General features: G+C 50.7%; 205 protein-coding genes, 1 tRNA gene, 1 other RNA gene, 1 pseudogene and 1 riboswitch (2 of these 209 only partly in view). Of the genes and pseudogenes, 120 read left to right on the top strand and 88 right to left on the bottom strand.

The features are described from left to right. The 4 genes from CWE23_RS10015 to CWE23_RS10025 all read left to right on the top strand — a co-directional run. A protein-coding gene (locus tag CWE23_RS10015) for a S10 family peptidase (protein ID WP_241970614.1) crosses the window boundary here: on the top strand, nucleotides 1-306 show its end. Its footprint begins 1242 nt before the window's first position; the window shows 306 of its 1548 coding nt (coding positions 1243-1548); its start codon lies off the left edge, out of view; it ends in the stop codon at nucleotides 304-306. 65 nt (nucleotides 307-371) lie between these two features. Continuing rightward, the gene (locus CWE23_RS13825; protein ID WP_157982926.1) at nucleotides 372-545 is read left to right on the top strand and encodes a hypothetical protein; all 174 of its coding nucleotides are present in this window, start codon (nucleotides 372-374) and stop codon (nucleotides 543-545) included. 18 nt (nucleotides 546-563) lie between these two features. Next, the gene (locus CWE23_RS10020; RefSeq protein ID WP_126820166.1) at nucleotides 564-1460 is read left to right on the top strand and encodes a LysR family transcriptional regulator; all 897 of its coding nucleotides are present in this window, start codon (nucleotides 564-566) and stop codon (nucleotides 1458-1460) included. Between the two features lie 115 nt (nucleotides 1461-1575). Continuing rightward, nucleotides 1576-1779 carry a hypothetical protein gene (locus CWE23_RS10025; RefSeq protein ID WP_126820167.1) on the top strand — a complete coding sequence of 68 codons (204 nt, stop codon included), beginning with the start codon at nucleotides 1576-1578 and terminating at the stop codon, nucleotides 1777-1779. 4 nt (nucleotides 1780-1783) lie between these two features. Here CWE23_RS10025 and CWE23_RS10030 read toward each other — a convergent pair whose 3' ends face one another. The 11 genes and pseudogenes from CWE23_RS10030 to CWE23_RS10080 all read right to left on the bottom strand — a co-directional run bounded on the left by CWE23_RS10030 (nucleotide 1784) and on the right by CWE23_RS10080 (nucleotide 13940). Further along, a complete protein-coding gene (locus tag CWE23_RS10030) occupies nucleotides 1784-2986 on the bottom strand; it encodes an HDOD domain-containing protein (RefSeq protein ID WP_126820168.1) in 1203 nt (400 codons plus the stop codon). Then, nucleotides 2976-5003, bottom strand: coding sequence for a response regulator (locus CWE23_RS10035; RefSeq protein ID WP_126820169.1), 2028 nt, complete (start codon nucleotides 5001-5003; stop codon nucleotides 2976-2978). Before CWE23_RS10035 ends, CWE23_RS10030 begins: the two co-directional genes overlap by 11 nt. Before the next feature lie 4 nt (nucleotides 5004-5007). After that, the gene (locus CWE23_RS10040) at nucleotides 5008-5931 is read right to left on the bottom strand and encodes a response regulator (RefSeq protein WP_126820170.1); all 924 of its coding nucleotides are present in this window, start codon (nucleotides 5929-5931) and stop codon (nucleotides 5008-5010) included. Continuing rightward, complete coding sequence (locus tag CWE23_RS10045) at nucleotides 5928-6995, bottom strand: protein-glutamate methylesterase/protein-glutamine glutaminase (protein ID WP_198678833.1); 1068 nt, start codon at nucleotides 6993-6995, stop codon at nucleotides 5928-5930. The genes CWE23_RS10040 and CWE23_RS10045 overlap by 4 nt, the downstream gene beginning before the upstream one ends. A gap of 9 nt (nucleotides 6996-7004) precedes the next feature. After that, on the bottom strand, nucleotides 7005-7841 hold the full coding sequence (locus tag CWE23_RS10050; RefSeq protein ID WP_126820171.1) for a CheR family methyltransferase: 837 nt from the start codon (nucleotides 7839-7841) through the stop codon (nucleotides 7005-7007). Then, nucleotides 7838-8371 (bottom strand): chemotaxis protein CheW, encoded by a 534-nt coding sequence (locus CWE23_RS10055; RefSeq protein ID WP_126820172.1) that lies wholly within the window; start codon nucleotides 8369-8371, stop codon nucleotides 7838-7840. The genes CWE23_RS10050 and CWE23_RS10055 overlap by 4 nt, the downstream gene beginning before the upstream one ends. A gap of 264 nt (nucleotides 8372-8635) precedes the next feature. Further along, a pseudogene (locus tag CWE23_RS10060) lies at nucleotides 8636-10045 on the bottom strand (methyl-accepting chemotaxis protein); the annotation flags it as partial. A 66-nt stretch (nucleotides 10046-10111) separates the two neighbouring features. Continuing rightward, nucleotides 10112-12184 (bottom strand): chemotaxis protein CheA, encoded by a 2073-nt coding sequence (locus CWE23_RS10065; protein ID WP_126820174.1) that lies wholly within the window; start codon nucleotides 12182-12184, stop codon nucleotides 10112-10114. After that, on the bottom strand, nucleotides 12174-12449 hold the full coding sequence (locus CWE23_RS10070) for an STAS domain-containing protein (protein WP_126820175.1): 276 nt from the start codon (nucleotides 12447-12449) through the stop codon (nucleotides 12174-12176). The genes CWE23_RS10065 and CWE23_RS10070 overlap by 11 nt, the downstream gene beginning before the upstream one ends. A 7-nt stretch (nucleotides 12450-12456) precedes the next feature. Next, on the bottom strand, nucleotides 12457-12819 hold the full coding sequence (locus CWE23_RS10075) for a response regulator (RefSeq protein ID WP_126820176.1): 363 nt from the start codon (nucleotides 12817-12819) through the stop codon (nucleotides 12457-12459). An 11-nt stretch (nucleotides 12820-12830) separates the two neighbouring features. Next, complete coding sequence (locus tag CWE23_RS10080) at nucleotides 12831-13940, bottom strand: methyl-accepting chemotaxis protein (RefSeq protein WP_157982927.1); 1110 nt, start codon at nucleotides 13938-13940, stop codon at nucleotides 12831-12833. Between the two features lie 267 nt (nucleotides 13941-14207). Here CWE23_RS10080 and CWE23_RS10085 point away from each other — a divergent pair, with 267 nt between their 5' ends. Together CWE23_RS10085 and CWE23_RS10090 are read left to right on the top strand one after the other, a co-directional pair. Next, nucleotides 14208-14822, top strand: coding sequence for a response regulator transcription factor (locus CWE23_RS10085; RefSeq protein WP_126820178.1), 615 nt, complete (start codon nucleotides 14208-14210; stop codon nucleotides 14820-14822). A 76-nt stretch (nucleotides 14823-14898) separates the two neighbouring features. Continuing rightward, a complete protein-coding gene (locus tag CWE23_RS10090; protein ID WP_126820179.1) occupies nucleotides 14899-16962 on the top strand; it encodes an EAL domain-containing response regulator in 2064 nt (687 codons plus the stop codon). Nucleotides 16963-16965: 3 nt separating this feature from the next. On the opposite strand, the gene CWE23_RS10095 is transcribed toward CWE23_RS10090, so the two are convergent. After that, a complete protein-coding gene (locus CWE23_RS10095) occupies nucleotides 16966-19047 on the bottom strand; it encodes a PAS domain-containing hybrid sensor histidine kinase/response regulator (protein WP_126820180.1) in 2082 nt (693 codons plus the stop codon). Beyond that, nucleotides 19034-19873 (bottom strand): substrate-binding periplasmic protein, encoded by an 840-nt coding sequence (locus CWE23_RS10100; RefSeq protein ID WP_126820181.1) that lies wholly within the window; start codon nucleotides 19871-19873, stop codon nucleotides 19034-19036. The genes CWE23_RS10095 and CWE23_RS10100 overlap by 14 nt, the downstream gene beginning before the upstream one ends. Nucleotides 19874-20079: 206 nt before the next feature. Between CWE23_RS10100 and CWE23_RS10105 the strand changes: the two genes are divergently transcribed. Next, the gene (locus CWE23_RS10105) at nucleotides 20080-21480 is read left to right on the top strand and encodes a serine hydrolase domain-containing protein (RefSeq protein WP_126820182.1); all 1401 of its coding nucleotides are present in this window, start codon (nucleotides 20080-20082) and stop codon (nucleotides 21478-21480) included. Nucleotides 21481-21538: 58 nt separating this feature from the next. After that, entirely contained in the window at nucleotides 21539-23587 is a 2049-nt protein-coding gene (locus tag CWE23_RS10110) for a methyl-accepting chemotaxis protein (protein ID WP_126820183.1), read from the top strand. On the opposite strand, the gene CWE23_RS10115 is transcribed toward CWE23_RS10110, so the two are convergent. The 3 genes from CWE23_RS10115 to gdhA all read right to left on the bottom strand — a co-directional run bounded on the left by CWE23_RS10115 (nucleotide 23574) and on the right by gdhA (nucleotide 27733). Then, entirely contained in the window at nucleotides 23574-25766 is a 2193-nt protein-coding gene (locus CWE23_RS10115; protein WP_126820184.1) for an OsmC domain/YcaO domain-containing protein, read from the bottom strand. The two genes, CWE23_RS10110 and CWE23_RS10115, sit on opposite strands and share 14 nt — an antisense overlap. A gap of 73 nt (nucleotides 25767-25839) precedes the next feature. After that, nucleotides 25840-26376, bottom strand: a complete 537-nt coding sequence (locus CWE23_RS10120) for a DUF3750 domain-containing protein (protein ID WP_410054417.1) — start codon at nucleotides 26374-26376, stop codon at nucleotides 25840-25842. A 4-nt stretch (nucleotides 26377-26380) separates the two neighbouring features. Beyond that, nucleotides 26381-27733, bottom strand: a complete 1353-nt coding sequence (gdhA, locus tag CWE23_RS10125) for an NADP-specific glutamate dehydrogenase (protein ID WP_126820186.1) — start codon at nucleotides 27731-27733, stop codon at nucleotides 26381-26383. Between the two features lie 133 nt (nucleotides 27734-27866). Between gdhA and CWE23_RS10130 the strand changes: the two genes are divergently transcribed. The 6 genes from CWE23_RS10130 (at nucleotide 27867) to CWE23_RS10155 (ending at nucleotide 35755) form a co-directional block, all read left to right on the top strand. Beyond that, complete coding sequence (locus tag CWE23_RS10130; RefSeq protein WP_126820187.1) at nucleotides 27867-29261, top strand: DUF945 family protein; 1395 nt, start codon at nucleotides 27867-27869, stop codon at nucleotides 29259-29261. Between the two features lie 207 nt (nucleotides 29262-29468). Further along, nucleotides 29469-30017, top strand: a complete 549-nt coding sequence (locus CWE23_RS10135) for a Tll0287-like domain-containing protein (protein ID WP_157982928.1) — start codon at nucleotides 29469-29471, stop codon at nucleotides 30015-30017. A 61-nt stretch (nucleotides 30018-30078) separates the two neighbouring features. Beyond that, complete coding sequence (locus CWE23_RS10140) at nucleotides 30079-31461, top strand: cytochrome ubiquinol oxidase subunit I (protein ID WP_126820189.1); 1383 nt, start codon at nucleotides 30079-30081, stop codon at nucleotides 31459-31461. Between the two features lie 11 nt (nucleotides 31462-31472). Then, nucleotides 31473-32480 (top strand): cytochrome d ubiquinol oxidase subunit II, encoded by a 1008-nt coding sequence (gene cydB, locus CWE23_RS10145; RefSeq protein WP_105307242.1) that lies wholly within the window; start codon nucleotides 31473-31475, stop codon nucleotides 32478-32480. Nucleotides 32481-32489: 9 nt separating this feature from the next. Next, nucleotides 32490-34121, top strand: coding sequence for an ABC transporter ATP-binding protein/permease (locus CWE23_RS10150; RefSeq protein WP_126820190.1), 1632 nt, complete (start codon nucleotides 32490-32492; stop codon nucleotides 34119-34121). Continuing rightward, entirely contained in the window at nucleotides 34118-35755 is a 1638-nt protein-coding gene (locus CWE23_RS10155) for an amino acid ABC transporter ATP-binding/permease protein (protein ID WP_126820191.1), read from the top strand. Before CWE23_RS10150 ends, CWE23_RS10155 begins: the two co-directional genes overlap by 4 nt. A gap of 54 nt (nucleotides 35756-35809) precedes the next feature. On the opposite strand, the gene CWE23_RS10160 is transcribed toward CWE23_RS10155, so the two are convergent. Together CWE23_RS10160 and CWE23_RS10165 are read right to left on the bottom strand one after the other, a co-directional pair. Continuing rightward, nucleotides 35810-37555, bottom strand: a complete 1746-nt coding sequence (locus tag CWE23_RS10160) for a bifunctional protein tyrosine phosphatase family protein/NAD(P)/FAD-dependent oxidoreductase (RefSeq protein WP_126820192.1) — start codon at nucleotides 37553-37555, stop codon at nucleotides 35810-35812. Between the two features lie 11 nt (nucleotides 37556-37566). Further along, nucleotides 37567-38445 (bottom strand): MBL fold metallo-hydrolase, encoded by an 879-nt coding sequence (locus CWE23_RS10165; RefSeq protein ID WP_198678834.1) that lies wholly within the window; start codon nucleotides 38443-38445, stop codon nucleotides 37567-37569. A gap of 268 nt (nucleotides 38446-38713) precedes the next feature. Here CWE23_RS10165 and CWE23_RS10170 point away from each other — a divergent pair, with 268 nt between their 5' ends. The 3 genes from CWE23_RS10170 (at nucleotide 38714) to CWE23_RS10180 (ending at nucleotide 41139) form a co-directional block, all read left to right on the top strand. After that, complete coding sequence (locus CWE23_RS10170) at nucleotides 38714-39610, top strand: MBL fold metallo-hydrolase (RefSeq protein ID WP_126820193.1); 897 nt, start codon at nucleotides 38714-38716, stop codon at nucleotides 39608-39610. Between the two features lie 19 nt (nucleotides 39611-39629). Then, nucleotides 39630-40259 carry a peroxiredoxin gene (locus CWE23_RS10175; protein WP_126820194.1) on the top strand — a complete coding sequence of 210 codons (630 nt, stop codon included), beginning with the start codon at nucleotides 39630-39632 and terminating at the stop codon, nucleotides 40257-40259. A 127-nt stretch (nucleotides 40260-40386) separates the two neighbouring features. Next, nucleotides 40387-41139: a sulfite exporter TauE/SafE family protein gene (locus tag CWE23_RS10180; RefSeq protein WP_187346269.1), complete on the top strand. Its 753-nt coding sequence runs from the start codon at nucleotides 40387-40389 to the stop codon at nucleotides 41137-41139. Here CWE23_RS10180 and yghU read toward each other — a convergent pair. The 5 genes from yghU to CWE23_RS10205 are packed head-to-tail and all read right to left on the bottom strand — an operon-like array spanning nucleotide 41136 to nucleotide 45837. Continuing rightward, nucleotides 41136-41972, bottom strand: a complete 837-nt coding sequence (yghU, locus tag CWE23_RS10185) for a glutathione-dependent disulfide-bond oxidoreductase (RefSeq protein ID WP_105307236.1) — start codon at nucleotides 41970-41972, stop codon at nucleotides 41136-41138. The two genes, CWE23_RS10180 and yghU, sit on opposite strands and share 4 nt — an antisense overlap. 16 nt (nucleotides 41973-41988) lie before the next feature. Further along, nucleotides 41989-43230: a kynureninase gene (gene kynU / locus CWE23_RS10190; RefSeq protein ID WP_126820287.1), complete on the bottom strand. Its 1242-nt coding sequence runs from the start codon at nucleotides 43228-43230 to the stop codon at nucleotides 41989-41991. 2 nt (nucleotides 43231-43232) lie between these two features. Beyond that, nucleotides 43233-44042, bottom strand: a complete 810-nt coding sequence (locus CWE23_RS10195; protein ID WP_126820195.1) for an alpha/beta hydrolase family protein — start codon at nucleotides 44040-44042, stop codon at nucleotides 43233-43235. 47 nt (nucleotides 44043-44089) lie between these two features. Next, nucleotides 44090-45346 (bottom strand): mechanosensitive ion channel family protein, encoded by a 1257-nt coding sequence (locus CWE23_RS10200; protein WP_126820196.1) that lies wholly within the window; start codon nucleotides 45344-45346, stop codon nucleotides 44090-44092. Then, the gene (locus tag CWE23_RS10205) at nucleotides 45343-45837 is read right to left on the bottom strand and encodes an Mpo1 family 2-hydroxy fatty acid dioxygenase (RefSeq protein ID WP_105307233.1); all 495 of its coding nucleotides are present in this window, start codon (nucleotides 45835-45837) and stop codon (nucleotides 45343-45345) included. The genes CWE23_RS10200 and CWE23_RS10205 overlap by 4 nt, the downstream gene beginning before the upstream one ends. Nucleotides 45838-46004: 167 nt before the next feature. On the opposite strand from CWE23_RS10205, the gene CWE23_RS10210 reads away from it, so the two are divergent. Beyond that, nucleotides 46005-47570, top strand: coding sequence for a methyl-accepting chemotaxis protein (locus CWE23_RS10210; RefSeq protein ID WP_241970616.1), 1566 nt, complete (start codon nucleotides 46005-46007; stop codon nucleotides 47568-47570). Nucleotides 47571-47588: 18 nt separating this feature from the next. Beyond that, nucleotides 47589-48158: a gamma-glutamylcyclotransferase gene (locus CWE23_RS10215; protein WP_126820197.1), complete on the top strand. Its 570-nt coding sequence runs from the start codon at nucleotides 47589-47591 to the stop codon at nucleotides 48156-48158. A gap of 152 nt (nucleotides 48159-48310) precedes the next feature. Here the strand turns inward: CWE23_RS10215 and CWE23_RS10225 are convergent, their stop codons facing one another. The 3 genes from CWE23_RS10225 to CWE23_RS10235 all read right to left on the bottom strand — a co-directional run bounded on the left by CWE23_RS10225 (nucleotide 48311) and on the right by CWE23_RS10235 (nucleotide 52581). Further along, nucleotides 48311-48613, bottom strand: a complete 303-nt coding sequence (locus CWE23_RS10225; protein ID WP_126820198.1) for an ArsR/SmtB family transcription factor — start codon at nucleotides 48611-48613, stop codon at nucleotides 48311-48313. Nucleotides 48614-48676: 63 nt separating this feature from the next. Beyond that, the gene (locus CWE23_RS10230) at nucleotides 48677-50896 is read right to left on the bottom strand and encodes a GGDEF domain-containing phosphodiesterase (RefSeq protein ID WP_198678835.1); all 2220 of its coding nucleotides are present in this window, start codon (nucleotides 50894-50896) and stop codon (nucleotides 48677-48679) included. After that, nucleotides 50893-52581: an EAL domain-containing protein gene (locus CWE23_RS10235; protein ID WP_126820200.1), complete on the bottom strand. Its 1689-nt coding sequence runs from the start codon at nucleotides 52579-52581 to the stop codon at nucleotides 50893-50895. Before CWE23_RS10235 ends, CWE23_RS10230 begins: the two co-directional genes overlap by 4 nt. A 123-nt stretch (nucleotides 52582-52704) precedes the next feature. On the opposite strand from CWE23_RS10235, the gene CWE23_RS10240 reads away from it, so the two are divergent. Continuing rightward, on the top strand, nucleotides 52705-53748 hold the full coding sequence (locus CWE23_RS10240) for an AI-2E family transporter (protein ID WP_126820201.1): 1044 nt from the start codon (nucleotides 52705-52707) through the stop codon (nucleotides 53746-53748). A 3-nt stretch (nucleotides 53749-53751) separates the two neighbouring features. On the opposite strand, the gene cfa is transcribed toward CWE23_RS10240, so the two are convergent. From cfa to CWE23_RS10255, 3 genes are all read right to left on the bottom strand, one after another. After that, a complete protein-coding gene (gene cfa, locus CWE23_RS10245) occupies nucleotides 53752-54867 on the bottom strand; it encodes a cyclopropane fatty acyl phospholipid synthase (protein WP_126820202.1) in 1116 nt (371 codons plus the stop codon). Nucleotides 54868-54951: 84 nt separating this feature from the next. Then, nucleotides 54952-56127, bottom strand: coding sequence for an ammonium transporter family protein (locus CWE23_RS10250; RefSeq protein ID WP_126820203.1), 1176 nt, complete (start codon nucleotides 56125-56127; stop codon nucleotides 54952-54954). Between the two features lie 10 nt (nucleotides 56128-56137). Beyond that, nucleotides 56138-56476, bottom strand: coding sequence for a P-II family nitrogen regulator (locus tag CWE23_RS10255; protein WP_105307225.1), 339 nt, complete (start codon nucleotides 56474-56476; stop codon nucleotides 56138-56140). Between the two features lie 241 nt (nucleotides 56477-56717). On the opposite strand from CWE23_RS10255, the gene CWE23_RS10260 reads away from it, so the two are divergent. Both CWE23_RS10260 and glpQ read left to right on the top strand, forming a co-directional pair. Beyond that, nucleotides 56718-57773 (top strand): cysteine synthase A, encoded by a 1056-nt coding sequence (locus CWE23_RS10260; protein WP_126820204.1) that lies wholly within the window; start codon nucleotides 56718-56720, stop codon nucleotides 57771-57773. A 16-nt stretch (nucleotides 57774-57789) separates the two neighbouring features. After that, a complete protein-coding gene (glpQ, locus tag CWE23_RS10265) occupies nucleotides 57790-58824 on the top strand; it encodes a glycerophosphodiester phosphodiesterase (RefSeq protein ID WP_126820205.1) in 1035 nt (344 codons plus the stop codon). Here glpQ and CWE23_RS10270 read toward each other — a convergent pair. Further along, nucleotides 58799-59278 (bottom strand): GNAT family N-acetyltransferase, encoded by a 480-nt coding sequence (locus tag CWE23_RS10270; RefSeq protein ID WP_126820206.1) that lies wholly within the window; start codon nucleotides 59276-59278, stop codon nucleotides 58799-58801. The two genes, glpQ and CWE23_RS10270, sit on opposite strands and share 26 nt — an antisense overlap. Beyond that, nucleotides 59268-60695, bottom strand: a complete 1428-nt coding sequence (locus CWE23_RS10275) for a RimK family protein (protein WP_241970617.1) — start codon at nucleotides 60693-60695, stop codon at nucleotides 59268-59270. The genes CWE23_RS10270 and CWE23_RS10275 overlap by 11 nt, the downstream gene beginning before the upstream one ends. Nucleotides 60696-60805: 110 nt before the next feature. Here CWE23_RS10275 and CWE23_RS10280 point away from each other — a divergent pair, with 110 nt between their 5' ends. Together CWE23_RS10280 and CWE23_RS10285 are read left to right on the top strand one after the other, a co-directional pair. Continuing rightward, nucleotides 60806-61312, top strand: coding sequence for a TIGR03546 family protein (locus tag CWE23_RS10280; protein WP_105307221.1), 507 nt, complete (start codon nucleotides 60806-60808; stop codon nucleotides 61310-61312). A gap of 2 nt (nucleotides 61313-61314) precedes the next feature. Then, nucleotides 61315-63066: a TIGR03545 family protein gene (locus CWE23_RS10285; RefSeq protein WP_126820207.1), complete on the top strand. Its 1752-nt coding sequence runs from the start codon at nucleotides 61315-61317 to the stop codon at nucleotides 63064-63066. A gap of 403 nt (nucleotides 63067-63469) precedes the next feature. Here the strand turns inward: CWE23_RS10285 and CWE23_RS10290 are convergent, their stop codons facing one another. From CWE23_RS10290 to CWE23_RS10300, 3 genes are read right to left on the bottom strand one after another with little or no spacing between them, the layout of a single operon-like run. After that, nucleotides 63470-64651, bottom strand: coding sequence for an E22 family MetX-like putative esterase (locus CWE23_RS10290; protein WP_126820208.1), 1182 nt, complete (start codon nucleotides 64649-64651; stop codon nucleotides 63470-63472). After that, complete coding sequence (locus CWE23_RS10295) at nucleotides 64648-66291, bottom strand: long-chain fatty acid--CoA ligase (RefSeq protein ID WP_198678836.1); 1644 nt, start codon at nucleotides 66289-66291, stop codon at nucleotides 64648-64650. The genes CWE23_RS10290 and CWE23_RS10295 overlap by 4 nt, the downstream gene beginning before the upstream one ends. Before the next feature lie 10 nt (nucleotides 66292-66301). After that, entirely contained in the window at nucleotides 66302-67594 is a 1293-nt protein-coding gene (locus CWE23_RS10300; protein WP_126820209.1) for a GntP family permease, read from the bottom strand. 212 nt (nucleotides 67595-67806) lie between these two features. Between CWE23_RS10300 and CWE23_RS10305 the strand changes: the two genes are divergently transcribed. Then, nucleotides 67807-70020, top strand: coding sequence for a TonB-dependent receptor (locus CWE23_RS10305; protein WP_126820210.1), 2214 nt, complete (start codon nucleotides 67807-67809; stop codon nucleotides 70018-70020). Nucleotides 70021-70131: 111 nt separating this feature from the next. Next, a complete protein-coding gene (locus CWE23_RS10310; RefSeq protein ID WP_105307216.1) occupies nucleotides 70132-70788 on the top strand; it encodes a response regulator transcription factor in 657 nt (218 codons plus the stop codon). Here CWE23_RS10310 and CWE23_RS10315 read toward each other — a convergent pair. After that, a complete protein-coding gene (locus tag CWE23_RS10315; protein WP_126820211.1) occupies nucleotides 70738-74100 on the bottom strand; it encodes a PAS domain-containing hybrid sensor histidine kinase/response regulator in 3363 nt (1120 codons plus the stop codon). The two genes, CWE23_RS10310 and CWE23_RS10315, sit on opposite strands and share 51 nt — an antisense overlap. Nucleotides 74101-74102: 2 nt before the next feature. Beyond that, nucleotides 74103-74720, bottom strand: coding sequence for a trimeric intracellular cation channel family protein (locus CWE23_RS10320; RefSeq protein ID WP_105307214.1), 618 nt, complete (start codon nucleotides 74718-74720; stop codon nucleotides 74103-74105). A gap of 172 nt (nucleotides 74721-74892) precedes the next feature. Here CWE23_RS10320 and CWE23_RS10325 point away from each other — a divergent pair, with 172 nt between their 5' ends. The 12 genes from CWE23_RS10325 to CWE23_RS10380 all read left to right on the top strand — a co-directional run bounded on the left by CWE23_RS10325 (nucleotide 74893) and on the right by CWE23_RS10380 (nucleotide 85181). Then, nucleotides 74893-76401, top strand: a complete 1509-nt coding sequence (locus CWE23_RS10325) for a sigma-54-dependent transcriptional regulator (RefSeq protein ID WP_241970618.1) — start codon at nucleotides 74893-74895, stop codon at nucleotides 76399-76401. Between the two features lie 131 nt (nucleotides 76402-76532). Next, nucleotides 76533-76868 carry a preprotein translocase subunit YajC gene (gene yajC, locus CWE23_RS10330; RefSeq protein WP_105307213.1) on the top strand — a complete coding sequence of 112 codons (336 nt, stop codon included), beginning with the start codon at nucleotides 76533-76535 and terminating at the stop codon, nucleotides 76866-76868. 28 nt (nucleotides 76869-76896) lie between these two features. Further along, nucleotides 76897-78744 (top strand): protein translocase subunit SecD, encoded by a 1848-nt coding sequence (gene secD, locus CWE23_RS10335; protein WP_105307212.1) that lies wholly within the window; start codon nucleotides 76897-76899, stop codon nucleotides 78742-78744. 8 nt (nucleotides 78745-78752) lie between these two features. Then, on the top strand, nucleotides 78753-79700 hold the full coding sequence (gene secF, locus CWE23_RS10340; RefSeq protein WP_105307211.1) for a protein translocase subunit SecF: 948 nt from the start codon (nucleotides 78753-78755) through the stop codon (nucleotides 79698-79700). A gap of 40 nt (nucleotides 79701-79740) precedes the next feature. Continuing rightward, the gene (gene yaaA, locus CWE23_RS10345) at nucleotides 79741-80523 is read left to right on the top strand and encodes a peroxide stress protein YaaA (protein WP_105307210.1); all 783 of its coding nucleotides are present in this window, start codon (nucleotides 79741-79743) and stop codon (nucleotides 80521-80523) included. Nucleotides 80524-80565: 42 nt separating this feature from the next. After that, nucleotides 80566-81453, top strand: a complete 888-nt coding sequence (locus CWE23_RS10350; protein WP_126820212.1) for a DUF3014 domain-containing protein — start codon at nucleotides 80566-80568, stop codon at nucleotides 81451-81453. Continuing rightward, nucleotides 81450-82052 carry a lysophospholipid acyltransferase family protein gene (locus CWE23_RS10355; protein WP_105307208.1) on the top strand — a complete coding sequence of 201 codons (603 nt, stop codon included), beginning with the start codon at nucleotides 81450-81452 and terminating at the stop codon, nucleotides 82050-82052. The genes CWE23_RS10350 and CWE23_RS10355 overlap by 4 nt, the downstream gene beginning before the upstream one ends. Further along, a complete protein-coding gene (locus CWE23_RS10360; RefSeq protein WP_126820213.1) occupies nucleotides 82052-82702 on the top strand; it encodes a GNAT family N-acetyltransferase in 651 nt (216 codons plus the stop codon). Before CWE23_RS10355 ends, CWE23_RS10360 begins: the two co-directional genes overlap by 1 nt. Nucleotides 82703-82760: 58 nt before the next feature. Next, a complete protein-coding gene (gene ribH, locus CWE23_RS10365; protein WP_105307206.1) occupies nucleotides 82761-83225 on the top strand; it encodes a 6,7-dimethyl-8-ribityllumazine synthase in 465 nt (154 codons plus the stop codon). Between the two features lie 10 nt (nucleotides 83226-83235). Beyond that, nucleotides 83236-83655: a transcription antitermination factor NusB gene (nusB, locus tag CWE23_RS10370; RefSeq protein ID WP_105307205.1), complete on the top strand. Its 420-nt coding sequence runs from the start codon at nucleotides 83236-83238 to the stop codon at nucleotides 83653-83655. Nucleotides 83656-83715: 60 nt separating this feature from the next. Continuing rightward, nucleotides 83716-84711: a thiamine-phosphate kinase gene (gene thiL / locus CWE23_RS10375; RefSeq protein ID WP_126820214.1), complete on the top strand. Its 996-nt coding sequence runs from the start codon at nucleotides 83716-83718 to the stop codon at nucleotides 84709-84711. After that, nucleotides 84708-85181 (top strand): phosphatidylglycerophosphatase A family protein, encoded by a 474-nt coding sequence (locus tag CWE23_RS10380; RefSeq protein WP_105307203.1) that lies wholly within the window; start codon nucleotides 84708-84710, stop codon nucleotides 85179-85181. The genes thiL and CWE23_RS10380 overlap by 4 nt, the downstream gene beginning before the upstream one ends. On the opposite strand, the gene dxs is transcribed toward CWE23_RS10380, so the two are convergent. Genes dxs through CWE23_RS10395 form a run of 3 tightly spaced genes read right to left on the bottom strand, consistent with a single transcriptional unit; the run spans nucleotide 85178 to nucleotide 88159 of the window. Next, the gene (gene dxs / locus CWE23_RS10385; RefSeq protein ID WP_126820215.1) at nucleotides 85178-87025 is read right to left on the bottom strand and encodes a 1-deoxy-D-xylulose-5-phosphate synthase; all 1848 of its coding nucleotides are present in this window, start codon (nucleotides 87023-87025) and stop codon (nucleotides 85178-85180) included. The two genes, CWE23_RS10380 and dxs, sit on opposite strands and share 4 nt — an antisense overlap. A gap of 13 nt (nucleotides 87026-87038) precedes the next feature. Next, complete coding sequence (ispA, locus tag CWE23_RS10390; protein WP_126820216.1) at nucleotides 87039-87926, bottom strand: (2E,6E)-farnesyl diphosphate synthase; 888 nt, start codon at nucleotides 87924-87926, stop codon at nucleotides 87039-87041. Next, nucleotides 87923-88159, bottom strand: a complete 237-nt coding sequence (locus tag CWE23_RS10395) for an exodeoxyribonuclease VII small subunit (protein WP_105307200.1) — start codon at nucleotides 88157-88159, stop codon at nucleotides 87923-87925. The genes ispA and CWE23_RS10395 overlap by 4 nt, the downstream gene beginning before the upstream one ends. 206 nt (nucleotides 88160-88365) lie before the next feature. Here CWE23_RS10395 and pomA point away from each other — a divergent pair, with 206 nt between their 5' ends. From pomA to CWE23_RS10415, 4 genes are all read left to right on the top strand, one after another. Then, nucleotides 88366-89133, top strand: coding sequence for a flagellar motor protein PomA (pomA, locus tag CWE23_RS10400; protein WP_105307199.1), 768 nt, complete (start codon nucleotides 88366-88368; stop codon nucleotides 89131-89133). A gap of 2 nt (nucleotides 89134-89135) precedes the next feature. Then, complete coding sequence (locus CWE23_RS10405) at nucleotides 89136-90068, top strand: flagellar motor protein MotB (RefSeq protein ID WP_105307198.1); 933 nt, start codon at nucleotides 89136-89138, stop codon at nucleotides 90066-90068. Nucleotides 90069-90175: 107 nt separating this feature from the next. Next, nucleotides 90176-91642 (top strand): tRNA uracil 4-sulfurtransferase ThiI, encoded by a 1467-nt coding sequence (gene thiI, locus CWE23_RS10410; RefSeq protein ID WP_105307804.1) that lies wholly within the window; start codon nucleotides 90176-90178, stop codon nucleotides 91640-91642. An 11-nt stretch (nucleotides 91643-91653) separates the two neighbouring features. Further along, nucleotides 91654-92019 (top strand): VanZ family protein, encoded by a 366-nt coding sequence (locus tag CWE23_RS10415; protein ID WP_241970619.1) that lies wholly within the window; start codon nucleotides 91654-91656, stop codon nucleotides 92017-92019. Between the two features lies 1 nt (nucleotide 92020). On the opposite strand, the gene srmB is transcribed toward CWE23_RS10415, so the two are convergent. Further along, nucleotides 92021-93235: an ATP-dependent RNA helicase SrmB gene (gene srmB / locus CWE23_RS10420; RefSeq protein ID WP_105307197.1), complete on the bottom strand. Its 1215-nt coding sequence runs from the start codon at nucleotides 93233-93235 to the stop codon at nucleotides 92021-92023. An 8-nt stretch (nucleotides 93236-93243) separates the two neighbouring features. Next, the gene (locus CWE23_RS10425; RefSeq protein ID WP_241970620.1) at nucleotides 93244-94095 is read right to left on the bottom strand and encodes a universal stress protein; all 852 of its coding nucleotides are present in this window, start codon (nucleotides 94093-94095) and stop codon (nucleotides 93244-93246) included. Between the two features lie 138 nt (nucleotides 94096-94233). Between CWE23_RS10425 and CWE23_RS10430 the strand changes: the two genes are divergently transcribed. Next, the gene (locus CWE23_RS10430) at nucleotides 94234-96408 is read left to right on the top strand and encodes a S9 family peptidase (protein ID WP_126820217.1); all 2175 of its coding nucleotides are present in this window, start codon (nucleotides 94234-94236) and stop codon (nucleotides 96406-96408) included. 36 nt (nucleotides 96409-96444) lie between these two features. Here CWE23_RS10430 and CWE23_RS10435 read toward each other — a convergent pair whose 3' ends face one another. Further along, a complete protein-coding gene (locus tag CWE23_RS10435) occupies nucleotides 96445-98127 on the bottom strand; it encodes a dipeptidyl-peptidase 3 family protein (RefSeq protein WP_126820218.1) in 1683 nt (560 codons plus the stop codon). A 100-nt stretch (nucleotides 98128-98227) separates the two neighbouring features. On the opposite strand from CWE23_RS10435, the gene CWE23_RS10440 reads away from it, so the two are divergent. Then, nucleotides 98228-99079 carry an HDOD domain-containing protein gene (locus CWE23_RS10440; RefSeq protein WP_105307194.1) on the top strand — a complete coding sequence of 284 codons (852 nt, stop codon included), beginning with the start codon at nucleotides 98228-98230 and terminating at the stop codon, nucleotides 99077-99079. On the opposite strand, the gene rdgC is transcribed toward CWE23_RS10440, so the two are convergent. Then, a complete protein-coding gene (gene rdgC / locus CWE23_RS10445) occupies nucleotides 99072-99974 on the bottom strand; it encodes a recombination-associated protein RdgC (RefSeq protein WP_105307193.1) in 903 nt (300 codons plus the stop codon). The genes CWE23_RS10440 and rdgC overlap by 8 nt on opposite strands. 36 nt (nucleotides 99975-100010) lie before the next feature. Beyond that, the gene (locus CWE23_RS10450; protein ID WP_126820219.1) at nucleotides 100011-101756 is read right to left on the bottom strand and encodes a sensor histidine kinase; all 1746 of its coding nucleotides are present in this window, start codon (nucleotides 101754-101756) and stop codon (nucleotides 100011-100013) included. Between the two features lie 202 nt (nucleotides 101757-101958). Between CWE23_RS10450 and CWE23_RS10455 the strand changes: the two genes are divergently transcribed. From CWE23_RS10455 to phoU, 15 genes are all read left to right on the top strand, one after another. Further along, nucleotides 101959-102735 carry a DUF3450 domain-containing protein gene (locus CWE23_RS10455; RefSeq protein ID WP_126820220.1) on the top strand — a complete coding sequence of 259 codons (777 nt, stop codon included), beginning with the start codon at nucleotides 101959-101961 and terminating at the stop codon, nucleotides 102733-102735. 12 nt (nucleotides 102736-102747) lie between these two features. Continuing rightward, nucleotides 102748-104124, top strand: a complete 1377-nt coding sequence (locus CWE23_RS10460) for a MotA/TolQ/ExbB proton channel family protein (protein WP_126820221.1) — start codon at nucleotides 102748-102750, stop codon at nucleotides 104122-104124. A gap of 3 nt (nucleotides 104125-104127) precedes the next feature. Beyond that, complete coding sequence (locus CWE23_RS10465) at nucleotides 104128-104658, top strand: MotA/TolQ/ExbB proton channel family protein (protein ID WP_105307189.1); 531 nt, start codon at nucleotides 104128-104130, stop codon at nucleotides 104656-104658. Nucleotides 104659-104672: 14 nt separating this feature from the next. After that, a complete protein-coding gene (locus tag CWE23_RS10470) occupies nucleotides 104673-105080 on the top strand; it encodes an ExbD/TolR family protein (protein WP_105307188.1) in 408 nt (135 codons plus the stop codon). A 1-nt stretch (nucleotide 105081) separates the two neighbouring features. Continuing rightward, nucleotides 105082-105684, top strand: coding sequence for an energy transducer TonB (locus CWE23_RS10475; protein ID WP_105307187.1), 603 nt, complete (start codon nucleotides 105082-105084; stop codon nucleotides 105682-105684). Between the two features lie 10 nt (nucleotides 105685-105694). Further along, nucleotides 105695-106957 (top strand): tetratricopeptide repeat protein, encoded by a 1263-nt coding sequence (locus CWE23_RS10480; protein ID WP_241970621.1) that lies wholly within the window; start codon nucleotides 105695-105697, stop codon nucleotides 106955-106957. Nucleotides 106958-107123: 166 nt separating this feature from the next. Beyond that, nucleotides 107124-108086 (top strand): porin, encoded by a 963-nt coding sequence (locus CWE23_RS10485; RefSeq protein ID WP_126820222.1) that lies wholly within the window; start codon nucleotides 107124-107126, stop codon nucleotides 108084-108086. 87 nt (nucleotides 108087-108173) lie between these two features. Further along, nucleotides 108174-109097: an AEC family transporter gene (locus tag CWE23_RS10490; protein ID WP_105307184.1), complete on the top strand. Its 924-nt coding sequence runs from the start codon at nucleotides 108174-108176 to the stop codon at nucleotides 109095-109097. 101 nt (nucleotides 109098-109198) lie between these two features. Continuing rightward, complete coding sequence (gene phoB / locus CWE23_RS10495; protein ID WP_105307183.1) at nucleotides 109199-109885, top strand: phosphate regulon transcriptional regulator PhoB; 687 nt, start codon at nucleotides 109199-109201, stop codon at nucleotides 109883-109885. 41 nt (nucleotides 109886-109926) lie between these two features. Then, nucleotides 109927-111252: a phosphate regulon sensor histidine kinase PhoR gene (gene phoR, locus CWE23_RS10500; protein ID WP_105307182.1), complete on the top strand. Its 1326-nt coding sequence runs from the start codon at nucleotides 109927-109929 to the stop codon at nucleotides 111250-111252. A gap of 99 nt (nucleotides 111253-111351) precedes the next feature. Then, a complete protein-coding gene (locus tag CWE23_RS10505; protein WP_105307181.1) occupies nucleotides 111352-112341 on the top strand; it encodes a PstS family phosphate ABC transporter substrate-binding protein in 990 nt (329 codons plus the stop codon). A gap of 163 nt (nucleotides 112342-112504) precedes the next feature. Continuing rightward, nucleotides 112505-114772: an ABC transporter permease subunit gene (locus tag CWE23_RS10510; RefSeq protein ID WP_105307180.1), complete on the top strand. Its 2268-nt coding sequence runs from the start codon at nucleotides 112505-112507 to the stop codon at nucleotides 114770-114772. 20 nt (nucleotides 114773-114792) lie between these two features. Continuing rightward, entirely contained in the window at nucleotides 114793-116454 is a 1662-nt protein-coding gene (gene pstA, locus CWE23_RS10515; protein ID WP_105307179.1) for a phosphate ABC transporter permease PstA, read from the top strand. Between the two features lie 28 nt (nucleotides 116455-116482). After that, nucleotides 116483-117301, top strand: a complete 819-nt coding sequence (pstB, locus tag CWE23_RS10520; RefSeq protein WP_105307178.1) for a phosphate ABC transporter ATP-binding protein PstB — start codon at nucleotides 116483-116485, stop codon at nucleotides 117299-117301. 10 nt (nucleotides 117302-117311) lie between these two features. Further along, on the top strand, nucleotides 117312-118037 hold the full coding sequence (gene phoU, locus CWE23_RS10525; protein WP_105307177.1) for a phosphate signaling complex protein PhoU: 726 nt from the start codon (nucleotides 117312-117314) through the stop codon (nucleotides 118035-118037). A 2-nt stretch (nucleotides 118038-118039) separates the two neighbouring features. On the opposite strand, the gene serA is transcribed toward phoU, so the two are convergent. The 3 genes from serA to CWE23_RS10540 form a co-directional block, all read right to left on the bottom strand. After that, nucleotides 118040-119275: a phosphoglycerate dehydrogenase gene (serA, locus tag CWE23_RS10530; protein WP_126820223.1), complete on the bottom strand. Its 1236-nt coding sequence runs from the start codon at nucleotides 119273-119275 to the stop codon at nucleotides 118040-118042. Between the two features lie 27 nt (nucleotides 119276-119302). After that, a complete protein-coding gene (rpiA, locus tag CWE23_RS10535; RefSeq protein ID WP_126820224.1) occupies nucleotides 119303-119965 on the bottom strand; it encodes a ribose-5-phosphate isomerase RpiA in 663 nt (220 codons plus the stop codon). A gap of 72 nt (nucleotides 119966-120037) precedes the next feature. Next, nucleotides 120038-120619, bottom strand: a complete 582-nt coding sequence (locus CWE23_RS10540) for a 5-formyltetrahydrofolate cyclo-ligase (protein WP_126820225.1) — start codon at nucleotides 120617-120619, stop codon at nucleotides 120038-120040. Nucleotides 120620-120660: 41 nt separating this feature from the next. Here CWE23_RS10540 and CWE23_RS10545 point away from each other — a divergent pair, with 41 nt between their 5' ends. Beyond that, nucleotides 120661-122229: an amidohydrolase family protein gene (locus tag CWE23_RS10545; protein ID WP_126820226.1), complete on the top strand. Its 1569-nt coding sequence runs from the start codon at nucleotides 120661-120663 to the stop codon at nucleotides 122227-122229. A 19-nt stretch (nucleotides 122230-122248) separates the two neighbouring features. Here the strand turns inward: CWE23_RS10545 and ssrS are convergent. Beyond that, nucleotides 122249-122436: non-coding RNA, 6S RNA (ssrS, locus tag CWE23_RS10550), on the bottom strand. A gap of 19 nt (nucleotides 122437-122455) precedes the next feature. Further along, a complete protein-coding gene (gene zapA / locus CWE23_RS10555; RefSeq protein WP_105307172.1) occupies nucleotides 122456-122770 on the bottom strand; it encodes a cell division protein ZapA in 315 nt (104 codons plus the stop codon). Between the two features lie 146 nt (nucleotides 122771-122916). Between zapA and CWE23_RS10560 the strand changes: the two genes are divergently transcribed. From CWE23_RS10560 to CWE23_RS10575, 4 genes are read left to right on the top strand one after another with little or no spacing between them, the layout of a single operon-like run. Further along, nucleotides 122917-123483 (top strand): UPF0149 family protein, encoded by a 567-nt coding sequence (locus CWE23_RS10560; RefSeq protein WP_105307171.1) that lies wholly within the window; start codon nucleotides 122917-122919, stop codon nucleotides 123481-123483. Nucleotides 123484-123497: 14 nt separating this feature from the next. After that, a complete protein-coding gene (pepP, locus tag CWE23_RS10565; RefSeq protein WP_126820227.1) occupies nucleotides 123498-124820 on the top strand; it encodes a Xaa-Pro aminopeptidase in 1323 nt (440 codons plus the stop codon). Then, nucleotides 124802-125953 (top strand): 2-octaprenyl-6-methoxyphenyl hydroxylase, encoded by a 1152-nt coding sequence (gene ubiH / locus CWE23_RS10570; protein WP_126820228.1) that lies wholly within the window; start codon nucleotides 124802-124804, stop codon nucleotides 125951-125953. The genes pepP and ubiH overlap by 19 nt, the downstream gene beginning before the upstream one ends. After that, on the top strand, nucleotides 125950-127122 hold the full coding sequence (locus CWE23_RS10575) for an FAD-dependent oxidoreductase (protein WP_105307168.1): 1173 nt from the start codon (nucleotides 125950-125952) through the stop codon (nucleotides 127120-127122). The genes ubiH and CWE23_RS10575 overlap by 4 nt, the downstream gene beginning before the upstream one ends. Nucleotides 127123-127148: 26 nt before the next feature. On the opposite strand, the gene CWE23_RS10580 is transcribed toward CWE23_RS10575, so the two are convergent. After that, nucleotides 127149-127991 carry a LysR family transcriptional regulator gene (locus CWE23_RS10580; RefSeq protein ID WP_105307167.1) on the bottom strand — a complete coding sequence of 281 codons (843 nt, stop codon included), beginning with the start codon at nucleotides 127989-127991 and terminating at the stop codon, nucleotides 127149-127151. Nucleotides 127992-128132: 141 nt separating this feature from the next. Here CWE23_RS10580 and gcvT point away from each other — a divergent pair, with 141 nt between their 5' ends. The 3 genes from gcvT (at nucleotide 128133) to gcvP (ending at nucleotide 132633) form a co-directional block, all read left to right on the top strand. Beyond that, nucleotides 128133-129212 (top strand): glycine cleavage system aminomethyltransferase GcvT, encoded by a 1080-nt coding sequence (gene gcvT / locus CWE23_RS10585; protein ID WP_105307166.1) that lies wholly within the window; start codon nucleotides 128133-128135, stop codon nucleotides 129210-129212. Between the two features lie 33 nt (nucleotides 129213-129245). Beyond that, nucleotides 129246-129635, top strand: a complete 390-nt coding sequence (gene gcvH / locus CWE23_RS10590; RefSeq protein WP_105307165.1) for a glycine cleavage system protein GcvH — start codon at nucleotides 129246-129248, stop codon at nucleotides 129633-129635. 109 nt (nucleotides 129636-129744) lie between these two features. Continuing rightward, entirely contained in the window at nucleotides 129745-132633 is a 2889-nt protein-coding gene (gene gcvP / locus CWE23_RS10595; RefSeq protein ID WP_105307164.1) for an aminomethyl-transferring glycine dehydrogenase, read from the top strand. Between the two features lie 66 nt (nucleotides 132634-132699). Here the strand turns inward: gcvP and CWE23_RS10600 are convergent, their stop codons facing one another. The 6 genes from CWE23_RS10600 to CWE23_RS10625 all read right to left on the bottom strand — a co-directional run bounded on the left by CWE23_RS10600 (nucleotide 132700) and on the right by CWE23_RS10625 (nucleotide 137194). Then, the gene (locus CWE23_RS10600; protein ID WP_126820229.1) at nucleotides 132700-133080 is read right to left on the bottom strand and encodes a TM2 domain-containing protein; all 381 of its coding nucleotides are present in this window, start codon (nucleotides 133078-133080) and stop codon (nucleotides 132700-132702) included. Next, nucleotides 133067-133324, bottom strand: coding sequence for a membrane protein insertion efficiency factor YidD (yidD, locus tag CWE23_RS10605; RefSeq protein ID WP_241970622.1), 258 nt, complete (start codon nucleotides 133322-133324; stop codon nucleotides 133067-133069). Before yidD ends, CWE23_RS10600 begins: the two co-directional genes overlap by 14 nt. 5 nt (nucleotides 133325-133329) lie before the next feature. Next, complete coding sequence (locus tag CWE23_RS10610; protein WP_105307146.1) at nucleotides 133330-133548, bottom strand: DUF4177 domain-containing protein; 219 nt, start codon at nucleotides 133546-133548, stop codon at nucleotides 133330-133332. Nucleotides 133549-133633: 85 nt separating this feature from the next. Continuing rightward, nucleotides 133634-135397 carry a putative bifunctional diguanylate cyclase/phosphodiesterase gene (locus CWE23_RS10615; protein ID WP_126820230.1) on the bottom strand — a complete coding sequence of 588 codons (1764 nt, stop codon included), beginning with the start codon at nucleotides 135395-135397 and terminating at the stop codon, nucleotides 133634-133636. Nucleotides 135398-135508: 111 nt separating this feature from the next. Next, nucleotides 135509-135760, bottom strand: a complete 252-nt coding sequence (locus tag CWE23_RS10620) for a TIGR03643 family protein (RefSeq protein ID WP_105307144.1) — start codon at nucleotides 135758-135760, stop codon at nucleotides 135509-135511. A gap of 54 nt (nucleotides 135761-135814) precedes the next feature. Next, entirely contained in the window at nucleotides 135815-137194 is a 1380-nt protein-coding gene (locus CWE23_RS10625) for a sensor domain-containing diguanylate cyclase (RefSeq protein ID WP_126820231.1), read from the bottom strand. A 172-nt stretch (nucleotides 137195-137366) separates the two neighbouring features. Continuing rightward, nucleotides 137367-137478: riboswitch (TPP riboswitch) on the top strand. Between the two features lie 87 nt (nucleotides 137479-137565). Between CWE23_RS10625 and thiC the strand changes: the two genes are divergently transcribed. From thiC to CWE23_RS10660, 7 genes are all read left to right on the top strand, one after another. After that, nucleotides 137566-139248 carry a phosphomethylpyrimidine synthase ThiC gene (gene thiC / locus CWE23_RS10630; protein ID WP_126820232.1) on the top strand — a complete coding sequence of 561 codons (1683 nt, stop codon included), beginning with the start codon at nucleotides 137566-137568 and terminating at the stop codon, nucleotides 139246-139248. After that, nucleotides 139245-140732 carry a thiamine phosphate synthase gene (gene thiE / locus CWE23_RS10635; RefSeq protein ID WP_126820233.1) on the top strand — a complete coding sequence of 496 codons (1488 nt, stop codon included), beginning with the start codon at nucleotides 139245-139247 and terminating at the stop codon, nucleotides 140730-140732. Before thiC ends, thiE begins: the two co-directional genes overlap by 4 nt. Next, nucleotides 140722-141474 carry a HesA/MoeB/ThiF family protein gene (locus tag CWE23_RS10640; RefSeq protein WP_198678837.1) on the top strand — a complete coding sequence of 251 codons (753 nt, stop codon included), beginning with the start codon at nucleotides 140722-140724 and terminating at the stop codon, nucleotides 141472-141474. Before thiE ends, CWE23_RS10640 begins: the two co-directional genes overlap by 11 nt. Then, the gene (thiS, locus tag CWE23_RS10645) at nucleotides 141464-141664 is read left to right on the top strand and encodes a sulfur carrier protein ThiS (protein WP_126820234.1); all 201 of its coding nucleotides are present in this window, start codon (nucleotides 141464-141466) and stop codon (nucleotides 141662-141664) included. Before CWE23_RS10640 ends, thiS begins: the two co-directional genes overlap by 11 nt. Before the next feature lie 2 nt (nucleotides 141665-141666). Continuing rightward, entirely contained in the window at nucleotides 141667-142437 is a 771-nt protein-coding gene (locus tag CWE23_RS10650) for a thiazole synthase (protein ID WP_105307139.1), read from the top strand. Continuing rightward, entirely contained in the window at nucleotides 142434-143540 is a 1107-nt protein-coding gene (gene thiH, locus CWE23_RS10655; RefSeq protein ID WP_126820235.1) for a 2-iminoacetate synthase ThiH, read from the top strand. Before CWE23_RS10650 ends, thiH begins: the two co-directional genes overlap by 4 nt. Nucleotides 143541-143618: 78 nt before the next feature. Beyond that, nucleotides 143619-144059, top strand: coding sequence for a PH domain-containing protein (locus tag CWE23_RS10660; RefSeq protein ID WP_126820236.1), 441 nt, complete (start codon nucleotides 143619-143621; stop codon nucleotides 144057-144059). A 28-nt stretch (nucleotides 144060-144087) separates the two neighbouring features. Here the strand turns inward: CWE23_RS10660 and CWE23_RS10665 are convergent, their stop codons facing one another. Further along, nucleotides 144088-144822, bottom strand: coding sequence for a 3',5'-cyclic-nucleotide phosphodiesterase (locus CWE23_RS10665; protein ID WP_241970623.1), 735 nt, complete (start codon nucleotides 144820-144822; stop codon nucleotides 144088-144090). A gap of 116 nt (nucleotides 144823-144938) precedes the next feature. Between CWE23_RS10665 and CWE23_RS10670 the strand changes: the two genes are divergently transcribed. From CWE23_RS10670 to CWE23_RS10685, 4 genes are read left to right on the top strand one after another with little or no spacing between them, the layout of a single operon-like run. Next, on the top strand, nucleotides 144939-145580 hold the full coding sequence (locus CWE23_RS10670; RefSeq protein ID WP_105307799.1) for a DUF998 domain-containing protein: 642 nt from the start codon (nucleotides 144939-144941) through the stop codon (nucleotides 145578-145580). Further along, on the top strand, nucleotides 145577-147823 hold the full coding sequence (locus tag CWE23_RS10675) for a heavy metal translocating P-type ATPase (RefSeq protein ID WP_126820237.1): 2247 nt from the start codon (nucleotides 145577-145579) through the stop codon (nucleotides 147821-147823). Before CWE23_RS10670 ends, CWE23_RS10675 begins: the two co-directional genes overlap by 4 nt. A 6-nt stretch (nucleotides 147824-147829) precedes the next feature. Further along, nucleotides 147830-148576, top strand: coding sequence for a glutamate racemase (gene murI, locus CWE23_RS10680; RefSeq protein ID WP_105307135.1), 747 nt, complete (start codon nucleotides 147830-147832; stop codon nucleotides 148574-148576). 13 nt (nucleotides 148577-148589) lie between these two features. Next, the gene (locus CWE23_RS10685; RefSeq protein WP_105307134.1) at nucleotides 148590-149018 is read left to right on the top strand and encodes an MAPEG family protein; all 429 of its coding nucleotides are present in this window, start codon (nucleotides 148590-148592) and stop codon (nucleotides 149016-149018) included. Here the strand turns inward: CWE23_RS10685 and CWE23_RS10690 are convergent. Beyond that, nucleotides 149001-149396 carry a hypothetical protein gene (locus tag CWE23_RS10690; protein ID WP_126820238.1) on the bottom strand — a complete coding sequence of 132 codons (396 nt, stop codon included), beginning with the start codon at nucleotides 149394-149396 and terminating at the stop codon, nucleotides 149001-149003. The genes CWE23_RS10685 and CWE23_RS10690 overlap by 18 nt on opposite strands. A 236-nt stretch (nucleotides 149397-149632) precedes the next feature. Between CWE23_RS10690 and CWE23_RS10695 the strand changes: the two genes are divergently transcribed. Continuing rightward, nucleotides 149633-151324, top strand: a complete 1692-nt coding sequence (locus tag CWE23_RS10695; protein WP_126820239.1) for an NAD-dependent malic enzyme — start codon at nucleotides 149633-149635, stop codon at nucleotides 151322-151324. Between the two features lie 52 nt (nucleotides 151325-151376). Here CWE23_RS10695 and CWE23_RS10700 read toward each other — a convergent pair whose 3' ends face one another. Beyond that, the gene (locus CWE23_RS10700; protein WP_105307798.1) at nucleotides 151377-152531 is read right to left on the bottom strand and encodes a trans-sulfuration enzyme family protein; all 1155 of its coding nucleotides are present in this window, start codon (nucleotides 152529-152531) and stop codon (nucleotides 151377-151379) included. 81 nt (nucleotides 152532-152612) lie between these two features. Here CWE23_RS10700 and azu point away from each other — a divergent pair, with 81 nt between their 5' ends. The 3 genes from azu to CWE23_RS10715 all read left to right on the top strand — a co-directional run bounded on the left by azu (nucleotide 152613) and on the right by CWE23_RS10715 (nucleotide 157304). Further along, the gene (gene azu / locus CWE23_RS10705) at nucleotides 152613-153062 is read left to right on the top strand and encodes an azurin (protein WP_105307131.1); all 450 of its coding nucleotides are present in this window, start codon (nucleotides 152613-152615) and stop codon (nucleotides 153060-153062) included. A gap of 73 nt (nucleotides 153063-153135) precedes the next feature. After that, nucleotides 153136-154194, top strand: coding sequence for an efflux RND transporter periplasmic adaptor subunit (locus CWE23_RS10710; protein ID WP_241970624.1), 1059 nt, complete (start codon nucleotides 153136-153138; stop codon nucleotides 154192-154194). Then, nucleotides 154194-157304 (top strand): efflux RND transporter permease subunit, encoded by a 3111-nt coding sequence (locus tag CWE23_RS10715; protein ID WP_105307130.1) that lies wholly within the window; start codon nucleotides 154194-154196, stop codon nucleotides 157302-157304. The genes CWE23_RS10710 and CWE23_RS10715 overlap by 1 nt, the downstream gene beginning before the upstream one ends. Here the strand turns inward: CWE23_RS10715 and CWE23_RS10720 are convergent. The 3 genes from CWE23_RS10720 to CWE23_RS10730 are packed head-to-tail and all read right to left on the bottom strand — an operon-like array spanning nucleotide 157288 to nucleotide 159871. Next, nucleotides 157288-158028 (bottom strand): transporter substrate-binding domain-containing protein, encoded by a 741-nt coding sequence (locus CWE23_RS10720; RefSeq protein ID WP_105307129.1) that lies wholly within the window; start codon nucleotides 158026-158028, stop codon nucleotides 157288-157290. The genes CWE23_RS10715 and CWE23_RS10720 overlap by 17 nt on opposite strands. Continuing rightward, nucleotides 158025-158486 carry a tellurite resistance TerB family protein gene (locus CWE23_RS10725; protein ID WP_105307128.1) on the bottom strand — a complete coding sequence of 154 codons (462 nt, stop codon included), beginning with the start codon at nucleotides 158484-158486 and terminating at the stop codon, nucleotides 158025-158027. The genes CWE23_RS10720 and CWE23_RS10725 overlap by 4 nt, the downstream gene beginning before the upstream one ends. Before the next feature lie 23 nt (nucleotides 158487-158509). Beyond that, nucleotides 158510-159871 (bottom strand): GAF domain-containing sensor histidine kinase, encoded by a 1362-nt coding sequence (locus CWE23_RS10730; RefSeq protein WP_105307127.1) that lies wholly within the window; start codon nucleotides 159869-159871, stop codon nucleotides 158510-158512. 151 nt (nucleotides 159872-160022) lie between these two features. Here CWE23_RS10730 and CWE23_RS10735 point away from each other — a divergent pair, with 151 nt between their 5' ends. Further along, nucleotides 160023-163196 carry an amidohydrolase family protein gene (locus CWE23_RS10735; RefSeq protein WP_126820240.1) on the top strand — a complete coding sequence of 1058 codons (3174 nt, stop codon included), beginning with the start codon at nucleotides 160023-160025 and terminating at the stop codon, nucleotides 163194-163196. 24 nt (nucleotides 163197-163220) lie between these two features. On the opposite strand, the gene CWE23_RS10740 is transcribed toward CWE23_RS10735, so the two are convergent. The 5 genes from CWE23_RS10740 to CWE23_RS10760 all read right to left on the bottom strand — a co-directional run bounded on the left by CWE23_RS10740 (nucleotide 163221) and on the right by CWE23_RS10760 (nucleotide 168770). Further along, nucleotides 163221-164159 (bottom strand): LysR family transcriptional regulator, encoded by a 939-nt coding sequence (locus CWE23_RS10740; RefSeq protein ID WP_105307125.1) that lies wholly within the window; start codon nucleotides 164157-164159, stop codon nucleotides 163221-163223. A 72-nt stretch (nucleotides 164160-164231) separates the two neighbouring features. Continuing rightward, complete coding sequence (locus tag CWE23_RS10745; RefSeq protein WP_187346267.1) at nucleotides 164232-165449, bottom strand: ABC transporter permease; 1218 nt, start codon at nucleotides 165447-165449, stop codon at nucleotides 164232-164234. Nucleotides 165450-165461: 12 nt separating this feature from the next. Continuing rightward, nucleotides 165462-166775, bottom strand: coding sequence for an ABC transporter permease (locus CWE23_RS10750; RefSeq protein WP_126820241.1), 1314 nt, complete (start codon nucleotides 166773-166775; stop codon nucleotides 165462-165464). Nucleotides 166776-166786: 11 nt separating this feature from the next. Beyond that, a complete protein-coding gene (locus CWE23_RS10755) occupies nucleotides 166787-167488 on the bottom strand; it encodes an ABC transporter ATP-binding protein (protein ID WP_105307123.1) in 702 nt (233 codons plus the stop codon). A 10-nt stretch (nucleotides 167489-167498) separates the two neighbouring features. Beyond that, nucleotides 167499-168770 carry an efflux RND transporter periplasmic adaptor subunit gene (locus CWE23_RS10760; protein WP_105307122.1) on the bottom strand — a complete coding sequence of 424 codons (1272 nt, stop codon included), beginning with the start codon at nucleotides 168768-168770 and terminating at the stop codon, nucleotides 167499-167501. A 153-nt stretch (nucleotides 168771-168923) separates the two neighbouring features. Here CWE23_RS10760 and aceK point away from each other — a divergent pair, with 153 nt between their 5' ends. Beyond that, nucleotides 168924-170630 carry a bifunctional isocitrate dehydrogenase kinase/phosphatase gene (gene aceK, locus CWE23_RS10765; protein WP_126820242.1) on the top strand — a complete coding sequence of 569 codons (1707 nt, stop codon included), beginning with the start codon at nucleotides 168924-168926 and terminating at the stop codon, nucleotides 170628-170630. On the opposite strand, the gene aceA is transcribed toward aceK, so the two are convergent. From aceA to argE, 4 genes are all read right to left on the bottom strand, one after another. Beyond that, a complete protein-coding gene (gene aceA / locus CWE23_RS10770; protein WP_105307121.1) occupies nucleotides 170614-171951 on the bottom strand; it encodes an isocitrate lyase in 1338 nt (445 codons plus the stop codon). The two genes, aceK and aceA, sit on opposite strands and share 17 nt — an antisense overlap. A gap of 31 nt (nucleotides 171952-171982) precedes the next feature. Further along, nucleotides 171983-173566, bottom strand: a complete 1584-nt coding sequence (gene aceB / locus CWE23_RS10775) for a malate synthase A (RefSeq protein ID WP_126820243.1) — start codon at nucleotides 173564-173566, stop codon at nucleotides 171983-171985. Nucleotides 173567-173757: 191 nt separating this feature from the next. Beyond that, complete coding sequence (locus tag CWE23_RS10780; RefSeq protein ID WP_126820244.1) at nucleotides 173758-175386, bottom strand: methyl-accepting chemotaxis protein; 1629 nt, start codon at nucleotides 175384-175386, stop codon at nucleotides 173758-173760. A 63-nt stretch (nucleotides 175387-175449) separates the two neighbouring features. Next, complete coding sequence (argE, locus tag CWE23_RS10785) at nucleotides 175450-176595, bottom strand: acetylornithine deacetylase (protein ID WP_126820245.1); 1146 nt, start codon at nucleotides 176593-176595, stop codon at nucleotides 175450-175452. 107 nt (nucleotides 176596-176702) lie between these two features. Here argE and argC point away from each other — a divergent pair, with 107 nt between their 5' ends. From argC to argH, 5 genes are read left to right on the top strand one after another with little or no spacing between them, the layout of a single operon-like run. After that, nucleotides 176703-177719, top strand: a complete 1017-nt coding sequence (argC, locus tag CWE23_RS10790; RefSeq protein ID WP_126820246.1) for an N-acetyl-gamma-glutamyl-phosphate reductase — start codon at nucleotides 176703-176705, stop codon at nucleotides 177717-177719. Beyond that, complete coding sequence (argB, locus tag CWE23_RS10795; RefSeq protein ID WP_126820247.1) at nucleotides 177716-178468, top strand: acetylglutamate kinase; 753 nt, start codon at nucleotides 177716-177718, stop codon at nucleotides 178466-178468. Before argC ends, argB begins: the two co-directional genes overlap by 4 nt. A 21-nt stretch (nucleotides 178469-178489) precedes the next feature. Then, nucleotides 178490-179452, top strand: a complete 963-nt coding sequence (locus CWE23_RS10800) for an ornithine carbamoyltransferase (RefSeq protein WP_126820248.1) — start codon at nucleotides 178490-178492, stop codon at nucleotides 179450-179452. Continuing rightward, nucleotides 179449-180657, top strand: a complete 1209-nt coding sequence (locus CWE23_RS10805) for an argininosuccinate synthase (RefSeq protein WP_126820249.1) — start codon at nucleotides 179449-179451, stop codon at nucleotides 180655-180657. The genes CWE23_RS10800 and CWE23_RS10805 overlap by 4 nt, the downstream gene beginning before the upstream one ends. Then, nucleotides 180650-182485 carry an argininosuccinate lyase gene (gene argH / locus CWE23_RS10810; protein ID WP_126820250.1) on the top strand — a complete coding sequence of 612 codons (1836 nt, stop codon included), beginning with the start codon at nucleotides 180650-180652 and terminating at the stop codon, nucleotides 182483-182485. Before CWE23_RS10805 ends, argH begins: the two co-directional genes overlap by 8 nt. A gap of 15 nt (nucleotides 182486-182500) precedes the next feature. Here argH and CWE23_RS10815 read toward each other — a convergent pair whose 3' ends face one another. Next, on the bottom strand, nucleotides 182501-183343 hold the full coding sequence (locus CWE23_RS10815; protein ID WP_126820251.1) for an MBL fold metallo-hydrolase: 843 nt from the start codon (nucleotides 183341-183343) through the stop codon (nucleotides 182501-182503). 179 nt (nucleotides 183344-183522) lie between these two features. On the opposite strand from CWE23_RS10815, the gene CWE23_RS10820 reads away from it, so the two are divergent. Next, entirely contained in the window at nucleotides 183523-186279 is a 2757-nt protein-coding gene (locus tag CWE23_RS10820; protein ID WP_126820252.1) for a hypothetical protein, read from the top strand. Nucleotides 186280-186355: 76 nt separating this feature from the next. Further along, nucleotides 186356-189016, top strand: a complete 2661-nt coding sequence (locus tag CWE23_RS10825; protein WP_126820253.1) for a TonB-dependent receptor domain-containing protein — start codon at nucleotides 186356-186358, stop codon at nucleotides 189014-189016. A 49-nt stretch (nucleotides 189017-189065) separates the two neighbouring features. Here the strand turns inward: CWE23_RS10825 and CWE23_RS10830 are convergent, their stop codons facing one another. The 3 genes from CWE23_RS10830 to CWE23_RS10840 are packed head-to-tail and all read right to left on the bottom strand — an operon-like array spanning nucleotide 189066 to nucleotide 191293. Then, nucleotides 189066-189965: a mechanosensitive ion channel family protein gene (locus CWE23_RS10830; RefSeq protein WP_126820254.1), complete on the bottom strand. Its 900-nt coding sequence runs from the start codon at nucleotides 189963-189965 to the stop codon at nucleotides 189066-189068. 11 nt (nucleotides 189966-189976) lie between these two features. Continuing rightward, complete coding sequence (locus CWE23_RS10835; protein WP_105307108.1) at nucleotides 189977-190594, bottom strand: glutathione S-transferase family protein; 618 nt, start codon at nucleotides 190592-190594, stop codon at nucleotides 189977-189979. A gap of 48 nt (nucleotides 190595-190642) precedes the next feature. Next, nucleotides 190643-191293, bottom strand: a complete 651-nt coding sequence (locus CWE23_RS10840; RefSeq protein ID WP_105307107.1) for a DUF1707 SHOCT-like domain-containing protein — start codon at nucleotides 191291-191293, stop codon at nucleotides 190643-190645. A 176-nt stretch (nucleotides 191294-191469) separates the two neighbouring features. Between CWE23_RS10840 and CWE23_RS10845 the strand changes: the two genes are divergently transcribed. Beyond that, a complete protein-coding gene (locus CWE23_RS10845; RefSeq protein WP_126820255.1) occupies nucleotides 191470-192222 on the top strand; it encodes a hypothetical protein in 753 nt (250 codons plus the stop codon). On the opposite strand, the gene CWE23_RS10850 is transcribed toward CWE23_RS10845, so the two are convergent. The 4 genes from CWE23_RS10850 to CWE23_RS10865 form a co-directional block, all read right to left on the bottom strand. Further along, the gene (locus tag CWE23_RS10850; protein WP_105307105.1) at nucleotides 192203-192385 is read right to left on the bottom strand and encodes a hypothetical protein; all 183 of its coding nucleotides are present in this window, start codon (nucleotides 192383-192385) and stop codon (nucleotides 192203-192205) included. The genes CWE23_RS10845 and CWE23_RS10850 overlap by 20 nt on opposite strands. Beyond that, nucleotides 192366-192773, bottom strand: coding sequence for a hypothetical protein (locus tag CWE23_RS10855; RefSeq protein WP_126820256.1), 408 nt, complete (start codon nucleotides 192771-192773; stop codon nucleotides 192366-192368). The genes CWE23_RS10850 and CWE23_RS10855 overlap by 20 nt, the downstream gene beginning before the upstream one ends. Nucleotides 192774-192842: 69 nt before the next feature. Then, nucleotides 192843-193076, bottom strand: a complete 234-nt coding sequence (locus CWE23_RS10860) for a hypothetical protein (protein ID WP_126820257.1) — start codon at nucleotides 193074-193076, stop codon at nucleotides 192843-192845. Between the two features lie 90 nt (nucleotides 193077-193166). After that, entirely contained in the window at nucleotides 193167-194129 is a 963-nt protein-coding gene (locus CWE23_RS10865; protein ID WP_126820258.1) for an alpha/beta hydrolase family protein, read from the bottom strand. A 219-nt stretch (nucleotides 194130-194348) separates the two neighbouring features. On the opposite strand from CWE23_RS10865, the gene CWE23_RS10870 reads away from it, so the two are divergent. Beyond that, nucleotides 194349-195743, top strand: a complete 1395-nt coding sequence (locus CWE23_RS10870; RefSeq protein WP_126820259.1) for a winged helix-turn-helix domain-containing protein — start codon at nucleotides 194349-194351, stop codon at nucleotides 195741-195743. Nucleotides 195744-195829: 86 nt separating this feature from the next. Then, nucleotides 195830-197143 (top strand): outer membrane protein assembly factor BamB family protein, encoded by a 1314-nt coding sequence (locus CWE23_RS10875; RefSeq protein WP_126820260.1) that lies wholly within the window; start codon nucleotides 195830-195832, stop codon nucleotides 197141-197143. On the opposite strand, the gene CWE23_RS10880 is transcribed toward CWE23_RS10875, so the two are convergent. Then, a complete protein-coding gene (locus CWE23_RS10880) occupies nucleotides 197140-198348 on the bottom strand; it encodes a hypothetical protein (RefSeq protein WP_126820261.1) in 1209 nt (402 codons plus the stop codon). The two genes, CWE23_RS10875 and CWE23_RS10880, sit on opposite strands and share 4 nt — an antisense overlap. 188 nt (nucleotides 198349-198536) lie before the next feature. Here CWE23_RS10880 and CWE23_RS10885 point away from each other — a divergent pair, with 188 nt between their 5' ends. After that, nucleotides 198537-199004, top strand: coding sequence for a GNAT family N-acetyltransferase (locus tag CWE23_RS10885; protein WP_126820262.1), 468 nt, complete (start codon nucleotides 198537-198539; stop codon nucleotides 199002-199004). A 160-nt stretch (nucleotides 199005-199164) separates the two neighbouring features. Here CWE23_RS10885 and CWE23_RS10890 read toward each other — a convergent pair. From CWE23_RS10890 to CWE23_RS10905, 4 genes are all read right to left on the bottom strand, one after another. Further along, nucleotides 199165-199240 (bottom strand) — tRNA-Phe (locus CWE23_RS10890). 90 nt (nucleotides 199241-199330) lie between these two features. Beyond that, on the bottom strand, nucleotides 199331-201241 hold the full coding sequence (gene speA / locus CWE23_RS10895; RefSeq protein ID WP_105307073.1) for a biosynthetic arginine decarboxylase: 1911 nt from the start codon (nucleotides 201239-201241) through the stop codon (nucleotides 199331-199333). Further along, nucleotides 201241-202161 carry an agmatinase gene (speB, locus tag CWE23_RS10900; protein WP_126820263.1) on the bottom strand — a complete coding sequence of 307 codons (921 nt, stop codon included), beginning with the start codon at nucleotides 202159-202161 and terminating at the stop codon, nucleotides 201241-201243. The genes speA and speB overlap by 1 nt, the downstream gene beginning before the upstream one ends. 23 nt (nucleotides 202162-202184) lie before the next feature. Beyond that, nucleotides 202185-203222, bottom strand: coding sequence for a 6-phosphofructokinase (locus CWE23_RS10905; RefSeq protein ID WP_105307071.1), 1038 nt, complete (start codon nucleotides 203220-203222; stop codon nucleotides 202185-202187). Nucleotides 203223-203293: 71 nt separating this feature from the next. On the opposite strand from CWE23_RS10905, the gene CWE23_RS10910 reads away from it, so the two are divergent. Then, a complete protein-coding gene (locus tag CWE23_RS10910) occupies nucleotides 203294-204370 on the top strand; it encodes an Ldh family oxidoreductase (protein ID WP_126820264.1) in 1077 nt (358 codons plus the stop codon). 4 nt (nucleotides 204371-204374) lie between these two features. On the opposite strand, the gene pdxH is transcribed toward CWE23_RS10910, so the two are convergent. From pdxH to CWE23_RS10925, 3 genes are read right to left on the bottom strand one after another with little or no spacing between them, the layout of a single operon-like run. Continuing rightward, entirely contained in the window at nucleotides 204375-205013 is a 639-nt protein-coding gene (pdxH, locus tag CWE23_RS10915) for a pyridoxamine 5'-phosphate oxidase (protein WP_105307069.1), read from the bottom strand. A 30-nt stretch (nucleotides 205014-205043) separates the two neighbouring features. Then, nucleotides 205044-206606: a response regulator gene (locus CWE23_RS10920; protein WP_105307068.1), complete on the bottom strand. Its 1563-nt coding sequence runs from the start codon at nucleotides 206604-206606 to the stop codon at nucleotides 205044-205046. 32 nt (nucleotides 206607-206638) lie between these two features. Further along, complete coding sequence (locus CWE23_RS10925) at nucleotides 206639-208315, bottom strand: amidohydrolase (RefSeq protein WP_126820265.1); 1677 nt, start codon at nucleotides 208313-208315, stop codon at nucleotides 206639-206641. A gap of 198 nt (nucleotides 208316-208513) precedes the next feature. On the opposite strand from CWE23_RS10925, the gene CWE23_RS10930 reads away from it, so the two are divergent. The 22 genes from CWE23_RS10930 (at nucleotide 208514) to glnB (ending at nucleotide 228758) form a co-directional block, all read left to right on the top strand. Then, nucleotides 208514-209137, top strand: coding sequence for a LuxR C-terminal-related transcriptional regulator (locus CWE23_RS10930; RefSeq protein WP_105307792.1), 624 nt, complete (start codon nucleotides 208514-208516; stop codon nucleotides 209135-209137). 5 nt (nucleotides 209138-209142) lie between these two features. After that, nucleotides 209143-209658: a DUF1285 domain-containing protein gene (locus CWE23_RS10935; RefSeq protein ID WP_126820266.1), complete on the top strand. Its 516-nt coding sequence runs from the start codon at nucleotides 209143-209145 to the stop codon at nucleotides 209656-209658. Between the two features lie 27 nt (nucleotides 209659-209685). Then, the gene (locus CWE23_RS10940) at nucleotides 209686-211119 is read left to right on the top strand and encodes a sigma-54 dependent transcriptional regulator (RefSeq protein ID WP_126820293.1); all 1434 of its coding nucleotides are present in this window, start codon (nucleotides 209686-209688) and stop codon (nucleotides 211117-211119) included. Between the two features lie 117 nt (nucleotides 211120-211236). Beyond that, nucleotides 211237-212241, top strand: coding sequence for a sensor histidine kinase (locus CWE23_RS10945; protein ID WP_126820267.1), 1005 nt, complete (start codon nucleotides 211237-211239; stop codon nucleotides 212239-212241). Then, nucleotides 212234-213610, top strand: coding sequence for a sigma-54-dependent transcriptional regulator (locus tag CWE23_RS10950; RefSeq protein WP_126820268.1), 1377 nt, complete (start codon nucleotides 212234-212236; stop codon nucleotides 213608-213610). Before CWE23_RS10945 ends, CWE23_RS10950 begins: the two co-directional genes overlap by 8 nt. Nucleotides 213611-213697: 87 nt before the next feature. After that, nucleotides 213698-214030, top strand: coding sequence for a flagellar hook-basal body complex protein FliE (gene fliE, locus CWE23_RS10955; protein ID WP_126820269.1), 333 nt, complete (start codon nucleotides 213698-213700; stop codon nucleotides 214028-214030). Nucleotides 214031-214075: 45 nt separating this feature from the next. After that, nucleotides 214076-215767, top strand: a complete 1692-nt coding sequence (fliF, locus tag CWE23_RS10960) for a flagellar basal-body MS-ring/collar protein FliF (protein ID WP_187346298.1) — start codon at nucleotides 214076-214078, stop codon at nucleotides 215765-215767. Next, the gene (gene fliG / locus CWE23_RS10965) at nucleotides 215760-216806 is read left to right on the top strand and encodes a flagellar motor switch protein FliG (protein WP_126820294.1); all 1047 of its coding nucleotides are present in this window, start codon (nucleotides 215760-215762) and stop codon (nucleotides 216804-216806) included. The genes fliF and fliG overlap by 8 nt, the downstream gene beginning before the upstream one ends. A gap of 22 nt (nucleotides 216807-216828) precedes the next feature. Continuing rightward, the gene (fliH, locus tag CWE23_RS10970) at nucleotides 216829-217578 is read left to right on the top strand and encodes a flagellar assembly protein FliH (RefSeq protein WP_126820270.1); all 750 of its coding nucleotides are present in this window, start codon (nucleotides 216829-216831) and stop codon (nucleotides 217576-217578) included. 2 nt (nucleotides 217579-217580) lie between these two features. Then, nucleotides 217581-218918: a flagellar protein export ATPase FliI gene (gene fliI / locus CWE23_RS10975; RefSeq protein WP_198678838.1), complete on the top strand. Its 1338-nt coding sequence runs from the start codon at nucleotides 217581-217583 to the stop codon at nucleotides 218916-218918. A 7-nt stretch (nucleotides 218919-218925) separates the two neighbouring features. Beyond that, nucleotides 218926-219393 carry a flagellar export protein FliJ gene (fliJ, locus tag CWE23_RS10980; RefSeq protein ID WP_105307058.1) on the top strand — a complete coding sequence of 156 codons (468 nt, stop codon included), beginning with the start codon at nucleotides 218926-218928 and terminating at the stop codon, nucleotides 219391-219393. A 73-nt stretch (nucleotides 219394-219466) separates the two neighbouring features. Then, the gene (locus tag CWE23_RS10985) at nucleotides 219467-221248 is read left to right on the top strand and encodes a flagellar hook-length control protein FliK (protein WP_126820272.1); all 1782 of its coding nucleotides are present in this window, start codon (nucleotides 219467-219469) and stop codon (nucleotides 221246-221248) included. Between the two features lie 70 nt (nucleotides 221249-221318). Next, entirely contained in the window at nucleotides 221319-221858 is a 540-nt protein-coding gene (gene fliL / locus CWE23_RS10990) for a flagellar basal body-associated protein FliL (protein ID WP_105307056.1), read from the top strand. A gap of 16 nt (nucleotides 221859-221874) precedes the next feature. Further along, on the top strand, nucleotides 221875-222939 hold the full coding sequence (gene fliM / locus CWE23_RS10995) for a flagellar motor switch protein FliM (RefSeq protein ID WP_105307055.1): 1065 nt from the start codon (nucleotides 221875-221877) through the stop codon (nucleotides 222937-222939). Between the two features lie 32 nt (nucleotides 222940-222971). Next, nucleotides 222972-223406, top strand: coding sequence for a flagellar motor switch protein FliN (gene fliN, locus CWE23_RS11000; RefSeq protein ID WP_126820273.1), 435 nt, complete (start codon nucleotides 222972-222974; stop codon nucleotides 223404-223406). Nucleotides 223407-223491: 85 nt separating this feature from the next. Then, complete coding sequence (fliO, locus tag CWE23_RS11005) at nucleotides 223492-223743, top strand: flagellar biosynthetic protein FliO (RefSeq protein ID WP_105307053.1); 252 nt, start codon at nucleotides 223492-223494, stop codon at nucleotides 223741-223743. Then, a complete protein-coding gene (fliP, locus tag CWE23_RS11010; RefSeq protein WP_126820274.1) occupies nucleotides 223740-224486 on the top strand; it encodes a flagellar type III secretion system pore protein FliP in 747 nt (248 codons plus the stop codon). Before fliO ends, fliP begins: the two co-directional genes overlap by 4 nt. Before the next feature lie 10 nt (nucleotides 224487-224496). Beyond that, the gene (locus tag CWE23_RS11015) at nucleotides 224497-224766 is read left to right on the top strand and encodes a flagellar biosynthetic protein FliQ (RefSeq protein WP_126820275.1); all 270 of its coding nucleotides are present in this window, start codon (nucleotides 224497-224499) and stop codon (nucleotides 224764-224766) included. Beyond that, nucleotides 224766-225548, top strand: a complete 783-nt coding sequence (gene fliR / locus CWE23_RS11020) for a flagellar biosynthetic protein FliR (protein ID WP_126820276.1) — start codon at nucleotides 224766-224768, stop codon at nucleotides 225546-225548. The genes CWE23_RS11015 and fliR overlap by 1 nt, the downstream gene beginning before the upstream one ends. 9 nt (nucleotides 225549-225557) lie before the next feature. Beyond that, nucleotides 225558-226685: a flagellar biosynthesis protein FlhB gene (gene flhB, locus CWE23_RS11025; RefSeq protein WP_126820277.1), complete on the top strand. Its 1128-nt coding sequence runs from the start codon at nucleotides 225558-225560 to the stop codon at nucleotides 226683-226685. A gap of 76 nt (nucleotides 226686-226761) precedes the next feature. Next, a complete protein-coding gene (locus CWE23_RS11030; protein ID WP_126820278.1) occupies nucleotides 226762-228405 on the top strand; it encodes an NAD+ synthase in 1644 nt (547 codons plus the stop codon). Between the two features lie 14 nt (nucleotides 228406-228419). Further along, nucleotides 228420-228758 (top strand): nitrogen regulatory protein P-II, encoded by a 339-nt coding sequence (glnB, locus tag CWE23_RS11035; protein WP_105307048.1) that lies wholly within the window; start codon nucleotides 228420-228422, stop codon nucleotides 228756-228758. 39 nt (nucleotides 228759-228797) lie between these two features. On the opposite strand, the gene CWE23_RS11040 is transcribed toward glnB, so the two are convergent. Further along, a complete protein-coding gene (locus CWE23_RS11040; RefSeq protein ID WP_105307047.1) occupies nucleotides 228798-229556 on the bottom strand; it encodes an outer membrane protein assembly factor BamD in 759 nt (252 codons plus the stop codon). 119 nt (nucleotides 229557-229675) lie between these two features. On the opposite strand from CWE23_RS11040, the gene rluD reads away from it, so the two are divergent. Then, a complete protein-coding gene (gene rluD, locus CWE23_RS11045) occupies nucleotides 229676-230644 on the top strand; it encodes a 23S rRNA pseudouridine(1911/1915/1917) synthase RluD (protein WP_105307046.1) in 969 nt (322 codons plus the stop codon). Then, nucleotides 230619-230686, top strand: the start of a protein-coding gene (gene pgeF, locus CWE23_RS11050) for a peptidoglycan editing factor PgeF (protein ID WP_126820279.1). It continues 640 nt past the right edge of the window; the window shows 68 of its 708 coding nt (coding positions 1-68); it begins with the start codon at nucleotides 230619-230621; the stop codon falls past the right edge of the window. Before rluD ends, pgeF begins: the two co-directional genes overlap by 26 nt.

Genomic DNA, 230686 nt, shown 5'->3' on the forward strand with positions numbered 1-230686 from the left:
AGTCCGTTACCGGAAGGCCGCTCGTGGGAGCCACACTACGTCAATACGGCGCCGGATCTGGCGTCGGTGCTAAGAAGCAATCCAGCGCTTAAAGTCATGGTGGGGTCGGGCTATTATGACCTTGTCACGCCGTTTTTCGATGCGGAATATACGCTTAACCGCCACGGCATCGCTCGCGATGACATCATTTACCGTTACTATCACGGTGGCCACATGATGTACGTGCATGAACCTTCGCGCAAAGCCTTGTTGGATGACACGCGTCAGTTTATTCGTGCGCAATTGGAAACAATGAGTTTCCAGTGAGGTACTTTTTAGCGCATTATTAAACAATAAAATGGTTCCTGTCTTTTAACAGAGGAGTCAGGAACATGTTTAATCGCAAACAATTTATCAGTGTGCTGGGCGAAATGGCGCGTGGCTTGATGTTTTCTGAGGGTAATACCAAAGTGAACGTTGAACATCCTAAGCCAATGATTAAGCCCCATGGTTACGATGATTTGATGAGGAAAGTTGAGCAGAAATGCTGTGTCGGCTGCTGCTGAATTTTTTCGGGAGAGTCAATGTTTGAGCGTTTATCCGACATGGCAACCTTTGCCGCAGTGGCAGAGGCTGCCAGCTTTACACGTGCCGCTGAACAGCTGGGGGTCACAAAAGGCTCGGTAAGTAAGGCAGTCAACCGTCTTGAAAGCCACCTTGGGGTGAAGCTGTTGCGCAGAACCACACGTCGACTGTCACTCACCGGCGAAGGTGAACAGTTTCTTCGGCATTGCCAGGTGATTGTTTCAGAGGCTCAGTTAGCCGAAGAACATATGGGTGAGTACCAAAGTGAGCCTAAAGGCACGGTATCGGTCTCGGCTCCGGTAAATTTCGGCGCTGCGCAACTGGCACCGCATATTGACCAGTTGTTGTCTAAATTCCCGCACCTGAATATTCACCTGACACTGTCTGATGAAGTGGTTGCCTTTAAAGAACAGGATGTGGATATCGCGATACGTTGCGGCGAACTGCGAGATTCGGCGCTCTATTACCGACGCTTGAAACCGTTAAGGCACGTTGTCGTTGCCTCGCCGGCGTATTTGAACCGCTTTGGCGAGCCCGCTAGCCCTGAGGAGTTGAGCGTTGATCAGTCGTCGCATTGGTGCATACCAAGGAACCCTTCGGCGTTGGGAAGCCGCTGGCATTTTTATCGCGGCGGGGAAGAGATAACGGTTCCTGTGCGTGGACGTTTTTTTAGCAATGAAAACCGCGCCATAAAACAGGCTGCCCGCAATGGACTGGGTATTGCGTTCCTGCCGGAATACTCGGTTGCCGAGCTCCTCGAAAGTGGAGAACTCAAGCAGCTACTGAATGCGTTTATGCCGCCGCCAACCCCCGTCAGCTTGCTGTTCGAAACGCGCCAATACGCAAGCTCTGCGGTCAATGAAACCATCAATTTTTTAGAGCAAAAATTAGGCTAACCCCCTTGTTTTGGGCTTTGTAAGGATATTACGTATATATACGCATTGCGAGACTCTTTAGAGAACCTTAAAATTCCACTCTGCACAGAAGTTGTTCCCGTTCTAAGGAGAGAGTGTGAAGCGGTTTTATATCGAAATCGGCCAAAAAGATGATGGCCAGCAAGCGCGTTTACTGCATAAAGAAGATTGTCAAAAACTGAAAAATCCAGAACGTGCTGTTTCGTTGTCCAGAAGCCCAACATCCAGCCGAGCCCTGGAAGAAGCTCAACGACTGTTCCGTGATACCCAAAAGTGCCCACACTGCGCCACCGGCGACTGATTCACTAAGTTCGCGGTAGCGGCTCGATAATAATGCTGTTAAGTAGCGCCACCACTTTAACGAATTCTTCGTTTAACAGACTGACAAGTTTGGGGTGGTAGCGTCCCACGCTTTGTTGCTCAAAATCTTCGATGATATTGAGCAGTCGACCCAGAGGACCCGCCCGTTGCGTCAGTGCCTGACTTACTGCGGTGGAAACATGAATTTCTTCCAATAGATGTTCCAGGCTGGTTCCGTTGAGCCGGTCAAATAACGACAGCAATCCACAAAAGAAAGCCGTTCCGGGCGAAACGTCGGAGGTTTTCTTGGCTAAAGCCTCCGCTAAAAGTGCCCGCATTAATACCGTCCGCAGTTGTAACTTCTGAATGGGGTCGTGACGCGACAGCGTAACGGCCGCAACAATGGACTTGAGTTTGGTCAGGCCAACCGAAAGCACCGCCTGCTTAATCGTGCTAACGGGCTTAGAACGCAGATGATCCGCGGTATTGGTTTGCTTCATCAGCACATAACACAGGTACGGCTGTTGAATTAATGACTGTTCAATGAGCTTTAAATCGGACTCTGGATCGGATAACAACTGCAGTAATTTAAGCTCGGCGATAGGGTTGCTCTGGCGCTTTGCAGGTGCTGCCTCAAGCGTCTTTAATGGTGAAAAGACATTGCCTTGAAACATCGCATAGCCGTCATTACGGGCTTTGCTGAGGGCTTCTGAGCAATTGAGCTGGCGTATCAAGTGCTGGTAGGATGAAACGCTCGAACTTGTGATTTGGTTTTGCTCAATAAATTGATCATGGGTTAGTATGTCAAACAACTCTTTAAACTCGTTTTTTAGTTCACCGAATTTGTCGTGAGGGCAAGCAAGGCGAAGTCCACGTTTTTTGAGTCCCAACAATAAGGATGCTAAACCAAGGTCTAGTGACTCTGGGTCAAGCAATTCGATAATGAGTTTGTTGGGTAAGATTTCAACTAAATCCTTGTCAGCAACCCAATGTATTGGTGCTTTAATCATCAGGGTGCGCTCCCCTATTAAACTGGGTAACCCCAGCTCTAATAGAGCTGTGGAGCAGGCTCTTGCCGTGGCTTCTACGGGATCAACAAAGTGTACACCGGTTTTCTTGTCAGCTGAGTAATAACTTAGCTCGTCAGCAATATGGCGAAAGTTACGGTCGCATATTGGCTGTAAAGCAATGCAATAGTTAGTTGACATGGGTATCCCCTAAAATCTTTTGCGGAAAATCATCGGGTATGCTTTCAACCCATTCAAAAACGGCTGATATTTCATTTTCTAATTTTTCCACCGGGGCATGACGGAGTTTTTGTTCTAAATCTGCAGCAGCTCTGCTCGCATCATTAAGGCCGAAAGATGCAAAAGAAGACTTTAGAGTATGTGCGGCGATTATGGCCTGTTGCTGTTCTCCGCGAAGATCACGAAGGTGCTTGGTGAGTGATTTTTTGAACAGCTGAAAGGCTTCAAAAAATAATTCCAAATCATCATCCATCATGGCTAATGCTGCAGATACGTCTGCCTTGGTCGGCTCACGCCGTTGTGACAATGGTTCCGGTTCGGCAAACTCGCCTGTTAATAATTCATCTAAGGTGGGAAGTTCTGCGCTCGGTGAATGATTGACAAGGACACGATCGATTTCACGCAATAGGTGACGATGGTCTATTGGCTTGCTGACGAAGCCCTCAATACCAGCTTCCTGATACTGCTTTTTGTGCTCCAACATGACATTTGCGGTTAAGGCAATAATTGGCGTACGGTGTAAATTCAATTCGTGCTCTAGTTCTCGAATCTTCAGGGTTGCGGCCAGACCGTCGAGTTTGGGCATCATAATATCCATCAGAATTACATCGAAGCGCTCAGTAGTGAATTTTTTAAGCGCTTCTTCACCATTCTCAGCGATTTCTAGCGTTACTGAGTGACGCTCCAAGACTTTGGTGATTAGCAGTTGATTTACCTGATGGTCTTCAGCGAGCAAAACTTTCAGCGGGTTCTCGCGATCGCTGCCAAGCACAAGTTCATCGGTCGCTGTACCGGATCCTGTCCTTAGTTGTAGAGTTTCTGCCAAATCTGCTTGTGTAACCGGTTTGGTCAGATAAGTGGGGATTCCGAGCCGTTTACATTTGTTGGCATCCCCGGATATCGGTGATGAACTGAGTATTCGGATAGCATTCGCCGGCATTAGTCCTTCTGATATGGCCGTCTGTGCGAGCTCAAAACCGTCCATACCGGGCATTCCTGCGTCTGAAATTAAATGGGTGAACCGATTGTCAGTATCTCTTAGCTTGAATAGGGCTTCTTCAGGACTGGATGCTGTTTCATGACATATGTGCAAGGAGTTAAGTAGTGCTGAAATCACGTGTCGGTTTACCGTTTCATCATCCACCAACAGCGCCCGTATATTGCTTGACTTATGAGAGGCCTCGCGTTTGAGAGCCGTGTCTGTTACCTCAACTGGAAGGCGAACAGTGAAAGCAGAGCCTTTACCCAGTTCACTCTCCAGATCGATACTGCCGTTCATCATATTCACTAATTCGCTACAGATGGTAAGACCAAGCCCCGAGCCTTCGTAGCGGCGATTTAAGTCGGCGTCTACCTGACTGAACGATTCGAAAATCCTGCGCTTATCAGAGGTATCAATACCTACACCGGTATCGCGTACAGTAAACAGCAGCTCGGCTTGAGAAGCCTGTAATGATGTAGCTAAAACAGTTAATTCGACGCTGCCAAAATCGGTAAATTTTATTGCGTTACTGAGCAGGTTGGTCAGGATTTGCCGAACCCGCATGGGGTCAATACATACAGTTTTTGGCAATTCAGACAAAACGGAATAAGTTAGTTTCAGTCCACGACTTTTCGCTGAAGGTGCGTGTGCCTTGATGACATCTCCGATAAAATCGAGTAGCTCTACGGACTCGTAGTTTAAGTCAAAATTTTTCGCTTCTATTTTGGATAGGTCGAGTAATAAGTTAATAAGTTCAAGTAACTGATCGGCTGAATTTTTAGCAAGCTTAAGGAACTGACGTTGCTCAGCATTTAAATTCGTATCTAATACGATATCCAGCATCCCCATGACGCCGTTCATGGGGGTACGTATTTCGTGACTCATATTGGCCAAGAACTGACTTTTGGCAATATTTGCAGCTTCTGCTTGTTGCGCTTTTTGTTCCAATTCGTGAATACGTTGCCTGAGTTCTTCAACTAACTGCTCGGAAAACATAATACTATTTACTCGCGGTGGCTTTTTTTAACGTATTTAATGCATTGTAAATATGTTGCTTTAGCACGGGAACGCGTATTGGTTTAGAAATAAAGTCGGTAGCCCCTGCATCAAAAGCTTGAGCCATAGACTCAAGCTCTTCACTGCCGGTCAGCATTAAAATAGGCTGCTCGGCATGAGCCTCCCGTAACTGTTTGGTTGCACTAACTCCGTCCATGATGGGCATCATCATATCCATCAAAATAATATCGGGCTGGAACCGCTCATAAAGCGCAACGGCCTCCACGCCATTACGAGCTTGCTCGGTATCATAGCCTGCCTTTCGTAAGCTGCGGGTAAGAATGGTGCGTGTTTCGAGGTTGTCATCGACAATCAGGATCTTCTGTTTACGATCGGCTGTCGCTGTTTGTTTCTTTTTTTCGACCGAGACAAACTCAACACTTGCGACTCCCGTCGTTGGATCAAAGTCGACCTTTCGGTACCCCTCTTCACCAACGTCGGCTTCCATAATGGTGACACCCTCTGCCAACAACTGCGAGAAGGCTTGTGCCGCATTGACTTCGCCGATATTAGCTGCTGAGAACTGTGATTCCATCGCAGACTCAAGGCGAGCGGATTCAAGCATATTTCCACCGCCGAAAATACGTGCTTTAAATTCTCTCAGCGGGACATTGCGCTCTTCAGTTAACCGCTTAAATAGAGCAACGCAATCGTCGCCATAGCGGGCGTCCAGCTTTCTGTCCGGTGAATTATCGGGATTGGATGGCAGGGCGAAATGACACATGCCACTCAATTGATGTTTGGGGTGCCACAAGGTAATCGCAATACAGGAACCTAATAGGGTATGTAAGGGCTTAGAGCCGCCACCAAAAACCAGCTCGCCTATATTTAGGACGATACGGTTAGCTGTGGATTTTATTAATGTCATAATGCCGCCTTAATTATCGACTGAGCGATATGTTGCAAAGACGTTTGCTTGATGACCGCGCCACGCTCATGAGCTTCGCGCGGCATCCCGTAAACAACGCAGGTTTCCTCATCCTGACCGATGGTAAAAGCGCCCATGTTGCGCATTTCCAGTAACCCACTGGCACCGTCATCGCCCATGCCGGTCATAATGACGCCGATGGCGTTGGCTCCGGCATACTTGGCCGCCGATCGGAACAGAACGTCCACAGAAGGGCGGTGTCGACTCACTAGCGGACCGTCTTTGACTTCAACGTAATATTTCGCACCGCTGCGCTTAAGCAGGGTGTGGTAATTGCCTGGTGCGATGAGCGCGTGACCGGGAATGCAGGAATCGTTATTTTCCGCTTCCTTTACATTAATTTGGCACAGCCCATCCAGGCGCTGGGCAAAACTTTTGGTGAAGTTCTCCGGCATATGTTGTACCACCACGATAGGGGGGCAACTGCGGGGCATTGCTTGTAGCACCACACGAATCGCTTCTGTTCCCCCGGTTGATGCGCCGATGACAACGATTTTATCGGTGGTCTTAGCGAGCGCTTTCGTTGAGAAGTTGGCATCGATCACGGCATCAGCCGTTAGCTTTTTGGATGGATTGCCTAATGATTTAGAAAACAACATTTTCTTTACGCGGGCCTGCGAGGCGGCTTTTATCGCATCCAGAATTTGTGTTTTACTCTCCTCAAAAAAGGCACGGCTGGTGTTCTTCGGCTTAGTAATTATATCAACAGCACCGGACTCCAGTGCCTGCAGTTGGGTGGCGGTGCCGTGCTCAGTGAGCGTTGAGCAGATCACCACAGGAATGGGGTTTTGCGACATGATTTTGCGCAAAAAGGTAATGCCATCCATTTTTGGCATTTCGACATCCAGGGTAATCACATCCGGTTTTTGCTTTTTGATTTGCTCGACAGCGGAGTAGGGATCTGCCGCCGTACCTATGACTTGCATTTGCGGGGATGAATTAATGATCTCCGCAAGGCTTTGTCGAACTAGGGCTGAATCGTCAACGATTAAAACTCTGATCACAGATATCACCTACTTCACTTGATAAACGGTCGGGATTAGCTGCTGAAAGTCGAGCCGGTTATGTCCAATACTTTCAGCATGCCCGACAAACAACAAGCCGTTTGGGTTGAGCCGTTGGCGCAGGTTTGCAATGACCTTTTGGCGGTCTTCAGGACTAAAGTAAATCATCACATTTCGGCAAAAAATCACGTCAAATTTAGACAACGCAGAGTAATCACCCTGGATTAAATTGAATTCATCAAACTGAATACTGTTGCGCAGTGGCTTTGACATTTTTACCAATGCTTTACTGGTGTCCTTGCTGCGCAGGAAATAACGCTTGCGTAATTCCAGCGGTACTGTGGCGATGCGTGACTCGGGATAAACACCACGGCGAGCGGTTGCCAATACTGTGGGTGAGATATCCGTGGCCAGAATCCGAAATGAAAAGTCGCTGTATACCCTGGCCAGCTCACTCAGCTCCAACGCCAGAGTATAGGGTTCTTCACCGGTACTGGCTGCCGCGCACCATACATTAAGTGGCTTACGCTTAAGCAACAGCCGGTTTGCGCTGTTGCTGTAAAACTCGCTTAAAAACTCGAACTGTCTGGCTTCGCGGTAAAAATCCGTTTTGTTGGTTGTTAGCAAATCAATAACAATGCTTTGCTCGGTTTTGGCACCTTTATCGTCCGATAAAAAAAATTCTACGTAGTCGTCAAAATTATTAAAATCCAGGCTGACTACGCGTTTGCGCAAGCGCGATTCAATAAGGTTTTTCTTATGGGCCGGGAGTTGAATCCCGGCCATTTCTCCCACAAATGCCGACAGGCGCTTGTGAGCCTTGGGAGTGAGCTGAATACTGCTCATTCGTCATGGGTCTCACTGCTGTTCACTTCTGCATCTGTCAGCTCGCCTACAACTGACTGCAATTCGTCAGCGGAAAATATTTTGGCAAGACGTAGCAAAATGACGAACTCTTCCTCAATTTTTGCCATGCCAAAAATGTAGGCACTATTGATTTTATTACCGATGCGCGGGGGTGGGTTGATTTCCGACATGGGTACTTCCAACACTTCCTTGACCGCATCGGCAAGAATGCCTAACGGTGTTTCTTCACCGTCGATGGTTACTTGAACAATGATCACACAGGTGTCAACGGTTCGTGGTTTTTTGCCGAGTTCAAACTGTTCGCGTAAATCCACAATCGGAATGACTTTGCCACGCAGATTAATCACTCCGAGCATAAAGGGCGGAGTTTTAGGTACCTTAGTGGCGCCTTTAAACTCCAGTACTTCCTGAATGCCGCTGATCTCAATCGCAAAGAGTTCATCATCAAGCACGAAGGTCAGTATCTTTAGCGAGTCAACTGTGATCTCGTTTTCGTCTGGATTTGTCATGTTTACAAAACCCTCTACTTAATAGCGTACGAAATCGTCGTCATCGTCTAAATCAATGTCTACGCCCTGGCCTTGTTTCGGTGACGCTTTCGTTGCCGGCTTTGCTGGCGCAGCTCGCTCACTTTTTTGGCTGGGTTTCGCCGTTTGCGGTTTGCCAACGGGCTTTTTCTTTAGCAGACCTTTTGATGATGAACTTGGCTGGTCATTGACATCAAAGAAACCGACCACACTGTAGAGTGTTTCAGCCTGTGCGGAGAGTTCCTCGGAGCTTGCCGCCATTTCTTCAGCCGATGCCGCACTTTGCTGCACCACTTGGTCTAGCTGTTGCAATGCTTTGTTAATTTCAGCAGCGCCTTTATCCTGCTCCAGTGCGGCGGCACTGATTTCCTGCACGAGGCTGGAGGTTTTCATGATGCTCGGCAGTAATACTTCCAGCATTTCACCGGCGCGTTCGGACTTTTCTAGACTACCGCTGGAGTATTCAACGATTTCACCGGCTGCTAATTGACTGCGTTCAGCCAACTTGCGAACTTCGGCGGCAACCACGGTAAAGCCTTTACCGTGTTCACCGGCACGAGCGGCTTCGATGGCAGCGTTAAGCGCCAATAAGTTGGTTTGGCGAGCAATTTCTTCGATGATGCCAATCTTTTCCGCAATCGCTTTCATGGCGACCAGCGATTCATTCACGGCACTGCCGGTCTCGCGGGCGTTATTGGCGGCTTCTTGCGCCATTTGTTCCGTTTGACGGGCATTGTCAGCGGTTTGTGAGATATTTGCGGTCATTTCTTCCATCGCGGATGAAATTTCTTCCAGCGAAGCGGCCTGTTCGGTCGCACCTTCTGCGATTTGCTGACCGGTATCACTCATCTCGACACTGCCGGAGGCGACGTTGCCCGATGACTCTTTAATCTCCGACACGATGTCGCGCAACTTACTGTTCATATTGCGCAGTACGCCATAAATGTCGTTGTCGCTGGCTTTTTCGTCAAACACCTGATTGAGGTTGCCCTTGCCAATCTCGGTGGCCATGCGGTTAACTTCGCTGACACGGCGGAAGATAATGAAAGCTGTGGAAAGTGCGATGAACAGCGTAATAACGAACAGCAGTAGCATTTGATTACGTGCGGTGTCGTAATCGCGGGCGTTATTACCGAGCGTGGTCGCCATCTGGTTTTCGATGTTTTGGTTGATGCTACTGACGCGGGTCAGAACATCATTCAATAAAGGTTCCAGTTCTTCCTGAACAAATAGGTAGCCATCGCGCGCTTGGGCATCTAGTTGCTCAATGGTTGCGCCAGTGTCGAGGGTTGCCGAGGTCTTATCGAACAATTGATTGGTGGTTTGTTCAACACCGTTAAAGCTGCGTTCCAGTTCAGCGATTTCCTCTTTGGAGGCATCGGTAACCAGCGCTGACAATGCCGTTAAACTTTTGTCAAACGATTGCTGTGCCTCCTGAATTTGCGAACGGAAGGCGTTTTTCGAGTCGGCGGTACGTGCATTCGTGAACCGCATTGACTGCCGGTCAACCTCGAGGATGGCTGCTCGAATTCTGGCTGAAAGAACACGTTTCTCGACAGGATCGGCCACCAGACGATTTAAACGATCGTTGGCGCCATCGAGTGAGTTGAGGCCAATTAAGCTGGATATTGCCATTAAGGCGATAAGCAGAATAAAGCCCAGTAATACAAGGGTTTTAAGTGTGATGCGTTTCATAACAAAGTTACCTTACAATGACAAAGTCTAAGATTGAATCGATTCAAGCAATTCGGATACGTCGAGCACCATTGCGATACTGCCGTCACCAAGAACCGTTGCCCCCATAACACCTGAAACACCGCGATAGAGCTGGCCCAGGCTTTTTATAACGGTCTGGAACTGACCCACCACCTCATCAACGGTGATGGCGCCGGTCTCCTCGCCAACTTTTACTATTACACTTTGCTCAATGGCCGGAGCGGTGCCGGCCAAAGAGAACATCTTTCGAAGAGACACACAGGGCACCAATGCACCGCGGTGTTTTACCAACGTGGTGTCGCGCTCTACGCATTTTTCACTGGCATAAGTCTCGATGCATTCGTTGACGATATTCAGTGGAATAACGAAGGACTCGCCAGCAACATTAACAAGCAGCCCATCGATGATGGCCAGTGTCATTGGCAATAAAATTTGTATTTCGGTACCAAGTCCAGCATCGCTCTTGATGTGAACCTTGCCCTGTAAAGAGTCAATCGACGTTCTCACAACATCCATGCCCACGCCGCGTCCTGAAACATCAGAGACTTTGTCAGCGGTAGAAAATCCGGCTTCAAAAATCAGTTGGTGTATCTGGTTTTCCGTTAATTCGTCAGTTGCTGAGATTAAGCCTTTTTCAATGGCCTTCTGACGTACCTTTTGGGTGTTAATCCCCGCGCCATCGTCCTTAACTTTAATCAATATCTGGCCTTGGTTATGAGCGGCGGATAGGGTGATGGTGGCTTGTTCTGGCTTACCGTTAGCCGCGCGCTGTTCGGGTTTCTCAATACCGTGGTCTAAGCTGTTGCGAAGTAAGTGAATAAGCGGGTCACCCAGTTTATCCAGCATGACTTTATCAAGTTCGGTTTCAGCGCCTTCCGTCACAAACTGGATATTTTTACCCAGCTCGTGACTGAGGTCGCGAACCACGCGGCGGAAGCGACCAAACAATGTGCCGATCGGCAGCATACGGATGTCAAACACGGTTTCGCGCAAGTCTGACGATAGCTGCATCAAGGTTTCGGCTATGGTGTTAAGCCCTTCATCATTTAACTCGCGGGCTTTTTGTTCCAGGAAGGACTGTAAGGTGACCAGTTCGCCAACCTTATCCATGAGTGCATCAAGCTTGGGCTGTGGCACTTTTATGCTGGGAACCGAACGTGATTGTTGAGTTTCCTGTTGTGAGCGCAAGAATTTCTGCTGTTCGAGCGCTTGTTCCACGTCCTCTTGAGCGGCCGCACCACTACCCGATAGAACTTCACCGAGTTTAGGTTGCTGCTGCAGGATGCTATCCAGTTGCTGCTGATTAATGGCGCCTTCCGCGAGTAACAAGTCTCCCAAACGGTAGGCTTCATCGGGATCAAGTTCCTCGGTGGATATACTCCAGTCATCCGCAACAAATAAGAAAACATCATCGATACTGCTTTGACTGGCTTCGGTCGCTAATAACACGGTCAGAAAGAAGTGGCAGTCAAAAATATCAATGTCTCTGTAATCGTCTGCCGAATCAAAAGTCAGGGTTTTATTGAAGTGCGCGGACGAATGGCAGGATCCTAGCGCCGACAATTCCCGCATAACCGGGAGTAGATCAAAACCGTCTTTGAAACACTCCTTGGACGGCTTTATGGTGATCTTTAAGATGCGTTGCTCTGTCTCTGTGTTTGCAGACGTGGCGGCTGTCGACTTTGCTGGCGAACCTTCAGTCGGTAAATCTGCCCAGCGCCGGAATTGCTGAATTAAGGTTTCGCTGACCGCCATAGACTCTTTGGATGGTGGTGTTTTTTCCAGCAGTAATTCAATATGGTCTTTGGCCAATAACGTGGCTCGGATGTGCTCGTCATTCAGCATCAACTCGCCTGAGCGAACCCGTTCGAAAAAACTTTCAATGTGGTGAGTAAAGTAAGATAGGTGGTCAAAACCGACCATACCTGCAGAACCTTTAATGGTATGCATGGCACGAAATGCCGCAGCAATTTGCTCGGCGTCACGAGGGGACTCTTCTAGCACCAATAATGCATTCTCAAGGTTTTCCAGATGCTCGTAAGCTTCCTCTTTGAAAATAATGACGGGATCAATTGACATGCGCAACTCCCAGTAGCGAGTGCATTCCTAATAAAGCCATTGCGTTTTTAAGGTCATCGCCAACGTCGCTAAGAGTTAAACTGTGGCCACGAGCCTGTTGATTTTTTTTAACAAGGGTTAACCATTGCAGCCCGGCAGAATCAAACTCCTCAATTAACGCCAAGTTAATAACCAGCGCACCGGACCAATAACTTTCCATTATGTATTGATTCTGAAGTGCATCGAGGTCATAAATGGTTAATGAGGTGGGCTTCATCTCGTTCATAGTGACCTCAGGCGAGTTTAGCGACGGCGGACAACAACACGTCTGGCTTGAAAGGTTTTACCAACCAGGCTTTCGCACCGGCGGCTTTGCCTTCTGCTTTTTTACTCTCTTCAGATTCTGTGGTTAGCATGAGTACGGGCGTGAAGCGGTATTCTGGTTTGGCCTTTAGTGTTTTGACGAAGGTAATACCATCCATATTGGGCATGTTGACGTCACTCACAATCAAGTTAATTTTTTGGCCTTCGATTTTTTTTAGGGCATCCATGCCATCGACAGCATCAATCACTTGATACCCTTGAGATTTTAGTGACATTGAGACAACCTGACGGACAGATGCCGAGTCATCAACAACGAGAATGGTTTTGCTCATGATGTTTTTCCTCAGAAAAATGTAAGTTCGCTGTCAGAATTTTTATTCGTGCTTTTAATGTTAAAGAGTCTGCGCTCGAGGTCTGTTGTCGAGCTGTCCTTTAATTCCTCAAACACCTGCTCCAGACCAGATTCAAAACTATCTAGAGCGTCAAGTGATAATTGTTCGAATAACATTTCGGTGTTTTGTACGGAGGTTGAAAGGTGCTCAAATACCTGGCACAGACGATCCTGGAACTGCAGGCGCTGAATCGCATCGCCCACGTTTTGTTCGGCTTCGCTTCGCAATGCCATCAATTGCTCGGTATCGTCCATCACCGCATTTACCTGCCGCGTTAGCTCTTCCAGTGTTTCGCTGATACGGTCTTCGTTAGTCTTACGTTCCTGAATCGCGGCATCGTGGTTCTGTGTGGTTTGCTCGATAACTTGGTTAACTTGGGTATTCACCACATTGACCAGTTTTTCAATTTCGTTACCGGCCTGCGATGAGCGATGAGCCAATTTCCTTACTTCATCAGCAACCACAGAGAATCCTCGACCATGTTCACCGGCACGTGCGGCTTCGATGCTGGCGTTTAGAGCAAGGAGGTTTATTTGGTCTGCAATGGTTTTGACTTCTTTGGAAAAATTAACCAGCGATACGTTGGTATTGGCCAACGAATTAATTCGCGATGCGGTCTGATCATCTCGCTCACTGGCGTCAGCAAGTGATTGCAATAGTTGTTCGAACGTATGTGATGTTTGTTGTAGAATAGAGCTAAGTTGCTTGCGTTCGTAATGAAGGTCGTCTTCATCGGAAGCCTTTAGCGCGATATCAAGTTGTTGCTTGAACGCATCAAATAAGTGAGTCAAATCAGTCGTTTCTCGCTCCATTTCCGTTCGGCCCTCATCGATTAGGCGCTGCCAAATAGCGAGTAACCGGTTAAGTGGTTGGGAAACTTTATTGCTGTCGTAGGTTACCGGGTTGTCGATGATGGTCTGTAGCCGGGTGATCGCTGAACGATGATTCAGGTTTAGTCGAGCCTGAGCTTGCCGGCAAAAAATCATCAATATCAATGCAACAAGTGTCGCAATGGCCGCTGCAACGTAGCTTACTGAAAGCCACAGTTGGATTGCCAACATGGTTAGTAAACCTGTTGCAAACCAATAAGCAGGGAGCGAGGCAGTCGGCATAACGAGACCCATAATGAGTTAAACCATTGAAGTCGCTATATAACCTTTGATTAAGAATGCTCGCAATAGAAACCATTAAAACGGCTTCAAAATACGTATTTTTACGTAAGTGGTAACTCGCAAAGAAAAACTTAGCAAATTTTTTAACTATAAGTTGACACATAAATTAAAGCATTTAGTCTTCTATAAACTACAAGAGCTATTTATTTGAAAAGTATGAAAAAAAGTAAATTACCAGTTTACGTGGTAGATGATGATGCAGCCGTGACAAACAGCCTAAAATCGGTGTTGGAATACGCTGGCCACCAGGTTTTTTGCTTTGCGAGTGCCAATGAGTTTTTGCGCTCACAACCGGAACCCTCCGGTGTGCTCATATTGGACTTGAAGCTGCCGGATATTCATGGCTTGGAAGTGCAGCAACGCCTCGTTAAAAAGGGGGTCTACCTGCCAATCATCATTTATTCAGGTACCGCTGATATTCCGGACACGGTTTCCGCACTCAAAGATGGAGCTTACACGGTGCTGCAAAAACCTGTGGCGGCCAGGCAGCTGATCGAGGTGATTACCGAAGCCGCTGAGCACGCTGAAAAGGTACGTCAGGATATCGTTTCCCGTAAAAAAGCGGCTGAACAAGTCGCTAAATTATCCCCTCGGGAGTTGAGTATTGCGTTGTTGACCGCCGAAGGACTCTCGGCAACGCAAATTGCGGAAAAGTTGTTTATTAGTAAACGTACCGCAGAGACTCACAAATCCAATATTTTTAAAAAATTAGACATTGGTTCAACCGCGCTCTTGATCCGAATGTTGATGCTATCGGAACACTTAAACTAAATTACGTATTTACACTGATAGTAAATATAGTGACTTGCCGATACTGTCGCTTCAAATCAATTGTTGAGAAGAGGCCATGCACGCAAGCAACCGAATACTTATTCTGGACGATCAAGAGTGCGTCGGTATCACCATCCGTCAAATGGCGGAAAAGATCGGTTTAATCGCTGAAAGCACCACATGCCCGAATAAATTCCTGCATGACGCCGCCCACGAACCCTTAAGTTGCCTGATTCTTGACCTTATAATGCCAGAAGTTTCTGGTGATCAAATTATTCGCGAACTCGCACGAACCCACTCTCAAACGCCTTTGGTATTGATGAGCGGTGGTGACAGGCGTGTATTGTGGGCGGCAGAACGCTCCGCTAAAGAGCACGGATTGAATGTTTTGGGAGCTTTAGAAAAACCTTTTTTTCTGAAAAACCTCAAGAAAATATTTGACCGTTTACCCAAAAAGTTACGTGTAGACCCTCCTGCTGAAGCTTTTAACGCAGTAGTTCTGGATGCTGAAATTATTGAACAGGGCATTAGAAACAACGAGTTTTTTACGGTTTATCAGCCAAAAGTAGATAGTTCAACGCAAAGCCTGGTCGGTTTTGAAGTTTTGTTACGCTGGTTTAATCCTCATATTGGTGTAATTGCACCGGATGTCTTTATTAGCGCTGCGGAACAATTTGGGCTAATCGATGAATTGACAGAGTATATGTTTGAGGGGGCATTACGCTGGTTCTCACAGCACAGCAAATACAGCGGTAAAAAACATTTAAATATCGCCCTTAATATATCACCGTTATCTCTGGACAACCCCGATCTTTTTGAGCGTTTGACGGAGCGTTGTGATTTTTATTGTGTAAAACCCCAGGCAGTCACGCTTGAACTTACCGAAACCCATGCGATGCGCGACGCAGTAACTTCACTGGATATGCTATTAAGCCTTCGGCTTAAAGGATTTAAACTTTCTATTGATGACTTTGGTACGGGTTACTCGTCGTTGAAGCAATTGGTTCGTTTGCCATTTACAGAGCTAAAAATCGACAAAAGCTTTATTGGAATCGCTACAGCGAGTCGCGAAGCCAGACACGTGATAAAAACCATCATAGATATGGCGCGTGCTTTGCACCTTACTACTGTTGCGGAAGGCGTTGAAAGTAAAGAGGTGCTCAACCTTTTGCAAATTTATGGCTGTGATCAGGTACAAGGGTACTTCATAGAAAAGCCACTCTCTGGCGCTGATATGGATCGTTGGTTGCAGCAACGCCGTAAAAATCAGGAGGTAATTCGTACGCAGCTCATACAAACGCTCAAGTCTAATGGAGACAGCAGATTCCAGGATCTTACATCGGTGACTGCACTCGTCACGCGAATACTTAATGTCGAGTACGCAACGATCTCGTTGCTTGCCGGAAATACAGTAACCTGTACTGCTTCGGTAGGATTCAAGCCTGACCCTCAAGATATCAGCGAAACATTTTGTAAGTACGTGGTGAGTCGTGAAGACGCTGTTATTATTAACAGTCATGATGACAGCGCTAATGGCTATCAGTTGCCACAGAGCTGGGGCAAGGATTATCATTTTTATGGAGGGTATCCCCTTTACAGTAAAACGGGACTATTACTAGGAAGTTTGTGTGCACTTCACAATAAGCCGATATCAATTGATGAGGCCGGTATTTCGGCGCTTAAGCAGGCTGCTAAATTAATAGAACTTCTTATCGCGGAATCTGTAAAAGGAGCCGCTGGTAAGGCATTGCTAAAGTCGCAATTCGAACGAGTAGACCGGGTTTTGGATATCATTAAACCTTTAGGTTATCAGGCAACTTTATTGGTTATAAAGCCACACTGGCAAGAACCTCCACACAGTCTTCGTTGGCAACTTGAAAAGCTTGAACTCGTTTTGCGAAAAAGTTGTCGTCGTTCCGATATAGTTATTCGCTTATCCGAGCGTGAGTATGCTGTTTTGCTTGTGCACAACGCTGGTGATGGGATTGAAGACATCATTATGGAGCGGGTTGGGAAAAAGTTAAATCAATTGCAAAAAACGTTCGACAGTTGGTGTTTTCTCGGCGTTGATTTTGCGACCACGAAGGAGTCTGCGGATTACTCAGCGCAAAGCCTAATGGCACAACTCTCGCCCTATTAAGGCTTATTTGTTGCGTAAAACGTTGTTAATACGACTGAGCATATCTTGAGTCGCGTACGGCTTTTTTAGAAAGCGGCTCGGCTCAACGTGATCAAATTCATTATAGCCGCTGGTTAATATAACTTTTAAATTTGGCTTTAAGGTTAACGCTTGCTCCGCCAGTTCGATGCCGTTCATACCCCCTGGCATCATTATGTCGCTAAACAGTAAATCGATGTTGGGGTTATTTTTTAAGGTTGTCAGTGCTTTTGCGCCTGAACTGGCAGTAAGCACTTTATAGCCGTAGCGCTTTAGTGTTTTACTCGAAGTTTCCAGCAAGAACTCTTCATCTTCTGCAATGAGAATCGTAAAGCCTGAGTTGGCCGATTCCAATGCCGGTTTCAATGATCCGACTTGGCTGTCAGAATCACTGGTTTTGGCTTTATAAGCGAGGAGCGGCAATTGTATTGTAACGCTTGTGCCTACAAACTCTTCACTTTCAATGGTCAGATCCCCTCCAGATTGCTGCACAAATCCATAGACCATACTCAAGCCTAAACCGGTGCCCTTCCCGCGCTCTTTAGTGGTATAAAACGGCTCGACAACTTTGTTTAATAGTTGCTCAGGGATACCTTTTCCGGTATCGGTGACCCTAATAAACGCTAATTGTTCGGCTTGGCTGACGGTCACCGCAATGGTCAGAGTACCCCCAGTCGGCATCGCATCGCGGGCATTGATGCACAGATTTAATAATGCCGTTTGCAATTGTGCAGGATCGACAGATACCGTTATATCATCTGAACTTGGCAGATCGAGGACCAGTTTAATATGGCTGTCGATAGAACGTGCAAGTAAATCTCTGGTCTCGTTGATTAACTCGCTGATATCCACTTGTTGCGGACGCAATTGTTGCTTGCTGGCAAAAGCGAGTAATTGCTGATTTAATGAAGCGCCGCGTTCTGCTGCTTTGATGATCATTTTACTAAAATGAAGAGTTTCTTCATCGTTCACGTGCTTCCAACTCAATAGCTCTGCATTGTTTAGTATGACCGTCAGAAGGTTGTTAAAGTCGTGCGAAACACCACCGGTAAGCTGCCCTATAGCCTCTAGTTTTTGTGAATGAAACGTCTCGTTATCACGCTCTTTACGTTCGGTAATGTCAGCAGCAATGGTTGCTAGCTTTGATGGCTTTTGCTGATCGGTTTCTTCAAAAATAGGGAAGGTACGGTCACTGATCCAACGCACCTCGCCATCGCTGCGAATGATGCGATACTCTAGGGTTAACGGCTCTCGATTTAGGTTATTGAGCGATTCTATGACCTTTTTTTTATCATCGGGGTGTATGCTGTCTCGCCATAAATATTTGTTTTTGTATATTTCTTGTCTCGGTATTCCATAAATTTTGCTAAATGCAGGAGACAAATAAAGCACGCGATCTTCGAGCAGATCCTCAAGCCAAAACACCTCGTCGATTTTTTCCGCAAGCTCTAAAAACTTTTTCTCACTTTGCCTTAATTCATAGTCGAGACGCAGGCGTTTGTACTCGGATTTTAATAACGAAGCGACTAAGGGCACTAACATGGCGATGGCGATAAGCATTGCAAAAGAAAACCACAGCCGTTGATTCATCCGTTCTTGTTCGAGTTCCTCTCTCAAGGTTTTCTCAATACTTCGGATGTTGGAATTTAACAGGTAGCTGGCCTGACGAAGCTTAACGTCATTGGGGTCGCCTGGAAAACTGTAATTCTGCAACTCTTGCCGAAAAACGCTGGTCGATTGGCTGAGCGTTTCGCTGGCAGTTTGAGAGTCAATTTTACGATTGACCTCTCGAAACTCGTCGAGTGCTTGCTCAATCAATGCTAAGCCTGTGTTGTAGTGCCAAGGACTGGAAGCATCATCCTTTGATAAACTGACGTGCATGACTCCGGTGTGAAAATCTTCAACGGCCATGCCTATTTTTGAGATTAAGAATACTCGACTGTCAACCTCACGCTCTTTCCAGAGTAGTAGGCCTGATATTATCGAAATAATAATGAGGCCTGCGGCAATAATAAAAGAAACTTGACGGTTTAGCTTGCGTTTCTGTTGCTGATTACGAAGCGGCACGGTTGCGACACTCTGTGGTAGACGGCTCAAAAGGAGGTCTGGTAAACCCAAATTTGGTCAAGTATTTTTGGTATTGGTTGGACTTCATAAATCGCTGTTGCGCTTGTTGTGCTTGCTCAAGCTTACTCTCTAAACGGTGAGAGAACAACAAAGCAGGTGCTAAGGCCTCATCCTGTAAATCCTGAATTGGAAAAACGTTGACTGAATTTAGTCGTTTTTTTCGGTATTCAAGCGTGGGGCGGGTCAATAACAGGACATCGGCCTTATCGGTTAGTACCATGGATACCCCGGCCTGCACGTCAGGGACCCGCTCGATAGTTTTACCAAGGTGGTGCTTTACGGCAAGTGTTTCTTCAATACTTCCGCTAAGCGTGACCAGTGTCTTCTGACGAAGAGTGTGAAGCTTTACCGGCCGGGATATTGGCGCGTCTTTCTTGGTTAAAATAGCAGCGTGAGTCAATGCTAAAGGGGACAAAAAGCAGCCAAAGGGTTTTCTTTGTTCTGTGATAACCAAACCTGCGGCGATAACATCTACTCGATTTGATAATAACGCCGGCAATAATTGTTCAAAAGTCATCATGACCCATTCAACTTTTTCGTAACCGAGCGCGCTTGCCATGTCGCGCAATGCCGCTGGAAACAGACCTTGAACACCGCCGCTTTTATCGTAATAAGCATAAGGAGGTTCATTGGTATAGCCTGCTACCAAGGTTTTTGAATGATGCCTGGCTTGCGACTTCACAGGGCTAAGCGACTGCATGGCAAGTAGAGTGAGGGCGGCAACCGCTGTAAAAAACAGAATAAAAAAGTAACTTCTTTGCTTCATGGGCGTCCTTTCCCAAACCGTAAATAATGAGTCATAGCAATAGTTGAAACTTTGATTGATCTATATCACTTGATTGTAGAAGAGTATTTATGCTTTGAACATCAGTAAGTTTACTTAAATGAAATGGTTTCTGGTCGTTGTGTGTATTCGCTATTTGCCGTGAGTTGTTATAGCCTAAAAACCAAATTCCTTTCTGCTACTTTACCATGAAATATTCTTTAACTTCACTACTGACGGCAGGCTTTGCCACCACCCTCTCGGCCACGGCATTCGCTTCGGAGGAAACGCAAACCACCTTAAACGCTTACGCGGCAGGCTATAAGGCTAACTTCACCTGCAGTGCGGTTTTTAATGCTGGCAAATCAACGGCGCAAATAGAAGAAGATGAACTCACCGGTATTTACCCGTTGATTGCGGATGCCGTTCATCAACTTGACGCCTCAATTAATACCCAGCAGCGCTGGGTGCGGGTGGCTTATGATGACGGTAAGCGGGAACGCTACTCGGTTTGGCGGCCACGGCTCGGGTGTGTGGATTTACCCGTTGGTGCGGGCGCTGACAGTATCAAAAAAGTCCATCGCCCCTTTACCAAAGATACTTCTGCGCAGCCGGATAGCGGTGCGCCATGGCAGCATCATAACGGTGTCAACCAGGCAACCGGCAATCCGCGTTTAGATGCAGTGATTAAGCAAGCTTTTAGCAAACATTACGGAGACGGTGCGCGTACGTCTGCGGTGTTAATTGCAACACCGGATAAGATTCTGGCGGAGCATTACAAACAAGGATTCACGCCGGAAACCGCCCAACGTACCTGGTCGGTTGCGAAAAGTATCGGTGCCAGCGTGATCGGGGCAGCGGTGCAACAAGGCATTGTCACAACCAAACAGAAAGCGGGTCTCGAGAATTGGTCACATCCACTTGATCCGCGTCAGCATATTACTCTGGAAAATCTGTTACATATGTCTTCCGGACTGGACAGCAATAAGGCAGGCAACCGCACCGATCGGGTCTACATGGGCGGGGGGCTGGTGAGCGATACGGCAACCGAAACCGCGCTGGAAGTTGAACCGGGTTCCCGTTGGAAGTATGCCAATAACGACACCATGCTGGCGCTGAGAGTCCTGCGCGAGGCCATGGCAAGCGAAGAGGATTACGTCAAATTTCCCTACACATCGCTGCTCGATAAGATCGGTATGCGTCATACGTTTTTGGAAACCGACTGGCAAAACGACTTTATCCTGTCGTCGCAGGTATGGACTACGTCGCGAGATTTAGCGCGGTTGGGCGTATTGCATTTACAACAAGGTGAATGGCAGGGCGAACAGATTCTTCCGGGCAATTGGTTGGATTATATCAGCGAACCAGCGCCGGCACAGCCGCCTGAAAATGCGCCGGGGTATGGAGCGCAGTGGTGGCTGTACAATGAACGTTTTCCAGAACTGCCCGACGATACCATTGCTGCGCGCGGGAATCGCGGCCAGTTTTTGCTGGTCATTCCAAGCGAAAATCTGGTTATCGTCCGTCGCGGTTATGACTTAGCAGGTCAGCAAGGGTTCAGTGAACACGACTTTGCGCGCGATGTGCTACGTGCGTTAAAGCGCGATTAAGAAATTTTTATTACGGTCGATAATAAGCTCTATATAACAATAAAAAAGTGGCTGGGTTATGCAAATAAAAGGCTCTTTGCAGCGTAAGCTGATTATTTCTATTTCTGGTGTGTTGGTGGTGCTACTGGCCGCTTTTGGTATTTTTGTCACGCAAACCATTGCCGAACTGACGCGCGACAAAACAGAAGCCCAGGTGGCGGAACTGATAGAGCTTAAGGCTGCCGAAATAAAGAGCTTTTTTGCTGAACGCGCACGTATTCCGTTATCGGTACTGACTGACCCGCGGGTAACAGACTGGCTTGCCAGTTATGATCAGCGTGGTAAAGATCTATCCACCGATGATACGTACCAGTCCATTACGCGGACCTTTCAGAATCTGGCCAGTAATGACGCCACCATCAAGTCGGTGTTTATGGGCTCAGCCAACACCTATGAATACCTTTATGAACAAGGACGCGTTGGTGTGGACACTTCAGGGCCAGATGCTGGCGATCCGTCCATGGGTTATTTCACCAATCAGCGTCCCTGGTGGCATCAGGCGATAGAGAAGGACCGTTTGTACCTAACCTCACCGCAAGTGGATGCAACGGATGGTACGATTTCTTCGGTACTGCAAATGCCAATCAAAAACGCGAGCGGTGAATTACTAGGTGTTGGTGGTGTTGATATTCTGATCACTACCATTGCGGATTTGGTTGATGGCATTAAGTATCAGGGCGACGGCAAAGCTTTTCTGGTCAATGAAGAAAACCAGTTGGTGTACTTCCCAACCGAGGATGTTGAACTCGATTTAAACACGCCGATTGGCAAGCTCGATGGTATTTATGAACGCGCTCTGGATGTGCCGACCGCGGGTTTTGCCGCATTAGCCGAGGCGATGACACAAGAACCCCGGGGGAGCGGTATTGAAGTGACCTGGAAAGGCCGCAATTATCGTGTTTTCTATGTGCCTATTGCATTGCAACAGCCTTATATTGACTGGCAGCTCGGGTTGTTGGTGCCCAGCTCAATGATTGAGTCCCCAATTAGTCAGGCTCGCTGGTCATCCTTTGCAATCTTAATGCTGATTATCGTGGTGCTGACGTTGGTGACGTATTACGTTTCGATGAAGGTGTTCAAACCGGTCAAACAAATTGCTGCGGCGATGGAAGATGTCGCTCAGGGCGACGGTGATTTAACGCGTCGGCTGAATATTGATTCAGACGACGAAGTGGGCAGTATGGCGCGTGCGTTTAATCGGTTCTCAGATCGCATTCAGCAACTGATTGCGCACGCTAACCAATCCTCTGAGCAGGTCTCCGAGGCTGCTGATAGAGTGTCAAAAACGGTGAATGAATTTAACCGGGAAATGCAAAATGAGCAGCAGCAACTGGAGCGTATCGTAGCTGCGGTTCAGCGCATGAATGCCGCCAGCGATACCATCAATGACTATGCTGGCGATGCCACTCAGGCGGTGGAAGAAGCGGCGGATTCGGTGGCCGTTGTGGCGAATAACTCTCACAAAACCCAGCAAGTGATCAGTAACGTTTCGAAATCCATCTCAAGTGCAACCGAGGCGGTACAGAGCTTAAATGACGATGTCGGTAACATCAGTACCGTGCTTGATGTCATCACCGGGATTGCCGAGCAAACCAATTTGCTGGCGTTAAACGCGGCGATAGAGGCTGCCCGTGCCGGTGAGCAGGGGCGAGGGTTTGCGGTGGTCGCCGATGAGGTGCGAACACTGGCCACGCGCACACAGGAATCAACGGACCATATTCAGGCGACGGTCGAGAAGTTGCAGCGCGGTGCCAATAAGGTGAAACAGGCGATGGAGCATACCGACGCGATGAGCGACGACGGAGAGCAGCAGGTAGAGCGTGTGCTGTCAGCCATTACGCAAATCGAGCAGGCGATGCGTAAGGTCACCGATATGAACCGCAGTATTTCTGATGCAACGGGTGAACAAAGCACGCTTGCGGCCGAAGTTAACACTGAGCTGGAGAGTGTTCATAGTTTGACCGAACAAATGGTGGAACACTCCAGCGCAATGCAAGCCGATTTTCACCGGCTGCGTGATATTTCTGCGGAACTGAAAGGCACGGTCGGGCGTTTTAAGATCCAGTGATACGACGTGCTCTTGCCTGGTGCAGTTTTTTGTAGCTGTCCAGCAGTTTCAAATGACGGTCGATCCCTTCCAGGTTCATGCTGGTTGGGGTCAGGCCATAGAACCGGGTGCTTCCGTGAACGGAACCAATGACCGCTTCAATCACGTCTTCACCGTACATACGGCCAAGGTTATAACGGAAGTCGTCCAGCTCCAGTTCGTCATCGAGGGTAATCTCGAGCACCGCTTCTACCGCTCGGTAAAACAGCACTCGCTCAACGGTGTTGTCGTTATACTGCAGGAACATCTCGACGTATTCCTGCGCGTCTTCGTGACGTTGCAGCGCCAGGTAAATCAGTAGTTTTAGCTCAAGAATGGTGAGCTGGCCCCAGACACTGTTCTCATCAAACTCGATACCAATCAGCGTGATGATGTCCATATAGTTGTCCAACTGACTGTTTTCCAGCCGTTCGACCAGATCGCCCAGTTGTTCATCGGACAAACGGTGTAAATTAAGAATGTCCTCGCGGTACTGAAGCGCCACGTTCGTATTGTCCCAGACCAAGTCTTCCACCGGATACACTTCGGAATAGTCGGGCACGAGAATACGGCAGACCGGCGCGCCTAAATCGTCGTGTACCATGATGTAGGATTCTTTACCCAGTTCGGCAAGAATGCCAAACAGTATTTCTGCTTCTTCTTCATTACTGGAGGCGGTAAAGTCCCATGCGACGAACTCAACATCGGATTTCGCGCTAAAGAAGCGCCATGAAACCACCCCCGATGAATCAATAAAGTGTTCGACGAAGTTGTTGGGCTCGGTGACCGCCATCGAGTTGAACGTTGGCGGTGGCAAATCGTTCAGCCCTTCAAAACTGCGGCCCTGCAGCAGCTCGGTCAGGCTACGCTCGAGTGCCACTTCGAAGCTGGGGTGAGCACCGAAGGAGGCAAACACGCCGCCGGTGCGGGGGTTCATGAGAGTGACACACATGACCGGAAACTGACCGCCTAATGACGCGTCTTTTACCAGTACCGGGTAGCCTTGTTGTTCGAGGCCTTGGATACCCGCCAGGATATCAGGGTACTGAGCAAGGACTTCCTGAGGCACATCCGGCAGTGCAATTTCCTGTTCAATAATGTGTTTTTTAACAGCCCGCTCGAAAATTTCCGACAAGCACTGCACCTGAGCTTCGGCCATCGTGTTACCGGCACTCATGCCATTACTCAGATACAGGTTCTCGATCAGGTTGGATGGGAAGTAAACGGTTTCGCCATCGGAGTGACGTATAAAAGGCAAGGCAACGATACCGCGATCGCTGCGACCGGAATTGGTGTCAATCAGATGGGAACCGCGTAATTCGCCTTCCGGATCGTAGAAAGCACGGGTGTAGTCGTCCAACAAGCCTTCGGGAAGTTGATCGTCAGGGCCTGGCTTAAACCACTTTTCATTGGGGTAGTGGACAAACTCGGCGTTCGCAATTTCTTCACCAAAGAACTGGTCGTTGTAAAAGAAATTACAGCTTAAGCGCTCGATAAATTCTCCGAGTGCAGAGCACAGCGCGCTTTCTTTGCTGGCGCCTTTACCGTTAGTGAAACACATATGTGAGGCCGCATCACGAACGTGCAAGGACCAGACATTCGGAACGATATTGCGCCAAGAAGAAACTTCGATTTTCATGCCCAGATCCGCCAAAATGCGGGTCATGTTTTTGATGGTATCTTCCAATGGCAGATCTTTACCTTCAATGAAGGTTTTGCGATCGCCATCGGGATCGATGGTCAGCAGCGCCTGTGCGTTTTGGGTAATACTTTCAACGGCTTCAACATCAAACTCGAGGTCGTTTTCGATCACACGCTTTACTGCGCAGCGCTCAGCCGCACGAATAATTCCGGTACGATCTTTGTCAGAAAGATCGGCCGGTAACTCCACCTGAATTTTGAACAGCTGTTTATAGCGATCTTCCGGATCCACCACGTTGTTCTGCGAAATGCGGATATTCTCGGTGGGAATATCCCGTGAGTCGCAGTACAAACGAATGAAGTGCGCTGCGCACATCACCGATGAGGCAAGGAAATAATCGAAAGGCCCCGGCGCTGAACCGTCGCCTTTATAGCGGATCGGTTGATCAGAGATAACGGTAAAGTCGTCAAATTTCGCCTCAAGGCGCATGTTTTCAAGAAAACGAACGTTGATTTCCATAGGGAGCAGGCTTTCGCTTGTAGTAGTGAACGGATAGTAAGCATGAAAGTGCGGGATTATCCCACACTTTCAGTTATTGATCATTATCGGCGTAGCCGCTGCCAATGGCACTGAAGGGTAATTTCAGGCCTAGCTCGGGAATTTGCAGGGCGATCCATGCCGGAAAGGTATTGCTGTTGGGGCCGGGTATGACCTCATATTCATTGGCCCATGGGTAACGTTCCGCGGCTTGCTCGATTTGCGGGATTAGCTGAGCGGCTTTGGCGCCACTGAGCGACAACAGCTTATCGGGTTTGGCGCCGTACCAGAAGCGATCGGGGGTGGCTGTTTTATAAACGCGCAGGGCGGGGCGGCCGTGTTCAACACCCCAGCCAACCACTTCGTAGACCGTGTATTCAGCAGCATCCTGTGGCTTTACGGCCAGCCAGGTATGCACTGCAAACCAGCCGCGCCAACCAAACGCATCGGCCGCATAAGCTTCGATAACCGCCTCACGTTGCACAGCAGGGTCCGGTGCAATCCCCGCCGGTTCACGCGACGTGTTGCGCCAGTCGCCGGAAGAGCAAGCAACGAGAAAACCGGCGACAATAACAATAAAGGACTGCCTCAACACGTTACACCACGCCCTGCTGTAACATCGCATCTGCGACTTTGCGGAAGCCGGCGATGTTCGCGCCCAGCGCTAAATTCGAAGGATGATCGAACTCTTCGGCGGCGCGCTTACAGTCGCGATAAATACTGCGCATGATGCGTTGCAATTTGTCGTCGACTTCTTCAAAGCTCCATTTCTGCATACTCGCGTTTTGTGCCATTTCCAGTTGACTGGTGGCAACACCTCCGGCATTTGCAGCCTTACCGGGTGCATAGGCGGTATTGCTCTCGATGAATAAGTCGACAGCATTCTGCGTGCAGGGCATATTGGCACCCTCAACAATGTAGCGGCAGCCGTTCTCGAGCAGCGCCTGTGCATCTTTCTCGGTCAGTTCGTTTTGCGTTGCGCAAGGGAAGGCGATATCGGCCTCGTAGCGCCATACCTGATGCCCGTCCTCGGGGTAGTCCTCACGAGCGGTATAGTGTGCATTACTGTGTGTTTCTAAATACGCTTCAAGACGATCGTGGTTTTCTTCTTTAATGCGTTTGACGAGGTCCAGATCAATACCGGCTTCGTGGTAAATCGTACCGCTGGAATCCGAACAGGAAACCGGTTTGGCACCAAGCTCGTAGAGTTTTTCCATCGCATAAATCGCAACGTTACCAGAGCCCGAAACCAGGCAGCGTTTGTCATTCATGGATTCATTGTTGTCGCCCAACAAGCATTGTGCGAAATAAACAGCGCCGTAACCGGTGGCTTCTTTGCGCACATGGGAGCCTCCCCACAACGCGCTCTTGCCGGTGAGTACGCCGTCGAAGCGATTGACCAGACGTTTGTACTGGCCAAATAAATAGCCGATTTCACGGGTGCCGACACCAATATCACCGGCAGGGACATCGGTGTTGGGGCCAATATGACGGTGCAGCTCGTTCATAAAGGATTGGCAGAAACGCATGATTTCGCCATCAGACTTTCCTTTTGGATCAAAGTTGGCACCGCCTTTACCACCGCCAATGGGTAAGCCGGTCAGGGCATTTTTAAAAATCTGTTCAAAACCAAGAAACTTAATGATGCCGGCATTAACACTGGGGTGAAAACGCAAGCCACCTTTATAAGGCCCCAGCGCCGAATTGAATTCAATTCGATAGCCCTTATTCACCTGCACTTGGCCGTTATCATCAACCCAAGGTACGCGGAACATAATCTGCCGCTCAGGCTCAACTAAGCGCTCGATGATGCCTTGTTCACGGTACTTGGGACGTTCGGAGATAACCGGTTCGATGGATTCCAGGACTTCCTCCACCGCTTGATAAAATTCTGATTGGGCGGGACTGGTTTGTTTGAGTTTTTCAATCGTTTCTTTAATAAAGCTCATAATGGTCCCTATTTGTGATGCTTGTGGTTGATTGCTTAATTACTACTGTATCCACTCAACTCTGGATTATTTCAATAAAGAAAGATAGGATTTATCACTTCCTGAAACAAAAAAACAACAAGTTAATATAAATATGAATTTAAAAAAACCGGTATTAGGGATTCTCAGTGTGGGCGTTGCCGCAGTCTTAGTTGCGCCTCATTTTATTGGTCAGCAGGCGGAGCAAGATATCAACGCATTGGTCGCAGCGGTGAACAATAACCCGGTGCACCAGCTTGAACTGAAATCTTACCAACGTGGCTGGTTTAGTTCGAAGGCCATATTTGAACATTCGATGCAAATGGCTGACTTTGATCAAAGCGGCGGCACTAAAATGACAGAGGTTCGCAGTGGTGAAGTGGTGCTGGACTTACAACACGGTCCTGTGTTGACGGACTATGATGCGGGTTTAGGACTGCTGTCCTGGCAGTTGCAGGCGGCCGATGAACGATTAAGGGCAAATTTGACCTGGAATGACGGCGAACCACTTTACCAGATGATTGGCTCGATGAATCTGGTCGGCAGCGGACAGTATCACGATCGGATTGCGGGGCTGGTATACCGCGACGCAGCTAGTGATATGACGATTGAACTTAACGACTACCGTGGTAACGGGGAGTTTGGTGCCGAGCAATTCGCTTACCAAGGGACGAATAAACGATTCCGCGTGGATATTGCCGGTGAAAGTGTGCAAATAGATGATCTGACGTTCGCCACTGAAGCAAAGGGTACGCTCGCGGAAGCGTTAACTTCGCAACTGCTGGAATCTGAAGTGGTGCTGAACATTGCAAAGGCATCGACGCCGGCCTTTTCGATGAGGGATGTTCAGCTTGATGCGAAGAGTGAGTTGTCGGACAACGGCGAAACCCTGGATATCAGTTTTGTCACCAATATTAATAACATCACCTCAGCAACCGGCGACTGGAACAACTTAGCGCTAGCGATGGAAATGCGGCGTGTTGATGTCGCCTTTATGCAGGCTTACCAAGAAACGGTTAATGATGCATACAGTGCTGATGTTGAAGAGATGCAAGAGCAATTGCAGGCGTTAATGAAAGAACATTTAGAGCCTGTCGTTGCAGCGGATCCTGAATTTATCATCAGTGAGCTGAGTGGGCAGGCACCGGATGGTCAATTTGACGGCGAGTTATCGGTAAAACTGGCGGAAAATGCGGCAGCAGAAATGGTGAATGCCAGCGGTGATTATTGGTTAAAACAGCTGTTGGCAGAAGGCTATATGCAGATGGATAAAGCCTTGTTACGCAATGCGTTTATCATGCAGTTAGAAACGGCATTGGCGGCTCAAATGCCTAATCAAGATATGCAGTCAGAGCAAATTCAGTCGATGCTGAATCAGCAAGCTGAACAGGTCATTGGTGTCTATTTGCAACAAGGTTTTATTGAAGAGCAAGAGCAGCAGTACCGGAGTGCCATCGAATTACAGAATGGTGTGCTGTTACTGAACGGTAATTCGATTCCTCTTATCTAATCTAGCTGTTAAGGATTGGGGTCCTCAGAGACCCCATTACCTCTATATCCACCTCATTTTCTACTCCCGCCTTGGTTAAATCTGTATTTTCATAAATTGTTCATTGTGCAACCAGTTTAATTGCGACAAAATGACACAGTGACTTTGCTAGAACGCAAACGAATAAGCATATAACATCACATGAGTTTCCAACCTTTGGAGTGGCCGATGATGTTTAACAACTTTTTACGAATCTCCGGTATAGCCTTACTGTTAACCGGTTCTTCTCTGGCTTTAGCCGGCGATGAACCCTATCAACAAGCGGTGCAGCAATTGCAGCAGCGGCTTGGCAAGGTACTCATGCATACCATTAAGACCGAAGGCCATGTGGCTGCGATTAGGGTCTGTAACGAGCAAGCCCCTCAAATTGCCCAAGCGGTCGGTAGCGATCTTAACTTGGAAGTAGGGCGTACCGCATTAAGGGTGCGTAATCCGAAAAATGCTCCAACAGCACGTCAACGTGACGTCTTGCAACAGTTTGTAGAACAGTGGCAACACACAAAAAATGTTGTGCCAACGGCAACCTATACCAACGATCAAGGCCAGCAAGTTTGGATGCAGGCGATTGTCATGCAACCGCAGTGTGCCGCCTGCCACGGTAGCAATATTGAACCGGCTCTGAAGCAAGCCATTGTTGAGCGCTATCCGGAAGATGCCGCAACGAACTTTGAGGTTGGACAAATTCGGGGCGCATTTGTTGTAAAGTCTTCACAATAACCATGTAATTTATATGGATATAAAGTAGACTGATATTAGTATCTGATGAGGAGTTCTAATTATGGAACTTGATCCGCTGTTACTTTCGCGAATTCAGTTCGCGTTCGTTGTTTCCTTCCATGCTATCTTTCCGGTCTTCACTATCGGGCTGGCATCCTACATTGCCTTGATTTACGGACTTGCCTTTAAAACCAATGATCCCAAGTGGGAGCGCCTTGGTGGATTCTGGACTCAGGTATTTGCGGTTGTGTTTGGTATGGGGGTGGTTTCCGGTATTGTCATGTCGTTTCAGTTCGGCACCAACTGGAGTAACTTTTCGCTGGCAACCGCAAACTTTCTGGGGCCGGTATTGAGTTATGAGGTGGTGACGGCGTTCTTCCTTGAAGCGGCTTTCCTTGGGGTGCTGTTATTTGGCAGAGGCAAGGTACCTAACGGAGTGCATTTCTTTGCCGCGTTGATGGTGTCGATAGGAACCTTCATTTCTTCATTCTGGATCCTTTCAGCCAACAGTTGGATGCAAACGCCGGCAGGGGTTGAGGTGCGTGATGGGATATACCATGTGGTCGATTGGTCAACAGCGATTTTCAATGACTCGTTCTGGTATCGTTTTGCCCACATGGGGCTAGCCTCGTTTCTTACCGGCGGCTTTGTGGTTGCTGGTGTCAGCGCCTGGTTCCTGATTCAGAAGCGTGACACAGAGCTGCACCGTAAAGCATTATCCATGACCTTATGGTTACTGTTGTTATTAACGCCATTACAAGTATTCATTGGTGACCTGCATGGTTTGAACACGTTAAAACATCAACCGACAAAGGTTGCAGCAATGGAAGGCAATTGGGACACCCAGAAGGGGGCGCCGTTGCTGCTGTTTGCGATTCCGGATCAAGAGCAGCAAACCAACCATTTTGAAGTGGGTATCCCTAAGCTCGCGAGCTTCATTCTCACCCACGACTGGGACGGTGAGATTCCCGGCGTCAAGGAGCAACCTCCCGAGCTACAGCCGAATGTTCCCATTGTATTCTGGTCGTTCCGCGTCATGGTCGCGATGGGGTTACTCATGGTGCTGGTCGCTGTGATTGGGTTGTTCTTGCGTCGTAACCGCGCATACATGCACAGCCGCTGGTATTTGCAAACGCTGCGACTGATGACGTTGAGTCCTTTTATTGCCGTCTTGGCGGGGTGGTTTGTTACTGAGGTTGGACGAGCGCCTTATTTGGTCTACGGACAAATGACTCAGGCTGAGGGACTGACTCCGTCGCTAACCGGCGGTATGGCGTTGTTTACTCTCATTGGCTACTTTTTGGTTTATGCCTGCGTGTTTGCTGCGGGTGCCTATTACCTCACGCGGGTCATCCGTACAGGTACTGAGGGCGCGGAACAGCATGATGACGATAAACATCGTGCCAAACGTCCGCTGTCTGCCGCAGAAGCCAGTTTTGATTAAAGGTGATTGCAATGAGTGAACCGATTTTTGATTTAACCTATATTTGGGCCGCTATCATCGCCTTTGGCGTGATCATGTACGTGCTGATGGACGGTTTTGACCTGGGGCAGGGTATCTTGTTCATGTTTGCACCGAGCGATCACGATCGGGACATTATGATGAACTCGATTGCGCCGGTCTGGGACGGCAACGAGACCTGGCTGGTACTCGGCGGAGCCGGGTTATTGGCTGCGTTTCCGCTGGTTTATTCGATATTTCTGCCGGCGCTATACATTGGTGTTTTTCTGTTACTCGCCGGACTGATATTCCGCGGTGTGGCGTTTGAGTTCCGCTTTAAAGCACATTCTTCCCGTTACCTATGGAACTGGTCATTTGCCATAGGTTCAACGGTAGCTGCCTTTGCGCAGGGTGCGGTAGTGGGTGCTTACATTCAAGGCTTCGAAACGGAAAATATGCGCTATGTTGGTGGTGCTCTGGATTGGTTAACACCATTCACGGTGCTGACCGGGATCGGTCTGGTGGCCGGCTATGCCTTATTGGGAGCGACCTGGCTGATAATGAAATCAGAAGGCTCAACGCAGCAGTGGGCGTATAAGCTGGTGAAACCGTTATTGGCTGTGGTGTTGTTGATTTTCGTCGTCATCAGTATTTGGACGCCTTTTGTTGATGAATTTGTCGCTAACCGCTGGTTTGACGGTGTTTCACCCATCTGGCTGCTGCCGATCCTCGGTTTAGCCAGTGCGTTCTGGATTTACCGCTCCGTCAGTCAACGCCGTGAGGGCACGCCGTTTGTGGCAACGATGGCGTTGTTTGTGTTCACTTACTTAGGCTTGTTGGCCAGCAAGTGGCCTTATGTGGTGCCGCCAAGTTATACACTGGCCGATGCCGCATCGGCTCATGAGTCCCAGTTGTTCCTGCTGATTGGCTTACTGTTCGTGATACCTATCGTGCTGGTTTACACGGCATGGACCTATTGGGTGTTCCGCGGCAAAGTGAAGGCCGATCAAGGTTATCATTAAGGATACCCGATGAGTACAGTTGCGGCGTCTGCGCACGCTTATTTGCAGCAACTTGCGCGGACAGTAAAGCGCCCCATTATGTGGGCGTTTTGTTTTGGCTTAATCAAAACCGCTGTCATCGTTATTCAGTTGGCAATCGTGGCTTCGCTGGCTCATGAACTCTTTGTTCATGGGCGTGGGCTGGTGTCTCTGTTGCACCTGTTTATTTGGTTGGTGGTGTTCAGTTTTGCTCGCGCGGGTATCGGGCTACTGCAAAATGCCTGCCTACGGTTGGCCACACAGACGGCAAGCCACCATGCGCGAACGCGGTTGCTTACCCGTTGGCGTCGGCAAATTGATGGTGGGGCGCAGCTGTCGGCTGCCGACGGAGCGCTACAGTTAGAACCCATTGAGTCATTAAAGGGGTATTTTAGCCGCTATCTGGTGCAGCAGTACTTGGTGTTTGCCTCGCCGCTACTCATCTTAATTGTCTGTTTTTCACTGAATCCTGTGGTTGGCGTACTGCTGTTATTATCCGGCCCGATCATTCCGCTGTTTATGGCGTTGGTCGGGATGGGCGCTGAGCGTTTAAGTCAAAAACACGCGGAGCAAACGTTTGCGTTAAGTCGTACCTTTACGGACAAGCTACGCAACGTGATAACGCTGAAGTTATTTAACGCCGGTGATGCGGCTTTGCAAGATGTCGCTGAAGCCGGCGAGGGTTATCGCAAAGCCACCCTGTCGACGCTAAAAGTGGCGTTTCTGTCGTCGGCGGTGTTGGAGTTTTTTTCGAGTGTGGCAATTGCCGGGGTAGCACTGTACGTTGGCTTTGGCTTACTGGGTTACATTGACTGGCTGGGCGCGGATGAACTGACGTTGTTCAGCGGTTTACTGGTGCTGTTGCTGGCGCCGGAATATTTTGCGCCGTTACGACAATTCGCGCAAAGTTATCACGACCGCGCCGCGGCCATTGGTGCTGCAACTCTGCTGTGCGATCCACAACAAGCCCCTGGCTCTGATGGACAGCCCGCCGTTAACACGGGGTTGCCTGAGGGCTTGTCGTTTCGCTGGCAGAACTTATCGGTCATCTTAGCCGAAGGTAAACGCATAACTTATGGGGACGGCGAGATAGCGAAAGGCGGCCTTTGCGCAATCAGTGGTCATTCCGGTAGCGGAAAAACCACCTTGCTCAGGGTATTGCTGAAGCAAATGCCCTATCAGGGCAACCTGATTTGTACCACGGAGATGTCACGTGGAGTGGCTTACTTTGCGCAACAGCCGTTTCTGATCGCAGGCAGTTTACGCGATAACATTAATCTGTTTGAACGTCACAGCGACGACACCATCATCGCAGGTTTGCGCCAAGTCGGGCTGGGGTATCTGCTGAGGTCTTTGCCCGAAGGGCTGGCAGCTAAACTTGGCGAAAAGGGACGCGGTCTGTCCGGCGGTGAACAGCGTCGCATTGCATTGCTGCGCTGCGTGCTGTCAGAACGGCGGATTGTCATCGCCGACGAGCCCACTGAGAACCTGGACGACGTGTCTGCTGAGGTCATTTGCGACTGTTTAGTGGATTTAGCCGCAACGGGTAAAACCGTTATTGTTGCCACTCATGACCCGAAACTGTTGGCGCGGGCAACTCATGTGATCGAGGTGACGGCATGATACGAAGGGACTGGCGGTTTTTGCGGCCGTGGCTAAAACAAGTAAAAGGTACTCGTTGGTCGTTGTTATTAGGCCTGTTGCTGGCCTTGGCAACGGCACTGTTCGGAATTGGTCTGTTGTCGCTTTCAGGGTGGTTTATCACTGCGGCGGCGCTGTATGTGGCCTTTGATATTTATTCGCCCGGTGCGGGGATTCGGTTCTTTGCGATAGCACGCACCGTCAGTCGCTACGTTGAGCGGTTGGTTAATCATGATGTCGTGCTTGCCTTGCAGGCTCGCTGGCGAGTGGCTCTATTTAAACGCCTGCAGGCACAGCCGCTGGGTCGTTTATTAAGATTGCGTGTGGCGGATGCGGTGCAGCAATTGACTCGTAATTTGGATGCGCTGGATAACCTGTTGTTACGGCTGCTGCTACCGGGGCTCGTGTTTACCATCGCCTCATTGTTGCTGGCGTTGTTCTGGAGCTTTTATAACCCGGTGTTAGCCGTGCTCGCCATTGGCGGCTGGCTCGCGGTATTGCTGTTTAGTGTGCGCTTAGCCGCAACAACGCGAACGTTGGCGGTACAACAGCTGCGCGTTGCAGAGCGTTTACGGCGCAGTGCCATGAATACCACAGAGTCCATAACCGAGCTTATGGCCTGGAACGTTTACCCGGACTATGAGCAGGCGTTATTGCAACAGGCTGATAGACAAGAGCGGCTTGATAATCGGCAGTTGTTACTGCAGCACCGGTGCCTGTATAAGGTCGAAATTTTTGCGCAGTTGCTGTTTTTACTGGTACTGGGCTTGGTTATTACTGAGTTCGAGCAAGGGCAGCTTATGAGTGCGGAGGTGATTATGTTGTTGCTCTCGGCATTCGCATGGCAGGAGCTGGCAACCGAGTTACCGACACAATGGGGTGGTTACGGAAAAACCTTAGCAGCGGCTAAGCGCTTGCTCAGGTTTGCCGGGCAAAATGAGCCGGAGCCGGCAACGGATGCAGCGCATTCCGGGGGCAACAAGTTTGCTCTGATACTGGAGCAGGTTCGTGTAATGCAGGCTGGACGGATGGTGGTAGACAATGTGTCGGCACACCTGCAAGCAGGCAAGGTGCATTGGATACAGGGGGCATCCGGTATCGGTAAAACCACGCTCGCCGAAGCCATTATGGGCTGGCGACCGCTGCATAGCGGCTCAGTTAGCCTACGACCGGCGGCCAGTACCGATGCGCACGTTGGCTACCTTACCCAGCAAAGCGAAATGTTTGATGACACCTTGCGCGCCAATCTGAACCCGTCCCGGCAACGCCTGAGCGATCAGGATTACTGGCAGGTCTTAAAGCTGCTGGAGCTGGATAGTCTGATCAGCAGCTTACCGTTAGCGTTAGATACGTTGGTTGGAAGCCGCGGAGTTATGTTTTCCGGAGGACAACGGCGGCGACTGGCGCTGGCGCGGGTGTTGCTCCAGAATCGGCCGATTCTACTGCTTGATGAACCCTTTGCCGGACTTGAACGACCGTTGGCGAAACGTCTGTTAGAGCGCTTAGTGAAAGCCTATCCCGATAAAACCTGGCTTATCATTAGCCACATTGGGCCGCAACAACTGAATAGCCCGAACGTGCCTGATGGGGAACGAATTCAGTTAGCATCTTACTAAAAAAAGCGGCGACTACCGGAGAGAGTGAGTAGCCGCCGCTGGGTTGGGAAAGCGTTATTTCTTTTCTTCGAAGTTACAAGCGTCAGGCGCGCCTTGAGGCTCAGGGCGATGACTTAAGTGTTTGGGTTTTGCCAACCACTCTTTTCCTTTTAACATGACGTCCCAATAGAGCCATGGCAACATTTTTTCTTTTAACAACCAAGCCAGCCTCGAGGGTTTGGTGCCGTCAACGAGCCAGGCTGGGAAGGTAGGTTGTAACTTGCCGCCATAACCAAATTCAGCTAATACGATTTTGCCGCGCTCTACTGTGAGAGGGCAAGAACCATAGCCTTCGTAAACCGCCATTGCCGGTTTACCGGCAAGTGTTGATAACACGTTTTCAGCCACAACCGGCGCTTGTTTTCGAACCGCAGCCGCCGTTTTCGCATTGGGTGCATTTGCCACGTCACCAACGGCATAAACGTTGCCATAATGTTTGTGTTGTAATGTTTCGGGACTGACGTCCACCCAGCCCGATTGATCCGCCAACGGACTGTGCGAGATAACATCCGGAGCCTTTTGTGGTGGGCATACATGCAACATATCGAATGATTTCTCTACGTTGGTGATATTACCGTCGTTGTCCGTTACGGCAAAGGTTGCTTTTCGATTGGGGCCGTCAACGGCAATCAGATTATGCTGAAAGCGTAATTGAATACCATAGTCGTCGACATATTTCTGTAGCGAAGGGACGTACTCTTTGACACCAAATAGCGCGGCACCGGCGGTACAAAATTCAACATTAATGTCGTTCAAGCGTCCGCTGCGTCGCCAGTCATCACAGGATAAATACATTGCCTTTTGTGGCGCCCCGGCACATTTGATTGGCATCGGAGGCTGAGTAAAGATGGCGTTGCCCTTGCGTGTTGCCTGCACCAGTTTCCAGGTATATGGGGCAAGATCAAAACGATAATTTGAGGTCACACCGTGCTGTCCGAGGCTTTCTTTTAACCCGGGAATGGCTTCCCAGTCCAACTTCAGCCCCGTAGCCACGACCAAGCTTTGATAAGCGAGCTGATCGCCATTTTCTAACACGATACGCTGTTGGTCGGGCCTAAATTCGCTGACCGCGGTTTGATACCATTTTGCGGCTTTGGGCATGACATCGTGCATTTTTCGCTTGGTCTGCTCGCGCTCGAATACTCCGCCGCCAACTAACGTCCAACCGGGTTGGTAGAAATGCGCGTCTGCGGGTTCCACAATAGCGATATCTGTTTGTGGTTGGCGCTGCAGGATGCTTGCGGCAACCGCTTGTCCTCCTGCGCCACCGCCGACAATAACCACCGTGTGTTTATTGATGGAATAATTGCCGGGCTTATCACTCTCGACGAGCGAAGATTGCGCAAAGCGTTGCTGTAACCGTGCTTGTTGACCTGAAAGATCATAGCCAGCCTGTTGAGCTGTATCGAGTAACGCTTGCGGTGCTAAATGACCTGCTTCTGCTAGTGCCCACAAGGTGCACGAGCGGGTACCGGTGCGGCAATAGGCAAGTACCGGGCCTTTCACCTTAGCCATCAGTTCAGCAAACGCACGGATATCATGGTCGGTAATGTTGCCGGAAATGACCGGTAGGTATTCAAAGGCGATGCCATTTTTTTGCGCAGCTTGTCCGATTTTATCGGCATTTACCTGGTCTTCGCCCTCGTTGTCCGGGCGGTTACAAATAATGGTTTTGAATCCGTGAGAAGCCGCGACCCCAACGTCCTCAATTGAAATTTGGGGAGACACACTGATAAAGGGACTGAGTTTACGAAGTTCCATGCTTGCCTCGACTAAAATAGGTTCAACGGAATTTTGAGATAACGCTGTTGGTTATCCTCTGCCGGTGGTAGTTGACCGGCTCGCATATTGACCTGAACCGAGGGCAAGATCAGCCGGGGCATATCTAATGTCGCATCGCGTTCGGTGCGCATTTTTACAAACTCCTCTTCGGTTTTGCCGCCACCGACATGGATGTTGTGTTGCTTTTCTTCCGCGACCGTTGTCTCAAAAGCATACTCATCCCGGTTCGGCGCTTTGTAATCGTGACACATAAACAAGCGTGTTTGGTCGGGCAATGAAAACACTTTTTGAATGGAACGATAGAGCGTGCGAGCGTCGCCTCCGGGGAAGTCACAACGTGCGGTGCCGAAGTCCGGCATAAACAGGGTGTCGCCGACAAAGGCTGCGTCACCAATGACATAGGTTAAACACGCTGGAGTATGGCCGGGGGTGTGCATTACACGGGCTTCAATATGGCCAATAGTAAAGGTATCACCGTCGGCAAAAAGGCGGTCGAATTGACTACCGTCACGAGCAAACTCGGTACCCGCATTAAAGGCTTTGCCAAAGGTTTCCTGGACGGTCTTAATGTGTTCACCTATACCTAACTTAGCGCCTGTCTTTTCTTGTAAAAACGGTGCTGCAGACAGGTGGTCAGCATGAACATGAGTTTCCAGAATCCAGTCAACGGTAAGTTGATGATCCTGGATAAACTGTAAAATGGCCTCAGCCGACGTCGTGTTAGTGCGACCAGCGGCATAGTCAAAGTCCAGTACCGAGTCGACGATAGCACAGTGCTTCGAATCTGGATCCTGTACGACATAACTGTATGTGTTGGTTGGTTCATCGAAAAAATGCGTAACGATGGGCTTGCTGATACCTGCTGACATAATTCACACCTCATAATATACATTTTCTTTATATATCTAAAAGCAATAAGCATATAACTATGGGTAGAACATACTCTGATTTTGGCAAGGGATCAAATAGCAATAGAGTATAACTAAAGTGTCTATTAGAACGAAACATTTCATCGTATAAATCGATTACTGTAATCGGGGCAGATCAGAGCGGTATCACTTGCGATAAAAACATTATGTTATATGCTTATAACCACATTGATGGTTGCAAATGGCAATAACGGCCAGGAGGTCAAAGATGACAAGCATTATTCGAAAAAGCCCTTCCACAGGTCCGCAGTCGCCGGACGTTTGGGGAATTTATGAGGCTGATACAGGATCAGTGCAGTACATTGTTGCTGACCCAGCAACGAAGAAAGCCGCCTTGGTTGATGTTGTGCAAAACTTTGACCCACGTAGCGCAAGATGCTCGTTTGAGAGCGCCGACGAGGTTTTGCAATTAGCACACGATAACGGACTCACGATTGAATGGGTGTTGGATACGCACCCGCACGCTGATCACTTGATGGCGTCCAACTATCTCAAAGATAAGACGGGCGCGCCCAACGCGATTGGTGAGAAAACCTTTGAAATTGCAAAGCTATGGAGTGATTACTATAACGTACCGGGTTTATTTGAGCCGACAAAAGATTTTGACTATCTGTTTAGTGAAGGCGATACCTTCAAAATTGGTGAACTCGACGTCACTGTGTGGTTGTCACCGGGTCACACTTTGGGTTCGATAACTTACCTTGTCGGCGATGCCGCGTTTGTGCACGACACCTTTATGTACCCGGACAGCGGTACCTCTCGAGCGGATTTCCCGGGAGGTTCATCTAAGGATTTGTGGAGTTCGTTACAACGTATTTTGAGTTTACCGGATGATACCCGGCTGTTTGTGGGTCACGACTATGGCAAAGAAGGTCGGGAAGCGCAATGGGAAGCCACGGTGGCGCAGCATAGACAAAGCAATATTCATTTGTCCGGTGGTGTTAGCGAGCAGCAGTATCGCTCAGTTCGTGATGAACGTGATGCAACTCTGGCACTACCCGACAGAATGTTACATGCACTGCAGGTGAATTTGCGTGCAGGGCAGTTACCCCCGGCCGAGAATGACGGAGAGCATTACTTCAAAATTCCGGCTAATAAGTTTTAATCACAGAGAGGTATGAAAAATGAGCTTACGTATTGGTACTATTGCACCCAACTTTAACATCGAGACAACAACCGGCACCATCGACTTTCATGAATGGGCAAAAGGTTCGTGGACGTTCTTTTTCAGTCATCCGGCGGATTATACCCCGGTGTGTACGACCGAAATGGGGCGCACCGCGCAACTCGCTCCGGAGTTTGCTAAGCGTAACGTTAAACCTCTGGGACTTTCTACAGATACCGTAGAAGAGCATCTAGGCTGGATTAAAGATGTTAATGAAACGCAAAACACGGTTCTTGAGTTTCCTATTGTCGCGGACAAAGACAAGAAAGTGGCTGAATTGTACGACATGATCCACCCGGATGAAGACGACAACGCAGCGATTCGTTCGGTCTATATTATCGATCCGGATCTAAAAATTCGCTTGACCATGACGTATCCAATGACCGTCGGTCGGAACTTTGACGAAATCTTGCGTGTTATTGATGCACTGCAAACGACCGACAAGCAGGAAGTTGCGTGCCCAGCGGACTGGACTCCGGGTAAGCCGGTGATCATTCGTCCTAGCTTATCGGACGACGATGCCAAAGTTAAGTTTCCACAAGGCTGGAAAACACTGCGTCCTTACTTGCGTCTGACTGACCTCAAATAAATCGCGTTACTTGCAGTACAGGGTCGCGCTGACTGACGTCAGTGCGGCCTTTTTTATCGCTTTCATTTAATGAAAAAATAAATTAAAATAGTTATAACGATATTCAATTAAGGAATATGAGGTAACCATGTTGCTTGCCATTCTCGGTGCTTTGATCATTGGTCTTTCGCTTGGACTGTTCGGTTCCGGGGGATCAATCCTGACGGTACCGGTGTTAATGTACTTGGTTGATATGCCGGCTGATGTATCGATTGCTTCGTCGTTGCTCATTGTGGCTGGTATCAGTTTGTTTGGCTCGATTTCATACATTCGTCGTAAAACCGTCAGTTGGAAGCACTTCTGGGCCTTTGGGTTACCCGGTATGGCCGGCACGTATGGCGGTGCCTGGCTGGGAACTCTGGTGGACAGTCGTTGGCAACTGCTGGTGTTCTCATTACTGATGATTGTGGCGGCGGTATTAATGTGGCGAAGTAAGCCGAGAGCTCCCGATCATGTCACCGCGATGAATTATCCCAAAGTGACCCTCGAGGGGCTTGTTGTCGGTGTTATCACCGGATTTGTCGGCGTTGGTGGTGGCTTCCTGATTGTCCCCGCGCTGGTGCTGTTGGCCGGATTGGCGATGCCGGTTGCCATTGGTACCAGCTTGTTGATCATTGTCATTAAGTCATTGGCGGGCTTTATAAAGTATTACGCGGTCATGGCGTCCCAGAACGTTGAATTTGACTGGTTGGTGATTGGCTTAATGATTGCCGGGGGTGTTTTTGGGACGGTATTTGGCAGCAAAATTGGGCGGGCATTACCCAAAGAAAAACTGCAAAAAGGTTTTGCAGTTTTCCTGGTTGCCATGGGCATTTTTGTTATCGCGAAATCTGTGCTTTAAAAGTCATCCGCACTGTGCCGCTCGCGTAACTGCTGGTGTTCATCGCCCCAGACTTTATTCACCCGGCGGCCGCGTTTAACCGCTGGGCGTTCGTTAATACGGTTGGCCCAGGCAACGACATGTTTGTAGGTATGGGTCTGTAAAAACTCGGCGGCCTCGTACACTTCGTTCAGAACCAGCGCGCCGTACCATGGGAAAATGGCCATATCGGCAATGGTGTAGTCATCTCCGGCGATGAATTCGTGCTGAGCGAGTTGTTTGTCGAGTACGTCAAGCTGTCGTTTGACTTCCATGGTGTAGCGATTGATTGGGTACTCCAGTTTTTCCGGTGCGTAGGCGTAGAAGTGACCGAAGCCGCCACCAAGCATAGGGGCGCTGCCCATTTGCCAGAAGAGCCAATTTAAGCACTCGGTACGTTTGGCCGGCTCTGATGGTAAGAAGTGGCCAAATTTTTCGGCCAGGTAAAGCAAGATTGAGCCAGACTCAAAAACGCGGGTGGCCGGCTTCGTGGAAACGTCCAGTAACGCCGGGATTTTTGAGTTTGGATTGACTTCGACAAAGCCGCTGCTGAACTGTTCGCCTTCCATGATATCGACGATGAACGCATCGTATTCTGCATCGCTAATACCAAGTTCGAGTAGCTCTTCGAACAGGATGGTAACTTTCTGGCCGTTAGGCGTTGCCAGGGAATAGAGCTGATGCGGATGTTTGCCAACGGGTAACGCCTTATCATGAGTTGCGCCCGCCGTTGGGCGGTTGATAGTGGCAAACTTACCACCGTTGGCCTGATCCGGTTGCCATACCTTGGGTGGCTGATAGTTATCGGCAGACATAAAACCTCCTGTCGTATTAAGTGACCGTCTGGCGTTGTGCCCAACGGGGTTGCAGGTAATCCTTTGATTCAATCACCTGTTGTACCAGCTCAACGGCCTTCCAGACATCATCGAAACTGTTGTACAAAGGGGCAAAGCCAAAGCGAATGAAGTTAGGCGCTCGGAAATCCGCCACCACTCCGCGGGCAATCAATGCCTGACATAATTCGTAAGCGTAATCGAACGCGTAGCTGAGTTGACTACCGCGCTCGTTGGCGGACAACGGTGACAACAATGTCAGCGTCTTGGTGAGTCCTGTTTGTTCGATTAACTCATGAAACACTTGGGTGAGTTGCATACTTTTGGTACGCACTTGTTCCATATCAAGATCGCTAAATAACTCCAGTGAGGCGTCGACTGCGGCCATCGATATCACCGATGGCGTGCCGGCGAGAAATTGTTTAATGCCTTGGTCTGGTGTGTAGTCGGCAGCGAAAGCGAAAGGATTGCTGTGACCAAACCAACCGGCGACAGGTTGTTGTAAGTTACCCAGTAAGTCGCTGCGAACATACAAAAACGCCGGTGCGCCCGGACCGCCGTTGAGGTACTTGTAGGTACAGCCGACGGCCATATCGACCCGCCATTGATTGAGGTGAATAGGCATTACTCCGGCACTGTGCGCCAAATCGACCAAAATTAATGCGCCGTGCTGATGGGCCTTTTGGGCTAACGCAGCAATATCCAGTCGCTTGCCGCTGCGGAAGTTAACTTCGGTAACCATCACCACGGCGGTTTGGTCGTCGATGGCATGCATCAGCTCATCTTCCGCAACATCGACAAATTGGCAGCGCTCACTGCCGAGCAAAGTCTCCAGCCCTTGAGCGATGTATAAATCGGTGGGGAAATTATCGTGACTGGAAACGATACGGTTGCGAACGTGAGTGCCATTAAAGGTGATGGCGGCAGCCAGTAATTTGAACAAATTTACCGAGATAGAATCACAACACACCACTTCCTCAGCGTTAGCGCCAATCAATGGCGCAATTTTGGCCCCGACGCGCTGTGGCAGTGTGACCCATTGATGTTTGTTCCAACTGCTAATGAGGTCTTGTCCCCATTGCTGTCGGGTGGTTTCCTCCATCCGTTCGGATACTCGTTTGGGCAGCGCACCCAGTGAGTTTCCATCAAGGTAAATAACCTCGTCAGGCAAAGCAAATTGGGCCTTGTAGCTCGTCAGTGGATCGTTCTGATCGAGCGTTTTAATATCGTCGACAACTATCATCAGTGGTGTTCCTGCAGGATATCCAGAAGCTGTTTAAACGCCGGGGTTTGAGGGTGTAACCAGTCAAAATGACCGGCATCCGGCAGTACGTTCGGCTGGGCATCCTTGAGTTTGTGTGCGTATCGGTAATGTACAATCGCGTCGTTATCACCCTGCAGTAACAGGGTGTTGGGATGTGCCTGTTTGGTTGACGGGTTGGCCGCTGCGTAGGCGTCCGGTAGCTGCTCGGCGGTGCCTCCCATAAAGTCGACAGTAACGCGTTCGCAGCTGTTATCGCCCGTTGCGTACTCACGGATATCGGTGATGGCTGCCAAACCGATAACGGCGTCAATCTGGTTACGGTAATCCGACTCAGCGCCCAGTAATAATGCCAAATGGCCGCCGGCAGAGTGGCCTGCGACAATTAATGGGCGATTGCTGTCGCGTTGTTCTAACCATTGTGCGAAGCCTTGGCGAATATCGTCATAGGTTTGTGGCCAGCCGCCACCGGTTGCTCCGGTACGCCGATACTCAATGGCAAACACCTGATGCCCTTGTTGTTGCAGAGCGCTGGCAAAAGCGCGAGCATGCTGCACATCATACTGAGACAGCCAGCAACCGCCGTGAATAAAGAAGACATCGGTATAGGCGTTTTCGTTCAGCCACACGTCAATGCGTTGCTGCGCGGATTGGCCATAACTTAGTGTGCTATCCGGTTCCTGACTAGGGTGTGCCAAAACCTCGGCAAAGCTGACGTTTTGCTGGGCGTTGACCGCCGTCGAGCCGAGCGCCATCGCCGCCCAGAATATCGTATTACGTAACTTGTGCATGGTCGTTATCGGTTAGTTGCAATAGGTAAACTATACAAGTAACCACTTTATCGCTCAATCCCGGAGCCACTCAATGCCGCAATTGAAGCACGAATATCCTGGCCGCTGGTCTCCTGGAACACGTGTAAATCAAAGCGGGATAACACAGCATACAAGTGGTCAAATAAATCCGACTGAATGCCTTCATAGACCTCCCAACGGATATCATTGGTAAAACAATAGACTTCCAGCGGTAGCCCCTGAGGTGTCGGGCTTAGCTGGCGCACCATCAGCGTCATACCTTGATGGATCTTGGGATGGTGTTTCAGGTAATTGAGGACATAGGCTCGAAAGGTCCCGATGTTGGTTAACTGACGCGTGTTCATGGGATCTTTGCCTTGCGCGATCAGCGCTCGGTTCCAGTCGTCAATTTCAGCCTGTTTTGAGTCCAGGTAATCACCTAACAACGACAGTTTTTTCAGTGATTGTATTTGCGCTTCGGAAAGAAAATCGATACTGGTTTGATCGATAAACAGCGAACGCTTAATGCGGCGCCCGCCACTGTCCTGCATGCCGCGCCAGTTTTTAAAAGAATCTGAAATCAGGCGCTTGGTGGGAATGGTGGTGATGGTTTTGTCCCAGTTTTGTACCCGCACCGTATGCAATGCCATATCGATGACTTCGCCATCGGCATTAAGTTGTGGCATTTCGATCCAGTCGCCGACTCGGATCATGTCATTGGAAGAAAGCTGAATGCTGGCGACAAAAGACAAAATGGTATCTTGAAACACCAACAGCGTGACGGCACCCATGGCACCAATACCGGAGAGCAGAATAACGGGTGACTTATCGATGAGGGCCGCGATGATCAGTACCGCTGCGATAACGTAGACGACGATCTGCGCAATCTGCAAATAGCCTTTAATCGGCTTAAGGTGTGAGTCGGGGCGACGCATGTAAATTTCATTAGCACTGGTCATGGCCGCACTAAAGGCTCGTGCTAACGTCAGCACAATGTAGGCAATGGCGACGTTGCGAATAATGCTGACCAGAGTGTCGGGTATGTCCGGCACATAAGCGATGCCGGCTGATAACACCAGTGCCGGCACCACCTGAGCGATTCGACCGACAATTAACTTAAGTCCTACACTGGGGTCACTGCCCAGTTCGGTACGAGACAACAGCCGGGCGATGCCGCGCAGTAAAATGTGCTTAGTGACTAATTGTGAAAACCACACCGCTACGATAAGGATCGTCAGTGCGGTGGCGGTGTAGGCCCAGTTATGTTGATTGGCCCAGTCAGTAAACCATTGCGGATAATTCATCGTTGTTGCTCAACCGCCTTTTTCAGATCTTGGCGCAAACCTAGCATAAAAACGACTTCGGCCACGACAAACAAAGGACCAATAGCTAAGCCCATAATGTCGTCCACAAACGCCGGTTTACGACCTTCAAAGTAGTGGCCGATAAACTGAAATACCCAACCTACGACAAACAGGCCAATGCCCCAGGCCAGCCATGCTGTTGTGCTGAGTGCGGCTATGTCGCGGCCTAGGCTAAGGCATAGCCACAGCAGTACGGTCATTAACAGGCCTAGCTTGATATCCAGGCGGATATAAAAAATGACGGCTGCAAAAACAACCAAATTGGCCGGTGTCAGCAGTAAATAGGCAACGGCAAATTCGGGGCGGCTAAGCAGTGTAATTAGCGCGACAACAATCATCGGAATGCCGATAAGATGCGTCAATACATTGCGGCGGTCACGGTGATAGTCGCCGTATTGGGCAAGGTGTTCAGCAACGGTTTTGCTGCTCATGAGGTTTGCTCCATGCGGTTCGGGATAGCGTTGTGTAAAGATTGCAACGTCCTGTGTTATGTGTCAATTATTGCACCTCAGTCGACCAAGGTCTAAGTTTACTTTTGTGTTTTTTAGCGCACATTGTGTATCGGAGCATAACGTATGTTGGTCTGGGAGTAGGTCGGGTGAATAACGCGTTAATTGCATGGATCGTAGGTATTGCCGCACTAGCCGTGTCGTTAGTACAGCTGTTGTGGTTGAATCATCTGATGGTAACGGTGGTACTGCTGCCGTTGCTCTTTTTAGTGGTCGGCTGGACGAGTTTTTGGTGTGCACGAAAGACATCATCGATACCCATGACGACGGCAACAGAACCTGCACTGGACGAACAAACCGCGACCTTACAGCATGTCACTGAAAATGCCGGCAGTAATGCGATAGCAACGGCAGAGCTCAGTTATGCGATAAGTGACTTAAATCGTGTCATCGGAGCAACCATCCAACGGCTTGAGTCGACGGCTGAGGATTCGGACAAGGTCAAGCAACAAGCGGCCGAAATAAAAGTGACCACAGAAGATGTGGCAGCGAATACAGAACAGACCAAGTCGATTAGCGAGCAGGGCAAGGTCGCCATCGATCAGCTTGTAGCCGGTATTGCCCGTATCGTCGAGCAAAACAGGGCTGCGGCAGATACCCTGAATCAACTGCAGACGACCGCTGATGAGATCGTAAAAGTCACCGATGTGATTGATGGAATTGCCGACCAGACCAACTTACTGGCGCTTAATGCGTCCATTGAATCGGCTCGTGCAGGCGAACACGGACGTGGTTTCGCGGTCGTTGCTGATGAGGTGCGACAACTGGCAGGCAGGACCTCAAAAGCCACCATAGAAGTAACCGATTTAGTGGGCTCTATCCGGGAACGCATTGCGCATGCCGTGAGTAGCATCCATACACTTTCTGACGATGTCGATGAGCAGGCGCAAAGCAGTAATGGCTTATCAGAGCAGTTGCAAACCCTAGCGCAACAATCGGCAAATGTAGCGGAGCAGGTCGAACGCATGGCCGAACTGTCGGTTAACAATCAGCAGTTAATGGACACCAATGCGCAGGATATTCGGCAAACGCTGGATGACCTGAGTGCACGTAAAGACAAGTTGGCTCAGGTTGAACTTAAGTCCAAGCAGTTGGAACAGCAATCCGAACAATTGTTTGCATTACTGGTCAGCGATACCGATGCAACGGAGCATGGTGAAATTTATCGGTTGGCCAGAGATACCGCTGATGCCATAGCGTCGCGACTGGAAGCGGCAGTGGAGCAGCACGAAATCAGTCTCGATGACCTGTTTGACCGGCGCTATCAGCCGGTGAAGGGTGTGGTGCCGGAGAAGTTCGATACGCGCGCTACCCAATTTCTCGATGCGGTGTTGCCGAAACTTCAGGAACCCTTACTGGAAAAGAACCCGGATATTGTTTATGCAATTGCGACCGATCCCAATGGTTACGTTGCCCGCCACAACGATCGCTTTAATCAGCCGTTAACCGGCGATGCGCAGAGGGATTTGGTCGGTAATCGTTCGCGCCGCTTATTCAACGATGCAACGGGATCTCGCTGCGGTGCACATACCGAGAAATTGCTTTTACAAACGTACAAGCGGGACACCGGCGAAGTGATGCATGACTTATCGGTTCCTATTTGGGTGAAAGGTAAACATTGGGGTGGTTTTCGGGTAGGCTATAGGCCAGCCTAAATCATTGTAGTAAGCCATATGCCTCACGATACCTCAGCAATTAATAAACAACGACAAGACTTGAGCCAGCACCAGTCGGTATGGTTGTTCGGTTATGGCTCGTTAATTTATAAAGTGGACTTCCCATTCGTGGAGCGCCGACCGGCCTACATCGAAGGCTGGAGCCGCCGCTTTTGGCAAGGCTCGCACGATCACCGTGGCACCCCCGAACGGCCGGGGCGAGTATTAACCTTAATTGAGACTCCCGGGGAGCGCTGTACGGGGATGGCCTACCGTGTCAGCCCAGATGTGTTTGAACATCTCGACCATCGCGAGAAGAACGGCTATTTACGGTTTTTCACGCCGCTGACTTTTGCCAATGGTGAACAGCAACAAGGACTGGTTTATATTGCGACAGAAGATAATGCGGCATTTTTGGGGCCAGCGGATGAAGCCGTAATCGCCAAGCATATTGCGGAGTCAGAGGGCCCGAGCGGGAAAAATTCGGAATACTTGTTAAAATTGGCAGACGGCTTGCGGGAGTTGGGCGTTATTGATCCTCACGTTGAGAAGATTCGCCATCACTTGTTGCCGTTACTTTCTTCATAGCATCATCGGTCGCAGACTTGTCCGCGACGGACCCAACACACAACCGGCAGTCGCCGTCAGCCGGTGCTGACGCCTCGACGTAACGTAATTTATGAGAGGCCCGTTGTCGGTTACTGGAAACCTGATAGACCCGGTCACGGGCTTTGTTATCGCTATTCATCGGTCGGACAATAGAGGTTATAAAGCAAATTCATGATTTTAATGGTTCGTTCGTCGGCCAATTTGTAGTGGATGTACTTACCTTCCCGGCGGGTGGTAACCAGTTCCTGTTGCCGTAAACGATTGAGATGCTGTGACAGCATTGGCTGGTGTAACTCCAACTGTTGCTCGATTTCGCCCACTGTGAACTCGCCCTGGCTCAGCAGACATAGAATGAGCAATCTATCGGGGTGCGACAGCAACTGCATGACACGTGCTGCCTGAGCGGATGACGCTCTCATTACTTCCGGGTTCATAATTTACGTAATCTCTTAAGGTACTGACTTATACTATGATCATGTTGAATCAATTCGAGGATGCTAGTCGAGTTCATTCAGCTCATCGACAGGTTTTGCGGGATGAATCAAATGGCCCTGCCATTTAAGACAGCCCATCTTTCGGATAAGTTCAAACTGCTCTTCGCTTTCCACGCCTTCCGCGACAACTTCGACGCCAGCGGCTCGTGCAAAGGTCATCATTGACTCGACGATACGTTGCGTCTTTTCACTGCTGACCAGATTGGCAATGAAGCGACGGTCGATTTTAATCTGGTCAATGGGATACTCGGCTAAATAGGTTAAGCTGGCAAAACCGGTACCAAAATCGTCAATGATGATGTCTAAGCCAAGTTCGGAAAGTGCTTTGATGGCGTTCTGCACTTGCAAGTCCGGCTCGTTCAAAACGGACTCTGACAGTTCAATGCCTAAGTGCGTGACCAGTCCCGGGTCACGGTCATAATGTTCTCTGAGCTTGTGAATCCAGGTCGAGGTTAATTGAGGCGCCGACAGGTTAATGGACACATAATTCAGCGGTGAGTTATTTGCGATCCACTTATTCAATTGCAGCACGACTTCATCCAGCACCCATAAACCGATGTCTGCCAGTTTCTCAGCCTCTTCCGCATGGTGTAAAAACAGCGCCGGACTTAATAATCCGAACTCCGGATGGTTCCAGCGTAACAAGGCCTCGGCACCAATAATGTTTTTGGCGTCATTGAAGATCGGCTGATAGTAAACTTCCAGCTCCTGGTGCAAGGTCGTGGACTTGATGTCTTCGGCCAACTGTAAATGGAAATGTGATGGCTGTGCGCTTTGCGGCTGGCTACCAGCAGAAATGGTTGTACCTTCTGTACGAGATCGGATCATCGCTGAACGCGCCTGCGCTAGCAACTGATCGCTGTCATAGCCATCTAACGGATAGATACTGGAGCCAGAGCTACAGGTTAAATAAAACTGAGCGTTGTTATCGATGATAAATTTATCACGAAAGACCCGGAGAATGTTGTCCGTGATAACCTGTATGTCAATGTATTCGGTGATGTTGTTGATCAGCACAACAAACTCGTCACCGCCGGCGGCATAGAGCTTACTTCCAAAGGGCAAGGCGGCTTTGATCCGCTTAGCGACCCGCTGTAAGGTCTTATCACCAACGAGCGAGCCATACCGATGATTGATGTGATGAAACTGGTTGATGTTCACCGTTATCAGCGCGGCCAGGCGATCCTCGGGCAACTCATCAATCAACGACTTGAAATGTAAGTGCAGGCTGCGCAGGTTAGGCAGGCCACTGAGCTCGTCAAAAAAGGCGGCGTTATGCAGCGCTTGACGTTGCTGCTCGACCAACGAAATATCCGCTAGACAGGCAATAACCTGCTCGTTGCGGGGGCAAGGGCGGATCAGTAATTGCGCTTTAAAGCGCGACTGGTCAGGGCGTCTGCCAATCACCTCAATGGCTTCGTTGGTTGGAAAGTGACCACCGCTAATGTTGTCACTGATTGGCGTCAGGATATCTTCCAGGCGCAGATTCTGAGCTTCCTCCGCGGATAGCCCGATAATTGACGCAAAGATATCGTCGACGACGTTCAGTTTGCGATGTTCTGTTAACTCTGCCAGGCCCACTTTTACGTGATGCATGGCATCGGTGTACAGGCTGTCATCGGGAACGCTAAAATCATTTGAAATATTAATCCATGAGCCGCGAATACGTTTGCCGGAAGGATCGTCGTGGCGCAATTGATCGCGTATCCAGATGTAATGGCCATCGGCGTGGCGGAAGCGGTACTCGTAGACAAATTCGGGCTCATCAAGCCCACGCAGCGCTTTTTTGACGACGCTGGATCGATCAGCCGGATGCAGATTGTTGTACCACCAGTTGACACTTTTTATTTCGTCAAGCGAATAACCGAGCAACTTTTCGGCGTTCTGACTCACCCAGTGCACGCGAAAGTCGTTCTCTACCCGGCGCAGTTCGAAATGAATCGTAGCGCTATTGGCAAGGTATTCACTCAGAAGGTCAGTCGGCTTACGATATTGCTTAACAATGGCGCGGGTATAAAACCACAGGAACAACACCGACAGCGCTAAAACGACCCACGGCTGCGCGGCATCCAGTTGTCGCGCATTGGCTTCGGACAAACCGCCGAACTTAGAAACAGCGTACATACCCAGCTCGATCACCACCATCAGTACGACGTACATAATGACGCTGCGTATCGTTGCCCGCTGGTACCACTGCTTGCGCTTCATGCTGTTTTGGTTCATCGAATCCTTGCCCATGGAATATCGTCTTTGGATTGCGGCTTACTGAGAATTGATCCCTGTAGCTCTTCGCAACCAATTTGTCTTAATAATAACAGTTTACTGCGATCATCCACCCCGGTTGCTATGGTTTTTAAGCCCCGTGAACGCGCCATCTTGACCATCGACAATAAAGCACGTTTTTTATCGCTGTTAGAGGTGGCTTTTCTCACCAAATCTTCAGAGAGTTTTACCGCATCAACGGGCAGTACAAACAAAGACTGTATGGTTGATGCGCCTTCACCAAAATGATCCGCAATAACATTAACGCCAATACTACGAAGTTTCTCCAGGTATCGTTTCGCTTTGTCGGATATTCGCATCAGTGCTTTTTCACTGACCTCCAAACTGAAGTCCCGCGCCGGGAATTTTGAATCCTGTAATTCTCGGGCAACGACGTTTAACACACCCGGTTCGATTACGTCGTTTAAGGTAATGTGCAATGAAACGCGCACCACAAATTCGTTTTTGTGCCAGTAGCGGATATCTTCAAAGGCTTTTTTGACCATCCAGCAGGTAAACTGTTCTGTCAAAGCCGCTTCTTCAATTAACGGCCTAAAGTCGTCCGGACTCATATCTCCGCGTTTAGGGTCAGTCCACTTCACGACGACCTCGAGCACCGAGAAGTAACCGGTATTGGCGTTTAAGCGGGGTTGATAGTATAGCTTGATGTCGTTCCGCTCAATGGCATCCGTGAGTTGACGCGAGAAAGAGGCGTCTGAAATTGAATTGATGGCGTCGTCATCCTCTAAAAACGAGAACGATTTCTTTTGTTCACGGGCTTCGAACGCGTGGTGCTGTGCCTGTTCAACCACTTCCTCGGCACGTTCTTTAATGTTTCCTTTATTGGTACGTAGTACACCTGTTGCGCTGTCAAGATTGTAAGAAACCCCGTCAATGACGATAGGACGCTGCAACAGTTTCTTTAATTTTTCTTCAAGCTCCTGGTGGCTTTGTTTGGTGTCGGTACTGACACCAACCAGTTCGTTTTGTGAGGTCTGGCCGATATGCGCCGAGTCACCAATCATCTTTTTTAGCTGCTCGGCCAACTGGCGCATTAATTTTTCGGTGCGCTCGGTACCAATTTGATGCTGGATGCGCTCAAGGTTCTGCAGTTTAAAGTTGAAAATATCAACCAGATCATTGGCATTGCCGCCCTCGTCAGCACCGATTTGCTTAAGCTGTTCGACAAAAGCGGCCATATTGGGCAGTTCAGTGCCTTGATAGGTGTGCTTGGCTTTTTTCTCCATCGCCACCAACTCGCGAACTGAATTAGCAATCAGTCCGGCAATGGTCGGCAACAGCGTTAAAATTAACAGCCTGACCAGCCAGCCAACCCCAATTTCGGAGTCAGCAATGGCGTCGTCCGGCAGTGACAAAGGACTCAGCGCAAGCCCACAGACGAAGCCCCCCAAAGCGCCAATACGGGGGCCCAACAATAAACCGGCAAAAAACAGCGGTAAGTAGATAAAGTGTTCGTAAACACTCGGCAGCCCCCCGGTAACATCAATCACTTTAATAATGGCGGCAATAAAAATAGCCAACACAAATCCGAAAAATACCTGTTTCTCGGCATTAAGCTTGGTAAAGTCAGCAAGACTCTCACGGCACCAGGCCGCAAAGCTGTATGGGTCGTCTATTTTTGCCATTATTGCGTCTTGAGTTGTTAGCTGCCGCTGTTTATTGTTATTTAGTTGTGCACACAGAGTGAGAAGTAAACTACTCTGTGTCAAGCATTTAGAATAATAACGTACGTTTTAAAGGAAACTTTAATGAAAGACAAGCTGGAAACGCGATCATTTCTTCTTCTGTTGCTGCTCGTCAGCGTCGCTTTCCTATGGGTGTTAAAACCCTTTTGGATGTCGATTTTCTGGGCTTGCGCGGTGGCGGTGATTTTTTACCCGTTACAACGCAAGTTACAGCAGAGCTTAGGTGATAAACCGAACCGAAATGCGCTGTTAACCTTAACCATCGCGGTCGTGATTGTAGTGATTCCGGTGCTCGGTATTGCCTACTCGTTTATCCAGGAAGGCGTACAGTTTTATCAGAAGGTTGATTCCGGCGAAATCCGCCCCGGTGAGTTTTTGCAGCAAATTGAAACCGCCTTTCCATTTATTCCCGATTTGCTCGAGACGCTCGGTATCGAAATGGATAACTTGCGCCAGAAAATTTCAGAGTTTGCGGTTACCGCGAGTCGCACACTCGCTGAGCAAGCTCTGACGGTAGGGCAAAACACCTTTAGCTTTGTCGTCGGTGTTGCGCTGATGGTATATCTGGTTTTCTTTTTACTGCGCGATGGGCATTTGCTGATTAACCTGATGGTGCGGGCTTTGCCGCTCGGCGACCAGCGCGAGCGAGAGCTATTCGGTAAGTTCGCAGAAGTCACCCGAGCTACCGTTAAAGGCAACATTGTCGTGGCGATGGTTCAGGGGGCGTTGGGCGGTATTATCTTTGCTATTCTTGGCATTCCTGGAGCACTGCTCTGGGGCGTAGTCATGGCCTTTTTATCCCTGATACCAGCGGTTGGAGCTGGTATTGTCTGGTTACCGGTTGCGGTTTATTTGCTCGCGACCGGAAGCATTTGGGAAGGTCTTGTGTTGATCGCCTTTGGAGCGATAGTTATCGGCCTGGCGGATAATATTTTGCGACCCCTGTTGGTTGGTCGTGATACCAAGTTGCCGGATTACATCGTGTTGTTCTCAACCTTGGGTGGGCTGGCCCTGTTTGGTATTACCGGGTTTGTTATCGGGCCGCTGGTAGCAGCCCTGTTTATGGCGTTCTGGAATATTTTCATGCGCGAATTCAATATCGACTGATTTCTAATAGAAGGGCCGCTGGTAGCCGCCTTCGAGCCCTTCTCGTGACAGCACCCATTGCCAGAGTTGTATGTCGCGGGCACGAAACGCACCGGCGCAGGACAACAAATAATATTTCCACATGCGATAAAACGAACGGTCAAAGCCCGACTTCAATTCTGGCCAGGCGTGATCAAAATTGGCAAACCAAGCCATCAGCGTCTTATCGTAATCGGCACCAAAATTATGCAGATCTTCGCAGACAAAACGTTCTTCCAATGCCGAACCAATTTGTGAAATTGAGGGGATCTCGCCGTTAGGGAAAATATAACGGCTGATCCAGGGATCAGCGGCTGTATCCGAAACGTTTTTGCCAATGGTATGCAACAGAAACAAGCCGTTATCGGTTAAGCAACGTCTGGCGACCGTCATGTAGTCGTCGTAGTTTTTCCGGCCGACGTGTTCGAACATGCCGAGGCTGATGATGCGGTCAAAGGACTCATCCAGGTCGCGGTAGTCCTGTAGGCGAAATTCAACCGGCAACCCCTCACAGCGCTTTTTACCCAGCGCGACCTGCTCTTTCGATATGGTCACGCCGACGCACTCAACGCCGTAGTTTTCTGCCGCATACTGCATGAAACTGCCCCAGCCACAGCCGATATCAAGCACTCTCATGCCGGGTTCCAGTCCCAGCTTTTGGCAGCTCAGTTCGAGCTTGTTGCGCTGTGCTTCATCGAGATTACTGGCATGGCGCCAGTAGCCGCAGGTGTACACCATCCGTTCATCGAGCATTTTTTGATACAGATGGTTACCAATATCATAATGATGTTGGCCGACCTCCCAGGCACGACGGCTATCCTGCAGATTAAACATACGTGCCTTCAGGGAGTGAAAGATAAGCCGAGCCGGGTTCACTTCATGCTGAATGCCGGAGCGCAGCAGACGATGGAAAAACTGATCCAGCGCCGGAGCATCCCAATGGCCTGCCATATAGGACTCGCCCAACCCTAAGTTTCCACGCGATAAGGCTTGATCAAACACACTGTCATCATGCACTTGCATATCCCACGCACGGTCGCCGTTAATACGAATGTCGGCACGGGACAGCAGTTCTTCGACGTACGCTTTTGACGTTGCCATAAGGTCCTCATTTTCTGCTCAACAGCTTTTTTTACGCTAACAGGATGCGCTTAAACTGGCAACGGATGGACCTCTTAACCGCGGTTACCTGGATGAAGCGCCACGTACAAACTCCGGGTAGGCATCGATACCACAGTCGACGGTATCGGCGCCCTGATATTCTTGTTCCGCACTTACCCGGATTCCTATCAGTTTATGCAAAAGCCACCAAATAACCAGGCTGGAGCCGAACATCCAGACAAAAATGGTTGCAGCGGCTGCCGCTTGCACCGCCAGGGATGCGCTGGTGTCACTGATCGGTACCATCAGTAAACCAAACAAACCACAAACCCCATGCACCGATAGGGCGCCAACGGGATCATCCAGTTTGAGCTTGTCGAGCGCGATGATGGATATCACCACCAGCACCCCGGCAATGGCACCAATCACAGCGGCCAATGGGGCTGAAGGACTGACCGGTTGCGCGGTAATCGCGACCAGACCGGCTAAGGCGCCGTTCAAAATCATGGTTAAGTCGGCTTTGCCGGACAGCCATTTTGTCATGACCAGCGCGCCAATGGTGCCCGCGGCAGCGGCGCTGTTGGTGTTAACAAAGACATTAGCAATGGCCTCGGCATCGGCGCTGCTGCTCAGTTTAAGTTGTGAGCCACCGTTAAAGCCAAACCAGCCAAACCATAGGATGAACGTTCCTAAAGCCGCCAATGGCATGTTGGCACCCGGCAGCGCCTGCGCTTTGCCGTCCTTGTATTTTCCCAGCCGCGGACCGAGGATCAGTACACCCGCAAGAGCGGCAGCGGCACCGGCCAGATGCACAATACCGGAGCCGGCAAAGTCGACAAAGCCCCACTGGTTGAGGAAACCGCCACCCCAGCTCCAGGCGCCCTGCACCGGATACAATACCGCCGACAAGATGATACTAAAGAGCAAAAAACTGACCAGCTTCATCCTTTCGGCCACCGCCCCTGAAATGATCGACAGTGCCGTGGCGACAAAAACGCTTTGGAAAAAGAAGTCGGCAGCGTCGGCATAATCGCTGGCGCCACCGTTGCCATACATCAGCGAATAGCCAATGATCAGGTAACAAAGACAGGCCAGCGCGTACAAGGTAATGTTTTTGGTGAGGATCTCGGTGGTGTTTTTCGCTCTGACTAAGCCTGCTTCGAGCATGGCAAAACCGGCCGCCATCCACATCACCAGTGCGCCTGAGATGAGTAAGTAAAAAGTATCTAACGCAAAAGCGAGCTGATTATCTGCTGACATGATGTGCTCCTTACAGTGCCTGTTGACCGGTTTCACCGGTGCGAATACGGGTGCAATGCGTGAGGTTCCAGACAAACACCTTGCCGTCACCGATATTACCGGTGTGGGCATGCTCAGTGATGGTCTCAATAACGCGCTCAAGCATATCGTCAGCAACCGCAAGCTCGACTCGAATCTTGGGCAGAAAATCTACGGTATACTCGGCGCCACGATAGAGTTCGGTGTGGCCCTTTTGGCGGCCAAAACCTCGGGCTTCGGATACCGTCATGCCGGCACAGCCAATATCGGCTAATGCGCGCCTGACATCATCGAGCTTAAAGGGCTTGATTAATGCAATGACCATTTTCATGGGGTTCTCCTAGCTGATTAACGGTTCGGCAGAAGTTCGGTTTCAATTGTCATGCCATAATGTAAGCAACTGAAAAGTAATGGTTTAATTTCCACAAGGAGACCTCTTGCCCCATCGCGGTGGTTGTTTTGGTGCAACTGCACGAGAAAAGTGCTTATGGCTTATAACGCAAAGTGAGTTGAACCATTAACGCACTGGCGGGATACTAGGAGTCATTGTTCACAGAGTTACTGAGGTACCTATGTTAGTAGGTCAACGTATGAGCGACTTGATCGGGCAAACCGATCTTTTGAGAATTCCGTCACTGTCTGCACTGAGTGGCAGTGATATTTATTTAAAATGTGAATTTCAGAATCCCGGCGGTTCGATAAAAGATCGCGCTGCGAAACAGCTGATTGAAGATGCCTTTGAGCGTGGTGAGCTGAAGCCGGGTATGACCGTGGTCGAAGGAACCGCCGGTAACACCGGTATCGGCTTAGCTTTGGTGGCTAAGTCTTATGGCTTAAAAATGCTGGCGGTCATGCCGAACGATCAAGCGCCGGAAAAGGAGCGTATGATCGCTCTGCATGGGGGCGAGCTAATGGCGGTTGACCCGGTGCCGTTTAAGAACCCCAATCATTTTTACCATACCGCACGGCGCATTGCAGAAGAGCGCAGCGACTGCTGGTGGGCTAACCAATTTGAAAATACCAGTAATGCGCGGGCGCACTATTTACATACCGGCCCGGAAATTTGGCAGCAGATGGAAGGTCGCATCGATACTTTTGTGTCGGTGGCGGGTACCGGCGGCACCCTTGGCGGTAATTCGAAGTTTTTTAAAGAACAGGATGCCAATATCGATGTCTGGTTGGCGGATCCGGATGGTTCTGGTATTTATCAGTTCCTGAAGTCAGGAGAATACGTGGCGAATGGTGGCTCAATGACCGAAGGGATCGGTATTATGCGGTTGGTGGACAATTTCCGTCAGGCCAGCATCGATCATGCGGTCAATTTGCCGGATCAGGACTTGGTAACGCTGTCACGCTATCTGCGTGAACAGGACGGTATTGTGCTGGGCAGTAGCTCGGCGTTAAACGTCGCAGCGGCGCTGGCTGCGGCTCTGCACAAAGGGCCAGGACAACGTATTGTTACCTTCGCCTGTGATTTAGGTGAGCGTTCGGCCAGCAAGCTTTATAACGAAGCCTATTTAAAAGGGCGTGGCCTTAATCCTGAGCCGGAGCCGATTGAACAATTGTGCGAGCGCTATGCGAATTTGGGCGACAACGTGCTGGCGAAAAAATGGTGTGGTCTTGAATGACCGCTTGGATGACGATATGCGTTTTATAACCAAAAACTATTCAGCGTTAACTGCAGCATGGCTGTTGGCGGTGGGGGCGGTGCAGGCACAAACGGTAGAACCCGTTACAAATCTGTCGACCATTGAAGTACGGGACTTTATCGATGTTGCGCATCGCGGCGCGTCCGGTTATCTGCCAGAACACACCCAGGCCAGTGCGGTGATGGCGCACGCGTTGGGCGCTGACTACATCGAGCAGGATGTGCAGTTAAGCCGTGATGGTATTCCGGTGGTGCTGCACGATCACTATCTGGATGAAATATCGGATGTTGCTGACGTGTTTCCGAAGCGACACCGGCCAGATGGTAAATATTATGTGGTCGATTTCACGTTAAAGCACTTGCAGCAATTAACCTTAAAACCACGGGTGAATGATAAAGGTGAGCGACGCTACCCGCAGCGTTTCGGGCTGGCGACCACCTCCTTTAAGGTACAGACACTGGCCGAACACCTGGCGCTAGTAAAAGAGCTGAACCGGGTCAGGGGAACCGATACCGGTGTTTATATCGAAATAAAATCACCGCGTTGGTATCACCAGCAAGACTATGACATCACCGCAGCCGTTATGCGGGTGCTGGAAGATGCGGGTTATAAAGAGGGGGCGTTGCCAACCCCGATTTATCTGCAGTCTTTTGACCCGGAAACGCTACGACGGTTAAAGCGCCAGTACCATATTGATTATCCGTTGGTTCAGTTAATTGCCGACAACAGTTGGAACGAGAGCAGTGTGGACTATGATGCGCTCAGAACTTACGCGGGGATGGAGTCATTGTCATCCTATGCAGAAGGGGTCGGCCTGTGGCTCGGGCATGTACTGACCGGGGTGAAAGATGGCGAGCCGCAATGGAGCGATGTGCTATCGAACGCCCAACGAGCTAAGTTGCCGGTGTTTGTTTACACCTTGCGAGCCGATGATTTGCCTGAAGGCGTGGAGTCTCACCGACAATTGCGGGGTTGGCTAAAGCAAGCCGGTGTGACCGGCGTGTTTAGTGACTTTCCGGATAAAAAGTAACGCGCATCTTTAAGCCGTCGGTACCGTCGTCATAATAACCCGGTAATACATCAATGGTTTCGAAATGATAGCGTCGATACAGTTGGATAGCCGCCAGGTTATCTGACTTCACTTCCAGCGACAGACCGTGGCACTTGGCTTTTTTGGCCTCGGTAATGACATGCTCTAACATGGCTCGTGCCAGCCCTTGGCCACGGCGCTCGGCGTCTACCGCAAGCGAATAGACACGCCAGTAACGACTGTTGGAACGGCTCAGAGCGATGGCATAAGCGATAACTTGGCCGGCGTCGGTAACCACCCAAAAGTGCACCGAAGATGACTGCAACAGCCGCCGGAAGTTTCGGCGGCTGATGCGGCTGTAATCGAAGGTTCGTTGCTCGAGTTGCACCAAGGCGTCTAAATCGGCCTTGTCGGCCAGCCGAATGCGCCGCGTCGATGGGTGATCAGTATTCATCCAGGCGGCGTCCAAAGTCCGCCATAATCAGGCGGTAAAGCTCATAGCCCAGATGTTTATCTTCTACCCCGGATTCGATCGACGGGTTGTCGTTAATCTCGATGATGACCGGGCCCTTAGCGGTCATTTTAACATCAACGCCGTAGAGGCCGTCGCCGATCAGACGCGTTGCCTGTAGCGCTATCTTAACGACATCTTTGGGCGCCTGATGAACCCCAAAGGTTTCGAACGAGCCACTTTTAGCACGGCCGGACGATTCTTTATGGTTGTATATCTGCCAGTGGTTACGTGCCATAAAGTACTGACAGGCGTATATCGGACGGTTATTAAGTACGCCGATACGCCAGTCGTAGTCGGTGCGCATAAACTCCTGTGCCAGCAAAATCGTTGATTGCGCGAACAGTTCTTCAGCCGTGGCTTTAAACTGCTCGGCATTATCGGCCTTCTCCACGCCAATCGAGAATGAGCCATCTGGAATTTTTAACACCACCGGATAACCCAGTGACTCACCGATTTCATGGTAGTTAATGTCGGTGCCGGATAACAATAACTCTGTTCGTGGCATACCGACCTGATGTTGTTCCAACAGCTCTTTTAGAAACACTTTGTTGGCGCATTTAACAATGGATTCAGGATGGTCGATGACGACCATGCCATTGGCTTCTGCTTTCTTGGCAAAGTGGTAAGTATAGTGGTTGATACGCGTGGTTTCGCGAATAAACAAGGCGTCAAACTCCAGCAACCGGTTAAAGTCTGCTGCCGTAATGAGTTCTGCTTCGATGTCCGCTTCTTTTGCCGCCTTAATAAAAAGGTTCAGTGCTTTTTTGTCACTGGTTGGAATGGCTTCATCCGGGTTATAAAGAATCGCTAGGTCATAGCGGTATTCTTTGCGCGCCCGCGCTTTACGCCAGACTTTTTTATTAAAGGCATCGAGTGCGTCACCAAACATGGTTTGTTGAGCATCATCCAGTTGATTCAAATAGCCGGCCGTTAAGGAATGAATATACCAGCGCCCTTCGTTACGTAACTGAACGCGCAGCAACGGGCACGGGTAGCGTTCGAACAACTGACGGGCAAAGCCATTAAACTCATCAATATCGGAAACACCGAAACAAATGATCAAATCCAGCGCGTCATCGGTATAGTTAGCAAGGTAGCGGCTGGCTGATTTATCTAATACATTGGTTAATAACTGGTAATGTTTAAAGTTATTTAAATCATTGATGGTGGTGACCGACGGCATAACGCGCTGGCCACGGGCTTCTGCCAGTAAGCTGACATAGTAACCGGTAGACAGGTAGCTGAGGTCATCACAAAGGTTGAGAATGTGCGAACGAGTACGGCTAACGTGAGTACTGAGGTACTCATTAGCCGTTAATAACGATTGGCTCGGATAGTAAGGCTGCCAATCGGACATATCATTGATAACTACATGGACGTGCTGCTGCATAAAGTAAAATGTTATTTGCGGGAGATACTTAGCAGACACTATATTAGAACATGGAAGAAAGACAAGGAGCTTTGTGTATGTTGACGCTGTTGGCCAAATTATTAAAGGCCTTAAACTCAGAAACCAGCCCCTGGGCGCTCGCTATGGCGATGGTGCTGGGCATGATTTTGGGGTTGACCCCCTTGTGGCGGGTACACAACCTGATCATTCTGCTGGCCGCACTTATTTTTCGCGTTAACCTCACGCTGTTCCTGATTTCGTTTGGTGTGTTCTCAGGACTCGCTTATCTGCTCGACCCTTTATTTCACGAATGGGGACTCGCAATCCTGCAAGCTGATAGTTGGCAGGGGATCTACGAGGCCATTTATGCCACAGCAGCGGGTCGTGTCAGTCAGTTTTATCACACCATCACCATGGGTAGCCTGGTATTTAGTTTATTAATCAGTCCTGTGATCGCGGCCTTAACCTATTTTGTGGTGGTTAATTACCGCAAACGCATTCAGCAAACCTTGTTAAAGTTAAAAATTGTGCAGGTTATCCGCGGTAGTCGTTTCTGGCAGTTGTATATGGATTTACGGGGGTGAGTATGAAACGCAGTATAATCCGCTGGCCGGGACTGGCCGCCTTCGCTGCCATCGTTGGCTTACTGGTCATTGTTTCCTGGTTATTTCTGGACGCTATTTTAAAAGTGACGCTGGAATATGGACTGGGGCGGTTAAATGGCGCCGAAGTTAATATTCAGAAAGTTGAACATAAGTGGTCGCCGTTAACCTTGACCGCCTACGATGTGCAGGCGACCGACCCGGCCAAACCATCCCACAACCAAGTGCAACTGGAAAAATTCAGTGCCGATGTGTCCGCGGCGGAGCTGTTACTGGGGCGCATCCATATCGAGCAGCTCGACGTTGTGGGTGTGCGTGTGGATCAAGCCCGCAAGCAAGGCGAAGGCGAGGTTTATGTCGCGCCCTCGAAAGAGGACATCAAAGAATGGGCCTCCGGTAGTTGGGAGCAGTTAAAAGTTTCATTGCCATCAACCGATGAAATTGTTCAGCAAGTCGGCTTGCAGACCGAACAGATCCTGACGGAAGCAGAAACCCAGATTGAGCAACAACGCGAGCAGTTCGAGCAGGCCAAAGCAGCGCTGCCGACGAAGGAAACGTTGCAGCAGTATCAGCAGCAGGTAAAAGCAATTACCGAAGGTAAGGTTGAAGGTCTTGGGGATATTGCCGCGCGCAAAGAAAAACTGGACAACGTTAAGGCAGCCATCCGCCAGGATAAAGAAGCGATCCAAAAATTCCGGCAGCAGTTAAGTGAGTCTGCTGATGTCGTGAAAACTCAGATTGCCCGAGTCAAAGAGGCCCCGGAAAATGACATCAACCGTATTCGCAACTTTTTCCAGTTAAATGAATCTGGGCTACAGAACGTCACCGGCTTGTTGCTCGGTGATAAGGCACGTCAATGGAGCGAATATCTGTTACTGGCATATGAGCAACTAGCACCGATGCTGGCGCGCTCGGCAAATACCGAAACGGTCGAGAAAGTCCGCGGCGAAGGTGAGAGCCTGTCATTTGTAGAAGACGACGCACCCCCGGAGTTCTGGATCAAGCAAGCCCGCACCGAAGTGATGATTGGGGACACGGCCGTTAACATCGATTGGCAAAACATCACCCATCAACATGATTTATTAGGTCAGCCTACGACTTATCAGGCCCGAGTGGATAATGGCGACCTCTGGCAGGCGTTTAATTTGGATGGCGAGCTATCGCTCCTGTCGTCGGGCATTGACGCCAAACAGCAGTGGCAGCTAAAAGGAGCCAACGTAAAAAATTTAGGTCTTAGCGACAGCAGTGAACTGACCGCGGCAATAACCTCGGCACTGATTGACAGTGACGGGCGGGTGTTAGTCCGAGGTAACCAATTGGATGGTGAAGCGATCATCCGTATGCTCGATTTAGCGGTTACCGCACAGGGCAGCAGCAAAATCACCAATGCCATTGCCCAAGCGCTGGCGCAATTAAAACGCCTGGATATCAATACCAAAGTGGGGGGCGATATCCTCAATCCAAAACTGAACCTAAACTCAGATCTCGACCAACAGCTGGGCAAACTGCTATCTCAAACCGCCATGGCGGAGGCACAAACCAAGCTTGATGACATAAAATCTGAACTGAGCGCCAAAGTCGAAAACCAACTGGGCCCCAAAAACCAATTACTGGAAGACATTACCCAACTGAACGGCCAGGCCGAAAGCTTCGACCAGCAACTCGAAGAATTGCTAAAAGCCAAAATCGAAGACAGTCTCAAAGACAAACTCAAAGACCGCCTATTCGGCTCGTAGCTTGCGCCCTTGGCGGTAGCTTGCGCCTTTGGCGCAAGTTGGCCGTAAAGCGAGCCCGCTTCTGTCAGAGCTCGAGGGGGGTTGACCAGGAACCGCCACGAGCACGTCCGTGTGGGCTTGTTTCCGGCCATCCATGGCCTCCAACATTCCTGGTCAACCCCCCTCAAACTCTGACGCGCGTACTCACTTTACGGTCAACTTGCGGAGATCGTGACAAGCAGGCACAGGATTTGTTGCCCCCGTGGCAGGGGGTGTCGAAGGCCAGGGATGGCCTGAGACAAGCGCACACGGACGTGCTCGTAGCGTCCCCCTGCCACGGGGGCAACAGAGCCTGTTAAGCCTGCTTGTCATGACCGCCCCCCTCCCTTGCGCCAAAGGCGCAAGCTACGGCCAGAGGCGCAAGCTACTCGAGGAAGGTTTTTAGGGTGTTGGCTTTTTGCTGGATGCTGTAGATGCCGTCGAGGTGTCCCCAGGGGCCGTTGATGTGTTCGATGGTGACGTCTTTGTTCAGGCTTTGTAGTTGCTCAGCAGCGGCTTCGGCCATGTAGGGCATCAGCAGTAGATCGTTGCTGGCGGGTAGAAACAGGGTTTTGGCGCTGATGTTTTGTAAGCCTTGTTGCAGGGTCTTTTGGTGTCCGGCAACGAACAGCTGGTTGGCACGCACGAGGTATAAAATATGATTGGCATCGGCCAGGGGGGCGCGCTGGCGGCTGCTTTCATAGAGCCATTGTGCGGCTGGTAGTTGATTGTCTACGGTATCCAGGCCTTGCTCTGGCAGGGTCTCTTGTGCGGGGGCGAGTTGGTTGAAAATGGTCGGGTGCATGGCACCGTGGGTGATCAACGCCTGTGCCATGGTTACTCCATCCAAGGGTGCTTCGGCGTCATAGTAATCACCGCCGTTCCAGTTTGGATCCAGCTTGATCGCTTGTGACCAGGCTTCTAAGCCAGCAATGGTCCAGGCGTCCATGGATGCGGTACCAATAACCGATACCATCCGCTCAACCCAGTCCGGGTAGCTTGCCGCCCACTCGATCGCTTGTAGTGAGCCCATGGATGCGCCGATAACGGCATGCAGTTTTTTTATGCCAAGGGATTCCAGCACCGCTTTTTGCACATTAACAAAGTCGCGAATCGTTACCACCGGAAAGTCGAGTCCATAAGGCTTTCCGGTGGCCGGATTGATACTGGCAGGGCCAGTGGTGATGACCGATGGCAAATGAGGGTAAGCGTTTACTAACGAGTCGACGCTGACAACGTAATACTTATCGGTATCAATCGCTTTGCCGGGACCGATAATCGCGTCCCAGTAACCGGCCTGTTCATCGTCGCTTGAGTATTTGCCGGCGGCGTGGCTGTTACCTGAGAAAAAGTGCGTTATCAAAATCACATTATCTTTATTCTCATTTAATTGGCCATACGCTTCCCAGCCGACTTGCAGTTCCTGGATGGTTTCACCGCCATGAGTGACGTACTCATCCAGGGTGAAACGTTGTTTTTCGACCAGCATGGGTTGTTGCTGGGCCCATCCGGTCAGGCTGAACAGCAGGGTAGTCAGCCACAGAGCGAGTTTGGCGGTGCATTTCATGATTGCTTCTCCAGTAAGTAATTTTCATAGTCTTTGCGGAGCTGGTTTTTAACCAATTTGCCGGTGCCGGTGTGAGGCAGTTGATCGACAAAGAGGATATCGTCGGGGGTCCACCAGCGTGCGATTTTGCCGTCCAGGAACGCCTTAATATCCGCTTTGCTGGCGTCCATCCCCTTGTTCAATACCACCAGTAACAGGGGGCGCTCGTCCCATTTCGGGTGCTTTACGCCAATCACGCAGGATTCGTTAACCGCCGGATGCTGACTGACGATATTTTCGATATCCAGTGAGCTGATCCATTCGCCGCCGCTTTTAATCACATCTTTTTTTCGATCAACAACTTTCATAAAGCCTTCGGCGTCGATGACGGCAATATCGCCGGTTGCTAGCCAGCCGTCGGGAAAACTGCTTACGTCATCGTTACGAAAATACTGCGCGGCGATCCAGTGGCCGCGAACTTGCAACTCACCTCGGCTTTCGCCGTCATGAGGCAGTGGTTGATTGTCGGCATCGACAATGCGGGCTTCGATGCCAAAGACCGGTCGGCCAGCGGTCGTTTGAATACGATACTGCTGTTCTTTAGGGCGGGCGAGGATATCGCCTTGTGGTGGGGCGGAGTACACCAACGGGCCGGTTTCCGTCATGCCCCAGATCGGCTGCCAGTACACATTATACGTTTGGTCGTAGGTTTTAACCAAACCCAACGGTGATGCGGCGCCGCCAACACAGACGCGGGCTAAGCTGGGTACCTCGAGCTGCTGTTCACTCAGGTAATTGTGCAACGTCAACCAGATGGTGGGTACACCCAATCCAACCGTGACGTTTTCTGCGCGGATCATGCTGGCCATGGCTTCACCGGAGGTACCGTCACCGGTAAACACCAATTTACAGCCGGCTATGGGAGCCGCATAGGGAGCGCCCCAGGCGGCAACGTGGTACATGGTAACCATCGGCATCAGCACGGTATCACTGTCGAGATCCAGCATATCCCGGCCGATGGTCGCTTGCGCATGCAGCACCATGGCGCGGTGCGAGGCCATTACCCCTTTGGGGTTGCCCGTTGTGCCTGAGGTGTAGCACAGCAGTGCCGCACTGTTTTCGTCGATATCCGGCCAGTCATACTGAGCGGGGTAGTCGCTAATCAGGGTTTCGTAGCAGAGCACATGAGCGAGAGACGTCTGAGGCATGTGTTCAGGGTCGGTCATTATGATAAACCCTTTGACGTTGGGTAATTCATCTTGAATCTGCTCGAGTAACGGCACAAAACTTACATCGACGAATACCCAACCACTCTCAGCATGGTTCATGATCCAGGCGATCTGGTCACCGAATAACCTTGGGTTGACGGTATGCATCACCGCACCGAGGCCGCTGACCGCATAATACAGCTCCATGTGTCGATAGGTGTTCCAGGCCAGGCTGGCCACACGCTCGCCGGGCTCGATACCAAGCTGAGTTAATGCATGAGCGAGCTGACCGGTACGGGCAAAGCAGTCGGCATAGTTGTAGCGGTGTATGTCACCCTCCAGTCGTCGCGTGACGATTTCCTGCTGAGGGTGGCGGGTGGCAGCAAAACGCAACAAATCAATGATTTGTAACGGTCGCTGCATCATATTTCCTTGAATGGGTGAAACCAACATGTGTTATTCCTTACAGCATGAATAAACCAATGGCGACGGCCAGGCCGAGTAATGGCACCACGACCGTTACGGCGGCAACGGCCCAATAAGCGGCACTGTGTGTTTCGTTACAGATGGCGCGGATGGTGGTGACCACATAGCCATTGTGCGGCAGCGAATCAAGCGCACCGGAGGAAATCGAAACAATACGGTGCAATTGCTCTGGGTTGACGCCGGCCTGCATGTAATGAGGCCCTACCTCCGGTAGCGCAATCGCCTGGCCACCCGAGGCCGAACCGGTCAAACCGGCGATGACGCTGACGGCAACCGCAGCACCCACTAATTCGTTGCCCGGCAAATTGGTCATGGCGGTAACCGCCGTATCAAAGGCCGGGGTGATTTTGGCGATGCTGCCAAAGCCGACCACGGCGGCGGTGTTACCGATGGCGACTAAAGCGCCGGTTGTGGCTTCGGAAATAGCGAGCTGCGGACGGTGGAAGTGTTTAAAGTTAATCACTGCAATGGCAATAACGCCGCCAAGCAGAGCAACGATTAGTGCATTCTGTGCGAGTTCGTCGTGAAAGAAAAACGACAGCCCTAATACCACCAGTAACGGAATCAAGCTAAGCACTGGCTTGGGCAGTTCCCGATCCAACAATACCGGGTCACCTTCGCGAGCTTCAAAGCTTTCACCATTCGCGATGGCGCGATTAATGATTTTGCGCAACCACCAATAACCGAAGGTTGCCATCAACACCGCAACTACCAGGCTTACCTCCCAGGCGGCATAAGGTGAGGTACCAAGGTATTTGATCGGAATCCAGTTTTGGATTTCCGGTGATCCCGCTGAAGTCATGGTAAAGGTGACCGAGCCAAATGCCAGTGCGGCCGGGATAAAACGGCGTGGCAGGTTAGCGTCTTTGAACAGTGATAATGCCATCGGATAAACTGAGAAGGCGACCACGAATACACTGACACCACCATAGGTCAGAATGGCGCAGGCTAACACCACCGCCAGTACCGCTTGTTTGCGACCCAACTTATTAATGATCCACTGAGCGACGCTGTCGGCGGCGCCGGTATCTTCCATAAATTTGCCGAACATCGAACCGAGCAAAAACATGAAAAACCAGGCGGCTACAAAGCTGGCAAAGCCATCCATATAAGCGCTGACGTAATTTACCTCACCGGTAAACAACGGGATGCCACTGCAAAGCGCGACGACGACCGCACACAAGGGTGCGCTGATAAATAAATTCATTCCTCTGAGTGTGAGGATGATCAGCAACACCAGGCCGCCGATAAGACCAATCATACTTAACATGAGTTACCTCGCAACGAGTCAATAGAAATAGCCATGCTCCGGTCGTTGCATGAACTGTATTGTGCGTTATTCGGTAGTTTTGCCCCATAGTACTATGGTACAGATCACTTTTTTAACAATTTGCGCTAGTTTAATAGCCAGCCATGACTCTGGGCCGTTCAAAAAATAAACGGAACATCGATAAGAATGACAACATCGTCAGGGGAACAACAATGAATACAGCCAAATTTAAGCACTCGCTGGTAGCCGTCGCAATCGCTGCACTGTTTACCAGTCCTGCAAGCTTAGCTCAGGATGAGCAGGACACCACTCAGGCAGAAGATGGCAAACTAGAACGCATTGAAGTGACTGCGCGCCGAACCAGTGAAAGTTTACAAGAAGTGCCGGTGTCGGTATCCGCGTTTGGTGAGGAACTGCTCGAACGCGACGGCATTGAAGACATTACCGAGTTGCAATACAAAATGCCGAACACCACGTTTCAGGTCAGTCGAGGCACCAACTCCACGCTGACAGCCTATATTCGTGGGGTTGGTCAGCAGGATCCGTTGTGGGGGTTTGAGCCCGGTGTTGGTATCTATATCGATGACGTGTACGTTGCTCGTCCGCAAGGCGCCGTGTTAGAAGTGCTTGATGTCCAGCGGGTTGAAGTCCTGCGTGGTCCGCAGGGCACGTTGTACGGTAAAAACACCATCGGCGGCGCGATGAAATACGTGACTCGCGAACTGACGGGTTATGATGAGTTTGAAGTAAAAGGCACGGTGGGTTCCTACAATCAGGCCGACTTAAAAGTGTCAGGACAGACGGCACTAGCCGATAATTTCTACGTCGGCGGCGCGTTTGCCACGCTTAACCGGGATGGCTTTGGTAAATTTGTTAATACCGGTGACGACAACTATAACAAAGAGTTAATGACCGGCCGTTTGAACGCCAAATGGCTGGTGAATAAAGACGTCAACGTCAAATTTGCGGCAGACTGGACCCGCGACGACTCCAATGCTCGCGGTGGCCACCGTGAACAGGAGTCGTTGTTAAGTGATGAACCCAGATTGACCGATGTGTACGATGCCTATACCGCGATGCCGACCTGGAACAAAGTCGAAACCGAAGGGTATTCCATGACCATCGACTGGGCGATTAACAACGATTGGCTGTTCAAGTCGGTCACCGCCTATCGCGAGGGTCTTACCGACACCAACATCGATTTTGATTCAACGGTTAATCCGGTGCTATTGGTGCCGGCCATTTATGAAGACGACCAGACCACCCAGGAATTCCAGTTCATGTACCGGGACGATCGGCTGGACTTTGTCGGTGGCTTGTATCTTTATGAAGGTGAAGCCTGTGGTGAATTCGGTACCGTGCTGGGCCTACTGGGATTATCCATTGATACCGGCGGTTGTGTTGATACCTCAAGTGAGGCCATTTTTGGCCAGGCGACCTATCAATTGGATGACCAGTGGTCGGTTACCCTGGGTGGCCGCTATACCCGAGATGATAAAACCGCAGATGTCTTTCGTTACACCTATGCCGGGGTAAAATTCCTCGACCGGGGCGACTACTCCGCCGATCCCATCGTGGTTAACTCGGACTTTACGACTCAGGCGGACTGGAGCAAATTCAGTCCACATGCCAGTGTCAGTTACCAAGTCGATCCTGAACTGATGTTCTACGCAAGCTACAGTAATGGCTTTAAATCCGGCGGTGTGGATATGCGCGCCGATGTATCGCTTAATCCCGATGCCTCAAATCCTTATGACCCGGAAACCGTTGACACCTTTGAATTTGGTGTTAAAAGCGAACTGCTTGACGGACGTATGCGTTTAAATGCGGCAACCTTCTTCTCCGATTACCAGGATATGCAGGTAACCGTGCAGCGCGCGATTGAAGGCGGTGGTGTGGCATCGCAGGTATTGAATGCTGCAGACTCGACGGTACAGGGCTTTGAAGTGGAATCCACCTTTGCCGCGACGTCGACACTGAATATCACCGGCTCACTGGGCTATATCGATGCCGAGTTCGATTCGGTGGCATTCTTTAATCCTGATACTCAGCAGGTTGAAGATGTTTCCGATCTCTGGTCATTCCAGAATACGCCAAAAGTTACTGCGAACATTGGCTTCAACAAAGAATTCGCATTGGAAAGCGGTTCATTAGTGTGGTCAGGAAGCGTTTCCTACCGCGATGACACACAGATTTTTGAGGTACCTTCACCGCTGGACGAAGAGGCTTACAGCCTGAGCAATACCAGTTTGGTGTGGTATTCAAACTCGGGTCAATGGACCGTTGGGCTTCATGCTAAAAATGTCTTTGACGAGGAATATCGGGTATCCGGCTATAACTTTGGCTCGACTTTTGGTGAGAACATCGTAACGGGTTACTACGGCGACCCCCGTACTTATTCACTGACCGTCGGCTATCGTTTCTAATGATGTGCGCATTACCGGCACGCGAGCGTTATCCCTGTGGCTTGCGTGCTGGTAATTTTTTTGAAAGTCGCTAGCATGGTTACTATTCAGTCGCCAACGAAGTTGAGCCTTATGGCCAGAGCTATTATTGCCGATGACCATCCGCTGTTTCGGGCTGCAATGAAGCAAGCCCTGGCGGATTGCTTGTCATCTGACGTCATTGAAGCGTCGAGTTTTCAACAACTTGAGCAGTTACTTGGCGAGCAGCCGCAAATTGAATTGGTCTTTTTAGATCTGTCCATGCCCGGAAACCGAGGACTCACAGGGTTGTCGGTGTTACGCAGTCAGTATCCCGATATTTTGGTCGTCATTGTTTCAGCCAACGAAGACAGCCGTGTTGTTCGTCAGGCGATGGCGCTGGGCGCCAGTGGTTATATTCCCAAATCAGTACCGCTGCCGGAGTGGAAAATCGCGGTAGAAACGGTATTGGCCGGAGATAACTGGCTACCTTCCTCGATGCAAAATCTAAGTGATGAAACGGACCAGGAAATGTCCGCATTTGCGAACAAACTGGAACAACTGACACCGCAACAGTTTAAAGTCCTGCAGTGCATTGCTGATGGACTTTTGAATAAACAAATTGCCTACGAGCTGAACGTCCAGGAAACCACCATTAAGCAACACGCGTCTGCAATTCTGCGCAAACTGGGTTGTGTGAATCGTACTCAGGCAGGAATATTATTTCGGCAGATGCTGGATACTTCTGAGACGTTTAATGAGCCGCTTTAATGCGCCACTTTTTAATGGTTTGGGAATAAAGTGAGCACCTACTTCTAATGCTTGCTCACGCAGCACTTCGTCCGGGTCAGCCGAATTAATGATCGCAGCGGTGTGATGCTGCCAACGTTCACGCAGCGCCCGAACCGCATCAATCCCGGTGGCGCCATGGTCGAGGTGATAATCGGCAAAAATCAGGTCGACCTTAGTTGAGGATTTGACGTCGGCGAGGGAAGTTGCGGTAAGGACTTTTGCGCCCCATTGCTGTAGCAGTGACGCGGTCGCATTGAGCACGCGAACATCGTTATCGATAACCAAGACACAGAGGCCACGCAATAAGTCTTCGTCAACGCTAACGGCTGGAACGGAGGCTGGCGCTGAACGCTGTCGAAGCCAGTGTTCGACGGGTAATTGAATACCAAATGCCGTGCCCATACCGGGCTCTGAGCGTACTTCGATGGGTACTTCCATTAGTCGACAGATGCGCTCGACAATCGACAAACCCAGCCCCAGGCCGGGATTATCGCCTTCGGATCGTAATTGATGAAACTCTCTGAAAATTTCCTGCTGTTTGTGCGCAGGTATACCTTCGCCGGTATCGATAACCCACAGTGTTAGGCGATTGCCATTACGTTTACTGCCAAGAATGATCCGGCCCTGACCGGTATAACGGAGGGCATTGGATAACAGGTTCTGAACGATGCGGGTTAATAACTTTCTGTCACTGCGTATTACGGCAGAACTGCGTTGATAATGAAAGGTCAGTCCTTTTTCGGACGCCATAGCCTGATACCGGTCAACCAATGGGGACAGTACCTGATCCAGTGCAATCGATTGCCACTCCGGGCTGAGGTTACCGGCATCCAGCTTGGTCATATCCAACAGCATGGTCAGCAGCTCTTCTGCGTGATCAAGTGAACGGCGAAGGTTTAACGCTAACGGCAGTTGTTCGCTGTCAGCCCGCGACTGCAGCATTTCGCAAAAGAGGCTGGCGGCGTTAAACGGTTGCATCAAATCATGGCTGACAGCCGCAAAAAAGCGCGATTTACTCAGATGTGCTTTCTCTTCCGCCTGTTTGGCCAGCAATAGCTGCTCGGTGCGTTCGTTAACACGTTGTTCGAGCTCGGTGTTAATCCGCTGCAACGCCTGCTGAGCCTCGACACGGTCGGTGATATCGCTGTAGGTGGTGACAAAGCCACCGCCGGGCATTGGATTGCCTTGAAGCTCAATAATCGAATCGCCTTGTGCTCGTTGATATTTATAAGCGCTGCCGGCTCGTAGATAATTCAGCCGTTTCTCAATTTCGGCGTTGACGTCATTATCCTCCGAGCAACTGAGTAGGCCGCGCTGGGCGTTGTAATAGAGCAGATCGGCAACAGGCATTCCCGCTTTCACGAGGCCTTCAGGATAATCAAAGATTTCCAGGTAACGGCGATTCCAGGCAACCAGTCTGAGTTCACGGTCAATGACGCTGATGCCCTGTGGAATATTCTCTACCGACGCCTGTAACAGTTCACGGTTAAATTGGTACAGTTTGGATGCTTCGGTGGCCCAGTCAACCACCTTAGCTACGGGTAGGTTCTGTTGTTCGGTGATGGTATCAAACAGCAAGCGCGTGGCCGAAGTTCCGATAATACCGGACAGCTCGCGTTCCAGGCGCATTAACGTTCGTGCCGGTACGTAGCTTTGCGAATCCTGGCTGACAAGATCAGTACCAAGCTTCTGTTGCAGAGTGACCAGTTGCTCATCGTTATAGAGGCGCTCAAGCAAGGCGCGCAGACGTCCCCAGGTTAAGCTGGGGTCTTGCGTCATCTCGTCAAAACCGCTGCTATCTCTGCCGTTGCTTGCGGGCCGATAAACCATGGAAACCAGCAGGTAAAGCAACAGATTACTCCCGAGACTCAACAGCACACCATCGGCTACCTGCACATCAGAAATTGGATTAGCGGTATCAAGCGCTGGTAAAAATAAGGTGATAAACCAGATACCTGTGCCAATGGCTAAACCACTGATCACCGCCAGTTGGCTGTTACGCCGCCACACAACACTGCCGATGATGGCCGGACCTAATTGTGCAAGCAACGCCAGTGACAATAATCCGGAGTTAACCAAGGGGAGCGTATCAATGGTGAGTTGATAGTAAACGTAGGCAAGTAACATCACCACCATAATGGTAATCCGCCTTACCCACAGTATTCGCGAAGGGGTAAATTGCAGGCGAGTCAGCTGTTGATGACCAATCCGCAACCACAGCGGCATCACGACATCGTTCGAAATCATGATGCTGAGTGCCAGCAGCGCGATGATGACCATGCTGGTTGCTGCTGCCAGCCCACCGATAAAAGCGATAAGAGACAGCCATGCAGTGTCGCTGGAAAGCGGAATCACCAGCATGAAAGTATCCGTTGATGCCTGCTCCGGCGCGATTAAGAGTGCTGCCAGGGCGATGGGCAAAATAAAGAAGTTAATCGCGAACAGGTAAAGCGGAAATGCCCAGCGGGCAACACGTAATTCATCACTGTGTGTATTCTCGACGTAGCTGACGTGAAACTGTCTGGGCAGACAAAACATCGACAATGCGCCTAACAAAATGTGCACTAAGTAAATATAACCGCCGCCCTCGACACCGTTCAGAGCCGCTTGAGTGACCGGCTCAGCAAAGCTCTTATCAAGTAAGTCGGCTAAACCATCGAAAAGGCCATAAGTGGCAAACAGTCCGACAATAATAAAAGCGCCCAGCTTGACCAGCGACTCAAACGCCACGGCGTCCATTAAGCCACCATGCTGTTCGGCGAGGCTTAAGCGACGGGTACCGAATAAGAAGCCAAAACCAATCATGACCAAAGCCACCAACGCGGATAAATCAAACAGCCAGAATGGATTCGGTTCGAACCCGGTGACGGCAGAGAAGCTCGCAGTTACGGCCCGCAATTGCAGGGAAATATAGGGCACAACGGCGATCAACGCGGTGATGGCGACAACGCTGGCTAACAAGGGTGACTTGCCATAGCGGGTGCCGATGAGATCCGCAATCGAGGTAATATTTTGTTGTTTGCAATAGCTTAACAGGCGCAGTTGTACCGCATGTAAAAACAAAAACACCACGATGGCGCCGATGTAGGTTGGCGCAAACGCCCAGCCATAGTGAGCCGACTGCGTAACCGTGCCAAAAAACGCCCAAGAGGTACAATGCACGCCCTGTGCCAGGGCGTAACGATAGGGTTTAACGGGCTGTGTTGCAGAACGGTCGCCGCGATAAGCAATGGCAAACAGAATCAATAAATAAATGACCGCCGTTGCGAGTGTTAAACTGACCGAAAGCATGATCAGTGATGGTCGTGGTGATCAGGAAAAACCGGTAACGACCATTGATACCGTATCGCGCCTAGACGAATGATCAGCGTTGATAACATGCCGGCGGCTAAGGCGATGATAGGGTAATAGGGCACCAGTAAGGTATACACCATGGCACCGACAATACAGGTGGTGGCATAGAGTTCACTTTTAAGGACCATCGGCACATCGCGCGCCAGTACGTCACGGATCATACCACCGAAGCAGGCCGATATGGTTCCCATAATGACAGCAATAAAGGGAGAAAAGCCGGCAGAAAGCGCTTTTTCTGCGCCCATGGTCGCAAAGAATGCTAAACCCACCGCATCGGCAATTTGCAAGGTTGTCATCGGAATGTAAGCTTTGTAACGTAACCAGACGATGGTCAAGACGGCTGCAACCAAGATGGTGTAAATGTAGGTCGGGTCGTGGGTCCAGAATACCGGAAGGCCAAGAATTAAGTCGCGCACAGTACCACCACCGATGGCGGTAGTTGAGGCGAGAATAATAACGCCGAAACCGTCCATGTGCTTACGGAATGCTAACAGTGTACCGGCGATGGCGAATACCGCGACACCAGCCTGGTCTGTCCAGTAAAACAAAATATCCATAACGTCTGCGAGTCCTGATACCTTTACTTGTCAGTTTGTCACTTTAAGATCAAGATTGGTAGTCAGTAGCTGGTGAATTTCGTTGGCTATTTTATCGTCACCGCGTACAATGTAACCAGCCTCGAGACGTAGTAATGCTAGGGAATAGCGCTAAATGATGAATGTTGCAGAAATGAAAACAAAGCATGCGGACGATGACATTGCACGTCGAGTTGAGTATGCGCCGACGCTAATTATTGCTCTTCACCCCGATTTGGGGCGTATTGGCGACACCGCTCCGCTGCTGGGTATTCTTCAGGAAAATCGAGATTATTTAAGTCGTAACCGCCCGGATTTTTCCAAAAACGGCTACACCGGTAAGCCCCTCAATGATCCTCACATCAGTCGTTCGCCCATTATTTTCCAACAAGATGGTGATGATGCCTTTCGCGTGCGGGCGCACTCGACCAGTACCAAAGTCCAAATTTTAGGACGCGCCTACCAAAGTGAGTATTTACTGAGCTCAGCGGAAGTCAGCCAAGGTGTTGTTATTACATTGAATAATACTGTGGTACTGGTGCTGAAAATGATGCCGCTGGAAGAAACCCGTTATAACTTGGATGCGGTGCTTAAAGGCATCAGTCCGGATATCAATGCCATTAGTCATAAACTTGAACATATTGCGAAATTGGATATGCCGGTGATCATTCGCGGTGCCACCGGAGCTGGCAAAGAACAAGCGGCTTATAAAATCCATTTGGAAAGCCATTGTGCGGATAACCCCTTTGTTTCTGTGAACGTCGCCGCTATCCACGACGTAGTGGCGGAAGAGGAACTGTTTGGTGTGGTTCGTGGCGATCAACACTCGCCGGGTTATTTTTGCCAAGCCCAGGGTGGGACACTGGTATTAGAGGATCTGGAAGATGCCTCCGAAACGGTGGTAAGTCTGTTGTTTTCGGCATTAACGCAGGGCAGTTACATACCACCGAATGGCAATAAGCCGGTGACCATTAACTGCCGAATCATTGTTACCAGTATTTATGACACCTGCCCGTGTCCACAGGGCTCTAAGCTTTGGCAACTGATGAACTATTTAGCCGCTTATCAGGTGTTTTTACCATCGTTGGCAGAGCGTATTGAAGACATCAGCATACTGTTTTTACACTTTGTGGAGCAGCAATGGCAGCGCATTTATCCTCAGCGCAGCTTTGCATTAAAGATTCCGGCGAGTTTAATTGCACAGTTACTCAGTTTTAACTGGCCCGGTAATGTCAGACAGTTGCGTAATGTCGCTCGTCAGGTTGTCATTGACAGTCGTGATGAGGAAGCACTGCAGTTAGACCCGCAACTGCTTTCCATTCTGAAGCCGCAATCATCATTGCGCGGCGTGCAGGAAAAAATCAAAGCAAATGGCAGTGGACGCAAGCCGAATACCATTGGTCGCGATGAGTTGATTGAAGCGTTGCAAAAAAATCGCTTTGAACTACAGGCTACCGCGCGTGAGTTGAATATTTCTCGGGCCTCGGTGTATCAGTTGATACAACGCTTTGATGGCATCAGAACCGCACAGGACTTGACCGAAGCGGAGCTGAAAGAGTGTTATGAAAAGTACCGCGGGGATACCGAGCAGATGATGTGGGAGCTGCAAGTTTCGCAGGTCGGAATGCGGCGACGACTCAAAGCAATGGGTTACGATATTTGATTCAGTATTCTTTCCCGGCAAATTTTTGCTAGACTATCCCTCCTTGTTGACTTGTAATTCGGTCACCTTGTCCTTATCTAAGACAAGGTGACAACAAATACCATAAAATTAATGACCAATTGGGGAATATTATGAACTTTTTTATCAGTCCTGCTTACGCTCAAGACGCAGGTGGCGCCCAAGGTGGCGGCATGGAACTTATTTTCATGCTGGTCATGTTTGGTTTGATCTTCTATTTCTTGATTTATCGCCCGCAAGCAAAACGCGTTAAACAGCATAAAGAGCTTGTATCGTCATTGAGCAAAGGCGACGAAGTGCTTACTCAAGGCGGCATGGTCGGTCGAATCACAAAAGTTAGTGACGATAAAGATTTCATCGTTATCGCGCTATCTGACGAAATTGAAGTCACCGTGCAAAAAGCAGCCGTTACATCGGTTCTTCCGAAAGGAACGATGAAGTCACTGTAATCACAGTAATAACAAAGGTAGGCACGACGTGTTAAATAAATACCCGTTGTGGAAAAACCTGCTGATCATCTTTGTCGTGCTAGTGGCAGCGCTGTATGCGCTGCCAAATATTTATGGCGAAGATCCGGCAGTTCAAATTTCCGCAGATCGACAAGCTACGATTGATGCAGCAACGCTTGATCGAGTCCGCAATACGCTAACAAGCGAAAATATTTCTCCTAAGTCCGTTGCCCTTGAAGAACAGCAGATTTTGGTGCGGCTGACTTCGGACGACCAGCAGTTGAAAGCGCGCGAAGCCCTAGTTAAATCGTTAGGTGACAATTACATCGTGGCGTTGAATTTGGCGCCGGCAACCCCCGAATGGTTGAAGAGCATTGGCGCCCAACCCATGAAACTGGGCCTGGATTTACGTGGCGGCGTCCATTTCCTGATGGAAATCGATATGGACGAAGCGATGCGCAAGATTCTCGACGGTATGAAAGATACCGTCCGTAACGAGTTACGCGAAGAGCGAATTCGTTACACGGCCGTTAACGTTGAAGATCGCGATGGGGTAAAGGTTCAACTGCGTACGGAAGAAGATTATCAGCAAGCGTTGAGTTATCTGGATAATCGGTATCAGGGATACACTCTGGTCGAGAATCCTGACGAACAAACGCTTGAATTGCGTATGACCGAGCAGAAGCTGGCGGAAACCCGCGATTATGCGGTATCACAGAACATCACCATCATGCGCAACCGGGTCAACGAGCTGGGTGTGGCAGAACCGGTGATTCAGCGTCAAGGCTCCAACCGTATCGTGGTCGAACTTCCGGGCGTGCAGGACACTGCGCGGGCGAAGGAAATTCTTGGTGCGACAGCAACGCTGGAGTTCCGTATGGTTGATACCGAAAATGACGTTCGCGATGCCATGAGCGGCCGGGTGCCATTTGGCAGCGAGTTGTTGCCAATGCGTGATGGCCCGCAGCAGTTGCTGAAAGAAGACGTTATTTTAACCGGTGACCACATTGTCAATGCGGGTGTCGGCTATGATGAATACAACCGACCGCAGGTTAATATCACGTTAGATGGCGCTGGCGGCAATAAGATGTCGATGGCGACCAAGGATAACGTGGGCAAACCGATGGCGACGGTATTCATCGAGTACAAAGCGACTGACGAGCGCGATGAAAACGGCAACCTGCAATTCACTAAAAACGCCGAAGTGATTAACGTCGCTACCATTCAATCGCGGTTGGGCAGTAGCTTCCGCATTACCGGCGTTGGCGCCCAGGAAGCACAAAACCTGGCGCTGTTGCTGCGTGCAGGTGCATTGATCGCGCCTATCCAAATTGTTGAAGAACGCACGGTCGGGCCTAGCCTGGGTCAGCAAAACATTGATGCAGGAACGCAAGCCATTATGTGGGGCTTTATCTTAGTCCTGATATTTATGGTCGCGTATTATCGTAAATTTGGACTGGTCGCCAACTGTGCACTGGCGTCGAACCTGATTTTGATCATTGGCGTGATGTCGATGATTCCGGGAGCCACGCTGACCCTGCCGGGTATGGCCGGTATCGTTTTAACGGTCGGTATGGCGGTTGACGCTAATGTGCTGATCTTTGAGCGTATCCGTGAGGAAATCAAAGACAAGCGCAGTCCGCAACAAGCCATTCACCACGGTTATGACAGCGCGTTGTCAACCATTGCGGATGCGAACGTGACGACCCTGATTGCAGCGCTCATTCTGTTTGCGATTGGTAATGGTCCGATTAAAGGCTTCGCGATTACTCTGGCTATCGGCATTATAACGTCGATGTTTACGGCCATTGTCGGCACCCGCGCGATTGTGAACTCAATCTGGGGCGGAAAACGCCTTAGTAAACTCTCGATTTAGGCGATGTTATGCGAGAAATAATTAGTACAGATGAACGAATTCCGTTTATGCGGTTTCGCGGCGTCTTCGCCATTATCAGTGGTTTGCTGTTAGTCGCGTCGATCGTCTCATTGTCGGTTAACAAACTGAACTTTGGTTTAGACTTTACCGGCGGCACCTTGATTGAAGTTGGCTTCCAGCAACCCGCGAACCTGCAACAGGTTCGCGACGTGCTGGACGACAACGGTTATGGCGATGCGATCGTACAGAACTACGGGACGCAACAGGATCTTTTGATCCGTCTTGAGCCGCGTACTGACGTTAAAGCCGAGCAGTTGGGCAGCTCAATCATTGAGGCGCTGCGGTCGAATATCGATCAAAGCATTGAAATGCGTCGGATTGAATTTGTTGGCCCTAATGTTGGTGATGAGTTTATCGAACAGGGCGGTCTGGCGATGCTGACCGCACTGATCTGCATTCTCATATACATTGCTCTGCGCTTTGAGTGGCGGCTTGCGGTGGGGGCTGTTGCAGCTCTGGCGCACGACGTTATTTTGACCCTGGGGCTGTTTTCAATCCTCGGTCTCGAGTTTGATCTGACGGTATTGGCGGCGTTACTGGCGGTCATCGGTTACTCGATAAACGATACCGTGGTCGTGAGTGACCGTATTCGTGAAACGTTCCGTAAATTCGCGAAGCTAACGCCGATGCAAACGGTCAACCGGGCATTAACGGACACGCTAAGTCGAACATTAGTAACGTCACTAACCACCATTCTGGTATTACTGACGCTGTTCTTTTTGGGTGGTCCGTTAATCCACGGTTTCTCTACGGCGTTGTTATTCGGTGTGGTGATTGGTACCTACTCATCGATTTTCATTGCTAGTTCGGTAGCCATTACCTTTGGCGTGAGCCGCGAAGATTTGATGCCGACCGAAGTAGAGAAAGAGGGCGCGGATCAGGATCCGTTGCCTTAAAACCATTAAATTACGCGATTGACTTGTTGAGGAGCGCATCATGCTTGCTGTTTTATCTCCGGCGAAAAACTTGGATTATGAAAGTGATTACCCGAGCGTTGAGGCCACTCAGCCGCGCTTACTGGATGATGCCGCAGAGCTGGTTGACGTTTGCCGTGAGCTGAGCCCACAGCAATTGGGGTCGTTGATGAAAATCAGCGATAAGCTGGCAGGCCTCAATGCCGCCCGCTTTGCCGAATGGTCTCGACCTTTCAGTGAGCACAATGCGCGTCCGGCAATCTTTGCGTTTAATGGGGATGTCTATGCCGGATTAGACGCCTACCAGTTAGACGCCGGGGCGCTAAACTCCTCACAACATCAATTGCGTATTTTGTCCGGCTTATACGGTTTGTTGCGTCCGCTTGACCTGATGCAGCCGTACCGGTTGGAGATGGGCACTAAGCTGAACAACCCTCGTGGTAAAAACTTGTATGAGTTTTGGGGTGATACCATTACCGAGTTATTGAACCAGGATCTGGCACAACAAGGCACCGATGTATTGGTGAATTTGGCATCAAATGAGTATTTTTCGGCCGTGAACACGAAAGCGCTTAAGGCTCGTGTCATTACGCCGGTATTTAAAGATGAAAAGAACGGTCAGTATAAAGTGATCAGTTTTTACGCCAAGAAAGCGCGCGGGTTAATGGCTCGCTTTATGGTGAACCAAACGCCCAAGTCTGTGTCTGATTTAAAGGATTTTGATGTTGCTGGCTATCAATTTAACGCAGCAGAATCGAGCGAAGACAAATTGGTGTTTAAACGTTCTGAAGCTGCGCGTGGTTGATACGGATAACTTGCCGAAACTCACTGCATGGCGGATAGGACTATGACGGACAATCAAACAGAACAACACGAAGAACCAAGTGGGGCGGGAAAAGCGGTAACTTGGACAGCTGTCGCTATTATCGTCATCGCGGTAATTGCCGCGGTGATATGGTGGCTAACGGCGGACAAGCCGACGGAAATGACCCCCGAACCAGCACCACAGCAACAACAGCCGGTGACGCAAACCGTCGAGCCAGAAGCGGAACCAGAACCTGAGCAAGAGCCCGAGGAACCAAGCCCTGCACCGGAGCCTGAAACGGTGGCTGAGGCTGCACCGGAGCCAGAACCAGAACCAGAGTCAGAACCGGAGTTACCACCTCTTGATCAGAGTACGCCAACGGTATTACAGACGTTGGACTCTAGTGGAATTGTGATTCAGCCGCTTAAAAGTTCGCAGTTGGTGCGTGATGCGGTGGTTATCATCGATAACTTACGCAATGGCACCTTGGTGCGCGACCGTACTATTGTACAGCGCCCCGACGGACGTTTTAGCGTGATGGAAATCGACGGAAAACTCTATATTGATGAACGCAGCTATCAGCGTTACGACGCTTTAGTGGATTGGTTTATCAGTATGGATAATCAAGCGTTGGCAGAGAACTTTGATTTATTTGAACCGCTGCTACAGGACGCATTTGCCGAAATTGGTTATCCCGATGCGGCAGTGAGTGATGCCTTGTATGAGGCGATGGATGTGTTGCTGGCGACACCGGTGCCGGAAACCTTAGTCGAAGTTGAAGACGATGAGGTTATGTACACCTACGCTAATCCGGCGTACGAAGCGTTGCCGCCGGCACAGAAACAATTACTGCGTATGGGGCCGGATAATATAGAGCGCATTAAAGATAAACTACGTGAACTAAAACAGGTGTTTCAGGCAAATTTATGAATGATAGCAATACCTTACCTGAGCACGTGAAGGGCGAGTTCCCGACACGTGACGGGCGCTTTTTGCGATGGGTAGGCCGGGTTGGCCTACGTTTATCCGGCGGCTGGAAAATCAATGGGCAAATGCCGGATGTAAAAAAAGCCATTTTGCCGGTTGCACCGCACACGTCTAACTGGGATTTCCCGGTAGGCGTGTTTGTTATGTTGGCACTGGGATTAAAACTGAACTACCTTGGCAAGGCCAGTTTGTTCCGTTTCCCGATTAAAAGTTTAATGACCAAGTTGGGTGGTATTCCCATTGACCGCAGCGCACCAAATGGCGTGGTTGGCAAGATGGTTGCTGAGTTTAAACAACAGAATGAATTGATTCTGGTGATTACCCCGGAGGGGACTCGCAAGAAAGTTAAAGAATGGAAAAAAGGCTTTCTGCATATGGCCAAGCAAGCCAATGTACCCATCATACCGGTGGCGATGGATTTTGCCCGTAAGGCCATCGATATTGGTCCAGCCATAATGATAACGGGTGAAATCGAAAAAGAATTGGAACGGGTCAAAAGTTATTTTGCACATGCTCAAGGCAAACGGGCGGAGTACAGTTAATGATGCGGCTGACCGCCTACCTCATCAGCTGTGCCATGCTTTGGTGTGTTTGTACCACAGCGTTCGGCGCGGAGTTCTGGCGGCAAAGCTGGTCGGCTCCACAACACGTTGAGTCAAGTCGCATTCAGATTCGTCCACTGGAAGCTGCGGATGCTGAACGGCTGTTTCACAGTTATATGGGTTCGCAAAAATTTCTCTACGAACGCCTTGGCTGGAGCTGGCCGTCAGAAAAAAGCACGTTGGAGCAGAATCATTCGATGGTTCAGTTGCATTTAAAACAGTGGCAAAATCAAACGGCGTTCACCTACCTGGTGATTGATCGCGAACGCGAGATGATTGTTGGTGCGGTTTATTTGGTGCCGGTGGCAGAACAACGCGGTAGCTCTGGTATCATTAACAGCAGCAATTTTAACGCCGAGGTCACCTGGTGGCTGACTGAACCAGCCGTGAATGCCAGTCTGCATAATGACCTATTTGAGGTGTTATCCGGGTGGTTGCGCAGTAGCTGGCCGTGGGAACAGGTGCTGTTCCCAGTGGCTGCCTCTAACCGCCCTGCAATTGCCGTGCTCGAGAACAGTCCGGCGCGTTTTATCGGTGAAAACCGAGATACAAAAGAACGTTTTTACTCCTATACTGTGGCGCGCAAATAACCCGCAAAGCCGTTAAAATTATGCTATTATCCGCGCCAAAATGAACAAGGGAAAATCTATGCAAGTCATCGAAGGCGGTATCGCCGCTCAGGGCAAAAAGTTCGCCATCATCGTTTCGCGTTTTAATCACTTTGTTGTCGAAAGCTTACTGGATGGCGCGATACAGTCGTTAAAGCATTACGGCCAGGTCAATGAGAGCGACATCACGGTCGTTCGTGTGCCAGGCGCTTATGAAATGCCGGTAACGGCGAAGAAACTGGCAGCATCAGGCCGCTATGACGCGATCATCGCTGTAGGCGCTGTCATCCGCGGTGGTACACCGCATTTTGACTTTGTCGCCGGCGAATGTAACAGCGGACTAGGCCGTGTCGCGACCGAATACGGTTTACCGGTTGCGAATGGTGTCATTACCACCGAAAACCTTGAACAAGCCATTGAGCGCAGTGGTTCTAAAGCGGGAAATAAAGGCTCTGAAGCAGCCCTTAGCGCGTTAGAAATGGTCAATGTTCTTGAACAGCTGTAAGGAGTAAGAGATGAAACCTGCAGCACGAAGAAAAGCACGGAAACTGGCCGTACAGGCCGTTTATTCCTGGCAACTGTCTCAGAATTCGTTTTCTGAAATTGAGGCTCAGTACCTGACCGATACGGACACCAGCAAAGTCGACGTGGATTACTTTCTGGATTTGCTACGAGGTGTCGGCAGCTATTTCCGGAGTCTGGATGAGTCGTTGGAACCTTTCCTGGATCGCCCGATTAAGGATCTTGATCCTGTTGAATTGGCGGTACTGCGTATTGCCGCGTTTGAATTGAAAGAACGGCTCGATGTGCCTTACAAGGTCGCTATTAACGAAGCCATTGAATTGGCCAAGTCGTTTGGCGCCGATGACAGTCATCGCTTCGTCAACGGCGTATTGGATAAGGCCGTCGACTCGCTGCGACCCGTACGCCAGTAATCTTTTTTTTGCCAAAGCGCGCATCGTATGGTGCGCGCTTTGGCCATACCAATACCCACTATGCGTAACGAATTTAGCCTCATCGAATATTACTTTCAGCAACATCAGCGTACGCGCGACGACGTGCTTATTGGCATAGGCGATGATGGTGCCGTCACGCGCGTGCAGCCGCAACATGACTTGGTAACCGTCACGGATACCATGGTCGCTGGTGTGCATTTTGATGACACAACGCCAGCACGTGCCATCGGTCATAAAGCGGTAGCCGTTAATCTGAGTGACCTTGCTGCAATGGGGGCTGAGCCTTGTTGGATCAGCTTGGCGTTAACCCTGCCCGAGGCTGATGAGCAGTGGTTGCAGGAATTTAGCGCCGGGTTGCATGAGATTTGTCAGTATTACGGTTGTAGCCTCATTGGCGGCGATACCACCCGCGGGCCGTTAACGGTGACCATCACCGCACAAGGTCAGGTTCCCGAAGGTCAGGCACTGACTCGTAAGGGGGCGATGCCGGGGGATTGGTTGTATGTCAGCGGTCCTTTGGGTGATGCCGGGCTGGCGCTGGATATTACTCAACAGCGCTATCCTGAGGCCGGTCCTCATTTACAGAAGCTCATTGAACGTCTGCATTATCCGTCCCCAAGGGTAGCGCTTGGGCAGTCCTTAAGAGGGGTTGCTAATGCCTGTATTGATGTTTCTGACGGCTTGCTTGCGGATTTAGGGCACATTCTAACGAGCTCTCAGGTCGGCGCTGAAATCGAACTGGATAAGTTACCGTTGTCGCTGGCAATGACCGAAACGTTAAGCCAGCAGCAGGCTTATGCTAAGGCTCTCACGGCCGGAGATGATTACGAATTATGTTTCACGGTCGCTGAGCACCACCGCGGTAAGCTGGAAACCCTAACAGCGCACTTAAAGAATAAACCGGTTTGTATTGGCCGGATAAAAAAATCGCAGCAGGCGACGGTGAGTTTTAAGCTGGAAGGAGAGGATTATCCGCTAACGCTTGAGCAACCGGGTTTCAATCACTTCCTTGATGATGCAGGAGCGACTTCTTGAAGCGTTGGCCAGGGGTTAACTTTTTTAATCCAATCAATTTTTTGGCGCTTGGTTTTGGCAGCGGCCTAGCGCGCAAAGCGCCCGGCACTTTTGGCACGCTGGCAGCGATTCCGGTGGTGGCACTGCTGTCACTGATGGGAACAACTGCGCTGGCGCTATTTATCCTTTTAGGCACACTTGGTGGGATATACATCTGCCGTTTTACGGCCGATAAAATGGGTGTGCACGACCACCCGGCGATTGTCTGGGATGAAATCGTCGGTTACGCCATTGCCATGTTCGCGTTACCCTTCGAATGGCCCTATGTTCTGGCAGCCTTCGTGTTGTTCCGTTTTTTTGATATCGTCAAACCCTGGCCTATCGGCTGGGTGGACAAACAGTTGACGGGTGGTAGTGGCATCATGATGGACGATGTGCTGGCAGGCGTCGCCAGCAGCGTCGTCATTCATGCGGTTTTGATGTGGCTTTAGTCGGCTAACCGTGTGCGGATACGGTCGATGATGCCGCCGGCATCCAGACCGAGCTCAGTGCGTATTTCCTGTTGCGAACCGTGCTTAATAAACTGATCCGGTAAGCCTAAGGTTAACACATTTGTGGCCAGTTGCTGTTCAGCCAGAGCTTCTAACACGGCACTACCGGCACCGCCGGCAATGGCATTTTCTTCTACCGTGACCAGTAAATCGTGTGTTTTAGCGGCATTAATCACAGCTTCAACGTCCAACGGTTTGACGAAACGCATATCGATGACCGTCGCATCAAGTTGTTCGGCGACTTCCATACATTCAGGTAACAAAATACCGAAGTTTAGAATTGCCACGGTAGACCCTTCGCGCACTGGTTTGGCTTTGCCAATAGCGAGTGGCTGGTCCTGCTCACGCAACTCAATGCCTACACCACTACCGCGAGGATAACGGACAGCGGCAGGGCCTCGGTATTCATAGCCTGTCTGCAACATGTCACGGCATTCCTGCTCATCACTTGGAGTCATTACCACCATATTCGGAATGCAACGCAGATAACTGATGTCAAAAGCGCCCTGATGCGTTGGCCCGTCAGCACCGACAATACCGGCACGGTCAATCGCAAAGAGGACATCCAGATTTTGCAAAGCGACATCATGAATGAGTTGATCGTAACCACGCTGTAAAAATGTCGAGTAAATGGCAACAACCGGTTTCATGCCTGCTATCGCAAGTCCTGCCGCATAGGTCACACTGTGTTGTTCGGCTATCGCAACATCGAAGTATTGTTCCGGATAGCGTTTTGAAAACTCGACCATACCGGATCCTTCACGCATGGCCGGGGTGATGGCCATCAGTTGACGGTCATGTTTGGCTTGGTCGCATAACCATTGGCCGAAAATATCGGAGTAGGACGGTATACCCGGAGGTTTAACCGGTAGCTGAGTCGATTTCGGGTCAAATTTTGGCACGCCATGATAACCGATCGGGTCATTTTCGGCGGGACGGTAACCTTTCCCTTTTTGCGTCACGATATGCAGCAATTGCGGACCGCTGAGATCACGCATATTGGTCAGGGTTTCCACCAATTCGTCGACGTTGTGACCGTCAATCGGGCCGATGTAATTAAAGCCAAGCTCCTCAAAAATGGTGCCGGGAGCCATCATACCTTTCATGTGCTCTTCCGCACGGCTGGCGAGGTGGTGGATCTGCGGTAGTGGCTTCAGCAGTTTTTTCCCTTGCTCACGCAGCGAGGTATAGACTTTACCGGATAAAAGCCGTGCAAAATGCCGGTTGAGCGCACCGACGTTTTCTGAAATCGACATGTCGTTATCATTCAGAATCACCAACATATTTGGCTTAATGTCACCGGCGTGATTCATTGCCTCAAACGCCATCCCCGCGGTTATCGCGCCGTCACCGATGATGGACACAACCTTTTCGCGGCTGCCTCTGCGTTCAGCGGCTACGGCCATTCCCAAAGCGGCTGATATGGATGTGCTGGAGTGACCGACAGATAACACATCGTAAGGGCTTTCTTCACGCCACGGAAATGGGTGTAAGCCGTCTTTTTGGCGAATGGTATGTAATTGGTGTTTACGTCCGGTCAGAATCTTATGAGGGTAGGCCTGGTGACCAACATCCCACACCAACTTGTCTTCCGGTGTATTGTAAACGTAATGCAGAGCAACCGTGAGTTCTACGGTGCCAAGGCCTGAGGCCAGGTGACCGCTGCTTTTGCTTACTGAGTTAAGTAAGAATTGACGAACTTCACTGCAAACCTGTTGCAGTTGCGGTTTAGGGATACGACGAAGATCCGATGGCAGTTCGATACGGTCCAGAAGTGTTGTCATAGTGCTCTTTATATCAGTGATCCCGCGTCAGCAGGACCGTCGAGAATTGTTCCAGTTGCTGGGTATTGTACGGTATATCAGCTAGCGACTGTAGTGCTTGTTGGTGCAATAACAGCAGTTTTTGCCGGGCTCCGTCAAGCCCCAGCAACTTAACATAGGTCGATTTTTCGGCTTGCTCGTCGGAACCTTGAGGTTTCCCCAGTGTTTCGGTGCTGGCCGTGACATCAAGGATGTCATCCTGGATTTGAAACGCCAGCCCGAGCGCATCGGCGAATTGCGTAAATGCCGACCGGTAGGGCTGTGCTTGTTCCTTGCCGCAAAGCACCCCAAGCTCGGCACTGGCACGGATTAGCGCTCCGGTTTTATGACGGTGGACGCGCTCCAGTGCGGACTCCGATAACGATTGATGAGTAGCCGCCAAATCCAGCGCCTGCCCTCCGCACATACCGTTGCCACCGCTGGCGGCGGCCAATAGACGAATGATCTCAAGCTGGCGTTGCGCCGGTACTGCCGCAAGCGGCGCAGCGCTGAGTAATTCGAAAGCCAGCGTTTGCAAGGCATCGCCGGCGAGAATGGCGGTCGCCTCATCAAAGGCAATGTGACAAGTCGGTTTGCCGCGGCGCAGATCGTCATCATCCATGGCCGGCAGATCGTCGTGGATTAACGAATACGCATGGATACATTCAACCGCACAGGCCACATCCAATGCAGCCGCCTTATCGGCACTGCAAATGTCGGCAATCGTTAAGGTTAAATACGGGCGAATGCGTTTGCCACCGAGCAGGGCACCATAGCGCATCGCGTCTGCCAGAGACGCGTCGATACTGGCCTCACGTAAACGCTGCTCAAGTGCGGCGTCAACTTGTGTGCGCACCGCTTCGGTAACGGCTTTAATACTCACTCATTCGCCTCTTGAGACTGCAATTGTTGTTCGCCATTTTGTTCGATCAACAGTTTGACTTTGTGCTCAGCCTGCTGCAACTGCGCTTGGCTGGCACGAGAAAGTGCGATGGCCTGTTCAAATTTCTTCAGCGACTCTTCCAGCGGCAAGTCACCCTGCTCCAGTTCGTTAACCAATTGTTCGAGTTGTTGCAATGCCTGTTCGAAGGACGGCTGTTTGCTACTGTCTGTCATGGTATTCCCGCCATAGGTTGTGCGTTGGGCTGCTGTTTGCTGACCATTATCTAATAAAGATTTAGCAATGTCAGCCGATGATAGACTAACTTACTGCGAGAACTTAATGGAATCGCTTGTCAGCGACGCCGGGATGATTAAAAATGAACGCAATGGAACTGGCCGCAGACGCCTGTAAAAACGAAGAACTTTGTGGGGGACGCTGAGTGGATATCGCAACGCTGATAGGAATTATCGGTGCAATAGGTTTTGTTATTGCAGCTATCGTGTTAAGCGGAGATATTGGCCTGTTCATTAACGTGCAGTCGATTTTGATCGTGGTGGGTGGTTCGCTGTTTGTCACTTTGGCCAACTTTTCGTTGGGTCAGTTTTTTGCCACCGGCAAAGTGATGGCAAAAGCCTTCTTTTTTAAAATCGAGCATCCTCAGGAACTCATTGATACGGCCGTAGAAATGGCGGATTCCGCCCGCAAAGGCGGCTTCTTGGCGCTAGAAGAAGCCGAAATACCCAACCGCTTTTTTCGCAAGGGCATTGATATGCTGGTGGATGGACACGATGCTGAAGTGGTGCGGCAGACGCTGTCAAAAGATATTCAGATGAGCTTCTCCCGCCATGAAGAGGGCGCGCGCTTCTTTACCGTGTTAAGTGATATCGCCCCGGCAATGGGCATGATCGGTACCTTGATCGGCCTGGTAGGGATGTTATCCAACATGGATGACCCGAAGGCGATCGGTCCGGCGATGGCGGTTGCGTTGTTGACGACGCTCTACGGTGCCTTTATGGCGAACGTAATCTGTATTCCGGTAAAAAATAAACTGTTGCTGCGTGCCGAACAGGAAAAACTCAATCAACAATTGATTCTGGATGCCATTCTTGGCATTCAGGATGGCCAAAACCCTCGGGTTATCGAAGGTATGTTACGTAATTACCTGGCAGAATCGAAACGCGCGGGTGAAAGCGAGGAAAACGAGTAACTATGGCCGCGGCAGCTGACGACAAAGAAGAATGCAAATGCCCGCCACCGGGACTGCCGATGTGGATGGCAACCTTTGCCGATCTGATGACACTGTTGATGTGTTTCTTCGTGTTATTGCTGTCGTTTTCCGAAATGGATGTATTGAAGTTCAAGCAGATTGCTGGCTCGATGAAGTTCGCGCTGGGTGTACAGAATAAAATTGAAGTGAAAGATATCCCCAAAGGTACCAGCGTCATTGCGCAGGAATTCCGTCCCGGCCGACCTGAACCCACCCCGATTGAAACGATTCAGCAGCAAACCGTCGAAATGACGCAGCAGATGCTGGAGTTTCAGGAAGGAGAATCCGACTTTGCCGGTGGTAAACAAACCGAGCGGGGCGGTCAACAAGCCGAAAGTGAAGACGATAAGAAAAGCGCAGAGTCAGAGCGTAACTCTGAAGCCGCGAGTGAAAAAACCAAAGAGTTGTTGGAGCGCATTCAGCGTCAACTGCAGCAGGAAATGCAGGCCGGTATGTTGGAAATGGAGCAATTTGGCCAGCAAATTATTATTCGTATTCGGGAACGTGGCTCGTTCCCTGAAGGGTCAGCATTTTTACAACCACAATTTAAATCTGTGATTCGTGCTGTTGCCGAGGCACTGAAGGATATTCCGGGCGAAATCACGGTGTCCGGTCACACCGATAATCAGCAACTGGTTTCTGAGATCTATACCTCGAAATGGGATCTCTCGGCAAAACGAGCCGTAGCTGTTGCCGAAGAAATGCTGAAAACCGAAGGCTTTGAGGAAGATCGTCTGGTGACCATGGGGTACGCCGATACCAAGCCGATCGTACCGAATAACTCGGCCGAAAACCGAGCGCAAAACCGCCGTGTTGATATCGCCATTATGCAGGGCAAAGCGAAAGAGTCAGACCCCGTTAACGTGGTCGAATAGCCGACAGCGATAAAATTCCGTATAATACGCAACGCTATATTTTCAAGCCGCCATGTGCTTAACAAAGCGCGGGGCGGCTTTGTTGTTTGTTAATACGGGTCTGGTTTATGAAATTTGTCGCACGCTTACACGCAGAAATCACCATTAAAAGCCGCACGGTGCGAAAACGCCACGGCAAGGTTCTAACGAATAATCTGCGCAAGGTGTTGGCCCGGGACGATGCCGATGTTTATGTAAAGTGGCTTTGGGATCGCATCGAAGTGACGGCCACTGCGCACGCCGGCGCATCCTCAACCGACGTGCGTCGCACCATTTCAGAGGGACTCGCTTGCACTCCGGGGATTTCATGGTTCGCCGAAGTTGAGGAACGCGAACTCAGTGATTTTGACAGCATCGCCACTTGGGTCGGTGCACATTGGATCGAACAGTTGCATGGTAAGAGTTTTGCGGTTCGGGTAAAGCGCAAAGGCCACCATGACTTTAACTCACAGCAACTGGAAAGATACCTGGGAGGTTATTTATTAAAACAGACCCAGGGCAGTCGGGTGCAACTGAAGGATGCTGACGTTGAAATCCCGATTCAAATCACCGATAACATTGTGCACTTAGTCGGTAAACGGCAGCAGGGCTTAGGCGGTTTCCCAATTCCAACGCAGGAAACCGTAGTCAGCCTGATGAGCGGAGGTTTCGACTCCAGTGTTGCCAGCTTTGAATTTATCCGGCGCGGCGCTCGTACCCATTTTTGTTTCTTTAATCTTGGCGGCGACGCGCACGAAGTCGCGGTAAGGCAAATCAGCCATTACCTCTGGCAACGCTATAGCTCTTCTCACCCGATAAAATTTGTGAGTATTGATTTTGCGCCGGTAGTCGAGGATATTCTGACCCACTGCGATAACGGTCTTATGGGCGTGGTATTAAAGCGACAAATGCTAAGAGCTGCAGAGCGGGTAGCCCGTTATCTAAAAGCGCAGGCATTGGTGACCGGAGAGGCGATCGGCCAGGTGTCGAGCCAGACGTTGTCAAACTTACGGGTTATTGATGCCGCAACGGATGCGGTGGTACTTCGGCCGCTGATTACCCGTGATAAGCAAGAGATCGTCGATATTGCCAAGCAAATTGGTACCGAGCCTTTGGCGAAATCGATCCCGGAGTATTGCGGAGTGATTTCTGTTAAGCCGACCGTGCGGGCGCCTGTCGATGATGTGCATGCGGAAGAAGCTAAGCTGGACATGAGTTTACTGAAGCGTGTTGTCGATGACGCACAGGTATTGAGTATGGCCGATATCGCCGCGCAGGCAGCAGAGAAGACAGAGCTGCAACCGAGTGCGGTTGAAGAGGGCACGGAACGGGTGATTATCGACATCCGCAATCAGGACGAAATTGATGAGCAGCCGTTATCCGTTGATCTGCAGGTTAAGGAAATTCCGTTTTTTAAACTGCAGTCAGAATTTGTAAAACTTGATGCCAGCACGCATTACCTGTTGTATTGTTCGCAGGGCGTGATGAGTAAGATGCAGGCGTTGCTGTTGCAAGAGTCTGGTCATACCAATGTTTCGGTCTATAAACCTGAGTAAAGGAAGTAAGTTTGTTACGTTCACAGCGTTCAAAAACCGTGGCACGGATAGCCTTTATTTTACTGTTGATTGGCGCCACCATTGCCTTTTTTTGGCAGGTTCCGAGTACCGGCGCCAGTCGTATTCCATACATCGATAAATACGTCCATTTCGGGGTGTTTTTCTTACTGAGCTTTACCCTTCATCAGGCGTTTGCCCTGTCAGCGAGGGCATCCTTCTTGTGGCTCGGTTTGTACGGTCTGTTTATCGAAGTGGCACAGAGCTATATCCCGGGGCGCGGCTCTGATGTGTATGATTGGCTGGCCGACAGCGCGGGTGTACTGGGTTATTTCGCGATTGTCTTTTTAGTTCAGAAATACAAAAAAAACGCTAACTGAGTTAGCGTTTTTTGTTTTTCTTCGCGGCTTTTTTCTTCTTGCTGCGTTTCTTATCCGTTGCAGGAAACTTATACTTGGGTCGTAAGTCATCAAACACACGCCGTTCCAGTTTTTGCTCGGTATAGCGCTCAATACGTCCTAGCAGCAGTGCATCATGAGCTTCAACCAGAGAGACGGCGACACCTTTAGCGCCGGCTCGAGCGGTGCGACCAATACGGTGTACGTAGGTATCGGCCTGTTTTGGCAAGTCGAAGTTTACCACCACGCTAACGTCTTCGATATCCAGACCCCGAGAGGCGACGTCTGTTGCTACCAGCAATGCCTTAGGGTGCTGTTTAAACTGCTCTATAATACGCTGGCGCTCGGCCTGTGGCAGATCGCCGCGCAAATGCAGTACCGGATACGTTAGTTGCGCTTGCAAAAGTCCGGCAAGCTGGGCAACTTTTTCCCGAGTTTTGACAAACACGATCTGACGACCTTCGTACTCGGACAATGTACGCAGTAATAACTGTTGTTTGTGTTCGGCGGTATCCGCCAAGTAGACGTATTGCAGAATCTTGCCACGTTCGCGTTTTGGTGGCTGCACTTCAATTCGTTCTGGCTCATTCAGCAGTCGTTTAGCAAAGATCTCAACGCCGCCGCTGGCAAGCGTGGCAGAAGAAAGAATGTTTTGCTGACGGTGACGGGCACGTCGGGCAATTTCCTCGACGGACTTGGTAAAGCCCATATCCAGCATCCGGTCTGCTTCATCGATGATAAGCCATTCAACGCTTTCCAGTTCGTATTGTTCCGCTTGCAGCAGATCCAATAAACGGCCGGGCGTGGCAATCAGTAGTTCGTGTGATTTTTCCAACTGGCTCAGTTGGCTGCCGTAATTGATGCCTCCGGTAACAACAATCGAGCGCATCCCCGTACTGGCCTCGAACGCTTTGGCTTGCTGATGGATCTGCTCGGCGAGTTCGCGCGTGGGTGTTAACACCAGAATTCTGGCCGGACCCGGTGATTGGCGCGGGTAGTCTAACAGGTGCTGCAATGCCGGTAGCAGGAACGCTAATGTCTTGCCGCTGCCGGTGGGGGAGCTGAGCAGTACATCCAGACCGTCGAGTGCGACCGGAATGGTCTGTTGCTGAACTTTGGCCGGCTTTTTAAGCCCCAGTTCCAATAACGGGTGAATTAACGCGTCGTCGAGTTCTAAATCTTGCCAATCGATAGCCATGGTGAGCCTTAACGTAAAAGTAATAGCGGGGTGTCGGATGCCTGAATCATTTTGCGCGTGGTGCTGCCTAACACCAAATGACGCATACGTGAATGACCGTAGGCACCCATCACTAACAAGTCAATATTGTGCTGCTTTTGATACTGATGCAAAGCCGGTTCAATGGCTCCGGAAATAATATCAAAGTCAACGTCGTGTCGGTATTCGCGTAAGTGGTTGGCGGCGGCCTCAATTGCGGCCTTGGTATCGTTGTCGTTATTACCGACCGTTACCAGCCGTATTGGCATACCTTTAAAAATGGGGCTTTCAGCCAACATTTTTACGCCTTTACGTGACGTGTCGCTGCCGTCAAAGGCCAACATAACAGTGCGTGGTGAACGAAACTGTTTTGGCGTCACCAGAATCGGCTGACGTACTGCCCGGATCACAGTTTCCAGCTGACTTCCCATGCGCACACTGTCATTACTGTCGATACCTTTTTGACCGATGACCAACAGCCGGATGTCTGCTTCGACGTCGGTTAATGACTGAACCAGACTGCCATGCCGCTGTTGTTGCCTAATTTCTTGCAGACCATTTTCTTCGGCACGGCGTTGTATGGCATCCAACATGTTTTGGCCATGCTGCAATGCCAACCGATTGCGCTTTTCATCAAGAGCGGTTAGTTCATTGAGTAAGGCTTCCTGACTACCAAAACCAAGTTGTCCGGATAAATCGGTGGGGGCTGGATAGCGCTGTTCATCCAATACGTGAAATAACGTTAACGGCGTGTTTAACCGCTGAGCCGCCCAACAGGCATAATCGCAGACAGCAATAGTTGAGGCTGAGCCATCAAGGCAGGCAAAAACGTGCTTCATCATATCGTCCTCTTTCGCGGCGCAAAGTCTATCATGGGATGCTTACTCGCGCTAATAGTTCCAGTCATCGCAGCAGAGCTTTCATTTTTTTGAAAAGTCGTTACATTACTTAACAAAATCGCAACAAAGAGAAGGATCCTGATGGATATTAAACGTTCCACCTTAACGCTGACCATTGCACTGATTTTAGGGCTGTCGGTCAGTGCCTGTAGTGAGCAAACGGCACAGTCTACTAACAACACATCACAGGCAGCGGATAAATCCGAACTGCCGGTTCCACCCGATGCCTTAGAAAAAGAGTTTATTGTTGAGTCGCCGGTTGCCGACCGCGTCGATACCTATTACTGGCTTCGTGATGACGAGCGCAAAGCTCCGCAAGTACTGGCTTATCTGGAAGCAGAAAACGACTACTATGACGCCTACCGTGCCGATTATCAGGCGCTGACAGAAACTTTGACCGATGAAATTATTGGTCGTATCAAACAGGATGATGCTTCAGTCCCCTACACCAAGGGTGACTATCAGTATTATACGCGCTACGAAGAGGGTAGTGAGTATCCTATCCATGCGCGTAAGCCGGTAGCCGGTGGTGAAGAACAAGTGCTGTTAGATGTGAATGAATTGGCCGCTGAGCATGATTATTTCAATGCCGCCAATTTATCCATCAGTCCCAATCAGAACCTGTTGGCGTATATGGTCGATACAACCGGGCGACGTCAATACGAACTGTGGGTTAAAGACTTGACGACCGGCGAGATGAAGGCGCAAGGCCTGACGGGGTTATCGTCGAGTATTGCCTGGGCGGCCGACAATAACACCTTGTTTGTCATTGAAAACGACCCTCAGACGCTGTTGTCTAAGCGGGTGTTAAAGCATCAGCTCGATGCCCCGGCGGATCAGGCAACGCTGGTCTATGAAGAAAATGATGAATCGTTCTACATGTGGCTAAGCAACAGCAAGGATGATGCGTTTATCAAGGTGCAGATGAGCAGCACCGTTGCTGACGAATTACGCATTCTGGATGCGACCACTCCAGACGCCGAATTGCAGGTGTTTGCGCCACGAGAGCGCGGCGTGCAATACAGCGCTGAACATTTTGACGGACGCTGGATTGTCCGCACCGACTGGAACGCGCCGAATTTTAAACTAATGCAAGTTGCTGATGATGCCATCGGCAGCCGTGACAATTGGCAGCCGCTGGTCGAAACCTCTGATGAGGTCTTTATTGAGAGCTTTGAAGCGTTCGATAACTACCTGGCCATTAACGAACGCAGCGACGGTTTGCGCCGTATTCGCGTGTTGCCGTGGCAGGACTTCTCGCAACAGCGTTACATCGAGTCAGATGAAGTACCTTATGTGACCTACTTTGAACGTAACGTCGAGCAAGATACCGACGTGTTGCGCTATTCCTACAGCTCATTGAAGACACCGACAACCGTGTTCGCTTACAACATGAAAACGGGCGAGCGAGAGGTGCTTAAACAAACTGAAGTGTTGGGGGGCTTTGACCCGTCGGATTATCGCACCAAGCGTGTGTGGGCGACCGCCGATGACGGCACTCAGATACCAGTGTCGCTGCTGATGCGCAGTGATTTCGAACATGACGGTACGACGCCATTATACCAATACGCGTATGGCTCGTATGGCTCATCTTCCGATCCTTATTTTCGCTCCACGGTTTTATCCCTGGTGGATCGTGGCTTTGTTTACGCCATTGCCCACATTCGCGGTGGTCAGGAAATGGGGCGTGACTGGTATGAACAGGGCAAGCTGTTGAATAAGAAGAACAGCTTTACCGACTTCATTGATGTTACCGAACATTTGGTCAAGGAAGGATATGCGCATCCGGACAAGGTGTTTGCTATGGGAGGCAGCGCCGGTGGACTGTTGATGGGGGCCGTGGCCAATATGGCGCCGGATCTGTACCGCGGTATGGTTGCTCATGTGCCGTTCGTGGATGTGGTAACGACCATGCTTGATGAATCGATTCCATTGACCACCAACGAGTTCGATGAATGGGGTAACCCGAAGGAAAAAGCCTTTTACGACTATATGTTGTCGTATTCTCCTTACGATAACGTAGCCGCACAGGACTACCCGGCGTTGATGGTGACAACCGGTTTACATGACTCACAGGTGCAGTACTTTGAACCGGCCAAGTGGGTTGCGAAACTGCGTGATCTGAAAACCGATGATAATCCGCTGGTCTTCAGTATCAACATGGAAGCTGGCCATGGTGGCAGTTCGGGACGTTTCTCAAGGCTGGAAGAAATTGCCGAGGAGTATGCGTTTATTCTGGATTTGTTGAACAACTAGCGTAGAACAGGGAGCCGAAAGGCTCCCTTTTTTGTCTCACTGGAGTCCTAATACCTGTTTACCCTGAATGAAATTAATATCAACCGGAATACCTTTGTCGCTCAAGCGATCCAGGTCATTCTGTAATTGGTTATTGATGACACCCAGGCTATCAACTAATGTTGTCACACCCTCGTAATCACCATCACCCTGCAGCGTCAGAATTTTTTCTGAGAGATCATTCATGGCTTGGCGCATTTTGCCCATGTTGATGGCGTATTGTCCTTCTGCGTTACGGGTGAAAGCGCCCTGATTGGCAAAATAGTTAAAGCGAATCATGTTGGCTTTGCCGTGTGCGCTTGAGGCGCCAAATCTTACCGAGCGGAAAATGCTGGCCATGAAGGTGGTGTAGTAGTCTTCCAGAGTACCGGTTTCGATTTCTCCGCGTTCAAACAGTTGCGTAATCATGTAAAGCCCAAGTATGTCCGCTTTGCCTTCTTCCAAAGCCGAAGCATGTTCTTTGAGCGCTGCACGCACGGTACCCTTGCCATTGATGGTATTTTTTATGCCAAGCCCATGAGCGACTTCGTGGAACATGGTGTTTGCAAAAAACGCATCGAAGGTAATATTGTCGCGTTGTTCAGGGACAATAAGCTCCTCGGCAATAGGCACCAGGATTTTATCGAATTTTGCTTGCATCGCATTTTTTAACTGCAGCCGGCGCGTGCCTTTTTCCAACTGTACCGTTTCGTCATTCGGCAGGTTAATGGCGATGGTTTTACTGCCGGCATTGGAATGGCCGGCATAATAGATGGCGTCATAGGCATTTAACTGTGCATTAGCGCCGGGCATTTCTGCTTTATATTTTTCGGCAACCGGTAAGCCCTGTTGCAACACCGGCAGAAACTGCGCGTACTTCGCTAAACGCTCACTCCAGGCCTTATCTTTTACGAGCACATAGGCTTCAAATGCGGTTTTATAGCCGTACAGTTGATCTTCGTAGTTTTCAATCGGGCCAATGACCACATCAATATCGTTATCGGTCATATCCATCCAGGCCAAATCGGACGGTTGATAGTCGTCATTTAAAAAGGCATTGGCACGCAGGCGCAGATAATTAGCAAACGCCTGGCTTTCGGCCAAGTCAGCGGCCTGACGCAGCAACTCAGATGCTTTTGTGAGTTGTTGCTGATAGGCGCTTGAGTAGGGAACCGTGGTAAGTTGGCCATTGTCATCACGCCGGATCAGCGTATAAAGACTACGCTTGCTTTCACTGTCGAACGCCTCAAACTCTTGTTTGCTCATATCGGCAGGATAAAAGTTAGCACCCGCAGGTTTGTCGCTAAACTCGCGGACAAAAGGCTCATTGCCGTTTAAGCGATCCCAGGGACCATAGTTAATTTGACCAAACGCTTTTGCGGACTCAGGCAGAGCCGCTAGAAATTCGTTTTTATCCCGTGGGAATGCCTGCCGCCAAAACAATTCATCCATGATTTTTGCGGCGTCGATAAGCAACGACAACATCTGTTTCTGGTCAGCACTCAGGTGGCTGAGATCGGTCGTCAATTCATAATCGGTATAAATGTCAAAGCGCTGCTCTGCATTGGGAGTCAATTGGTAAGTGACGGTCTGTTGTGCGTTGCCGGCATCGTTGCTGGCTACTGTGGTCGCGGCTTCTTGATCACTACACGCAACCAGCGCAAGAAACAATGGCGTTAAGGTAAATATTTGTTTTAACATAGCTTAGCTTTTTTCGTTATAGTAAGTGTTATATGAATGTATAAAATACTGCTTACTCCGTGTGTGCGCAAGCGACATAAACAAGATAAAGGACAAGGTAATGGCTGCGCCGAATGCGCTTTACTCTCTCATTGACGATCGTTTAAAACGTGATGAATTGCAACTGCCGGGATTGCCTGAAACGGCTGAACGAGTTCGTGATGCAACGCTTAACCCTAACTGCAACCTGCAAGATCTGGCGCGCATCATCCAGCATGACCCGGCGTTATCGGCACGGTTGATTCGGTTAGCAAACAGCGCCTACTTGGGGGGCCGGAGTAAAGCCGAGAGTTTGATGCAGGCACTGACCCGGATCGGTTTGCGTCGTATCCGCACACTGGCGCTGGCGATGGCGGTAGAGCAGGTATTTTGCCCAAAGAATGACATTGTGCAAGAGTTCTCGGCGGACTACGTTCGCCAGACTCGGGAAATTGCTGCCGCATCGGTGATTATCACGCGACATTTGCAACAGCGTGGTATTGGACACCGGTTACACCAGGATGTCGCATTATTAGCCGGTATGGTGTCGCGTATTGGGTTAGCCCCGATACTAAAGCTTGCCGACGAATTTGACGACAGTTTTGCTAATCCATCGTTGATTAACGAGACCATGAAGAGTTTCGGTGCGCGGTTGGGTGTGGATGTGCTTAAACACTGGGAGTTCACGCCAAATCTGATCCGTGTTCCTCACTATTTCCGCTGCGGCAGAATAAAATTACTGGATGATGCCATTGTCATAAACTATTGCGATATTGTGCATTTGGCGAGCCTTCTGACCGGCAATGCCGAACCCGATGTAAACGCGATGACGGTGGCTGAATACGAACAGCGTGAGGTGATTCCTGCCAGCGGGTTCTGGCAGGAAGAGGCTATCGTACAAGATTATCGTGACATGCTCGAAACGCTTAGTTAGCGTCGCTGGTAAAGGCTCTGACGAGATCGTCGTAGAGTTCACCGATTTGCGCAGACACCAGCATGAAGTCGGCGTCGAGCTTTTCCTCAGGGCTTGGGTCGACTAAGTCATCCTGGGCGTCCATCAGAATGTCTGTGGCCTTTACCCGTTTCAACGCAAAGTCGGTTTCCAAAATAAACTCAATGTTTTCCTGCCACACCAAGCCCAGACGGGTAACTTGTTTGCCGGCTTCGATATGAGCCTGGATATCGTCACGGGTCAGGTCTTCGTTTTTACACCGTAAGATACCGCCATCCTGCTGTGGTGACCGCAACTCGGCTTCGTCTCCAAAATCGAAGGCCGCGGGTAGGTCGTTGCGTTTTAGCCAGTCAGTCATGGTCAATTCGGCGGCTTCTGCCGGGCTCACCGGCTGCACCGGCAATGAGCCCAGCGTAGAACGCAACAAGCCGAGAAAATCTTCGGCTTTATTTGCGGCCGATTCATTAATGATGACTAACTGACGCTTCAAATCGATATAGCCCCAACTCAAGCGATAACGACTAAAGGCTTGCGGTAACAGTTGATGGATTAAATCCTCTTTGAGGTTTTGTTTTTCTTTTCGATTAACAGGGCGTCCCTCAGCCTCTTGTATTTGCCGGACTTTCTCTTCCAGTTCGGCATTAATCACGGCCGCCGGCAAAACCTTCTCTTCGCGTCGTGCACAGAGTAAATGGCAATCGTTGAGAACATGAGTCAGTGTTTCGTGATCAGCGCCAAACGGTGAGAACCAGCCAAACGTAGACTGCTCCTGACGCCCGCAGGGACGAAATAAGTGCTCGCCTAATTTATTCTCGAAGTCGTCAGGCAATGCAAACTCATCGCTGAAACGATAAAAACGTAAATTCCTAAACCACATAGATAGGTTCTCTCTATTGATAGACTAAGAGCTGGATTAGCTAAGAATAATAATCGGAAACGAAAACTCGTAGGTTAGCCCATTACCGGCTTCGCTACTGGCGTCAATGTCGCCTTTTAGTGTCTGCGTTACCAGGTTTCGCACAATGTGCGTGCCTAAACCACTGCCACCCTGGTCGCGCTTGGTGGTAAAGAAAGGATCAAATAAGTGCGCCAACTTGCTTTCATCAAGGCCGCGGCCGTCGTCACTGTAGTGGACATGCAGTCTATCCTGCTGACCGTCATGTTGCGGTGTCACTCTAATCCACATATTACCCGCTTCAATGCCTTCAAAACCATGCACTAACGAGTTCATAATGAGGTTGGTGAAAATTTGCGAGATGGCGCCGGCTGGACAGCGAACGTATAGATCCTGCGGGCATTCTACATGAATTTGGTGTTGGGTTTTCTTAAGTTGAGGCTGTAGTGATTGGATCAGGTCTTCGATGTAGCGCTTGAGGTTGATATCGCGGATCGCATCAGACGCCTGGTCGACAGCGACTTGTTTAAAACTGCTGATCAATTCAGACGCACGTTGCAGGTTATTATCCAGTAAGTTAAGACTTTCACGTCCTTCGCTGATAAATTTCTGCAACTGTGGCTGGGTAAGCTGTTTGGATTCCAGCGCGTGAGCAAGTTCGTCCAGTTTTTCCTGCAAAAAGGACGTTGCCGTGACACTGATGCCGATTGGCGTATTCACGTCATGGGTGATGCCGGCAACGAGTCCACCCAAAGACGCCATTTTTTCCGACTCGACCAACTGCTGTTGCGTTTCTTTCAGATGCTGTAATGAGGCTTCCAGGCGTTGATTGGATTCACGCAGGGTTTTTTCAATGGTGCGGCGCTGGCTGATTTCTCGCTCTAGCTTTTCCTGACGCAGCTCGAGTTCGTTTTTGCGTTGTTCGAGATCCAGCATTACTTGACTTAATCGAGATGTTTTACGCGCGACTTCTTGTTCGAGAATGGCATTCTGTTCATCAAGCTGTCGATTGGCGAGCTTCAGCTTATGCTGCGTTCGTTCCAGGTCGTCCTGATATTCCTCGATATTATCAATCAGTTGGTTATAGGCATGTTCGATCAGTACCAGTTCATTATTGTGCTGGTCGTGCAGGCGTACGCGCGAGGCTTCCAAATTATCCAGCCGAAACGAGCGAATCTGCCGGGTCAGATCATTCAGTGGGCGGTTGAGCATCCGGCTGAACGCCAGCGAGAACAAAATCAGCAGAAAGGTGCTTTTAATGATGGCGTTACCAATAATGAACGCGAGGCTAAGTTTGATCCGGTCAATGGCGATATCGCGGGTGGAAAACAGCGTTACATCGCCGACCCGGGTAGAGTGCCCGGAGAATTCAAAAATTAACGTATCAAAGTAACCAAAAATTCCGTTTTGCTCCGGCAACATATAGCCATCAACCGTCTGTTCCGGCAGTTCTTCCACCGACAGCGTTTCACCCAGTTGCACGACAATATTACCGCTGTCATCCCGGATCAGCACGCCGGCGATGGCAGGAATGCTGATGAGTCCATCGGCGATGCTATCGATCTGGGGGTTGTTAAATTCCCATAAAGAACGTGTTAACGAACCACTGAAGGTACTTTGCTGGTTCTGTAACTCGGAAATAAGGGCACGCTTGGTATCAAAGTATTCCGCTCCAATCTGGATCGCTGTCACCATCAGTGTCAGCAAAAAATACACTGACAGAACGCGGGTTAGAAGAGAGGTAGAAATACTTTTATTGGCCATAAAAGGGTAACAATCGCTGGTTATTATGATCACTCGTTATAGTGAGTAAGCTAAAGCATTACGAAAGCTAACGCAATAAAAAGGGTTGTCACAAAGCTGACATAAAGCCGTCATTAAGTTGTCACGAAAATTCACTAAAGTTGTCGCATCTCTAATTTCAGGTGGTTTACATCACCTTCATTCAAGCGAAAAGGTCCACATCATGAGGTTGTTAGCAACAGGTACCGCGTTAGCTCTCGCAGCCACATTGTCTCTACCAGCGCAGGCACAAGATCAGAGTCTTGAGCCGGTAGTTGAGAATGCCGCGGAGATAAACCAATCAGCGCGTCAGTCACAGCTGACCGTTGATAATATTGCTGAATCAATGCAAGAGCGTTTACAGCAATACAAACAGATCATGAAAGAGATTGACGGTTTACAAGTCTATAGCCGTCAGTTACAGCAGCAAGTTGATAATCAACAACAGGAAATGTCTGACCTGAACGAATCCATCGATCAGGTGAGCTTTGTTGAGCGTCAGGTTACGCCGCTGATGATGCGCATGATCGAATCACTGGAAACCTTTGTTGAGCTCGATGTGCCATTTTTGGCCGAGGAACGCGAACAACGTATCAATGGACTGAAAGAGCTGATGCAACGTGCCAACGTTGAGGTATCCGAGAAATTCCGTCGGGTCATGGAAGCCTATCAAATTGAAACCGATTACGGTCGCAACATCGAAGCTTACACCGCTGAGCACTCGGTGAATGGCGGCGAAAAACAGGACGTTACCTTCCTGCGTATCGGTCGTGTAGCGCTGATTTACAAGACCCGCGACGGCCAACACTTAGGCATCTGGGACCAGCAACAACGCGAGTGGAAGCCACTCGACAGCAGTCACCTTATTGCCATCGACCAAGCCATCAGCATTGCGCGGAAACAGAAAGCGCCGGATCTGCTGATGTTACCGCTTTTAGCCAATAAAACATCAGGTCAGTAAAGGAGCCTCGCTATGTTACGTCGTTCGATGAAAAAGATAACTGCGGCTTTGGCGGCTACCTTAATGACCGCATCGGTCAGCGCAGCCCCGGCACCGCAAGAACCTATTAACCTGGATCAGTTGTTGCAACAGTTGCAGCAAGGGCAGTTTTCGCAAAGCGAAGAAAACCAGGCACGTGAAGCCCGTTTTCGCCAACAGGAAGCCCAGCAAAAGCAGATCCTTGAAGACGCCATTGCACAACGCAATCAACTGGAACAGCTGGCTTCTGATCTGGAAACCGAGTTTGAAGGCAACGAAACCCAGTTGGCAAACTTAGAAGAAAACCTGACTCAGAGCATGGGCTCATTAAAAGAGTTGTTCGGTGTCTTACAACAAGTGACCAGTGATGCGTCGGGCAAATTCCAAAACTCTGTGGTATCCGCACAGTTCCCTGGCCGTGCAGAGCAGTTGACCGAGTTGGCGGAGAAGATCGGCAGTTCGTCGAAGCTCCCAACCATCGAAGAAATCGAAACCGTTTGGTTTGCGCTGCAACAGGAAATGACCGAGTCCGGCAAAATCGCCGAATTTGAAGCTATGGTTACCGAAGCGGACGGTGAAAAGGAAACACAAGACGTGGTTCGCGTGGGTACCTTTAACCTTGTCGCAGACGGCAAATACCTCGAATACAACAGCACCACCGGTAATATCGCCGAATTAGTCCGTCAGCCGGCAGGGCGTTACCTGCAGTCAGCGGAATCCTTGCAAGAGGCGGATTCGGGCGTTGTGACCTTTGGTCTGGACCCAACCGGTGGTTCGATCCTGGGCTTGTTGGTGCAGGCGCCGAGTCTGAAAGAACGTGTGCAACAAGGTGGCACGGTCGGTTACATCATTTTGGCATTAGGTGTGGTCGGTCTGTTATTCGCGCTGGAGCGTTTTGTGTCGCTGATGCTTATCGGCAACAAAGTAAAACGTCAGTTGAAGAAAGAGCAGCCGAGTGCGGATAACCCACTGGGTCGTGTGATGTTAATTAAAGACAAATACCCACAAGCAGATACCGAAACGCTGGAGCTTAAACTCAGTGAAGGCATCTTGCGTGAAGTGCCTAAGATCACTCGTAACCTGACGTTCATTAAGATCATCTCGGTGGTAGCACCGCTGATGGGTCTGTTGGGTACCGTTACCGGTATGATCAACACCTTCCAGGCCATTACCTTGTTTGGTACCGGCGACCCGAAACTGATGGCCGGTGGTATCTCACAGGCGTTGGTCACAACGGTGCTGGGTCTGGTGGTTGCGATTCCAATGACCTTGTTGTTCGCGATGCTTCACACGCGCAGCAAGAACATGATCCACATCCTGCAAGAGCAAGCTTCAGGCATTATTGCGGAGCGTTCTGAGCGAGGAGCATAAGGCATGTTATTCCTCATTGAATTCAGTCACGCACTGCGTGACTTTATCGAGGCCGGCGGGCAAGTCCTGCTGGTCATCGGAATCCTCATCTTCACCATGTGGTTGATGATTCTGGAACGCATTTTCTACTTCCTTCGCGGTCATCGGGCTCGGGTAAAAGAGGCTCTGACGCGTTGGCAGCAGCGAGAAGATAAATCGTCCTGGAATGCCGAACAGATTCGGCAGGCGATGATTTCCAGAGTCGCGTTGGGGCTAGGCGGAAATTTGCCGGTCATTAAAGCCTTGGTTGCACTGTGTCCGTTACTGGGATTGATGGGAACCGTTACCGGCATGATCGAAGTATTCGACGTGATGGCGATCACCGGCACCGGTAGTGCGCGGTCGATGGCATCGGGGGTATCAAAAGCCACCATCCCGACAATGGCCGGCATGGTGGGCGCGTTGTCCGGCGTGTTTGCGGCGACCTGGCTACAGCGCACCACGCGCCGTGAAAAGATGAAGTTAGAAGACCGAATTTTACTTGAGCGTCATTAATTGGAGCGCCAACGATGAAACAGCATTTTGCCAACTTAGTGGAAGAAGAAGAAAGCCAGATTGATATGACGCCGATGCTCGACGTTGTTTTTATCATGCTGATTTTCTTCATTGTTACCGCCTCTTTCGTAAAAGAGGCTGGTATTGACGTGAACCGCCCTGATGCATCAACTGCGGTGCAGAAAAGCCGTGCCAACATTCTGGTTGCGATCAGCGAGAATAATGAAGTGTGGATAAATAAACGGCAAATCGATATTCGTGCCGTGCAAGCTAACATCGAACGTCTGTATGCGGAGAACCCGCAAGGTTCGGTGGTGATTCAAGCCGACGAACAGGCCAATACCAAGACCCTAATCGAAGTGATGGATGCGGCGCGGTCGGCTGGCGTGTTTGATGTTTCTGTAGCAACGGACGAGCAGTGATATGCGTTATTTAGCAGCGATTGTCGCCGCTGCCACCATCACTATCGGACTGTTTTATTTGATGCAGTCGTTGATCAGTGGTGGCGAGGGGGCGATGTCCGAACCGGTACGCGGCAGTGTGTTGGACTTTGTCCGCACGCCGGAGCCGGAGCAAGTTCAGGAAAAGGAGCGCAAGCCAGAGCGTCCGCCGGAACCTGAGCAGCCACCGGAAGACTTGCCGCAACCACAGATGGACAGTGATGTGGATGCGGACACCAGCGGCGGCTATGACTTTTCCGCCAATGTTGATGCCAGCGCCGATATTGGCAATGGTGCTTCATTACAGGCGTCTGACGGTGAGTACTTGCCGATTGTGAAGGTGCAGGCGACTTATCCACGGCGAGCTTTGCAGCGTGGTATTGAGGGTTTTGTGGTGGTTGAATTTACCGTCACTAAGCAAGGTACCGTGAGAGATCCGCGCGTGGTTCAGGCAGAACCGCAGGGCATATTTGAGCAAGCGGCGCTGGATGCCGTCGTTAAGTTCAAGTACAAACCTCGCGTTATTGATGGCGAACCGGTTGAAGTGGAAGGGGTTCAAAATCGCATGACGTTTGAGATGAACTAAGGAATTGGCCATGAATACGATCCTGAAGACAATGGCAATGGCCGGTGTTGCGCTGTTTATCTCCGCGCAACCCGTGCTCGCACAGCAAACTGAGCGCGTCCCGGCGTTACGTGAAAAGGTGTACAGTCAATTGGCGCGGGCGCAGACCGTCGCTGACGAACAGGGCAACGCACAAGGCATTGAAGTACTCAATGAGGTGGCGTCCCGCGCGGACAGCATGAACAGCTATGAACGAGCCATGTTGTGGAACTTTTTTGGCTTCATGTATTACGACAATGGTGATACCGCCAAAGCCATCGATTATTTCGGTAAGGTTGTTGCAGAACAACCGATTCCGGAATCACTGCAGAAAAGCACCTTGTTCAGCTTAGCGCAATTGGCATTGAGCGACGGCCAGTATGATAAGTCACTGAATTATTTAGGGCAGTGGCGGCAACTGGCTGACGCTGATGAGTTGCCCAAAGCCTGGGTGCTCGAAGCGCAGGCGATGTACCAGAACGGCCGTTACCAGGATGCTTTAGAGCCGATTCAGAAGGCCATTGCGAAAGCCGAAGACGAAGGTGATGTTGCAAAAGAAAACTGGCTGATCCTGGCTCGTGCGATTCACTACGAACTGGGCCAAACGGACGGCGTGGCGAAGATGCTGGAGAAGCTGGTGGTGAATTACAGCAAACCCGAATATTGGCTGCAACTGGCCGGTGTTTATGGGCAACTGGAAAAAAATGCCAAGCAACTGGCGGTGCTGGAAGCAGCCTATCAACAGGGCTTTGTCGAAAAACCATCCGAATTGCGTAATTTAGCGCAGGTTTATTATTTAAACGAACTGCCCTATAAAGCGGCTGAGATTATGGAACAGGGCCTAAGTAACGGCAAACTGGACAATACCCTCAGTAACCGCAAGTTTTACGCCCAGAGTCTGATGCAGGCGAAAGAGTATGATGCTGCAATCGAAGCCTATCAGCAGGCAGCAGAGCTGGGTGATCGTGGCGACATGCTGGCGCAGGCCGCTCAACTGGCGCTGAATATTGATCGCAATGACGTTGCGCTGGAGCTTGCACAACAAGCGCTGGCGGCCGGTGAGCTAAAAAATCCGGGCAACATGTATCTGGTGCAGGGCATGGTGCATGTTAATCAAAAACAGTACCAGAAGGCCGTAGCGGCTTTCCAGTCGGCGCAGGATTATGAGGCCACCGAAGCAGCGGCATCACAGTGGGTTCGCTATGCCAAATCGCAACTGGAGTTTCAACAACAATTGGCTAACAACGACATCTAACTGACATCAAAACGTCACTTAACTGTCACATTGTCATAAAGTTGTCATAAAAAAGACATACCATGGACACAGATCAGTAATGAATCTGTAACTTGTGCTGTTATGCAGTATACTTTCAGCACAATTTAATGTTCCATTAAGTTTGCGTTTAGATAGGGTCTTTTTTATGAAACAGTTGCTTGGTTTGGTTGCATTGGCATCGGCCTTTTTACCTGCGGCGTTCGCGCAAGATAGTGATGCTCTTACCGTGTATGGACGTGCCAATGTCTCATTGCAAAGCAATGACGAAGGTAATGGCGCAGAAACGGATGTCGTCAGTAACTCATCACGCTTTGGCTTTAAAGGCTCTGCCGAGCTTGAGAATGACCTTGAAGTGTTTTACCAATTGGAGTTTGGCGTCGATCTAGCCGATTCTGAAGGCGACGCCGTTACCAATCGTAATCAGGTGGTTGGTCTGCGTGGTAACTTTGGTAAAGTCATGATTGGCCGTTATGACACCTTTCTGAAGGACTCTCAGGGAAGCATTGATCAGTTCAAAGATTACGAAGCGGATTTAAAAAGTTTATTCCGTGGTGAAAACCGTGAAGATAATACCGTAACCTATTATTCTCCGGAGTTTTACAACATCAGTTTCGGCGTAACTTACGTTGCTGCAGAAACGGAAAACCAGGATGACGGTGTTTCCTTCGGGTTGTTGTACGGTGATGAAAAACTGAAAAGCACACCGGTGTATGCAGCTATCGCTATCGATCGTGATGTCGCGGGCTATGACATTGAACAACTGAGCGTGTACACCAAAGCCGGCAAGTTTAAACTGGGCGCGGCGTTGCAACAGTTTGAAAGTGTCAACGGGCTTTACGACGGTGACGGCTACTTGTTGAGTGCGGCCTATCCTTACAATAACTGGGTATTTAAAGGTCAGTACCAGTCGCTTGATGAGAGCGGCGATACCGATGCCTCGTTCTCTTTTGGTGCTGATTATCACTTCAGCGGCGATACCCGTGTGTACACTTGGTATACCGGCCGTGACTGTGACATCGACACTTATACCAGCCGTGGTTGCGGCGGCGCAGCCGGCGTTGAACAAGACTTCTTCGCGGTGGGCATTCGCCACGACTTTTCCTGGTAATTGATACCGGTCAGGAAGTAGCCTCTTAATCCTTGAGAGGCTACACTATTCCCGTTTTTTCTTTTCAGCTACGGGAGCTAACCCGATATGACCAACCTCGTCGTACTTGGTATCTATCTGCTTATCGGGCTTGTCATCAAGCGCGCAGGTAAGTTTCCTGATAACACCGCGCAAGTGCTCAACCTGTATGTGATTTACGCTGCCTTACCCGGCGTCATCTTTACTAAAGTCCCGTCGTTGGAGTTTTCGGCTGAGTTGTTGATACCGGTTATCATTCCTTGGGTGCTGCTCGTCATCAGTGCGTCTTTGATTTATCTGCTTGGCAAGCTATTGAACTGGAGTCGCCCGATTATTGGCGCGTTACTGGTTTGTGTGCCACTGGGTAATACGTCATTTTTCGGGTTCCCGATGATCGAGGCGTTCTATGGCAGTGACGCGATCGTCTATGGCCTGTTCTATGACCAGTTTGGCTCCTTTTTCGGGTTAGCCATTTATTCAACCATTATTATCGCCCTGTTTGCCGAGAATCCACAGGGTGAGAGAACACGTCCGTCGGTGCTGGCAATTGGTAAGAAAATCCTGTTATTTCCGCCGTTCATCGCACTCGTTATCGCCTTGTTGATTAAAGATATGAGTTACCCGACCGTGTTTACGGTGCTGGTTGAATCGCTGGCGGTAACGTTGGTTCCGGTCATTATGGTGGCGGTTGGTTTTCAGTTGAAGTTTCGCCTGCCGAAAGGCAGTAAAACCCCGTTGGCTGTGGGGTTGTTTACTAAGTTAGTGGTGATGCCTGCTATTACGATTGTATTACTCTGGAGTTTTGGGTTTGACTCCCATTTGGTGCAAGTGACGGTTTTTGAAAGCGCGATGCCGCCGATGATTACGGCAGGGGCGGTTGCCATTATGGCAGGGCTGGCACCGAGTCTGTCGGCGGCGATGGTGGGTTATGGCATCTTGATCGCATTTATTACGTTGCCGCTGGTGCACCAATTATTGCAATGGTTGGCGTAAGCCGGTGAGCCAACTTATTGTCATAAAAGTGACGCGTTTTCATAAAAATGTCATATTATTTGTTAATAATTGGGACATCCAAAAAAAGCAGGAACCCATAAATGTCACGCAGAATCTTAATTGTTGAAGATGAAGCTCCCATCCGTGAGATGCTGAGTTTTGTTATGGAGCAGCATGGCTACCAGGCGGTAGAGGCCAAAGACTTTGACACTGCGGTGAGCAAAATTGCCGAGCCGTATCCTGATATGGTGTTATTGGACTGGATGCTCCCGGGTGGCTCAGGTATACAACTGGCAAAGAAAATTAAGGGTGATGACTTCACCCGCAATATTCCCATTATCATGCTGACCGCACGAGGCGAAGAAGAAGATAAGGTGAAAGGGCTGGAAGTCGGAGCCGATGACTACATCACTAAGCCATTTTCGCCAAAAGAGTTGATGGCGCGGATGCGCGCGGTGTTTCGACGCGTGGCGCCAACCGTGCTCGATGAGCCACTGGACTTTGAAGGCCTGAAATTGGACCCGGTCTCACATCGTATTTCCGCCAACGATAAAAGCATCGACATGGGGCCGACCGAGTTTAAGTTACTGCACTTTTTTATGACTCATCCGGAGCGTGTTTACAGCCGTGAACAGTTGCTGGATCATGTTTGGGGTACCAATGTCTACGTCGAAGACCGTACCGTTGATGTACACATTCGACGTTTACGTAAGGCGCTCTCAGAACATGGTTATGATCGTCTTATCCAGACCGTACGCGGTGTGGGGTATCGTTTCTCGAGCCGTTAATTGATGTCGGTTGTGGCCGAATAAAGAGGGAAGATTGCTGCATGGATCGTGATTACTCGAATTTATTCGCGCTGCGTGGACTGGTTTTATACCTGATCCCATTTTTTATTTTGGGCTGGTTAATCGGTTATCTCTGGGAAACACTGACATTGGGGCTTGCCGGCTTGGTGGTTTGGCATTACTACTACCAACAGCGGCTAACCAAATGGCTGTGGCAAAGTCGTAACCTGTTGCCGCCGACCGCGCCGGGCAGTTGGAGTTACATTTACGACGGTATTTACCGTAATCAGCGTCGCAGCCAGCACCGTCGCCGCTCGCTGGCGCGTTTGCTACGACGCTTTCGGGAAGCGGCCGAAGCGCTCCCGGATGCTGCCATTGTGTTCCGCAAAGACGGCTCACTGTTGTGGAGCAATAAGCTGGCGCAGTTCTACTTCGGCTTACGTTGGCCGGATGACGCTGGTATGCGGCTGTCCAACCTGATTCGTCATCCTGAATTTTTTTCTTACCTCAATAAAGGTGACTTCAGCGAAGCGTTGACCATTCCGTCACCGATGCGGGACAGTCTTGATATTGAGATCCGGGTGATGCCCTACAGCGACGATCAGTTTTTGCTGGTTGCCCGTGACGTAACGCAATTAAAACAATTGGAAAATATGCGCCGTGACTTTGTGGCTAATGTGTCGCATGAGTTAAAAACGCCGCTAACGGTGTTGCAGGGGTATTTGGAAATGCTCGGTGACGTCGAAAATACACCACCGGCGATGACCCAAAAAGCGCTGACGCAAATGCAGCAACAAAGTGACCGGATGAAGAATCTGGTCGATCAATTGTTGCAGTTATCACGGATGGAAACGCCCAGCCATGACGTATTTGAACACGTTGTCGATGTGCCGACGGTACTGGGCGAGTTGCGTCAGGAAGCAGAAAAGCTGTCTGCTGATAAACAACTGAAGCTGGTCTTTGATGTTGAACCCATTCGTGTGTACGGTAAAAGCGATTTGCTGCGGAGCGCCATGCAAAATCTGGTGACCAATGCGGTACGCTACACCCAGGCGGGCGGGAACATTCGTGTGACCTGGAGAAAAGTTCGTGACGAAGTGGAGTTTAGTGTCGAGGATAATGGTCCGGGCATCGAAAACGAACATATTCCGCGTTTGACAGAACGGTTTTATCGGGTCGATGCCGATCGCAACAGTGACAGTGGTGGCACCGGCTTGGGGCTTTCCATTGTGAAACAGGCACTGGAACATCATAACAGCCATTTGGAAGTGAACAGCAAGCCTGGCGCTGGCTCGCGCTTCTGGTTCCGATTGCCGGCCGGATTGATCGAAGAACGCCTGGGTAAAGCGAAATCACAAAAGCGTTAAAAATCTGTCATATTTGTCATCAAACTGTCACATTACTGACCTACACTTAACAGCATCGAATCGAACCATCCTTGCGATGCTCACAGAGAGGTGAACAGTATGTTCAAATCACTTAAAACGTTAAGTAAGTCTTTTTCCGTTGTTGCTTTGGCCGGCGGTGTAGCATTTAGTGGCGCTGTTGCCGCTAACACCGATGACTTGCCAGAGTATCAGAAAGTTTCAGGACTTTCGGGTAACTTATCTTCAGTTGGTTCAGATACCCTGGCTAACATGATGACCTTTTGGGGTGAAGAATTTAAACGCATGTACCCAAGCGTTAACATTCAAATTCAGGCGGCAGGTTCTTCGACGGCGCCACCAGCCCTAACCGAAGGAACATCAAGCTTCGGACCTATGAGCCGGGCGATGAAGTCAAAAGAAATCGAAGCGTTTGAAAAGCGCCATGGCTACAAGCCAACGGCGGTCCGTGTGGCTATCGACGCACTGGCGGTGTTTGTTCATAAAGATAACCCGATTGAAGGTTTGTCGATTACTGAAGTCGACGCGATTTTCTCGTCAACCCGTAAGTGTGGGGCCAATCAGCAGGTTAATCGCTGGGGTGACTTAGGTCTTGAAGGTGACTGGGCAAACCGCGATCTGCAATTGTATGGTCGTAACTCGGTATCAGGTACCTACGGTTACTTTAAAGAAGTCGGCTTATGTGACGGCGACTTCCGTTCGAACGTTAATGAACAGCCTGGTTCGGCATCGGTGGTACAGTCTGTATCAACCTCATTGAATGCCATCGGTTACTCAGGCATTGGCTACGTAACTTCTGGTGTGAAAGCTGTGCCAATCGCGAAAGGTGACGGCGACGACTTTATCGCCGCGTCTCGTGAAAACGCGCTGGCTGGTCAATACCCACTGGCTCGCTTCCTCTACGTTTATGTCAATAAGCACCCAAACAAGCCATTGGGTAAAGCGGAAGCTGAGTTCATGAAGATGATTCTTTCTAAGCAAGGTCAGGATATCGTCAACAAAGACGGTTACATTGGTCTGCCGAAAGCGGTTGTTGAAGCTGAACTTAAAAAGCTGGGCTTAAGCCACTAATAGGTAAGTATGAGCAAGCCGGCAGTCTGCTATAGACTGCCGGCTTTTTGTATTTTTACAGTTTGGTGAAGAAAATATGACAGCATTGTAACAGTACTGTCATAAAACTTTACTAAACTAGGTACAGTTAATTTGTAGTCACTTTAAGAAGCTTGAGGTCACAATGGCAACACAATCTGCCCAGCAGTTATCGGCCAATAGGATTCGATTACTGAAAGACCGTTTTGCCCGTTATGGCGTTACCGCCGGCGGTGTGATGGTCTTGGTCGCTCTGCTTTTGATCTTCTTTTACCTGCTTTACGTGGTGCAACCGATTTTTGAATCGGTCAGCCTTAAAAAAGTAAACAGCTTCACGCTACCAGAATCAGGTCAGGTTGAAGCCGTGGGGATGGAAGAGCAAGCGGAAATTGGTTATCGCTTTTTGCGCGATGGCGAACTGCAGTTTTTCTCATTGATTGATAAAAACGAACGTCAGTCAGGCGATATTTTATTACGCGAAAGCTTTGCTCAGCCCGAGCAAATCAGCAGTTTTGCTCGCACTCTGCCGGTTAACCATCAGTACGCCTACGGTTTAACCACTGGTGAAGCCGTTGTTGTTGAACCGAAATTCTCAGTGACGTTTCCGCAAACCGTTGCCACCGCTGCGACAGACCGCGTTGAGCGGGTCATTACGCCGCGCATCGAGGTTAAAAATAACGGTGAGCCATTGCTGATCGATGAGCAGCAACGAGCGTTGCAGAAACTGGCCTACGAGACCGATGGCGAAGGTATGTTATTTGCTGCAGCGGTTGAGCAAAACACGTTGCTGATCACGCACTTCGTTGCTGAAGAAAACTTCATGACCGGAGCCGTCACGTTAACGCCAAATTACACGGAAATCCCACTTAACAGCGCGATTGATAACATCGTTGTCACACCGGACTTGCGTCAGGTGTTGGTGCGCCGTGGGAACCGCGTCCATGTGTTTGACATTTCGATCAGCGGTACGGTCAGTGAACGCGAGTTGTTGCCGATGCGCACCCGTGAGTTGGGTAACGCAACCGGCATGTATTTGTTGGCCGGCGCTTCGTCGATTTTGCTCACGCATGACAGTGGTAAAGTATCACAGTGGTTCGAAGTACCGGGTGATGAGGGTCGTCAGTATCAATACATCCGTAGCTTTGATGCAGGCTCACCGGTCACCAGTATCGAAGTGGAATATTATCGCCGTACCTTCTACACCTTGTCAGAAAACGGCGACATGAATATTTTCCACACCACGTCCGAGGCCGATCTGTTCCAGGGGCAGCCTACCGAGTCACGTATCGAACGGGTAATGGTTGATCCGCGGGCGAATTATTTGTTGATGAAAACAGCCGATGGTTACGGTCTGTTTGATGTCGACAATGAGCACCCGGAAGTGACCTGGAGTGGTTTGTGGCAGGAAGTTTGGTATGAGGGCTACCCCGAGCCAGAATATACCTGGCAGTCAACGTCTGGTTCCGATGACTTTGAATCAAAATTCAGCCTCGTGCCGATTTCCTTCGGTACCATAAAGGCAGCGGCTTATGCGATGCTGTTCGCGGTACCTATTGGTCTGGCTGCGGCAGTATATACTGCTTACTTCATGTCTCCTTCGGTGCGTAAGTTTGTTAAGCCAACCGTAGAAATCATGGAAGCGCTACCCACGGTTATTCTTGGCTTTCTTGCCGGGTTGTGGCTGGCACCGTTAGTGGAGGCCTATTTACCCGGATTTATTGCGGTCTTGGTGTTGATGCCGCTGGCAGTTATCGCAATGGCGGCCATCTGGAGCCAGATGCCAACCAACATTAAGAACAAAGTTCATGACGGTCGTGCCGCGCTGCTGTTGATACCGGTAGTAATGCTGACGGGCTGGCTGTCGTTCGAAATCAGTCCGTGGATCGAGCAAGTGCTGTTCGATGGCGACGCGCGTCGATACATTACCAATGAACTGGGCGTCACCTTTGACCAGCGTAACTCACTGGTCGTGGGTATCGCGATGGGCTTTGCGGTGATTCCGACCATCTTCTCGATTGCTGAAGATGCAGTATTCAGTGTGCCTAAGCATTTGTCCAACGGCTCGCTGGCACTTGGCGCAACACCATGGCAAACGCTGACCAAGGTCGTATTACTGACCGCCAGCCCGGGTATTTTCTCCGCGGTAATGATGGGCTTAGGCCGTGCTGTTGGTGAAACCATGATCGTATTAATGGCGACCGGTAATACGCCAATTATGGACTGGAACATTTTCGAAGGTATGCGCACGCTGTCGGCAAACATCGCCGTGGAAATGCCCGAATCAGAGGTGGGTAGTTCACACTATCGCATTCTGTTCCTGGCGGCCTTCGTGTTGTTTATTTTCACCTTCTTCTTTAACACCATTGCTGAATTTGTGCGCCAACGCTTGCGCGACAAATACAGCTCAATGTAATCCGGACTTGAGGTTTAACAATGAATAAGTGGTTTAGAACCGGCAAACCCTGGATTTGGTTAACCGCAGGCGCTGTCAGTGTCAGTCTTATCGCGGTCATTGGGCTGGTCATCATGATTGGTTGGCGCGGACTGTCTTTCTTCTGGCCATCCGCCATTCATGAAATGGATGTACTGCAGGCTGACGGTAGCACCAAGCACATCATCGGTGAAGTCTATGACACCGAAACCGTGCCGACGACCCGTTTGCCGCAGTCGATGATTGACCTGGCGCAAATCGAGTCAGAGACGGTCACCCGTTACCTGATGAAAATCGGTAACCGCGAGTACGTACCTCTTGATTTTACCTGGGTACTGGAGTCGCTGGTTTCTGAGGACACAACGCCGGCTGACTTAGCTGTGATTGAGCGCAGTAAAGACGGCAATTTTTATGGCCGGATTACGGCGCTGACTGAAAATGGCGAAGTGATTGCGCGTCAAGGCGATGCCGACTTTCGTGAGTTGATGTACCAACGGGTAGAGCGTGCGGTAGAACTGAACCTGCAAGCCATGGGCTTGCAGGAAGGCGAGATTTCTTCCATTAACTACCAGCTCAATGAGCTGGAACTGGAACGCCGCCGTCTGCAACTGGACGATCAGCTAACGGAGCAAGCCATTGCTGACTTGCAAGCTCAGCGTGAACAACTGAATGCGGATTATCAGGTTTACGAAAAAGAGCTGTTTGAACTGCGTGAGCAGGCGCAGCGTGATGCCTTGTTGGTGAAAGACTTCCGTGGTGAAGAGGTAAAAGTACCTATGTATCGGGTGTTAGACGTTAACTTCCCGAACGATATGGGCTTTTTCGCCAAGCTGGCTCACTTCTTCCAGCAACTGGGCAAGTTCGTCAGCGAGGATCCTCGTGAAGCCAACACCGAGGGCGGGGTCTTCCCGGCCATTTTCGGTACCGTGTTCATGGTATTGTTAATGTCGGTTATCGTGACGCCTTTTGGTGTCGTAGCAGCGGTCTATCTGCATGAATACGCGGGCAAAAACTCGATCACTAAGTTAATCCGTATTGCTGTGATTAACCTCGCCGGTGTACCGTCTATCGTTTATGGTGTATTCGGCTTAGGCTTCTTCGTCTACATGGTGGGTGGTAGCCTTGACCAAATCTTTTATCCGGAGGCACTGCCGAATCCAACCTTCGGTACCCCGGGCGTATTATGGTCAGCGGTGACGCTGGCGATTCTGACGCTGCCGGTGGTGATAGTATCCACCGAGGAAGGTTTGGCGCGAATTCCGAGCACCTTACGCGAAGGCTCGCTGGCACTGGGTGCAACCAAGTGGGAAACCATTTGGCGTATCATCATTCCGATGGCATCACCGGCGATCATGACCGGCCTGATTCTGGCGGTCGCTCGTGCTGCGGGTGAGGTGGCACCACTGATGTTGGTGGGTGTGGTTAAGTCGGCACCGATGTTACCGGTCGATGGTAACTTCCCGTACTTCCACTTGGATCGTAAATTTATGCACCTGGGCTTCCACATTTACGACGTAGGCTTCCAAAGCCCGAACGTCGAAGCGGCTCGCCCGTTGGTTTATGCAACCTCGTTCTTGTTGATCACGGTTATCGTGGGACTTAACTTAACGGCTATTGGTGTGCGTAACCACTTACGTGAAAAATATCGTTCGCTTGAACACTAAGTTTGAATTGTCGAGAAGGTTTTAAATTATGATTTCGGTAAATCCGACTACAACTAACGCAGAAAAGCTGGATCTGGCCAACCTGGCGCCAGAGCAGACGGCATTGAGCATCAAGAACCTCGACCTGTTCTACGGAGAGGATCAAGCGTTGTACGATATCTCAATGCACGTACCTAAAAACCGGGTTACCGCATTTATCGGTCCTTCCGGTTGTGGTAAGTCAACGTTACTTCGCTGCATCAACCGCATGAACGATTTGGTTGAGATTTGTAAAGTAAAAGGCGATATTGAGCTGCACGGCAAGAATATTTACGACAAAGACGTCGACGTAGCAGCGCTGCGCCGTCGTATCGGTATGGTATTCCAGCGTCCTAACCCATTCCCGAAATCCATTTATGAGAATGTGGTTTACGGCCTGCGTCTGCAGGGGGTTAAAGATCGCCGCGTACTTGACGAAGCGGTAGAAACATCGTTACGTGGCGCGGCATTATGGGACGAAGTGAAAGATCGTCTGAACGCAAGTGCGTTCAGCCTGTCGGGTGGTCAGCAGCAACGTCTGGTCATTGCCCGTTCGATTGCGATTGAACCGGAAATCCTGCTGCTGGACGAACCAACGTCGGCACTGGATCCGATTTCAACGCTGACGATTGAAGAGCTCATCACCGATCTGAAAAAGAAATTTACCGTGGTGATTGTTACGCATAATATGCAACAGGCTGCCCGGGTTTCTGACCAAACCGCGTTTTTGTATATGGGTAAACTGATCGAGTACGCTGATACCGACACCTTGTTTACCACGCCGTCAGAGAAGCAGACAGAAGACTATATTACAGGTCGTTACGGTTAAGGAGACAGTGATGGACAAAATGAATATGGGGAAGCACATTTCCGGTAAGTTTAATGAAGAGCTGGAAGCTGTCCGTAACCGTGTGCTCAGTATGGGCGGAATGGTTGAGCAACAGATCAGCGACGCCCTTGAAGCGATTCAAAAGGCGGATGTTGAGTTGGCTGAGAAAGTGCTCAACAGCGACCACAAAATTAATAAACTGGAAGTGCAAATTGACGAAGAGTGCGTGCACATTATTGCCAAGCGCCAACCGGCCGCCAGTGACTTACGGTTGGTGATTGCCATCATCAAAACCATTGCTGATTTAGAGCGCATTGGTGATGAGGCCGAACGCATTGCTAAAGTGGCGAAAGAGAGCTTCAGCAAAGATCAGGAGCAGTTGCTGGTGAGCCTGGAGAATCTCGGTCTGCACGTATTGAGTATGTTGCGCAAAGTGCTGGATGCTTTTGCCCGCATGGATCTTGAAGCGGCATACGAAGTGCACCAGCAGGATGAGCAGGCGGATCGCCAATACGAGGCGCTGACGCGTCAACTGATGACCTACATGATGGAAGATTCACGTTCGATTCCAAAAATCATGGACGTATTGTGGTCAGCACGCTCGCTCGAGCGCATGGGAGACCGTTGTCAGAACATCGCCGAGTACATCATCTTCTTTGTTAAAGGCAAAGACGTGCGCCATGTTTCAGCTGAAAGCATGCAACGCACGGTGATGGGTAACAAAAAACCAGATTAACGTCAGAATAATTGCCGGGCGCGAATCGTGCCCGGTATCTGCTTCATCCGCGCTAAAATTTCACTGCCATTATCACTGTCGATATCCATGACCACATAGCCGACACTCTCGTCGGTCTGCAAGTATTGCCCTGCCACGTTAATGTGATACTCACTTAAGATACCGTTGATGGCATTCAACATGCCAGGCTGGTTTTTGTGAATGTGTAACAGTCGGCGGGTGGTGTCGTGCGTTGGCAGGCTGACTTCCGGAAAGTTAACCGCGGACAGAGTCGAGCCATTGTCTGAGTAACGAACCAATTTGCCGGCCACTTCGGTACCGATATTTTCTTGAGCTTCCATGGTCGAACCGCCAATATGCGGTGTCAGCAGACAGTTATCGATACCCCGCAGCGGTGAAATAAATTCCTCGTTATTTCCTTTCGGTTCAACCGGGAATACATCAATTGCTGCACCGGCTAAATGGCCGCCCTGTAGAGCCGCTGCCAAGGCATCAATATCAACCACGGTGCCGCGTGAGGCATTGATGAATAAGCTGTTCGCCTTCATCCGGGTAAACTGACGTACGCCCATCATCATTTGTGTCTGCTCGGTTTCGGGCACATGTAAGGTGACAATATCTGCCTGACTGAGCAAATCATCCAGCGTGTGAACCGGCTGTGCATTGCCCAGCGGCAATTTGTCTTCAATATCGTAGTATATGATCTGCATACCGAGTTGTTCAGCCAGCACACTGAGCTGACTGCCGATATGGCCATAACCGACAATGCCTAAGGTCTTTCCGCGTGCTTCGTAGGCGTTTTTCGCCGATTTTAACCAGCCGCCACGATGTGCTGAGGCGTTCTTGGCCGGAATGCCGCGCAACAACATGATGATCTCGGCCAGGACCAGTTCGGCAACACTGCGGGTATTTGAGAATGGCGCATTAAAAACCACCACGCCGTGGCGTTTTGCCGCTGCCAGATCAACTTGATTGGTGCCGATACAAAAGCAGCCAACCGCGATCAGTTTTTCAGCGGCGGCGAAGACGGCCTCGCTCAGTTGAGTACGCGAGCGAATGCCGACAATATGCACATCTTTTATTTTCTCGATCAATTCGTCATCGGACAATGAGTGAGGCAGGATTTCCAGGTTCGTGTAACCCTGTCGTTCGAACAGGCGCACGGCACTGTGGTGTACGCCTTCAAGCAGCAGAACCTTTATTTTATCTTTTGACAGAGATTGTTTTATTGCAGTCATTGTTATTCTTATTGTGTTTGTGCAAGGTTAAAACGTGTATTTCTTCACGCCCTCTTTGCTGCCGAGCAGGGCAACGTCAGCGCCGCGCGCAGCGAACAGGCCGTTGGTAACCACACCGACGATATTATTGAGCTTTGCTTCAAGCTCCATCGGTTTCATGATTTCTAAATTGTGAACGTCGAGAATCCAGTTGCCATTATCGGTTGTTACCCCCTGACGCCAAACGGGATCCCCGCCGAGCTTAACAATTTCGCGGGCAACATAGGAACGCGCCATCGGGATCACTTCAACCGGTAATGGGAAGCGCCCTAAAATGGGTACCATTTTGCTGTCATCGGCGATGCAAACGTACTGGTCGGCGACCGCGGCAATGATTTTCTCGCGGGTGAGCGCAGCGCCGCCGCCTTTGATCATTTGACCAAACTCATTGATTTCATCAGCACCATCAATGTAAACCGGAACCGGACCCGCTGAATTTAAGTCAAATACTGGTATACCGTGTTTTTTCAACCGTTCGGTCGAGGCTTCAGAGCTTGAAACGGCGCCCTCGATGTCGTCTTTCTTCGCCGCTAATGCGTCGATAAAAAAGTTAACGGTGGAACCGGTGCCAACACCAACAATACTGCCTTCTTGTACGTATTCCATGGCCGCTTCAGCGGCTGCTTTTTTCATTTCGTCACTGCTTGTCATCAGAGGGCTCCAAATAAAAACGGATTTGGTTAATTAGTATAAGAGGTTTAACGTGCAGTTGCACAAAACAATTCACGTAAACTGCCAATGTCTGGATGGAGTGATCACTTCGTTAATCGGCACATCCCAGGCGGCGGTAGGAATCGCTTCAACCCGCTGTTGATCATAAGCCAGACCAATGGGTTGTAAGCGCGGTAAGGCACCACGTCGCCATTGCGCCAGCGTGCGATCGTAATAGCCGCCGCCCATACCGAGTCGGTTGCCCTGTTGGTCAAACCCGACCAGCGGCATAAACAACCAATTAATTGCGGCCAATGGCACCACCTGTCGGCAGTCGAGCCGGGGTTCACGAATCCCGTATCGATTGTTCAGCAGCGGCGTGTCAGGCTGGTAATTCAAAAACAACAAATGGCCCTTGGCAAACGGGTGTAACACTGGCAACACGGTGCGGATGCCTTGTTGCCACAGCGCATCGATACTTGGGGTCGTGTCGAGCTCGTTAGCAAAACTGAGAAAGATGGCAGCAACCCCTTGCTGACCGGTCACGCGTTGCGCTACACGTTGCGCAACCGCATCGGCAGCCTGTCGGCGGCTGGTCTCAGAAAGAGCGGCTCTGGCCTGCTGTAACTTGCGTCTTAATTCGTCTCGGGTCATGCTAGTACCACGCTAAAATAACAACAAAACAAGGATAACCGATGCGAGCATTAAAAACGATGTTGGCTGGACTGGCTCTACTCACGGTCAGTAGCGCAGCGCTGGCTTGGCAAGCGCCACCGAAAGCACCAGAGCGGGAGCGGGGCGATGGTCCTTATGAACGGCTGATATTGCGCGGCGGCACTGTCATCACCGGCGAAGGAGCACCACCACAGGGACCGGTCGATATTGTGATTGAGAACGACCGGATCACGCAAATTGTCAGTGTGGGTAATCCAGGCGTCCCTGTGATTGAATCGCGGCGCCCCAAAGCCGGCGCGGATGATAAAGAAATGGATGTCAGCGGGCATTATATCCTGCCGGGTTTTATCGATATGCACGCCCACATTGGTGGCTCGGCCGAGGGAATTCCGGCAGAGTATGTACTGAAGTTATGGTTGGGTCATGGTATTACCACCATTCGTGAACCTGGCAGTTTTAACGGACTGGATTGGGTGAAGTGGCACCAACAAAACGCGCAGACCAACGACATTGCAGCGCCACGCATTGTGCCTTATGTGGGGTTTGGACAAGGTTGGGATAAGCCCATATACAACGCAGAACAGGCACGCGACTGGGTGCGTTACATAAAAAACCAGGGCGCTGCCGGGATTAAGTTTTTCGGTGCCTCGCGTAAAGTGATGGAAGCGGCCCTGGATGAGGCCAATAAACAGGGTCTGGGTACCATGATGCACCACGCTCAACTGAACGTGATGTCGATGAACGCTCTGGATTCAGCGCGGCTCGGACTTACCTCCATGGAGCACTGGTACGGCTTACCGGAAGCACTGTTTGAACAACAACGTATCCAGGACTACCCCGCGCATTACAACTACAACAACGAACAGAACCGCTTTGAAGAAGCGGGTAAACTCTGGCAACAAGCTGCCGAGCCGGGCTCCGACAAGTGGAAGGCTGTGCGGGATGAGCTGATCGAGTTGGATTTTACCATCAACCCCACACTGACGATTTATGAGGCGTCGCGGGACTTGATGCGAGAGCGCCAGGCGATTTGGCATGATGAGTATACCTTACCGAGACTGTGGGACTTTTTTGAACCCAGCCGTTACGCACATGGCTCCTATTGGTTTGACTGGACCACCGACAACGAAATTGCGTGGAAGAATAACTACGACAAATGGATGGCCTTCCTGAAGGACTATCATGCCAATGGCGGTCGCATCACACTGGGTTCCGACGCCGGTTACATCTATAAAATTTACGGCTTTGGTTACATTCGCGAAATGGAACTGCTGCGCGAAGCGGGCCTGAATGCATTAGAAGTCATTCATTCCGCAACGGTATCCGGTGCTGAAGCACTGGGCATGGAAGACGACATCGGTAGTATCGCACTGGGCAAAAAGGCGGACATGGTGATCGTAAAAGAAAATCCGTTGGCCAACTTTAAAGTACTTTATGGCACCGGCCACTTTAAGCTGGACGATAACAATAAGCCGATGCGCACAGAGGGCGTTAAGTACACGATCAAAGACGGTATTGTGTACGATGCCCAGCAATTGCTGGAAGACGTTAAAGGTATTGTTGCCAAAGAAAAAGCATCACGTCAGTGATGCTTTTTACTCGATAGGGTGGTTTCCCGGAGGCGCCGTTGTTGGGCGTTAGCCCTTGAACCCATTGGTTCAAGGCGGGGAGCAATTGGTATCCGTCGTAGGCTTCCCGATACGTGTCGGGCTTGCTCATGACGGGCCAGTGGTCCCCTTTAGATAAAAGCATCGGCTCAGGGACATTCGCCTACCTGTCGTACGCCCCAGGAAACCGCAGAAATCGTTATATTGTTTAGCGTGAACCGCGCTGCGATCGCTGTTCACTCATAGCTTGTTCTATGGTTGCCTGCAGTAATTGGATCTTTTCTTCCAATTTAGCGGTGCGTGCCGCCTGGTCGTTTTGATCCTGCATCCACTCGTGGCACAGGTTCAGGGCGGTCATTACCGCAATTTGCTCGACGTTGGTTAAGCTGGTGCGTTCTTTGGTGTCACGCAGGCGCTTATCGAGTGCATCGGCGGCTTGCTGCAACGCACTTTCCTGACCGGCAGGACAATTCACCCGATAGTTTCTGTCCAGTAAGGTTATGTCCATAGTACGACCCGCCATTTTGCAGACTCCCTGCTTATCATTCTTTAAAACACAGTGTTTGTGCCAACGGCGGTTATTATGACACGAGCCGCCGGTGCTTGTCAGCTAGCGTATTATAAAGGCCAGTGTTAGGATGTAAGCAAGTAAATTCAAGGATTTTTACAATGCCGACACGTTTTAATTACGATCGATTGGCGGAATTGCTCGCGCAATTTGATATGACGCCATCTGCTGCGGAAGTACAAGGTATGCTAACCGGACTCATCGCAACGGGCAGTGATGCCCAGAGTGACGAGCTGATGACCTTGATGACCGATTTGGCCTACGACGGCAATACTATGCCCGCCGAGTTAAAAAACTTGCTGCGGGAACAGGCCGAAGAGATTCAGGCGGCTTTGGGCGACCGTGATATGGGCTATCAGTTGTTATTGCCCGATGATCAGGCGCCACTCGGTGACCGTCTGCAGGCGCTCGGTGGCTGGGTGCAGTCTTTCTTGGTCGGTTTTGGCGTAAACCAGGCCAATGTGGCTAACACGTCCGGAGACCTGCGCGAGGCGCTTGACGACATGATTGAAATTGCCAAACTCGATTTTGATGATGAAGACGGCGAAGATGCCGAGCGTGCTTACTTTGAAGTGGCCGAATATCTGCGCATTTCGGCAATGATGTGCTTTACCGAACTGGGTCATCATCAGCAGACTGTGCCGGAGAAAAATAAAACCTTACATTAAACCGAGGTGTGTCAATGAAGCCCGTGATTCCGCAGGATGAATTTCTGCAACGACGTAAACGTGTGTTGCAGCAGCTACCGGCCAACGTTGTAGCGCTGGTGGCAGCGAACCAAGAATTGACCCGTAGCAACGACACCGAGTACCCCTTTCGGCAAAATAGCTACTTTCATTACCTGACCGGGTTTAACGAACCGGATGCGGTGTTGGTGTTGAGTACGTTGCCGGAACAAGCGGGCAGTATCCTGTTCTGTCAGGATAAGGATCCGAGTGCCGAGGTCTGGCACGGTCTGCGGCTGGGTTATCACAACGCACCGAACGCTCTGGGAATTGATACCGCTCATGACATTGAGGAACTGGACGACCGCTTACCAGAGATCCTTAACGGCGCTGAGAGCGTTTATCTCATCCTCGGTGAGGATGAAGGTCTTGAGCATCAAGTCCATGAGGCCATGGCATTTTTGCGGGAAACCGAAAAACGCGGTAACAAAGTACCCCATAGGATCGATGACTTGCGGCCGCGGCTTGACCGAATGCGGCAAATTAAGTCAGCGCACGAGCTGAGCGTCATGCGCGAAGCAGCGCGGATCAGCAGTGAAGCGTTTAAACGCATCATGAAATTTGTCCAGCCGGGAGTTTATGAATATCAGCTTGGCGCCGAGCTACACCATGAGTTTGCCATGAACGGTGCGCTGTATCCCGCCTATGGCATGATTTGTGGCGGTGGCGCTAATGCCTGTGTACTGCATTACACAGACAACCGGGATCAGTTACACGACGGTGATCTGGTGCTGGTGGACGCTGGTGCCGAATATCAGGGCTATGCCGCCGATATTACCCGAACGTTTCCGGTCAATGGTAAGTTCTCGGATGAACAAAAAATGTTGTATGAGCTGGTGTTGCAGGCACAGCAGGCAGCCTTTGCCTGCATCAAGCCGGGGGCTGATTTGCAGCAAGCGACCGAGGCAGCCGCTCGTGTTATTAATGATGGCCTGACCGAGTTGGAAATTCTAAAAGGCGACGCCGAGGAAAACTTTAACGGGCAACGCTGGAAGCAGTTTTTTATTCATGGTTTAAGCCATTGGCTTGGGCTCGACGTACATGATGTTGGTCGTTATAAAGACGCGCAGAATCGTCCGGTAAAACTGGAACCGGGTATGGTCATTACGGTTGAACCCGGCATTTATATTTCGCGTGAATCCGGCGTGGATGAACGCTGGCGCGGGATTGGTATTCGTATTGAGGATGACCTGATCATCACCGAAGACGGCTATGAAAACATCACCGAATCGGTGCCTAAGACGGTTGAAGAGATAGAAGCGTGGATGCAAAAGTTGTAATTGCAGGCGGAAGTTTGGTCGGTGCGTTGACGGCATTAATGCTGGCGCAGCAACGTCCCGACTGGCCCATCGTTGTGGTTGAACCGCGTGATAGCGGGCCCCCTAACGACAAACGAATCATTGCCCTGGCGGCGGCTTCGGCCAAACGCCTGGAGCAGCTTGGAGTGCTCGGCGCAGCGCAGACACAGACGCCGATCGAGCACATTCATATCAGCGACCGCGGTCATCTCGGCGCGATGGAGTTACATGCGGCCGCTGAGAACGTCGCCGCCTTGGGCGTTGTGGTGCCAGCCGCAGAACTGTTACAGACCTTGTTTGAACGTTGTCAGCAACTGGCTAATGTGCGCTGGCTGAGCGGTTGCCGAGTCACCGCGATTGAACAAAAAAGTGACTCTGTCGCCGTTTCCATCAGTGACGGGCGTACCATCGAAGCGCAACTGTTGGCGGGAGCTGATGGGCAAAATTCTTACGTGCGGGAAACGCTAAGGCTGGCAAGCTCAGTCGAGGATTACAATCAGGTTGGCTGCATTGCCACCCTGACTCTGGATCGACCGCTGCAGGGCTGGGCTTACGAGCGTTTTACCGAAGACGGCCCCATCGCGCTGTTGCCGATGCCAAAACAACAGGCGTCACTGGTATGGACGTTTAAAGGCGAAGTGGCCGACGACGTGAAAAGCTGGCACGATGATTACTTTATTGACGCCTGCCAGCGCGCTTTCGGCTATCGAGCCGGCGCCATTACAGCAACCTCGGAGCGGGTTTTTTACCCGCTACAATTGCGCCGCGCGCATCGCTCGATTCATCATCGCTGCGTGATTTTGGGCAACGCCTCGCACGCGTTGCACCCAATTGCCGGACAAGGCTTTAATCTCGGCCTGCGGGATGTCGAAACCCTGGTCGAGGTGCTGTCCGGTGTCGACGATGCCGGCGCTTTTGCCGCCCTGAATGACTACCATCGGCGCCGTGAGCAAGATTACAACGCCATCATCAATTTGACCGATCTGTTGGTGCGTGGTTTTTCCAATCGATATTGGCCTATGGTGGTTCCACGTAACCTTGCTCTACTTGGGTTACACCATTGCGGGCCGTTAAAATCAGCTTTTGCCCGCTTAACCATGGGGATGCGCGCATGATACGTCAGCAAACCGATATCGCTATTGTCGGCGGTGGCATGATTGGCCTCGCACTGGCCTGCCTGCTGGCGACTCAAGGGCGCCGGGTAACGGTGCTGGAGCGCCACACACAACCTCAGTTGGGAGACGAACTGGCACTGCGCGTCAGTGCTTTGAACGCCCGCAGCCGAAAGCTGTTGGAGCAATGCGGCGCCTGGGCATTGATCGCTCAACACCGCACCGGCCCTTATCACCGTATGCAGGTATGGGATAAAGATAGCCCGGCACACATCGAGTTCAGTGCGCAGGACGTCAACGCCGATGACTTGGGGGCTATTGTCGAAAACAATGTGATTGAGCATTTTCTCTGGCAGCGGGCGCAGGCGTTGCAGGTCGACATCCGGCAGGCTGAGGACTGGAAGCTATTAAATGCGGGGGATGAAGACAGCCCGGCGGAATTCAGTCTGGGTAATGAGCTGCTGAGTGCACAACTGGTTGTTGGTGCCGATGGTGGCCGCTCGCAGGTGCGACAGTGGGCCGAATTGCCGATCACATTCTGGGATTACCAGCAGCAGGGAATTGTCGCCAATATCAAAACGGAGCGACCGCATCAGGGCGTTGCGCGGCAGGTATTTCTGCCGACCGGGCCATTGGCATTGTTGCCGACGCCCGAAGCGCACACGGTGTCCATTGTCTGGTCAGCGGATCAGCCGTTTGCCGAACAATTGCTGGCGGAGTCGCCAGAACGTTTGGCGAAATGGGTTGAGGCCGAATCCGGTCGGATCCTTGGTGCGTGCGAAACGGCATCGCCAGTGAAAGCGTTTCCGTTGCGTATGCAGTATGCGCGCCGTTGGCAACACCAACGCATTGTCCTGGCAGGCGATGCGGCGCACACCATTCATCCGTTGGCAGGCCAGGGGGCAAACCTCGGGTTTGGTGATGTGCAGGAACTGGCGCAGGTGTTGGCCGAGGTTGAGTTGAAAGACCTGCGCGCGCTGTCGCGGAGACTGGGGGCGTATGTCAGAACCCGTAAAGCTGAAACCCAGCTTATGATTGCCGCTATGGAAGCGTTCAAGCGCGGCTTTGGAACCGCCAACCCGATTCTCAAAGGCCTGCGCGCCATCGCTTTCGCACTCCCTAACCACGTGACGCCACTCAAACGGAAGCTCGCCGAAATCGCCCTGCGGTAGCTTGCGCCTTTGGCGCAAGGGTATTGCTAGATCCGTGCTTTCAGGTAATCCGCCAGTTGCGATGCCGCGCTGGAGGCGCCGCCGGCGAGTCGCATGATGACATTGACGGAACCCGGGTGCGGCAGGCGCTTGCCGTCGGGCAGCAGATCGATAATGGCAATGTTTTCAGGTACGGTACTGCGTGCCAGTACGGTAATACCCAGCCCGCTGTTTAACGCCGCGGTGAGACCGGAAAAGTCGGTGTTGGTGTAAGTAATACGGTACGGTTGATGAATTCGTTGCAAACATTGCTCGGCACGGCGCCGGTAAATACAGCCTTCCGGCGCCACAACCAACGGAAAACTCGGTTGCTCCATTAACGCCGATGACCCCACCCAGACCAACTCCTCGCGCTGAATCAGCACGTCGCTCTTATTGGTTTGCTCACGCAGCGCAAGGATAATATCAAACTGTTGACCAAGCCCGGTCAGTAAGTCTTTACTTAATGCAGAGGTAACCTGCAGAGTTACCTGCGGATAGACTTGCGCGAACTGCCCTAACACGCTGGGTAGCAAACTGGAGGCAAATTCACTGGTAATGCCCAATCGCACTTTACCACTGACCTGCTGGGGCTCGAATTGCGCCCAGGCCTGATCGTTCAAGGCCAACAGCCGTTGCGCGTAATCGAATAATACTTCGCCGTCGGCTGTTAACGCGAATCCAGTGCCGTGACGGGTTAATAATTCCACCCCGACTTGTTGCTCCAGTTTTTTTAACTGCAGACTGATCGCTGGCTGCGAACGTCCCATGCGCTCACCGGCTGCGGTCATGCTGCCGAGCTCAATCACGGTGGTAAAGCTGCGCAACGCCTCTAGAGACAGGTGCTTCATTGTAAGACCTTATAATGTATGCGTCAGGTATTTAAAAAATTAATGCCATTATAAGCAATATTCATTTTTAGTTTAAGTCGAACCCGCCTATAATTTGCGCCCATTACGTCAGTAAAACTTTTCTTAAAAAAGGATCGCGTTATGGGTAGCAAAACGCCACTGTACGATGCACACGTAAAAGCCGGTGCGAAGATGGTTGATTTTCATGGCTGGGACATGCCATTGAACTATGGTTCGCAAATCGAAGAGCACCACGCTGTGCGTCGCGACTGCGGCGTATTCGACGTGTCGCACATGACCATCGTCGATGTGGAAGGCCCTCAAGCTCAGGCCTTTTTACGTTACCTGCTGGCCAACGATGTCGCCAAGTTGAAAACGGAAGGTAAAGCACAGTACACCAGTATGCTGAATGAAAACGGCGGTGTTATTGATGACCTGATCGTTTACCACTTCTCTGAGACGTCCTACCGTATGGTCGTGAACTCAGCGACCCGTGACCGTGATCTGGCCTGGATCGAAAAGATCGCCGCGAACTTTGACGTTACCACCAAAGAACGCGATGACATGGGCATGCTCGCTTTGCAAGGGCCGAATGCGGCAGAAAAAATTCAACAGGTGCTGAGCGCTGAGCAGTACGCTGAAATCGACGGTATGAAACCGTTCGTCGGCAAACAAGTCGGTGACTACTTTATCGCGACCACCGGTTATACCGGCGAGAAGGGGTATGAAATTGTGGTTCCGGCCGAGCAACTGGTCAATCTTTGGGATGCGCTGTTAGCGGCCAACGTTGCGCCTTGTGGTCTGGGCGCACGCGACACGCTGCGACTGGAAGCCGGAATGAATTTGTACGGCCAGGATATGGATGAAAACATCACTCCGTTGGAAGCCAACATGGGTTGGAGTGTGGCGTTTGAGCCGGCCGACCGCGACTTTATTGGTCGCAAAGCATTAGAAGCGCTGAAAGAAAAAGGCCACGATAAGTTGGTTGGATTGGTGATGGAAACCAAAGGCGTATTACGTCACGGTCAAAAAGTGACCGTTGAGGGTGGCGAAGGTGTCATTACATCTGGTACATTCTCGCCTACACTTGGTTTCTCAGTCGCGATGGCGCGTGTTCCTGCAACCGTCGGTGAAACCGCCGAAGTAGAAATGCGGAAGAAGCAAGTGCCGGTAAAAGTGGTCAAGCCGAGCTTCGTGCGAAACGGTCAATCTGTTTTATAATAACGTTTTAAAGTTGAACTACAGGAAGTCATTATGAGCAACATTCCAGCCGATCTGAAATACGCATCAACCCACGAGTGGGTTCGTGACGAAGGTGACGGCACCTTCACCGTAGGTATCACCGAACACGCACAGGACCTGCTGGGCGATATGGTGTTCGTTGAGCTGCCTGACGTAGGCGACAAAGTAGAAACCGGCGATGACATCGCAGTGGCAGAATCGGTGAAAGCGGCGTCTGACATCTATGCACCGATCAGCGGTGAAATCGTGGCCGTCAATGAAGATTTAGAAGACGCTCCAGAAACCGTCAATAACGACCCATACGGCGACGGCTGGCTGTTTAAGATTAAAGCAGATGACAGCGGTGAGTTAAGTAACCTGCTGGATGCAGACGCGTATGAAGCGTCTATCGACGAAGACTAACGTCATTATGTAATAGCAGACATGGAACGTCGCGAACCCCGGAGCTCTCAGCCGGGGTTCGTTGTTTTTCTCAAACAGAAATTTCCCTATTTGTACGAGGCCGAGGTAAATGACCAGTACTACCCTGACGCAATTAGAACATCATGATGAATTTATTGGCCGCCACATTGGCCCAAGTGCCGACGAGCAAAAAGCTATGCTCGACGTGCTTGGCGCTGAATCACTGGAAGCGCTGACCAAAGACACGGTTCCCGGCAGCATTTTACGTGAACCTTTTCTACAGGTTGGCGAGCCAAAAACGGAGCGTGAAGCGCTGGCGCAGCTGAAGGCCATCGCTAAGAAGAACCAGATCTTCACCTCTTACATCGGCATGGGTTACTACGATACCGTTACGCCGAATGTCATTTTGCGTAACGTACTGGAAAACCCGGGCTGGTACACCGCGTATACCCCATATCAGCCAGAAATCGCACAAGGTCGTCTAGAAGCGCTGCTGAACTTCCAGCAAATGACTATGGATTTGACCGGCCTGGATTTGGCCAGCGCGTCGTTGTTGGATGAAGCCACCGCAGCGGCCGAAGCAATGGCGATGGCAAAACGTGTATCGAAGAACAAAAAATCGAACGCATTTTATATTGCCGACAACGTCTATCCACAGACCATCGACGTGGTGAAAACGCGAGCGGAATACTTTGGTTTTGAAATCATTGTCGGCCCGGCTCGTGAAGCCTCCGATCACGACGTGTTTGGTGCATTGTTGCAGTACCCGGACAAAACCGGTGAACTGCATAACATCGAACAGTTAATTGGCGAGTTGCAGGAAAACAAAGCCATTGTCGCCGTGGCGTCGGATCTGATGAGCCTGTTGATGCTGAAAGCGCCCGGGGAAATGGGTGCGGACATGGTGTTTGGTAACGCCCAACGTTTTGGCGTACCCATGGGCTACGGTGGTCCACACGCGGCGTTTTTCGCTACCCGCGATAAGTTCAAGCGCTCGCTACCGGGTCGCATCATCGGCGTTTCGAAAGACAGCCGCGGTCGTCCTGCACTGCGCATGGCTATGCAGACCCGTGAACAGCACATCCGCCGCGAGAAAGCCAACTCCAACATCTGTACGGCGCAAGTGTTACTGGCCAATATGGCGTCGTTTTATGCCGTTTACCATGGCCCGCAAGGTCTGCGTCGCATCGCCAACCGCATCCACCGTTTAACCGACATCGTTGCGCTGGGTCTGCAGGACAAAGGCGTCAAAATCAACAACGGTCATTGGTTTGACACACTGACGTTCGAACTGGCGGATAACGCCACTGAGGTGTTGGCGCGCTCGAAGAATGCTGGCATCAACTTACGTAACGACGGCAATGGCGTATTTGGCGTGAGCCTGGACGAAGCGAAGACCCGCCAGGATGTCGAAGTCCTGTTCCAGGTACTGTTTGGTGACGATCACGGTCTTGATGTTGACGTGCTCGACAGCCGTGTTGCCAGTGGCGAAGTGGAGTCTATCCCGGCGGTATTAGTGCGCCAGTCAGAGTTTCTGACGCATCCGGTATTTAACGAATACCACTCAGAAACCGAAATGCTGCGTTACATTAAAAAGCTCGAAAACAAAGACCTGGCACTGAACCATTCGATGATTTCGTTGGGATCGTGCACCATGAAGCTGAACGCTACCGCCGAAATGATTCCGGTGACCTGGCCGGAATTCGGTCAGTTACACCCGTTCTGTCCGGTAGAACAGGCACAAGGGTATGCTGAGCTGGTTGCAACTCTGTCGGACTGGTTAATCGACATCACCGGTTACGATGCGCTGTCGATGCAGCCTAACTCCGGTGCACAGGGCGAGTATGCGGGTCTGTTGGCCATTCAGAAGTACCATGAAAGCCGTGGCGAAGCCCATCGCGATATCTGCCTGATCCCGAGTTCAGCGCACGGTACCAACCCAGCGTCGGCACAAATGATGAACATGAAAGTAGTTGTCGTAGACTGTGATAAAAACGGCAACGTCGACATGGACGATCTTAAGGCGAAAGCCGAAGAAGCGGGCGACAACCTGTCGTGCATCATGGTCACCTATCCGTCGACTCACGGTGTGTACGAAGAAGGCATCCGCGAAATTTGTGATCTGGTGCACAGCTATGGCGGTCAGGTTTACATGGACGGTGCCAACATGAACGCTCAGGTTGGAGTTACCTCGCCAGGTTATATTGGCTCGGACGTGTCGCACTTAAACCTGCATAAAACCTTCTGTATTCCACACGGTGGTGGCGGCCCTGGTATGGGTCCGATTGGCGTCAAGGCGCACTTGAAGGACTTTCTGCCAAACCACAGTGTGATTACTCTGGATAGCACAAAAGCCGGCAACGGTGCGGTTTCTGCAGCACAATTTGGTAGTGCCAGCATTCTGCCAATCTCGTGGATGTACATCGCGATGATGGGTGGTCGTGGCCTGCGTGAAGCGTCAGAAGTAGCTATTTTAAACGCTAACTATGTCGCCGAGCAGTTGAGCAAGCACTTCAAGATCCTTTACCGCGGCCGCAATAACCGGGTTGCCCATGAGTGCATCATCGACCTACGTCCGTTAAAAGAAGCCGCTGGTATCGCCGAAATCGACGTCGCCAAACGCTTACAGGATTACGGCTTCCATTCACCGACCATGAGTTTCCCGGTAGCGGGTACCATTATGGTCGAGCCGACCGAGTCGGAGTCGAAAGCCGAGCTGGATCGCTTTATCGAAGCCTTGGTCAGCATTAAGAAAGAGGCCGATAAAGTTGCCGCAGGTGAATGGCCGAAGGACAACAACCCATTGGTCAATGCACCGCATACACTGGCTGACATTACCGATGCCGAATGGGATCGTCCATATGACCGTCAGGTAGCAACCTATCCGGTTGAAGCCGTCGGCTACGACAAGTTCTGGCCAACGGTTAACCGTATTGACGATGTCTTTGGTGACCGTAACCTGATGTGTTCATGCCCGAGCATTGAAGAGTATCGGTAGCGAGTGCGTTTGACGCCCCTGCGACACCAGCAGGTGACACCGAAAAAGCGAAAAGCCCTCTCATTATTAGAGGGCTTTTTCATCGGTGACTTCGTCCAGTATCTGTTCCATCAGTTCCAAGTTGTGTGCAAACACAATGCGCTGCGATTTAAACAATTGTGGTAATTCTATCAGCAGCACGGTCAGCAACAGAATAATACCCAGCGGCGCAAACATCGGCAGCAGTAGCAGTCCGACCAGCATCAGTACAACATTGATCATGCCTCGTGTGGTTTTGCCCAGATAAAAGTGGTGTAAGCCGGCAACAAAAAAATAATTTAATACGGCATAGGTATCCGGATCTTTCAGTCGTTCACGTTCAAGCCGGTAATACTGTTTGCGTTGTTCATCGCTCAACGCCCGTATTTTTTCGCGGAGCCGGTCCTCTTCGTCTTTAAGATCTTGCATCCTGATGCGGTCCTTGTTCATGAGACCCTACAGGGTCATATGTTTTGTTGACGCAGTCGGGGTCGTTACAGCGACGAATTCTGGCCCAGCCGAGCTTAAGCCCGCGCCCGATACCATGCTGGCTGATGGCCTGGTAGGTGTATTCTGAACAGGAAGGCTCAAAATTACATTCGGTATTAAAAAACCGCCTGGAGCCCCCGCGTCGTTGGTACCAGCGAATCGCAGAAAGTAACGCCCGTTGCATCAATGTTATTTACGTCCCAGCGTTAAAATGGCCGCCTCGCGAGTCCAGAACAACCAGAAACGCTTCTGTTCGATAACCTGAAAGACCAGTTGCCAACCATTCGCAGCTTCTTCATTCAGTACCGACTCGATACGTTTTAATGGTAGACCGCTGGAGCCCAGAAGCAAGGTACCGCAACCGCCTTCGGCAACATGAATGACTTTATATTCTGTAAAATCCGACATTGTCTAATTCCCTATTTTTTAACAACTTTTATAACTTAAAGCAGGGGGAAGAGGACGTCAATCTTATCCGTTTGTCGGAGATCTCTTACTGATTGCGGATTTTTTCAAAAAAGGCCTCGGCAGGGAGTGGATGAGAAAAATAATAACCTTGCCCGAATTCACAGCCGGTACGATGCAAGTATTGTGCTTGTTCCGGGTGTTCAATGCCTTCGGCGACTAATTTCATCTGCATACTGTTTGCCATTGCGATAATGGTTTTTATCAGTGACTCATCGTGTTGACTGCCGGGCACTCTGGCAACAAAAGAGCGATCAATCTTAAGCACGTCGGCACGTAGTCGTGTGAGGTAGGATAACGAGGAATAACCGGTCCCAAAATCATCAATCGCCCAGCGAAAGCCTTTGTCTTTGAGCGTGTTGACTTGCTTGATGTTGGTCTCTGGTGAACGCATAACCGCAGACTCGGTCAGTTCGAAAATGAGGGCATCCGGTGCGATTCCTTGCGTCAGTTCAAGCACCCGTTGACAGAAACTGCTCGACTCCAACTGCTTATTAGAGATGTTGATCGAGAGTGGGCCAGGCAGTGGCGAGCCTGCTGCCTGCCAGTCCTTAAGCTGTTTGACGGCGGCCTGAAGAACCCAGTCACCGAGTGCAGGCATAAGCCCTCGCTCTTCGGCCAGCGGAATAAACTCTGCCGGGCTGACCCAGCCTAAATCTTCATCATACCAGCGGCACAGTGCCTCAGCGCCGACAATAGCACCATCTTTTAGGGCCACTTGTGGTTGAAAGTGTAAGCTGAATTTATCGTCTCTCAGAGCGCGCAGAAAGCGATCAAATAATCGCTGCCGTTGTTTTAACGATTCCACCATCTGCTCGGCAAACAGCATCAACTTACAGTTCGCGACCTTTGCTTCGGCCAGCGCTACGGAGGCTTTGCGCAACAACTCGTTGGCATTGACGGGTAGCGTTGAAGGATCACGCTTGGCGGCACCGATACAGATATCCAGAAAGAATTCGTGCTGGCCACAGTTTATGGGTTCATAAAACCATTGATCGATCTCAGCGGCCATCGCCTCCACCGTTGCTTGCCAACGTGGATTGGGCACAATGGCAAACTCATCACTGGAAAAACGTGCAATAAAGCCACGTGACGCGATGCGCGATTGTAAACGATCAGCAACGGCATAAAGCACCGTATCGCCGGTGCTATGGCTGTGCAGGTCATTAATGTCTTTAAACCGACGCAAATCAACCAATAACACGGTGTGTACATCATTCTGGTGGCGCAGGTATTCGCGCAATTGCTGGCGATTGGGCAGGCCAGTGACTTCGTCTTCGTAGGTTAGCGTCTGGATGTGGCTCTTTTTTGACGATAACTCGAGTTCTGAACCGACCTGTGCGGCAGCGATACGGAGAATCTCGACGTTGTCGGTGTCCATAAAGGTTGCTGAAGTCGACATGGCTCCAATCAGACCAATTTTGCGGCCATCAGAGGTTACGATGGGCATCCCAAAATAACTTTCGACACCAAGATCGGCAAGCAGTAAATCGTCGGGAAATTGTTTGGCAACGCCTCGCTGATATTGACAAGGCTCACGTTCAGGGATGGTTTCACAGGGTGTTCCGGTCAACGGGTAACTGAAGTTATCTAACAGTTTACCGCGACCTGATACGGCGAGCGTTTCAGCGACATTGTCGTTGTCGGCGATACGCGCAATCATGACGTACTCAACATCGAGAATATTGGCAAGTTCGTGTGCAAGTTGAGGCAAAAAATCCTCGTAACCTGTGCGGGTCATGGCATTGGCCAGCCGGCTGAATTTTGAGTCGCGTTGTGACAGCGTCGTCATATCATTTTTATTCGCATTAAACGTGAGTCTGTTTGACTACTATACACTGCCAATTATTTTTGTAAGAAGATAGTTGTTATGGAGCTATGTTATTAAAAAAATAACATTTCTTTAGCGCTGTTTATACTGAGTGGGGCAGTAGCCGCGTTCGACGGCCTTTGGTCTGAGTTGACGATGTTTGGTTGTGCGCCCGTTTACACGCGCTCGCCAAAGCCGGAAACTGCCGGGTTTCAGTTGTTGGCGCATAAATTTTCGCAGCGCTTGCTCGGATAAACCAAATTGCGCCTCGATGGCTTCAAAAGGCGTACGATCTTCCCAGGCCATTTCGATGATGCGTGACTGTTCTGCTGCTGTAAACCTCATGACGACTCCGACAAATAAGCGCTAGTAACCTTTAGTTGACCTGAAGCGGCCGCTCTATTGAGCCATCGTTAGCGATTGTTGGCTCCAGGTGGTGCGGTTTCGACCGCCTCGTTTGCTCTTATAAAGTGCTAAATCTGCTTGTTTATAAGCGCTTTTAAAGGGCTCAGCGTCACTGATCAGGGTGGCGCCAATGGATACCGTGACCGCAAGGCTTGAGCCATCGGCCAATTGAAATTTGTTGTTCTCGACACCCCGCCGAATTTTTTCCAACACACTATCGGCCTGAGCTTGATTAAGGCCGGTAATGATTAAGGCAAATTCTTCACCACCAATGCGCGTCAACGTATCGGTAGTCCGTATCAGACCGGCGATTTTTAGCGCCGTCTGCTGCAACATTTTGTCACCTATATCATGGCCAAACGTATCGTTAATGGTTTTAAAATGGTCGATATCAATGAGCGCAAAACAACAGCTCTTGCTATTGGTGTGGCGCTGCAAGGTTAACTCGTTAAAGCGTTCGGTTAAGTACAGGCGGTTGCTCAAGCCGGTTAAAAAGTCGGTATAAGCGAGCTTTTCCAAGCGCTTGGTTTTCGACGAGTTAATTAATATGGTTTCGATTGCCGAACAGATCAGTCCCATTAACTCAATATCCAGTTCCGAGAACGGATGTGAACGCACCTGCGGACTGGAAAAGTTGACGGTTCCCCACACTGTGCCGTTAATGGTAATTGGCAGACCCAGATAGGTTTGTAGCTGAAACTGTTGATAACAGGGATGACCGGCATAAGGCTTACTTTTGGACGCGTGCGTGGTGGCAACGACGTTTTCAGCTTCCAGAGTAATCGAACAATAGGTGTCACCTAGGTCAAAGCGTGATCCCGGCGGCACAGGGTCGTGATCGGCGTATGAAAATTTAACGGTATACAGGGTATCTTCAACCTGGCTGACGATACCGTACTGAGTGTTCAGGTAATGACACCCCAGCCTCAGTAATTCGTTAATGCGGTCGGTGGACAGGGTTTGCGTCTGTCGATTGACCACATCGTGAACCGCCCGCAAAACTTCGGCGGCACTGGCATACTCGGTGACATCATTAATGATCGCGAAAAAGCCGTTAACCCGGCCGGTTTTGTTCTCGATGTTAGGTACGTACTTTACGTCAAGCTGGAAACTGCGACCATCGACAAAGGTTACCTTGTCGGTAAAACTGACTTCGTCACCGGCAAGAACGCGCTGATGATACAGCGTGATCTGTTGATAAGATTCCGCACCAATGATTTCGCTGATGAATTTACCTTTAACTTGATGAAGCTCAAGACCAATGAAGTTTCGATAAGCCTGATTGACGTGTTGATACCGTCCTTGGTTATCTACGTAAGCCATCATCAGAGGCAGTGAATCTGCTAATTTCTTAAAGGCGCGATCGACTTTCATTACGTCCTGTTAATACCGTTTAAAATAGACGAATCGTGGCATATAGTGCCACTAAACACCATACCCATTTTGTGGTGGTTATAGGCTGTTATTGTCGCTTAATCAACCCATTTCTTCGGTTCTTAGCCTATTGGTACTTGCGCCCCTGGCGTGATTTTGTTTCACTAAAAAGGAAATCTTGTCGGAGTGCCTCGCTTATCAAACAAGCAGGCTGAGACCGCACTGCGGGATCCGTTGAACCTGATCAGGCTAATACCTGCGAAGGGAACAAGAGAGTGTCAGCTACGATGGTTCTGAACCGTCGATCGGTTGTGTCACTCCGTTCAACACTCCTGACAAGCAACTCTAACCTTAACGATTGAGAGTATGCTATGTCATCGAACCAACGTCAGTATCGGCAACAGGCCGAATCTTTTTTAAAAAACCTCAGCGGTGCTTATTTCCCAAACTCAACACGTGAGTTTCTGCATGGCTCGCGAGCCGATATTCGTGTGCCCTATCGACGCATTCATCTGAGTAAAAGTTTGCACCAGCCCTCGCCCGGAATTGCGATGCCAGATAACCCACCGCTGGACGTTTACGATACTTCCAGCGTGTACGGCGAACCTGGAGCTAACATCGACATCGAACAAGGGCTGGTCAAATTACGTCAGCGCTGGATAGCTGAACGCCAGAGTAGCCAGGAAAGAGGGGTAACCCAACTCGCGTATGCCCGCAAAGGCATTATCACTCCAGAAATGGAATACGTCGCGTTGCGGGAAAATCTTGGCCGTGAACACCTGGCAAATCCAATAACCGCCGAGTTTGTGCGTGACGAAATAGCCCAGGGTCGTGCGATTCTGCCGGCCAACGTCAATCATCCCGAATCGGAACCGATGATCATTGGTCGCAACTTTTTGGTCAAAGTAAACGCCAATATTGGCAACTCGTCCGTTAGCTCTTCGATTGAAGAAGAAGTGGAGAAACTGGTCTGGGCCACCCGCTGGGGCGCCGACACCATTATGGATTTGTCCACCGGTCGCAATATTCATCAAACCCGCGAGTGGATATTACGTAACAGCCCCGTGCCTATCGGTACGGTACCGATTTATCAGGCGCTGGAACGGGTTAACGGTATCGCTGAGAAGTTAACCTGGACAACCTTTAAGGAGGTGTTGCTGGAACAAGCAGAGCAAGGGGTTGATTACTTTACGATTCATGCGGGCGTATTGCACGACTACATTGCGCTGACGTCCCGCCGGGTCACCGGAATTGTTTCGCGTGGTGGCTCGATTATGGCGAAATGGTGCATGGCTCACCAACAGGAAAACTTTTTATACCAGCATTTTCATGAAATTTGTGCGATCTGTGCCGAGTACGATGTTTCGCTGTCACTGGGCGATGGGCTGCGCCCCGGCTCCATTGCCGACGCCAATGATGAGGCACAGTTTGCAGAACTCAGAACGTTGGGTGAGCTGACCAAAATTGCCTGGCAATACGATGTGCAAGTGATGATTGAGGGACCCGGGCACGTTCCCATGCACAAAATCAAAGAGAATATGGATGAGCAACTGAAACACTGCCATGAGGCACCGTTTTACACGCTCGGACCGCTGACCACGGATATTGCCCCCGGCTATGATCATATTACCTCCGGCATTGGCGCGGCAATGATAGGGGCCTTTGGCTGTGCCATGTTGTGTTACGTCACACCAAAAGAGCACCTGGGCCTGCCTAACAAAGAGGATGTAAAGCAGGGGCTGATCGCCTACAAAATTGCTGCCCATGCCGCGGACTTGGCAAAAGGGCATCCCGGGGCGCAGGCGCGTGATGACGCCATGTCAAAAGCGCGTTTCGAATTCCGTTGGGACGATCAGTTTAATTTAGCGCTCGATCCGTTAACGGCGCGGGCTTATCACGATGAAACTTTGCCGCAGGAATCGAATAAAACCGCACAATTTTGTTCGATGTGCGGGCCTAAATTCTGTTCGATGAAGATTTCCCATGAAGTGCGACAGTATGGTTCACAGCGGATTAACATCAAGGTGAAAGACGCGGCAGAGGTGAGCCCATGAGCAAACCGGTGGTTTGGACCATTGCCGGCTCTGACAGCGGTGGAGGAGCCGGCATTCAGGCTGATCTGCACACCTTTGCTGATTTTGCCGTGCATGGGTGTTCCGTCATTACCGCGGTAACCGCACAAAACTCGGTGACGACGCGGGGTATCTATGGCCTCAGTAGTACAGAAATCAAAGCGCAATTAACGTGCTTACTGGATGACATGCCGCCACAGGCCATCAAAATCGGACTTATCAGTAATTCCGCGCAGTTGCAGGCGATTGCGGACTTTCTGAACCGGTGGCCGGAACGGATTGAGCGTCCCTTTGTGGTCTGGGATCCGGTGAACATCAGTACGCAGCGGGACTGTCTGTCGTCGCTCACGCCCGATGAATGCCGCGCACTCATGACCGAAGTGGACGTGATGACTCCTAATACGGACGAATTAGAATGGCTGTCCGGGACAGCGGTATTTGACCAGCCATCGCTGGTGCGGGCCAGCGGTATGCTATTGGAGAGCGGCTGTAAAGCGGTGCTGGCGACAGGCGTTCACGTTGACGACGACGGCGGTCGTGTTTGCGATCATTTGTATCGCAGCGACCGTCAGCAACGCTTTTGTCATGAGTACCTGAGTACCACTCATGACCATGGCACCGGTTGCACGCTGTCGGCGGCCATCGCTGCCGCAGTTGCCCATGGCTACCCGCTGGAGGACGCACTGGTGCTTGCTCATGCATACGTGCATAAGGGTTTACGCTGCGCGGAAGGGGTTGGCTCTGGGCCGGGACCCGTCGCTCACACGGGCTGGCCTACCGAATTGGAAAACTTCCCGCAAGTCTGTTGTAAGACGTTGCCGGTGAGCGATGTCCGCTTTGCGCCACTGAAGTACTCACCCGCGTTGTACCCCGTGGTGGACTCGGTTGAGTGGCTGCAACAATTGCTTGAGCTGGGGCTGCGGACCTTGCAATTGCGCATCAAGCGCACACCGGATAAGTCGTTAGAGCAACAAATAAAAACCGCAGTAGCCCTTAGCAGACACTACGATGCGCAAATTTTTATCAATGATCACTGGGCGTTGGCGCTTAAATACGGCGCTTTTGGGGTGCACCTTGGGCAGCAGGATCTGGCCGATGCTGATCTTAATGCCATCGCCCAGGCAGGACTGCGGTTAGGCATTTCTACCCATGGCTATACCGAAATGCTGATAGCCCTGCGCTGTCGTCCGTCTTATATCGCGTTGGGACATATCTTCCCGACCAGAACCAAGGTGATGCCGTCGCAGCCTCAGGGCACCAAGCGATTGCGGGATTATGTGGCATTGCTGTCTGCAACCGACATTCCAACGGTCGCGATTGGCGGGATTAACCTTGCTAACCTCGACGAGGTGATGGCTACCGGAGTGGATGGTGTTGCTGTGGTGACGGCTATCACTCAGGCGGAATCCGTTGAGGACGCTGTGCGGCGTCTAATGGCGCGGTTGGAGGTTCGTTGTGCTGAGTGACGAACAGTACCTTCGCTATGCCGCACAAATCGCGACGGCCACAGTTGGTGAGCATGGCCAACAGGCGTTAGCCCGGGCGCAGGTTACTGTGGTTGGGCTTGGCGGGCTTGGTTGTGCGGCCGCACATTATCTCGCCGGTGCCGGTATTGGCCGGCTCACGCTGCTCGACGCTGACGTGGTTCAACTGAGTAATTTGCAGCGACAGACGTTATACAGCACTGCGGATGTCGGACACGCGAAAGCGGACTGCGCCGCGAAACGGTTGGCTGCCGTTAACCCGACAATATCCCTGCAGGCAATGCAGCAACGAGTCACAGCAGCTAACGTCTGCCAGTTGCTTAGCGGCAGCGATCTGGTGCTGGACTGTACCGACAACCTGGCGTCCCGCTATCTCATCAATGACCAGTGTTATGCGCTGGGCATACCGCTACTGAGCGCGGCAGCCGAGGGGATGAACGGGCAGTTATTGTGTCTGCACCCACAGCACGCCCATGGTTGCTACCAATGTTTGTACCCCAGTGGTGTGCAACAGAGCGCGGCCTGTGAACGAGTGGGTGTTGTTGGCGCGGTGGTCGGCATGATGGGCACCCTGCAGGCGTTGCAGGCGGTTAAAGTACTCACCGGCACTGAAGTTGAGTGGGGCAAACTGTTTCTTTTTGACGGGCTAAACCTGAGCTGGCAGTCGCTGAATCTGCCGCGTTCAGTGCAGTGCCCGCGATGTGGAGGTAACGATGGAAATTAACGTTAACGGACGACCACTGACCGCAGTAGCCGATCTCTCGCTGCAACAATTGCTGCAGCAACAGGGCGTTAATGGCAAAGCCATTGCGGTCGCGATTAATGATGACGTGGTACACCGCGAGCAGTGGCCAACGCTCACACTTCAACCGGGTGATCGTGTCACTCTGGTTACCGTCGTCGCAGGAGGTTGAAGATGCTTAAGATTGCGGATAGGGCGTTTTCTTCAAGGCTACTGGTTGGTAGCGGTAAATATCGCAGCGCGCAGGTTATGCACGATGCGATTGCCGCCTCCGGCAGTGAGCTAATTACGTTTGCCTTAAAACGGGTTGAACTGGAACAACCGCAGGATGATTTGGTCACGCCGATACAGCAGTTGGGGCTGCAGTTGCTGCCGAATACGTCCGGCGCGAAAACTGCCGAACAGGCCGTGTTCGCGGCCAAACTGGCGCGTCAGGCGCTAGGTACTGACTGGGTGAAGCTGGAAATTCACCCTGACCCCAATTATTTACTGCCGGATCCGGTCGAAACCCTGACTGCCGCTGAACAATTGGTTAAACAGGGCTTTGTGGTGTTGCCCTACTGCGGCGCTGATCCGGTGTTGTGTAAGCGGCTGGAGGAAGCAGGTTGTGCCGCGGTGATGCCGCTGGGAGCGCCGATAGGATCGAATCGCGGTCTGATCAGTCGTGATTTTCTGCAGATAATCGTCGAGCAGGCGCAGGTGCCAGTGATCATTGACGCCGGTATCGGCGCGCCAAGTCACGCTGCCGAAGCTTTAGAAATGGGGGCTGATGCCGTACTGGTCAATACGGCCATTGCCACTGCCGCGGATCCAGTGGCGATGGCTGAAGCCTTTAAGCTCGCGGTACTGGCGGGTTATCAGGGGCGTCAGGCCGGGGGCCGGGCGCCAAGTATCGGGCGCGCGGAGGCTTCCAGTCCAATGACCAATTTTCTGGAGTCTCTATGAGCTTTTTTGCGCATTGGCAGAAGCTGAACTGGGATGCGTTAAGCCTGACGCTGTACAGCAAAACGGCGGCCGATGTTGAAGCCGCACTGACCAAGAAGAGCCTCAGTGATGATGATTTTATGGCGTTGGTGTCGCCGGCCGCGGAGGCTTACCTTGAGCCTCTGGCGACACGGTCGCAGGAGCTTACGCGGCAACGTTTTGGCAACACTCTGAGCTTATTCATTCCCTTATATTTATCCAACCTCTGTGCCAACGAATGCAGTTACTGCGGCTTCTCGATGAGCAACCGGTTGCGACGTAAAACCTTGTCGATGGCTGAAATTGAACAGGAATGCGCGGCGATTAAAGCGAAAGGTTACGACTCGGTGCTGGTGGTAACCGGCGAACATGAACGCAAAGTTGGGCGGCAATACTTTGCGCAGGCGTTACCCATCATTAAGTCGTACTTTAGTTATGTGATGTTTGAAGTACAGCCGCTGAGCCAGAAAGAATATCTTCAACTGTCATCGCTCGGCCTCAACGCTGTGATGGTTTATCAGGAAACCTATAATACTGCTGCTTATTGCCGGCACCACCTTAGGGGCAAGAAGGCGGATATCGAATGGCGACTGAATACGCCTGATCGGCTGGGGGCTGCCGGCATTGATAAAATCGGCTTAGGCAGCCTTATTGGTCTTGCTGACTGGCGCGTGGATAGCGTGTTTACCGCCATGCATTTAAGCTACTTACAACGTCGTTACTGGCGCAGTCGTTATTCCTTGTCCTTTCCGCGGTTACGCCCGTGTGCCGGGACTCAAGTTGACACTCATGTCATCAGCGATCGTCAGTTGGTGCAGCTTATCTGTGCTTATCGATTGCGTTTTCATGACGTTGAAATGAGCTTATCAACACGCGAACAGGCTAGACTTCGTGATGGCCTGTTTAACTTAGGCGTGACCGCGGTCAGCGCTGAGTCGAAAACACAGCCGGGCGGCTATGCCAATGCCACTGCCGAGCTGGAACAGTTTCGTATCGATGACAGCCGCAGCACGTCTGAGGTGGCGGCTGCCATTCGGGCACAGGGTTTGCAGCCAGTCTGGCGAGATTGGCTGTCGCAGTGGTGATTTGCTGAGGGAATGGCTTGTATATTGTTTGGTATTAGTAAAAACTGGAGGAAGGTTTAGTGACAGGCAGGGAAGCAAATGGCTATAAAGTTACGTGACGATGAGCACATTATTCATCGATCTTGGCTGAGTTATGTCATTCTCGGCGAAACATTTTTGTTCATCGCTATTGGGTTGTTGTTCAGTGCGGTCTCGAGTTCCTATGATGATACGTTATCGATAGCCTGGCTGCTGTTCGTTATCATTGATGCGGTCAAAGTCGCTTTACGATACAGCGGTACCCGTGTGGTGGTGACCAATCAGCGGCTATTGGCCAAATACGGTGCATTGTTCCGGGAAACCGTAGTCGTAGAATGGGATGACTTAAGTTCTGTCTTCATTAATCAGGGCTTTGTCGGGCGCTGGTTTAATTATGGCACCATCACGATTAATACCAAAGGTGGACGCTATTACGCGATATCAACCATTTACCAGCCATACGAGCTGGAACAGGCGATAGCGAAAGCAAGAACGCAGTAGCGGCACGCTGTGTGATGCGAGGCGCCAGCTAAAGTATGGTCCAGGGGCCATCACTGAGGGTCTGGCGTAGTTCTGATTCATAACTCGGTTTAAGGTGAGTCACCCAGACGTGCTTAATATCCTGCACCTGCAGTAAGGTGCGTTGTAGCATCGCCGGGGTCATGTGCTGTGTTTTCTCCGCAACTTCGGTCAGCCGATCAGGAAAAGCGCATTCGATCATTAATACATCAATCGGTGCCAGCCGGTTTAAGTCCGTGACTAACTGTGCAGACTCGGTACAATCCGCACAAAAAACATAGTGTAAGTGTTCACTTCTTACCGAATAGCCAACGGTGGGTATTTTGTGTTGCACGGCAAAGGGTTCGATCAACATCCCTTCGTGCTCGATGCGCTCACCGGCCTTGAGTTCAACCAGTTCAACAACGGCGGTAGCGCTGCCGATAGCTTTGGTAAAGTCTGGCCAAATTTCGTCGTTAAAAATATTACGTTTCAATCGCTGCAGAGTTTCCGCTAAACCATAGACTTTGACCGGTAGATTAGGCTGTTCAAACTGATTGCTCAAAAACGTCGGTAGTGCCGCAATATGATCCATGTGTGCATGAGTAAGAAAGATATGCCGAATGCGATGCATTTCGGACAGTGACAGCGTTGCCAGACCGGTACCGGCATCAATCAGCGTGGACTCACTGATTTGAATGCAGGTTGAACCCTGTTGATTTTCACCACTCAAACCACCACTACAACCTAATACACGAAGAGACACCGGATCATCCTTATGGTTGACTGCACATCTATGATAGCGCAAGCATAGCAAAACTTTGCGCAACAATGGTGTTATGATAATTGTCCGTCGCCGAAAACATTCTCCAGGAGGCCGTTTTGCAAACAGCTACTCAAGCCAATACCGATAAAGCACAGGGCTTTATTCCGCAATTGATCATTCTGACGCTCTTTTGGGTTGGTCTGCAACTGGTGGCCAGTTGGGTAAAACCGGGCTTTGATCATATTGGCCAGTACATCAGCGAAATTAATGCGACCGGCACCCCAAAAGCTGGCGTGCTTGGCTGGGTTGGTTTTATTCCGCTGGCAATGATTGCGTTTAGCCTGTTGGTATCGATACGCAGCAAACTGACGCTGAACCGCATCAGTTACTGTGGCTGGTTGCTGCTGTTTCTCTGGCCGTTTGGCTACCTGGCGGCAGCATTGGCACCCTGTGATGCCGGCTGCCCGGCTGATGGCAGCAGCTCGCAAGCCATCCACAATGTCGTCAGTGCAGCCAGCTATTATGGTTTCGCGTTGGGTGCTCTATTGTTGGCCTTAACCCCCAAAGCCTCGTGGCCGGTACGGTTAGCGTTGGTGTTGCTGGCGGTCGTGATTGTGTTGGGCTTTTTGCTGATGACGTCTTATCCGTTAGTGGAAATTCGTGGTGCCATCCAACGCTATACAGAAATTGCTCAACTGGCGGTATTTTGGTTGTTGCTGTTTCTAACCCATAATCCCGATAAGGACGACAGCTTATGAGTGAACAACTTATCCGACTCAGTATTTCCGGGATGAACTGCGCGTCATGCGCCGGGCGCGTTGATAAAGCATTGAATCAGCTTGAAGGGGTCAATGAGGTTGCGGTTAATCTCGCTTCGGACTCAGCTGAAATAAAGGCCGATAACGTCACCGTCGAACAATTGATAAAGGCCGTAAAAGATGCCGGTTATGATGCTCATGAAATCGTTGATCGTGACAAAGAAATGCGTGAACAGCGAGCGCGGCAACAGCACGAGTTTAGTACCTTGCGCAGAGAACTCCTGGTAGCAACCTTACTGACGCTACCGGTTTTTATTTTGGCCATGGGCAACCATATGGTGCCGGCATTTTCTAACTGGGTGCATAACAGTCTTGGCTTACAAACCAGTTGGTGGATTCAGTTGGTGTTGACCTCAGTGGTCTTGTTTGTACCCGGCCGACGCTTTTATCGCATTGGTTTGCCGGCGTTAGCTAAGGGCGCACCGGACATGAATTCGTTGGTTGCGATTGGTGCGACAGCCGCGTGGGGCTATTCGGTGGTCGCTACGGTGTTGCCGCAATGGCTGCCGGAACAATCAATCAGTGTGTATTTCGAGGCTTCGGCGGTCATCGTTACCTTAATTCTGGCCGGACGCTACATGGAAGCGCGCGCCAAAAGCCATACCTCCGACGCCATCCAGCGTCTGCTAGGTCTGCAAAGCAAAACCGCGCGGGTGATCACCGCCGGTGAAGCGCGGGAAGTTGAGGTAAAAGAATTATCCAAGGGTGATGAAATCGAAGTACGACCCGGCGAAAAAATCCCGGTCGATGGCACGGTGACCAGTGGCGACAGCTACGTCAACGAGGCCATGATCACCGGCGAAGCCGAACCGGTGCACAAACAAGTTGATGATAAAGTGGTTGGCGGCACCGTCAACGAACGGGGCACGTTGCGATTCAAAGCGACGGCGATTGGAGAAACCACGGTATTGTCACAAATTATCCGCATGGTGGAGCAGGCGCAGGGGGCGAAGTTACCGATTCAGGACACCGTTAATAAAATTACGCTGTGGTTTGTGCCGGCGGTCATGCTGATTGCATTGTTGACCTTTGTCGTCTGGTTGTTTGCCGCAGGTGAAGACTCACTTACCTTTGCCTTGGTGAACGCCGTAGCGGTATTAATCATTGCCTGCCCCTGCGCGATGGGGCTGGCAACGCCAACGTCTATCATGGTGGGAACCGGGCGTGGTGCCGATCTGGGCGTATTATTCCGGCAGGGCAGTGCATTGCAGGCATTGCAGCAGGCTAATGCGGTGGTGTTTGATAAAACCGGAACGCTGACTGAAGGTGAGCCACAATTAACGGACTGGGTAACCGTTGATGCGGATGACGAACAGACACTTGCGCTAGCGGCAAGCGTTGAGCAACGCTCTGAACACCCCACCGCAGAAGCCTTAGTCGAGTTTGCCAAACAACAACAGCGACCGTTGAAGGACGTGCAGTCCTTTGAGGCACTGTCCGGTTTAGGTGTGGTGGGTCAAGCCGACGACAAGCAAGTACTGGTTGGCTCGAGTACATTGATGGCTGAACGAGCGGTTGATCTGCAGCAAGCCCCTGAGCAGGCGGCAGAGTGGTCTGACTCTGGCTTGACGCCTATTTACGTGGCAATTGATGGTCAGTTAAAGGCGATATTCTGTGTCAGCGATCCTGTTCGTAAAAGCGCCAAGGCGCTGATCCACGCGCTGCACCAGCGCGGTCTGAAAACGGCGATGGTAACCGGCGACGCGGAGTCGACCGCAAAGCGTATTGCGGCTGAACTGGGTATCGATAAAGTCGTGGCCGAAGTGAAACCCGATGGCAAAGTTGATGCGGTGAAGCAGTTACAAAGCCAGTGGGGTCGTGTTGTTTTTGTCGGCGACGGCATTAACGATGCGCCGGCTCTGGCTACGGCTGACGTAGGCTTTGCGATAGGAACCGGTACTGACGTCGCGATCGAATCCGCCGACGTGGTATTAATGTCGGACAATCTGAACGTGGTGCAGCAGGCGTTTGCGCTGTCTAAAGCCACGATGCGTAATATTCAGCAGAATTTGTTCTGGGCGTTTGCCTACAATACCGCGCTGATCCCGGTCGCCGCGGGTGTGCTGTTTCCGTGGTTCGGCATTTTGCTGTCACCAATGCTGGCCGCCGGTGCGATGGCCTTGTCGAGTGTGTTTGTACTAACGAATGCGCTGCGTTTAAAACGAATGACGTTGGAGAGTTAATCCAGCATGAAGCTTGGAATATTTGATAGTGGTGTCGGTGGTTTAACGGTAGCGCGCTCACTGCAACGCAGTGGGTGTTTTAGTCATTTGCTCTATTACGGCGACACCGCTCGGGTCCCTTATGGCAGCAAAGATGCGAATACGGTTACTCGTTACGCGCTGGAGGCGGTTGAGTTTTTTAACGGTGCAGATGTGGATGCGTTGGTGGTGGCGTGTAATACCGTCAGCGTGGTGGCGCTGGAGCAGATGCAACGTTATTCCAATAAGCCGGTCTATGGTGTGTTGGAGCCAGGCGTTATGGCGCTGCAACAATTGCCGGGAATTGACCAATCGGCATCGATTCTGGTTATCGCGACCCGTTCAACGATCGGTTCGGGCGAATATCAACGGCGTTTGAACGAACTGGGTTATCAAAAGGTGGCCGCGTTGGCTACCCCGTTGTTTGTGCCAATCGTCGAAGAAGAGCTGTATGAAGGCCCTATTTTACAGGAAACCTTCACGCATTATTTCGGTAACCTGCAACCACCGCAAGTGGTGGTGCTGGGGTGTACTCATTTTCCATTGATAGCGGAGCCAATTTCGGCGTATTTTAACGGTGCGCAAACCATTCATTCGGGTGAGGCAATGTTGCACTGGCTGCAACAGCAACTGGAACTGAAGCCGCAGTTTTCACAGACGCCGATTCAGATTCTGGCGTCCGAAAATGTCGAGGCGGTAAGACGAGTGGCGGCGCGTTGGCAGCTACAACTGTAATAAGGACGAAACGATGTTTTTAACTGATTATCGGGCAACGTTGATCTGGATGGCCGTCATTATTGCCACGGTGTTGGTGCAGTGGTTTGTCGCCAGTGGCACCAAAGCCAGACAAGCAGGTGCTATTCCCGGCAAAGAACCGCAGCAAATGAGCCATCAGGACTTTGTGTTTCGTGCCTGGCGCACGCATCAGAACTCACTGGAAAATCTCAGCCCAATGCTGGGCACGGTGGTGTTAGCGATATTGGCCGATGTTGATCCATTATGGACGGCGTCAGCGACGGCGGTGTTTGCGGTGGCTCGCATTGCTCATATGGTACTGTATTACGCGATAGCAACCGAGAAAAACCCAAGCCCCCGCAGTTACTTCTTTATGCTTGGGCTGTTAGCCAATATCGCGTTGTTGGTCATGGTGCTGGTGACGTTATTCAATGGGGCGTAAATCCGGTGGCACATAGGTTGTCGTAGCCGATGCTGAATTGAGTGTCTGCTGGGAATAGTAGCGGTTGATAACGCCTTTCAGGTCATCCACCAAGTCACCGTTGTCATTAATGAAGTCACAGAAATCCGCATAATTGGCTTTGCGGATGCGAACGTTGATGATACGCAGTGAAGCAACCGTCAAGGTGTGGTGATAGGGAATCTCACCTAAGCCAAAGTTGCGCTCGGTGCGCAGTAACTCCACCACTTTTGACAGCGCGATCGGCCACGGGTGGGCGTTTAGATAAACCCAGGCCACACGCAAGTGCCAAAGGTGATCGATATCATCTTTGCCAAATGAACGTTGCTCAAGTTGTATTAAAAAGTCTTCGTCAGACATGGAGCATTCGTACATAACGTTACTTGGTGTATGTGTCCCTGGTTGAGCCGTTACCGGCGGTCTATCTTCGTGTGTTCGATTTAATTGAATTATACGCAGTTAATTACTTATCTGCATTCGATTTAGTTCAATCATTCAAGAATTTATGCCGGCACCGAAGAGAGCTGCCCTTTCGGCCTTAACATTTGCTATGATTAGCACTCAGTTACCCTGTACTGTTCTAGGAGTAAGTACTTATGTCAGATTCTGAACAACGCCCGTTATACATACCCTATGCGGGCCCTTCGTTGTTGGAAACGCCACTGTTGAATAAGGGCAGCGCTTTTTCAAAGGAAGAGCGTGCAGCATTTAACCTGACCGGGCTGTTACCGCCGCGCTACGAGTCGATAGAGGAACAGGCTGAACGCGCTTACATGCAGTACAAGAGCTTTGAAACGCCGCTAAACAAACACATTTATTTGCGTGCTATCCAGGATAACAACGAAACGTTGTTCTATCGCTTGCTGACTGATCATCTCGAAGAGATGATGCCGATTATTTACACACCAACGGTCGGTGATGCGTGCGAGAAGTTCTCTGACATCTACCGCAGTTCACGCGGTTTATTCATTTCTTATTCCGAGCGTGACCAGTTGGATGACATCCTTCGCAACGCGACCAAACAAAAGGTCAAGGTGATTGTGGTGACGGACGGAGAGCGCATTCTGGGGCTCGGTGATCAGGGCATTGGCGGCATGGGTATCCCGATCGGCAAATTGTCGCTGTACACCGCCTGTGGCGGTATCAGCCCGGCCTACACGCTGCCGGTGATGCTGGATGTTGGTACCAACAATGAAAAGCTGTTGAATGACCCGATGTACATGGGCGCTCGCCACAAGCGTATTAATCAGGAACAGTATGATGAATTCCTTGATAAATTTATTAAAGCGGTGACGCGTCGCTGGCAGAACGTCATGCTGCAGTTCGAGGATTTTGCCCAGCCTAACGCGATGCCGCTGCTGCGCCGTTACCGTGACCAGGTGTGTTGCTTTAATGATGATATTCAGGGCACTGCATCGGTTACCGTCGGTACCTTACTGGCCGCTTGCCGCAAGAAAAATAAGAAGCTGAGTGAGCAGAAAGTCGTTTTTGTCGGTGCGGGTTCAGCGGGTTGTGGTATCGCCGAACAAGTGATGATTCAAATGATGGCGGAAGGTCTGTCCGAAGAGCAGGCTAAGCAAAACATCTTCATGGTCGATCGTTACGGCCTGGTGGTCGACAGTATGAACGATTTACGCGACTTCCAGCAGGCGTTGGCACAGCCGCTGGCGCGTATTAACGAGTGGCAATACAGTGGTGACTATCCATCGTTGTTGGATGTGATTCACTGTGCAGAGCCGGATGTTTTGATTGGCGTTTCTGGTCAGGCAGGCTTGTTCACCGAACAGGTCGTTGAAGCGATGGCTAAGCATGTTGAACAGCCGATCATTTTCCCGTTAAGTAATCCGTCAAAACACGTGGAAGCGCACCCGGCTGATGTGATGAAATGGACTAAGGGTAAAGCCATTGTAGCGACCGGCAGTCCGTTTGGTTCTGTCGAATACGATGGCAAGCAGTATCCCATTGCGCAATGTAACAACAGCTATATTTTCCCGGGGATCGGCCTCGGTGTGATTGCCGTAAAAGCAAACCGAGTCAGTGATGAGATGTTCCGCGTTGCCAGTAAGACCTTGGCCAAAGCATCACCCTCGGCCAACGGCAAAGGCGAGCATCTGTTGCCGGCCTTTGATGATTTAGCACAACTGTCTAAAGACATCGCCTTTGCGGTTGGCAAGGTCGCTCAGGAAGAGGGCTATGCGTTGGAAATTGATGATGAACAACTGCGTGAGCGCATTGACAACAATTTCTGGAAGCCCGAATACCGCTTTTACAAGCGCGTCAGCATCTAGCCTGTGGTGCCGTTGGCATGATGCTAACGCCCGATGGGGTTACTGACGGAAGTTATCCGAAGGCCTGTTCCAGATCCCGGAGCAGGTCTTTTTTACATTCAATGCCTACCGAAAGGCGCAGTAAATCATCCGGAACCGGACTTCCGGCCCCTTCGATGCTGGCGCGATGCTCAATCAGGCTCTCGACGCCGCCCAGTGAGGTTGCACGTTTCCACAACTGAGTTTTAGCGGCGGTCGCAATCGCTTGCTCAGCGCCACCCTGTAAACGTATCGACAGCATACCGCCAAAACCGCCCTGCATTTGCCGGCAGGCAACGTGATAGCCGGCAAAACTGGGTAATCCCGGATAAAGCACTTCTTTAACTTGAGGGTGTTGCTGTAATTGTTCCGCCAACCATAACGCCGACTCGCAACTCTCGCGCACCCGCAGGTGCAGAGTGCGCATACCGCGCAGTAATTGCGCAGCATCATTGGGGCCGGGAACACAGCCATTTTGCGCCCGCAAGGCAACGATTCGTTGCCAGAAAGCATTGTTGTCGCGACACGCCAAAGCACCAGAAATGACATCGGAGTGGCCGTTTAAATACTTGGTTGCCGAGTGCATAACCAGGTCAGCGCCAAGCTCCAACGGTTTAGTCAGCAGTGGTGTAGCGACGGTTGAGTCGACCGCCAGCATGGCGCCGTGACGCCGACAACTCTCGGCAATGGCTTGGATATCGGAAACGTTCCAGAGCGGGTTGCCCGGTGTTTCGAGCCAAACCAACTGTGCCGGTTGCTGCGCTAACGCCTGTTCGACCGCGCCGTCAATATGGGTATCAATAAATCGAACCTTTAAGCCAAAATCTTGCCCAAAGGTTCGTAACCAGTTGCGCAAGGCCCAATACATGACCGTAGGCGCAATGACGGCGTCACCGGGCTTAAGAGCCAGAAATATAGCTGTCGCCGCTGCCATGCCGGAACTGAAAATGCGCGCATCGGCGGCATTTTCAAGTGCCATGATAAGCTCTTCCGGTGCACGGTAAGTCGGGTTGTCTGCCCGTGAGTAAACCCGGCCACTGCGATATTGATTATCCTCATCACGCAAATAAGTGGTTGAGTTATATACTGGTGGTATCAGCGCTTGTTTGTCGTTGATGTCGTGCTGTTGCTGACAAGGAGAGCCTTGTGCAAGCAGCGACTGCGGCGCGAACGGAAGTTTTTGCGTCATAAACTGGCCCATAAAGTAATCTAAACAGGAAATCACACGTATTTATGGGTGTTATTTGATAGTAACCACAGGAGTAATGCAATGCGATTTTTAAAAACTATGGTACTGGGTTCATTGTTGTTTGTCGCAAACTCTGCGCTGGCGAACGAATGTGAGCTGACCATCGATAGCAATGATCAGATGAGATACGATAAAAAGGAACTGTCCGTTCCGGCAAGTTGTTCAGAAGTCACTTTGACGCTTACTCACTCAGGTAAGATGGGCAAAAAAGTGATGGGTCATAACTGGGTGCTGAGTAAAGCATCGGACATGCAGTCGGTTGTACAACAAGGTATGGCTGCTGGACTCGACAACCAGTACACCCCTGACTCTGACGCTGTATTGGCAGCAACGGACGTTATTGGTGGCGGCGAAGAAACGTCAATCACGTTTTCAACCGAGGGTATGGATGCAAACGGTAACTACAAGTTCTATTGCACCTTCCCTGGACACTCAGCCATCATGCAAGGTGTTTTCAAAATTACTAAATAGCTAGCGCTGATTCAAAACGCTAGAGTAAAAGCCCGTGTATGCCCTCATTCACGGGCTTTTAAATGGAGTATCGATGAAAGTTTTTGGTGTTGTATTAGGCATGGCGCTGACCGTTTTAACCGTCAGTTGGAGCCAGCTATCAGTGGCGCAAGGATTTGGCCCGCGGGAAGCATTAGTGATAGCGGAACAAGTTCAATTTGAACGTGAATCAAACCGGGTTGAGGCCGTTGGTACGGCACAGGCGCGACGGTCTGTCACGCTTTATCCGGCCGTCGGTGATCGTGTCGAAGCGGTGAATTTTAAGCCGGGTGACAAGGTGCAGGCGGGGCAAATACTGGTGCAATTGGATGACCGCCGGCAACAGGTCGCGTTGCAACAAGCCAAACTGAATTTACAGGATGCCGAACGTACGGTTGAACGGTTGCGCTCAAGTTTTGAACAGGGTGCTGTGCCGCAGTCTGAGTTAGATAATGCGATTTTATTGCGTGATCTGGCCGAGGTTGAAGTGCGCCGCGCCAAGACCGAAGTGGATGATCGCAAAGTCATCGCACCGTTTGAGGGCATTGTCGGCCTCACCGATATTGAAGAGGGCGATCGCATCACCGAACAGACCATTGTCACCACCATTGACGATCGCGATACGTTGCTGATTGACTTTCGTATTCCTGAAGCGGCTGTCAACCTGTTGCAGGAAGGCGCCGAATTGACCGTTCAGCCATGGCGTTATTCGGGACCGCCGGTTACGGCAGAAATTGTCGAGCGTGACTCACGGATCGACCCACAAACCCGTATGTTTCGCGCTCGCGCAGCCCTTGATAACAGTAAAGATGACTTTTTGCCGGGCAGCAGTTTCAGAACAGAAATTGAATTGCTTGGTCAGGAATTCGTGTCCATCCCCGAAGCGGCATTATCCTGGGGACCTAACGCCCCTTACATCTGGTTAGCAGAAAATCAGCAGGCGAAACGCATTGAAGTGCAAATCGAACAACGTCTCGAAGGCCGCGTATTGGTGTCCGGTGACATCCAGCGGGACGATATCTTAATCGTTGAGGGTATCCAGAATTTGCGCGACGGCCAGGACATTAAGTTTAAAAATGTCGGCAGTGTTGACTCTGCAGAGGTGGCAGACTGATGGCTGATAACAAGCATCCTGCACCTGCCGAGGCGAATGACTTACCGTCACTGTCGATTCGCCGGCCGGTACTCATCGTTGTTCTCAATATTCTTATCGCGATTGCCGGTATCGCCGCCATCATGGGCGTTGAGGTGCGTGAGTTACCCGATGTTGACCGTCCGGTGGTGACCGTGCGTGCCAATTTACCCGGTGGCGCTCCCGAAACCGTTGATGCCGAGGTTACCAGCGTCCTGGAAGGTGCTGCGGCACGTGTTTCAGGGGTTAAATCCATTCGTTCACAGTCCGAAGAAAACTCCGCCCGAACGGTGGTCGAATTTCGTCCCGGTGTCGATTTAGACGTCGCCGCCAGTGAAGTGCGAGAGTCAGTTAACCAGGTGCGGCGAGAACTGCCCGAGGAAGTCGAGCAGGTTAACGTTGTTAAAGCGGATGATGACGCCAGAGCGGTGTTAGACATTGCGGTCAGCAGTGACTCGCTGAGTTTAGAAGAATTAACCCGCCGGCTGGAAACGGACGTGGCGCCGGAGTTTCTGTCAATTGACGGCGTTGCCGATGTACGCCTTAACGGCGCTCGTGAACGGGTACTAAGGGTTGCCATCGATCCGCTGAAACTCAGTAGCTTTGGGCTCTCTGTCACCGATGTGGCCGATGCGCTGCGGCAAGCACCTTTTGACGTTCCAGCCGGTAGTCTGCGCTCAACCGATCAGCGCATCATTATTCGCGCCGACGCCACGTCGGTTACCGCCGAACAGGTTGAGAACATCATCATCGAGGCCGATACTCGTGTCGGCGATGTGGCACAGGCCTATTTTGGACCGGCCGATGCGAGCAGCTTTGTACGTCTTAACGGCAAACCGGTCGTCGGTGTCGGGGTGATTCGTCAGGCTGGCTCCAATACCATCGAAATTTCCGACCAGGCGCTGGCGATGTTGGAGCGATTACGGCAGCGTTTCCCGGATATGGAAATGAAGGTGACCAATGATGATGCGCTGTTTATCCGCAAATCGGTTACCGAAGTCATTACCACACTGGCAATTACCATTGCGCTCGTGGTAGCCACACTCTGGGTCTTTATTGGCTCCTTCCGGGCTACCATTGTGCCTGCCCTGTCGATTCCGGTGGCGCTGTTTGGCGCAATCTCGGCGATTTGGCTGATGGGATTCTCCATCAATATTTTAACGTTGCTCGCGTTAGTGCTGGCTACCGGCTTAATTGTCGATGACGCCATTGTCGTCACTGAAAATATTCAGCGTCGCCGGGGCATGGGGCTGGGTCCCAGAGCGGCGGCCGTTTTGGCGACTCGGGAAGTGTTTTTTGCGGTGGTTGCGACCACCGCCGTACTGGTTGCGGTATTTGTGCCGATAGCGTTTTTACCGTCCACCGCCGGGCGTTTGTTCCGGGAATTTGGGGGCGTACTGGCCGCCGCGGTGATCATTTCCTCGTTTGTGGCACTGTCATTGGTCCCCGCTTTTACCGCGAAACTCCCGAAGGATGCCGGACGGCGAAATATTTTTCGACCAATTGGCCACTGGTTTAAACGGGGCTATGAGAAAACATTGCACAAGGCGTTGAATTTTTCCTGGGTGATTGTTGCCGCTTCGCTGGTGGCCGCAATCGGTGCCGGGTTTATTTACGATCGCGTCGCCTCAGAGTTATTGCCATCAGAGGACCGCGGCGTGGTGCGGGTGTTTTCCCGAGGCCCGGACGGTGTGGGACTTAACTTTATGGATCGGCAGACTCGGCAACTGGAAGATATCCTGATTCCTTATCAGGAAGCTGGTGTTTTCGATTCCATCTATACCGTGGTTGGCCAGTGGGATGTAAACCTGAGCTTCATCACCGCCAATATGCAGCCATGGGAAGAACGTGATATTTCACAACAGCAGGTGATTGAGGAAATACGTGGCCCGCTGTCGCAAATCCCGGGAGCACCCGGTCGAGCGTTTGGCTCCAACTCACTGGATGTGAGAGGAGGTCAGGGTGGTGGTGCCGTGGAGATGGCCATCACCGGTGAAAACTACACCGATATTTTTAATGCCGCACAGGAATTTACCGCGGCAGTGGTGCAACAGGCGCCACAATTGACCAATCCGGATATTTCTTATCAGCCAACGCAGCCGCAACTGCGGTTTAAGATTGACCGCCGCCGTGCCGCGGAGCTAGGGGTCTCGCTGAGTGATGTTTCGACCACTCTGCGGGCGGCGATTAATGGTGACGACGTTGCCGACCTTAATGTCGGCGACCAACGTATACCGGTGATTTTGCAGACCCGAGTGGGCAGCATCCAGTCACCTCAGGACATGCAAAACCTGTATGTCTCTTCGAACTCAGGCGAACTGGTACCGATTTCCAGTGTGGCTGAGATTGTCGAAGAGGGCGTATCGGCGGAACTGGAACGTCATGGTCAACGGCGTGCTATCGAAGTGCAGTTTGAGATACCCGAAGATTATCCATTATCTGAAGCAACCGAAATTCTGCGCAACATCGCACAGGAGGAGTTGCCGGCGGGTATGGGGCTGCTGTTCCTCGGTGAAGCACAAACCTTCGAAGACACCAATCGTGAAGTCGCGATGACTTATATTCTGGCGTTTTTGATTGTGTTGCTGGTGTTAGCCGCGCAGTTTGAAAGCGTCAACAGTGCGGTGGTGGTGATGTTAACGGTACCTTTTGGTATTGCGGCCGCCATTTATGCGTTGTTCCTGACCGGTATTTCACTCAACATCTATTCGCAAATTGGCCTGGTCATGTTGATTGGTCTATTGGCGAAAAACTCGGTGCTGTTGGTCGAGTTTGCGGATCAACTTCGAGATCGTGGTAACAGTGTACGTGATGCGATTGAACAGGCAGCATCGATTCGGTTACGGCCAATTATGATGACGTTGGTGTCGACCATCCTTGGTGGTTTGCCGTTGATCCTGTCGACCGGTGCCGGGGCTGAAGCACGTAATTCCATCGGTTGGGTGGTGTTCGGTGGTCTTGGTTTGGCAACGGTATTTACGCTTTATCTGACACCGGTGCTTTATTTGTGGCTGGCTCGCTTTACCAAGCCACGGGCGGATGAATCGGCGCGTTTAAGCCGCGAGCTTGAGGAAGCTAACGAATCGGCTTAATATCCCATTGCTTGCGCAGGCGGTCTAAGGTGCCGTCCTGCTCAAGCGCTGCCAATGCCTGATTGAGCTTATTTAATAATTCCTGGTTGCCCTTATTAACCGCCATTGCAACAGGGGTAACCTCCTTTGGTTGCCAAAGTATTTTTAATTCAAGGCCATACTGTGCTGCCAGGTAGTGTGCTACCCGTTGTGGCATGATCACGGCCTCCACCTCACCCACCGCCAGTTGCGCCATCGCTTCTTTTTTAGAGCTGGCTTGTTCAATACGAATGGCGTCACGTAAGCCGAGCTCGACCAAGTGCGTTTCCAGCGCTGAGTGACGATCGCCGCTAATGCGTTTGCCAATTAAATCGCGAACATTTTCAATCTGTTGATTAGAGGACAGGATAAAAAGTGTCGGGCGACGTTCGTAGTAAGGCGTGGAAAAATCAAAGTATTGCTGACGAATAGCGGTCGCTTCCATACCGATGGCGATATCCAGTTCGCCGTAGCGTAATAAACTGACGACGTTGTCCCAATCGTACTGATTAAGCTCTAGAGGTTCATCAAGTTTCGCGTAGATGGCGTTGATAACAGCCACGTCAAAACCGGTGAGCTCACCCTGGTAAAAAAATTGATAAGGTGGATAGCCGGTCGCCATACCGGCTTGTGTATCGGCGGCCGCAGGCTGACTGATGCCTAGTAGAATAAGTGCTATCGGCAACAGGCGCTGCGGACGGTTCATAATCGCTCTGCAACCTTTAGCTTGGTTTTGATGAAGTCTGCGTGAGAGATGTATAGTAAATCGGCCAATTTGCGTAGCATGCTTTCTTCGTGTGGATCTAACATACTGTCAGCATAGGCAAGGCGCCAAAGATTTTCCAGTAAATCGATCTTGTCGGCGTATGGCAGGTCTTTCAGTGGGGCGGTGAAATGTTGCAACGACGCGGCTTCACTGACCTCCTTACGGGCTGCTTCAATGGCGGTTTCAGCCTGACGCTCGGTTAGCGCGTAGTCGCGCATGAGATCGCCGCGTAAAAATGCGTGTTCATCGGCTGAGAATTGGCCATCAGCGAGTGCGATTTCCACCATCAATATCAAGCTCAGGGTCTGGCTTTGGCTCAGGCCTTCAATGGTTTGTTCAGTCGTCGCCTGTGGCTGCGATAGCTTGGCTTGAATCAATTGTTGCAGTCTCTTTAGCATGGCATAACCGTTTCTCTATAACGTTAAAGGTTAGGAATCAGTAGAATAAACTCACTGCCTTCCCCTGGTGTTGATTGGACGTCAATCTGACCTTTGAGTTTCCGGGTCACTAAGTTATAAACGATGGACAAGCCCAGTCCGGATCCCCCGTGATCACGAGCGGTTGTATAAAAAGGTTCAAAGATACTTTTTAAGGTACGGGTTTCCATACCTTTGCCGTTATCTTTAAAACGCACCACGGCACCGTCCTCATGAGCTTCGACGCTGATGCTGATGTGATGTTTTTCATCGGCCTCGGTAAACGCGTGTTCATGGCAATTAGAGACCAGGTTGGTAATGATCTGAGCCAGTGCGCCTTGATAGGTTTTTACTTTGATGCGCTCGTCAGCATCAATACTGATACTGACTTTTTTCTTTTTCACCATCGGCTTTAGGCTGATAACCAGTGCATTAAGGTAATCGGCCAATGCGCATTCGACCAGTTCAAAGCTTGATTGGTCGACGGCCGTTTTTTTGAAGTTTTGAATCAGACTGGCGGCACGTTCAAGATTACTGCTCAGTAACGTGTACGCATCGAAGGTGTCGCTAATAAAGGTCGCCAGTTGTTTGCGGGAAATGCTGCCGTCTTCAAACGCCGTACGCAATTTTTTTAACCGATGCTCGCAGTGTGTGGTTGCCGTCACCGCAATACCAAGCGGTGTATTTACCTCGTGGGCAACGCCGGCAACCAGTTTGCCCAACGCGGCCATTTTCTCGGTCTCGACCAGCCGGTCCTGAGCCTGTTTAAAGTTATCCAACGCCTCCTGCAAGGACTTGGTGCGTTGTTCGACAATGGCTTCCAGCTGCTCGTTTTGTTTAAGCAGCATTTGTTCAAACTGTACCCGCTCCGCCGAACTCATGGCGCGGCCGTAGATATCGGCAAGAATTCCGGCAAAGGCGACTTCATCCTCCGTCCATTTGCGTTCCGCTTTGCGGCTTTCACAACACAACACACCGACCATTTCGCCTTTATGGCGTAGCGGCACATCCAACATGCCGTAAATGCCATAAGCGGTCATATACTCCGCTAATTCGTGGGTTGCCGGGTGTTGCTTTGCATTGTTCGCAATAATGGTGCGCTCGTTACGCAGGGTCGCGAAGTAATCAGGATAGTCATCCTCGCTGATTTTTAGTGTCTGCGAGGTGTCGCTGCTGTTTTTATCGATGATGAGTTGTGAACTCATCTCATGCGTACTGCCTTTAAATAGCCAGATGCCAACGCGGGTGATCTGAAGCCCGTCCATGATGGCTTCTAAAATGGTTTCCGTGGCTTTATCCAGCTGGCCGCCGTCAATATCGGCTGATCGTGAGACAGCGAGCAATATGTTTTCCAGTCTTTCCTGCATACCTGCGTTCCGAAGTTTTCCTGATAGTAACTATACAGAAGCCAGTGTTATTGTCTATTGAACGTCCATTTCGACGAACTGGCCGAGCCCGGCTAGACATTCTTGCCGATTCGTTTTACAAAAAGATAAATTCAAAAGCAAAGTGAATACAATGAAAAAAACACTACTTTCGCTGGCCGTAACTGCTTTAGTTTCTGGCGTTGCGTATGCACAGCAGGAAAATGCCGAGAGCTGGAATGTCGATCAACCTAAAGGGGTGTTCGACACCGTTGATATTAAGGTTAATTCCGGTACCTGGATGAACGTCGATTTGAGTCCGGATGGTAAAACCATCGTCTTTGATTTACTCGGCGACATTTATCGTATGCCAGCCAACGGTGGAAAGGCTGAGCGTCTGACCAGTGACATCGCCTGGCAAATGCAACCGGTGTTCTCACCTGACGGTCGCCAAATCGCCTTTACCTCTGACCAGGGTGGCGGTGACAACATTTGGGTGATGGACGCCGATGGTTCTAATCAGCGTGCGGTGACCAATGAGACCTTCCGGCTGCTAAATTCGCCGGCATGGTCACCTAACGGCGAGTTTATCGTTGCCCGAAAACACTATACTGCAACGCGTTCACTGGGCGCCGGCGAAGTGTGGATGTATCACGTCAGTGGCGGTACCGGAGTGCAGTTAACGGAACGCCCGAACGATCAAAAAGATCTTGGCGAACCGGCTTTCTCACCGGACGGTAAATACATCTATTTTTCTCAGGATGATACCCCGGGTAAAACATTCCACTACAGTAAAGATTCGTTGGAAGGCATTTATGAGATCAAACGCTTTGAACGAGAAAGCGGTGACATTGAGACGTTAATTGCCGGTGCTGGTGGGGCGATTCGCCCGACCCCGTCACCGGATGGGCGCTATTTGGCCTACATTAAGCGGGAAGACTTTAACAGCGTCCTGTACGTGATGGATCTGACCACCGGTGAGCATCGTCGTGTCTATCGCAATATGGAACGCGACATGCAGGAAACCTGGGCTATTCACGGTGTGTATCCAAAAATGGACTGGACGCCGGACAGTAAAGAGCTGGTGTTTTGGGCCGGTGGTCATATTCAACGGCTGAATGTGGCATCGGGTGACGCCCGTATCATTCCATTTTCTGTGGAAACCAGCAAGCAAGTACAGAAGCCGCTGCGCTTTGAGCAGGACATCGATCAGGATCGTTTTGCGGTAAAAATGCTGCGAATGACGCAGGTATCACCGGACGGTGACGAAGTCATTTATGAGGCGTTGGGTCGCTTGTATCGTAAAAGTCTGCCGGATGGTGAGGTTGAGCGCCTTACCGATGCGGATCGGATGGAACTCTATCCAAGCTACTCGCGCGACGGGGATAAGCTGGTTTTTGTCAGTTGGGACGATCAGGCACTGGGGCAAGTTATTGTCCGTGATCTGAGTTCCGGAGAGGAAACCGTCCTGAACACCGGCGGCGGTACCTTTGTCGAACCGGTATTTTCGCCGGATGGCCGCAGTGTGGTGTATCGCAAAGTCAGTGGTGGCTATATCACCAGCGACAAATATGGACTGGAAACCGGGATCTATCAGATCGCACTGGATGCCGAGCAGCCACGCAAAATCGCCGACAACGGTTGGTTGCCGCAGTTTGGCGCGCGCAACGATCGGCTGTACTTGATGACGCCGGCGGCTAAGCCAACCTTAAGTGTGGTGGATCTGGAAACCTTGCAGGCACGCCCGTTGTACCAGTCTGAGTTAGCGACAGAATACCGGGTGTCGCCGGACGGTAAACAGCTGGCCTTTGCGGAACGCTTCAAAGTGTTTGTAACGCCGCTGGTCGAGCGTGGTGAAGTGATTAATGTCGGTCCGGGCGATCAACAAATGCCGGTCAAACAGCTGTCGGTTCGCGCCGGCGAGAGCTTGTCGTGGACAGCGGACAGTGCACAAATCTACTGGACACTGGGCCCGGAACTTTACCATACCGACGTCAGTGGTGCGTTCAACGCCGGTGTCGATGAGCAGACTTTACAAACCGACAGTGGTCTGAATATCGGGTTTACTGCCGACGCCATGGTACCTGATACCACGGTTGCTTTTGTCGGTGGTCAGGTGATCACGATGGAAGGTGACACCGTCATTGAAAATGGTGTGGTAGTGGTTGAAAACAACCGCATTACCGCGGTCGGTACGGCCGAAGAGGTTGACATCCCGGCGGGTGCCGAAGTGATTGACACCAGTGGTAAAACGGTGATGCCTGGCTTGTTTGATGCCCATGCGCACGGTGCCCAGGGGGCTAATGAAATTATCCCTGAACAAAACTGGGGACAATATGCCAACCTGGCCTTCGGCGTAACCAGCATTCACGATCCGTCCAACGATACTACGGAGTTTTTTGCCGCTGCCGAAATGCAAAAAGCCGGTTTGATTGCGGCACCTCGTCTGTATTCAACCGGAACCATTTTGTACGGTGCGCATGGTCCGGGCTATACCTCTCATGTTGATAGTCTTGAGGACGCCAAATTCCACCTGGAGCGTCTGAAGAAAGTGGGCGCATTCTCAGTGAAAAGTTATAACCAGCCGCGCCGCAACCAGCGTCAACAAGTGGTAGAAGCCGGCCGTCAACTGGAAATGATGGTGGTTCCTGAAGGCGGTTCGCTGTTACAACACAACCTGACGATGGTGGTTGACGGACATACAACGATTGAACACTCGCTGCCGGTTGCTTCCATTTACGATGATATTCGTCAGTTATGGGATCAGACGGACGTTGCGTATACACCGACCCTGGGCGTGGCGTACGGCGGCATTTGGGGTGAAAACTACTGGTACGCGGAAACCGACGTATGGAAGCACCCTAAGCTGTCGTCATTTGTGCCGCAGGAGTTTTTAGTGGGTAAGGCGATGCGTCGCGAAAAAGCGCCTCATAACCATTACAACCACTTTAATAATGCCGAAGTGGCGGCGGAGTTGCAGGATCTGGGTGTGGACGTGCTCTCAGGCGCCCACGGTCAGCGCGAAGGGCTGGCACATCACTGGGAGATCTGGATGATGGCACAGGGTGGTATGACACCATTAGAAGCACTGCGTACGGCAACCATTGCGCCGGCAGAAGTGTTTGGTATGGATCATCAGGTTGGTTCGCTCAAGGCCGGAAAACTGGCTGATATCATTGTGATTGACGGTGATCCGCTGGAGAACATTCGTGACACCGACAAAGTGACTCATACGATGGTCAATGGTGTCTTGTACGACGCCAAAACGATGGATCAGTTGTTACCGTCAGTACAGCAACGGGAACCGTTCTTCTGGGAGAAAAACTAGTTAAAAAATAGGGGGGCGACCCCCTCAGGCTTCGGTCGCCGCGGTATCGGCCACAATTTGGCGGAACCAGCGGTGGCCGGCGTCGTGTTGCAGCAATGGGCTCCAGATCATGGTCAGGGTAAGCCCCGGGATGGTGAAAGGTGGCTCTTTCATCACCAAAAACTCATCGCCTTCATACAACGACGCCGCCCGCGTCGGTAGCGTTGCAACCAGCCCCTGCCGTGCTAAATACATAGCGACATGATAATTACGGGTAAAGACCTTAATGTGGCGACGGCACTCAAGTTGATCTAACGCTTCATCAACCCAACCCAGTTTCTGGACATCGTGTGGATCCATGCCTACACCGACCCCAAACCCTGTTTTACTGACCCAAACGTGCTGCGCTTTTAAGTATTCATCCAGGGTGTAATTTTTCAGCAACGGATGATCTTTGTGGATTAGACAGGAAAAATCATCCTGCCAAAGCACCTTCTGATGGAAGGACTGCGGCAGTTTTTCGAAGCGGTTGATGGCGAGATCAACTTTACCGTTTTCGACGTCGTGAAAGCTGATGTCGCTGGGGGTCATAATATCAAGGGACACATTGGGCGCCTGCTCATCAAGCGCTTCCAGTAAACGAGGCATCAGGGTTGAGGCCGCATAGTCAGACGCCATGATGCGGAATACCCGGTCACTGGTTGCGGCTTCGAATTCACGCACCGGCTGGATCATTTCTTCCACCGAGTACAAGACCGTACGCAGTGATTCCTGCATATCCAGTGCTCGTTGGGTTGGTACCATGCCTTCGCTGGTGCGCACTAAAATGGGATCATTGAGCAGGTTACGCAGGCGCTTAAGGCCGTTACTCATGGCCGGTTGAGTAATGTTAAGCTGCGCTGCGGCACGCGTTACATTGCGTTCGCGCAACAGCACATCCAGATAAACCAGTAAGTTAAGATCGATGTCTTTAATGGTATTCATAGAGCGCCTGAATATAATCCCGATACAGAAAATGTATCGGGATTATAAGCGCAGTGAATAGTTAACGCCAGTCTAGATGTTGCGCGTCGCGGTCGCCGGCGAAATGTGAGCGGCTCGTAACGCCGGACCATAGACAGCCAACAATCCGACAGCAAGTAATGCCAGCATGGCGATGGGCAGGTAGATGAGATTGAGCCGTGGTAAATCAAAGGTACTGACCAGCCACATATTCAGTGCGACGCTGCCGGCGCAACCGATGACAACGCCGGTAAAGGTGATTAACACATTTTCGGTTAAAAAGTAGCTGATGATATCACCACGACTGGCGCCTAACGCACGACGGGTACCAATCTGACGGCGACGACGGTTGATGGTAAATGAGATCAAGCCGACGATACCCAGCGCCGTTATGATCATCAGAGTGACGATAATCACCCATAGAATCGACTGCAGTGCCGTGTCATTGCGATAACTGTCGCTGCGCAACTGATTGACGGTGTCGTGCTCGAGTACCATTCGTCCGACATCGCGTTGTTCCATTTGCGCCACTGCTTGTGGCATAACTGCATCGCGGCTGCCCGGACTGGTTCGCACTAAGTAGTGGGCATAGACCGAGTCGGACTTTTGCGGTACCAACATGGCGTGCTCAATATTTCCCCAGCCAACCCAGGGGGCGTGCAGTTGTTTGATCACGGCAACGACCGTCATCGGCTCGTCATCGCCGGTGTAGAGTGTTCTGCCGACAGCTTGCTGTGGCTCCAGATCCGGGAATAAAGACGTGGCTAAGGTCGCGGTAATCATCACCGTTTGCGGCCAGTCGCCTTTGTTCATTTCACGCCAGGTAATGTCGGTTGGCTTGAAGTTTTCACCGGCCAACAGTTCGATACCCATGGCATTAACGGCATGGTCGTCAACATAGTAAACCGCGGCGCCGGCATCACCGGCGTCTTCGCCGGCGGCATTTTTTATGGTACGCGAAGAGCCGCTGTTGGACATGGGTAAGGCGTTGATCTGGATGGCATCAACCACGCCCGGAACATTGCGCAACAGGTCCAAATCGCTGTCAGTAACATAACGGGCATCGTAGTTTTGATCATAACCAATGGTGGTAATGTAAAACTGGTTGCTTTCATCCAATCCAGAGTCTCGCGACATCAGATCGTCGCGACTGGTGATCAGATGGATGGCATTGACAATGATCGTCATCGTCACGGCCACCTGCAACGCGATAAGAACAGCACCTACCTTGTTGCGCAATAACGCGCGAAAAATCGGTCCAATGTGATTCATGGCAGGTTCTCCCTATTGTGTTTTCAGTTGTGAGGCCGGAGGAATACGACAGGCTCGCCAGGTTGGGTAGGCACCCGCCAGCAAGCTGCTGATAATCGCCAGGGCGATACCAATACCGACCAGGGTCAGATCCAGTTCGGCCAGACCGGCAAGGTTGTCGCCGTACAACGTTTTAATACCCTGTAGCCCGCACCAAGCCAGTAACAGACCACCGATGCCACCGCCCACGCCAATGAGTGCTGTTTCCACCAGATGCTGCCAGTAAAGATCGGTACGGCTGGCACCGACGGCGCGACGCAATGCGATCTCGCCGGACTTAGCGACAAACTTGGTTAGCAGCAGACCAACGGTATTAAGCAGGCAGACCACCAGGAACATCAGTGCCAGATACATCATCACCTGCGCGTCGTCGTCAACGACTTGCTGGTTTTCCATCCATTCCATCACATCCGACAGACGGTTGTTCAGCGGCCGCGGGAAACGACCCAATTGTTTTTGTTGTTCGACATAGGCATTCAGGAAGCTCATATAGTCCTGTTCGGCTGCAGCACTATCCAATTGCACCCAAAATTGGTAATTAATGCATTCAGACTGCAGAAAAGCCGCAAAACCTTCGCCTTCAGGAGACTTCCAGCAGTTGGTGTTACCACTGTTGGGCATCTCTATGGTTTCTCTTAACTTAAACGGCACATAGCCGTGTTCCATATTATTGAAAGCGCCGGTGGTAACGTCGTAAAAACGCGGTTTAAGCTCCCAGCTATCGAGCACGCCAACCACCTCAAACTGCTTGTCCATGAGAGTGATGGTTTGCCCCACCGAGTTGGCGCCGTCGAATACCTCGTCGTTGGTTTTCTTGCTCAACACAATGCTCAGGTGACCTTGCTTATCGGCTTCGTCAGACCATGGTTGGCCGTATAAAAATGGCGGTTCGAACATGTCGAAGAAATCGTTATGGGTTAACCGTAAATGCGCCATGAACGGTTTCTTGCCAAGTCCTTCCGGCTCAACAACGGCGGCGGACTGACTCATGGCTGCCTGATATTTTGCGGCTCCGGCTTCTTTTAATTGAGTCGCGTCCCGATAGGTCAGCTGATCCGGCGGCTCATTCGGTTCACTGTAGGGTTGGTTGGGATCCCAGCTGTCCAGTTGCACATAAAACAGCTGCTCACTTTTGTCGGGAATCGGGTTGGCAGACATCAAATAATTGATGGTTAAGGTTGTCATTGCTGCACCAATACCCAACGCAATGGCAGCCATCATTAAAGTTGACAGCACAGGGTTGCGCCGAATGCTGAGCCAGGCCAGGCGAAGATAATACATAAACATAGCAACTCTCCTTAAGCGCGCAGCGGTACGGCCGTTACCGGACCGTTGTGCTGCTCGGTAACCTTGCCATCAAGCACCTGAATGTGACGTTGAGCGCGTTCTGCCTGCGCGTGATCATGAGTGACCATGACGATGGTGGTGCCGTTGGCGTTAATGTCCTCCAGCAGCGACATGACGCTGTCCGCCATTTTCGAGTCCAGGTTACCGGTGGGTTCATCCGCCAGCAGGAAAAGTGGATCGCCGGCCAGAGCTCTCGCGATGGCAACACGTTGTTGCTGTCCACCGGACAGCTGCGAGGGTAGATGCTGCATGCGGTTCGCCAGGCCGACGATCTCTAAACTGTGTTCAATGCGCTGTTTGCGCTCGGCTTTGCTTAACTTACGGTAACGCAACGGCACGTCGACGTTATCGAATAAGTTCAAATCCGGAATCAGGTTAAAACTCTGGAAAATAAAGCCTATTTTTTCGTTGCGCAGGCGCGACAACTGCTTATCGGTTAGGTGTTTAACCGATTGGCCATCGAGCAAATAGTCACCGTCTTCAAAACTCTCGAGCAATCCAGCGATATTCAAAAAGGTGGTTTTGCCCGATCCGGATGGGCCGGTTACTGCAACAAAATCGCCTTCATTAACTTGCAAACTGAAGGATTGCAGTGCGGTGGTTTCGATGGTGTCGGTACGGAACACTTTACTGACGTTATTCATGGTTAGCATGATGAATTCCTTATTGATTGATGACGACAGATTGCGCCCCGTTGAAGCGCTGTGTGTCAGAAATAATGACTTGGTCACCGGCTTGCAGGCCGGCGATGATTTCAATGCTGGAAAGACTATTGGAACCGGTTTCGATGGGGGTTCGCACAGCAACTCCGTCACGCACAACGTAAGCAGCCGTGCCGCTGCTGTCCTGTAAAAAAGGACCGCGTTGCAGTGTCAGTACATTATCTTTTTTGTCCAGCAGAATGCGGGTCGTGAGACGCTGATTTTGACGCAGGCCGGCCGGTGACTGGCCACTGAAACGGACGGTACCGACGACCTGATTCTCACGAATTTCTGGGGACACGGCGACCAGCGTAGCGTCATGAATACGGCCGTTGTAGTTAATTTCTGCCGCCATACCAATCGCTAAATCGTCCGCGTAGCTTTCCGGGATACCAAGCTCAACTTCGAACTCAGACAAGTCCACTACGCCGATAATGGCTTGGTTGCGCGCCACCTGATTTTTCTGGTCGGCCTCGCGGTTACCAACAATGCCGGCCACCGGTGATAAAATCCGCAGGCCATCAACCTGGCGCTGCAACTCGTCAACCAGCAACTGTTGACGATCGACTTTTAATTGCAAAGAGCGGATGTCAAACGCCAGGCTCTCACTGTTGAGCCTGGCATCCTGAACCGCGTGTTGGTGCACCACTTTGGCATTCTCCAAGTCATCCTGAGCTTTCTCGTAGTCAATCTGGCTGATGGCTTGTTTTTCCCAGGCGGCGTCGGCGCGACGCTTTTCCCGGTCGGCAGCGGTCAGTGTGACTTGTGCCAGGTCGACCAGTTTTTGGTTCTCAAGTGCCGCTTTTTTGGACTGGATGCGCTGGCGATCCAAATCCATCAGCAAACTTTCGAGTGTGGCTTGCTCCTGCTGTAATTGATTTTTCAGTTCTGGACTGTCGATAACGGCCAGTAGTTGGTCTTTTTCAACCGCATCGCCAGCATCAACATGGTAGGTGATAACACCTTCGGCTGGCGCGTAAAGTGTTGGACTGACGGCAGCGACAACGCGGCCCTGAATGGAAACGTCGCGGACGAATTCGCCGCGTTGGACGGTGGCAATGCGCAGGTCTTCTGCTGCCACCGAGGCTTCAGCGCTGGACCACTGCGAAACCATGGGAGCTGCGATCGTAAACACACTCACCACAACCGCGGCGGCGATCCCCCAGCGCCAGTAGCTGCGTTTTGTTTTCGTGAGCACTTTATCCTGCCCACTGGTATCCGATATTTTTGTCATTTGCTCTACCCTCGACGGTTAACAAATTGGTTGTCATTGTTAACTTAAGTCGCCGCCGGCGCGAAAAGGGTTGTGAAAAGCATAAAAAGGACTGTAACAGAATGTATCAAACCGCTATGGTAGAGCTTAAAAAACGACGTGGAGAGCGTGATTTTGGCGGTTGATAGTCAGTATTTAGCACAGAAAATTTTGCAGGGTTTTCATTGTCACTATGACCGTTTTCAGCGTCTCACACGCGGCGCCCGCTCGCGTTTTTTAAAACAACAATGGCAAGGTGTGGTGAATGCCTCCGCCGAACGCATTTCCTATTATGACCGGCAAGTAAAGGAAACCAGCGTTGCCGTGCAACGTGCGGTGGGAGCAGACTTTGATGCGGCGTTATGGTTGGCAACGCGTCAGCGTTATCAATCCTTACTCAAGTTTCACCCGCAGGCTGAACTGGCCGAAACCTTTTATAATTCGGTGTTTTGCCGGGCGTTCGAACGGCGTTATTTTAATAACGACTTTATTTTCGTTGAAACCTTATTACACAGCCACATTCCGGTTTCCGTACAAAGCCAGTACCGCAGCTATTTTCCGGTAAAAGGTGGGCTGCAACAGGTACTCTTAACGATCTTTCTGGACAGCGGCTTAAACGGGGAGTTTGAGCATTTCGAAAACGATCTGGAGCAGTTGCGAGATGCCTTTTTGCAACGGTCACAGGAAACCGAAATTGAACCGCATGACATTCGTATCGATGTCTTAAACTCGCCGTTTTTTCGTAATAAAGCCGCTTACCTGGTTGGGCGCATTGTCACCGAGCGTCATCACTATCCGTTTATTGTCCCGGTGCTGGTGAACAGCCAGGGCAAACTCTATGTCGATGCGTTCATTACCAACTCCAACCGAATGGCGACCATTTTTGGGTTTGCACGCTCTTATTTTATGGTGGAAACCGAAGCACCATCGGCGCTGGTACGCTTTTTAAAAGATCTGATGCCCCGCAAAACCCTGGCCGAGCTCTATGCCTCGATAGGGTTTCATAAGCAGGGTAAAACCGAGTTTTATCGCGAGTTTTTGCATCATCTGCAACGGACTGATGATCAGTTGGTGGCGGCACCGGGAGTAAAAGGTATGGTAATGACGGTATTTACACTGCCGTCGTTTCCCTATGTGTTTAAGGTGATTAAGGACAAACTTGGATCCACTAAGGCATTTAGCCGACAAACGGTGATTGACCGCTACCGAATGGTGAAGCGTCATGACCGGGTCGGGCGTATGGCTGATACACTGGAATTTGCCGACGTCGCCATTCCGCTCAAGCGAATCGCTGCGGATTTGCTGCAGGAACTGCAGTCAACGGTTGCCGGGTCAATCGCGATTGAGGGCGAGACGCTGATCATCAAACAACTCTTCGTCGAGCGACGTCTGACGCCACTGAACTTGTTCCTGGAATACGCCAGTGACGATGAGATAGATGCGGCCATGAATGACTACGGTCTGGCGATCAAGGAAATGATAGCGGCCAATATCTTTCCGGGCGATATGCTACTGAAGAACTTTGGTGTGACCCGCCACCGGCGAGTGGTGTTCTATGACTACGATGAGGTTCGTTACCTAACGGACATGAGTTTTCGCGCACTGCCAAAACAGGATGGCTTTATGGATGCGGAAGTGTCTGCGGCGCCAGATGACGTATTCCCTGAGCAATTAGCGCAATTTGCGGTGCCACAGCCGCATTTGCGTGAGGTTTTACTTAAGCATCACCCGGATTTGAATGACCCGGGTTATTGGCGAAAAATACAGAAACACATCCGCGAGGGACGCCTGACGGATGTGTTTCCTTATGAGCAACACCTGCGTTTTACGCGGAGGTTTTAAATTGGTCTTCCTCGGTTGAGCCGGTCAAGGCGGTGACGGATGAAACACCGCCCTGGATGACGTTGGTCAAATCGTCAAAATAACCGGTACCGACTTCCTGCTGATGTGCGACAAAGGTGTAGCCTTTGTCGGCCGCCGCAAACTCCTGCTGTTGCAGGCGAACGTAAGCCGACATATCGTTGCGGGCGTAATCGTAAGCCAGTTCGAACATGTGATACCACATGTTGTGAACACCGGCGAGCGTAATGAATTGGAACTTATAACCCATGGCAGCGAGTTCGCGCTGGAACTTGGCGATGGTGTCATCGTCAAGGTTGCGGCGCCAGTTAAACGACGGTGAACAGTTATAAGCAAGCAATTTGCCTGGGTATTTGGCGTGAACCGCTTGCGCAAATTGCCGCGCCTCGTCAAGATCCGGTTTTGCCGTTTCGCACCAGAGCAAATCGGCATAAGGGGCATAGGCCAGGCCTCTGGAGATGGCTTGCTCAATTCCGGGTTTGACGCGGTAAAAACCTTCCGCGGTGCGCTCTCCGGTAATAAAGGGTTTGTCATTGGGGTCAAAGTCGGAGGTCAGCAGGTCGGCGGCATTGGCATCGGTACGCGCGACAATCAGCGTTGGGATACCGGCAACATCGGCAGCCAACCGGGCCGCAACCAGCTTCTGTACCGCTTCCTGGGTGGGAACCAGCACTTTACCACCCATGTGACCGCATTTTTTCACCGAAGCTAACTGATCCTCAAAGTGAACACCGGCAGCGCCAGCCTGAATCATTCGTTTCATTAACTCATAAGCGTTCAGCACCCCGCCGAATCCGGCTTCGGCATCGGCAACGATGGGGGCAAAGTAATCGATGTAACGGTCATCTTCCGGAGTTATGCCTTTTGACCACTGAATCTGGTCCGCGCGGGCAAACGAGTTGTTGATTCGTTCAACCACCGTGGGTACCGAATCAACCGGGTATAAGGATTGATCGGGGTACATGCTGCAGGCACTGTTGTTGTCAGCCGCTACTTGCCAGCCGGACAGATAAATTGCTTGCAGACCCGCCTTCACTTGCTGTACCGCCTGGCCGCCGGTTAGCGCGCCAAGTGCATTGACATAGTCTTTACCAAATTTACCCTGCGCTTCACCGTTGATCAGTCGCCATAATTTATTGGCGCCGTTACGCGCGTAGGTATATTCCGGTTGTACCGAGCCACGCAGGCGTACCACTTCTTCGGCGGAGTAGGGACGCTCGACACCTTGCCAGCGTGGATCTGACTGCCATTGTTCCTGGAGCTTTTTGGCTTGTGCCGCTTGAGAGAGAGATTGTGTTGTCATGATGGTTGTCCTGTATAGCGTTTTGTTATCGTTAGGCCAGCTTTTGGTAGCCGGGTAAGGTTAGAAATTCGACCAGCTCATCGGCGGTGGTGATGTCTTCGAGTAACTGCAGAGCCTCGGCAAAAGGCTCGTTTTGCCAACGCTGTTCACCAACGTGTTGGCGAACCACAGCCGCCTCCTGCTGCAGGTAGTCCCGGAACAGCTGCTTACTGACAATGGTGCCATCGCTGAGTGTCTTTTGATGGCGAATCCACTGCCAGATTGAGGCGCGCGAAATCTCGGCGGTCGCGGCATCCTCCATCAATCCATAGATGGGCACACAGCCTTTACCGTCCAGCCAGGCCGCGATGTATTGCAGTGAAACGCGAATGTTGGTGCGCATACCGGCTTCGGTGCGTTCACCCTCGCAGGGTTGCAGCAGCAACGCTTGATCGATGTCGTTGTCCTGGTCGCGCAGCACCTGCAATTGGTTGTCAGCAGCCATTCCCTCGACGAAGACTTCGCGCACGGTATCGGCCAAGCCGGGATGGGCGATCCACGTGCCATCGTGTCCGTTGTCCCGTTCGAGTGTCTTGTCCGCACGCACTTTGGCCAGAATTTGCTGATTTTCGGTCGCGTCTTTGCTGGGAATAAACGCCGCCATACCGCCCATGGCGAGAGCGCCACGCAAATGACACGTGCGTACCAGCAGCCTTGAGTAAGCGTTTAAAAAGGGCTTATCCATACTCACCACCTGACGATCGGGTAAAACGCGATCAGGATGAGCTTTCAAGGTTTTTATGTAGCTGAAAATGTAGTCCCAGCGACCACAATTCAGCGCGGCAATATGCTCACGCATGCGGTACAGAATTTCGTGCATCTGGAATACTGCCGGCAATGTTTCGATAAGCACGGTGGCACGAATGGAACCGGTTTTTACGTTAAAGCGCTTTTCGGTGTAGTGAAAAACGTCTGCCCACCAGCCGGCTTCATCACTGTGCTCCAACTTGGGCAAATAAAAATAGACACCGCTGCCGCGTTGCAGGCGAGTTTGGTAGTTGTGAAAGAAGTACAGCGCAAAATCCATTAAGGCGCCGGCAATGGGTTTGCCGCCCGCATGGATATGCTTTTCCGGCAGATGCAAGCCACGAACCCGGGCAATCAACAATGCTGGGTTTTCCTTAACGGCATAGTGCTTGCCGGTGTCAGGATCATCGTAGGTCATGCCGCCAAGGTTGGCGTCACGCAGGTTGAGTTGACCGTTGAGCAAACCGTCCCAGGTTGGCGACTGTGAGTCTTCAAAGTCGGCCATGTAACAATCCACATTTGCATTGAGGGCGTTGATGACCATTTTTCGATCCACCGGGCCGGTAATTTCCAGCCGCCGTTTGGTCAGGTCCTTTGGTAATTCAGCAATGCGCCAGTTACCGTCCCGGATCGCCTGAGTGGCCGGATCGAAGTCGGGTAATTGGCCGGCATCGTAGGATGCCTGACGTTGCTTGCGTTTCGCGAGTAGCTGGTGCAATTCGGGCTGGAAGCGCTCGACCAATTCGGTCAAGAAGGCGATGGCGTCATCAGTGAACAGGGCGCTCGCCTGTTCGTTCAGTGGTTGATTAAATTCGAGTTGGGTGGTCATTTTTGAATCCGTTGTTATTAACTTGTTAACACGGATTAAGGTTAGACCCTGTTCTTTATATCAGTCTAATTTATCAAGCTGATTGCGGGTATTCACTAGAGTAATTTAAAAGGTGGACAAACTGTGGTTAATATTTCAGCGGGGCGTTTATCGCTGAAGCCATAAGCCCCGCTGATGTGACGGTGAATGGGTTAGGATACTTTAAAGCGCGCGACCAGACCGTTGAGGTCGACAGCCAGGCGTGACAGTTCCTGACTGGAAGCGCTGGTCTGTTCGGCACCCGATGCCGTTGAGTTCGACAGGTCACGGATACTGACCAGGTTCTTATCAACGTCGCGTGCGACGTTCGCTTGTTCTTCTGCGGCTGACGCAATTGAGGTATTGTGAGTATTAATCTCACTCACAGCCTGTGCGATTTGTTTCAGCGCTTCGCCGGCCTCACGGGCGATATCCAGGGTACTGGTGGCTTTTTCCATGCTCCGCTTCATGGTGGTAACAGACATATCACTGGACTGATTAATGGCCTTCACCATGTCTTCAATTTCGACCGTAGACTGCTGTGTTTTGTGCGCCAGAGAGCGAACCTCGTCGGCTACTACGGCAAAGCCTCGTCCTGATTCACCAGCGCGAGCGGCTTCAATGGCGGCATTCAGTGCCAGCAAGTTGGTTTGCTCGGCGATACCACGGATAACCTCCAGCACTTTGGTGATATCAGTAACCTTATTGGCCAGCTCGGTCACGCTATTAGACGAGTCGCCAATTTCCTGAGACAACTCTTCGATCGCGGTGACGGTTTTGCGGACTCGGTCATTCCCTAACTGCGCCTGCTCATCAGCCGACTCAGAGGCTTCAGAGGCACTCTGGGCATCCGACGCAACGTTTTCTACGGCCGTGGTTAACTCAGTGACGGCGGTGGCAGCTTGCTCCAGTTCTTCACTTTGTTGTTGAATGGTACGGGTAGAGTCATCGGTTACCGAGCTCAGCTCCTCGGAAGTTGACGCCAACTGTTCAGACGACTCAGAAATCTTAGCAATCGACTCGCGCAGCTCGTTTTGGGTTCGTTGTAACTGTTTTAGCAACACCGTCGCTTCGTCATTGCCATCAATCTCTACGCTAGCGGTAAGATCACGAGCGGCAATGGTCTGCGCAAATTCGACCGCTTGTTGAATCGGTACGACAATACTGCGCGTGAGTACCAGTGCAAACACGATCATCAGAATCAGTGCAACGATAAGCGCGGTGATTACACCAATGTTCGCTGAGGTGGCGACATCACCGGCCTGTTCAGTTGCATCAGCAATCAATGCCATTTCCAGCGCCAGCATTTCGTCTAACGCGGCTGAGATCTCATCGGTCAGTGGTAATATGCGATTTTCCCGCAGCGACGTAATTGGATCGGTCAGCTGTGCGTCGACGAGTTTTTCGAACTGATCATGAAGCGTCCAATATTCCTTATCTAGCGCCATGTATTGATTGAACTTTTCACGGGCTTCGGCATTTTCAATGCTGTTGGAGTACTCATCCTGATTGCGTTTCAAGCTTTCAATGGCTTCATTGAGTTTGTCCATGTAGCCGGGTAAGCGATTCGGGTCGTTAACAAAATTGGTGACGTTAGCCGAATGAATGCGGACCCGAAGAAACTCTCGATCGAGATCATTGACGTTGTCGACCGCGGGAACCTGAACGTCGGTGATAAAGTCCATTTGGTCAGTCACTACTGCGAGACGATTAAGTGCAAAAATGCCCAATGCCAGCACTAAAAGGCCAATGATGGCAAAGGCTGCGGACGCACGCACGCCGATAGAAAGCTGTCGAAACATAAACTTTTCCTAATTATTATTGATTTAGATCATGAACGCTTTGACCATTATCGGCTACATGCTCTAAAAACATAAGGCTCGAATTAAACTTTCTATCGTTTTCTTGGATGAATCTATCGAATCCATCGACAAAAACTCATCGGGCTGGTGTGCCTGATTGATCGAACCAGGCCCCATGACGATAGTTTGGCAGCCTAATGCTTGTAAAAAGGGGGCTTCGGTACAGTAGTTAACGGCCTGACTTGCCTGTTGACTGACTTTTTCAGCGAGCTTGACCAGGGCGGCATCGGTGGTTTGTTCAAAGCCTGGAATGGGTTCATGCAAATGCAGCCACTCGATTTGTGCTTCCGTTTGTTGTTTGAGCTCCGTCAAGTGGCGGTCGATGATACCGTACAGGTCATCAATGGCCATGCCAGGCAATGGTCGGACATCGATTTGTAGCTCACAACAGCCACAGATCCGATTGGGATTATCACCACCATGGATGCTACCGAGATTAAGCGTGGGTTCGGGTACGGCAAACATCGGATTTGAATAGTTATGCGAAAATTCCGATTGGACTTGTAACAATTTACCGATCACCTGATGCATCACCTCAATAGCGTTAATACCTAGCTTAGGATCCGAACTGTGACCGGAACGCCCGATCACCCGAATGGCTTCACTTAAATGCCCTTTATGAGCGCAAACCGGCCGCATACTGGTCGGTTCACCAATAATGCAGGTGTCCGGCTTAAGGTTGTTGAACATCGACAATTGGCGCGCGCCATCCATGGTGGTTTCTTCGTCCGCCGTCGCCAGAATCATCAGCGGTTTTTGCTGAGCAGCACTGGGCAGGTTTTTTAACACCTCGATGATAAAGGCAAAAAAGCCTTTCATATCAATACTACCCAAGCCATACCAGCGATTGTCTTTCTCGGTCAGTTGAAATGGGTCCAGGCTCCAGCGCTGGGCATCGTAGGGAACCGTATCGGTGTGTCCGGACAGCAGCAAACCGCCGGCACCAGTACCCCGACGTGCCAGTAGGTTGTACTTACCCGGTTTATTTTCCAGTTCATTGATCTCGCATTGAAAGCCCAGCGCTTCCAGCCAGGTTGCGAGCAAATCAATGACACCTTTGTTGGAGTGGTCCCAACCTGGATCCATGCTGCTGATGGAAGGAGTAGCAATTAACTGCTGGTACATGGAAAAAAAGGAAGGTATCGACATAGATAATTATCCATAAAAGTTGCATAAATATATTTATTCGGATATTCTGCACAAAAATTCACTTGTTCACCACTGAAGCAGAAAATCGTCGTAAAGGAAATAGCCGCGTGAAGAAAAACTCGTCCTTAACTGCCGTTGTTATCGGTGCCAGTGGTTACGCTGGTTCTGAACTGTGTCGTTTGGTGGCGCGGCATCCATTATTGACCCTTGCTGGCTGCTTTGTTTCTGAAGGCAGTGTTGATGCCGGTACGAAGTTGTCGGTGCTGTACCCAAAGCTTCGGGGTGTGGTGGATTTGCCATTACAGGGGCTGGACAGCCTGTCACTGAAGCAAATCAAAGCAACAGCGCAGGTGGTGTTTATTGCCACTGAACATGAGGCCGCCGCGCAGTTGGCCTATCAGTTATATGACAACAAACGCATTATCATTGACTTATCCGGCGCTCATCGTTTAGCAGAGGCACAGGACTATGTCACCCATTACGGTTTTTCTCATCCGCATCCGCAATTGCTGAGCGAAGCCGTCTATGGCCTTGCTGAATGGCATACCGGCTTACTGGCAAACGCTAATCTTATCGCGGTACCGGGCTGCTACCCCACCGCAACCTTACTGGCATTGAAGCCGGTGCAGCATCTATTGGCGTCGCAACCGGTGATTGTCAACGCGGTATCCGGAGTAACGGGTGCCGGCCGCAAGCCGACGCATAAAACGCTGGGAGCCGAGCTATCGCTGCAGGGTTATGGGGTATTTAATCACCGTCATCAGCCTGAAATTGAGCAGCACGGGCAGACAGCGGTGGTCTTCACGCCGCACCTGGGGGCGTTTAAACGGGGCATTTTAGCCACGCTGTACCTGCAACTTGCCGAAGGGACATCGTGTCAAGACGTTGCCGAGGCTTATGCCGTGTATCAAAAACATCCGTGCGTGCGGGTTGGATACCAACATACACCGGCGATTCAGGACGTCGAGCACAGCGGTTACTGCGATATTGGCTGGCATCGTAAAGGGACTCAACTGATTGTTTTTGCTGCCATTGATAACTTGCTAAAGGGGGCCGCAAGCCAGGCCTTGCAGTGTCTTAACCTGCGTTTTGGTGAGCCGCAAACAACCGGGGTGCCGTTATGAGCGGCGTTGTTGAAGTGATCAAGATAGGCGGTAGTTTGCTGGCGCAGCCTGCACAGTTACGAGCCTTATTTGCGGGGCTGGCACAGCAACAGCACAGCACCGTCATCGTGCATGGCGGCGGTGCTGCCGTTGACAACTGGTTGGCAGGCATGGGTCTACAAACCGAAAAGCGTGACGGGCTCAGGGTCAGTCACGAGCAACAGATGCCGCTGATTGTCGGAGCTCTGGCCGGTTATGCCAATAAACAGCTCATGAGTTATGCGATTGAAGCCGGACTGCAGCCCACCGGTCTCAGCTTGTGGGAAACCGGAATGCGGTGCAAAGCGCTGTCGAGTGAACTGGGACAAGTGGGCATTTGCGACGAGGAGCAAAGCCAGGTATCTGAATGGATGAACTGGTTACTCGAGCACTCACACCTCAGCATCATCAGTTGCATCGGCTTTGACGCTAACGGCGGCTGGTACAACGTTAACGCGGATAATGCCGCAGCGGCACTCGCGCAAATGTTGAAGGCCAAACTGACCTTTGTTACTGACGTAGATGGTGTTTACGACCAGCAGCAACAGTTGATCCCGCAACTCGATTCGGCAAGGTACCGGCACCTGTGCCAACAGGGCGTCATTTCCGGGGGAATGAAGGTAAAAGTGGACAGTGCCCTGGCGACCGCCAGGCAGTTGCGACGCAGTGTGCGAATCTGCGGGTGCGCGTGCCTCACCCGCCCAGAATCCGGCACCACGATCGTTGACTGATTTATTGACTTAGGTTTTACCATGAAAGACACCACGACCCTACCGACAAACCTATTGTCGGGTTGCGAACTCAGCGCTGAGCAACTGCAGCAGGTGCTGAGCATCGCACAACAACAGAAAGCCCGGCCGCAGGCCTATCAACAACTGTTGGCCGGCAAAAGCATCGCGACAATCTTTGAAAAACCAAGCCTGCGTACCCGGGTTTCCTTTGCCGTTGGCATGCAAAAGCTGGGCGGGCAGGCCATTTACCTGGATGAGCAGGGGCAAGGGCTGGGACAGCGCGAGAGTATTGCGGATTACGCAAAAAACTTATCCTGCTGGTGTGACGCGATTGTCGCACGAGTGCTTCAGCACGAGACCCTGCAGGAACTGGCCAAACACGCATCGGTGCCGGTCATCAACAGCTTGTGTGATCGCTATCACCCATGCCAGGCGCTGGCTGACTGCCTGACGCTGCAGGAGCAATTCGGTTCACTTGATGGGTTGCATCTGGTGTATTGCGGCGATGGCAACAACGTAACCCGCTCGCTGATGTTGTATGCGGCGATGCTTGGCGCCAAGGTGACATCCGTGACGCCGGCTGATCGGGCCATTGAGCAAAGCTGGCTGGACGATATTAATGCACAGGCCGGCGGGAAGGCGCATAACGCCACCCACTTTGATGACCTCGGCGCGGTGGATGTCTTATATACCGACACCTGGGTGTCGATGGGAGACGATACCCCACTACAGCAGGTGAAAGAAAAATTTCTGCCCTATCAAATTAATGCACAACGGGTTGCCCAGCTTAAGCCCCGTGCAGTGATGCACTGTCAGCCGGTACACCGCGGTTACGAAGTGACCTCGGAGGTCATTGACAGTGATTTGTCTCTTTGTCTGCAACAGGCCGAAAACCGCCTGTATGCCCAGAATGCGTTACTGAGCATGATGCTCAGTGATAGTTGTGCTTTTGCCGCTGCTACTGATTTAAGGAATGCCTCATGAATAAAGTTGTACTCGCCTATTCCGGAGGGTTAGATACCTCCGCCATTGTTCCCTGGTTAAAAGAGCATTACGACTGTGACGTTGTTGCCTTTGTCGCCGATGTCGGGCAGGGGGCAGAAGAGCTGGCCGGAGTGGAAGAAAAAGCCAAAGCTTCAGGTGCCAGTGAATGCTATGTGGTGGATCTGAAAGAAGAGTTTGCCCGGGCATATATTTATCCCACCCTAAAAACCGGTGCCGTGTACGAGGGAACCTATCTGCTGGGAACCGCGATGGCGCGCCCGATTATTGCCAAAGCGCAGGTCGAGATCGCACGAAAAGTGGGTGCTGATGCGCTGGCGCACGGCTGCACCGGGAAAGGCAATGATCAAGTTCGGTTTGAATCCTGCTACGCAGCGCTGGCCCCAGATCTAACCGTGATTGCGCCCTGGCGTGAGTGGCAGCTAGACAGCCGTGAATCGTTGTTAAACTACCTGGCAGAACGCGATATTCCGTGCTCTGCGTCTGCTACCAAAATATACAGTCGTGACGCCAACGCCTGGCATATTTCGCACGAAGGCGGCGAGTTGGAAGACCCGTGGAACGAGCCGAGCGCACAAGTCTGGACACTGACTAACTCACCTGAACAGGCGCCGGATGAGCCGGAATATCTGTCAGTGACGTTGGAAAAAGGTGAAATCACGGCGGTTAACGGTGCGTCCTTGTCGCCGCTTGGCTGTTTGGAAACACTCAATCAACTGGCTGCCAAACATGGTGTCGGACGGGTTGATATTGTTGAAAATCGATTGGTGGGCATGAAAAGCCGTGGTTGCTACGAAACGCCCGGGGGCACCGTGATGATGGCAGCGTTGCAGGCAATCGATGAACTGGTACTGGATAAAGCAAGCCGTAGCTGGAAGTCGCAACTGAGTGAGCAGTTTGCGCAATTGCTTTATGACGGACGTTGGTTTACGCCGTTAAAACAGTCGGTTTTGGCGGCCGCTGAAGCGCTGGCAGAAAAAGCCACTGGCGAGGTGGTGCTGAAGCTCTACAAAGGCCAGGCAACAGCGGTGAAAAAGCGCTCGCCCTATTCCTTGTACAGTGAAGACTTCGCCACCTTCGGTGCCGATGAGGTCTATAACCAACAGCATGCAGAGGGTTTTATCCGTCTGTTCTCGCTGCCCAGCCGGATAGCGGCACTGCAGCAGCAAGGAGGCGGCGATGGCTAGTGCGCAACTTTGGGGAGGACGTTTTGCGGACGGACCCAGCGAAGCCTTTCAGGCGTTTAACGACTCGTTGCCTTTTGACCATGTTTTAGCCGAACAGGATATTCAGGGCTCGGTAGCCTGGGCTGATGGATTGCGCCAGGTTGGCGTAATAACCGCCCAGGAATGTCAACAACTGCAGCAGGCACTGACAGAGCTGTGGCAGGAATTGCAACAGCATCCGCAGCAGATCGCCGTCGCCGGCGACGAGGACATCCATTCATTCATCGAGCGGAAGTTAGTTGAGCGGGTGGGTGATCTGGGCAAAAAATTACATACCGGGCGCAGCCGTAATGATCAGGTTGCTACGGACTTGCGCTTATGGAGTCGTCAACAAGGCCAGGCGGTGCTGAAGGCACTGACGACGTTACAAGGTGCGTTGACGGAGTTCGCGGCGCGTGAAATCGATACGGTATTGCCGGGGTATACCCATTTGCAACGAGCCCAAACCGTGTTATTCGCGCATTGGGCGCTGGCTTATGTGGAAATGTTGCAGCGTGACCACGAGCGGTTGGTGGATGCTTTAGAGCGTATGAACCAGTCGCCGCTGGGGTGTGGTGCTCTGGCCGGTACGGCTTACCCGATTGATCGCGAGCAGTTGGCGCAGCAACTGGGTTTTCATTCTGCCTGCCGCAATAGCCTTGATGCGGTTTCCGATCGTGATTTTGTGCTGGAACTGCTCAGTACTGCGTCATTATCGATGCTGCATTTGTCACGGCTGGCAGAAGATCTGATTTTCTATAACAGTGGTGAGGCCGGCTTTATCGAATTGGCCGATGATGTGACTTCCGGATCGTCGCTGATGCCGCAGAAAAAGAATCCCGACGCACTGGAACTGGTGCGGGGTAAAAGCGGACGTGTGACCGGCGCGCTGATGGCAATGACGGTGACCTTAAAATCTTTACCGCTGGCCTACAACAAAGATCTGCAAGAAGACAAAGAAGGCCTCTTTGACGCATTAAAACACTGGCGTGCGGCGCTCAACATCAGCAGCCAGTGCCTACAAGGGATTCGCGTCAATCGCGAACGTTGCCGGCAGGCGGCTCAACAGGGCTATGCAAACGCGACTGAGCTGGCGGATTATTTGGTGAGTAAAGGCGTACCCTTTCGGCAGGCGCACCACCAAGTCGGCGAACTGGTGCAACTGGCGATAAAACAGGGCAAGCCGCTGGAGCAGTTGTCATTATCACAGATGCAGCAGGTTACTGAAACGATTGAAGAGGATGTCTACCCGTGGCTGTCGCTACAGTCGCTGCTGGAAAAACGACAGGCACTGGGCGGCACCTCACCGGAGCGCGTCAAAGAGGCACTGAAAAAGCATCAACAGCAGCAAAAGATACGTGTTCGTGATGCAAACCTATCGGACATTGACGCGATTGTCGGGCTGGTCGGTCATTGGGCGGGAGCCGGTGAAAACTTGCCGCGCGCCAAGGATGATATCATTCATTCCATCAATGAATTTGCGGTGAGTGAAATTGACGGCAACGTCATGGGCTGTGCGTCATTGTACATATACACCACGGGTCTGGCAGAAATTCGTTCGCTTGGCGTGAACCCGCAAAGCAAGGTTAAAGGGCAGGGACGACTGCTGGTGGAAAAGCTACTGCGCAAAGCCCGCGACTTGCATTTAAAGCGGGTGATTGTGTTAACCCGGGTGCCGGACTTCTTTGAGCAGCAGGGTTTTTACCACTGCTCGAAGGACAGCTTGCCGGAGAAGGTGATGAAAGATTGTGAGCTGTGTCCGCGCAAGGCCAACTGCGATGAGCTGGCCATGGAGTTTCGGTTGCTGTAAGCCGTTTACGCGGTGTTAGTACAAGGTTTTAATCCAGCGTTCCTCGGTGATAAAGTTCCAGGCCCATGGTTTCCACTTATCACTGAGGCCGTTGCCCAACGCATCCTCTAGCGCCATACCTTGCTCGCGCATGCTGTCCACTTCCGCTTTGGTGGCCTTAATCATATCCAGAAACGCCTGATAATCGGCGCGGCTCGCCTTCGGACCGTGGCCAGGGATGATCACCGTATCGTCATTAATCTTACTGATGAGTGTGGTGACGTTATTGATATACCCCTCAACGTCACCGCCACTGCCTAAATCAATGAATGGGAAACGCTCATTAAAGAACAGGTCACCCGGGTGCAATACATTCGCTTTTTCAAACCATACGGCGACGTCCCCGTCAGTATGGCCATTGGCAAGATAGAACACATGCACCGTATCACCGTTGATGTGTAACGTAACGGTTGAATCAAAGGTTAACTGCGGTAGTCCGGCGGCATTAAAGTCGCTGTCATTGCTTAACCGTTTGCGTACATTGTCATGAGCCAGAATGGTGGCATCATGGTTTTCCCGTAGCCACATATTAGAGCCGACGTGATCGCCGTGAAAGTGTGTATTGATGACGTAACGAACCGGCTCGCCGGTCAACTCGTCAATTTTGGCGCTGATTTTTTCCGCCATCTGCTGATATTGATCATCAATCAGCAGCACGCCATCGGCGCCATGCATCAGTGCCATATTGCCGCCGGCACCACTGAGCATGTGAATATTATCGGCGACGGCATCGGCGCTTACCTGAACGTCAGCAAAACGATCTTGAGCAGTCGCAGCAGCGCTTAGAGCAAGGGCTGCCAGCAGGGTAAGTTTTTTCATAAAGGGTTCCTGATTGGGTTTTAACCTGATTACTTTGTAGACAAAGAAAGGGATCAATTCAACGTGTCAAAAACGTGAATCTTTTGTGACAGTTTGAAGTTGTCACATATCTGTCATGCAGAATCACTACTCTCGTTTCCGTCAATTCAAAACCGAAAAATGAAGGTCGGGAGAACTCAATGAAACTGCAAACTCTATTTAAAGCTTCTGCTGTTGCCGCAGCGCTTGCGCTGGCAGGCTGTGGTGGTGACATCAACATCGACACTGGTGCGACGGTTGAACAACCGGATCCAGGCACAGGTGGTGGCGACAACGGTGGCGGTGATACCGGTGCTGACTTACCAGGTGAAACCAGTGGTTCACTCTCACTCGCAGCAAGTGAAGCGCTGGGTGAGGAAGTTCAGGTACAGGTTCTTTCTGGACGCATCACGGAAGATACCACGCTGGTAAATAGCCTGGAAGACGGTACAACAGTAATGTATGCCCTGGACGGACCTACTTTTGTCGGTGGTGATAAAGCCGATTCTGCGGTGTTGACCGTTGAACCGGGCACTGTGATTTTTGGTCGTCAAGGTAACGATTACCTGGTGGTTAGCCGTGACTCACAAATCATCGCTGAAGGTACAGCGGACGCGCCGATTATCATGACGTCTTCGCAGGACGTGCTGGGTGAAGAAACGGCTCCGGGTCAATGGGGTGGCTTTATCATCTTGGGTAACGCGCCAAGCAACAAATGTCCTTCTGACGGTTCTGACTGTGCGCTTCAGGTTGAAGGCGCTGAAGAGGGTGCCGTATTCGGTGGTACCGACGAAACAGACAACTCTGGTGTTTTACGCTACTTAGTGGTTAAGCACGGTGGTTTTGAAATCGCACCAGATAACGAATTAAACGGCATCACCTTCGGTGGCGTTGGTTCAGGCACAACGGTTGAATATTTACAGGTTCACGGCAACTCGGACGACGGCATCGAAATGTTCGGTGGTAACGTCGACTTTAAACACGTTGTATTAACCGGCATGCAAGACGACAGCATCGACTGGGATAACGGTTACCAGGGCCGCATGCAGTTCGTTTACGTTGAGCATGACAAAAACGGTGGCGACGCTAACCGTGGTATCGAAGCCGACAACGACGGTTCTAACCCAGCTGCTGAGCCAATGTCTAACCCCATTCTCGCGAACCTAACCATCATTGGTAATAACTTCCAGGGTGAAAACTCATCAGAAGGTATCTACTTACGTGAAGGGACTGGCGCGCAGTTCTACAACACCGTAGTAACCGGCCCATCAGAAATGGGCGAGTGTTTTGAAGTTGAAGGCAACGAAGTATCTCAAGGTCACTTAACCGATAACACCATTCGCATGGAAAACTCGGTTTTTGCCTGCAGCAACGGTGAAAACTTCAAGTTTGGTGATACCGACGTTGACCTGGAAGACTGGTTCCTGAACGATCAAGCCAATAACTTCATCAGCGATTCTGTGATGCTGTCAGCCAATGGTCAGCCAATGAGCGGCTCACCGTTACTGGGTGCAGGACAAGACGTATCGAACACCGTAGACGGTAGCTTCTTTGAATCGGTTGATTTTATCGGCGCCGTGGGCGGCGATGACGACTGGCGTCAAGGCTGGGCCTTTGGTTTTGGCGGTGGTGAAGTGACTGCCGGTGACTCAGAAGCCCCAGTAGCAGGTTGCCCGGCCGGCACAGAAGCGATTACTCCTATTGACGGCTCAACGACGACCTGTGAACTGGAAGGTCGTTACACAGACGATCTGACCCTGACCGCGGGTAACTACTACGCATTAACGGGTGCCGTGTTCATCGGTGGTGACAATGCTGACTCAGCAACCTTGACCATCGAACCTGGTGTTACCGTATACGGTCGTACCGGTAATGACTACCTGGTCATCAGCCGTGGTTCAGATATCGACGCTCAGGGTACTGCCGAAGAACCTATCTCACTGACATCGTCAATTGATGTTGAAGGTGGCGAAGGCATGCCAGGTCAATGGGGTGGTTTGATTATTCTTGGTAACGCGCCAAGCAACAAGTGTCCGTCAGACGGTTCAGACTGTGCGCTGCAGGTAGAAGGTGCTGAGGAAGGCGCTGTATTTGGTGGTACCGATACCGCTGATAACTCAGGTACGCTGCGCTATGTACGTGTCATGAACGGTGGCTTTGAAATCGCACCGGACAACGAACTTAACGGTATCACCTTCGGTGGTGTTGGTTCAGGCACAACGGTTGAGTACCTGCAAGTTCACAACAACTCTGACGATGGTATTGAAATGTTCGGCGGCAACGTTAACTTCAAGTACGTTGTACTGACCAACATGCAAGACGACAGCATCGACTGGGATAACGGTTACCAAGGTAAACTGCAGTACGTACTGGTACGTCAAAACCCAGACAACTCAGACGCTAACCGTGGTATCGAAGCCGATAACGATGGCTCTAACCCAGGTGCTGAACCAATGTCTAGCCCGACCATCGCTAACCTGACCATCATTGGTAACACCTTCTCTGGCGAAAACGCTTCAGAGGGTATCTACCTGCGCGAAGGTACTCAGGCAACGTTCTACAACACCATCGTATCAGGCCCGGCCGGTATGGGTGAGTGCTTAGAAGTTGAAGGTAACCCGGTAAGCCAGGGTCACCTGCAGGACGGCGGTATCAGCATGACGAACTCACTGATGGCCTGTGATAACGGTGAGAACTTCAAGTTTGGTTCTTCAGATGTAGACCTGGAGCAGTGGTTCCTGGGTCAGGAAGGCAACAGCGTTGTGACAGCAGCAGAAGCACTGGACGGTATCTTTACGGTATCTGACGCTGCAGCAGCTGATTTAAGCGGCGACACCTTCTTTGACAACGCAGACTTCGTTGGCGCAGTAAGCAGCGATAACGATTGGACTGCAGGCTGGACTGTTGGTCTGGAATAACACCGCACTATAAACCGAGGGTACGCAAAGGATTGTGTGCCCCGGTTTTCACTGTATAAAAGAGGTAGTTACTATCATGCGAGCCAAACAATTTCCTCTGGCGAGCCTTACTCTTGCGGTTTTAACTGGCTTGTCATCGCAAAGCGCTTTTGCAGCACAAGAACAGCAGGAACAATCCGCGTCTGAACAACAATCCTCACCGGAAGCGGTTATCGAAGAAGTGGTGACCACAGGTACTCGTTTGCAGGGCAGTGCGGCAGCGGTTGTTCAGGAACGTAAAGAGCAGGCGTTCGTTGCTGATATCATGGGCGCGGAACAAATTTCCCGTACCGGTGACAGCGACGCTGCAGCAGCCCTTCGCCGGGTGACCGGTTTGACCCTGGTTGACGGCAAGTTTATTTATGTTCGTGGTTTGGGTGAGCGGTACTCCAGTACCCAATTGAATGGTATGTCAGTACCAAGCCCGGATCCCACCCGTGCTGTTATTCCACTGGATTTATTCCCGGCTGATATCATCGAGAGCCTGGCGGTGCAGAAGTCGTATTCTGCCTCGATGCCGGCAAACTTCGGCGGCGGTAATGTTGATATTCGCCTGAAATCAGCACCGGATGAAGAGATCTTTAACGCCTCCATTAAAGTGGGCGGAAACAGCGAAAACTTTAACGACGCCTACTGGTACGACGGCGGCAGTAACTGGAACGGTAAAGACGACGGCACTCGGGCAGCGCCGCAAATGCTGAAAGACCTGTGGGATCAGCGTACCTTTCTGGATGATATCTCATTGGAACAAAACCGCGATGTCGCTCTGGCGCTAAATCGCGACTATGATCCAACCCTGCAAAGCGTCGATCCGGATTACGGCCTCGACCTGACGTACGGTAACCGTTACGACATCGACGACAAGTGGGCGGTCGGCTTTTTGGCCACGGCAGCCTATGACAACGAGTGGGAAGTTTCTGAACAGTATCTGGGTGAAGACTGGAGTCGCAATCCGGACGGAACTTACACGATTCTGCGTGGCTGGGATGATGTTGAGTCAACTGAGCAGCAAGTTACCTGGTCAGGCATGTTGACCGCAGGCATCAACTACGGCAGTAACCACCGTGTTGATTTAAGCCATGTCATCCTGAACGACACCGAAGATCAGTTCCGCGAAAAGCTCGGTAACAGCAACAACATTAACTTTGGTTCTGACCAGCGTATCCGTTCTTATGACGTGACGTATCAGGAACGTCGCATGGTCGCGAACCAGATTAAAGGTATGCATACCTTTACCGACTGGAACTTCCTCGGGGTTGACTGGAAATACTCTAAATCGCGCTCCAGCCGTTATGCTCCGGGTAATATCGAAACTCGCTTTATCCTAACCGACAGCAATGATGACGGTGTTTTTGACCGTGAGAACGAGAGCGTGTTGACCAACGCCACCACCGCAGCCCGTTATAACTTCCAGGACTTGAACGACGAAGTTGAGAACTGGGGTGGTAACGTGACTCTGCCAATCATGCTGGATCACTGGGACATTACCCTGAAAGCTGGCGCTGATTTCGTGCAGAAGACACGCTACGCGACCAACCGTCGATTCGACATCAACACTCGTGCGTTTAGCGATTCCAGCATCCTGGAAGGCTATCAACTGGGTGAAATCCTGAACGATGACGTCATCGCAAACGCAGAGCTTGGCTTCTTGCCGATTCTGAACGACACCACCGTTGCGGGTGATGATTATATTTCCGCTCAGACAATTGATGCGTACTATTTCGAAGGTGACTTTTTCTTCGATGAAAAATGGCGCATAACCGCCGGTGTTCGTTGGGAAGATTTCCGCCAGGCGGTGGTACCATTGGTTCCGCAAACCGGCGAGATTGATTTGCCAACCAGCCCGACTGTGGAAGATCTGGCGGATCTGGCGTTCCAGGAAGATGATCTCTACCCATCATTGGCATTGACCTACTTCCTGAGCGATGAACAGCAACTGCGCTTTAGTTACGGTAAAACCGTGGTACGTCCGGATCTGCGTGAAGTGTCCAGCTCAACCTACCTGGATCCGCTGACTTTGTTCCCCGTCGGTGGTACGCCGGGTCTTAACACCACGGACATCGATAACTTCGACGCCCGCTGGGAGTGGTATCAGGATAACGGCGATACCTTGTCGATTGGTTTGTTCTATAAAGACATGACCAACCCGATTGAATCGGTGCAGTCGCCTTCTCAGGATGGTCCACCACTGGTACGTATCGCCAATGCTGAAACGGGTGAAGTTTATGGTACCGAAGTGGAATGGCTGAAAACACTGAGCAACAACTTCTTCTTATCCGGTAACGTCACCCTGAGTGACTCTAGCATCACACTGGATACGCAGAACATTGTTGAGCAAACTGGCGTTTCTACGTCGATTACCAACACTGAACGGCGCTTAACCGGCCACTCAGAATGGGTCGTTAACACCCAACTTGGTTTCGACTCGGACGACGGCATGCACTCGGCTTCATTAGTCTATAACGTGTTTGGTGACCGTATCATCATTCCGGGAATCGACGGCCGTGGTGATGCCTTTGAGCAACCGTTCCACTCACTTGATGCCGTGTACAGCTATTACCCGGACTTCAATTCTCAAGTAACCTTAAAGGTTCAGAACATCCTGAATCAGGATAAAGAAATTGAGTTTGATAATACGCTGTTACGTTCAGAAACTCGTGGTATCAGCTTCTCGCTTACGTATAAGCGCGAATTCTAACGACTACTGCAGTGACGAAAAGGGCTCCGTCAGGAGCCCTTTTTTTATGCTATGCAGAAGGTTCTTTTAAATGAATTTCCAGCGGTTTTGAGGTGTCCAGATGAATGTCGCGCTGGGGGAACGCAATGACAATGTTGTGTTCATCGAACAGCGCGTTCACCTTAAACCGAACATCCGACTGAATGCGGCGGATATCCATCGGCTGATGAACACTGGTCCAGAAATACAAATTAAACAGCAGCGAGCTGTCACCAAAGTCTTCAAAAATGACTTCAATAGGATAATCGGTCGATATCTGTTCGTGTTCTTCGGCGGCCTGACGCAATAAATCGCGCACTGTCTCTACCGGCGAACCGTAAGCGACACCAACGGAAACAACCGAACGAATATCCGCCGACACCAGCGTCCAGTTCACCACCCGCTGTTCAAGAAAGTAACTGTTTGGTACCAGTACGTGTACGCCGTCGTAACGGCGAATGCGAACACAGCGGTTGCCGATTTCTTCAACGCGACCTCGTTCTTTTTCCAGTTCGACGATATCGCCGATACGGATAGGGCGCTCGGCAATTAAGATGATGCCCGAGATGAGGTTGTTCAGCAGGTTTTGTGCGCCGAAGCCTACACCGATAGCCAGAGCGCCACCGAGCACCGCGAAAATGGTGATAGGAATACCCGCAATTGGTAGCGCGATCAGCACGATCATGACGTAGGCAACGAACGAAATCAGGCGTCGAAACGCAAAGACGGTGTTTTCGGAAGCACCGCTGGAGCGCAACGCCCGCTTAACCAGACGCGCGCCAACCCAGCGCACCACGACGAAACCGATCATGATCAAGGTTAACGCAATGATGACCTGCGACAGATAAATCGGGGTGTCACCCGCTTTATACAGCTCGGTCTGCCACAATGAGGCTACTGAGTCAGCAATATCCTGCCAGTTCATTTGCATGTTCGTCGATCCTACACCTTAGCAGAAGGTAACGCCTTCATGCGTTCATACCACTGTTTAAGGTTCGGGTAGGCGTCGGTCACACGTAGGTTAACGACTTTGCCAAAATCGACCGAACAAAACGCGTTGATATCGGCTGCGGTGAGGCGACCAAACGCAATGTAGTCTTTGTCCTGTAGGTGCTGGTTCAGAAAGTCAAAAAACTCGGTGGCTGCTTTGATGTTGCTCTCGCCCCATTCCTTAATCGGGTTCATGCGGTGTTTAAAGTAATCGGTGGTATGTTGAAAACCCATGCCGATGGGCAGGAACAAGTAAAAGTCGACCCAGCGGGTCCATTGTTCGATGATGGCCTTTTCATTGGCGTTGTTGCCAAGCAGCTTGGGAGAGTCCGGGTAATGTTCTTCGAAGTAGCGACAAATCGCCGTGGTTTCGCTGATGCAGGTGCCGTCGTCCAGTTCTAATACCGGCACTTTTTTCATCGGGTTTTTATTGCAGAATTCGGTACTGAGATTTTCGCCTTTGGCTAAATCGATTTCGACTCGGGTGACCTTGTCCAGCAATCCTTTTTCGGCTAAAAACATGCGCACGCGACGCGGGTTTGGCGCTTTCGCCATTTCGTAAAGTTTCATGAGCTAACCTCCTGTTAAACTGGGTGTTAGCTCCAATTTACTCCGACTTTAACGAGATTGAAAGGTGCTTTTCAGGCTGTTGGCGAAGGCAACAAACTTTTCTTTCATGGTGCGCTTCACTTTAATCTCCAGTGAGCCTAATACTTGTGTCCCTTCGATGTTCAGGTGAGGGGGCTGTTGTAAGTGGCCCATAGAAGGTGCTTTATTCTCGGTTGACCCCAGAATATTAAACACATTGGTGCTGATGGTGACTTCCTCAGGAACAAAGATCTCGATGCTGGATAAGCCACCGATGATTTTAATGGTGACATCTGGTTGCTGAAAAATCGCATCACTAAAATCCAGCTCGACGGAGCCAAGTAACGCATAAACGGTGATGGTTCGCGGTACGGTCCAAACTCCGGAGCGTTCATTGGAAGACAAGATTGAGACAATATTTTCCGTCGCTTCAACGCGACCTGCTCCATAATGCGGCGCAAATTGGCGGGCCTTGATGTTGTCGTAAGAGGAGTCAGGCTTGAGCTCAAGGTCTGCCACTAAATCAGCAAGCTGGGCATGCGAGGTTGCGTCCATTGCCGCATCAAGACGACGTTCAAAGGCCTCCGCAGAAATGATGCCGTGACTGTAATTCATGACCAACTGGTCGATGGTTTCTTCCCGTACCTGCTCAAGCGGGCGATCTTCAAAGGTTACCGCCATAATGTTCCCCGGTTATGGATATCTTTTTTATTATTGGTGCTTATGCCGATAAACGCAAAACAGCTTTCTTTTTATAAAACATATACATAACAAGTTCTTACAAATGGACATACAATAACCGTTGGGATTTATTATGATGCTTGGTTATAACGTCGTTTTGCCTACAAGAGGTGCTTATGCGCAAGGTGTTACTGTCACTTACCATACTGGTATTGCTGGTGCCAACGGTGCTGGCGAAAAGCTGGGATGTCTATGTCATCAGCGCAATGCACGGCTACCATAAAGACCACCCAAGCTTTAATTACGACCATCTTTATAAGGTGGTTGAGCGGTTGGAGCCCGACCTTGTGGGGGTTGAGATCCGACCCGAAGATATCGGTGAGGACTCTCGCTACCTAAACGCCAATTATCCGCTCGAAATGGTCGAGTTGGCGCAACGTTTTTCGGGTCGAGTGTTTGGTTTTGATTGGCTCGGTGATGCGATTACCGGACAACCGATCCCCAAAAACTATTGGCAGACGCTAACGGTTAAAAAACTTGAGCGGGAGTTAGATAAAGAGCAAGCCGTAATGGCGCGACGACCGCCGAAATTAGATGAACTGCAATCACAGCAGCAAGCGTTGTTGCAGAGCGCGACGGTCGAAAGTCTGATGGACGGACGCTATGGGCAACTGACACGTGCCATTGATCAGCAACAACAACTGTGGCTCGGCAAAACTCGTTACCAGGCAATATTGGACTTTAACCAGCGACGCGATGAAAAGATAGCGGAAAACATCGTCCGCGTCATGAATGCGCGCAGCGGCGGCACTCTGGTCGTTGTGACCGGTGCCGACCATCGTACGTTCATTGTCGAAAACCTGGAGCGAGCGTTTGGCGCTGGTATCAGAGTCCATCAGTCATTGCCCGTTACTTCAGTTGTTCATTAAGGCTGTTTGCCGAGCATTTTAATAACAACTGTTTTAATACACAGCGACTCTCGCTGTCGCAGCAGCGAATGTCGCTGGCAACCAACTGCCGTTGTTGCATCAGCCGCATCAACTGGCTTGATTCAATTTCCAGGCGGACACGGTTATTTTGTTGAGGACGCATACCTTGTCTCCTCGCGAAAACGTTCCAGATGTAAATGCCGGCAAGCTTTTTCGGCTAACGCCTGAAATCCCCGCAAACGCTTTAGATTGTCGTCCGAGTCGGCCTGTTCCAGCCAATGCGCCAGTTGTTTAAACAGAGCATGGTAGGTACTCAGCGTATCAGCATGGTGTTGCAGGCGAAATTGCACGCCCATGATGATGAGGCTGGCAGTGACGTAATTTTGCTGTGCATTGGCGCCGAGCACCTCATCGTCACTGGCCGCAAGAGCCGATGCGCGCGCTTTCGTTAACAGCCGGAGGGCATTATCAAGTTGCCCTTGCTGCAATTTGCCGGAAGCCGCATGGAACATTTGATGAAAGCGATGATTCTCGACGATAGCGCATGACATAGTAAAACCCTACTGATGGTTGACGATGACCCAACAATAGTACAAATGAGAATCGTTCGCAACAATGAATTAACGCTTTGCGCCAAACAATATCTTGTCGCTGTTGAACAGTGCCACAAGCAACCAGAAGCCGAAGAAAATTAACGTCGTCCACCCCATCGTGGACCAGCTCCAGAAGTCGTCGTCGCCCAGTAAAAGCTCACTGACCAGCCAATACATACCAAGTGCTAACAGCATCGAAGGCAACAGCACCAGGACAATCAGCAAGGGGATTTTAATGTGCTCGTAAATACGTTTTAACATGACGAAACTTATGGGTTGAGGATAAGTCGCCAGTATAGCCTTTAGTAAGGTTCAGTGTCAGTACTCATACAAGCGACGCGACTACAGGGGTTACACTTGTGAGAGTAACCATTCAATCATCTGGTCACGACTTGTTTCTGAGTAATGAACCTTTTGCCAGTCACCGGAGTAGCATTTAGGTGCAATTTTGAACGCATGTTCTTGGTTGGCTCCAACAAAGTAGTGAATATGTTGCGGTATTCCCGCAGGAAAAAGTTCATTCAGTGTCTGGATACTGTGTTCCGGACTCACCAATGGATCGTTTTCCGCGAACATAAGAAGCAATGGGGCCGTTGTTGCTTGTAGGTAACTATCAGGCGAGAAATCTTTGATTATCTTTAACTGTTTGAGGTTGCCCCACCAACCAAACCAAGAAACAAAGCGGAGCGTCCAATCCACATTGCTTGTGGCTTTCCGGTAGGCGGCCTTCTCATCAAGATCGTCGTCGCACTGATAGCCGCTGGCATAGTCATTGATTAACTGCTCACGGACGCTGAAGGTTGGGCCGGCCATGCTAATACCACCGGCAAACAGCGCAGGGTATTCCGCTAATGCGATTTGTGTAATCCACCCCCCTTGGCTATGTCCGGCAACAAACACCTTTTTAGGGTCAACCCAGTCTTGGTTATGCAAAAACCGGGCGACGTTAGCTGCGTCAACGGCTCTTTGCTCAAACGACGTGTTATACCAGGTGCCAGAAGATTTTCCCGTTCCCCGCTTGTCAAACGACGCTATCGTGAACCCCTTTTTAAGCAGTGGTTCTTCAAAAAAGAAGCGTAAGAACTTTTCATAGGTGCGTGTCGTTGAGAACTCACCAGAGCCAAAAAGAAACAGAACGACCGGTCCGGGCTCATGAGATTCAGCGGGTCGGGAGACCTGTAAATAAAGGTTCTCATTTTCACTCTCGACGAAAAAAGATTCTCGTATCGGAGCATCAATGGGTTTTGCAACGACGGTATAGGTCGCCATTAATGCAGCAAAACTGATCGCAAAAAAAATGATAGAGCGTTTCATAGGTGATCCTCATCACGATGGTTAATAACACGTCTATTCTTGTGGAACGAACAAATATTGTGCAGTTAATAAGGGTTAATAATCCGGATTAACATTTTTTAATATCGCATCTGTCGCGTTTTGCCGACATTGTCGCCAGAAGCAAAGCAAACTAAACTGGAACCCATCGCGATTTTAGTAATAATTAGCTACTTAGTTTAACAATCAAGCGGGTGTAAGGTGTCTCACAGCTATAAGTTCGGTCAGTGGCAATATGTACCGAGTGACTCTCAGCTCATTAACAGTCATGGAGAGCGTGTTACTATTGAACCGAGGCTCGGACGCCTTATCGAAATTTTCTGTACTCATCCCGGAGAAAAACTGAGTCGAGACTTTCTACTGCGCGAGGTTTGGGCGCCCCGTGTGGTTTCAGAAGAAAGCTTGACGGTGGCCATCAGTCAGTTGCGAAAACAACTTGATCCGGAAAACTCAGCAGCTTATATCCGAACCATTCCCGGTCACGGGTACTTGTGGAAACCAACCACAGAAAAAGTCGACGTATCAAAACAAAAAACGCGTTATTCAACGTCGTTGATTGCCGGCATGGCTCTGGCCGTGATTGCCGTAGCTGTTACGCTCATGTTGTTATTGATACCCGATGGGCCGGTTGAACATCACGCGTCAGCAAACACCGTGTTCGAAGAGAAATTACGTCGGGCTAATGAGCTGGTCGCCAATGGAGGTGATAATGATGAAGCCATTCGCCTGTATCGTTCGGTGTTAAAAGATGCGCCAAATGCTGATGCATATTTAGGTCTTACCCGCGCAAAACTTGCAAGGATATCGCGACACGATATCCCTGCTCACTCGGAAGAACTGATCCAACTTATGAAACGGGCGCTCGAAGAAAATCCAGACGTAAATGAGGGCGAGTGGCTGTTAGGTATGCTGTATTTTTATGGTGACTGGAATTTTCCGGAAGCCAAACGGCTGTTGCTTAATGAATACAATAGAGGCAACCGCACCCCGCGCTTTTTGCTCGAGTTTTCTGAAGTTATGCTGGCGTTAGGTGAGTCCGAATTAGTGGGTAGCGCAATTCGTAGCCTTCGGGAAAATCACCCTGAATTTTACTCGGCTCCCATGCTGGCCTGGTTGCACTTGATGCAAGATCAACATCAAAAAGCGGCGAGAGAGATAGAGCGCATACTTGCTGCTGAACCAGACAGCTATAATTTGCACGTTTCTGCGCAGAATACGGCATATCTTAATGGTGACTATGGAAAAGCCTGGTACCACTTAAAAGCTCTGATTGATGATGCGGATATTCCTCAGCAGCAGAAAAACAGGCTCGAAGCCGTCTATCAAGAGCAGGGACTCGTGGGCGTGCATGCTGAGTTAATGAAAAAACCGCTCTCCGAGCGACTGGGTCATTACCGGTCGCCAGTATCCAATGCTCGTCATGCGATCGTTGCGGGGTACTACGACGACGCCATTCGGTTTTTATCTGAAGCCATAAAAAACCGTGAATGGGAAGTGCTTTGGCTACTTGCTGATCCCCATTATGACCCGTTGCAAGCTCACCCAGGGTATACCGCTCTGGTTGCCGAATTTAAAAGGCTGACAAAGGCACATTAACAATTATTAATTTTTCTTTATCGACCTTTATTAGGGTTTCTTTGCGCAAAGAGGAATCCTTATGGCTTTCTTAAACGGAGAAAGTCATGAAAACATCATTGTCGGTTTGTATTGCACTCGTCGCTTTTTTATTCAGTCATTGCGTATCAGCAGACTGGCTAGGTTTCAAAGGTCATCAACAGCGTAACCTGGCTTTGAATGTGCCCGTTATCACCAGTCCACGGCTAGCAAAGCCACTTGATTTACCAACGCTGACCGTCGCATCGCCGCTGATTCATGGTGAACAGATTATCCTCGGCGGATTAGATGGGGTGATTTATAGTTTTTCGCGCGATAGTTACCGATTAAATTGGTTGACGCCAACAGGTGCTGCGATTCGGTCAACGCCCACCATCGTCGATGGTACTGGGTATGTGTTGAATGAAGCCGGAAAATTTCTTGCGTTTGATACGGCATCAGGAAAAATTAGCTGGGAATTTGTGACCCAAGGCGAATCTCGTTTTACTGCTCATGGCTATCTCGGTATTAAAGCAGATGAGCCTATTACCGATCCTTGGGATTACTTTTCGTCATCACCGGTTATTCATAACGAACTGGTCATTTTTGGTAGTAGTGACCAACATATTTACGCCTTGAATAAAACCGACGGCAGTGAGGTATGGCGTTTTAAAGCGCGAGACTTGATACACAGTTCTCCGGCCATCTGGGGTGAGTTACTTATTGTCGGTGGCTGGGATGGTACGTTGCTGGCGTTAAACCTAAATAGTGGCCGCGTAGTTTGGGAGTTTGAAACCGGCAAAGACCCAGATACGAAAATTTGGCAAGGTATTCAGGCTAGCCCTGCGGTTTACCGAGACCATATTTATGTTGGTAGCCGGGACGGCTTTATGTATAGGCTTGATGCGGCGTCGGGGCAGGAAGTGTGGCGATATGATATGGCGCGTTCATGGGTTTTGACAACAGCCGCCGTGGATGATGAGTTTGTCTATATCGGTTCATCCGATACTGGTTTCGCTATCGCTCTTAATCGCCTAACCGGTGAAGAGGTGTGGCGCTATGAAACCGGTGGCTGGAACTACAGTTCACCGATACTGTTCAACAACGCCGTTATCTTTAGTTCGGCTTTAGGTAAAGTTGTTGCGTTACAGCGAGATACTGGTGATGAGCTGTGGAAATTGGAGTTAGGTGCTCTTGAATCGGACACTTATCAGGTTTTAACCCAAGATAGTAAACTCGACTCGAATGCGCATAATGGCACCCGTGATAGCGCGCTTTACGGTCTTATGCATCGGGTGCTGGCAAGTGGGGGATTTCTCGCTTCTCCAGCCTGGTCAGAAGGCAAGCTGTACCTGTTGAGCACGGCTGGAGAGCTTTATGTGCTGAGCGAGCGCCAGAACTAGCATTGTGGAAAGACAGCTTCCCAATAGTCAAAGTAATGTCGAGCCCTTGCTTTTGAAAGTGTTGTCGAGACTTCCTGTTGAAAAGACCTGACGTGTTCAGTCTTTTTTAGTCGGCAGGCAACTACAGCCGCTTCATGAAACGCCCTTGCGCGCAGCCCCATGGCTGAGAAGGGTTCGAAATCCGAGTCTATTCGTTGCTCGTTCAGTCCTGCTCTCCAGGAGGGGGATTGACCTGCTGGAATAGACTCCGCGAGATCACGCCAACGCTTTAAAAGCGAGAGAGATGGCGCTTCGTGGAACTGGTTATATTTGAGCTTTAAAACATCGTACTCGAGATTGTTATCGACGCGTTTGATGCGTTTGAGAATGTCTCTCAACCAGTCCGTGTCAAATCCCCGGCTATGCGCATGCGAGGAAAACAGATTGGCCCAGGCAATGGCGTATAGGTCTTTTGTTTTCTCATACTGTTCTATAGTGCTCGCCGCCGGCAGAGGAAATTGTGATGAGGGCGTTAACGTCACCATGTCACTCGTTTTTAATACCCGTTCAAGATCGGGCTGATGCATATAACCCACGACCACAACAATTCTTTTCCCGGGGTTACGTTTTGCGATCGCTTCGATGTTTCTCGCTTGAAAAAACGTTCGGTAAAGATAAAGCCGACGGGCAGCTTCAGCTTGTAACGATGAGACAGGTGTATCCATCCAGGCGGTCAATTTTTTCCTCATCGCTTGTTGATCGGCAATGTGGAAGCCTTTAACCCAGTCGAGTTCTTCGTCACTAAAACTTAGAAAACTGCGCCAGCCGGCACTTGGCCGAATTAAAGGCGTATGGAATAAATCGAAACCAAACATAAGCTGGCTGTCTTGAGCCGTCGGCTCCCAATCAAAAGGTTGTAGACTAACTCCCAGTTCGTCCGCAAATGGTATTATGATGCCCTGAATTTCATGAGTGAAGTCATAATAATTGCCTGAGTTAAAGCGCTCTTGTGTTAATTCAACTGCGATAACATCGGGCTCGGCAGCAGCCAACCAGGCTCGGAGCACTGCGGGACGATACTCTTTAACAAACAGTTGCGCAGAATGCGATACACCTAAAATGATCACTTCTGCTTTTTCGTCATGTGTTTCTTTTGCCAGAGAGACTTTCATGATCTCCAGCCAAAGCAATAATATAATAGCTATGATTTTCAATATGGTTGCCATAACGTTATTTCCCTACGATTGTCGATAAACAAGCTGATGAGAATAAGCATTCCTCCCTCAAAGGCGAGTTAAAGACCATAAAGAAGTATAAATCACGAGGTTTTGCCTTTCTTAACCCGCGCAACGGCTAAAAAGTCGTTAACCTTTGCACCTTTGATGTTTTCAACGTAGAGGAAGTCAACTCAGTCATGAGTAACCGCCCCCAACACACCCGAACAGCAGACGTCGTCATTCGTAAGATGCAGGCCCATGAAATGAGTGCTGTAGCAGATATCTGGTTCGCAGCATCGGTTCAGTCGCATGATTTTGTGCCGCGGGAGTTTTGGTCAGCCTTGCTGCCAACACTCACCACCGAGTATCTTCCCTCCAGAGATACGCAGGTGGCGGTATTAAAATCCAAAGTAGTCGGCTTTGTTTCCCTGTTTGAGCATCACTTGGATGCTCTTTTTGTATTACCGTCACTTCAGGGGAATGGCATTGGAAGTAAGCTATTAACCTGGGCATTAACGCAGGAAGAAAATCTAAGCGTTTGTGTTTTTAAGAAGAACGACAGGGCATTAATGTTTTATCAACGCCATGGTTTCGTGCATCAATACGGGCGTATTGAAAGCAATACCGGTGAAATAGAATTAAAGCTTGTCCACAAGCGCGAATAACAGTTTGTTCTTAGATTAAAGCTCTACGGCTGAAAACAAATCTTCAAGGCGTATTTGTGAGAGCTATAGAATAGAACGCATGCTGGAACAGCACCGACACTCGTGTCGGTTTGAACCAACAAAAAAGCCCCGCACAAAGTGCAGGGCTTCTTCAGAATAGTGGTGCCCGGAGGCGGAATCGAACCACCGACACGAGGATTTTCAATCCTCTGCTCTACCGACTGAGCTATCCGGGCGACGAGGCGTATTAAACGTTTTTTTGAGTTCCGAGTCAACCGATTTTCTAAGGTTTTTTACTGTTTGCTCAGTAAATCACCGTTTTGCGGTTAATCGACGCTCAAATAGGTACTTCCGGCCAGGCAACGCTCGTAAAAGTTGGTCCAGCGCACGCCCTCACGCGGTGCCAGCTTACCTTTACGAACCTGACGGTCGATTTGCTTTTTCACGGTTTTGGCCATCGACTCGGTATTGTATTGCATGGTCTGCAGTACTTTTTCGGCCGAAGTGCCCGGAACCACCTCTTCAATGTAAAAGTCCCCTGGTTCGTCGTCGTGGCAATAAACATGAACTTCGGTCAGGCGGCCAAACAGGTTATGCATATCACCCATCACATCCTGATAGGCGCCGGTCAGGAACAACCCGACATGGTAGTCCTCGCCCTTTTTCAGCGTGTGCATTGGGATGTTATCGCTGATTTCGGTGCCTTCGATGTATTTGCTCAGCTTACCGTCGCTGTCGCAGGTAATGTCCGCAATCGAACAACGTACCTGCGGCTTCTCATCAAGCCGGGAAATGGGGACGATCGGCAGTACCTGACCAATCGCCCAGGTATCCGCGGCCGATTGGAAAATGGAGAAGTTACACAGATACTGGCTGGCGAGCATGTCTTCCAGTTCTTCCAACTCCTGAATAAACTGATTCTCTTCGTCCAGTGAGTGATGAATGTCTGTCAGTATGCGCCAGTACATGGTGTCCAGCTTGGCCATTTCCGGTAACGACAAAATGCCGAGCTTGAACGCCTCGTAGGCATTCTGCTTATAACCAGCGGCGTCATTGTAACGTTCTTGCGGATGGTACTGGTCACCGGATAAATACAACTCACGCATATTCTTAACCAGAATATGCTCATTGTCGCTGGCGCTGACATCAAAATCGGTTCCGGCGGGTTTGATTTCACCAACGATATTGGTCACCACGCAACTATGATGGGCGGTCATGGCTCGTCCGCTTTCGCTGACGATGTTCGGATGGGCGACGTTTTCCAAATCGCAGATCTGTTTAACGCCCCAAACGACGTCGGCGACGTATTCTTCGGTGGAGTAGTTGCGCGAGGAGTCGGTGGTGGAACTGGTACCGTCATAGTCAATACCGAGGCCGCCGCCGATGTCCAAATATTCCAGCGGAACGCCTTCTTGCACCAATTTTGCGTACAAACGAGCACCTTCGGTCACCGCTTCTTTGATCTTACGGATGTCCGACAACTGACTGCCAATGTGAAAATGCAGTAATTTGGCGCAATGCAGCATATCTTCTTCACGCAGACGTTCAATCACGTTAAGAATTTCGGCAATGCTGAGACCGAATTTGGCGCGGTCACCACTGGAGCCTGCCCATTTGCCCGAGCTACGCACCATCATTTTTGAACGCAGACCAATCATTGGCTCGACACCCAACTGCTTGGCGAGCGGGATCAGCATTTCCAATTCGGAATATTTCTCGATCACGATGATCATTTTCCGGCGCAACTGGCGGCCTAACAACGCCAGCGTTAAGTAATCTTTATCTTTATAGCCGTTCAGAATGGTCAGTGCGTTAGGGTTGTCATTGTATGCCAATACCGCCATCAGCTCCGGTTTTGAACCCGCTTCCAGGCCATAATCATAGGGTTCACCGGCATCCATGATCTCTTCGACCACTTCGCGCATCTGGTTTACCTTGATTGGGAATACACCGCAGTATTCGCCCTGATAGTCCGCATCAGCAATCGCTTGTGCGAAGGTTTCGTTGATGATTTCAACTTGTGAACGCAAAATGTCATGAAACCGAATAACCGCCGGAAACTCGATGCCTTCGGCTTTAATTTCTTCCACCACATCGTTCATGTCGATGGTGATATCCGGATAGCGATGGTTCGGCGCAATTTTGATGTTGCCGTTTTCGCCAATCGAAAAATAGCCGGCACCCCAGCGGTTAACACCGTAGAGTTCTTCGGCCTGTTCAATATTCCAGTCTGACATTAAGCGTTTGCTCCTGACTGCTCAAGTGTTAGTAAAATTTCCCGAACAATTTTTGCTGCAAAAACGTCGGAATTACCGGTTGGATCAATTTTCGGTGACAGCTCAACAACATCAGCGCCGACAAAGTTTTTGCCACACAGGATTTTCATTAAACTGACAAAGGAGTGAAAGTCTTCACCGCCCGGTTCCGGCGTACCGGTGCCCGGCAAAAACGAGGGATCGAAGTAGTCCAAGTCCAGCGTCAGATAAATAGGACGATGCGCTGCGATGTCACGTACGCTGTCCAGGAACGCCTGGCGTGACTGACGGATGGTGCCGTGCTCTTTCATCCATTGGTATTCATCGCGGGTTCCGGAACGAATGCCGTACTGTATCAGTTGATGGCCATCACCAAAGTGGTCATAGGCGCGACGGATAATCGAGGCGTGCGAAAAATGATAGCCGAGGAACCCATCGCGTAAGTCAGCATGCGCGTCCAGGTGCAATAACACCAAGTCCGGAAACTCTGTTAGGTGTTTGACGATCGGTGCATAGGAGATCGAATGCTCGCCGCCGAGCGTCAGCACCTTGGTTTTTGTGCCTTTTAGCTGGAGCGGTTCGAAGATGGCGTTAAAGTCTCCGACGGCATGGTGCCATTGGGCTTCGACGTCGTCGTCAAAGCCCAGGCGAAGGTTGCCGAGGTCGAAGAACTCATAGTCTTCAAGATCGGCATCTAAGTAGGGTGAGTACGACTCGATGTCTTCAGATACGGCACGTAAACCGTCAGGGCCTTCTTTCGTGCCTTTACGGAAGCAAGCGGTGCCGTCAAACCCGAAACCGATTAAATGAGTATGGCCCGGGCGAATCGAAAACGCACGCTCGGCGCCAAAAAAAGGGCGGCTCGGATCGTTGGTCGGAACCGGCAAAGGGATCTGAGACATAAACGCTCTCACCTCACTGTTGATTATTTCTGTGTCGCCTTATGGCGTTCCTTTTTGACCGGATTAAACAGTTTGGTCTGTATATCGATCAACTCCTGGCTGAGTTTTTTACGCTCCATCCAGGTATCCTGTAATGGCGTTTGCGTTAACTCATTACGCTCAACACCGGCCATAACGCCGGTTTCACCGCGGCGGATCAGTTCCACGGCATGCACACCCAGACGCGTGGCCAAAATACGATCCATGGCTGTCGGTCTTCCACCACGCTGCACGTGCCCTAACAGACAAGGCCGGCAGGGAAAATTCAGCCGATCTTCCAACTGCTCTGCTAAGTGTACGGCACCGCCCGGCCATTGGTTCTCACATAATACCATGACATAACTGGAATCGCCGCGAACCCGGTGTACGGCTTCGATGTGTTTAACCAGCGCATCGACGGTCAGCGGTTTGTCTTTTTGCAACTCCGGCAAAATCATGCGTTCTGAGCCACAGGCCATCGCACTGCTGATGCCGATATATCCCGCGTTGCGGCCCATGACCTCGACAATAAACACACGGTCCATCGCTTCGGCAGTATCGCGGATTTTATCCAGCGCATCCATGGCCGTTTCTACGGCGGTGTCATAGCCAATGGTATTGTCGGTACCATACAAGTCGTTGTCGATGGTTCCGGGGACGCCAATAATAGGGCCTTGCCAAAATTTGGCAAGATGATTTGCGCCACGAAATGATCCATCGCCGCCGATAACAATAAAACCGTCGATCTGATGGGCATCGAGGTTCTCAGCCGCTTCACGCGCGCCGTCGTCGGTTTTAAAACGCTCGCTGCGGGCACTTTTAATGATGGTACCCGAGTATTGCAGGATATGTTCAACCTGCTCGCGGCCCAGCTTCACAAAGTCATTGGTCAGCAGGCCCTCATATCCATGGCGAAAACCAATGACTTCGATACCGTAATGTTCGGCCGTGAGCACCACCGCGCGAATGGCGGCATTCATTCCCGGTGCATCACCACCACTGGTAATTAATGCAATTCGATTAATAGCGTCAGAAGATGACACGATCTTTACTCCTTGATAATGTCTTAGCGTTAGCTTACCTATAGTGTCATGGCATACCAAGAGGAAATTTGATGTCCAGTGCAGTAACACGCTTTGATTACCGACAACTTTTACAATGGGCCGATGAAAGTTTGCAACAGGCCGGCGCTTCCGGAGAGATTGCCCGTCATGTGGCATTCTATCTGCTGGAAGGCGATTTGCTGGGCTATTCGACCCATGGCCTGATTCGTTTGTTGAATAACTGCCAGTGGTTACAGCAGGGCAAAAGCCTGGGTAAAGGCCAGCCGACCGTGGTCAGTGAGCGCGCCGCGGTGGCACACTGGGACGCCAATCATTTGCCGGGTCCTTATGTGGTGCCGCAGGCCATCGAAGCGGCAACGGCCATGGCGAAGCAGGCCGGTACCGGCACTATTGTGATTCGCCGCAGTCAACATATTGCAGCCTTGGCGGCTTACCTGAGCCTGGCGACAGAGCAGGGCATGGTAGTGAGTCTGATGTGTTCAACTCCGGGGCAGCGAGCGGTGGCACCATTTGGCAGTAAGCAAGCGATATTTTCACCTAACCCGTTTGCCCTCGGGGTTCCCAGTTCCGGTCAACCGCTGCTGCTGGACATCAGTTTTTCCATGACAGCGGCGGGCAAAGTTCGCCAGGCTAAAGCCAATGACGTCGCCTTGCCTTATCAAGCGTTAATTACCGAACAAGGCGAATGGACGGACGATCCGGCCAGTTTCTTCGCCGAACCACCCAGTGCTATTGCGCCGTTAGGTGGACAAAAATTGGGTTATAAAGGCTATGGGCTGACATTATTCAGTGAGATCCTGACGATGGCATTGAGCCAGTACGGTCGCCGTCAGGGCGGCAACGACGGCGACGCCAACTCGGTTTGGGTACAAGTGATTGACCCCAGTGCATTTGGTCCACAAAAAGCGTTCCTACAGCAAGTGGACGATATGCTGGAGGATTGTCGTCAGGCGACCCCAATTGATGCTAATGAGCCTGTGCGCATTCCCGGGCAACGAGCGTTACAACGCAAAGCGCAACAACTGAAGCAGGGCGTTGCCTACAGCGCAGCAACGATGAAGGTGTTGCAACGCTGTGAGGAACTGGTTGGGGTAACGTTACCCACAGCGCTGTCAGACGGAGCTTAAGAATTTATGGCTGCAAACGCTGTACTGTCCATTGTCCCGCGTCGAGCTGGTAAAGGAAACGATCGTGCAGACGGTTGCGGCCACCTTGCCAGAATTCAAATTCGGTGGGTTTAATCAAATAACCGCCCCAATGCCCGGGACGCGGAACTTCCTGGTCTGCGTACTGTGCCATGAGCCGTTCAAATTGTTGATCCAAGGTTTCGCGGCCACTGATTGGCTGGCTTTGCTGTGACACTAACGCGCCCACCTGACTGGCCTTTGGACGGGCATGGAAATAGCGATCGTTCTGCTCATCCGTTAATGGCTCAACCTGACCCTTGATGCTGACCTGACGTTCCAGCGGCAACCAGGAAAAATGGGCACAGATATTGGGGTTTAGTGCCAGATCGCGGCCTTTGTGGGACTGCTTGTTGGTGTAAAAACGCAGTCCCTGCGAGTCATGGCCTTTTAACAACACCACCCGTTGGCTTGGACAACCTTCACCGTCAACGGTGGCAATGGTCATGGCCGTTGGGTCGGCACTCAACTCTGCATCAATCGCCTGTTGCAACCATAAAGCAAACTGTTGATGCGGGTCATCATGTAATTGCTCGCGTTTTAACGTTCCGAGACCGTAGTCGCGGCGAATTTGCTCAAGATCCATTCCGTACCTCTTAATAAAAAACGGTTGCCGTTAGCGTTGATCAGGATAGCGCTGACGGATTTTTTCGATGGCATCCAGGTTATCCAGCATCAGCCCGACGATTTCTGGGTCAAAAAACTTACCGCTGTGTTGCAGAATATAATCCGCCGCCGATTCCATCGTTTGCGCTTCTCGATAAGTGCGATCGGTGCGAATGGCATCGTATTGGCTGGTGATGGCCAAAATTCGTGCATTCAGATCAATATCACGGCCTTTCTTCTGACTTGGAAAGCCTGAACCGTCCCAGCGCTCATGAATATCTTGCGCAATTTTGGCGGCAAGATGGGCAATTTCGGTATCGGTCTGGTTTAAATAGTCATGGCCTTTTATGACCTTTTGCATGATGTCTTCATAATCATGAATACTCAGTGCATCGGCGCGCTGGGCCAACTCCATTTGCACCGAAACCTTGCCAATGTCATACACCGACGCCGCCAGTTTCAGTTGCTCGGCATCGTCGAATGAAGCGCCGGTATAGATGGCCAGTTGACCGGCCATTTCGGCCGAACGCTTAACATGGTGGCTGATTTGTTCCACCGAACGTTTATCAATGGCTTCACCAACGCTGTAAAGCAGTTCACGCTGTTGCGCCCGTTCAGTATCACGGCTGTACAAATTATCGATAGCAATCGAACTATTATTCACGAATAAGCCAAGTAAGTTCTGATCCAGCTCAGATAACTCGCGAACACCTTTTATAAACAGTAAATACTGGCGTTCGCCTTTGGTCTTGTAGAGACCGTAATAATTATTATCGTGAATACGGAATTCGACGTGGTTTGGACTGCGTTGCAACTGCTGAATTAAGTCCCAGTCAATATCCTGCTCTACCGGTTTGCCTATCGCCAGTTCGTAGTCGCCGGTGCCGCCAATGATCTCGAAATGGTGATTGCCCTCAAGCGTGGCGGTCAGTCCTTCTGCTTCCGTCGAGTCGGTTCGGCAGTACATGGCGTCATCGGAGTGTGTGATCAACGCCACCAGTTGTTCCAGTATGCCCTGACACAGACCGTGCATGGACTTCGCACTGAACACCTCGGCAGAGGCGTTAATGACCTTTTCCAACCCGCGTTTGTTGCGCTCGATGGCGTTCAGATCGCGATAGGCCCGCAAGCAGGAATACATTAAGGTTACCAGCTTGCGGTAGGTCAGCTCAGTTTTTTCTTTGTAGTCATCAATATCGTAGCGCGCAATGACGTCTTCTTCCGGAGCCTGACCGGGCTGACCGGTGCGTAATACGATACGGATCAGCTTGTTTTTTAAGTCCTGTCGGATCCAACGTGCGACTTCCAGTCCGGCGTGGTCCGTTTCCATCACTACATCAAGCAACGTCATGGCAATGTCACTGCGCTCACGAAGGATTTTCTTCGCCTCGCTGCCGGAATAGGCTGAGTTAAAATTCAGCCGGTGACCATCAAGTTTAAAGTCACTGAGTGCCATGCGGGTGATGGTGTGGATCTCCTCATCGTCATCGACGATGAGGATTTGGAAAGGCTCAGCTTCGTCCTTGATTTCGATTTCCGGTTCGTCTTCGGAAAACAAAAAGTCGTCGTTCATGGTTCTGTGTCTCCCTCACCTGATGGCCGATATTAGCGTGACTGTTGATAGACCTTTTCGCCGGCTATGTAGGTTTGCTCAACTTGAATTTGCCACAGCGCACTGTTGTCAATCGCAAACGGGTCTTGGTCAACCACAATAAAGTCGGCCCATTTACCGGGTTCCAGTGAACCTAAATCCTGTTCCTGCCAAGCCGCATACGCAGCATCAATGGTAAAGGCTCGTAGTGCCTGTTCGGTCGACATGGCTTCTTCTGCATACCAGCCGCCCTGCGGTTGATTTTGGCGGTCCTGACGGGTGACGGCTGCATGTAAGCCATAAAAAGGATTCGCCAGTTCAACCGGGAAGTCAGAACCTGCGGCTACGATGGTGCCTTGTTCAAGCAGGGTTTGCCAGGCATAGGCACCTTCCATACGGTCTTTACCAAGGCGATCTTCTGCCATGTTTTTATCGCTGGTGGCGTGGGTAGGCTGCATTGAGGCAATGATGTTGAGGTCTTTAAAACGTTTTAGATCTTGCGGGTGTACAATTTGCGAGTGTTCGATGCGATTACGCAAATTGCGGCCGCCGATGCTGCCAAATTTCTCAGCGAAGGCATCAAGGGCAAGACGGTTGGCGCGATCACCAATAGCGTGAGTGTTAATTTGGAAACCGTGCGGAATGATGAGCTCATAGAGTGCATCAATATCTTCCGGTGAGGTGACCAGTAAACCATGATTGTCGTGGTCATCGCTATAAGGTTCGAGTAGGGCGGCGCCGCGACTTCCCAGCGCTCCGTCGGCATAAATTTTTACGCTGCGAATGGTCAGCTTATCATCGGCGCTGACAAACGGGCCCTCAGCAAGCAATTGGGGCAACTGTGGTTCGGTTGCGGCGATCATGGCGTAGATACGCAGCGGTAATTGCCCTTGATGTTGCAGACCCTTATAAATCGATAAGTCAGTTGCCGGAACGCCAGCGTCGTGAACGCTGGTAATCCCCAACGCCAATAAGTGTTCAAAAGCCAGCGCAAAGGCTTTTTTCTTTTCCGCTGCGGTAGGCTCTGGAATGATGCTTTCCACCAGCGCCATGGCATTGTCGATCAACACCCCGGTTGGTTCGCCGTTAGCATCCTTGATGATTTCTCCTCCATCGGGAGCAACGGTGCCGGCGTCGATGCCGGCCAGTTCAAGGGCTTTGCGGTTGGCCCAGCCGGCATGCCCGTCAACACGGGTAAGGTAAACCGGACGGTCGCTAACCACTTCATCCAGTTGGCTGGCATTCGGGAAACTGCGGCTTGGCCACTGCTCCTGGTTCCAGCCGCGACCGGTAATCCAGGCTAATTCAGGTTGTGCTTTCGCGTAATCGGCGACACGGCTGACGGCATCATTGACGGATGTCGCGTCACGCAGATCGACCTGCAACAGACTCATGCCAAGACCGAGAACGTGGCCATGGGCGTCGGTGAGTCCCGGCAGTACGGTTTTGCCCTGCAAATCGACTTGCTCAAATTGCTGGTATTTGCCAACGAGTTCGCGGTCACCCAAAGCAATGATGCGGCCGTTTTGAACCACCAGTGTCTGAAACTGCTTTAATACCGCATCTTGACCCGCAGGACTGGTCAGCGTGTAGCCGTTGGCATTGGTGTACACTTTTTGTGCCGCAACGGGCGAAGAAATGAGCGTCAATGCCGCGATACCACCGGCAGCACACAGGAATTTTTTGAACATACACAACCTCATGTTGGTGTTTAAAGCCACTATAAATCCTAATGGCGTAAAATTGTATCAGGAGATAGTATTATAAGTTGTGTGTCTTTTTAACGTTTATCATGTAATTCGTCGATAGTTTAACAAACACTCTTGCTCAGAGAGCGAATTCAGGTATGCTAAAAGTTAGTGTGGTTGTCGCAAGATTTGGAAAAAAACATGAAAATTCTGATTATTGACCCGTCGTTTTTCATGCGCGCGGGCCTTATACAAGTATTGACGAATTATGCGACGCAACCGTCGATTTTTGAAGCGGAGTCCTTTAGCGTTGCAGAAACTTACTTGTCCTCTGATGAATTCAATTTGGTCTTCATCGAAATGGATTTGCCGGACGAGGAAATTCGTCCTGCTTTGCAACGTTTAAAACGGCTCGCTCCGCGTGCCCATTTAGTGCTTTTTACCCAAGCCCGTGCAATGAGTGATGTGCGCCAGGTAATGTCTGCCGGGGTGCGCAGTTACTTGCCAAAAGACTCTTCTGCAGAGCAGGCAAAATTAGCGATAAAAAGTCTGCTTAACGGCGATCGCTACTTGCCGGATGACCCCTCGCTGAATGAACCACGTCAGCGCAGCAGTGGTGCTGAAACCTTTCTATCGCCTCGACAACTGGAAATCATGCAGTTGTTGGCGCAGGGCTTATCCAATAAAGAAATTGCTAATATCCTCGGGATTACAGAAGGTACGATTCGTGTCCATCTGTCGGCCATCTTTAAGGCGATCAAGGTGTCTAATCGTACTGAAGCCACACTTTGGTATCTTCTGCGTCAGAAAAAGCTTGTTGATTGAGCCTTATGAGCTTAGATAAGCTGTTGGAACAACTTGAATCCTGTCAGCATGCCCCGACCGAAAAGTGGGATCCACCTTATTGTGGTGAAATACCGCTGTGCATCAAAGCCAACGGGGACTGGGAATACCAGAACAGTAAGATAGAGCGGCCTCGGTTGGTAAAACTATTTGCGTCGGTGTTGGTGCGTGAGCAACAGGACTACTACTTGGTGACACCGGCCGAAAAGGTGAAGATCCAGGTAGAGGATGCGCCTTTCATTGTAACCGAATGGCGGCAGCTTGAAGTGGCCGGACAACCGGCAATAGAAGTTGCGACAAATATTGGCGAGCGATATATTCTTTCGGCGCGGACACCACTGGTTGTGGAGAAGGGTGTACCCTACGTGTGCTTACCAAGAGGTATGACCGCCAAAGTCCACCGTAACGTATATTATCAATGGGCAGAGCTGGCTCAGCATGCGCCTAATAACGAGTTTGTTATCCATAGTGCAGGTCAGGCGTTTACGCTTGGACAAGCTTAATTAATAGGGAATCTGCGGTCAGGCATGATGAATAACGCCAAAGTCGTTTACTTATGTGAGCAGGACAACAACCGACGCGAACGCTTTAAAACCATTTTAACATTCGTTGGCGAAAAGGTTGCGACCATCGCGTCGGTCGATGAACTTGACGGGACGGACGATGTACTCTGTGTGATCGCCGGTACGGGAGTCAGTGATCTCGATCACCACGCCCGTGCGTTGCCGGCTATCCCGTTTATTTCTGCATGTGATTCACACCAGCCCGCACTGACAAGAGCCAACGTTATTGGCCCGATTGACAGCGACGTTGACTACCAGGAACTGTCGCGCTGGCTGCATTACTGTCATACCTACCATCGTAATCTGGCGCAGCACCACGGCTCGCATAATCATAAAACCGGTCAGCTCGAGACGATGTTGGTTGGTCAGGGGCCGGCGATACAAACCATTCGCCGTATGATCGCACAAGTTGCGGGCAGCGACGCTAATGTATTGGTGCTTGGCGAATCAGGAACCGGTAAAGAAGTGGTTGCCCGCGGCATTCACGTAATGTCCAAGCGTAAAGATGGACCTTTTGTGCCCGTCAATTGTGGGGCTATCCCCGGTGATTTGCTCGAAAGCGAGCTGTTTGGTCACGAAAAAGGTGCCTTTACCGGTGCCATCGGAACGCGCAAAGGCCGCTTTGAGTTAGCTCAGGGAGGCACGCTGTTTCTCGACGAAATCGGTGATATGCCACTGGCGATGCAAGTTAAGCTATTACGGGTATTGCAGGAACGGACGTTCGAGCGGGTTGGCGGTAGCAAAAGCCTGAAGGCCGATGTGCGCGTGGTTGCGGCAACGCACCGTAAGCTTGAAACGATGATCGAAGAAGGCAAGTTTCGTGAGGATCTGTATTACCGACTGAATGTTTTTCCGATTGAAGTGCCGGCGTTGCGCGAGCGGCAGGAAGACGTACCGATGTTGTTAAGAGAACTCACGGCGCGATTCAGAAAGGAGCGTGGCGTCGGTGTCCGCTTTTCCGACAAGGCGTTGGAGTCACTGTCGTTGCATCGCTGGCCAGGCAATGTGCGGGAGCTAACCAATCTGATTGAACGATTGACCATAATGCATCCGGATCAGTTGGTGGATGTGCAGGATTTACCGCCTAAATACCAACATATAGACCAGCCTGACGTGACGCCGGAATACCCTGATGAGTTGCTTGAACGCGACGCACTCAATTCGATTTTTGCCGATGATGACGATGATGATCTGGATGAACAGATGATGGATGCCAACGTTAATACGTCATTGCCGGACGACGGCGTCAACCTGAAGGATATGTTGAGTGAACTGGAAATTGCCATGATTGAGCAGGCGCTGGATAAGACCGACGGGGTCGTGGCGAAAGCAGCGGATCTGTTGAGTATGCGCCGTACCACGCTGGTTGAAAAAATGAAGAAATACCAGATAAAGCAATAGTTGTCGGTATTTTGACACGGTCAAAAACTACGTAACCTACTGATTATAATAAATAAAAAATAGGCATGCTGCTTGCATAGTCATAGTTAGAAACGTTGATGTCAAAACGGGGAAACTATGCAAGCACATCGATCATTAATTGATGCGATGCCAAACGCGGTCATCTTAGTGGATGACTCAGGCGTGGTAGAGCACTGCAATGATAATGCGCATCGACTGCTGAATGCTGCGTTGGTTGGACGCCCATGGCGCGACTGTGTTGCAGAGTATTTTGCACCACAGGCTGATGACTGGCACGAGGTCTCGCTGCACAGCGGACGTCGCGTAAAGGTTGATATTTCGGCACTGCACGATGGCACGGGACAGCTAATCGTTCTTACGGATTTGACGGAAACGCGGCGCCTACAACAAAAAATCAGCCACCTGCAACGGCTGTCATCAATGGGGCGAATGGTCGCTTCGTTAGCGCATCAAATTCGGACGCCGTTATCGGCGGCTATCCTCTATGCTCAGAATCTGGCGATGCCGGGGCTCGACGACACTCGTCGCAGCCGCTTCTCTGACAAACTCTTATCACGACTCAGTTCACTGGAACAGCAGGTTAACGATATGTTGCTGTTTGCCAAAAGCGGCGATCAGCAGGTGCTTGAATCGTTAAGCGCCGATCAATTGGTGGATTCGGTACTTGCTTCAGTGCAGCCCTACGCCAAAGGCAAAGGGGTTTTACTGCGAGTCGAACGTCATGCTCGGGCGCTTTGTATCCGCGCCAATCACACGGCGCTCAGTGGTGCCATTCAGAATTTGATAACCAACGCGATTGATGCCTCGACAGCGGGTCAGCAGGTGACCATGACATTGAGCGAGGCCAATGGCCATTGGCAGTGCCGAATCGTTGATCAGGGCGGCGGAATTCCACAACACATTCAGGCCCAGTTATTCACCCCGTTTGTTACCACCAAAGCCAATGGCACCGGGCTTGGCCTGGCCGTTGTCAACACCGTGGTGAAAGCGCATCAAGGGCAGTTGCAATGGCAGAGCGAAGAAGGCAAAGGCACCGAATTTACCTTGTCGTTCCCTGTGGATGACGTGCTGCCGGTGGCCAAGGAGGTTTGTTATGGTTGAAGCAAAAATTTTAATTGTCGAGGATGATGCGGCATTGCGCGAGGCCATCATTGATACATTGGAACTGGCCGATTATTGCTGTCTGGAAGCCGACTCCGGTGAAGCGGCGTTGGTCATGCTGAAGCAGCAACCGGTGGATCTCATCATCAGTGATGTACAGATGCCGGGTATCGATGGGTTGCAACTGCTGCGTAGTTTGAATAATCAAGGTATTGATGTGCCGGTTATCGTGATGACCGCGTTTGCGAAAGTCGATGACGCTGTTATCGCGATGCGGGAAGGAGCCATTGATTACTTAAGCAAACCTTTCTCGACCGAAACCTTGTTAAAGCTTGTGCAGCGACAATTGCCCTTGACCGAACAGGATCAGTGTTCGGTTGTTGCTGAAGACCCATCGAGCCAGGCATTACTGGAGATGGCAAAAAAAGTAGCGGCAACCGATGCGACGGTGATGATCACCGGCCCCAGCGGTACCGGTAAGGAAGTGCTGGCGCGCTACGTCCATGAGCAATCAAATCGCAAAGAGCAGCCTTTTGTTGCAATTAACTGTGCAGCGATTCCCGAAAATATGCTCGAGTCATTGCTGTTTGGTTATGAGAAAGGGGCCTTTACCGGAGCGACTCAGGCAACCCCCGGTAAATTTGAGCTAGCACAGGGCGGAACCATCTTACTGGACGAAATAACCGAGATGGATATTAACCTGCAAGCGAAGCTGTTGCGGGTTTTGCAAGAGCGGCAGGTCGAACGACTGGGGGCAAGAAAATCCATCCAGTTGGATGTGCGGGTGATTGCAACTTCTAACCGTGATTTAAAGCAGGCGGTAACTGAAGGGCGTTTTCGCGAGGATCTGCTCTATCGATTGAACGTTTTCCCGTTGCAGTGGCGGGCTCTGGCTGAACGGCGCAAAGACATTGTGCCGATCGCCGAGGCTCTGCTGGTAAGGCATCGGCAGCGTTTGGGAATAAAGCAGCAGGTGCGTTTTGGAAGCGCGGCTAAACAGGCGCTGGAGCACTATGCTTGGCCGGGTAACATTCGTGAACTGGAGAATGTTATCCAACGTGCTCTGGTATTGCAAAGTGATGGTGAAATCAAGCCTCAGGACCTCATGCTAGAGCTTGATTTAGACAGTGTTTTTCCTGAGCAAGTTGCTGATTCTGCGGATAGTAACCCATCGGAACTACCCTCAAATACTGAGACAGTTGCGGATGGCCTGGGCGAGTCTATGTTTCATCAGGAGTATAAAATCATCAAACAGGCGCTTCAGCGTCATCAGGGCAAACGTAAACCGGTTGCCGAAGAGCTTGGGATTTCCCCCAGAACACTGCGCTACAAGCTGGCAAAGATCAGAGAGAACGGATTACCGATCTGATCGGATCGCGCTCTCCTAAAAGTTGGCATCGTACTTGCATTTCTAACGTTAGAAAATCCATCTGTGGAAATTTTGACGGAGAAAAAGATGAAAGTCGATGCCAACGCAGCCTACCAACAATGGCAAGCTTTATCCGGCGTTAATGCCAGCCAGGATAAGGCAACCAATGTCAATGCCCTGCCGGGTAATACGGCTCAAGCCGATTTCTCCAACATGCTGAAAAATGCCATTGATAACGTCAATGAGCTACAGCAGACGTCCGGCGACCTAAAAACACGCATGGAACTGGGTGACCCGAATGTCACGCTGGAACAAACCATGATCGCCAGTCAAAAATCAAGCATTGCCTTCGAAGCAACCGTGCAGGTAAGAAACAAGGTTGTTGAAGCGTACAAAGAAATTATGTCTATGCCGGTCTAACCGCGCGACTTAGGGAGTTAAACCGTGGCTGAATCTACAGACTTGATGGTAACCGAGCCAAACGTCAATAATCAGGGCAGCGGCAAAGACAATGCCGAGGGTAAATCTGGCCTGATGGACATGATCGGCAATTTTGATATGTTGCGCCAGGTTGTGGTTGTACTGGCTCTGGCAATCTGTGTTGCGATAGCCGTCTTTATTATGCTGTGGGCGCAAGAGTCAACCTACCGACCGATCGGCAAGCTGGAAACCGAGCAACTGGTTAGCACACTCGACTACCTGGATGCCAATGGCATCGAATACAAAGTGTCCGGCAATACGGTTTCGGTTCCTGAAGAACAATACGATGCCATCAAGTTGCAGCTCACGCGCGCCGGTGTTGATTACGGACAAACCGAAAGCAACGGCTCGGAAATTTTAATGAGCGAACCGGGTTTTGGTGTCAGTCAGCGACTTGAGCGTGAACGCCTCATTCACTCCCGTGAGGTACAGCTCGCCCGCGCCATCGAAGAAATGAAAGCCGTTTCCGCCGCACGCGTGTTGTTGGCCGTACCAAAAGAGAACGTATTTGCACGTCGTGAGAAGCAGCCGAAAGCCTCGGTGATGCTGAATGTGCGCGGTAATCAGTCGTTGAGTGAAGAAGAAGTCGCATCCATTGTTGATATGGTGGCGTCGTCGGTTACCGGTCTGCAAACTGAACATGTGACGGTTACCGATCAAAATGGTCGCTTGCTGAACTCGGGTTCGCAAAGTGCATTGGCGGCGCAAAGCAGCCGTGAGTATCAGTTGGAACTTAAGCGTGAAGAAGAATTACGTCAGAAAATTGACAGCATACTGATCCCGGTACTGGGTTACGACAATTATACCGCGCAAGTGGACGTAACCATGGACTTTACCCGAAAAGAAACCACACAGCGTCAGTACAACCCAGATATGCCGGCGATTCGCAGTGAAATGACGGTAGAAAACCGTTCTAGTGGTACGGCTATTGGCGGTATTCCCGGCGCTCTGAGTAATCAGCCGCCACTGGAGTCGGATATTCCTGAACAGGCTAACGGTGGGTCATCGCAACGCGATGCCAGCGGTAGTATGCATCGCGAAGCGACACGTAACTATGAATTGGATAATACCGTCAGTTACACCCAAAACCAAACAGGTGTGATCGATCGCTTGAGTGTTTCGGTTGCGGTTAATCATAATACCCTTCAGAATGCAGAAGGAGAGACGGTGCAAGAGCCTCGTTCTGCGGAAGAACTCGATAATATCCGTCGCTTGTTGCAGGGTGGCTTGGGCTTTAGCCTGACTCGTGGGGATACGTTGGAAGTGGTCTCGGTGCCGTTTGCACAACTACCGGATTTAGGCGGAGGCGAGCAGGCGCTGTGGGATCAGCCATGGTTCTGGCGCGCATTCCGGCTGGTCATGGGTGCGTTGGTTATCATTGTGCTGATTGTTGCGGTGGTGCGGCCAATGCTGAAGAAACTGATGAACCCAACGCAAGAGTTCGAGGACGATGCGCATGCATTACTGGATGATGACGAGCACATGGGCGATGAAACCATCGACTTATTGTCATCACAGTTTGACGAGAATTCGGTGGGCTTTGGTCCGGACGGTAGCCTGCAGTTACCGGACTTACATAAAGACGAAGATTTGCTGAAGGCAGTTCGTGCACTGGTGGCGAATGAACCGGAACTGTCATCGCAAGTCGTAAAAGCGTGGTTGAATGAAGATGCCTGATACACAATTACAGACCAAAAAGCGTGAAGCCGATTTCGATGTGCACAGCCTTGAGGGCGTAGAAAAAGCCGCTATCCTGCTGTTGAGTCTATCGGAAGAAGATGCTGCGCAGATCCTGAAGCACTTAGAACCAAAGCAAGTGCAAAAGGTCGGTATGGCAATGGCCAGTTTGCAGGACTTTAACCAAGATAAGGTCAACGCAGTTCATAACCTGTTTTTGGAAGAGATCCAGAAATTCACCAACATCGGCTTCAAGAGTGAAGAGTTTGTGCGTAAGGCACTTACCTCAGCGTTGGGTGAAGATAAAGCCGGCAATTTGATTGAGCAAATTGTAATGGGTGGTGGCTCGAAGGGTCTAGATTCATTGAAATGGATGGACTCGAAGCAGGTTGCAACCATCATTCGCAACGAACACCCGCAGATTCAGACCATTGTATTGTCCTATCTCGATGCCGAGCAAAGCGCGGAAATTATGGCACAGTTCCCGGAGAAGGTGCGTTTGGATCTCATGATGCGAATTGCCAACCTGGAAGAAGTACAGCCAGCAGCATTGCAGGAACTGAACGAAATCATGGAGAAACAGTTCGCCGGTCAGGCCGGTGCTCAGGCAGCGAAGATGGGCGGCCTGAAAGCCGCTGCGGATATCATGAACTACCTCGATACCAACATCGAAGGTCAGTTGATGGATGCCATCCGCGAGCAGGACGAAGAGATGAGCCAGCAAATTCAGGATCTGATGTTCGTCTTCGAAAACCTCGTCGAAGTCGACGATCGGGGTATCCAGACCTTGCTGCGTGAAGTGGAAGGCGACGTGTTGCAAAAAGCACTTAAAGGTGCGGATGACAACGTCAAAGAGAAAATCTTCAAAAATATGTCAAAACGCGCAGGGGACATGTTGAAAGACGACCTTGAAGCGATGGGGCCGGTGCGCATTAGCGATGTGGAAGCCGCCCAGAAAGACATTCTTGCTGTCGCTCGCCGCTTAGCGGATGCAGGTGAAATTATGCTTGGCGGTGGCGGTAACGATGAGTTCCTGTAAGGCAACGTGGTAAACAGCAATTATGAGCGACGGTTCTAACACGACAGAGAAGTGGCAGTTTCCTGATATTACCTCAGAAGAATTTCTGCGGGGGGAGAAAACCAATGCGCTCAACAAGCCGCGCCGTTGGCAGTATGAACCGCCTGAAGCTGATGACGATGAGGAGCAGGAACTGCAGCCATTGACGGCTGAGGAACTGGAACAAATCCGTGAAGCGGCTCGCGAAGAGGGCTTTAAAGAAGGGTATAACGCAGGCCATGCCGAGGGGCTGGAGGCCGGCCATCAGGAAGGTGTTGAACAGGGCCAACAGGACGGTTTCAATAAAGGCTTTGAACAAGGCCTGGCGGATGGCAAGGCCAAAATGGAACAACAAGCCGGAGAACTGTTAAAGCTACTCGACAGCTTATCTCATCCGGAGCAAAAAATTACCGACGACGTCGAAGCGGAACTGCTGGAAATGGTCATGCAACTGACCGAAGCCATCTGTTTGGACGTCCCCTACAAGCAACCCGAGCTTGTTAAAGTTGCTGTCCGCAACGCACTGGAAGTGCTGCCGGTGACCGATCAACGTGTGGTTATCCATCTCAACCCCGATGATCTGGAACTGGTGCAGGACATGTACAGTGAGGAGCAGTTACGAGAACACGGTTGGTTATTAAATAAAGATGACTTGCTCGAGCGTGGCGGATGTCGGGTGACGACCGAGAGTTCGTCGGTTGATTATACCTTGCGCAGTCGTATTAAAAGTGTGTTCGATAAACTTAAGGGCTGATAATGAGCGAGTCCATTTTAAAAGGTCTTAAAAAAGCTCGTCAGCGCATTCAGAAACCTCCTGTTCTCGTGTCCGGTTATCTCACCCGGGTTGTCGGGCTGATGTTTGAAGCCGTTGGCGTGCGTGCGCCGATTGGCTCGAGCTGTCTGGTCGAGTCGGCCAACGGTGATATTGAGGCCGAAGTCGTCGGCTTTGAAAACAACATCAGTTATTTAATGCCGACTCAGGACGCCGATGGTGTTGTGCCCGGTGCAAAAGTAAAGCCTCGCTCAGAGAAAACCACCATCCCCTTTGGCATGGAGTTGCTGGGGCGCGTCATTGATGCGCGCGGAAACCCGCTCGATGGGCGGGGACCTATTCATACCGAACAGAACCGTCGCTATCGTAGCCAGCCCATGAATCCGCTTAATCGTCGTCCGGTTAAACAACCCCTTGATGTCGGCGTGACCGCAATTAATGCCTGTATTACCGTTGGACAAGGGCAGCGTATGGGTCTGTTTGCCGGCAGTGGTGTGGGTAAAAGTGTGCTTTTGGGAATGATGACCCGGGGTACTGATGCGGATGTGATCGTGGTTGGCCTGATTGGTGAACGAGGACGAGAGGTTAAAGAGTTTATTCAGGAAATTTTAGGCGAGGAAGGACTGCAGAAGTCGGTGGTAGTAGCCGCTCCGGCCGATCAGTCACCGCTTATCCGTTTGCGCGGTTGTGAAACGGCCGCAGAAATTGCCGAGTACTTTCGGGATCAGGGTCTAAACGTACTGTTACTGATGGACTCACTGACCCGTTATGCGATGGCACAGCGGGAGATCGCACTGGCCGTCGGTGAACCCCCGGCGACCAAAGGTTATCCGCCGTCGGTATTTGCAAAGTTACCGGCGCTGGTAGAGCGGGCAGGCAATGGGGGTGACGGACAAGGCTCAGTAACGGCATTTTATACGGTACTCACGGAAGGTGACGACTTACAGGATCCGATCGCTGATTCGGCACGAGCGATTCTTGACGGTCATATTGTCTTAAGTCGTGAGTTGGCCGATTCGGGTCACTACCCGGCCATTGATATTGAAGCTTCGATCAGTCGGGTTATGCCACAGGTCGTGTCGGAAGAACATATGAAGCAAGCAGTGCAAGTGCGGAAATGGTATTCAAATTATCGCCGTAACCGCGACCTAATTGCGATTGGCGCATACAGCAGAGGTTCTGATCCTGCCATTGATCAAGCGATTGCGATGCATCCCAGAGTCGAGAAGTTTTTGCGGCAACCAATGCGCAAAGTGGTCAGTTACGATGAGAGCCTGCTGTTGTTGCAGCAGGTTATCAACCCACAGCAACGTCAGGGTTAATTAGGCTATGGCGGATCTGCAACAGATGGCAATGTTACTTGAGCTTGAGCAGCGACGTGAAGACGAAGCGGCGGCAAACTATGCCCAGGTACAACAACAAGTTGACGACCAACGCTCGCGACTCGAGGGTCTATCACAGTATCGGCTTGATTACTTGCAGCAATTACAACAGCGCGGTAGTTCAGGCATCGTGTCGCGTCAGTTTGGTCAGTACCATGCCTTTGTCGGTAAGCTGGATGAGGGGGTTGAGCAACTTCACCGGTCATTGGTAAAACTGCAGCAGGTCGCTGATCAGCGACGTCAACAGTGGCTGGCGCAGCGCCGCAAAAAAGAATCGATCAAGCATTTGATAACCGAGCAACAAAAGCGTGAAGAACATCAGCGCGCCCGCCGCGAACAAAAGAACTTAGATGATTTTTCCAGCCAGCGCTTTATTCGGGAAATGCAGTTAAAGGCCCGGAAGCCGACACAATAAAACTGGCACGGCAATTGCTTTACTAAATGCAATGAAACCAAACGCTTTTCGGCGTCAAAATTGAGACACTATTATGCAACAACTGCTAACACTAACGGCCCAATCCGAGCAATTCCTAAAAGCTTCCGGTGATGTTCGACTGGAGCCTTCGTCGGCGAGCCAAAGCAAAGGCGGCGACTTTGCTCGTGAGTTGTTGGCCGGGCTGGAACTGAATAAAAGTGCTGACAGTGAAATAACCCAACAGCAACTAAAAGTGTCGCAAACAACGGCGCAGTTGCGGCTAAAGGAATCGGACGGCAAAGCGTTGCAGCGCTTTCAGTTTGATGACAGTGACGTTGGCGAACCGGTTGAAGCCCCGATTCTTGAGATGCTGGAGGAGATGCAGACATTGTTGCAGCCTGGCGGTGAGGCCAGTGACAGTCAGGGTGATGCGGCACAACTAACCGCATTATCCGACCTTGACGATGAAGAGATGGCAGCGCAGTTGGCGAAGCTATCTGAGCTGTTGGCCGAGCTTGGTGCGGAGTCGCTGTCGGATGAGCAGCGGCAACAACTTGCCGGTGAAGTCTTTGCTACCTTGTCTGAGGACGAACAGCGGCAAATCATGCAATTGTCCGTTGCCGATGTGGCCGAACAGGAGTCCGTTAAAGGCAGCGTCGATGCCGAATTATTGTCTCGACTGAGCCGGCTAAGTGAACTTGCTGACGCGGCGGTAAAGGTCGCCGGCGGCGAAATAGTCGCTAAAGAACCAAGCTTGAGCGAGAACGCGCAGCGTTCCGATGATGCCAAGGCGTTACAATGGCTGACTCAGCAGTTACAGGAATTAGAACGTGGGGCTAAGGCTGAATCTAGTGCTGAATCTAGTGCTGCTACCGGTGATGATGACGCACGACAGGCGGTATTGCAGCAGCTACAACAGCTTCTCGATGATGACCGTTCTTTGAGTACTGAGCAAAAGCAACAAGTGCAGCAGCTTCTGAACCAAATAGAACAACAACTGATGCAGCCATCGCAGACCGCGGCAGCCACGACAAGTCAGCCTGCTGCCTTGAGCGAATTACAAAAACTGTTGGCTCAAGTTACCGATAACGACGCCCCGGCTGAACGCACCGAACGTGCGCAACCTGTGTTGAATGCTTCAGCAAAAGCAACTGAGACAACGACCAAGATGGCAGACCCTAAAGCGGCTGTTGAAGACAAGCCAGTGGATGTTGCCAGCAACAAGCCCAATACGGAAAAAAGTGCTGACGTTAAGCCCGATAATGCGCTAATGAACGGGGTCGCAGAGCGAGCTGCACCGTCACGTACCGAGGCGCCGACGAGCTTTGGTGAAGAATTGATTAATCAGCAAACGGCCGCGGTATCGACACAGACCGGTACCGTGAAAGCGACGGAAATGTCGTCAACGCTGCAGAGCAGTATGCAGTCGATTCAAAAACCGTTTGATCCGCAGCAAAGTGAAGCGTCACAGAAGTTGCAGGAACGCATCAACATTATGCTGAGTAAAAATATACAGCGTGCCGATATACGCTTGGATCCGCCCGAACTGGGTCAACTTCAGGTTCGTATTAATATGAACTCTGAACAAGCCACGGTGCAGTTTCAGGTGCAGTCACCCCAGGCTCGCGAAGCAATAGAAAATGCCTTGCCGCGACTGCGTGAGATGTTAGAGCAGCAAGGTGTGGCGTTAGCCGATACCGATGTTAAAGAACAACAGCAGCAAACCGCCGGTCAGCAGGAGTCCAGCCAGCGTGATGGCGGAATGGGCGGCCGTGCTGAAATGGTCGAAGAACATGAAATTGCTCTAGATAACGGTCGGCCCATTGGCTTAGGTGGCGTAGATTTCTACGTCTGAGTACTGCAATCATCGTTTAATAGGCGCTATAGTGTGAGACAATCCGCTCTGAACTAAGCGAGAAGACAAAATGGCTGAAGACAACCAAGAACAACAAGAACAACAAGAGCAAAGTGGAGCCGGCAAAAAGAAGCTGATATTGTTCGGCGGTATTGGTGTCGGTGTGATATTGATCGTTGTGGTCGTCATCTGGCTGTTCACGGGCTCATCCCCTGAAACCCCTAACCGTTCGGCGGGTTCTGCTGAAACCTCCCCAGCCGAAGTTGATGTTGGGCCGCCCCCCGAAGTGGGTAACGCGTTGTATGTTGGTATGCCAAGACCGTTCGTATTTATTGTACCGGGTGATGCGCGTGAGCGCACGGTTCAGATTAAGGTTCAGTTGATGGTGCGCGGTGAGGAAAACGAAGAGTTAGCTAAGCGCCATATTCCGTTGATTGAGGGAACTTTGCACCAAGTTTTTAGTTCGTCGACCGCAGAAGAGCTAAAGACAGTAGCGGGTAAAGAAAAATTACGCGAACTTGCGTTGCGTGAAGTTCAGGCCGCGCTGGAGAAAGTGGCGGGCCGTGGATTGGTCGAGCAAGTTTTATTCACAAGCATGGTCATGCAATAACAGAGCGAATTAAATTGTGAGCGATTTATTATCACAAGATGAAATTGATGCGCTGTTACACGGTGTCGATGATGTTGAGGAGGAGGATGCCGAGTCCTCGGCAGCGGCGTCGGAAGCGTTAGATTACGACTTTTCATCGCAAGATCGAATCGTTCGTGGGCGCATGCCAACGCTGGAAATCGTTAATGAGCGTTTTGCGCGGCATATGCGTGTCAGTTTATTCAATATGATGCGGCGCACGGCAGAAGTGTCAATAAATGGTGTGCAGATGCTCAAATTCGGTGAGTACGTGCACACCTTGTTTGTGCCTACCAGCCTGAATATGGTGCGTTTTCGTCCATTAAAAGGAACGGCGCTGATTACCATGGAAGCGCGCCTGGTTTTTATTCTGGTGGACAACTTTTTTGGTGGCGACGGCCGTTACCACGCGAAAATCGAAGGGCGTGAGTTTACCCCGACAGAACGGCGCATCATTCAGATGTTGCTGAAGCTGATTTTCGAAGATTACAAAGAGGCCTGGGCGCCGGTTATGGATGTCGGTTTTGAGTACCTTGACTCGGAAGTTAACCCGGCCATGGCCAACATTGTGTCGCCAACCGAAGTGATTGTTATCAGTTCGTTTCATATTGAGCTGGATGGCGGTGGTGGTGATTTTCACATTGCACTGCCGTACTCGATGCTGGAGCCGATCCGGGAATTGTTGGATGCCGGTGTGCAGTCGGACAAAGAAGATACCGACATGCGCTGGAGTAAGGCGCTACGTGACGAAATCATGGACGTACCGGTAGAAATGATTGCTAAACTGGCGGATCTTGACCTGTCGTTGCGTGAGGTTATGGATTTGCAGGCGGGCGATATCATTCCACTGGAAGTGCCTGACAATTTGACCGTACTGATTGAAGATTTGCCAACCTTCCATGCGAAGTTAGGCCGGTCACGAGAAAATGTCGCGTTGAAAATTACCGATAAGATCAAACGGCCTGAAACCGTGAAATCCGATATCCATATGCTGACTCGCGGCGGACGTCGTATTGGTGGTGATGCCGAGTTGCGACAACTGGAAGAAGATATTGATTTGTAACAGCGTATGCTGAGCATGAATGAGGTTACCTGATGAGTAATGATGATAAAGATATGGACGATTGGGAAGCTGCAATGGCTGAGCAGGCTGCGGCAGAAGATGAAGAATCCGGTAAAAAGAAAAAAAATTCGAGCCATTCGGGCATGGACGGTATCAAAACGGCTGAGCTGGAAGAGTTAAGTGATGATGAAGTCAGCGATGACGACAAACGCAAACTTGACGCGATTCTCGATATTCCGGTCACCATCTCGATGGAAGTGGGTCGTAGCCAAATCAGCATTCGTAACCTGCTGCAGCTAAACCAAGGCTCTGTGGTGGAACTTGAGCGAGTGGCCGGTGAACCGCTCGACGTTTTGGTAAACGGGACACTCATCGCGCACGGTGAAGTCGTGGTTGTAAACGATAAATTCGGGATTCGCCTTACAGATGTTATTAGCCAAATCGAGCGTATACGCAAGCTTCGCTAGCGCGTTTACGCTGCTTGTCAGTACCTCGGCAAGCGCTCAGCAAACGCAAGCGAACTCTCCCATCGGGGGAGCAGACATAGGCGCCATGTTATTGGCGCTTATTGTCGTTTTAGCGGTGATTATTGGCTTAGCCATGATCGCTAAGCGGCTTAACCTTAAGATACAGGGAAATGCCGACATGAAGGTACTAAGTGCGATGTCACTGGGTACCAAAGAGCGATTAATGATTGTGGAAGTGGCCGGTAAGAAACTGTTGCTCGGCGTGACAGCCCAACGCATCGACTGCTTAAAAGAACTACCTGACTCGGTAGAATTAAAAGGACAACAAAAATCATGAACCGAGTGAGCTTTTTCGTGATAGCGATGGTTTTGTTGCTGCTGCCTGATAGCGCCTGGGCTCTGCAGGATATCAGTGCGGTGACGGTTAAGACCAACCCAGATGGAAGCGAAGAGTATTCTGTAACGCTGCAAATTCTTGCCATCATGACCGCGCTGACGTTCATTCCGGCGATGGTCATTATGATGACCTCCTTTACGCGGATTATTATTGTGCTGGCAATTCTGCGTCAGGCAATAGGTCTACAACAATCACCGTCAAACCAGGTGCTGCTGGGTATTACATTGTTTCTGACATTTTTTATCATGACCCCAGTATTGAACGAGGTAAACGACAAAGCGTTACAACCTTACTTGAATGAAGAAGTAACATCGATGGAAGCCTTAGATCGTGCTAAGGCACCGATCAAGGCGTTTATGCTTGCGCAGACGCGGCTTACTGACTTGGAGACATTCATCGATATTTCTGGTGCAGAAGGGATTAATGAGCCTGACGACGTTCCGATGTCTATTTTGATTCCATCGTTCATCACGTCGGAGCTTAAGACGGCCTTCCAAATAGGGTTTATGTTATTTATTCCATTTCTGATCATCGATTTGGTGGTTGCCAGTGTGTTGATGGCGATGGGGATGATGATGTTGTCGCCGATGATCGTTTCCCTACCGTTTAAGTTGATGTTGTTTGTCTTGGTTGATGGCTGGAGTCTAACCATGACAACACTTGCCGGTAGCTTTGGAATATAGGGGGAGTCTTATGAGTCCTGAAGTATTTCTGGATGTATTTTCACAAGCATTAAAGGTCATCGTTATTATGGTTTCGTTTATTATCGTGCCAAGTTTGCTAGTGGGCTTGGTTGTTGCTGTATTTCAGGCGGCAACATCGATAAACGAGCAGACCTTGAGCTTTCTTCCTAGATTGCTTGTTACACTTGCAGTCGTAGGATTAGGGGGGCATTTTCTGGTTGAAATGGTGATGGATTTTACCCTTGAAATGTACCGGCGCATTCCTGAAGTCGTGGGCTAATGGATCTTGTTACCGCAACAGTCATTGAGTGGCTGGAACATCACTTATGGCCGTTGACGAGAGTTTCGTCGATGATCATGAGTATGGCGCTTTTCTCCGGAACCCTGGTTAATGCCCGCTTAAAAACGCTGATGTCAATTGCGATTATTTTTGCCGTAGCGCCTGCCTTACCGGAAATAACAACCCCTTACGAGATGATGTCTGTGGGTGGCTTCGTCGTTACCGCTCAACAAGTCGTCATCGGTGTAGCATTGGGCACGCTGTCCGTTATATTTTTACAAACCTTTGTACTTGGTGGCCAGATCATAGCAATGCAAATTGGCTTGGGTTTTGCCTCTATGGTCGATCCATCAAACGGGCAGCAGGTTCCCGTGGTGGCTCAGTTTTTTTTAATGCTGGCGAGTCTCATCTTTTTGGCATTAGATGGGCATTTACTGATGATAAGAATGGTTGTCGCCAGTTTTGACTCTGTTCCTGTAGGTATAACGGGGCTTGACGCCGATGCTTTTAAGATGATTGCCGACTGGGGCAGTTTAATGTTCTCAATGGCGTTATCGGCAATGCTATCGGCCATCATCGCGTTGTTGCTGATTAACTTGAGCTTTGGGGTCATGACAAGAGCTTCCCCTCAATTAAATATTTTTGCGATAGGTTTTCCTATTACCATGGTGAGTGGTCTTATCGTTCTTTGGTTAACCTTAGGCGGATTTATTTTTCATTTCGAGAACCTTTGGGCTCAGGTGATAACCACCATGTGCCAAGTCATCGGCAGTCAGTGCTAGGAGGCAGCCTTGGCTGAGACGGATCAGGAACGCACAGAAGACCCCACAGAGAAACGAAAACAACAGGCTCGAGAAAAGGGCCAGGTTGCCCGTTCTAAGGAAATGGGCACAGCGTTTGTATTGGTCAGCTCAGCCGTGGCTTTCATGTGGTTTGGTGAGTCGCTTTTTAACGGCTTACGCACGGTGTTCAAACAACTCTTTATTCTGGACCGGCACCAAGCGTTTGATACGACAAAAATGTTTGAGGCCTTTGCAACCGCATTTAGTGCAATCATTTGGCCGTTGGCAATAATATTTGCTTTTATCCTGGTATTTACCTTTTTTGGAAACAGTTGGCTAGGAGGGATAAACTTTTCTTGGCAGGCAATGGCGCCCAAATTTTCACGCATGAGTCCGCTCAATGGGTTTAAACGGATGTTCGGTGTGCAGGCGCTGGTGGAGCTGGTTAAAGGCTTGGCAAAGTTTCTCGTCGTTGCGGTGAGTGCGTTTCTGTTGTTGGCCTGGCAGTACGACAATATTCTGCAGATATCGATGGGGCAGATGCCAAACATGATGGCAAATGCACTGGATATCCTGATGTGGATGTTTTTATTGCTGTGCTGCTCGATCTTTCTGATTGTTGTGATCGATGCGCCCTTCCAGCTATGGAAGCATCAAAAAGATCTTAGAATGACCAAGCAAGAAGTAAAAGACGAGCATAAGGACAGTGAGGGTAGTCCGGAAGTCAAAGGGCGGATACGACGGCTGCAAATGGAAATGGCCAATCGCCGAATGATGCAGGAAGTACCAAAAGCCGACGTGGTGGTCACCAACCCTACTCACTATGCTGTGGCCTTGAAGTATGAAGATAACGGTGCTCGCGCGCCGGTGGTACTGGCGAAAGGTAGTGACGAAACCGCGGCGAAGATCCGCGAAATCGCGTTGGAGTATGATATTCCACTGGTGCAATCGCCGGCACTGGCGCGCTCGATTTACCACACCACTGAGCTCGAACAGGAAATTCCTCAAGGCCTGTTTGTCGCGGTAGCGCAGGTACTGGCTTACGTTTATCAGCTGAAAATGCACAAGAAAGGCAAAGCCAAGCGGCCGAAAAAGCCTGCCTCCGATTTGCCGATACCGGACGATCTGAAATACTGACCGTCATTTGCGCAATGTTCCGCGCTACTATATTATTCGCCTCCACTATTTTATTGATAAAGCGGAACCGCAGTTTATGTCGCAGCTCTCAATTTGCCTGGCACAGTTGGATTTTACCGTCGGCGCCATTGATAACAACACAGCGATTATTTTAAAAACAATTCGTGAGCAAAGTGCTCAACACGACATCATTGTGTTTCCTGAGCTGGCCATCACGGGTTACCCCCCGGAAGATTTACTGAACCGGGCGGATCATCAGCGTGCCGTCGACAATGCCGTTGAACAAATCAGTGCTGCTGCGTCGGACTGTGTTGTCATTGTCGGGCACCCGAGCAAAACCGGTGAACAGCTGTTTAACGTAGTCTCGGTATTGCATCGTGGTGAGTGTCTGCAACGCTATCAGAAACAACGTCTGCCTAATACCGGTGTTTTTGATGAGCAGCGTTATTTCATTCCGGGTAATAAGTCGGAAGTGTTCGAGTGGCAGGGCAAACGTATTGGCTTGATGATTTGTGAAGATCTCTGGCACCCCGAACCGCTCGCCAAGATGCTTGATGATGAGATCGACGCGATCGTTTCGGTTAATGCGTCACCTTATGAAATTGATAAGCATCAGCAACGTTTGTCGGTGTTACGACAACGAGTCGCCGAAATCAATAAGCCCATTATCTATTTAAACAACTGTGGCGGTCAGGACGAACTGGTATTTGACGGTCATTCCTTGGTGATTGACGACCGTGGTCAGTTGATCGCCGAATTGCCGCACTGTCAAATGACCTTGGCGACGGTTGTGCTGGATGATCATGGCGTGCAATGTGAGTCATTTCGAGTTGAACAGGAGCAACCAGTTACTGAACAGCAACGATTGGCACACGTTTATGACGCATTGGTGTTATCGGTGCGCGACTACGTCAATAAGAACGGTTTTCAACGTGTTATCCTTGGTTTATCCGGTGGTATTGACTCAGCGCTGACCCTGGCGTTGGCGGTAGATGCGCTTGGCGCCGATCGGGTTCAGGCGGTGATGATGCCGTTTAAATATACGTCAAGTATGAGTCTGGAAGACGCGGAGCGACAGGCGAAAACAGCCGGGGTACAGTACGACGTGGTAACCATCGAGCCGATGTTTGATGCCTTTATGGGCCAGTTAGCGCCGTTCTTTGAGGGCAGTAAAACCGATACCACGGAGGAAAACCTGCAGTCACGTTGTCGTGGAGTGCTGTTGATGGCGTTATCGAATAAAACCGGCGCGTTAGTACTGACGACCGGTAATAAGAGTGAGATGGCCGTCGGTTATGCGACGTTATACGGCGACATGTGCGGTGGCTTTGCGCCGATTAAAGACGTGCCAAAGCAGTTAGTTTTTGAACTGGCGAAGTTCCGCAACAGCCGTTCAGAGATGATTCCAGAGCGCGTAATTACGCGGCCGCCGTCGGCCGAACTGGCACCGGATCAGGTCGATACCGACTCATTACCGGACTATAGCGATCTGGATCGGATTCTGGCATTGTATGTTGAACAGGATTGGTCACTGGCAGAAATTGTCGCTGCGGGCTTTGCCGAGGATGATGTCAGAAAAGTGCTTAAACTTGTTGATATCAATGAATACAAGCGGCGCCAGTCGGCCGTTGGTCCGAAAATAACGTCGCGTAACTTTGGTAAAGATCGACGTTATCCGATAACCAGTCATTATCGCTATGAAATTCAACGTCAACTGTAGACGGGAGCTGTGTGATGAAAAAAGTCGAAGCCATTATCAAGCCGTTTAAACTCGATGATGTGCGTGAAGCACTGTCGGAAGTCGGCATTGCAGGCATGACGGTTTCTGAGGTGAAAGGCTTCGGGCGTCAAAAAGGTCATACGGAATTGTATCGCGGTGCCGAATACATGGTGGACTTTCTGCCTAAGGTAAAACTCGAAGTGGTGGTTGCTGACAGTGATGTCGAACGGTGTATTGAAGCGATTATGGAAACCGCTCAAACGGGCAAAATCGGCGACGGTAAGATTTTTATTTCGGACGTAGAACGGGTCATTCGTATCCGTACCGGAGAAGAAAACGAACAAGCGGTGTGAGTAGCGTTTGTTAACGCCACTCACCCACGTTGGTGACTCTTAATCAATCAGTCGATTGTTTGGGTAGTTCGCTTTTAATACTGTTAGGGCATCCTGACGCAACTCATCCAGCCCCAATTGTTCATAACTTTCTACCATAATGGCCAGCGCGTTTTCGGCTTCCGGCATATCACCAAAATGCTCAACCACGTATCGGCCGCGGTTTGCTGCCGCTAGGTACGCTTGGCGCTCCATGTAATATTGAGCTACCGCCAGTTCTTTCTTGGCCAGCCGGCTTTTCAGTGCAATCATGCGTTGCTTGGCATCCGCAGCGTATTTACTGTCAGGAAATTTACGGATTAACTCAGCGAAATCCTTGAAGGCTTCTTTCGCCATCGTTGAGTCACGGTCCGAACGATCGATGCCGGCAATTTCATGAATGGCGTTGTATTCAGCACGCTGGTTAACCAAGCCGCGCATGTATAGGGCATAATCAACGTCTTTATGGTTGGGGTTCAAACTGATGAAACGGTCAATAGCCGCCAGCGCTTCATCGGTATTGTCGAGTTTGTAGTTGACGTAAATGAGATCCAATTGCACCTGGTGAGCAAACGGCCCAAACGGATAGCGCGAATTCAATGTGCTCAGCTGCTCTTGGGCGAGATTGAGGTTGCCCATTTCCAGTTGTTCCTGGGCCTGTTCGTACATCAACTCGATTTGCGAGTATTTTAAATCTTCACTTGAGTTGTCAGAATTGCTTGAGCAGCCCGCCAGGGACACACTCAACAGAGCCGACAGCAATAAAATACGACCTTTCATAAAACCTCAAAACGTTACATTACAGTGCATTTAACCGTGCAAAGGGTTACACTAGCATAGAATTTAATAGTTAGGCATTCTAACTCAGCATTAAGGGCTTTCACAGCAAAAACCAATTTATGAGCGAAACCATTCAACTAGAAGCCATTGTCCCGGAAGAACTCGCAGGGAAACGATTAGACCAGGCACTTGCAGAGTTGTTCCCGGATTATTCCCGTTCTCGTATGAAAACGTGGATCACTGCCGGGCAAGTGTCCGTTGATGCCGAAACGGTAACAAAACCGCGGGAAAAATTGGAACTCGGTGCACTGGTGGCAGTGGATGCGGAGCTGGAAGCAGAAGAACGTCATGAGGCGCAGCCGATCACGCTGGATATCGTCTATGAAGATGATGACATCATCGTTATTAATAAACCAGCGGGACTGGTGGTCCATCCCGGCGCAGGAGCTCCTGATAATACGTTGCTGAACGGGCTTTTGCATCATTACCCTAAGATCGATCAGGTCCCTCGCGCGGGCATTATTCACCGGCTGGATAAAGATACTACCGGCTTGATGGTGGTTGCTAAAACCGTACCGGCACAAACACAGCTGGTCGATATGATGCAAAAGCGTGAGATCCGCCGCGAATACGAAGCCATTTGTAATGGTGTAATGACTGCGGGTGGTATGGTCGATGAGCCTATCGGTCGGCACCCGACTAAGCGCACACACATGGCGGTCGTTGCCAGTGGTAAGCCGGCAGTCACTCATTATCGGGTGATGGAACGGTTACGTGCCCATACGCTGTTGCGACTGCGCCTGGAAACCGGGCGGACACACCAAATTCGTGTGCATATGGCACACATTCGTCATCCTTTGGTTGGCGACCTTACTTATGGTGGACGCCCGCGCCCGCCAAAACAGGCTTCCGATGATTTTTTGCAGACCTTACGAAACTTCAACCGGCAGGCGCTGCACGCTGCACAGTTGGCATTGCATCATCCGGTCAGCGGCGACTGGATGACCTTTGAAGCACCGCGGCCGGCAGATTTTGAAGCGCTGTTGGATGCGATGAGAGAAGATGCCAAAGCGCATTCTGCAACCTGATTGGGCGTTACCTGATAACGTCGGCGCCGCCTTTACCACTCG

The sequence above is a fragment of the Idiomarina aquatica genome (genome assembly GCF_003987185.1).
Classification (GTDB): Bacteria; Pseudomonadota; Gammaproteobacteria; order Enterobacterales; family Alteromonadaceae; genus Idiomarina; species Idiomarina aquatica.

Coding starts and splice junctions, on each gene's coding strand:
- pdxH (WP_105307069.1), bottom strand. CDS start 205,013: ATGGATCTTGAGCAAATTCGCCGCGACTACGGTCTCGGAACGTTAAAA.
- CWE23_RS10200 (WP_126820196.1), bottom strand. CDS start 45,346: ATGAATTATCCGCAATGGTTTACTGACTGGGCCAATCAACATAACTGG.
- CWE23_RS10930 (WP_105307792.1), top strand. CDS start 208,514: ATGAAAATTCTGATTATTGACCCGTCGTTTTTCATGCGCGCGGGCCTT.
- phoB (WP_105307183.1), top strand. CDS start 109,199: ATGTCACGCAGAATCTTAATTGTTGAAGATGAAGCTCCCATCCGTGAG.
- cydB (WP_105307242.1), top strand. CDS start 31,473: ATGAGTGAACCGATTTTTGATTTAACCTATATTTGGGCCGCTATCATC.
- fliP (WP_126820274.1), top strand. CDS start 223,740: ATGAACCGAGTGAGCTTTTTCGTGATAGCGATGGTTTTGTTGCTGCTG.
- fliL (WP_105307056.1), top strand. CDS start 221,319: ATGGCTGAAGACAACCAAGAACAACAAGAACAACAAGAGCAAAGTGGA.
- CWE23_RS10805 (WP_126820249.1), top strand. CDS start 179,449: ATGAATAAAGTTGTACTCGCCTATTCCGGAGGGTTAGATACCTCCGCC.
- CWE23_RS10725 (WP_105307128.1), bottom strand. CDS start 158,486: ATGCTAAAGAGACTGCAACAATTGATTCAAGCCAAGCTATCGCAGCCA.
- CWE23_RS10155 (WP_126820191.1), top strand. CDS start 34,118: ATGATACGAAGGGACTGGCGGTTTTTGCGGCCGTGGCTAAAACAAGTA.
- CWE23_RS10580 (WP_105307167.1), bottom strand. CDS start 127,991: ATGAAGCACCTGTCTCTAGAGGCGTTGCGCAGCTTTACCACCGTGATT.
- CWE23_RS10405 (WP_105307198.1), top strand. CDS start 89,136: ATGGCCGCGGCAGCTGACGACAAAGAAGAATGCAAATGCCCGCCACCG.
- CWE23_RS10350 (WP_126820212.1), top strand. CDS start 80,566: ATGACGGACAATCAAACAGAACAACACGAAGAACCAAGTGGGGCGGGA.
- CWE23_RS10205 (WP_105307233.1), bottom strand. CDS start 45,837: ATGAGCAGCAAAACCGTTGCTGAACACCTTGCCCAATACGGCGACTAT.
- CWE23_RS10505 (WP_105307181.1), top strand. CDS start 111,352: ATGTTCAAATCACTTAAAACGTTAAGTAAGTCTTTTTCCGTTGTTGCT.
- CWE23_RS10620 (WP_105307144.1), bottom strand. CDS start 135,760: ATGAGGTTTACAGCAGCAGAACAGTCACGCATCATCGAAATGGCCTGG.
- aceA (WP_105307121.1), bottom strand. CDS start 171,951: ATGACAACACAATCTCTCTCTCAAGCGGCACAAGCCAAAAAGCTCCAG.
- CWE23_RS10610 (WP_105307146.1), bottom strand. CDS start 133,548: ATGTCGGATTTTACAGAATATAAAGTCATTCATGTTGCCGAAGGCGGT.
- CWE23_RS10575 (WP_105307168.1), top strand. CDS start 125,950: ATGATACGTCAGCAAACCGATATCGCTATTGTCGGCGGTGGCATGATT.
- CWE23_RS10860 (WP_126820257.1), bottom strand. CDS start 193,076: ATGTTAAAACGTATTTACGAGCACATTAAAATCCCCTTGCTGATTGTC.
- CWE23_RS10070 (WP_126820175.1), bottom strand. CDS start 12,449: ATGAACGAGATGAAGCCCACCTCATTAACCATTTATGACCTCGATGCA.
- CWE23_RS10690 (WP_126820238.1), bottom strand. CDS start 149,396: ATGTCTGACGAAGACTTTTTAATACAACTTGAGCAACGTTCATTTGGC.
- CWE23_RS10250 (WP_126820203.1), bottom strand. CDS start 56,127: ATGTCAGCAGATAATCAGCTCGCTTTTGCGTTAGATACTTTTTACTTA.
- CWE23_RS10140 (WP_126820189.1), top strand. CDS start 30,079: ATGGAACTTGATCCGCTGTTACTTTCGCGAATTCAGTTCGCGTTCGTT.
- pstA (WP_105307179.1), top strand. CDS start 114,793: ATGAATAAGTGGTTTAGAACCGGCAAACCCTGGATTTGGTTAACCGCA.
- gcvP (WP_105307164.1), top strand. CDS start 129,745: ATGACCAGTACTACCCTGACGCAATTAGAACATCATGATGAATTTATT.
- CWE23_RS10225 (WP_126820198.1), bottom strand. CDS start 48,613: ATGAACCCGGAAGTAATGAGAGCGTCATCCGCTCAGGCAGCACGTGTC.
- CWE23_RS10105 (WP_126820182.1), top strand. CDS start 20,080: ATGAAATATTCTTTAACTTCACTACTGACGGCAGGCTTTGCCACCACC.
- CWE23_RS10465 (WP_105307189.1), top strand. CDS start 104,128: ATGTTATTCCTCATTGAATTCAGTCACGCACTGCGTGACTTTATCGAG.
- CWE23_RS10830 (WP_126820254.1), bottom strand. CDS start 189,965: ATGCAAATGAACTGGCAGGATATTGCTGACTCAGTAGCCTCATTGTGG.
- CWE23_RS11015 (WP_126820275.1), top strand. CDS start 224,497: ATGAGTCCTGAAGTATTTCTGGATGTATTTTCACAAGCATTAAAGGTC.
- CWE23_RS10925 (WP_126820265.1), bottom strand. CDS start 208,315: ATGTTCAAAAAATTCCTGTGTGCTGCCGGTGGTATCGCGGCATTGACG.
- CWE23_RS10755 (WP_105307123.1), bottom strand. CDS start 167,488: ATGCTAACCATGAATAACGTCAGTAAAGTGTTCCGTACCGACACCATC.
- CWE23_RS10130 (WP_126820187.1), top strand. CDS start 27,867: ATGAATTTAAAAAAACCGGTATTAGGGATTCTCAGTGTGGGCGTTGCC.
- CWE23_RS10020 (WP_126820166.1), top strand. CDS start 564: ATGTTTGAGCGTTTATCCGACATGGCAACCTTTGCCGCAGTGGCAGAG.
- CWE23_RS10160 (WP_126820192.1), bottom strand. CDS start 37,555: ATGGAACTTCGTAAACTCAGTCCCTTTATCAGTGTGTCTCCCCAAATT.
- argB (WP_126820247.1), top strand. CDS start 177,716: ATGAGCGGCGTTGTTGAAGTGATCAAGATAGGCGGTAGTTTGCTGGCG.
- CWE23_RS10780 (WP_126820244.1), bottom strand. CDS start 175,386: ATGTTTCGACAGCTTTCTATCGGCGTGCGTGCGTCCGCAGCCTTTGCC.
- cfa (WP_126820202.1), bottom strand. CDS start 54,867: ATGGCAACGTCAAAAGCGTACGTCGAAGAACTGCTGTCCCGTGCCGAC.
- thiS (WP_126820234.1), top strand. CDS start 141,464: ATGGAAATTAACGTTAACGGACGACCACTGACCGCAGTAGCCGATCTC.
- CWE23_RS10910 (WP_126820264.1), top strand. CDS start 203,294: ATGTCCAGTGCAGTAACACGCTTTGATTACCGACAACTTTTACAATGG.
- CWE23_RS10285 (WP_126820207.1), top strand. CDS start 61,315: ATGAAACGCAGTATAATCCGCTGGCCGGGACTGGCCGCCTTCGCTGCC.
- rpiA (WP_126820224.1), bottom strand. CDS start 119,965: ATGACAAGCAGTGACGAAATGAAAAAAGCAGCCGCTGAAGCGGCCATG.
- rluD (WP_105307046.1), top strand. CDS start 229,676: ATGAGCGAAACCATTCAACTAGAAGCCATTGTCCCGGAAGAACTCGCA.
- CWE23_RS10560 (WP_105307171.1), top strand. CDS start 122,917: ATGCCGACACGTTTTAATTACGATCGATTGGCGGAATTGCTCGCGCAA.
- CWE23_RS10480 (WP_241970621.1), top strand. CDS start 105,695: ATGAATACGATCCTGAAGACAATGGCAATGGCCGGTGTTGCGCTGTTT.
- CWE23_RS10865 (WP_126820258.1), bottom strand. CDS start 194,129: ATGAAACGCTCTATCATTTTTTTTGCGATCAGTTTTGCTGCATTAATG.
- serA (WP_126820223.1), bottom strand. CDS start 119,275: ATGACTGCAATAAAACAATCTCTGTCAAAAGATAAAATAAAGGTTCTG.
- CWE23_RS10485 (WP_126820222.1), top strand. CDS start 107,124: ATGAAACAGTTGCTTGGTTTGGTTGCATTGGCATCGGCCTTTTTACCT.
- CWE23_RS10625 (WP_126820231.1), bottom strand. CDS start 137,194: ATGAAAGTCGATCGCGCCTTTAAGAAATTAGCAGATTCACTGCCTCTG.
- CWE23_RS10050 (WP_126820171.1), bottom strand. CDS start 7,841: ATGAGCAGTATTCAGCTCACTCCCAAGGCTCACAAGCGCCTGTCGGCA.
- secF (WP_105307211.1), top strand. CDS start 78,753: ATGCGAGAAATAATTAGTACAGATGAACGAATTCCGTTTATGCGGTTT.
- fliG (WP_126820294.1), top strand. CDS start 215,760: ATGCCTGATACACAATTACAGACCAAAAAGCGTGAAGCCGATTTCGAT.
- CWE23_RS10460 (WP_126820221.1), top strand. CDS start 102,748: ATGTTACGTCGTTCGATGAAAAAGATAACTGCGGCTTTGGCGGCTACC.
- CWE23_RS10435 (WP_126820218.1), bottom strand. CDS start 98,127: ATGTTAAAACAAATATTTACCTTAACGCCATTGTTTCTTGCGCTGGTT.
- CWE23_RS10710 (WP_241970624.1), top strand. CDS start 153,136: ATGAAAGTTTTTGGTGTTGTATTAGGCATGGCGCTGACCGTTTTAACC.
- CWE23_RS10080 (WP_157982927.1), bottom strand. CDS start 13,940: ATGTTGGCAATCCAACTGTGGCTTTCAGTAAGCTACGTTGCAGCGGCC.
- CWE23_RS10675 (WP_126820237.1), top strand. CDS start 145,577: ATGAGTGAACAACTTATCCGACTCAGTATTTCCGGGATGAACTGCGCG.
- argE (WP_126820245.1), bottom strand. CDS start 176,595: ATGTCGATACCTTCCTTTTTTTCCATGTACCAGCAGTTAATTGCTACT.
- CWE23_RS10660 (WP_126820236.1), top strand. CDS start 143,619: ATGGCTATAAAGTTACGTGACGATGAGCACATTATTCATCGATCTTGG.
- CWE23_RS10735 (WP_126820240.1), top strand. CDS start 160,023: ATGAAAAAAACACTACTTTCGCTGGCCGTAACTGCTTTAGTTTCTGGC.
- CWE23_RS10300 (WP_126820209.1), bottom strand. CDS start 67,594: ATGTTAAGTATGATTGGTCTTATCGGCGGCCTGGTGTTGCTGATCATC.
- CWE23_RS13825 (WP_157982926.1), top strand. CDS start 372: ATGTTTAATCGCAAACAATTTATCAGTGTGCTGGGCGAAATGGCGCGT.
- CWE23_RS10685 (WP_105307134.1), top strand. CDS start 148,590: ATGTTTTTAACTGATTATCGGGCAACGTTGATCTGGATGGCCGTCATT.
- CWE23_RS10165 (WP_198678834.1), bottom strand. CDS start 38,445: ATGTCAGCAGGTATCAGCAAGCCCATCGTTACGCATTTTTTCGATGAA.
- CWE23_RS10820 (WP_126820252.1), top strand. CDS start 183,523: ATGAAACTGCAAACTCTATTTAAAGCTTCTGCTGTTGCCGCAGCGCTT.
- thiE (WP_126820233.1), top strand. CDS start 139,245: ATGAGCAAACCGGTGGTTTGGACCATTGCCGGCTCTGACAGCGGTGGA.
- zapA (WP_105307172.1), bottom strand. CDS start 122,770: ATGGCGGGTCGTACTATGGACATAACCTTACTGGACAGAAACTATCGG.
- thiL (WP_126820214.1), top strand. CDS start 83,716: ATGCGTAACGAATTTAGCCTCATCGAATATTACTTTCAGCAACATCAG.
- CWE23_RS10490 (WP_105307184.1), top strand. CDS start 108,174: ATGACCAACCTCGTCGTACTTGGTATCTATCTGCTTATCGGGCTTGTC.
- phoU (WP_105307177.1), top strand. CDS start 117,312: ATGGACAAAATGAATATGGGGAAGCACATTTCCGGTAAGTTTAATGAA.
- CWE23_RS10055 (WP_126820172.1), bottom strand. CDS start 8,371: ATGACAAATCCAGACGAAAACGAGATCACAGTTGACTCGCTAAAGATA.
- glpQ (WP_126820205.1), top strand. CDS start 57,790: ATGCGTTTTATAACCAAAAACTATTCAGCGTTAACTGCAGCATGGCTG.
- thiI (WP_105307804.1), top strand. CDS start 90,176: ATGAAATTTGTCGCACGCTTACACGCAGAAATCACCATTAAAAGCCGC.
- CWE23_RS10115 (WP_126820184.1), bottom strand. CDS start 25,766: ATGGAAATCAACGTTCGTTTTCTTGAAAACATGCGCCTTGAGGCGAAA.
- CWE23_RS10715 (WP_105307130.1), top strand. CDS start 154,194: ATGGCTGATAACAAGCATCCTGCACCTGCCGAGGCGAATGACTTACCG.
- CWE23_RS10475 (WP_105307187.1), top strand. CDS start 105,082: ATGCGTTATTTAGCAGCGATTGTCGCCGCTGCCACCATCACTATCGGA.
- CWE23_RS10030 (WP_126820168.1), bottom strand. CDS start 2,986: ATGTCAACTAACTATTGCATTGCTTTACAGCCAATATGCGACCGTAAC.
- CWE23_RS10950 (WP_126820268.1), top strand. CDS start 212,234: ATGGTTGAAGCAAAAATTTTAATTGTCGAGGATGATGCGGCATTGCGC.
- thiH (WP_126820235.1), top strand. CDS start 142,434: ATGAGCTTTTTTGCGCATTGGCAGAAGCTGAACTGGGATGCGTTAAGC.
- gdhA (WP_126820186.1), bottom strand. CDS start 27,733: ATGAGCTTTATTAAAGAAACGATTGAAAAACTCAAACAAACCAGTCCC.
- CWE23_RS10880 (WP_126820261.1), bottom strand. CDS start 198,348: ATGGCAACCATATTGAAAATCATAGCTATTATATTATTGCTTTGGCTG.
- yidD (WP_241970622.1), bottom strand. CDS start 133,324: ATGCAACGGGCGTTACTTTCTGCGATTCGCTGGTACCAACGACGCGGG.
- ribH (WP_105307206.1), top strand. CDS start 82,761: ATGCAAGTCATCGAAGGCGGTATCGCCGCTCAGGGCAAAAAGTTCGCC.
- CWE23_RS10320 (WP_105307214.1), bottom strand. CDS start 74,720: ATGGATATTTTGTTTTACTGGACAGACCAGGCTGGTGTCGCGGTATTC.
- CWE23_RS11040 (WP_105307047.1), bottom strand. CDS start 229,556: ATGAAAGGTCGTATTTTATTGCTGTCGGCTCTGTTGAGTGTGTCCCTG.
- CWE23_RS10230 (WP_198678835.1), bottom strand. CDS start 50,896: ATGAACCAAAACAGCATGAAGCGCAAGCAGTGGTACCAGCGGGCAACG.
- CWE23_RS10985 (WP_126820272.1), top strand. CDS start 219,467: ATGCAACAACTGCTAACACTAACGGCCCAATCCGAGCAATTCCTAAAA.
- CWE23_RS10035 (WP_126820169.1), bottom strand. CDS start 5,003: ATGTTTTCCGAGCAGTTAGTTGAAGAACTCAGGCAACGTATTCACGAA.
- yaaA (WP_105307210.1), top strand. CDS start 79,741: ATGCTTGCTGTTTTATCTCCGGCGAAAAACTTGGATTATGAAAGTGAT.
- aceB (WP_126820243.1), bottom strand. CDS start 173,566: ATGACCACCCAACTCGAATTTAATCAACCACTGAACGAACAGGCGAGC.
- CWE23_RS10720 (WP_105307129.1), bottom strand. CDS start 158,028: ATGAACCGTCCGCAGCGCCTGTTGCCGATAGCACTTATTCTACTAGGC.
- CWE23_RS10295 (WP_198678836.1), bottom strand. CDS start 66,291: ATGTTGGTTTCACCCATTCAAGGAAATATGATGCAGCGACCGTTACAA.
- yajC (WP_105307213.1), top strand. CDS start 76,533: ATGAACTTTTTTATCAGTCCTGCTTACGCTCAAGACGCAGGTGGCGCC.
- CWE23_RS10275 (WP_241970617.1), bottom strand. CDS start 60,695: ATGTCCGATTGGCAGCCTTACTATCCGAGCCAATCGTTATTAACGGCT.
- CWE23_RS10135 (WP_157982928.1), top strand. CDS start 29,469: ATGATGTTTAACAACTTTTTACGAATCTCCGGTATAGCCTTACTGTTA.
- srmB (WP_105307197.1), bottom strand. CDS start 93,235: ATGGCTATCGATTGGCAAGATTTAGAACTCGACGACGCGTTAATTCAC.
- CWE23_RS10325 (WP_241970618.1), top strand. CDS start 74,893: ATGAAAACAAAGCATGCGGACGATGACATTGCACGTCGAGTTGAGTAT.
- pstB (WP_105307178.1), top strand. CDS start 116,483: ATGATTTCGGTAAATCCGACTACAACTAACGCAGAAAAGCTGGATCTG.
- CWE23_RS10850 (WP_105307105.1), bottom strand. CDS start 192,385: ATGCGTCCTCAACAAAATAACCGTGTCCGCCTGGAAATTGAATCAAGC.
- CWE23_RS10815 (WP_126820251.1), bottom strand. CDS start 183,343: ATGAAAAAACTTACCCTGCTGGCAGCCCTTGCTCTAAGCGCTGCTGCG.
- fliN (WP_126820273.1), top strand. CDS start 222,972: ATGAGTAATGATGATAAAGATATGGACGATTGGGAAGCTGCAATGGCT.
- CWE23_RS10395 (WP_105307200.1), bottom strand. CDS start 88,159: ATGACAGACAGTAGCAAACAGCCGTCCTTCGAACAGGCATTGCAACAA.
- CWE23_RS10470 (WP_105307188.1), top strand. CDS start 104,673: ATGAAACAGCATTTTGCCAACTTAGTGGAAGAAGAAGAAAGCCAGATT.
- CWE23_RS10745 (WP_187346267.1), bottom strand. CDS start 165,449: ATGAATCACATTGGACCGATTTTTCGCGCGTTATTGCGCAACAAGGTA.
- CWE23_RS10110 (WP_126820183.1), top strand. CDS start 21,539: ATGCAAATAAAAGGCTCTTTGCAGCGTAAGCTGATTATTTCTATTTCT.
- yghU (WP_105307236.1), bottom strand. CDS start 41,972: ATGTCTGCCGATAACTATCAGCCACCCAAGGTATGGCAACCGGATCAG.
- CWE23_RS10650 (WP_105307139.1), top strand. CDS start 141,667: ATGCTTAAGATTGCGGATAGGGCGTTTTCTTCAAGGCTACTGGTTGGT.
- CWE23_RS10255 (WP_105307225.1), bottom strand. CDS start 56,476: ATGAAAATGGTCATTGCATTAATCAAGCCCTTTAAGCTCGATGATGTC.
- CWE23_RS10270 (WP_126820206.1), bottom strand. CDS start 59,278: ATGAATACTGATCACCCATCGACGCGGCGCATTCGGCTGGCCGACAAG.
- fliO (WP_105307053.1), top strand. CDS start 223,492: ATGTTATTGGCGCTTATTGTCGTTTTAGCGGTGATTATTGGCTTAGCC.
- CWE23_RS10700 (WP_105307798.1), bottom strand. CDS start 152,531: ATGACGCAAAAACTTCCGTTCGCGCCGCAGTCGCTGCTTGCACAAGGC.
- fliI (WP_198678838.1), top strand. CDS start 217,581: ATGAGCGAGTCCATTTTAAAAGGTCTTAAAAAAGCTCGTCAGCGCATT.
- rdgC (WP_105307193.1), bottom strand. CDS start 99,974: ATGTGGTTTAGGAATTTACGTTTTTATCGTTTCAGCGATGAGTTTGCA.
- CWE23_RS10545 (WP_126820226.1), top strand. CDS start 120,661: ATGCGAGCATTAAAAACGATGTTGGCTGGACTGGCTCTACTCACGGTC.
- CWE23_RS10615 (WP_126820230.1), bottom strand. CDS start 135,397: ATGACGACGCTGTCACAACGCGACTCAAAATTCAGCCGGCTGGCCAAT.
- CWE23_RS10920 (WP_105307068.1), bottom strand. CDS start 206,606: ATGAACGACGACTTTTTGTTTTCCGAAGACGAACCGGAAATCGAAATC.
- CWE23_RS10730 (WP_105307127.1), bottom strand. CDS start 159,871: ATGCAGGAAAGACTGGAAAACATATTGCTCGCTGTCTCACGATCAGCC.
- CWE23_RS10215 (WP_126820197.1), top strand. CDS start 47,589: ATGCCTCACGATACCTCAGCAATTAATAAACAACGACAAGACTTGAGC.
- CWE23_RS10290 (WP_126820208.1), bottom strand. CDS start 64,651: ATGAAATGCACCGCCAAACTCGCTCTGTGGCTGACTACCCTGCTGTTC.
- CWE23_RS10760 (WP_105307122.1), bottom strand. CDS start 168,770: ATGACAAAAATATCGGATACCAGTGGGCAGGATAAAGTGCTCACGAAA.
- CWE23_RS10360 (WP_126820213.1), top strand. CDS start 82,052: ATGATGCGGCTGACCGCCTACCTCATCAGCTGTGCCATGCTTTGGTGT.
- phoR (WP_105307182.1), top strand. CDS start 109,927: ATGGATCGTGATTACTCGAATTTATTCGCGCTGCGTGGACTGGTTTTA.
- CWE23_RS10845 (WP_126820255.1), top strand. CDS start 191,470: ATGCGCAAGGTGTTACTGTCACTTACCATACTGGTATTGCTGGTGCCA.
- CWE23_RS10280 (WP_105307221.1), top strand. CDS start 60,806: ATGTTGACGCTGTTGGCCAAATTATTAAAGGCCTTAAACTCAGAAACC.
- CWE23_RS10260 (WP_126820204.1), top strand. CDS start 56,718: ATGTTAGTAGGTCAACGTATGAGCGACTTGATCGGGCAAACCGATCTT.
- CWE23_RS10840 (WP_105307107.1), bottom strand. CDS start 191,293: ATGGCGGTAACCTTTGAAGATCGCCCGCTTGAGCAGGTACGGGAAGAA.
- CWE23_RS10240 (WP_126820201.1), top strand. CDS start 52,705: ATGAAAGACAAGCTGGAAACGCGATCATTTCTTCTTCTGTTGCTGCTC.
- CWE23_RS10510 (WP_105307180.1), top strand. CDS start 112,505: ATGGCAACACAATCTGCCCAGCAGTTATCGGCCAATAGGATTCGATTA.
- gcvH (WP_105307165.1), top strand. CDS start 129,246: ATGAGCAACATTCCAGCCGATCTGAAATACGCATCAACCCACGAGTGG.
- CWE23_RS10940 (WP_126820293.1), top strand. CDS start 209,686: ATGAATAACGCCAAAGTCGTTTACTTATGTGAGCAGGACAACAACCGA.
- CWE23_RS10100 (WP_126820181.1), bottom strand. CDS start 19,873: ATGAAGCAAAGAAGTTACTTTTTTATTCTGTTTTTTACAGCGGTTGCC.
- CWE23_RS10180 (WP_187346269.1), top strand. CDS start 40,387: ATGTTGCTTGCCATTCTCGGTGCTTTGATCATTGGTCTTTCGCTTGGA.
- thiC (WP_126820232.1), top strand. CDS start 137,566: ATGTCATCGAACCAACGTCAGTATCGGCAACAGGCCGAATCTTTTTTA.
- fliR (WP_126820276.1), top strand. CDS start 224,766: ATGGATCTTGTTACCGCAACAGTCATTGAGTGGCTGGAACATCACTTA.
- CWE23_RS10825 (WP_126820253.1), top strand. CDS start 186,356: ATGCGAGCCAAACAATTTCCTCTGGCGAGCCTTACTCTTGCGGTTTTA.
- fliJ (WP_105307058.1), top strand. CDS start 218,926: ATGGCGGATCTGCAACAGATGGCAATGTTACTTGAGCTTGAGCAGCGA.
- CWE23_RS10835 (WP_105307108.1), bottom strand. CDS start 190,594: ATGAAACTTTACGAAATGGCGAAAGCGCCAAACCCGCGTCGCGTGCGC.
- fliF (WP_187346298.1), top strand. CDS start 214,076: ATGGTAACCGAGCCAAACGTCAATAATCAGGGCAGCGGCAAAGACAAT.
- gcvT (WP_105307166.1), top strand. CDS start 128,133: ATGGGTAGCAAAACGCCACTGTACGATGCACACGTAAAAGCCGGTGCG.
- CWE23_RS10150 (WP_126820190.1), top strand. CDS start 32,490: ATGAGTACAGTTGCGGCGTCTGCGCACGCTTATTTGCAGCAACTTGCG.
- speA (WP_105307073.1), bottom strand. CDS start 201,241: ATGTCAGACTGGAATATTGAACAGGCCGAAGAACTCTACGGTGTTAAC.
- CWE23_RS10425 (WP_241970620.1), bottom strand. CDS start 94,095: ATGATGAAGCACGTTTTTGCCTGCCTTGATGGCTCAGCCTCAACTATT.
- CWE23_RS10750 (WP_126820241.1), bottom strand. CDS start 166,775: ATGTTTATGTATTATCTTCGCCTGGCCTGGCTCAGCATTCGGCGCAAC.
- CWE23_RS10800 (WP_126820248.1), top strand. CDS start 178,490: ATGAAAGACACCACGACCCTACCGACAAACCTATTGTCGGGTTGCGAA.
- CWE23_RS10235 (WP_126820200.1), bottom strand. CDS start 52,581: ATGGCAAAAATAGACGACCCATACAGCTTTGCGGCCTGGTGCCGTGAG.
- CWE23_RS10600 (WP_126820229.1), bottom strand. CDS start 133,080: ATGCAAGATCTTAAAGACGAAGAGGACCGGCTCCGCGAAAAAATACGG.
- CWE23_RS10935 (WP_126820266.1), top strand. CDS start 209,143: ATGAGCTTAGATAAGCTGTTGGAACAACTTGAATCCTGTCAGCATGCC.
- CWE23_RS10040 (WP_126820170.1), bottom strand. CDS start 5,931: ATGACATTAATAAAATCCACAGCTAACCGTATCGTCCTAAATATAGGC.
- CWE23_RS10085 (WP_126820178.1), top strand. CDS start 14,208: ATGAAAAAAAGTAAATTACCAGTTTACGTGGTAGATGATGATGCAGCC.
- CWE23_RS10455 (WP_126820220.1), top strand. CDS start 101,959: ATGAGGTTGTTAGCAACAGGTACCGCGTTAGCTCTCGCAGCCACATTG.
- CWE23_RS10310 (WP_105307216.1), top strand. CDS start 70,132: ATGGCCAGAGCTATTATTGCCGATGACCATCCGCTGTTTCGGGCTGCA.
- CWE23_RS10450 (WP_126820219.1), bottom strand. CDS start 101,756: ATGGCCAATAAAAGTATTTCTACCTCTCTTCTAACCCGCGTTCTGTCA.
- CWE23_RS10430 (WP_126820217.1), top strand. CDS start 94,234: ATGGATATTAAACGTTCCACCTTAACGCTGACCATTGCACTGATTTTA.
- dxs (WP_126820215.1), bottom strand. CDS start 87,025: ATGACAACACTTCTGGACCGTATCGAACTGCCATCGGATCTTCGTCGT.
- nusB (WP_105307205.1), top strand. CDS start 83,236: ATGAAACCTGCAGCACGAAGAAAAGCACGGAAACTGGCCGTACAGGCC.
- CWE23_RS10315 (WP_126820211.1), bottom strand. CDS start 74,100: ATGCTTTCGGTCAGTTTAACACTCGCAACGGCGGTCATTTATTTATTG.
- CWE23_RS10195 (WP_126820195.1), bottom strand. CDS start 44,042: ATGCACAAGTTACGTAATACGATATTCTGGGCGGCGATGGCGCTCGGC.
- CWE23_RS10740 (WP_105307125.1), bottom strand. CDS start 164,159: ATGAATACCATTAAAGACATCGATCTTAACTTACTGGTTTATCTGGAT.
- CWE23_RS10170 (WP_126820193.1), top strand. CDS start 38,714: ATGACAAGCATTATTCGAAAAAGCCCTTCCACAGGTCCGCAGTCGCCG.
- CWE23_RS10175 (WP_126820194.1), top strand. CDS start 39,630: ATGAGCTTACGTATTGGTACTATTGCACCCAACTTTAACATCGAGACA.
- CWE23_RS10355 (WP_105307208.1), top strand. CDS start 81,450: ATGAATGATAGCAATACCTTACCTGAGCACGTGAAGGGCGAGTTCCCG.
- CWE23_RS10885 (WP_126820262.1), top strand. CDS start 198,537: ATGAGTAACCGCCCCCAACACACCCGAACAGCAGACGTCGTCATTCGT.
- CWE23_RS10440 (WP_105307194.1), top strand. CDS start 98,228: ATGGCTGCGCCGAATGCGCTTTACTCTCTCATTGACGATCGTTTAAAA.
- fliE (WP_126820269.1), top strand. CDS start 213,698: ATGAAAGTCGATGCCAACGCAGCCTACCAACAATGGCAAGCTTTATCC.
- argH (WP_126820250.1), top strand. CDS start 180,650: ATGGCTAGTGCGCAACTTTGGGGAGGACGTTTTGCGGACGGACCCAGC.
- CWE23_RS10540 (WP_126820225.1), bottom strand. CDS start 120,619: ATGACCCGAGACGAATTAAGACGCAAGTTACAGCAGGCCAGAGCCGCT.
- CWE23_RS10090 (WP_126820179.1), top strand. CDS start 14,899: ATGCACGCAAGCAACCGAATACTTATTCTGGACGATCAAGAGTGCGTC.
- CWE23_RS10875 (WP_126820260.1), top strand. CDS start 195,830: ATGAAAACATCATTGTCGGTTTGTATTGCACTCGTCGCTTTTTTATTC.
- speB (WP_126820263.1), bottom strand. CDS start 202,161: ATGTCTCAGATCCCTTTGCCGGTTCCGACCAACGATCCGAGCCGCCCT.
- CWE23_RS10695 (WP_126820239.1), top strand. CDS start 149,633: ATGTCAGATTCTGAACAACGCCCGTTATACATACCCTATGCGGGCCCT.
- CWE23_RS10075 (WP_126820176.1), bottom strand. CDS start 12,819: ATGAGCAAAACCATTCTCGTTGTTGATGACTCGGCATCTGTCCGTCAG.
- glnB (WP_105307048.1), top strand. CDS start 228,420: ATGAAAAAAGTCGAAGCCATTATCAAGCCGTTTAAACTCGATGATGTG.
- CWE23_RS11030 (WP_126820278.1), top strand. CDS start 226,762: ATGTCGCAGCTCTCAATTTGCCTGGCACAGTTGGATTTTACCGTCGGC.
- CWE23_RS10945 (WP_126820267.1), top strand. CDS start 211,237: ATGCAAGCACATCGATCATTAATTGATGCGATGCCAAACGCGGTCATC.
- CWE23_RS10855 (WP_126820256.1), bottom strand. CDS start 192,773: ATGTCATGCGCTATCGTCGAGAATCATCGCTTTCATCAAATGTTCCAT.
- fliH (WP_126820270.1), top strand. CDS start 216,829: ATGAGCGACGGTTCTAACACGACAGAGAAGTGGCAGTTTCCTGATATT.
- azu (WP_105307131.1), top strand. CDS start 152,613: ATGCGATTTTTAAAAACTATGGTACTGGGTTCATTGTTGTTTGTCGCA.
- CWE23_RS10065 (WP_126820174.1), bottom strand. CDS start 12,184: ATGTCAATTGATCCCGTCATTATTTTCAAAGAGGAAGCTTACGAGCAT.
- pepP (WP_126820227.1), top strand. CDS start 123,498: ATGAAGCCCGTGATTCCGCAGGATGAATTTCTGCAACGACGTAAACGT.
- CWE23_RS10305 (WP_126820210.1), top strand. CDS start 67,807: ATGAATACAGCCAAATTTAAGCACTCGCTGGTAGCCGTCGCAATCGCT.
- murI (WP_105307135.1), top strand. CDS start 147,830: ATGAAGCTTGGAATATTTGATAGTGGTGTCGGTGGTTTAACGGTAGCG.